Here is a 225,507-nt window from a genome sequence, read left to right as displayed (position 1 = left end):
GCAGAGCTTCCCCGTGAGCCGCGCCACGCTCGTCCGGTACGCCGGCGCCTCCGGGGACTTCAACCCCATCCACTGGAACGAGAAGTTCGCGGTCGGGGTCGGCCTGCCGGACGTCATCGCCCACGGCATGTTCACCATGGCCGAGGCCATCCGCGTCGTCACCGACTGGGCCGGCGACCCGGCCGCCGTCGTCGAGTACGGCGTCCGCTTCACCAAGCCCGTCATCGTCCCCGACGACGACAAGGGCGCCGAGATCGAGGTCAGCGCCAAGGTCGCCGCCAAGCTGGACGACCAGCAGGTGCGGGTCGACATCACGGCCATGAGCGCCGGGCAGAAGGTGCTCGGCATGAGCCGCGCCGTGGTCCGCCTCGCCTGACGTCACGAGCGTCACGGGCCCGTCGCGGAAGCGGCGGGCCCGTACTCTTGAGCCCGTGCAGCTCCTCAACGACGCCCCCCTCGCGCCCCTGACCACCTTCCGGCTCGGCGGCCCCGCCACCCGGCTCGTCACCGCCACCACGGACGACGAGGTGGTCGCCGCGGTCCGCGAGGCCGACGCCACGGGCACCCCGCTGCTGATCATCGGCGGCGGCTCCAACCTGGTCATCGGTGACAAGGGCTTCGACGGCACGGCCCTGCGGATCGCCACCACCGGCTTCGCCCTGGAGGGCACCCGCCTGGAACTCGCCGCGGGCGAGGTCTGGACGGACGCCGTGGCGCGGACCGTGGAGGCCGGGCTCGCCGGGATCGAGTGCCTGGCCGGCATCCCCGGCTCGGCCGGCGCGACCCCGATCCAGAACGTCGGCGCGTACGGACAGGACGTCTCGGCCACCGTGACCGAGGTCGTCGCCTACGACCGGCGCGCCGGGGAGACCGTCACCCTCACCAACGCCGAGTGCGCCTTCTCGTACCGGCACAGCCTCTTCAAGGACCGGCCCGACCGGTACGTGGTGCTGCGGGTCCGCTTCGAGCTGGAGGACGCCGACGGGATGTCGGCGCCGCTCAGGTACGCCGAGACCGCCCGCGCCCTCGGCGTGGAGGCGGGCGACCGGGTGCCGCTCGCGACGGCCCGCGAGACGGTCCTGAAGCTCCGCGCGGCCAAGGGCATGGTCCTGGACCCGGAGGACCACGACACCTGGTCCGCGGGCTCCTTCTTCACCAACCCGATCCTCACGGCGGGGGAGTACGAGACCTTCCTCACGCGCGTGGCGGGGCGTCTCGGCCCCGACGTCACCCCGCCGGCCTTCCCCGCCGGCGAGGACGGCGCCGTGAAGACCTCCGCGGCCTGGCTGATCGACCGCGCCGGCTTCACCAAGGGGTACGGCTCCGGTCCCGCCCGGATCTCCACCAAGCACACGCTCGCCCTCACCAACCGGGGCGAGGCGACCACCGAGGACCTCCTCGCCCTCGCGCGCGAGGTCGTCGCCGGCGTCCACGAGGCCTTCGGCATCACCCTCGTCAACGAGCCCGTGACGGTCGGCGTCTCGCTCTGAGACCTGACCGACAAGACACCCCGGGTACGCGGCGCCGGCCAGTACGCGGCGCCGGCTAGTACGCGACCCCGACGCCCTGTCGTACCGTCGCCGGGTCGTCGATCATCGCCAGCATCGCGTGGGCCACGTCCGCGCGGGCGAGGGAGCGGCCGCGGGGCGGGGTGCCGCCGACGACCGTGCGGTAGCGGCCGGTGAGCCGCCTGTCGGTCAGCTTGGGAGGGCGTACGGAGGTCCAGTCGGCGCTGCTGGCGGCGAGGTCGGACTCCATGACCCGCAGATCGGCGTAGACGTCCTTCAGGACCGAGCTGACGATCGCGAGGACGGCCTTGTCCAGGAGGGCCTGGCCGTCCGGGACCGGGCCGAGCGGGGCGGCGCTGACCACCAGGAGGCGGCGCACGCTCTCCACCTCCATCGCCCTGAGCACCGACCGGGTGAGCCGGGCGGCCACGCCCGCGTCCGCCCTGCCGCGGGCCCCCAGGCCCGAGAGCACCGCGTCCCGGCCCGTGACCGCCTCGCAGAGGGCGTCGGGGTCGGACAGGTCGGTCCGCCGGACCACGAGGCGCTCGCCGGTCACCGTCAGCCGCGCCGGGTCCCGTACGACCGCCGTCACCTCGTGGCCCGCGGCCAGGGCCTGGCGGACGATCTCGCGGCCGATGCCGCCGGTCGCGCCGAAGACGGTCAGCTTCATGTCGCATCCCCCCGATGTGTGTGTTCGCTGCCGGACGGGGACCGCTCGGACCCCGCCCCGCCGGCCGCCGGTCCCGACGGCCTCGCGCGCGGTCGCCCGCACCCTGAGGCAGGGTCTCAGCCGGTGATCCAGTCGTCGATACCGGCGAGCAGCTTCGCCCGGACGTCCGTCGGCGCCGCCGACCCCCGCACCGACTGACGGGCCAGCTCGGCCAGTTCCGCGTCCGTGAACCCGTGGTGCCGGCGGGCGATCTCGTACTGCGCCGCCAGCCGCGAGCCGAACAGCAGCGGGTCGTCGGCACCCAGCGCCATCGGCACCCCCGCGTCGAAGAGGGTCCGCAGCGGCACGTCCTCGTGCTTCTCGTACACGCCGAGCGCCACGTTCGACGCCGGGCAGACCTCGCAGGTCACCCCGCGCTCCGCGAGCCTGCGCAGCAGCCGCGGGTCCTCCGCCGACCGCACGCCGTGGCCGACCCGGGACGCCCGCAGGTCGTCCAGGCAGTCCCGTACCGACGCCGGACCCGTCAGCTCGCCGCCGTGCGGGGCCGCGAGGAGACCGCCCTCACGGGCGATCGCGAAGGCCCGGTCGAAATCCCGGGCCATGCCCCGCCGCTCGTCGTTGGACAGGCCGAAGCCCACCACGCCCCGGTCGGCGAACCGCACCGCGAGCCGCGCGAGCGTCCGCGCCTCCAGCGGGTGCTTCATCCGGTTCGCCGCGACGAGCACCCGCATCCCCAGGCCCGTCTCCCGCGAGGCCGCGTCGACCGCGTCGAGGATGATCTCCAGCGCCGGGATGAGCCCGCCGAGGTGCGGGGCGTACGAGGTGGGGTCGACCTGGATCTCCAGCCAGCCGGACCCGTCGCGCACGTCCTCCTGGGCCGCCTCGCGGACGAGCCGCTGGATGTCCTCCGGGGCGCGCAGGCAGGAGCGGGCGATGTCGTACAGGCGCTGGAAGCGGAACCAGCCGCGCTCGTCCGTCGCCCGCAGCTTCGGAGGCGTAGCGCTGCTCAGCGCCTCGGGAAGGTGCACCCCGTACTTGTCGGCGAGCTCGATGAGTGTGGTGGGCCGCATCGAACCGGTGAAGTGCAGGTGCAGATGGGCCTTGGGCAGTGTGCTGAGATCGCGGTGAACGTGCTCCATCGGCCGATCCTGCCGCACCCGAATGGGCGACGACAGCCCGTTTCCCCGATCGGGACCTTGCTAGAACGCAAAAACGGGCCCCCGGTTCCGTGAACCGGGGGCCCGTCGGGCGATGGTCGCCGCGTCAGTCGCGCGCCTCGGCGAGGAGCTTCTGGAGCCGGGACACGCCCTCCACCAGGTCCTCGTCGCCCAGCGCGTACGACAGGCGCAGGTAGCCGGGGGTGCCGAAGGCCTCGCCCGGGACGACCGCGACCTCGGCCTCGTCCAGGATCAGGGCCGCCAGCTCGACCGAGGACTGCGGACGCTTGCCGCGGATCTCCTTGCCGAGCAGGCCCTTCACCGACGGGTACGCGTAGAACGCGCCCTCCGGCGTCGGGCAGTACACGCCCTCGATCTCGTTCAGCATCCGCACGATCGTCCGGCGGCGGCGGTCGAAGGCGGCGCGCATCTCCGCGACGGCGTCCAGGTTGCCCGAGACGGCGGCGAGCGCGGCGACCTGCGCGACGTTGCTCACGTTGGACGTGGCGTGGGACTGCAGGTTCGTCGCGGCCTTCACGACGTCCTTCGGGCCCACGATCCACCCGACGCGCCAGCCGGTCATCGCGTACGTCTTCGCCACGCCGTTGACCACGATGCACTTGTCGCGCAGCTCGGGCACGACCGTCGGCAGCGAGACGAACTTCGCGTCGCCGTAGACCAGGTGCTCGTAGATCTCGTCCGTGAGGACCCACAGGCCGTGCTCGACGGCCCAGCGGCCGATCGCCTCGACGTCCGCCTCGCTGTACACCGCGCCGGTCGGGTTGGACGGCGACACGAAGAGGACGACCTTGGTCTTCTCCGTGCGCGCGGCCTCCAGCTGCTCCACCGAGACCCGGTAGCCGGTGGTCTCGTCGGCCACGACCTCCACCGGGACGCCGCCCGCGAGGCGGATCGACTCGGGGTACGTGGTCCAGTACGGCGCCGGGACGATGACCTCGTCACCCGGGTCGAGGATCGCGGCGAACGCCTCGTAGATCGCCTGCTTGCCGCCGTTGGTCACCAGGACCTGGGACGCCTCGACCTCGTAGCCGGAGTCGCGGAGCGTCTTCTCGGCGATGGCCGTCTTCAGCTCGGGCAGACCGCCGGCCGGCGTGTAGCGGTGGTACTTCGGGTTCTTGCAGGCCTCGACGGCCGCCTCGACGATGTAGTCGGGGGTGGGGAAGTCGGGCTCGCCCGCGCCGAAGCCGATCACCGGGCGCCCGGCGGCCTTGAGGGCCTTGGCCTTGGCGTCGACGGCGAGGGTGGCGGACTCGGAGATCGCACCGATCCGGGCGGAGACCCGACGCTCGGTGGGAGGGGTAGCAGCGCTCATGCGGCCCATCGTCCCAGACCGTACAGAGGGCCGACACACAGGTTTCACGGACCGGACAGGACCGGTCATTACCGGTCGTACGCCCGCCCGACGGCAGGTCGGGCCGGTTTCTGTTCGACGTGGAGCCCTCTGACCACGTATGCTCACTGCTCGTTGGCCCGCACCGACCACATCTCACGATGCGGTAGGTTGGGGGCACCGACAAAGGGTCGTAGCTCAATTGGTAGAGCACCGGTCTCCAAAACCGGCGGTTGGGGGTTCAAGTCCCTCCGGCCCTGCTACACACACCGCCAGGTGTTGTGCGCATGTACGTACTTCATTGCACCGCCGTGCGGCTCCACCCGGGCGCGGCACGGCCGACCCGGAATCAGGTGAGAGATCGTGACGGACGCCGTAGGCTCCATCGACATGCCTGATGCCGACGACGAGGCCGCGGACTCGAAGAAGAAGTCCCGCAAGGGCGGCAAGCGCGGCAAGAAGGGCCCTCTGGGCCGTCTCGCGCTCTTCTACCGCCAGATCATCGCAGAGCTCCGCAAGGTCGTCTGGCCCACGCGCAGCCAGCTGACGACGTACACGACCGTGGTGATTGTCTTCGTCGTCATCATGATCGGGCTCGTCACCGTGATTGACTATGGCTTCCAGGAAGCAGTCAAGTACGTCTTCGGCTGACTTTTTGTTCCACCCCATCTGTATCGCAGGAAGAAGCAGCCACCGTGTCTGACGCGAACCTGAACGACGCCTTCGAGTCCGAGTCCGCCGAGGACGAGCTGGACACCGTCGAGGCCGCCGACGAGGACCTGGCAGACGCTGCTGACGACTCCGCCGACGAGGCCGCCGAGGAGTTCGCCCTCGAAACCGAGGACGAGGACGAGGCGGAGTCCGACGAGGACGCCGACGCCGACTCCGACGAGGATGCCGAGTCCGGCGAGGACTCCGGGTCCGACGAGGACGCTGAGACCGTCGAGGCCGAGGACGAGGACGCCGAGGAAGAGACCGAGGAGGCCGAGCCGGCCGCCCCGGTCGACCCGGTCGCCGCGCTCCGCGAGGAGCTGCGCACCCTCCCCGGCGAGTGGTACGTCATCCACACCTACGCGGGCTACGAGAAGCGCGTGAAGGCCAACCTCGAGCAGCGTGCCGTCTCGCTCAACGTCGAGGACTTCATCTACCAGGCCGAGGTCCCCGAGGAAGAGATCGTCCAGATCAAGGGCGGCGAGCGGAAGAACGTCAAGCAGAACAAGCTCCCCGGCTACGTCCTCGTCCGCATGGACCTGACGAACGAGTCCTGGGGCGTCGTCCGCAACACTCCCGGCGTCACCGGCTTCGTGGGCAACGCCTACGACCCGTACCCGCTGACCCTGGACGAGATCGTCAAGATGCTCGCCCCGGAGGCCGAGGAGAAGGCCGCCCGCGAGGCCGCCGAGGCCGAGGGCAAGCCGGCTCCGGCCCGCAAGCTGGAGGTCCAGGTCCTGGACTTCGAGGTCGGCGACTCGGTCACGGTCACGGACGGTCCCTTCGCGACCCTCCAGGCCACGATCAACGAGATCAACCCGGACTCGAAGAAGGTCAAGGGTCTCGTCGAGATCTTCGGTCGCGAGACCCCGGTCGAGCTCAGCTTCGACCAGATCCAGAAGAACTGATCTCACAGGTTTCCGACCAGGTCAGAGCGGCTGTCAAAGCCGCTCTGACCTGCTCGGTTTTTAGCCGCGCGTCTATACCCGTTATCGTTGTGCGGTATGCCTGCATCCGGATGACCGGAAGGCGGGCTGAACACTCTCACTAGGACCCGGAGAGAGCAATGCCTCCCAAGAAGAAGAAGGTCACGGGGCTTATCAAGCTCCAGATCAACGCCGGTGCGGCCAACCCGGCCCCGCCGGTCGGCCCCGCGCTGGGTCAGCACGGCGTCAACATCATGGAGTTCTGCAAGGCCTACAACGCCGCGACCGAGTCGCAGCGTGGCATGGTCGTGCCGGTGGAGATCACGGTCTACGAGGACCGCACCTTCACCTTCATCACCAAGACTCCGCCGGCCGCGAAGCTGATCCTCAAGGCCGCTGGTGTGGACAAGGGCTCCGGCGAGCCGCACAAGACCAAGGTCGCCAAGCTCACCGCCGCCCAGGTCCGCGAGATCGCCACGGTCAAGCTCCCCGACCTGAACGCCAACGACCTGGACGCCGCGTCCAAGATCATCGCTGGCACCGCCCGCTCCATGGGCATCACGGTCGAGGGCTGATCACCCCCCTCTCGTGACCTTCAGTGGTAGGGCCGGCGCGGCCCGCACCACGACTCCATACCTGAACCAACAGGAGAAGCAGTGAAGCGCAGCAAGGCTCTCCGCACCGCGGACGCCAAGATCGACCGCGAGCGGAACTACGCTCCCCTCGAGGCCGTCCGCCTCGCCAAGGACACCGCCACCACGAAGTTCGACGGCACCGTCGAGGTCGCCTTCCGCCTGGGCGTCGACCCGCGCAAGGCCGACCAGATGGTCCGTGGCACCGTGAACCTTCCGCACGGCACCGGCAAGACCGCCCGGGTCCTGGTCTTCGCGACCGGTGACCGTGCCGAGGCCGCGATTGCCGCGGGCGCCGACATCGTCGGCTCCGACGAGCTCATCGACGAGATCTCCAAGGGCAACCGCCTGAACGAGTTCGACGCCGTGGTGGCCACCCCGGACCTCATGGGCAAGGTCGGCCGCCTCGGCCGCGTCCTCGGCCCGCGTGGTCTCATGCCGAACCCCAAGGTCGGCACCGTCACCCCCGATGTCGCGAAGGCTGTCAACGACATCAAGGGCGGCAAGATCGAGTTCCGCGTCGACAAGCACTCGAACCTGCACTTCATCATCGGCAAGGTCTCCTTCGACGAGACGAAGCTGGTCGAGAACTACGCCGCGGCCCTGGAGGAGATCCTCCGTCTGAAGCCGTCCGCCGCGAAGGGTCGCTACATCAAGAAGGCGACCATCACGACGACGATGGGCCCCGGCATCCCGCTGGACTCCAACCGCACCCGCAACCTCCTCGTCGAGGAGGACCCGGCCGCGGTCTGAACCCCACGGGTTCACTGAGTGGTCAGCCGGCCCCCGCCTCTCTTCGGAGAGGCGGGGGCCGGCTCTTTGTTACGGTTCACGAGACCGCAAAGACGTTGATCAAGGGGTGGGGATCACTCATGGACAAGTCCGCATGGAAGCGCGCGGGCGTCGCCCTGACGGCCATGGCCGTCGTGACGGGACTCGCGGGCTGTCAGGACGGGGATGACAAGGCCGGCGCCCCGGCGGCGAAGGCGCAGGGCCTCGGGGACGTCACGAAGGTCATCCAGGCCGCGTACGAGAAGACCTCGGCCGCCAAGGCCGCCAAGGTCAGGATGACGATGACCATGGAGGGCGTCGGCCCGGAGTCCGGCACCGTCGAGATGACCGGCGTCCAGGGGTGGGCCCCGGCGGCGATGGACATCACCATGAAGGGCTCCATGCTGTCCGCCGGCGACCCGGACGCGCCCGAGCAGATGCGCATGATCATGCTCGACCAGGTCATGTACATCGACATGGGCGCGAAGCAGGCCGCCGAGACGGACGGCAAGCGCTGGATGAAGCTGGACCTGAAGGCCGCGGCGGACGCCTCCGGCGACTCGGCGCTGCAGAAGCAGATGACCGGCGGCCTGGACAACATGAACCAGGACCCGGCCCAGCAGCTCGCCCTGCTCCTGGACTCCCCGGACCTGAAGCACATCGGTGCCGAGAAGGTCAACGGCATGGAGACCGAGCACTACAAGGGCACGCTCACCTTCGAGCAGATGCTCCAGGCCAACGAGTCGTCGAAGCTCCTCTCCAAGGAGGAGCACGACAAGCTCATCGCCAACGTCAAGAAGATGGGCCTCAAGGGCTACGACACCGAGCTCTGGGTCACCGAGGACGGCTACCCGGCGCGCATGGACGTCGGCATGACCATGGCCCAGGGCACGATGAACATGCGGGCCGACTACAGCGACTACGGCACCAAGGCCGCCGTCGAGGCCCCGCCGGCCAAGGACACCGTCGACCTCTTCGAGATGCTGAAGGGCCTGGGCAAGGCCTGATCGCCCCCGGACAACGGGCCTGGTCCGCTCTCGGGCCAGGCCTGATTTGCCCCGGGACCGGGGCATCACGTACTCTTCCGAGGAAGCCAAAGACCGCTGGTCGTTGCTGTGCCCTACCGGGTGCGGTGGCCGAAGGATCCGCTGACAACGGACGACCCGCGCAGGTGATCGTGGAAGGTTCCCGGACTTCATGTCCGGTCGAGCTCAGCCCCGTGCGCCTGCGCCCGGGGCGTTTTGTTTTGTCCAGCCCCCTTCTGAGCGGTCCTCATCACCCGGAAGGAGGCCGAAGCACTATGCCGACGCCCAACAAGGCTGCATCGGTGGCCGAGCTCAAGGACGCGTTCCAGAGCTCCAACGCCGCCGTGCTGACCGAGTACCGGGGTCTCACCGTTGCGCAGCTCAAGACGCTGCGTCGTTCGCTCGGTGAGAACGCCCAGTACGCCGTGGTGAAGAACACGCTGACCAAGATTGCGGCCAACGAGGCCGGGATCACCGCACTGGACGAGCACTTCGCTGGTCCGACCGCGGTCGCCTTCGTCACCGGTGACCCGGTGGAGTCGGCGAAGGCCCTGCGTGACTTCGCCAAGGAGAACCCGAACCTCATCATCAAGGCCGGTGTCCTTGACGGTAAGGCTCTCTCCGCCGACGACATCAAGAAGCTTGCGGACCTCGAGTCCCGCGAGGTTCTGCTCAGCAAGCTGGCCGGCGCGTTCAAGGGCAAGCAGTCTCAGGCTGCTCAGCTCTTCCAGGCGCTGCCGTCGAAGTTCGTCCGCACCGCGGAAGCGCTTCGCGTCAAGCTCGCCGAGCAGGGCGGTGCCGAGTAATTCGGCTCGCGCATTGATCCGTGCCGCCTAGTGCACGGGTCGTAGCGGGCCGTTACGCCCGCCTCTATAGACACATCGGCACCTGCCGAATTAGTGGAAGGATCGCCCATCATGGCGAAGCTCTCTCAGGACGACCTCCTCGCCCAGTTCGAGGAGATGACCCTCATCGAGCTCTCCGAGTTCGTTAAGGCGTTCGAGGACAAGTTCGACGTCACCGCCGCCGCGGCCGTCGCCGTCGCCGCCGGCCCCGTGGGTGGCGGCGACGCCCCCGCCGCCGAGGAGCAGGACGAGTTCGACGTCATCCTCGAGGGTGCCGGCGACAAGAAGATCCAGGTCATCAAGGTCGTGCGTGAGCTCACCTCCCTCGGCCTGAAGGAGGCCAAGGACCTCGTCGACGGCACCCCGAAGCCGGTCCTCGAGAAGGTCACGAAGGAGGCCGCCGAGAAGGCTGCCGAGTCCCTCAAGGCCGCCGGCGCCTCCGTCACGGTCAAGTAAGACCGTTTCGAGTCGCTGAAGCTGACTCCCGCTCCCGTGTAACGCGGGGGCACCGAAAGGCGATCACCCTTCTGGGTGGTCGCCTTTCGGCGTTCCCGGGAAGGGCGTGGCGGGGTCCCCGCGGGCCGCAGGAAGCGGAGTATGGTGATCTTCGCCGTGCGCCCCGCACACCGGGGGGCCTTGACGAACCGCACGCAGCGCGCAATTCTCAGGACGCGTCGTCACAACGATCCGTATCCGAGGCATGGATCGACGACTGAACGGGCAGTATCGAGGTGCGCCGCATGGCGCGAGTAGCGCGGAGTTGAGAGCAACGAGGGTCGCGAAGAACTCGCCCTGGACATCAGTGAGCCAAGTGGCTACACTGACCCTTTGCGCTGCCTGTTAGCTGCCCCCTGCCCGTCACCAGGGGCATACCTTCGCATCCGCTTCTTCGACTGACCCTGTCTGACCTGGCCTTTTGGTCATTTCGGGAAATGTCCGCCGGGAAGCGATGCTGGGGACCGGTACGCGCGTAGTGAGTCCGAGCCCTCGGAAGGACCCCCTCTTGGCCGCCTCGCGCAACGCCTCGACCAATACGAACAACGGCGCCAGCACCGCCCCGCTGCGCATCTCCTTTGCAAAGATCAAGGAGCCCCTCGAGGTTCCGAACCTCCTCGCGCTGCAGACCGAGAGCTTTGACTGGCTGCTCGGCAACGCCGCCTGGAAGGCTCGCGTCGAGGCTGCCCTTGAGTCGGGACAGGACGTCCCCACGAAGTCCGGCCTGGAGGAGATCTTCGAGGAGATCTCCCCGATCGAGGACTTCTCCGGGTCGATGTCGCTGACCTTCCGCGACCACCGCTTCGAGCCGCCGAAGAACTCGATCGACGAGTGCAAGGACCGTGACTTCACGTACGGCGCCCCGCTCTTCGTCACCGCCGAGTTCACGAACAACGAGACCGGCGAGATCAAGTCCCAGACGGTCTTCATGGGCGACTTCCCGCTCATGACCAACAAGGGCACCTTCGTCATCAACGGCACCGAGCGTGTCGTCGTGTCGCAGCTCGTCCGCTCGCCGGGTGTCTACTTCGACTCCTCCATCGACAAGACGTCCGACAAGGACATCTTCTCCGCCAAGATCATCCCGTCCCGGGGTGCCTGGCTGGAGATGGAGATCGACAAGCGCGACCTGGTCGGTGTCCGCATCGACCGCAAGCGCAAGCAGTCCGTCACCGTCCTCCTGAAGGCCCTCGGCTGGACCACCGAGCAGATCCTGCAGGAGTTCGGCGAGTACGAGTCCATGCGCGCCACCCTGGAGAAGGACCACACCCAGGGCCAGGACGACGCGCTGCTCGACATCTACCGCAAGCTGCGTCCGGGCGAGCCGCCGACCCGTGAGGCCGCTCAGACGCTGCTCGAGAACCTCTACTTCAACCCGAAGCGCTACGACCTCGCGAAGGTCGGCCGCTACAAGGTGAACAAGAAGCTCGGCGCCGACGAGCCGCTGGACGCCGGCGTGCTCACCACCGACGACGTCATCGCCACGATCAAGTACCTGGTCAAGCTCCACGCGGGCGAGACCGAGACGATCGGCGAGAACGGCAACGAGATCGTCGTCGAGACCGACGACATCGACCACTTCGGCAACCGTCGTCTGCGCAACGTCGGCGAGCTCATCCAGAACCAGGTCCGCACGGGTCTGGCTCGTATGGAGCGCGTCGTGCGCGAGCGCATGACCACCCAGGACGTCGAGGCGATCACGCCGCAGACCCTGATCAACATCCGGCCGGTCGTCGCCTCCATCAAGGAGTTCTTCGGCACCAGCCAGCTGTCGCAGTTCATGGACCAGAACAACCCGCTGTCGGGTCTGACGCACAAGCGTCGTCTCTCGGCGCTGGGCCCTGGTGGTCTGTCCCGTGAGCGGGCCGGCTTCGAGGTCCGAGACGTGCACCCGTCCCACTACGGACGCATGTGCCCGATCGAGACCCCCGAAGGCCCGAACATCGGTCTGATCGGTTCGCTCGCCTCGTACGGCCGCGTCAACGCGTTCGGCTTCATCGAGACGCCGTACCGCAAGGTCGTCGACGGCCAGGTCACCGACGAGGTCGACTACGTCACCGCCGACGAGGAGGACCGCTTCGTCATCGCGCAGGCCAACGCCGCGCTCAACGACGACATGCGGCTCACCGAGAACCGCGTCCTGGTGCGTAAGCGTGGCGGCGAGGTCGACTACGTCCTGCCGTCCGAGGTGGACTACATGGACGTCTCGCCGCGCCAGATGGTGTCGGTCGCGACCGCCATGATCCCGTTCCTCGAGCACGACGACGCCAACCGTGCCCTCATGGGCGCGAACATGATGCGTCAGGCGGTGCCGCTCATCAAGTCGGAGGCCCCGCTCGTCGGCACCGGCATGGAGTACCGCTGCGCCACCGACGCCGGCGACGTGCTCAAGGCCGAGAAGGACGGTGTCGTCCAGGAGCTGTCGGCCGACTACGTCACGGTCGCCAACGACGACGGCACGTACATCACGTACCGCCTGCACAAGTTCTCCCGCTCCAACCAGGGCACCTCTGTGAACCAGAAGGTCGTCGTGGACGAGGGCGACCGCGTCATCGAGGGCCAGGTCCTCGCCGACGGTCCCGCCACCGAAGACGGCGAGATGGCGCTCGGCAAGAACCTGCTCGTGGCGTTCATGCCGTGGGAGGGCCACAACTACGAGGACGCGATCATCCTGTCGCAGCGCCTCGTGCAGGACGACGTCCTCTCCTCGATCCACATCGAGGAGCACGAGGTCGACGCCCGTGACACCAAGCTCGGCCCGGAGGAGATCACCCGGGACATCCCGAACGTCTCCGAGGAGGTCCTCGCGGACCTCGACGAGCGCGGCATCATCCGCATCGGTGCCGAGGTCGTCGCCGGCGACATCCTGGTCGGCAAGGTCACGCCCAAGGGCGAGACCGAGCTGACCCCGGAGGAGCGTCTGCTCCGCGCGATCTTCGGTGAGAAGGCGCGTGAGGTCCGCGACACCTCGCTGAAGGTGCCCCACGGCGAGATCGGCAAGATCATCGGCGTGCGCGTCTTCGACCGCGAGGAGGGCGACGAGCTTCCCCCGGGCGTGAACCAGCTGGTCCGCGTCTACGTCGCCCAGAAGCGCAAGATCACCGATGGTGACAAGCTCGCCGGCCGTCACGGCAACAAGGGCGTCATCTCGAAGATCCTCCCGATCGAGGACATGCCGTTCCTCGAGGACGGCACCCCGGTCGACATCATCCTCAACCCGCTGGGTGTCCCGTCCCGAATGAACCCGGGACAGGTCCTGGAGATCCACCTCGGCTGGCTCGCCAGCCGCGGCTGGGACGTCTCCGGCCTCGCGGACGAGTGGGCGCAGCGCCTCCAGGCGATCGGCGCCGACCAGGTCGCCCCCGGCACCAACGTCGCGACCCCGGTCTTCGACGGTGCGCGTGAGGACGAGCTCGCGGGTCTGCTCCAGCACACCATCCCGAACCGCGACGGCGAGCGCATGGTGCTCCCGACCGGTAAGGCGAGGCTGTTCGACGGCCGCTCCGGCGAGCCGTTCCCGGACCCGATCTCCGTCGGGTACATGTACATCCTCAAGCTCCACCACCTGGTCGACGACAAGCTGCACGCGCGTTCGACCGGCCCGTACTCGATGATCACCCAGCAGCCGCTGGGTGGTAAGGCCCAGTTCGGTGGCCAGCGCTTCGGTGAGATGGAGGTGTGGGCGCTGGAGGCATACGGCGCCGCGTACGCCCTCCAGGAGCTGCTGACGATCAAGTCCGACGACGTGACCGGCCGCGTGAAGGTCTACGAGGCCATCGTCAAGGGCGAGAACATCCCTGAGCCCGGCATCCCCGAGTCCTTCAAGGTGCTCATCAAGGAGATGCAGTCCCTGTGCCTCAACGTGGAGGTGCTGTCCTCGGACGGCATGTCCATCGAGATGCGCGACACCGACGAGGACGTCTTCCGCGCAGCGGAGGAGCTCGGCATCGACCTGTCCCGGCGCGAGCCGAGCAGCGTCGAAGAGGTCTGACGGGAGTCCGGCCCGGGGACTCGGTGACACACCGAGTCCCCGGCCGGCCCCAGGACCCCCGTATCAGACCCCACAGCCTTACAACCCTGAGAGGGATTGACGCATAGTGCTCGACGTCAACTTCTTCGACGAGCTCCGGATCGGTCTGGCCACCGCTGACGACATCCGTCAGTGGAGCCACGGCGAGGTCAAGAAGCCGGAGACCATCAACTACCGCACGCTCAAGCCCGAGAAGGACGGACTCTTCTGCGAGAAGATCTTCGGTCCGACCCGGGACTGGGAGTGCTACTGCGGCAAGTACAAGCGCGTCCGCTTCAAGGGCATCATCTGTGAGCGGTGTGGCGTCGAGGTCACCCGCGCCAAGGTGCGCCGCGAGCGGATGGGCCACATCGAGCTCGCCGCCCCCGTCACCCACATCTGGTACTTCAAGGGCGTCCCGTCGCGTCTTGGCTACCTGCTCGACCTCGCCCCGAAGGACCTCGAGAAGGTCATCTACTTCGCGGCGTACATGATCACGTACGTCGACGACGAGCGTCGTACGCGTGACCTGCCCTCGCTGGAGGCGCACGTCTCCGTCGAGCGCCAGCAGATCGAGAACCGTCGCGACTCCGACCTGGAGGCCCGCGCCAAGAAGCTCGAGAACGACCTCGGCGAGCTCGAGGCCGAGGGTGCCAAGGCCGACGTGCGCCGCAAGGTGCGCGAGGGTGCCGAGCGCGAGATGAAGCAGCTGCGCGACCGCGCGCAGCGCGAGATCGACCGCCTGGACGAGGTCTGGTCCCGCTTCAAGAACCTCAAGGTCCAGGACCTGGAGGGCGACGAGCTCCTCTACCGCGAGCTGCGTGACCGCTTCGGCACGTACTTCGACGGTTCGATGGGTGCCGCGGCGCTGCAGAAGCGCCTGGAGTCCTTCGACCTGGAGGAGGAGGCCGAGCGCCTCCGCGAGATCATCCGTACCGGCAAGGGCCAGAAGAAGACCCGTGCGCTCAAGCGCCTCAAGGTCGTCTCCGCGTTCCTGCAGACCGCGAACAGCCCCAAGGGCATGGTTCTCGACTGCGTGCCGGTGATCCCGCCGGACCTGCGTCCGATGGTGCAGCTGGACGGTGGCCGCTTCGCGACCTCCGACCTGAACGACCTGTACCGCCGCGTGATCAACCGCAACAACCGTCTGAAGCGTCTGCTCGACCTCGGTGCCCCCGAGATCATCGTGAACAACGAGAAGCGGATGCTCCAGGAGGCGGTCGACGCCCTCTTCGACAACGGCCGTCGTGGTCGCCCGGTCACGGGCCCCGGCAACCGTCCGCTGAAGTCCCTCAGCGACATGCTGAAGGGCAAGCAGGGTCGTTTCCGTCAGAACCTGCTCGGCAAGCGTGTGGACTACTCCGCGCGTTCCGTCATCGTCGTCGGTCCGCAGCTGAAGCTGCACCAGTGCGGTCTGCCGAAGGCCATGGCGCTGGAGCTCTTCAAGCCGTTCGTGATGAAGCGCCTGGTCGACCTGAACCACGCGCAGAACATCAAGAGCGCCAAGCGGATGGTCGAGCGCGGCCGCACGGTCGTGTACGACGTCCTCGAAGAGGTCATCGCCGAGCACCCGGTCCTGCTGAACCGTGCGCCCACGCTGCACCGCCTCGGCATCCAGGCCTTCGAGCCCCAGCTGGTCGAGGGCAAGGCCATCCAGATCCACCCGCTCGTCTGCACCGCGTTCAACGCGGACTTCGACGGTGACCAGATGGCCGTGCACCTGCCGCTCTCCGCGGAGGCGCAGGCCGAGGCCCGCATCCTGATGCTGTCCTCGAACAACATCCTGAAGCCCGCCGACGGCCGTCCGGTCACGATGCCGACCCAGGACATGGTCCTCGGTCTGTTCTTCCTGACCACCGACGGCGAGCTCCGTGACACCAAGGGCGAGGGCCGCGCGTTCGGCTCCACGGCCGAGGCGATCATGGCGTTCGACGCCGGCGAGCTCGCGCTCCAGTCGGAGATCGAGATCCGCTTCCCCGTCGGCACCGTCGCCCCGCGTGGCTGGGTTCCCCCGGTCACCGAGGAGGGCGAGCCGGAGTGGCAGCAGGGTGACTCGTTCCGTCTGCGGACGACCCTGGGCCGCGCGCTCTTCAACGAGCTGCTGCCCGAGGACTACCCGTTCGTCGACTACTCCGTCGGCAAGAAGCAGCTCTCCGAGATCGTCAACGACCTCGCCGAGCGCTACCCCAAGGTCATCGTGGCGGCGACGCTCGACAACCTGAAGGCGGCCGGCTTCTACTGGGCGACCCGTTCCGGTGTCACCGTGGCCATCTCCGACGTCGTCGTTCCCGAGGCGAAGAAGGAGATCGTCAAGGGTTACGAGGCGCAGGACGAGAAGGTCCAGAAGCAGTACGAGCGCGGTCTCATCACCAAGGAAGAGCGCACGCAGGAGCTCATCGCGATCTGGACCAAGGCGACCAACGAGGTCGCCGAGGCGATGAACGCGAACTTCCCGCGGACGAACCCCATCTTCATGATGGTCGACTCGGGTGCCCGAGGAAACATGATGCAGATGCGTCAGATCGCGGGTATGCGTGGTCTGGTGTCCAACGCCAAGAACGAGACGATCCCGCGTCCCATCAAGGCGTCGTTCCGCGAGGGCCTCACCGTCCTCGAGTACTTCATCTCCACGCACGGTGCCCGTAAGGGTCTCGCCGACACCGCCCTGCGTACCGCCGACTCGGGTTACCTGACCCGTCGTCTGGTGGACGTCTCGCAGGACGTCATCATCCGCGAGGAGGACTGTGGCACCGAGCGCGGTCTGAAGCTGCGGATCGCGGCGAAGGACGAGACGGGTGTCCTGCGCAAGACGGACGACGTCGAGACCTCCGTGTACGCGCGGATGCTCGCCGAGGACGTCGTCGTCGACGGCAAGGTCATCGCGCCGGCCAACGTCGACCTGGGTGACGTGCTCATCGACGCCCTGGTCAACGCGGGCGTCGAGGAGGTCAAGACCCGTTCGGTCCTGACCTGTGAGTCCGCCGTCGGTACCTGTGCGTTCTGCTACGGCCGTTCGCTCGCCACCGGCAAGCTGGTCGACATCGGTGAGGCGGTCGGCATCATCGCCGCCCAGTCCATCGGTGAGCCCGGTACCCAGCTGACGATGCGTACCTTCCACACCGGTGGTGTGGCCGGTGACGACATCACCCAGGGTCTGCCGCGTGTCGTCGAGCTCTTCGAGGCCCGTCAGCCCAAGGGTGTCGCCCCGATCTCGGAGGCGGCCGGCCGCGTCCGCATCGAGGAGACCGAGAAGACCAAGAAGATCGTCGTCACCCCGGACGACGGCACCGACGAGACGGCGTTCCCGATCTCGAAGCGTGCCCGTCTGCTCGTGGGCGAGGGCGACCACGTCGAGGTGGGCCAGAAGCTCACCGTGGGTGCCACCAACCCGCACGACGTGCTCCGGATCCTCGGTCAGCGCGCGGTCCAGGTCCACCTGGTCGGCGAAGTCCAGAAGGTCTACAACTCGCAGGGCGTGTCGATCCACGACAAGCACATCGAGATCATCATCCGGCAGATGCTCCGCCGCGTGACGATCATCGAGTCCGGCGACGCGGAGCTCCTGCCGGGCGAGCTGGTCGAGCGGTCGAAGTTCGAGACCGAGAACCGTCGTGTGGTCACCGAGGGCGGTCACCCCGCCTCCGGCCGTCCGCAGCTGATGGGTATCACCAAGGCCTCGCTCGCCACCGAGTCGTGGCTGTCGGCGGCGTCCTTCCAGGAGACGACCCGAGTCCTGACGGATGCGGCGATCAACGCCAAGTCCGACAGCCTCATCGGCCTCAAGGAGAACGTCATCATCGGTAAGCTCATCCCGGCCGGTACGGGTCTGTCCCGCTACCGCAACATCCGGGTCGAGCCGACCGAGGAGGCCAAGGCCGCGATGTACTCGGCCGTCGGCTACGACGACATCGACTACTCGCCGTTCGGCTCGGGCTCCGGCCAGGCCGTTCCGCTGGAGGACTACGACTACGGTCCGTACAACCAGTAGGCAGTGCGAGACCGAAGGGCGGTCACCCCGTGGGGGGTGGCCGCCCTTCGGCGTTCCCCTCGGAAGGGGGGTCAGCGCGCCGCCAGTTCCCAGACCGCGACGAGGAAGCCGGCGCTCGCGGTCAGCGCGGCGATGCTGGCCAGCGGCCAGCGGGCGCGTTCCAGGGAGTCGAGGCGGGCCTCGTGGTCGGCGAGCTGCTTGTCGGTCTGGTCGCTGCGCTGCACCAGCAGCGCGAGCGAGCCGTCGACGCGGGCGAAGCCGGCCTCCAGGGTGCCGCGGAGCCGCTCCAGTTCGAGGGCGACGGCGACGGGGTCGTTCGGATCAGACTCGGTCATCGGCACCGCCAGGGGTGCTGCGCAGCCAGGAAGGCAGCAGGTTCTGCACCAGGTCGAGGGCCATCACCCGGGCCAGCCCGCCGGCGACGGCCAGCGCCCCGGCGACCCAGGGGAGGGTCTCGGGGACACCGGAGGCGTCGACGACGGCGGGCAGGACGACGGCGATGCCGACGGCGGACTGGAGGACGGTTCGGGCCGTGCGCTTTGCGGCATCGGACATCGGTGTGCTCCTTGGTGGGGGGATTACTTCGTGTACGGGACCTTGAGCGCGTTCCAGGACGCGGCGCCGGGGATGCCGTCGGCGGCGGAGCCGCGGAAGCCGAGCTTGTGCTGCCACTTCGCGTAGCCGAGCCGGTCGGCCTCGCCCCAGCGGGGGCCGGGACCGACGGTGTACGCGGAGCAGCCCTCGGCGACGAGGCGGCGGCCCATGGCCGTGATGATCGGGGAGCTCGTCTCCTTGCGGAAGAACGAGGAGCCCGGGAACGGCTGGAGACGGGGCGCGGCCGGCTTGCCGGCGGCGGGGGCGTTCTTGACGGGCGCCTTGCCGAGGCGGGTCTGGACCCGGTCGCGCATGGTCGGCATGCCGAAGCCCTTGGGGTCGCTCTTCCAGTCGGACCACTCCAGGTGGCCGATGACGGACTTCGCGCCCCACTCGTGGGCCCGGCACAGGGCGGCGGAGACCCGTTCGATGGCTTCGAGCTGGGCGGCCGGCCACGGGTCGGTGCCGTTGCCGAGGTTGACGCACTCGAAGCCGTAGAAGCGGGAGTTGCCGTCGACGGCGTGGGCGCTGCCCTGGTGCTCGCGGGGGGCGGGCGGGCGGTCGGCGTACGTCTCGGTGACGACGGCCTGGAGGACCGACGGGTCGCCGCCTCCGGCGTGGTTGGCGCGCCCGGAGCCGACGAGGTGGACGCTGCCGTCCTTGGCGATGACGCCGTGGCAGAGCGGTCCGGGCAGCCCGTCGTAGCCGTTGTAGCAGAGCTCGACGGAGGAGGCCGTGCCGCTGGAGACGGTGTGGTGGATCATGACGCCGACCACCGGCCCCCAGGTGCCGACGTGGTTGCGGTTGTGGGTGCGCCAGCCGGGATGTTCGACGACGTTGACGCCTTCGGCGCGGAGCGCGGCGAGGAACCGGTCCGCGGACAGGGGAGTGGCCATCTGGTGTCCTCCGGGCATGAGAAAAGCCCGCACTCGGGCGGGCGTACGGGTGGGGCAGAGGGTTACGGGGCCGGCTCCGGCTCCGGGGTCGGCTCGGGCGCCGGGGCCCAGGTGGCGCAGAGGGCGGCGTAGGCCGCGCGGCGGGCCTCGAAGTCGGCGAGCGCCGCCGCGACGGCCCGCTGGACGGCGGTCGGGTCGGGTACGGCGGGGACGCCGTTCCTCGCCTCGACGACGACCAGGCCGTAGCCGCGCAGGGTGGCGTCACCCGTGCCGGTCCTGGCGAACTCCGCGCTGACCTGCACCGACGGGTACTCGCCGGTGAACGGGTCCCGCTCCAGGGTGTAGCCGAGCCCGTTGTCGAAGACGCGTACGGAGAGGTGGTGGCCGTTCTCGGTGACGGAGGCGCGGCCGGCGTAGTCGATGGCCACGCCCCAGGGCTGGGTGGGGTCGATGTTCATGGTGGGCTCCTCTACGGCCTCGTCGGCCGTGGTGGGCGGACGGTCAGGTCTGGGTGCCGTACATGCTGACGGTCTGGGCGTACACCGTGCCGCCGGCGCTGGTGACCACCGCGTGGACCTCGACGGTCATGACCTTGCCGAACTTGACCGGCAGGTCGACCGGCAGGAAACCGGTGTGGTCGAACGGCTGCCCGGCGTTCACGGTCGGGCCGAACTGCTGGCCGTCGACCATGACCTTCACCTGGCCGGTCGCGCCGCTGGACGCCCTCGTGTACATCATCAGCCGCATCTTGGGCTGCCAGACCGGGTTGAAGGACTGGGCGATGGGGGTGAAGGCCGTGCTCGTGGTGGACGGCCACTTCGCCACGTTCAGGTGGTCCACCGGCGGCATCAGCTGCAGCCACGGCCGGGCGAGGCCGCCCGTCGCGACGTCGTCCGCGAAGAGCTCGTGGTTGTAGGCGTCGAAGACCCGGAGGACCGGCTTGGTCGGGTTCGGTTCCCCGGGCTGGGGCGGGAGGGGCCGGATCTCGTTGAGAGGAGGACGGGTGTTGACCGCCGTGGACAGCGCCTGGATCCGGCGCTCGATCTGGATCAGCCGGTCGATGATGTTCTCGGGCAGCAGGGCCATCAGCCCTCCTCAAGGGCGAGTTCGGCGGTGTCGGGCCGGCCCCGTTCGGCCGGCCGGACCTTGACGCCGACGATGCGGTACCGGGCGTCGAGGCCCGTCGCGTGCCATTCGTCGGTGATGCGGATGCGGGCGGTGCGCCCGAGGAGCGTCGGGGGGACGATCCCGGCGAGCCGGATGCTGATCTCGGGGATCTGCACCGAACCCCACGGCATGTCGACAGCCGCCTGGGCGAGCGCGTTCAGCGTGGTCCTGTCGCTGATGTCGTTGTGGTCCTCGGACAGGTCGATCTGGGGCCAGACGTCCGGGAGCGGCTTCGACGGCACCTTGACGTCGGACATGGTCGGCCTGGACTCGGTGCCCGCGTTGCTGTTCGTCGAGGCGCCGCGGACCATGGCCGTGGTCCCGCCGCGGGTGGCGTCGTCCGGAATGGAGTACGACAGGATCGCGCCGGGCCGGTCGAAGACCATGTCGGTGGCGCCGGTACGGATGGGCGAGCCGAGCTTCAGCTGGCGGACCCGCCTGCCGTCGTTCGGATCGCGGTAGACCAGGATCTGGTACTCAAGGCCCTGCGCGATGAGCTGGTCGAGGGCCTCCTGGTAGGTGGTCTCGTCGCCGTACCGCCAGGACGCCGTCCGCAGGACGGGGGACAGCTCGTTCACGTCACCGACGTCGATCTCGCTGACGCCCAGGCCGCCGGACAGGCTGCTCCAGAGGCTGCGGGCGATGGTGAACTGGTCGGTCGGCTGGGTGAACCGGTTCTCGAACTCGTTCGTGCGGATGCGGCGGCGGCCCGCGTACGAGTCGAAGGTGGAGGCCTGGATGCCCAGGGTCAGCACGCCCCGGCCGCTGGACTGCAGGTCGGTGGTCCAGACGATGCCGCCCCACCACAGGTCCCCGCCGCGCTCCAGGTAGACCGTGGTCCGGCCCGGCTTGATCCGGTGCGCCCGCTCGGCGATGGCGCGGTCGGGGATGGGAACGGTGCCGGACAGCGAGCCGGCCCGGCCGATGTAGTCCTCGAACGACACGTCCCGCAGCGGCAGGATGTCGAGGGTCGTGTCGGAGAAGAGGTCGCAGAAGATCGCCCGGTAGGGCGTGTCGATTGCCATGGGACGGCCCCCTTACAGGACGTAGGTCGCGGAGATGCGCACGGTCCGGCCGGACGTGAGGAGGCCGTTCGGGGACCAGGTGCGCAGGTTCACCTGTCCGCTGGGCGCGATGTAGGCGGCGCCGCTGGCGAAGCCGTCACAGGCGGAGGCCTCGTAGTCGAAGGCCGGGCGCCACCCCGCGGGCAGGGTGCACAGCGGTTCGTCGTTGATGTTGCCGGCGCTGTTGGAGGTGATGTCGGCGCCGCTGCGCATGACCGTGATGAGGACGGTCGCGAGGCCCCGGCTGCGCCGGGCGGCGAACGCCACGACGGACCAGCCGGTCAGCGGCGTCGTGCCGGTCGTGGTGGTCTCCACCTCCACCGGCGCCTGGTAGTTCGCCCAGGCGGTGCCGTTCCAGCGCTGGAGGACGCCGTAGTTGTCGCGGAACTGGCCGACGTACGACGCGGTGGACACCGTGCCGCTGGGCGCGACGCCGCCGATCTCCTTCGGGTACGCGACCCAGGCGGTGCCGTCCCAGCGCTGGAGGTAGTGGGCGTTCTCGTTGTCCTGGTACTGGCCCGGGTAGGAGCCGGGGACACCGGCGTTGTTGTAGACGGGCAGGATGCCGCCCACGCCGACGACGGTGGTGCGCAGGTCGGTCGAGGCGCCGCCCGCCCAGTCGATGCCGCCGGTGCCGGCCGAGGCTCCGGCCTTCACCTTCACGGAGAAGAGGACGAGGGAGAGCGGGGGCGCGGCCGGGGCTTCCGGCTGCGCCTTCGGCGTGCCCTTGACGACCTCCAGGACGGCCTCGTTCCGGGTGAGGCTGTCGAACTCGTCGTCGTACACGCGCAGCACGACGAGGTCGATGCGCGGGTTGAGCGGGTCGCCGTCGCCGAAGGTGACGACGGTGTCCGCGTCGAGGGTGACGGGGTAGGCGCCCTGGTTGTTCGGGCCCTGGATGACGGCGCGCCCGGCGTAGACGGTCGCCGTCATCGGGCCGCTGGAGCTCATCCAGAGGCCGCCGATCCGGTACTTGCCGTCGATCGTGCCGGGCAGGATGCCGGAGCGCGAGGCGAGCGGGTTGGCCGGGGTGGCGGCGCCGTGGGCGGTGAGGCGGGTGGTGACACGGGTCTGGCCGGTCGGGGGGAGCCAGCCGCTGCGCAGTGCCATGGTGTTCTCCTGTCGGGTGGGTGGATCCGGGACTACGGCAGCGGGTCGACCTTGATGAACGTGTTGTCGAAGCCGGCCTTGAGGGTGAGGGTGTTGGCGATCACCCGGAAGAAGGCCGTGAGCGTGTACGTCGCACCCGCGGTCAGACCGGAGTAGCGGCGGATGTTGGCCAGCGAGATCATGTTCGCGCTGGCGCCGATCACCGCGTAGTCGTCCTCGAGGTCGTTGACGACCGTCGCGCCCTGGGTGAGCTTCAGCCCCATGTACGCGTAGTGGTCGTTGCTCCCCGACTTCATCTTGGCGCCGAAGCCGACGGCGACGGTCCTCGACGGCGGGGCGACGAAGCTGACCGTGAGCGGGTTCGTGGCGCGGCCCGCGAGCGTCGAGGTGTACGTGGTCGAGGTGGTGTCGCCGTAGTCGCCGTTGTCGACGAAGGCGCCGACCGCGACGGCCGGGATCCACGCCGAACCGTTCCAGCGCTGGAGCTGGCCGGTCGCCGTGTCGCGGTACTGGCCGGTGTAGCTCGCCGGCGTGGCGGAGGCGGTGTTCGGGATGATGCCGCCGAGCGCCGACGGGTACGACACCCAGTTGCCGCCGTCCCAGCGCTGGAGCGTGTTGGCCGCGTCCTGGTACTGGCCCGGGTAGGCGCCCGGACCGGTCTGGCCCTCGGCCGGGAGGATGCCGCCGAGCGCGACGACCGTGGAGCGCCGGTCCTTGAGTGAGGTGTTCCACGGGATGCCGCCGTTGCCCGCGCTGGCGCCGGCCGGGACGAGCACCTCGTACAGGGGCAGGCAGCGCGCCGGGATCAGCGGGACCTTCGGGGTCTGCTCCGGGGTGCCCTGGATGATCTCGAGCTTCGCCTCGGTCTTCGTCGAGGAGTCGTACAGCGTGTCGTAGATCTTCAGGACGATCACGTCGATGCGGCCGTACTGGGCGTTGCCCGGCGTGAAGGTGACGGTCGTGGACGTCGGCAGCGTCACCGGGTAGACGCCCTGGGTGATCTCGCCCTGGATGACGGCCCGGCCCTCGGAGACCGTGGCCGTCATGGCGCCGGAGCCGAAGGTCCAGAAGCCGGCGAGCCGGAACGTGCCGTCGTACGAGCCGGGCAGGATGCCGGAGCGGACCTGGACGGGGTTTTGCATCGTGGTGACACCGGTCTGGGTGAGCCGGGTGTCCTCGCGGGTCTGGCCGGTCTCGGCGACCCAGCTGCTGCGCAGGTTCATGGGGTTTCTCCGATCGAAGAGTCGGGGCGGGGGTGGAACGGGATCGGGGGTCGATCCGGTGGAGTCAGGACCTGATCCACTCGGCCGAGAGGTTGCAGGAGTAGCCGCCGCCGCCGAGGGTCCGCACCGCGGTCGGGTTCGTCTGGTAGGCGGAGAGCTGGACCGTGCTGCCGGCGGTGAGCTTGACGAGGCCCTGGCCGCCGACGACGACGGGGCCGCCGCCCGCGGGCGTGAGCCAGGTCATCCGGGGGACGCCGACGCCGCCGACGACGATCCGGGTGCCGCGCATGCCCTCGAAGGAGTCGCTGGTCCAGGCGGTGTGGCCGGACACGCGCCACCAGCCGGTGCGCGGCACGGTGAAGGTGTCGGTCCCGTTCCAGCCGTTGAAGTCGTCGATGTCGACGGTCTGGAGGGTGACCGGGGTCCACACGGCGAACGGGATGGACTGGTGCGCCGTCTGCGAGGCGCTGAACAGGATCGTCGCCTTGCCCTCGGCGTACTGCCAGGCGGTGCCGTCCCAGCGCTGGAGCACTCCGGCGTTGTCCCGGAACTGGCCGGTGTACGAACCGGTCGTCACCGTGCCGTGCGGCGCGATGCCGCCGATCGCCTTGGGGTACGAGACCCAGTTGCCCGCGCCGCTGCCGTCCCAGCGCTGCAGCAGCCCGGCGGTGTCCCGGTACTGGCCGGTGTACGCGCCCTTGAAGCCGCTGGTGGGCATGATGCCGCCGAGTGCGACGACCGCCCAGTGCTGGGTGGTGACCGCGGAGCCCCACAGCACGCCGCCGGTGCCGGCCGAGGTGCCCTTCGGGACCCGGACCGTGTAGAGCGGGAGCGTGCTGCCGGTGCCGCTCGCCGGGGCGACGGGGTTGGCCGAGGGCGTGCCCTTGACCAGGCGCACCACGGCCTCGGTGGTGCCGCCCTGGTCGAAGGCGCCGTCCACGACGGCCAGCTCGATCAGGTCGATGCGGTCGTACTGCGGGTCGCCGTCCGCGAGCGTGAAGCTCTCCGGGGCGGTGACGGCGACCAGGTAGGCGCCCTGGGCGGTGTCCTTGCCCTGGACGATCGCGCGACCGGTGCCGATGGTGCACTGCATCGGCGTGCTGCCGGTCAGGACGAAGCCACCGGGGACGATGCCCGACCGCGAGCGCAGCGGCGTCTCCTCGAGGCTCTGGCCGCTGGGGGTGAGCAGGGCGGCGAGGGTGAGACGGGTGTCCTCGCGGGTCTGGCCGGTGGACTGGAGCCAAGCGGCGCGTACGGTCATGGGGTCACCTCTCCGGAAGGGGGCGGGTCGGTCGGGGTGGAGGAACGGCTCGGGGGTGCCCCGCCCGGTCGGCGGGACACCCCCCGGGGGGACGGTCAGCGGGTGGCGGTCACCATTCGGCGCTGCGCCAGCGCACCGTCATCAGGGAGGCCGCGGTGCCCTCCTCGGGTCGGAAGGACAGGTCGGTCAGGCCGGGCTCCAGCACGAACAGCTCCTCCGGCGTGGAGTCCGCCATCGCGGTGTGCAGGCGGGAGGCCGAGTTGTTGAGCATGACCGTGCCCGCGCGCGTGTCGACGGTGAGCTCGTCGCCGGCCGCCAGGTCGATCGCGTACCGCAGCCGGCGCCGGGTGACCCGTTCGGTGACGGCCGGCATGGAGCACGGGCCGCGGAAGACGATCACCGGGTGGCAGGCGGCCGAACCGGTGTTCTCGATGACGACGTCACCGGTGCTCGTCGCCTTGCCCCAGCTGAGCGGCCAGGTCAGCGGCCAGGTCAGGCCCGACTCCGGCTGCGGGGGAGTGGTCGTGACGACCTGCTCGGCGACGGCGTACCTGCGCGGGTCGGAGGCCAGCCACTGCACGGACATGCGGGAGCTGCCCTGGGTGGCGAAGCCCTGGTCGGCGGGGACCACGCGCTGGGCGATCCGGGCGCGGACGGCGAGCAGTTCGCCGTGCAGCCGGACGGTGAGCCAGCGCTCCTCGTCGAGGAGGGCGAGCGCCTGCCGCAGCGCGCGGACGGCACCGGTCGTGCCGCTGTACTCCGGCATCAGCACGATCGTGCCGCCGACCTTGCGCGGCTTGGCGAACCGGGCGCCGGGCCAGGCGCCGTGCGAGGTGGGCCGGTCGGCGTCGGAGGAGTCGTACTCGGGCAGGTCCTCCCAGCCCGACAGGCCGGACTTGTCGACGGCGAAGGGGGTGCCGGGCCCGATCAGGAGCCCGGCCCACTGCATCTGCCCGTCCTGGGTGATCAGCGAGCCGGGCGCGAGGTCGGCGGTGTAGGAGTTTCCGGCGTACGGGGTCGTGGTCTCGGCCATGGGGCCGTCACCTCACTTGGGATGGGGTCAGCGGTGGGCGGACGGGCGCGAGTCGAAGCGCGGGCGTCAGCGGTGGGCGGACGGGCGCGGTCGAAGCGCCGGCGTCAGCGGTGGGCGGACGGGCGCGGTCGGAGCGCCGGTGTCAGCGGTGGGCGGACGGGCGCGGTCGAAGCGCGGGCGTCAGCGGTGGGCGGACGGGCGCGGTCGGAGCGCCGGTGTCAGCGGTGGGCGGTCGCGAGGAACAGCAGGTCCTCGGCGGTCGACCGCGGACCGGCGCCGGGCTCCTCGTGGAAGTCCCGGATGCGGTGCGGTTGCGGCAGCGGCTCGGTGAGCGCGGGGACGCGACGGTTCTCCAGCTGGGAGAGCGAGTCGATGCGGTAGTCGTCCGCGCCTCCGGGCGAGACGATGCCGCCCTCGGCGAGCATCGGGATCTTGTCGAGTTCGACGCCGAACTTCTTGCCGGTGAGCGGGATCTCGAAGCTGAGCTTGTTGAGTCCGTCGATGATCCAGTTGACGAAGGCGATCAGGCCGTTGACCGGCCCCTTCACGACGCCGATGACCGCGCTCAGACCGCCCTTCACCAGGTCGCCGATGCCCCGCAGGGCGTTGCCCACCGCGTCCTTGGCGGTGCGGAAGAAGCCGGGGATCTTGTCGGTGATCCACTGGGTCACCGGCTGGACGGCGCTCTTGATCCCGCCGATGGTGCGGGACGCGATGCCGCGCAGCGCGTTCGAGGCCGAGGAGACGGCGGAGCCGATCTTGGAGATCCCGCCGATCACCGATCCGACGATCTTGAGCCCGGTCTTGAAGACGGTCAGGTACGCCTTGACGTACGTGCCCACGGCCTCCCCGAGGGTCTTCATGAACGGCTGGATGAACTTCCAGACCGCCTGGAAGCCCTTCAGGGCCTGCTGGAGCACCTGCCTGATGATCCGCTGACCGGTCTCGGAGTTGACGGCCAGTTCGATCAGGTACGCCGCGACGGGCACGATCAGGCCGACGAGGAAGCCGAGCGGGTTGGCCCGCATGGCGACGTTGACGCCTGTCATGGCGACCGAGGCGATGGTCATGACGATGCCGAAGGTGCCCATCAGGCCGGAGATGACGTCCGTGACGGGCAGCAGCGGCAGCAGGATGCCGAGGATCATGCCGGCGCCGGTGCCGATCTTCCCGGCGGCGGTGCGGGCCTTGCCGGCGGCGGTGCCGAGCCGCTTGACGCGGGGAGGCGCGGTGGACTGCTTGATCCGCGTGACGGCGGTGGCGGCGCCGGAGGCGTTCTGGCCGAGGGTGCGGAGGGTGGTTCCGGAGTTCTTGGCCGTGGCGGCGAGGGTGCCGATGCCGCTCGCCGCCCGCTGGACGTCCTGTCGCAGGTTCTTCAGTGCGCCGCTCGCTCCGCCGAGGCCCTGCCGCAGGGTGTTCATCGGCGCGGTGGCCACGCGGAACCTGGGCATGGCGACGAGCGCGGCACTCATGCGCGTGCTCCTCGCGCCTTCACGAGGTACATGAGCGCGTCGGCGGTCGCGTGCGGGTCACTGTTGCGGGCCGCGTGGTAGTGCTCGATGTGCAGGCCGGGCCCGGCGGTCCCGCCCTGGACGCCGGCCTGGCCCGTGCGGGCCCGGCGGGCGGTGAGGGCGAGCAGCCGGTCCAGCTTGGACAGCGGCAGGACGGCCTCGGCCTCGCCGGCCTCGGCGAGGATCGCCGGGACACCGCCGTGGCGGGGCATGACGACACCACCGGTGGCGAGCATGGGGATGGTCGGCAGGTTGACGCCGAAGGTCTTGCCGCCGACGACCGGGACCCAGCCGGGGACGCTGACCTTGACGCGGTTGAGGCTGCCGATCATCGAGTTGATGAGGCCGATGACGGCGTTGATCGGGCCCTTCACACCGCTCTTGATGCCGTCGAACGCCCGGGACGCGATGTCCTTGAGGCCGTTCCAGATCGACGACATCTTGTCCTTGACCGCGCTGAACGCGTTCGGGATCGCGGACTTGATCCAGTTCACCACGGGGGTGATGACGGCCTTGATGCCGTTCCAGACGGTGCTGATGACCTTCTTGATCGCGTTCATCACCGTGGTGATGACGGTCTTCCAGATCTTCACGTACGTCTTGATGACCGTGGCGACGGCCTTCACGACGGTGGAGATGGCCTTCTTGATGCCGTTCCAGACCGTCTTGATCAGGTCGCCGGCCTTCTTCATGATCGGGCCGATGGCCTTCATGACCGAGCTGATCACGGTCTTGATGGCGCTGAACGCCTTCTTCATGACCGTCTGCATCGTCTTCGAGCGCATCGCCATCTCGACGATCGTCTCGATGAGCGGCATGAAGAGTTCGAGCAGCCGGACCAGGAAGTTGCCCTTCATGGACTTGTTGAGCTTGTCCTGGCCCTTGGCGGCCTTGCCGGCGCCGGACTCGTACTTGCCGAGCTTGCCGCCGGCCGACTGAGCGGTGTCACCGGCCTTCTTCATGGCCCGGTCGGCCTGCTCCGAGGCCGTCTTCAGGTTCTTGAGCTGCGTACCGGAGCCCTGGGCGGCGGTCTTCAGGTTCTTGAGCTGGCCGTTGGCCGCCTTGCCGGCGTCGCCGACCTTCTTGACCGAGGTGCCGGCGCCGGACGCCTGGGTCTTGAGGTTGCCGAGGGCGGTGGACGCGTTCTTGAGGTTTCTTACGAGAGACATGGGTTACCTCCTTTCGGGGCTGTGTCAGAGGGTGTCGTCGGCGCGCTGGACCGCGAGCCTGAAGTTGTTGAAGGCCGTGGTCACGTTGCCGCCCGCTTCCGCGAGGTCGTTGGCGGCGCGGGCGGCCGTCCTCAGGTTTCCGGCGTTGGGCAGCTTGTCCGGATCGAAGTGCCTCTGCGCGCTCGCGAGCTTGCCGGTCGCCTTGGCGAGTGCCTCGATCTTGGTGGGGTTGGACTTCCCGACGACCTTGTTGATCTGGCCGAGCTTCTTGGAGTCCGGGTCGTGCTCCTTGTACTTCTCCACGGCCTCGGCGAGCGCCACGAGCTTGCTCGCGACCGCGCCCATCTTGGTGGGGACGGCGGCGGTGATGGCGTCGTTGACCTTGGCGACGGCCTTCGCGGTCTTCTCGAGGGAGCCGGCGCTCGGAAGCTTGCGGACCTCGGTGTTGAAGTTCTTGATCTTGGTGTTGATGTTGCCGATGGCCTGCTTGAGGTCCCGGATCTTCTGCTCGTTCGGGAGCTCGGCCAGGGGGATGCCGGCCCCGGCCGCCGCCTCGCGGTCCTTGACGTGCTGCTTGTTCTGGAACGCCCAGCCGTCGCCGTTGTCGTTCTTGGCCAGGATGAGGTCGCGGGGGATGTGGCCGCGGCTGGCCCAGGAGGCGATGTTGAGGGCGACTCCCTGGATGGCCCGCTGGACAACGGTGAACTTGGCCAGCAGGACGAGGCCGATCCCCGCGAGGATCGCGGGGATGACGAGACTGGCGAAGGCCGCCACCCAGTACTTCCCGGCTTCCTCACTCTGCTCGGCGGACTTCTCCACGGCGGCGCCGATCGTGTCGAAGCCGGCGGCCTCCCAGAGCTCGGTCGACAGCTCCTTCTTGAGCTCCTTGTGCATCTCCTCGAAGCGGCTCACGAACTGGTACGGCAGCATGTTGTCCGTGACGAGCTTTGGATTGCCCTCGATCAGGCTCTGCTTGAGCGCCGAGATCGTGGAGTCCACCTTGTCCGGGTTGCGCTTCTTCTCCTCCTTCGCCTCGTAGTCCCCCTGAGGCTGCACCTTGATCGGTATCTTGCCGTCGACGAGTGCTGTTCTGAGTTCGGCGATCTCTTTGGAGAGCTCCGGGATTGTTTCTGCCATGGGTTGCTCCGCTTCCGGCCCGTGAGGGCCAAGCGCCGAAAAGCCCCTGCCGGTGGCGGCAAGGGCTCGTTCGTGCGGGGGCAGCCGGGCGTCAGGCGTCCTCGTCCCGGCGGGGGCCGCGGCGCGTCGTCGCGAGGGCGTCGTTCCAGCCGGCGGCGTACGCGAGGGTCTCGTAGCGGGAGACCTCGGCGTACAGCGTGCCGAGCAACGCTCTCTTGTCGAGGGCGACGGGTCCGTCGAGGAGCTGGCGGAGGCGGTCCTGGAGTGGGATGTGCGGTCGCGATGCCTCGGCCTGCTGAGTCATGGACGCCTGCCTTCCGGTTGCTTGCCCGTGCGTGTGTGGCGGCGCCGCGGAGTGAGGAGCGGGGGCACCACGTGTTCGAACTTCTGTTCGAACAGAGTGTGGAACATCTGTTCGATGTTTGTCGAGCGGGAAACGCCTGACGATGTGTCTTCTTGCGCGTTTTCCGAACGTGTTGGCGGCTGAAACGGTCATGAGTTCGACCGGGTAACCTGGAAGGCGCGTTCCCCGGACCGGACCACCTTGGGGGACGAGGGGCGCGAGGGGCGCGCGGGGACCCCAGGGGGCTGGAAGGCAGCACTGACGCATGGATACGGAGCCGGGCGCTGGTCGCCGGGAGCGGGTCGTCGACTGGCTCGCCACCCACCCCGATCTGCCTCACCTCTTCGCCTACCTCTCGGAGCTCGTCCACGTCGCCGGGTACGCCCCCGACGAACTCGTCGTGATCCCCCGGACCGAGGTCGACCGCCGCGAGACGACCGCCTTCACGTCCGGCTGGGCCGAGGCCGTCTCGGACGAACTGCCCCGCATCCGCAGGGAGTACGAGAAGCGCGTCGCCGACGCCTACGCGCAGGGCCAGGGTGACGCGCGTGGAATCCGCCGCCCCCAGCGCCGTACGGACGCGGGCCAGGAGGGCGGCGCCCGGGTCATCGCGCTGCCCTTCGCCCGGCTCCTCGAACCGCCCGCGGCCGTCGTCGAGGCCGAGGAGCGCGTACGCAGGGAACGCGAGCTGTTCGAACAGCGCTCCGAAGCGGGACCGCGGGCCGAACCCGAAGAGCGCCCGGCCGCCGGCCGGCGAACCGACGCGGGACAGCGGACCGGAGGCGAGCCGGAGCCCGAGCACCAGAAGGAGCCCGAGCCCGACCCGGAGCCCGACGTCCTCGTGACCGCCCAGGAGAGCCGGACCCGCAGGAACGCCCAGCCGGTGCGGAAGGTCGTGCGCGGCAAGGGCGGCCGGCCGATCGTCCCGCCGCTGGCCGGGGTGCCCGTCCAGACCGGACCGTCCGCCGACCGCCGCGACGCCGACCCGGGCGAGCCGGACGCGCGCGCGAGCAGGGGGCGGAGGCTGTCCGACCGGGCCAGGGCCCTGGAGAAGGACATGACCTCCGAACGGGCAAAGGAAGAAGCGCCCCCGGAGCCCACTCCCTGACGGGAAGGGGCTCCGGGGGCCGCGGGGGATCAACCGAAGAAGCGTGCGATCGCCTGGGGGGAGACGGTCTCGCCGTTCTCGGCGGACGGGCCCTGCCCGTCCTGGTCCGCCTGCTCTCCGTCCTCGTCCTTGGCGGAGTCGCCCGGACGGGGGACGGGGGTCGGGGCCTCCGGCGGATCGGAGTCCTCGCCGTTGTTGACACAGGCGAACATCCAGTTCGACACGGCCAGATGGTCCACCGTGGCCGCCAGCAGGTGGTCGGTGACCGACCACTCGGCGGCCTCGCCGTGCAGCTCGCGCTGTACGGCGCTGTCCCGCGGCAGGTGCTTGATCAGCACCATGAGCCGACGGCTGGAGAGCTCTCCACGGTGCCAGTCGAGGATGTCGACCCCGTAATGGCGGATGAAGTCCGCCTCAATGGCCTCGGCGTGTTCGTCGACGAACTCGACGAGGCTCAGTCTTCCCCCAGGCCGAGCCCGGTCTCCTTGCCGTAGGCCTCCAGGATGGCGGCGATGTCCTGCATGGTGATGTCGTGCTGTTCGAAGCGGGTGAACTGCTCCTCACCCATCAGGAGTGCGAGCAGGCCGTCCACGTCGTTGTCGTCGAGCTTGCGCAGCGCCTTGGCGGTGGCGCGGCTGAGCTCGGTCGGAAGGGTGTAGGTCTCGCCGTCCAGCTCGAAGGACCACTTGCGGCCGTGGGCCTCCTGTCGCTGGGCGCGGGCGGCGTTGACGTCGAAACGGGCCATGGTGATGCGTACTCCTTGTTCGGATGCGTGAAGAGGAGGGGGGTGGGGCGGGACGGCGGCCGCCGTCCCGCCCCGGGGTGGAGAGGGATCAGACCGCGGCGCCGTACTGGCTGTCCTTCATGAGGAAGGTCGCCAGCGGCTTGCCGTCGCCCTTCGACATGGCGCTGAAGGTGATGCCCAGCTGGGACGCGGCCTTGCGGGCCAGCTTGATGTCGTCGGTGGCGGTGACCTGACCGCGCGGGATGATGAAGCGGTAGCGCACCGCGGTGGTGCCACCGGCCTTGACGTCGGTGAACTCCAGGCCGAGGGCACGCACGTCGGCGAACGGGCGCTCGGCGATCTCGTAGCGGTAGGTGTCGACGGCCGGCGTCGGCTCCGCCTTGACGGCGTCGCCGCCCATGAAGAAGGGCAGCGTGTCCTCGTTGAACTGGAGCAGCGAGAACTTCAGCGAGAGGTCACGGCTCGAGTAGATGTAGTGGATCGGGGAGACCGACTGCCACGAGTCGATGGCCTCCAGCTTGTCCTTCTTGGAGAAGGTGACGCCGTCGCCGGAGGTGAAGCCGAGGTCCTTCCAGCCCGCGCCGGACCAGTCGGTGGCGGAGTCCGTGCCGAAGGTGGTCGGCGCGGCGGTGCCGGCGTCGGCGACGTAGAGCTTGCCGGTGCCTGCGACGCGGATTTCGGCAGAGTTGTTTCCAGCCATGGTGGGGTTTCTCCTTGGGTTGGGATGGGTCGCACCGCCCCGGACGGCGGGTCCGGGTACGGCAAAGGCCCCGCCGGACGGCGAGGCCTGGTCTGTGGGTGAGCGCCCGTCAGGGAGCCGTACGGGCTCGGGGGACGCTCAGGGGCGAGCGGCGCTCAGGGGGCGAGCGGCTCGGGAGGTGCGGTGGGGCGGGGGGCTCAGGGGCCGAGCGGCGCTTCGGTGGGGGCGGCGGCTCAGAAGACGCTGAGGGAGAGGCGGATGACGCAGAGGTAGCGGTTCGCGCCCCGGTAGAGGTAGTCGGGCAGCCAGCGCGGTCCGTCCTGCTCCTCGACGTCGTGCACCCGGTTGTTGGCACCGAGCTGCTTGCCGATGGTGGCGAGCAGCGCCCGCCGGGCGCCGTTGGCGAGGACGTGGGCGGCGGTCTTGCTCGGCCCGTAGACCTCGAACTCGATCAGCGGCATGTCGACGTGCTGGTCGCCGATCCAGGCGCCGCCGCGGCGGTTGACCAGGACGGCGCTCTGGGTGCCGTCGAAGCCGGCCGGCGCGTTGACCGCGATGGTGGCGCCGGCGAGGGCGGGGTCGGCCTTGAGGACGTCGACGACCAGCTTCTCGACGTCCGGGAAAGCACTCGGGGGAGTGGTCATGACGGTTCTCCTCGGGAGGGGGACGGGTGCGGGGCGGGGTGCCGTCCGGGGCGCTCCGGCGGGAGGGGGCGGGGCGCGGCAGCGCTCCCGGACGGCGAACGGCGGAGGCCGCTGCCCGTCCTGCGGGCGCAGCTCCGCCGCTGCACCAACTGTGACAGAGAGCGTGCGCGCACGCAACTAGTTCCGGAGTTCATGAGCCGGGACCGCCGGGATCCCCTGCGCCGGGACCGTCGGGCCCTCCGCGCCGACACCGCGGGAACGCCGCCCCGACAAGGGAAAACGCCTGCTCGGTAGGTTGGCCCTCACCGAACCGAGGGAGTCGCCCGTGGCCGCCGACCGCGCCCGCCTGCTGTACGTGACCGACCTGGCCTACCCGGCCCGGGGGCGGCGCTACTGCGACGAGGACATCCACCTGACCGCGCGGCTGCGCGCGGACTTCGACCTGGCGCTGTGCCACCCGCTCGACACGGCCGCGCTCATGGAGGGCTTCGACGCCGTCGTCGTCCGCAACAGCGGCCCGGTCCTGGGCTACCCGAAGGAGTACGAGGCCTTCCGCGAGCGGGCGACCGCCCTCGGCACCCGCGTCTACAACCCGCTGCACGGCCGCGGCGACATGGCCGGCAAGCAGTACCTCCTGGACCTGACGGCCGCCGGGTACCCCGTCATCCCCACCGTGGACCGGGCCGAGGACCTGCACCTCCTGCCCCGGGCCGCGCGGTACGCGGTCAAGCCCAAGGCGGGCGCCGACTCCATGGGCCTGCGCTTCCTGGCACCCGAGGAGCTCGCCGGCCTGTCGTACGGCGACCTGCTCGTCCAGCCCCGCGTCGACTTCCGGTACGAGGTGTCCTTCTACTTCGTCGACGACCGCTTCCAGTACGCCCTGTACGCCCCCGACCCCGAGCGCCGCTGGGTTCTCGAACCGTACGAACCGACCGCCGAGGACCTCGCGTTCGCCCGCCGCTTCGTCGGCTGGAACACCCTCGACCACGGCGTCCAGCGCGTCGACGCCTGCCGCGTCCCCGAGGGCGGACTGCTCCTCGTCGAACTGGAGGACCTCAACCCGTACCTCTCCCTGGACCGGGTCCCCGAGCCCGTGCGGGAACGGTTCGCCGACGACCTCGTCCGCTCCCTGCGCGCCTTCCTGGCGGCTTCCTGAACAGACGGGTCTTCGAGGACACGACGAAGCGCCCGGGTCGGGACGGGACGAAGCGTCCGCGTCCGGACACGGCGAAGCGCCCCGCGTCCGGACAGGACGCGGGGCGCTTCAGGGGGGAGGGGGCCCAGGGGAGGAGGCTCAGGCGGTGCGGGGGCGGCGGCGGGCCAGCCGCTCGGCCGCGAAGACGTCCTCCAGGCGGAAGAGCTGGGCCCGGCCGGCCCGGCCCGCCGCCCGCAGGTGACCCAGCTGGACCCACTTGCGGATCGTGGCGGGAGCGACGCCCGCCTCCTCGGCGGCGAGCGGCCCGGGGATGAGCGCGGGCAGGGCGGGCAGTGCGGGCGAGCTCAGCACGAGGTCTCCTTGGTGTCGTCCATCGCCGCCCGGATCTCCTCGGTGTGCGTCCCCGAGGCCTCCGACAGCTCCTCCCACTGCTCCTCCGCCCACAGGTGCCGGTACGCGGGGTCGTCCTGGCAGCCGCACGCCGCGTCGGTGCAGACGCACGCCGGGTTGACGCACAGCACCGCCCGGCGGTCCGGGAACGCCCGCAGCGACACCGAGTCGCACCAGGGGCAGCGGCCCGTCACCCGCACGACCGTCTCCGCGTCGCCGAGCGTGCGGGCGCAGCGGCGGGCCATCCGCCGGATCTCGTCCCGCACGTGCCGGGCGAGGTCCGGGTGCCCGGCGACGGCGTCGAGCAGCCCGACGATCCGGCGCAGCCGTTCGATCACCCCGGCCCGGCGCGGCCGGGGCAGCAGGAGGCGGGCGCAGACCGCCTCCTCCAGCTCCACGACGCCGTCGGTGATGTCCCGGATGGCGTCGGAGATGTGCAGCCTGATGGGGGCGGCGCCGTGCCCCGGCACGGACAGGCCGTGCCGCTGTTCGAGCAGCAGGGCCTCGCGCCGCTCCTCGCGGATCAGCTCGTCGCGGCCCGGGTGCGGGGCGGTGGGCGCGGTGCCGGCGGGGGAGCGGCGGCCGGGCGCCAACTCCTCGGACAGCTCGGGGAACTGTCGTACGAGGGAGGCGGTCCAGAGCGTGACGTCCCGCAGGACGACCTCGACGGTCCGGCCGGCGGCGGCCGGAGCGGACGGGTCGGCGAGGGGGGCGCGGGTGGTGCCGTCGGTGTTCTCGGTGTGGTCAGCCACGGCGACCGCTCCCCACCGGCGCGACGGCCTTGGCGACGCGCTGGGCGTCCGCCGGGCGTCCGTTGCGCCAGAGGCGGCCGGCGCAGACGCCGTCGAAGTAGCTCTCGGCCGGGGCCACGGCGGCCTCGCACTCGCGGCGTACGGGGCAGTCGGCGCAGGCCCGCAGGGCCGGGGCGGCCTCCTTGGCGCGGCGGGCGAAGACGACGGACGGGGCGAGGCCGGCGCACGCGGCGGAGGCTTGCCAGGGGGACGGGTCGGGATGGAACAAGGGAGTTCTCCACGGTCCGGGGCCCGCCCGGGCTCCATGGGGCCGGTGGGGCTCCTGTGGCTCAGGGGGCCGACGAGTGCGGCGGCGAGCCAGACTTACACGTTGCGTGCGAGCGCGCAACAAAAATCGTCACGCCTGTGAGCTGCCCTTCACCGATTCGACACGATTGCGTGCCCGAAAGCACGTAATTCCGTGCGCGCAAGCACGCTAAGGTATGGAGCCCGGAGGGTGGGGGAGCGAGGAGCGGTAAACACATGAGCACTCAAGGGCTCGACGAGTTCGCAGGCTGGGTCGAAGGCCTGATGCGGGCGCGCGGATACGACATCGACAGCCCCCGTGGTGGCGGGAAGTCCCGCATCGCGGACGAGGCCGGAGTGCACCGCGCGGCCGTCACGCGGCTGCTGCAGCGGCAGAGCATGCCGGACCTGGAGACCATGCGCCGGATCGCGCCCCTGCTCGGGGTGTCCGTCCGCGACATGCTGATCCGGTCCGGCCGGGTGTCCCCCGAGGAACTCCCGCTGGCCGCCGATCTGCTGCCGCCCAGCGACTGGCAGCCGACCATGGAGGACTTCGCCCGCTGGCTCGGCGTCCCCGACGAGCGCCTGGGCGTCTTCGTCAAGGTCGTGAACCAGTTCCTGGAGCCCGACGAGGGGAGTGCCGACACCCAGGCGTCGGCCGAACCGAGGCGCACCGCGCGCGACTGATCGCGACCGATCGACACGGGCTGCGACCGGCGGCCCTCTTCGGGGCCGCCGGACTCCGCGCGCGTGGCCATTTGTTTTGACCGGAGTCCATGCGATAGGTACGCTCATGCCTTGTGCCTGGGGTGTGCCTGGGCTCGTGTGCGTGTCCTCAACCGCACGGCGAGTCATATAGCGGCCACCGTGATCCGCGCCTTCTCCGCCTCGTGCGGAGGTCCGCGAGATTCGACACACCCGACCGCGTGGGTCGGTGACTGTTTCAGGTTAGTTTTACCGACGGCACACAGAAACCGGAGAAGTAGTGCCTACGATCCAGCAGCTGGTCCGTAAGGGCCGGCAGGACAAGGTCGAGAAGAACAAGACGCCCGCACTCGAGGGTTCCCCTCAGCGTCGCGGCGTCTGCACGCGTGTGTTCACGACCACCCCGAAGAAGCCGAACTCGGCCCTCCGTAAGGTCGCGCGTGTGCGTCTGACCTCGGGCATCGAGGTCACGGCCTACATCCCGGGTGAGGGTCACAACCTGCAGGAGCACTCGATCGTGCTCGTGCGCGGTGGCCGTGTGAAGGACCTGCCGGGTGTTCGCTACAAGATCATCCGCGGTTCCCTCGACACGCAGGGCGTCAAGAACCGTAAGCAGGCTCGCAGCCGCTACGGCGCCAAGAAGGAGAAGTAAGAATGCCTCGTAAGGGCCCCGCCCCGAAGCGCCCGGTCATCATCGACCCGGTCTACAGCTCTCCTCTTGTCACCTCGCTGATCAACAAGATCCTGCTGGACGGCAAGCGTTCCACCGCCGAGCGCATCGTGTACGGCGCCATGGAGGGTCTTCGCGAGAAGACCGGCCAGGACCCGGTCATCACGCTGAAGCGCGCTCTCGAGAACGTCAAGCCGGCCCTCGAGGTCAAGTCCCGCCGTGTCGGTGGCGCCACCTACCAGGTGCCGATCGAGGTCAAGCCGGGCCGCGCGTCCACGCTGGCCCTCCGCTGGCTCGTCGGTTACTCCCGCGCCCGTCGCGAGAAGACCATGACCGAGCGCCTCATGAACGAGCTCCTTGACGCCTCCAACGGTCTGGGTGCTGCGGTCAAGAAGCGCGAGGACACGCACAAGATGGCCGAGTCCAACAAGGCCTTCGCGCACTACCGCTGGTAGTCGCAACCCACATCGAGACCGAGAGAAGACTGAGCCGATATGGCTACCACTTCGCTTGACCTTGCCAAGGTGCGCAACATCGGCATCATGGCTCACATCGACGCGGGCAAGACGACCACCACCGAGCGGATCCTGTTCTACACCGGTGTCTCGTACAAGATCGGTGAAGTCCACGACGGCGCTGCCACGATGGACTGGATGGAGCAGGAGCAGGAGCGCGGCATCACGATCACGTCCGCCGCGACGACCTGCCACTGGCCGCTCGAGAACGTCGATCACACGATCAACATCATCGACACGCCGGGTCACGTCGACTTCACCGTCGAGGTGGAGCGTTCGCTGCGCGTGCTCGACGGTGCTGTCACCGTGTTCGACGGTGTGGCCGGTGTCGAGCCCCAGTCCGAGACTGTCTGGCGACAGGCGGACCGCTACGGCGTCCCGCGTATCTGCTTCGTCAACAAGCTCGACCGTACGGGCGCCGAGTTCCTCCGCTGCGTCGACATGATCGTGGACCGCCTCGGCGCCGTCCCGATCGTCATGCAGCTCCCGATCGGCGCCGAGATGGACTTCCAGGGCGTCATCGACCTGGTCCGCATGAAGGCGCTCGTCTGGTCCGCCGAGGCCAGCAAGGGCGAGATGTACGACGTCGTCGACATCCCGGCGGACAAGCTCGAGCAGGCCGAGGAGTACCGCGCCAAGCTCGTCGAGACCGTCGCGGAGAACGACGAGGAGCTCATGGAGCTCTTCCTCGAGGGCGTCGAGCCCACCGAGGAGCAGCTGTACGCGGCTGTCCGTCGTATCACCATCGCGTCCGGCAAGGGCAACGGCGAGAAGACGGTCACCCCCGTCTTCTGCGGCACCGCGTTCAAGAACAAGGGCGTCCAGCCCCTGCTCGACGCGGTCGTGCGCTACCTCCCCTCCCCCCTGGACGTCGAGGCCATCGAGGGCCACAGCGTCAAGGACGCGGAGGAGATCGTGCGGCGCAAGCCGTCCGACGACGAGCCGCTGTCGGCCCTCGCGTTCAAGATCGCGAGCGACCCGCACCTCGGCAAGCTCACCTTCGTCCGGATCTACTCCGGTCGCCTGGAGGCCGGCACCGCGGTGCTGAACTCCGTCAAGGGCAAGAAGGAGCGCATCGGCAAGATCTACCGCATGCACGCGAACAAGCGTGAGGAGATCGACTCGGTGGGCGCCGGCGACATCGTCGCCGTCATGGGCCTCAAGCAGACCACCACCGGTGAGACGCTGTGCGACGAGAAGAACCCGGTCATCCTGGAGTCCATGGACTTCCCGGCGCCGGTCATCCAGGTCGCCATCGAGCCCAAGTCCAAGGGTGACCAGGAGAAGCTGGGTGTCGCCATCCAGCGTCTCGCGGAGGAGGACCCCTCCTTCCAGGTTCACTCGGACGAGGAGACCGGCCAGACCATCATCGGTGGTATGGGCGAGCTTCACCTCGACATCCTCGTCGACCGCATGCGTCGCGAGTTCAAGGTCGAGGCGAACGTCGGCAAGCCGCAGGTCGCGTACCGCGAGACGATCCGCAAGGCCGTCGAGCGCGTGGACTACACCCACAAGAAGCAGACCGGTGGTACCGGTCAGTTCGCCAAGGTGCAGATCGCGATCGAGCCCATCGAGGGTGGCGACGCCTCCTACGAGTTCGTGAACAAGGTCACCGGTGGCCGCATCCCGAAGGAGTACATCCCTTCGGTCGACGCGGGTGCGCAGGAGGCCATGCAGTTCGGCATCCTGGCCGGCTACGAGATGACCGGCGTCCGCGTCATCCTTCTCGACGGTGCCTACCACGAGGTCGACTCCTCCGAGCTCGCGTTCAAGATCGCCGGTTCGCAGGCCTTCAAGGAGGCCGCGCGCAAGGCTTCCCCCGTCATTCTCGAGCCGATGATGGCCGTTGAGGTCGTCACGCCCGAGGACTACATGGGTGAGGTCATCGGCGACATCAACTCCCGCCGTGGCCAGATCCAGGCCATGGAGGAGCGCAGCGGCGCCCGCGTCGTGAAGGGCCTCGTGCCCCTCTCGGAGATGTTCGGCTACGTCGGCGACCTCCGCAGCAAGACCTCGGGTCGCGCAAGCTACTCGATGCAGTTCGACTCCTACGCCGAGGTTCCGCGGAACGTCGCCGAGGAGATCATCGCGAAGGCCAAGGGCGAGTAACTCTCCCGAGTTCACGCTTTAGGCTTGACACCAGTCGCCGGGGCTCAGCCCCCGAAACCCGAGGGAACCGGGTCCCGGCGGATGGCATCCCAGCAAAGATCACCTGGCGCCGATGAGCAAGGCGTACAGAACCACTCCGCAGGAGGATTCAGTGGCGAAGGCAAAGTTCGAGCGGACTAAGCCGCACGTCAACATCGGCACCATCGGTCACATCGACCACGGTAAGACGACCCTCACGGCCGCCATTACCAAGGTGCTGCACGACGCGTACCCGGACCTGAACGAGGCCTCGGCCTTCGACCAGATCGACAAGGCTCCCGAGGAGCGCCAGCGCGGTATCACCATCTCGATCGCGCACGTCGAGTACCAGACGGAGTCGCGTCACTACGCGCACGTCGACTGCCCGGGTCACGCTGACTACATCAAGAACATGATCACGGGTGCGGCGCAGATGGACGGCGCCATCCTCGTGGTCGCCGCCACCGACGGCCCGATGCCGCAGACCAAGGAGCACGTGCTCCTGGCCCGCCAGGTCGGCGTTCCGTACATCGTCGTCGCCCTGAACAAGGCCGACATGGTGGACGACGAGGAGATCCTGGAGCTCGTCGAGCTCGAGGTCCGTGAGCTCCTCTCCGAGTACGAGTTCCCGGGCGACGACCTTCCGGTCGTCCGTGTCTCGGCGCTCAAGGCCCTCGAGGGCGACAAGGAGTGGGGCGAGAAGCTCCTCGGCCTCATGCACGCGGTGGACGAGTCCATCCCGCAGCCCGAGCGTGACGTCGACAAGCCGTTCCTGATGCCGATCGAGGACGTCTTCACGATCACCGGTCGTGGCACCGTCGTCACCGGTCGTATCGAGCGCGGTATCCTCAAGGTCAACGAGACCGTCGACATCATCGGCATCAAGACCGAGAAGACCACCACCACGGTCACCGGTATCGAGATGTTCCGCAAGCTGCTCGACGAGGGCCAGGCCGGTGAGAACGTCGGTCTGCTCCTCCGTGGCATCAAGCGCGAGGACGTCGAGCGCGGCCAGGTCATCATCAAGCCGGGTTCGGTCACGCCGCACACGAACTTCGAGGCCCAGGCCTACATCCTGTCGAAGGACGAGGGTGGCCGTCACACCCCGTTCTTCAACAACTACCGCCCGCAGTTCTACTTCCGTACCACGGACGTGACCGGCGTCGTGACCCTCCCCGAGGGCACCGAGATGGTCATGCCGGGCGACAACACCGCCATGAGCGTTGAGCTGATCCAGCCCATCGCCATGGAGGAGGGCCTGAAGTTCGCCATCCGTGAGGGTGGCCGGACCGTCGGCGCCGGCCAGGTCGTCAAGATCACTGCCTGATCTTGAACTGACCTGGTAGCTCGTACGAGCTGCCGAGCAGTAAGGGAAGGCCCCGCACCGAAAGGTGCGGGGCCTTCCCGCGTTTCCGGGGCCTTCCCGCGTTTCCGGGGCGTTCCCGGGCCTTCCCAGGGGTGCCCTGCCGATCACGCCGGGCCGGTCGGCGGGACCACCCCCTAAGGGCGCCAGCTCCACGGGTGCCCGTCCGGGCCGAGGCCCACCACCGTCACCCCGCGGGCGCTCAGGTGGAGCGCGGCCGTGACCGCCGGGGCGCCGGTCGTGCGCGTCCGCAGCCGGCCGCCGGCCCGTACCTGGACGCGACCGCGCTGATCCGTGCCGAGCAGCACCGTGCCGAGCGCGTCCGACCGGCGGGCCACCACGTCCCCGTACCCGTCGAGCCCGGCGTCGCCCGCCGGGCCGAGGAGCGCGGCGGCCGCCGGCGGCCGGTGGAACAGCTCGCCGCCGGCCGTCGCCACCGTCGAGCCGGAGAGCGGCAGCCGCTCCGGGCGCTCCACCCCGTCCACCCAGTGGCGTACGGACTCCCGCCCCGCCGCGTACACGTGCACGCGGCCCGCCGCGTCGAGTGAGACCGCGAGGCCGTCCTGGACCTCCGCGTCCCCGGGAAGCGCCCGCCAGGGCCCCCAGGACCCGTCCGAGGCCGCCCGGACCCTGGTCGACACGCCCTTGTCCGCGTTCCGCACGAAGAGGTGCACCCGGCCGTCCGGGGCCGTGACCGCCACCGGGGCCCCGATCCGGCGCCCGCGGTCGTCCGAGGACTCCGGGTTCCCGAGCCCCCGCCAGGCGAGGAACGGGCCGCCGGGGGAGCGCTGCTCCAGGAGGACCAGCTCGCGCCGGTTCGACCCCGCGTGCCCGTCCAGCGCGGCGAACCGCACGCCGAAGAGCAGCATCCGGCCGTCGCCGAGCACCGTCGAACCGAGCGCCGGCGCGAGCGGGCCGCCGCCGAGGTCCTCCGGCTCGCCCCAGTCGGCGCCGCCCGGCGCGGAGGCGCCCCGCGTGCCGCCGCGCGCGGCCGCCGCACCGCTGCCGGCCGCCGGCTCGCGCCAGCGGACCGCGCGCAGCCCGAGGACCCCGTACGCGGCGAGCCGGCCGTCCGGCTCCTCGACGACCGCCGGGCGGGCACCCGCCCAGCGGTGGTGCGTCGAGCGGACCCAGCCCTTGCGGTTGGTGAGCGGCCGGTCGCCGCCGACGCCGTAGTCGCCGCAACCGGAGGGGTTCCCGCACGGCCAGGACGGGTCGCCGCCGTACGGGACGAGCCTCGCGGCCTTCTCCTCCAGGACCTCCGGCGGGAGGTTCTTGGGCCAGTGCCGGTTGTAGTAGCCGCGGAAGGCGGTCGCGGCGAACGCCGGTATGGGGTGGCCGTCCCGGACCGCGTCGGTGACCCAGCGGCTCAGTGCCGCCCAGGTGAAGCAGGCGACCGCGGTGTGGTCCCCGTGGTCCGCGTACCCCCGCTGCTCGGAGTCCCGCTGCCGGGTCGCCTCGTCGCTCGTCTGGATGTCCGGATCGGGATCCAGGGTGTGCACCACGGTCGGCCGGTAGCGGCGCAGCAGGCCGGCCAGGACGCCGACGAGACTTTCGTAGTCGTAGGTGTCCGCGCGGGTCACCGGCGAATCCGCCGGCAGATGCGTCCGCAGTTCCAGGGCCCGGTCGTGCCAGAGCGCCGGCACGGCCATGTACCGGCGGACGGTGTGCATCGGCAGGTTGAGGAAGACCAGCTCCACCCGGCGGGCGCCCCGCGTGAGGATGTCGGCCTCCGCGCGCCGGCCGCCGGGCAGCGTCAGCACCTCGCGGCGCCAGGGGGTGAACCTCGGCAGCCCGAGCGCCTCGGCGTACGCCTGCCGCAGGCCCTGGTGGCGGGCGGCGGAGTAGGCGGACCGGTCCGGGGGAGCCGGGGGCATCCCCGCGACCCGGTTGTGGCCGGTGTGCTCGCCCGCCGTCACGTACACGGAGACCAGCGGGACGCCGGAGTCCAGCAGCCGCTGCGTGTCCGGGTTCATGAAGTACAGGTCGTCGTCCGGATGCGCGGAGAACTGCATGAGCAGCGTCCTGCGCTCCCCGGCCGTCGCGATCGGCTTCCCCGGCGCCGGGTCGGCGGTCGGCGGGGTCCGCCGCGGCTCCGGGACGGAACAGCCGGCGGCGGCCGCGGTGACCGCGAGGGCGGCGGCGAGCACCGTACGGCGGCGAGGAGTGGTCACGTGCGGGCTCCGTCCCTTCGGTACACGGGTCGTCTACAAGACGGATATCCGGTACCCGTGGTTGTGTACGAAAGGGCTCCTCGCTGCGAGGATTCCCCCGCGGAGAAGATCTTCGGGAAACTCCGCGCAGGGATGTCGAATGCGCCCCGTGGGCTACGACCCAGGGGTGACAGCACGCCGCAGGGGCGCGCGGGACGGGGAGGACACCCGAGATGAAGTACGTCGCGATGATCTACGGCAACCAGGCCAAGTGGGACTCCTTCCCGGCCGAGGCCTGGCCCGAGGCGATCGCCCGGCAGGAGGCCTTCAACCGCAAGTACCGGGAGAGCGGCGAACTGATCGGCGCGTACGGACTCGCCGACGCCGCCGCCGCCCGGCTCGTCCGCCGCGAGGGCGGCGCCCCCGTGGTCACCGACGGCCCGTACCTGGAGACCAAGGAGTACCTGGCCAGCTTCTACCTGCTCGACTGCGCCGGTCCGGAGCGGGCCCAGGAGATCGCCGCCGACATGCCCTTCGCGGACGTCGACCCCGTCGAGCTGTGGCCGGTCCTCCACGAGTCCGCGGCGGACGTGTGACGCGCTCGCACGAGACCGAGGACCTGCTGCGCACGTACGCGCCGCAGGTCCTCGGCGCGCTCGTCCGCCGGTACGGCGACTTCGACCTCTGCGAGGACGCCGTCCAGGAGGCCCTGATCGCCGCGGCCCGGCAGTGGCCCGGGGAGGGGGTGCCCGACCACCCGCGCGGCTGGCTGCTCACCGTCGCCGCCCGCAGGTACGTCGACCTGGTCCGCAGCGAGTCCGCGCGCAGGCGCCGTGAGGACGCCGTCGCGCTCGCCACCCCGGCGTCCGAGCTGCTCGCGCACGCCGCGGACGACACCCCGGGCAGCGACCGGGACGACTCCCTGTCGCTGCTGTTCCTCTGCTGCCGCCCGGAGCTCTCGCCGCCCAGCCGGATCGCGCTCACCCTGCGCGCGGTCGGCGGCCTCACCACCGCGCAGATCGCCGCCGCGTTCCTCGTGCCCGAGGCGACCATGGCGCAGCGGATCAGCCGCGCCAAGCAGACGATCAGGGCCGGCGGGTGGTCCCTCGCGCTGCCCGAGGGCGCGGACCGCACGGAGCGGCTGGCCGAGGTGCGGCACGTCCTGTACCTCGTCTTCAACGAGGGCTACACGGCCAGCGGCGGCGACGCGCTGACCGCGCCCGAGCTGTCCACGGAGGCGATCCGGCTCGCCCGGCTCCTGCACGGGCTCGTCCCCGACGACACCGAGACGGCCGGCCTGCTCGCCCTCATGCTGCTCACGGACGCCCGCCGCCCGGCCCGCACGGGCCCGCACGGCGAGCTGGTCCCGCTCGCGGAGCAGGACCGGGGGAGCTGGGACGCCCGGCTGATCGAGGAGGGCGTCGAGCTGATCAGCCGCACCCTGCCGCGCGGCGAGGTGGGCCCGTACCAGCTCCAGGCGGCGATCGCGGCCGTCCACGACGATGCCGGGTCCGCCGAGGCCACGGACTGGCCGCAGATCCTCGCGCTGTACGAGCTCCTGGAGCACACCGGTCCGAACCCGATGATCACGCTCAACCGCGCGGTCGCGGTCGCGATGGTGCACGGCCCGCGGGCGGGCCTCGACCTCCTGGACGAGCTGGCGGGGGACCGGCGGCTGGCCCGTCACCACCGCCTCCTCGCGACCCGCGCGCACCTCCTCGAACTCCTCGGCGACAAGGAGTCCGCGGCCGGCGCGTACCGGGAGGCGGCCCGCCACACGACGAGCGCACCGGAACGCCGGCACCTGACGGAACGGGCCCGGCGGCTCGGCTGAGGGGCGCGGGGCGCCCGCGGGTGCGCCTCGGCGCTTACCCGTACGTGACGTGGGGTACAGTCTTCGATCCCGATTGGCGGCGGGAAGGCCGCGTATGGCAGACTGTCGGGGTTGCTCGGTTGAGTGCCGATGCTGCGCGCCTCCCGTCGGGAGGACCGGAAGCGAGTCCCACAGTACTCGTCGACCCTTCGGGTCGGACGTACGGGAATCTTCTGGGAAGCGTCAGCGGGGTGCCGGCCAGGCTCCCGGTGGGTGTTCGGCCCCCGACTCGCGGTCCTGGTGACCGCACCCCCTTGGTTGGGAAATCCTCTGGGATTTCTGCGTAGAGGGAGTGCGACACGCCCGACCGCGTGGGTCGGAGGTAGGACGCGAACCGACCGGCGAGACAGAGCGTTACGAGACAAAGGACTACTAGTAGCCATGGCGGGACAGAAGATCCGCATCCGGCTCAAGGCCTACGACCACGAGGTCATCGACTCCTCGGCGAAGAAGATCGTCGAGACGGTGACCCGCACTGGTGCGTCGGTCGCGGGCCCGGTGCCGCTGCCCACTGAGAAGAACGTGTACTGCGTCATCAAGTCGCCGCACAAGTACAAGGACTCGCGCGAGCACTTCGAGATGCGCACGCACAAGCGCCTCATCGACATCCTCGACCCCACGCCGAAGACGGTTGACTCGCTCATGCGCCTCGACCTCCCGGCGGGCGTCGACATCGAGATCAAGCTCTGAGGGCGCGCAGATGGCTAAGAACATCAAGGGCATCCTGGGCGAGAAGCTCGGCATGACGCAGGTCTGGGACGAGAACAACCGGGTCGTCCCGGTGACCGTCGTCAAGGCCGGCCCCAATGTCGTGACCCAGGTGCGTACGAACGACGTCGACGGCTACGAGTCGGTCCAGATCGCCTTCGGCGAGATCGACCCGCGCAAGGTGAACAAGCCCCTCAAGGGTCACTTCGCCAAGGCCGACGTCACCCCGCGCCGCCACCTGGTGGAGCTCCGCACCGCTGACGCCTCCGAGTACACGCTCGGCCAGGAGATCACCGCCGAGCTCTTCGAGGCTGGCGTGAAGGTCGACGTCACCGGCAAGAGCAAGGGCAAGGGCTTCGCCGGTGTCATGAAGCGCCACAACTTCCGTGGTGGCAAGGCTTCGCACGGTGCCCACCGCGTGCACCGCAAGCCCGGTTCGATCGGTGGCTGCGCCACTCCGGGCCGTGTCTTCAAGGGCATGCGCATGGCCGGTCGCATGGGCAACGAGCGTGTGACCACCCAGAACCTGACCGTCCACGCCGTTGACGCCGAGAAGGGTCTGCTGCTCATCAAGGGCGCCGTCCCCGGCCCCAACGGTGGCCTCGTCCTGGTCCGCACCGCGGCCAAGGGGGTTTGAGGAACCGATGAGCACCATTGACATCCTTTCGCCGGCAGGCGACAAGGCCGGGACCGTCGAGCTCCCCGCGGAGATCTTCGGCGCCAAGGTCAGCGTTCCGCTGATCCACCAGGTCGTCGTCGCGCAGCTGGCCGCGGCCCGTCAGGGCACGCACAAGACCAAGACCCGTGGCGAAGTCCGCGGTGGCGGCAAGAAGCCCTACCGTCAGAAGGGCACCGGCCGCGCCCGTCAGGGTTCGACCCGCGCCCCGCAGTTCGCCGGTGGTGGCGTCGTCCACGGCCCGCAGCCGCGTGACTACTCGCAGCGGACCCCGAAGAAGATGAAGGCCGCCGCCCTCCGCGGTGCCCTCTCGGACCGGGCCAACCACTCCCGCATCCACGTCGTCACCGGCGTGGTCGAGGGTGAGGTCTCCACCAAGGCCGCGAAGACGCTGTTCGGCAAGATCTCGGAGCGCAAGAACCTGCTCCTGGTCGTCGAGCGCTCCGACGAGGCCGCGTGGCTGTCCGCTCGTAACCTGCCCCAGGTGCACATCCTGGAGCCGGGCCAGCTCAACACGTACGACGTGATCGTCTCCGACGACGTGGTCTTCACCCAGGCCGCCCTCGAGTCTTTCGTGTCTGGCCCCCAGACCGTTGAGACCGAAGGGAGCGACGCCTGATGACTGAGGCCGTCGTCACCAGCAAGACCTTCTCGGACCCGCGCGACATTCTGATCAAGCCGGTCGTCTCGGAGAAGAGCTACGCCCTGCTGGACGAGAACAAGTACACGTTCATCGTCGCGCCTGGCTCCAACAAGACCCAGATCAAGCAGGCCGTCGAGGCGGTCTTCTCGGTCAAGGTCACCGGGGTCAACACGATCAACCGCCAGGGCAAGCGCAAGCGCACCAAGGCCGGTTTCGGCAAGCGCAAGGACACCAAGCGCGCCATCGTGACCCTTGCCGAGGGCAACCGTATCGACATCTTCGGCGGTCCGACCGCCTAACGGCGGTCTGGATCGTCCGGAATCGGACGAGGACTGAGAAATGGGAATCCGCAAGTACAAGCCGACTACGCCGGGCCGCCGTGGCTCCTCCGTAGCCGACTTCGTCGAGATCACGCGGTCCACGCCGGAGAAGTCGCTGGTCCGCCCCCTGCACAGCAAGGGCGGCCGTAACAACACCGGTCGGATCACGGTTCGACACCAGGGTGGCGGCCACAAGCGCGCCTACCGCGTGATCGACTTCCGTCGTCACGACAAGGACGGCGTGCCGGCCAAGGTCGCTCACATCGAGTACGACCCCAACCGCACCGCGCGCATCGCGCTGCTCCACTACCTGGACGGCGAGAAGCGCTACATCATCGCCCCCAAGGGTCTGACGCAGGGTGACCGCGTCGAGAACGGCCCCGGCGCTGACATCAAGCCCGGCAACAACCTGGCGCTCCGCAACATCCCGGTCGGTACCACGATCCACGCGATCGAGCTCCGTCCCGGTGGCGGCGCCAAGTTCGCGCGCTCCGCTGGTGCGTCCGTGCAGCTGCTGGCGAAGGAGGGCACGATGGCCCACCTTCGTATGCCGTCCGGTGAGATCCGTCTCGTCGACGCCCGCTGCCGCGCCACCATCGGCGAGGTCGGCAACGCCGAGCAGTCGAACATCAACTGGGGCAAGGCCGGCCGTAAGCGCTGGCTTGGCGTTCGCCCGACCGTTCGCGGTGTGGCGATGAACCCGGTCGACCACCCGCACGGTGGTGGTGAGGGCAAGACCTCCGGTGGTCGTCACCCGGTCTCCCCGTGGGGTCAGAAGGAGGGTCGTACTCGCTCGCCGAAGAAGGCTTCGAGCAAGTACATCGTCCGCCGCCGCAAGACGAACAAGAAGCGCTAGGAGCGGGTTTAGATGCCGCGCAGTCTCAAGAAGGGACCCTTCGTCGACGGCCACCTCGTCAAGAAGGTGGACGCCCAGAACGAAGCCGGTACCAAGAACGTCATCAAGACCTGGTCCCGTCGCTCGATGATCATCCCGGCCATGCTCGGCCACACGATCGCGGTGCACAACGGCAAGACCCACATTCCGGTGTTTGTCACCGAGTCGATGGTCGGCCACAAGCTCGGCGAGTTCTCGCCGACGCGCACCTTCCGGGGTCACGTGAAGGACGACCGGAAGTCGAAGCGCCGCTAGTAGCGGGGTGGAATGACCATGACAGACACTGGAAGGACAACCATGGAAGCCAGGGCCCAGGCGCGGTACATCCGCGTCACGCCCATGAAGGCCCGCCGCGTGGTGGACCTTATCCGTGGCATGGATGCCACGGAGGCTCAGGCGGTCCTGCGTTTCGCCCCGCAGGCCGCGAGCGTGCCGGTCGGCAAGGTGCTGGACAGCGCCATTGCCAACGCCGCGCACAACTACGACCACACCGACGCCTCTTCGCTGGTCATCAGCGAGGCGTACGTGGATGAGGGCCCGACCCTGAAGCGGTTCCGTCCGCGTGCTCAGGGCCGTGCCTACCGGATCCGTAAGCGGACCAGCCACATCACCGTGGTCGTCAGCAGCAAGGAAGGAACCCGGTAATGGGCCAGAAGGTTAACCCGCATGGGTTCCGGCTCGGCATCACCACGGACTTCAAGTCCCGCTGGTACGCCGACAAGCTGTACAAGGACTACGTCAAGGAAGACGTCGCCATCCGTCGGATGATGACGTCCGGCATGGAGCGCGCCGGCATCTCGAAGGTTGAGATCGAGCGCACCCGTGACCGCGTGCGGGTGGACATCCACACCGCGCGTCCCGGCATCGTCATCGGCCGCCGTGGCGCCGAGGCCGACCGCATCCGCGGTGACCTCGAGAAGCTCACGGGCAAGCAGGTCCAGCTGAACATCCTCGAGGTCAAGAACCCCGAGATGGACGCCCAGCTGGTCGCTCAGGCCGTTGCCGAGCAGCTCTCCTCCCGCGTCTCCTTCCGTCGCGCCATGCGTAAGAGCATGCAGGGCACGATGAAGGCCGGCGCCAAGGGCATCAAGATCCAGTGCGGCGGTCGTCTCGGCGGCGCCGAGATGTCCCGCTCGGAGTTCTACCGCGAGGGTCGTGTGCCGCTGCACACGCTCCGCGCGAACGTGGACTACGGCTTCTTCGAGGCCAAGACGACCTTCGGTCGCATTGGCGTCAAGGTCTGGATCTACAAGGGCGACGTCAAGAACATCGCCGAGGTCCGCGCCGAGAACGCTGCGGCCCGTGCGGGTAACCGCCCGGCCCGTGGTGCCGGCGCTGGCGACCGCCCGGCCGGCCGTGGTGGCCGCGGTGGCGAGCGTGGCGGCCGCGGCCGCAAGCCGCAGCAGCAGTCCGCGCCGGCTGCCGAGGCCCCCAAGGCCGAGGCTCCCGCCGCCGCTGCCGCTCCGGCTGAGAGCACCGGAACGGAGGCCTGACCGACATGCTGATCCCCCGTAGGGTCAAGCACCGCAAGCAGCACCACCCGAAGCGCTCCGGCGCCAGCAAGGGTGGTACGCAGGTTGCGTTCGGCGAGTACGGCATTCAGGCCCTCACGCCGGCGTACGTGACCAACCGCCAGATCGAGGCGGCTCGTATCGCGATGACCCGCCACATCAAGCGTGGCGGCAAGGTCTGGATCAACATCTACCCGGACCGCCCGCTGACGAAGAAGCCCGCCGAGACCCGCATGGGTTCCGGTAAGGGTTCTCCGGAGTGGTGGATCGCGAACGTCAAGCCGGGTCGGGTGATGTTCGAACTGTCCTACCCGAACGAGAAGATCGCGCGCGAGGCCCTCACCCGTGCGGCCCACAAGCTGCCGATGAAGTGCAAGATCGTAAAGCGCGAAGCAGGTGAGCTGTGATGTCGGCCGGTACCAAGGCGTCCGAGCTGCGCGAGCTGGGCAACGAGGAGCTTCTCAACAAGCTCCGCGAGGCCAAGGAAGAGCTGTTCAACCTCCGCTTCCAGGCGGCGACGGGTCAGCTCGAGAACCACGGTCGGCTCAAGTCCGTCCGTAAGGACATCGCCCGGATCTACACCCTGATGCGTGAGCGTGAGCTGGGCATCGAGACGGTGGAGAACGCCTGATGAGCGAGAGCAACGTGACTGAGAAGACCGAGCGCAACGCTCGCAAGGTCCGCGAGGGCCTGGTCGTCAGCGACAAGATGGACAAGACCGTCGTCGTCGCTGTCGAGGACCGCGTCAAGCACGCGCTGTACGGCAAGGTCATCCGCCGTACGAACAAGCTCAAGGCTCACGACGAGCAGAACGCTGCCGGCATCGGCGACCGCGTCCTCCTGATGGAGACCCGGAAGCTGTCCGCCACGAAGCACTGGCGCGTCATCGAGATCCTCGAGAAGGCCAAGTAATTCTTGAAGGGGTAACCCTTCGAGTTCGTTCCGCCAGGCTCGGCCGGGGCTTCCACGCGAAGCCCCGGCCGGGAACCGGCAGACAAATCAGGAGATAGACGTGATCCAGCAGGAGTCGCGACTGCGTGTCGCCGACAACACTGGTGCCAAGGAGATCCTTTGCATCCGTGTTCTCGGTGGCTCGGGTCGCCGCTACGCGGGCATCGGTGACGTCATCGTCGCCACCGTCAAGGACGCGATCCCCGGTGGCAACGTGAAGAAGGGTGACGTCGTCAAGGCGGTCATCGTTCGCACCGTCAAGGAGCGCCGCCGCCAGGACGGCTCGTACATCCGCTTCGACGAGAACGCCGCTGTTATTCTCAAGAACGACGGCGACCCTCGTGGCACCCGTATCTTCGGCCCGGTCGGCCGTGAGCTGCGCGAGAAGAAGTTCATGAAGATCATCTCGCTCGCGCCGGAGGTGCTGTAAGCATGAAGATCAAGAAGGGCGACCTGGTCCAGGTCATCACCGGTAAGGACAAGGGCAAGCAGGGCAAGGTCATCACGGCCTTCCCCAGCGAGAACCGCGTCCTGGTCGAGGGTGTCAACCGGGTCAAGAAGCACACCAAGGCCGGCCCGTCGCAGGCCGGTGGCATCGTCACGACCGAGGCTCCGGTCCACGTCTCCAACGTCCAGCTGGTCGTGGAGAAGGACGGCAAGAAGGTCGTCACGCGTGTCGGTTACCGCTTCGACGACGAGGGCAACAAGATCCGCGTTGCCAAGCGGACGGGTGAGGACATCTGATGGCTACCACCACTCCGCGTCTCAAGACGAAGTACCGCGAGGAGATCGCGGGCAAGCTGCGTGAGGAGTTCTCCTACGAGAACGTCATGCAGATCCCCGGCCTCGTGAAGATCGTGGTCAACATGGGTGTCGGCGACGCCGCCCGTGACTCGAAGCTCATGGACGGTGCCGTCCGTGACCTGACCACCATCACCGGTCAGAAGCCGGCCATCACCAAGGCCCGCAAGTCCATCGCGCAGTTCAAGCTGCGCGAGGGTCAGCCGATCGGTGCGCACGTCACCCTCCGTGGCGACCGCATGTGGGAGTTCCTGGACCGCACCCTGTCGCTCGCGCTGCCGCGCATCCGCGACTTCCGTGGTCTGTCCCCCAAGCAGTTCGACGGGCGTGGCAACTACACCTTCGGTCTCACGGAGCAGGTCATGTTCCACGAGATCGACCAGGACAAGATCGACCGTGTCCGGGGTATGGACATCACCGTGGTGACCACGGCGACCAACGACGACGAGGGCCGTGCCCTTCTGCGTCACCTCGGCTTCCCGTTCAAGGAGGCGTAAGCGAGATGGCGAAGAAGGCTCTCATCGCGAAGGCTGCCCGCAAGCCCAAGTTCGGCGTGCGCGGCTACACGCGCTGCCAGCGCTGTGGTCGTCCCCACTCCGTGTACCGCAAGTTCGGCCTGTGCCGCGTGTGCCTTCGTGAGATGGCTCACCGTGGCGAGCTGCCGGGCGTGACCAAGAGCTCCTGGTAACTCCCTTCTGTCCATAGGACGTTAGGGATGACCAGAGACTCTCGGTAAGCATTGGGTCGGCGGAGGCCCACCCCCGCATGCTTTAGGCTTGTGGGGTTGGGCGTCCGCCGCCCGTACGACTTACTACGCCGTAGGTCCCCGCGCCGCACCCGTCCCGCCCCTGTGTGGGGAGAGGGATGGCGCATACAGGAAACCCCGGCGAGAGAGGCCGAAGGCCAATTCATGACCATGACTGATCCGATCGCGGACATGCTGACTCGTCTGCGTAACGCGAACTCGGCATACCACGACTCCGTGACGATGCCGCACAGCAAGATCAAGTCTCACATCGCGGAAATCCTCCAGCAGGAGGGCTTCATCACGGGCTGGAAGGTCGAGGACGCCGAGGTCGGCAAGAACCTCGTCCTCGAGCTCAAGTTCGGTCCGAACCGTGAGCGCTCCATCGCGGGCATCAAGCGGATCTCGAAGCCCGGTCTCCGGGTTTACGCGAAGTCCACCAACCTGCCGAAGGTCCTCGGCGGCCTGGGCGTGGCGATCATCTCCACGTCCCACGGTCTCCTGACCGGCCAGCAGGCAGGCAAGAAGGGCGTAGGTGGGGAAGTCCTCGCCTACGTCTGGTAGTCGGGAAAGGAAGGAAAGCTCATGTCGCGTATTGGCAAGCTGCCTATCCCGGTTCCCGCCGGTGTGGACGTCACCATCGAGGGCCGCACGGTCACGGTGAAGGGTTCCAAGGGCACCCTGAACCACACCGTTGCCGCGCCGATCGAGGTCGCTAAGGGTGAGGACGGCGTTCTCAACGTCACCCGCCCGAACGACGAGCGTCAGAACAAGGCCCTTCACGGCCTGTCCCGCACGCTGGTGGCCAACATGATCACCGGTGTGACCCAGGGTTACGTGAAGGCGCTCGAGATCAGCGGTGTCGGTTACCGCGTGGCCGCGAAGGGCTCCGCTCTGGAGTTCCAGCTCGGCTACAGCCACCCGATCCTGATCGAGGCGCCCGAGGGCATCTCGTTCAAGGTCGAGTCCCCGACCAAGTTCTCGGTCGAGGGCATCGACAAGCAGAAGGTCGGCGAGGTCGCGGCGAACATCCGCAAGCTGCGGAAGCCCGACCCGTACAAGGCCAAGGGCGTCAAGTACGCCGGCGAGGTCATCCGCCGCAAGGTCGGAAAGGCTGGTAAGTAAGCCATGGCATACGGTGTGAAGATCGCCAAGGGCGACGCTTACAAGCGTGCCGCCAAGGCCCGCCGCCACATCCGCATCCGCAAGAGCGTGTCGGGTACGGCGGAGCGTCCGCGCCTCGTCGTGACGCGTTCGAACCGTGGTATCACCGCTCAGGTCATCGACGACCTCAAGGGTCACACCCTTGCGTCGGCGTCGACCCTGGACGCGTCGATCCGCGGCGGCGAGGGTGACAAGTCCGCGCAGGCCAAGCAGGTCGGTTCCCTGGTCGCCGAGCGCGCCAAGGCCGCCGGCGTCGAGGCTGTCGTGTTCGACCGTGGTGGCAACAGGTACGCCGGGCGCATTGCCGCTCTGGCTGACGCCGCCCGCGAAGCCGGGCTGAAGTTCTAAGCCCCGGTTCCGGGACTAACGGACGTAACAGAGAGAGGTAATCCAATGGCTGGACCCCAGCGCCGCGGAAGCGGTGCCGGTGGCGGCGAGCGGCGGGACCGGAAGGGCCGCGACGGTGGCGCTGCCGCCGAGAAGACCGCGTACGTTGAGCGCGTTGTCGCGATCAACCGCGTCGCCAAGGTTGTCAAGGGTGGTCGCCGCTTCAGCTTCACCGCGCTGGTCGTGGTGGGCGACGGTGACGGCACCGTAGGTGTCGGTTACGGCAAGGCCAAGGAAGTTCCCGCGGCCATTGCCAAGGGTGTCGAGGAAGCCAAGAAGAACTTCTTCAAGGTTCCGCGCATCCAGGGCACCATCCCTCACCCGATCACGGGCGAGCGTGCCGCGGGCGTCGTGCTCCTGAAGCCGGCTTCCCCCGGTACCGGTGTCATCGCCGGTGGCCCGGTGCGCGCCGTGCTCGAGTGCGCCGGCGTTCACGACATCCTGTCGAAGTCGCTTGGCTCGTCCAACGCGATCAACATCGTGCACGCGACCGTGGCGGCCCTCAAGGGCCTGCAGCGTCCCGAGGAGATCGCGGCTCGCCGTGGTCTGCCCCTCGAGGACGTCGCCCCCGCGGCTCTGCTCCGTGCACGTGCTGGGGCGGGTGCGTAATGGCTCGCCTCAAGGTCACGCAGACGAAGTCGTACATCGGCAGCAAGCAGAACCACCGCGACACCCTGCGTTCGCTTGGCCTCAAGAAGGTCAACGACGTGGTTGTCAAGGAGGACCGCCCCGAGTTCCGCGGAATGGTTCACACCGTCCGCCACCTCGTGACGGTCGAGGAGGTTGACTGACATGGCGGAGACCAACCCGCTGAAGGCCCACAACCTCCGTCCCGCCCCCGGTGCCAAGACCGCGAAGACCCGTGTCGGTCGTGGTGAGGCGTCGAAGGGTAAGACGGCCGGTCGTGGTACCAAGGGCACCAAGGCCCGTTACCAGGTTCCGCAGCGCTTCGAGGGTGGGCAGATGCCCCTCCACATGCGTCTGCCGAAGCTCAAGGGCTTCAAGAACCCGTTCCGCACCGAGTACCAGGTCGTGAACCTGGACAAGCTCGGCGCTCTCTACCCCGAGGGTGGAGAGGTCACGGTGGCCGACCTGGTCGCCAAGGGCGCGGTTCGCAAGAACCAGCTCGTCAAGGTGCTCGGCACCGGCGAGATCACCGTGGCGCTGCAGGTGACGGTCGACGCCGTCTCCGGCTCCGCCAAGGAGAAGATCGCCGCCGCCGGCGGCACCGTCACCGAGCTCGTCTGAGACGACTCGATGGCCTGAACATCCGATCGGGGATGCCTCTCAAAAGGGGCATCCCCGATTGGTCGTTCCTAGGGGGGCACGGTCGCCGGTAAGGTGGCGTGCACTGTCTAGGCTCCGTGCGGTATGCCCGCACGGAATTGATGACCGATACCCAATCGTCGAACCTCAAGACCGTCACCCTTGACGCATAGCGCGGGGGTCGCAGGAGGCACCGTGCTCACCGCGTTCGCCCGGGCGTTCAAGACGCCCGACCTGCGCAAGAAGCTGCTCTTCACTCTCGGCATCATCGTGCTGTACCGCCTCGGGGCCCACATCCCGGTGCCCGGCGTCAGCTACGAAGCCGTCCAGCAGTGTGTCAAGCAGGCCAGCGAGGGCAACAACAGCCTGTTCGGCCTGGTCAACATGTTCAGTGGCGGGGCGCTGCTGCAGATCACCATCTTCGCGCTCGGCATCATGCCGTACATCACGGCGAGCATCATCCTGCAGCTGCTGACCGTCGTGATCCCGCGCCTGGAAGCCCTCAAGAAGGAGGGCCAGTCCGGTACTGCCAAGATCACGCAGTACACCCGGTACCTGACGGTCGCCCTCGCGGTCCTCCAGGGCACCGGTCTCGTCGCCACGGCCAAGAGCGGCGCGCTGTTCAGCGGATGCTCGGTGGCGGACCAGGTCGTGCCCGACCCGTCGATCTTCACCATCGCCACCATGGTCATCACCATGACCGCCGGCACCTGCATCGTCATGTGGCTCGGCGAGGTCATCACGGACCGTGGCATCGGCAACGGCATGTCGATCCTCATGTTCATCTCGATCGCCGCCGGCTTCCCGGGTGCCCTGTGGGCCATCAAGGAGAGCGGCAAGCTCGCCAAGGGCTGGATCGAGTTCGGCACCGTCATCCTCATCGGCTTCGTGATGGTGGCCCTCGTGGTCTTCGTCGAGCAGGCCCAGCGCCGCATTCCGGTGCAGTACGCGAAGCGCATGATCGGTCGGCGCTCCTACGGCGGAACGTCCACTTACATCCCGTTGAAGGTGAATCAGGCAGGTGTGATTCCTGTCATCTTCGCGTCGTCGCTTCTCTACATCCCGGCCTTGATCGCGCAGTTCTCGAACTCCACCGCGGGGTGGAAGACCTGGATCGAAGCCCACTTCGTCAAGGGTGACCACCCGTACTACATCGCCGCGTACTTCCTCCTGATCGTGTTCTTCGCCTTCTTCTACGTGGCGATCTCGTTCAACCCCGAGGAAGTTGCCGACAACATGAAGAAGTATGGTGGCTTCATCCCGGGTATCCGGGCTGGTCGACCTACTGCCGAGTACCTGAGCTACGTGCTCAACCGGATCACTTGGCCGGGCTCGCTGTACTTGGGTCTGATCGCTCTTGTGCCGACGATGGCGTTGGCAGGCTTCGGTGGCGCCAATGCCAACTTCCCCTTCGGCGGGACGAGCATCCTCATCATCGTGGGTGTGGGGCTGGAGACCGTGAAGCAGATCGAGAGCCAGCTCCAGCAGCGCAATTACGAAGGGTTCCTCCGCTGATGCGAATCGTCCTCGTCGGACCGCCCGGGGCCGGGAAGGGAACGCAGGCCGCGTACCTTGCCAAGAACCTGGACATCCCGCACATCTCCACGGGTGACCTGTTCCGTGCCAACATCTCGCAGGGCACGGCGCTGGGCCTGGAGGCGCAGTCGTACATGAAGGCCGGCCAGCTCGTGCCGGACTCCGTGACGATCGGGATGGCCAAGGACCGCATGGAGCAGTCGGACGCCGTGAACGGCTTCCTGCTCGACGGGTTCCCCCGCAACGTGGCCCAGGCCGAGGCCCTGGACGAGATCCTCAAGGCCGGTCACGTCCAGCTGGACGCGGTCCTGGACCTCGAGGTCCCCGAGGACGAGGTCGTGAAGCGGATCGCGGGTCGCCGCATCTGCCGCAACGACAGTGCGCACGTCTTCCACGTGACGTACAACGCTCCGAAGACCGAGGGCGTCTGCGACGCCTGCGGCGGCGAGCTCTACCAGCGCGACGACGACTCCGAGGAGACCGTCCGTCGGCGCCTGGAGGTCTACCACACGGAGACCGAGCCGATCATCGACTACTACCGGGCGCAGAACCTGGTGTCGACGATCTCGGCGCTCGGCAAGGTGGACGAGGTCACCGCCAAGGCGATGGACGCGCTCAAGAAGTAACCCCTGGTTCGTGCGATACGGCCGCGGTGCCCCTCAGGGGCGCCGCGGCCGTATCGTTGTTCTGTTCCCCTTACCCGAAGGAAAGGCCGCGGCCACGATGGTGCAGATCAAGACCCCCGAGCAGATCGCGAAGATGCGCGAGGCGGGGCTGGTCGTCGCCGCCATCCACGCGGCGACCCGCGAGGCGGCCGTGCCGGGCGCCACGACGAAGGACCTGGACGAGGTCGCGCGGAAGGTCATCGCCGATCACGGGGCGAAGTCGAACTTCCTCGGGTACGGCGGTTTCCCCGCGACGATCTGCACCTCGGTGAACGAGGTCGTCGTCCACGGCATCCCCGACGACAAGACCGTCCTCAAGGACGGCGACATCATCTCCATCGACGCCGGCGCGATCGTGGACGGCTGGCACGGTGACGCGGCCTACACGGCCTTCGTGGGCACCGGTCACGCGCCCGAGCTCGTCGAGCTCTCCCGGGTCACCGAGGAGTCGATGTGGGCCGGCCTCGCGGCCATGAAGCTCGGCAACCGCCTCGTCGACATCTCCAAGGCGATCGAGACGTACATCAAGCGGCAGCCCCGCCCCGCGGTCGGCGACCACAGCCTCGGCCGCTACGGGATCATCGAGGACTACGGCGGCCACGGCATCGGCACCGAGATGCACATGGACCCGCACCTCCTGAACTACGTCTCCCGCAAGCGCGGCAAGGGCCCCAAGCTCGTCCCCGGCCTCTGCCTCGCCATCGAGCCCATGGTCTCCCTCGGCACCCCTCACACCGAGGTCCTCGAGGACGACTGGACCGTCATCACCACCGACGGCACCTGGTCCTCCCACTGGGAGCACTCCGTGGCCCTCACCGAGGAAGGCCCCCTCGTCCTCACCGCCGTCGACGGAGGCAAGGCCAAGCTGGCGGAGCTCGGCGTGACGGCGGCGCCGGACCCGCTGGGGTAGGGGTCGTTTCTGTGGCGTTGCGGCCTGCGTAAGGATCAGTCGGGGTGGGCAGACTTCCCGATTCGTCTTTTCCTGGGGCCTGACGTAGACTGATGCGTCGGCTCTCGTGTACCCGTGTGTCCGCATGCGGCGGCGAGAGTCGATCAAGGTAGCCGATTCGAAAGGCGAAGCGTGGCCAAGAAGCAAGGTGCCATCGAAATCGAGGGCACCGTGATCGAGTCCCTCCCGAACGCCATGTTCAAGGTGGAGCTCCAGAACGGTCACAAGGTCCTCGCGCACATCTCCGGCAAGATGCGGATGCACTACATCCGAATCCTTCCGGACGACCGGGTCGTCGTGGAGCTTTCTCCCTACGACCTGACGCGTGGCCGGATCGTCTACCGGTACAAGTAGATCTTGCCCGCACCCCGCCTCCGTGCGCGGGTGGTGGCACTGACCCGGAGAACCTCACATCCCATGAAGGTCAAGCCGAGCGTCAAGAAGATCTGCGACAAGTGCAAGGTGATCCGCCGTCACGGCCGGGTCATGGTCATCTGCGACAACCTGCGCCACAAGCAGCGCCAGGGCTGACGCACGCCGACCGACCTGCATTTCGCAGTTCTTCGCGCGACGCATAGCAACACGACATACGCAGAGCCCGTCGGACCGTGTTCCACGGTTGACGGCACCTCCGGCGGGGGCCGGGGACCCGGACGTACCACTGCTTCGAGAGGAGCGGTCGGCGGTCGGGAGCGGTTCTGCAGCAGACCCCCGAGAACACAGGAGCCATTGAATGGCACGCGTTTCCGGTGTTGACATCCCGCGCGAAAAGCGTGTGGTGGTCGCACTCACCTACGTCTTCGGCATCGGGCGTACCCGGTCCGAGGAGATCCTCGCCTCGACCGGTGTGAACCCGTCCACCCGTGTCCGCGACCTTGCCGAGGAAGACCTCGTCAAGATCCGCGAGTACGTGGACGCCAACCTCCAGACCGAGGGTGACCTCCGTCGCGAGATCGCCGCCGACATCCGCCGCAAGGTCGAGATCGGCTGCTACCAGGGCCTCCGCCACCGTCGTGGCCTGCCCGTCCGCGGCCAGCGCACCAGCACGAACGCTCGTACCCGCAAGGGCCCGCGTCGCGCCATCGCCGGCAAGAAGAAGCCGGGCAAGAAGTAGTCCTCAGCGGACGCTTGACCAAGCGGTCTTCGCTGTAGGACCGACCACCTCCCGTAGGAGTTATAGATGCCCCCCAAGGGTCGTCAGGGCGCTGCCAAGAAGGTGCGCCGCAAGGAAAAGAAGAACGTCGCTCACGGCCACGCGCACATCAAGAGCACGTTCAACAACACGATCGTCTCGATCACGGACCCCTCGGGCAACGTGATCTCCTGGGCCTCCGCCGGCCACGTCGGCTTCAAGGGCTCGCGCAAGTCCACCCCCTTCGCCGCGCAGATGGCCGCCGAGTCGGCCGCCCGCCGCGCGCAGGAGCACGGCATGCGCAAGGTCGACGTCTTCGTCAAGGGTCCGGGCTCCGGCCGCGAGACCGCGATCCGCTCCCTCCAGGCCACGGGCCTCGAGGTCGGTTCGATCCAGGACGTCACCCCCACGCCGCACAACGGCTGCCGTCCCCCCAAGCGCCGCCGCGTCTGACGCTCGGCTGCTTGATCAGGACTTCGGGCGGTACGGCTCTTCGGGCCGTGCCGCCCGTACCCTTGCAGTACCAGAAGTGATCCGTCGGGCGTCAAATAGTGGGCGTCCACGACTGAAGGACAAAGAGACATGCTGATCGCTCAGCGTCCGTCGCTGACCGAAGAGGTCGTCGACGAGTTCCGCTCCCGGTTCGTGATCGAGCCGCTGGAGCCGGGCTTCGGTTACACCCTCGGCAACTCCCTCCGCCGTACCCTCCTGTCCTCGATCCCGGGTGCCGCCGTCACCAGCATCCGCATCGACGGTGTCCTGCACGAGTTCACCACCGTGCCGGGCGTCAAGGAGGACGTCACCGACCTCATCCTGAACATCAAGCAGCTGGTCGTCTCCTCGGAGCACGACGAGCCGGTCGTGATGTACCTGCGCAAGCAGGGTCCGGGTCTGGTCACCGCCGCCGACATCGCGCCCCCGGCCGGTGTCGAGGTGCACAACCCCGACCTCGTCCTCGCCACGCTCAACGGCAAGGGCAAGCTGGAGATGGAGCTGACCGTCGAGCGCGGTCGCGGCTACGTCTCCGCCGTCCAGAACAAGCAGGCGGGCCAGGAGATCGGCCGTATCCCGGTCGACTCCATCTACTCGCCGGTGCTCAAGGTCACGTACAAGGTCGAGGCGACCCGTGTCGAGCAGCGCACCGACTTCGACAAGCTGATCGTCGACGTCGAGACCAAGCAGGCCATGCGCCCGCGTGACGCCATGGCGTCCGCCGGCAAGACCCTGGTCGAGCTGTTCGGTCTGGCGCGCGAGCTCAACATCGACGCCGAGGGCATCGACATGGGCCCGTCCCCCACGGACGCCGCCCTGGCCGCCGACCTCGCGCTGCCGATCGAGGAGCTCGAGCTCACCGTTCGTTCGTACAACTGCCTCAAGCGCGAGGGCATCCACTCCGTGGGTGAGCTCGTGGCGCGTTCCGAGGCCGACCTGCTCGACATCCGCAACTTCGGTGCGAAGTCGATCGACGAGGTCAAGGCGAAGCTGGCCGGCATGGGCCTGGCCCTCAAGGACAGCCCGCCCGGATTCGACCCGACCGCCGCCGCCGACGCCTTCGGCGCCGACGACGACGCGGACGCGGGCTTCGTCGAGACCGAGCAGTACTGAGGACTCGGGCCTCACGGTCCGTACCCGGGTGCGGGAGCACCGCGCTTGACCGCGCAGTCCCCGCCCCCTCTCCGGGCCCCTGACGGGGCCCGGATCTCCGACGGGTGACCGCCCGCTCGGACACTGACACCGGTACCTCACACGGCCGGTGCAGATCACAAGGAGAAACACCATGCCGCGTCCCGCGAAGGGTGCCCGCCTCGGCGGTTCCGCCGCGCACGAGAAGCTGCTCCTCGCCAACCTGGCGAAGTCGCTCTTCGAGCACGGCCGCATCACCACGACCGAGGCCAAGGCCCGTCGCCTGCGTCCGGTCGCCGAGCGCCTGATCACCAAGGCGAAGAAGGGCGACATCCACAACCGTCGCCTGGTGCTGCAGTCGATCACCGACAAGGGGATCGTCCACACCCTCTTCACCGAGATCGCCCCGCGTTACTCGGAGCGTCCGGGTGGCTACACCCGCATCACCAAGATCGGCAACCGTCGTGGCGACAACGCCCCGATGGCCGTGATCGAGCTGGTCGAGGGCGAGATCGCCAAGAAGGCGACCGTCGCCGAGGCCGAGGCCGCCACCGTGCGCGCCGTCAAGGAGGCCGACGCGGCCGCCGAGGCTCCGGCCGAGGAGTCGAAGGACGCGTAAGCGTTTCTTCCGTTTCTCGTGAGCGGGCCCGTACCCCCTGGGGTGCGGGCCCGCTCCCGTGTGTTTGAGAGGATCTCCGCGTGAGCGACGACGTGCAGGACGGATTCGTACGGGTACGGCTGGACCTTTCGTACGACGGCAAGGACTTCTCCGGCTGGGCCAAGCAGGCCCAGGGGCAGCGGACCGTGCAGGGGGACATCGAGGACGCGCTGCGGACCGTGACCCGGTCCAAGGAGACGTACGAGCTGACCGTCGCCGGCCGGACCGACGCCGGGGTGCACGCACGGGGCCAGGTCGCCCATGTCGACCTGCCCGTGGACCTGTGGCACGAGCACCGGGACAAGCTGCTGCGGCGGCTCGCCGGGCGGCTCTCCCACGACGTGCGGATCTGGAGGGTCGAGGAGGCCCCCGCCGGGTTCAACGCCCGGTTCTCCGCGATCTGGCGCCGGTACGCCTACCGGGTCACCGACAACCCGGGCGGGGTCGACCCGCTGCTGCGCGGGCACGTCCTGTGGCACGACTGGACCCTCGACATGGACGCCATGAACGAGGCCGCCACGGCGCTCGTCGGCGAGCACGACTTCGCCGCGTACTGCAAGAGGCGCGAGGGCGCCACGACCATCCGCACGCTCCAGGTGCTGCGGTGGGAGCGGCGGGACGACGGGGTCCTGGAGGCGACCGTCAAGGCGGACGCCTTCTGCCACAACATGGTCCGCTCGCTCGTCGGCGCGCTGCTCTTCGTCGGCGACGGCCACCGGCCCGTGGACTGGCCGGGCAAGGTGCTCGCCGCCGGGGTCCGGGACTCGGCCGTGCACGTCGTACGGCCGCACGGCCTCACCCTCGAAGAGGTCGGCTACCCGGCCGACGAGCTCCTGGCCGCCCGCAACCGGGAGGCCAGGAACAAGCGGTCACTGCCCGGGAGCGCCGGCTGCTGCTGAGGCCTGGGCGCGGCCGCGGGCGTAGATCTGGTTGAACGCGAAGGTGCCCAGGTCGTCGCTGGCCTGGAAGACGGGCTTGTCGGCCATGGAGACCTTCTTGCCGTTGGTGAAGCCGGCCTGGGTGAAGTACGCGTAGCGGCCGATCGAGTTCGAGCGGCGCAGGCAGACCGTGGCGTGGCAGAAGTCACCCACGCCCGAGCCGACCAGCGGGGCGATGCCGCCGGTGGCCTGGCTCTTGGCCTTGAGGGCCGCGGCCTCGGACGGGAAGACGGCGATGCCGACGGTGATCGCCACGCCGTCCTTCACGTAGGTGGCGCGGAGGACGCGCTGGCAGCCGTTGCGCTCCAGGACGGCGCCGAGGCCGCCCTGGGTGACGAACGCGCAGTTCGCCGTGGCCGAGGCCGCGCCCTTCTTGTACGGGCGCTTGTTCATCGACATCTGCTTGCCCGGGAAGAGGCCGTCGGTGGTGAGCGGCGCCTTGTCCTTCTTCGGGTCGGTGATGTAGTCCATCGGGTTCGGCGGGGGCGGCGGCGCCACCGAGGAGAACGTCGGCTCGGGAGTCGGCGTGCCGATGGGGGAGGCCGTGCCGGTCGGCGCCTCACCGCCGTGCTTCGCCGAGTCGTTGTTCTTGTTGGTCGTCACGACGGCGGTGGCGACGATCGCGCCCACCGCCAGGGTGGCCAGCGCCCCGCCGCCGATCAGCAGCCAGCGCTTGCGGCGGCCGCGGCTGGCGGAGGCGTCGGCGAGCGCGCCCCAGTCAGGGGTCGGCCCGCCGCCCTGTGCGCCCGGGAAGGGGTCCTGTGCGCCGGGGAAGGGTGCCTGCGCGCCCGGGAAGGGGCCCGCCCCGCCGTACCCCTGCTGCTGTCCGTATCCGGGCTGCTGTCCGTACCCCTGCGGCTGCCCCTGCCCGGGCTGCTGTCCGTACCCCTGCGGCTGCCCCTGCCCGGGCTGCTCGCCGTACCCCTGCTGCCCCTGCTGCGGCTCCTGCGGCCACTGCGGTCCCCCAAAGCTCATGCCGCGCATCCTAAACCGGTTGGGCGCAGCGGACGCGGGCGGTGACAATGCACCCATGGGACATGTCGAGGCCGCGCATCTGGAGTACTACCTTCCCGACGGGCGGGTCCTGCTCGGGGACGCCTCCTTCCGGGTCGGGGAGGGGGCCGTCGTCGCCCTCGTCGGGGCCAACGGCGCCGGCAAGACGACCCTCCTCCGGCTGATCGCGGGAGAGCTCCAGCCGCACGGCGGCACCGTCACCGTCAGCGGTGGACTCGGCGTGATGCCGCAGTTCGTCGGCTCCGTGCGGGACGAGTCCACCGTCCGCGACCTGCTGGTGTCGGTCGCCCAGCCCCGTATCCGGGACGCGGCGAAGGCGGTCGACGAGGCCGAGCACCTGATCATGACCGTCGACGACGAGGCCGCGCAGATGAAGTACGCGCAGGCCCTCAGCGACTGGGCCGAGGTGCAGGGCTACGAGGCGGAGACCGTCTGGGACATCTGCACGACGGCCGCGCTCGGGATGCCGTACGAGAAGGCCCAGTTCCGGCAGGTGCGGACGCTCTCCGGCGGCGAGCAGAAGCGGCTCGTCCTGGAGTCGCTGCTGCGCGGCCCGGACGAGGTGCTGCTCCTCGACGAGCCGGACAACTACCTCGACGTGCCCGGCAAGCGGTGGCTGGAGGAGCGGCTGCGGGAGACCCGCAAGACCGTGCTCTTCATCTCCCACGACCGGGAGCTGCTCTCCCGGGGCGCGCAGAAGATCGTCGCGGTCGAGCCCGGCCCGGCCGGTTCGGACGTGTGGGTGCACGGTGGCGGCTTCGACACCTTCCACGAGGCGCGACGGGAGCGGTTCGCCCGCTTCGAGGAGCTGAAGCGGCGCTGGGAGGAGAAGCACGCCCAGCTGAAGAAACTGGTCCTCAACCTGCGGCAGGCGGCGGCGGTCAGCCACGACATGGCCTCCCGGTACGCGGCGGCGCAGACCCGGCTGCGGAAGTTCGAGGAGGCGGGTCCGCCGCCGGAGCCGCCGCGCGAGCAGGACATCCGGATGCGGCTGCGCGGCGGACGGACCGGCGTGCGGGCCGTGACCTGCGAGAACCTTGAGCTGACCGGTCTGATGAAGCCGTTCTCGCTGGAGATCTTCTACGGGGAGCGGGTCGCCGTCCTCGGCTCGAACGGCTCCGGCAAGTCGCACTTCCTGCGGCTGCTCGCGGGGGACCCGTCGGTCGCCCACACGGGGACGTGGAAGCTCGGCGCGCGGGTCGTGCCGGGGCACTTCGCGCAGACCCACGCCCATCCCGAACTGGCCGGCCGGCCGCTCGTCGACATCCTGTGGACGGAGCACGCCAAGGACCGGGGCGGCGCGATGTCGGTGCTGCGGCGCTACGAGCTGGAGCGGCAGGGCGACCAGCCGTTCGACAAGCTGTCGGGCGGGCAGCAGGCGCGGTTCCAGATCCTGCTCCTGGAGCTGGCGGGGACGACGGCGCTGCTCCTCGACGAGCCGACGGACAACCTGGACCTGGAGTCGGCGGAGGCCCTGCAGGACGGGCTGGAGTCGTACGACGGGACCGTGATGGCCGTCACGCACGACCGCTGGTTCGCGAAGAGCTTCGACCGGTTCCTGGTGTTCGGGTCGGACGGTGTCGTACGGGAGACGTCCGAGCCGGTGTGGGACGAGCGGCGGGTCGAGCGGGCGCGCTGACCTCGGGCGGGCGGCGGGTCGCGCGGGCGCGCTGACCTGGTGGCCCGCGGCGTTTTGACCCTTCGGGGGTGGCGCGGGTACTGTTGCGGTTTGTTATGCGTAGTGGCTTCGTCGTTCTCACGCGAAGGGCCCTTACGCAGGTTCCCTGGAGCAGTTACCAGTGGCTCGCATACGGGCGGTGTTCCCGGCAGTGCAGGCCCCAGCTGCATGATCGCTTCAGGTGTGTCTGGACTCCATCCACTGAAGAAGCGAAGGCTACGAAGTGCGTACGTACAGCCCCAAGCCCGGCGATGTCACTCGCCAGTGGCACATCATCGACGCGCAGGACGTTGTCCTGGGCCGTCTGGCGACCACGGCTGCGAACCTCCTGCGAGGCAAGCACAAGCCGGTTTACGCGCCCCACATGGACATGGGCGACTTTGTCATCATCATCAACGCTGACAAGGTGCACCTGTCCGGCAACAAGAAGACCCAGAAGCTGGCGTACCGCCACTCCGGCTTCCCGGGCGGTCTGCGCTCCGTCCGTTACGACGAGCTGCTGGCCAAGAACCCCGAGAAGGCCGTCGAGAAGGCCATCAAGGGCATGATCCCCAAGAACTCCCTGGGCCGTCAGATGATCTCGAAGCTGAAGGTCTACGCGGGCGAGAACCACCCGCACGCTGCGCAGCAGCCGGTTCCGTTCGAGATCACCCAGGTCGCGCAGTAGTTCCGGCCACACCCCCTAAGAACGAAAGAAATCTGAGGAGAATCGTGGCCGAGACCACCCCCGAGACCCCCGTCGACGAGTTCGAGGGCGTTGAGGAGTACACCACCGAGACCGAGCTCGTCGAGGGTGAGTACACCTCCGAGTCGCTCGCGTCCCGCTTCGGCGACCCGCAGCCGGCCGCCGGCCTGGGCCGTCGCAAGAACGCCATCGCCCGCGTCCGGATCGTTCCGGGCACCGGCAAGTGGAAGATCAACGGTCGCACCCTTGAGGACTACTTCCCCAACAAGGTGCACCAGCAGGAAGTCAACGAGCCCTTCAAGGTGCTCGAGCTCGACAACCGCTACGACGTCATCGCCCGCATCGCGGGTGGCGGTGTCTCCGGCCAGGCCGGCGCCCTGCGCCTCGGTGTGGCCCGTGCGCTGAACGAGGCGGACGTCGAGAACAACCGCCCGGCGCTGAAGAAGGCCGGCTTCCTCTCCCGCGACGACCGTGCGGTCGAGCGCAAGAAGGCCGGTCTCAAGAAGGCCCGTAAGGCCCCGCAGTACAGCAAGCGTTAATCACGCCTGCTCGGACTGTTCTCGTACGCCCCGGCGGCACTGCCCGTGCCGTCGGGGCGTACGTTTTTTCATAACCTCTTTCATCAGCTTGGGCACGTATTCCTCGGAGGACAGCTGTGGGACGACTCTTCGGCACGGACGGCGTACGCGGTGTCGCCAACGCGGACCTGACGGCGGAGCTCGCGCTCGGTCTGTCGGTCGCGGCGGCGCACGTGCTGGCGGAGGCGGGCACCTTCGAGGGGCACCGGCCGACCGCCGTCGTCGGGCGTGACCCCCGCGCCTCCGGAGAGTTCCTGGAGGCCGCCGTCGTGGCCGGCCTCGCCAGCGCCGGAGTCGACGTGCTGCGCGTCGGCGTGCTGCCCACCCCGGCCGTGGCCCACCTCACCGGCGTCCTCGGCGCCGACCTCGGCGTGATGCTCTCCGCCAGCCACAACGCCATGCCCGACAACGGCATCAAGTTCTTCGCGCGCGGCGGCCACAAGCTCGCCGACGACCTCGAGGACAAGATCGAGGCCGTGTACGAGGAGCACCGCACCGGCGCCCCCTGGGAGCGCCCGACCGGTGCCGGCGTCGGCCGCGTCCGCGACTACGACGAGGGCTTCGAGACGTACGTCTCCCACCTGATCTCCGTCCTCCCCAACCGGCTCGACGGCCTCAAGATCGTCCTCGACGAGGCGCACGGCGCCGCCGCCCGCGTCTCGCCCGAGGCCTTCACCCGGGCCGGCGCCCAGGTCGTCACCATCGGCGCCGAGCCGGACGGCCTCAACATCAACGACGGCTGCGGCTCCACCCACCTCGGGCTGCTCCGCGCCGCCGTCGTCGAGCACGGCGCCGACCTGGGCATCGCCCACGACGGCGACGCCGACCGCTGCCTCGCCGTGGACGCCGCCGGCGACGAGGTCGACGGCGACCAGATCCTCGCCGTCCTGGCCCTCGCCATGCGCGAGGCGGGCACGCTGCGCGGCGACACCGTCGTCGCGACCGTCATGTCGAACCTGGGCTTCAAGCTCGCCATGGAGCGCGAGGGACTCAACCTCGTCCAGACCGCGGTCGGCGACCGCTACGTCCTGGAGTCCATGAAGGAGAACGGCTACGCGCTCGGCGGCGAGCAGTCCGGGCACGTCATCGTGCTCGACCACGCCACCACCGGCGACGGCACCCTCACCGGTCTGATGCTGGCCGCCCGCGTCGCGGCCACCGGCAAGTCCCTCGCGGACCTCGCCGGCGTGATGGAGCGGCTCCCGCAGATCCTCATCAACGTCAAGGACGTCGACAAGTCGCGGGTGAACACCTCCGGCGAGCTCGCCGCGGCCGTCACCGAGGCCGAGCGCGAGCTGGGTTCCACCGGCCGCGTCCTGCTGCGCTCCTCCGGCACCGAGCCGCTGGTCCGCGTCATGGTCGAGGCCGCCGACATCGAGCAGGCCCGCGCGGTCGCGCAGCGCCTCGCGGACGTCGTGAAGTCCGCGCTGGGCTAGCCTTTCTGAGGCACCGTCATGCGTACGCGTGAGGGCCCGTCGCACCGGACTCCGGTGTGACGGGCCCTCGTGCGCGAGGCGGGGTCAGCCCCTTCGCAGCCGCTGCTTGAGACGCCCGCGCTGGGTGCGCCACAGCCGCTTCTGCAGGGCCAGGGTCGCCGTACCCGCGAGGATGATGCCGAGCAGGTTGAGCAGCAGCTGCCCGCTCGACCCCCACATCTGGGCGAGCTCGCCGTAGCTCAGGGCCACCGCCGCGTTCGCCGCCGCCGGGACCGTGGTCACCGAGATCGCCACCCCCACCAGGGCGCCCGACTTCGACGACGTCAGGGAGAGGGTGCCGGCCGCGCCCGCCAGCAGCGCCACCACGAACGAGAACGGGTCCGGCTGCCAGATGAAGCCGGTCTGGGGGCGTTCGGCGTCCAGCATGGCGTCGCTGAACAGGTCCAGCCAGTCCATGAACAGGCTGAACAGGGTCGTCGCCAGGATCGCCGACAGGAAGCCGATGAGCAGCGCCGTCAGGGAACGGGCCGCCAGCTTCGGCGCGCGCTGCACGATCGCCGTGCACACCCCGGCGAGCGGGCCGAACTCCGGGCCGACCGCCATGGCGCCCACGATCAGGATCGCGTTGTCCAGGACGACACCGCAGGCCGCGATCATCGTCGCGAGCCCCATGAAGGAGAGATAGGTGAAGGAGAGCGTCGACTCCTCGTGCGTCGCCTCCGCCAGCTGCTCCCAGATCACGGCGTCCGCGCCCTCGCCCGGCGCCTCCTCCTCGGCCGTGTCCGCCCGTGCGGACATCGACAGGTCGATGTCCTCCACCGCGATCGACCCGTCCTGATCGACCCCCATGCCCCGCAGCCCGTGCAGCAGTTCGTCGGCCGCCTCGCGGGCCGTGTCGCACATGACCAGGTCGCCGACGGGGTCCCTGGCCACGCCCGGCAGCACCACGAGGTGCGTGGCGCCGACCGTCGACTCGATCAGCTCGACCGCGGCCGCGGTGCGGTCCGGCGGGACGATCATCCGCACATGCAACATGCCCAGAGCCTACGGACATTCGGACCGACGGGCATCAGAGCTTGCGGAGACTCAGCCTCTGGACCTTGTGGTCCGGGCCCTTGCGGACCACGAGCGTCGCGCGGCCGCGGGTCGGGGCCACGTTCTCCAGCAGGTTCACCTTGTTGATGGTCCGCCACATGGTGCGGGCGTAGTCGAGGGCCTCCTCCTCGGAGACCTGCGTGTAGCGCTGGAAGTACGAGGACGGGTTCTGGAACGCGGTGTCGCGCAGCTTGCGGAAGCGGTTGAGGTACCAGCGCTCGATGTCCTCCGGCCGCGCGTCCACGTACACCGAGAAGTCGAAGTAGTCGGCGAGACCCACGCGGGTGCGGCCGTCCTTGCCGGGCAGGGCCGGCTGGAGGACGTTCAGCCCCTCCACGACGAGGATGTCGGGGCGGCGCACGACGAGCCGCTCGCCGGGCACCCGGTCGTAGATGAGGTGCGAGTAGACCGGGGCCGTGACCTCGTCCTTGCCCGCCTTGATGTCCGCGACGAACCGGGTCAGCGCCCGGCGGTCGTACGACTCGGGGAACCCCTTCCGGGACATCAGGCCGCGCGCCTTCAGCTCCTCCATCGGGTAGAGGAAGGCGTCCGTGGTCACCAGCTCCACCCGCGGGTGCTCGGGCCAGCGGGCGAGCAGCGCCTGGAGGAGGCGGGAGACGGTGGACTTGCCGACCGCCACCGAACCGGCGACCCCTATGACGAACGGCGTGCCGCGCTGCTCGGCGCTCTCGCCGAGGAAGGTGTTCAGGGCGCCGCGCAGGCCGCTGGTGGCCTGCACGTACAGGTTGAGCAGCCGGGACAGCGGCAGGTAGACGTCCCGGACCTCGTCGAGGTCGATGACGTCGCCCAGGCCGCGCAGCCGCTCGACCTCGTCGGCGGTGAGCGGCAGGGGCGTCTTGTCGCGGAGGTCGCTCCACTCGGCCCGGGTGAAGTCGACGTACGGGGTCGCCTCGGACGGCCGGCGGGGGCCGGCGCCGTTTCCGGTGCCGTGGCGGCGCCCGTCGTCGTTGGAGCTTCGTGGCGGCGAAGTGATCACCCCGCCATTGTCGGGGGTCGCGGGCGTCCGTGGGTCGTGGGGTCGGTCACGCCGCAAAAGCCGTTGTCCGGACCCGGCGCGGGAGCGATCATGCTGGTGCCGCGTGGGCTCCCGTACTTCACGCGGGGGGAGCCGCCCCGGGGCGGCACGAAGCCACCACGAAGAGAAGCAGAGAGCCACCACAGATGCGTACGTCCATCCGAAGCGCCGCCGTCACCGCCACCGCCGTGTCCCTCGCCCTGCTCGTCACCGCCTGCGGCGGCGGGGAGAAGGACGACGCCAAGGACGCGGGCAGGACCGCCGCGCCCAGCGCCACCGCCTCCGCCTCCACCGCCGGCGCGCCCCCGGCGAAGGCGCTCTCGGCCGTCGAGCTCGACAAGCTCGTCGTCGAGCAGGCCGACCTGCCGGGCTACCAGGTGCAGAAGGCCAAGCCCGCGGACCTCGTGACGTCCGACGCCGTCTCCACCGACAAGCCCTCCTGCAAGCCGATCGCCGACGGGATGTCTTTCCTCTCCGCCGGGGCGCCCGCCGCGTCCGCGCACCGCAAGGCCATCGAGGTGCCGAAGACCGGCGGCGCCACGGCCTCGCCCGAGGAGGCCCTCGGCGCGCTCGCCGCGCCCGTGACGAGCGTGACGCTCGGCTCGTACGAGGGGCAGGGCGCCCAGGAGGCCTTCGCCTCCCTCAAGACCGCCGGCACCGACTGCGCCGGAGGCTTCACCCTCATCGGCGGCGGCGAGAAGACGAAGATCACCAAGGTGGCGCCGGAGACGCTCGCCGCCGGCGACGAGGCGCTGGCCTGGACGATCACCACCGACATGGACGGCGAGCCCTTCGTCACCAAGCTGGTCGTCTTCCGCACCGGCAACACGCTGGCCTCCTTCTCCACCCTCAGCTTCGGCGGCACGGTCAAGACGCTGCCGAAGGCCCTGATCGACGCGCAGGTCGCCAAGCTCGGCTGACCCCCGCCCCCTCGCCCCCCGGCCCCCCGGCCGGACCGGAGAGCGGCGCGACACGGTCGAGGACCCGTGCCGCCCGACTCCGGTCGGTGGGGCGGGTTCCGCCATAGGCTGCCGCCATGTGCGGAATCGTGGGATATGCCGGCGGGCAGTCGGCACTTGATGTGGTGATCGCGGGCCTCAAGAGGCTCGAATACCGGGGCTACGACTCGGCCGGTGTCGCGGTGCTCTCCGACGGGGGGCTCGCCGCGGCCAAGAAGGCGGGCAAGCTCGTCAACCTGGAGAAGGAGCTCGTGGACCGGCCGCTGGCCGGCGGCTCCGTCGGCATCGGACACACCCGCTGGGCCACCCACGGCGGGCCGACCGACGCCAACGCGCACCCGCACCTGGACAACGCCGGGCGCGTCGCCGTCGTCCACAACGGCATCATCGAGAACTTCGCCGCCCTGCGGCAGGAGCTCGCCGAGCGCGGCCACGACCTGCTGTCCGAGACGGACACCGAGGTCGTCGCCCACCTCCTCGCGGAGGAGTTCTCCTCCGCCGGTGACCTGGCCGAGGCCATGCGGCTCGTCTGCCGCCGGCTCGACGGGGCCTTCACCCTGGTCGCCGTGCACGCCGACCAGCCCGACGTGGTCGTCGGCGCCCGCCGGAACTCGCCCCTCGTCGTCGGCGTCGGCGAGGGCGAGAACTTCCTCGCCTCCGACGTGTCCGCGTTCATCGCCCACACCCGCTCGGCGATCGAACTAGGCCAGGACCAGGTCGTCGAACTCACCCGGGACGGCGTCACCGTCACCGACTTCGACGGCTCGCCCGCCGACGTACGGGCCTACCACGTGGACTGGGACGCCTCCGCCGCCGAGAAGGGCGGCTACGACTACTTCATGCTCAAGGAGATCGCCGAGCAGCCCAAGGCCGTCGCCGACACCCTCCTCGGGCGGATCGACGCCGCCGGCCGGCTCACCCTCGACGAGGTGCGCATCCCGGACGCCGTGCTCCGCGAGGCCGACAAGATCGTCATCATCGCGTGCGGCACCGCCTTCCACGCCGGGATGATCGCCAAGTACGCCATCGAGCACTGGACCCGGATCCCCTGCGAGGTCGAGCTCGCCAGCGAGTTCCGCTACCGCGACCCCATCCTCGGCCAGCGCACCCTGGTCATCGCGATCTCCCAGTCCGGCGAGACCATGGACACCCTGATGGCGCTCCGGCACGCCCGCGAGCAGGGCGCCAAGGTGCTCGCCGTCTGCAACACCAACGGCTCGACCATCCCCCGGGAGTCGGACGCCGTGCTCTACACGCACGCCGGACCCGAGGTCGCCGTCGCGTCGACGAAGGCCTTCCTCACCCAGCTCGTCGCCTGCTACCTGCTCGCGCTCTACCTCGGGCAGGTACGGGGCACCAAGTGGGGCGACGAGATCCACGCCGTCGTCCGCGAGCTCGCCCGGATCGGCGACGAGGTCGAGCGGGTCCTGGAGACGATGGAGCCCGTCCGGGCCCTCGCCCGCTCCCTCGCCCACAAAGACACCGTCCTCTTCCTCGGCCGCCACGTCGGGTACCCGGTGGCCCTGGAAGGCGCCCTGAAGCTCAAGGAACTCGCGTACATGCACGCCGAGGGCTTCGCCGCGGGAGAGCTCAAGCACGGCCCGATCGCCCTCATCGAGGAGGACCTCCCGGTCGTCGTGGTCGTCCCCTCGCCCAAGGGCCGCTCCGTCCTCCACGACAAGATCGTCTCCAACATCCAGGAGATCCGGGCCCGCGGTGCCCGCACCATCGTGATCGCGGAAGAGGGCGACGAGACCGTCGTCCCCTACGCCGACCACCTCGTCCGGATCCCGGCCACGCCTACGCTGCTCCAACCGCTGGTCTCCACGGTGCCGCTCCAGGTCTTCGCCTGCGAGCTCGCCACCGCGCGGGGCAACGAGGTGGACCAGCCGCGCAACCTGGCCAAATCCGTGACCGTGGAGTGAGGTAACAAATGATCATCGGGGTGGGGATCGACGTGGCGGAGATCGACCGCTTCGCCGTGTCGATCGAGCGCACGCCGGGGCTGCTCCAGCGCCTCTTCGTCGAGCGCGAACTGCTCCTCCCGAGCGGCGAACGGCGCGGGCCGGCCTCGCTCGCGGTGCGGTTCGCCGCGAAGGAGGCACTGGCGAAGGCGCTCGGCGCGCCGGGCGGGCTGCTCTGGACGGACGCCGAGGTGTACGTCGAGGGGACCGGGCAGCCGCGCCTGCGGGTCAAGGGAACCGTGGCGGCACGGGCGGCGGAGCTCGGCGTGAAGCACTGGCACGTCTCGCTGAGCCACGACGCGGGGGTCGCCTCGGCGGTGGTGATCGCCGAGGCCTGACAGCCACCGGGGCCCGGCCGTCACCCGACGGCCGGGCCCTTCGGCGTGCCCGGGGCCCGGCCGCCCGGCGGTGGGCGGGGTGTGCCGTGGCGGGCGCAGGCGTGGTCGGGCGGCGGTGGGCGGGGTGTGCCGGGCTGGGCGCCGGCGTGGTCGGGCGGGATGGTGGGGCGGGGTGTGCCGTGGCGGGCGCGCGCGTGCCCGGGGGTGTGGGGTGAGCGGCGTGGTCAACGCGGGTGTCCGCGCGGGGGCTTGGGGACTGGGGCAGACTGCGGACATGCGAACCGCTCACCGCGTCGAGACCGTACGGGCCGCGGAGGCCGCCCTCATGGCCCGCCTGCCCGAGGGCACACTCATGCAGCGGGCCGCCGCCGGGCTCGCCGCCGCCTGCTGCTCCCTGCTCGGAAAGGGCCGGGTGTACGGAGCACGGGTCGTCCTGCTCGTCGGCAGCGGCGACAACGGCGGTGACGCGCTGTACGCCGGCGCCCGGCTCGCCCGCCGGGGAGCCGGGGTCACGGCCGTACCGCTCGGGACGCGCACCCATCCGGGCGGGCTCGCGGCCCTCCGGGCGGCCGGCGGCCGGATCGCCGAGGACCCCTTCGAGGCGCTCGCCGTCGCCGACCTCGTCCTCGACGGCATCACCGGCATCGGCGGACACGGCGGGCTCCGGCCCGACGCCGTCCCCGTGGCCCGCGCGGCGCGCGGCTCCGGCGCGGTCGTCGTCGCCGTCGACCTCCCCAGCGGCGTCGACGCCGACACCGGGGAGGTCGCGGGGGAGGCGCTGCGGGCCGACGCGACGATCACCTTCGGCACGTACAAGCCGGGGCTGCTCGTCGACCCCGCCCGGGAGTACGCGGGCGCCCTCCGGCTCGTCGACATCGGCCTCGACGCGACCCTCCCCGGAGTGCCGGACCTGGAGGCGCTCCAGCACCGGGACGTGGCCTGGCTGCTTCCCGCACCGGGTGCCGAGAGCGACAAGTACCGGCGCGGCGTCCTCGGCGTGGTCGCCGGATCGGCCCGCTACCCCGGCGCCGCGGTCCTCGCCGTGGCGGGGGCGCTGCGGGGCGGGGCGGGCGCCGTGCGGTACGTCGGACCCGCGGGCGACGCGGTGATCGCCGCGCACCCCGAGACCCTGGTCCACGCGGGGCCGCCGTCGAAGGCCGGGCGGGTGCAGGCCTGGGTCGTGGGGCCCGGGCTCGGCGACGGACCCGGCCCCGTCGCCGAGGTCCTCGCCGCCGACGTGCCGGTCCTCGTCGACGCCGACGGGCTGCGCGGGCTCGACCCCGCCGCCGTACGGGCCCGCACCGCCCCCACCCTGCTCACCCCGCACGCGGGCGAGGCGGCGGCGCTGCTGGGCGTCGCGCGGGAGGAGGTGGAGGCGGGGCGGCTCGCCGCCGTGCGCGAGCTGGCGGCGCGCTTCGGGGCGACGGTCCTCCTGAAGGGCTCCACGACGCTGGTGTGCGGGCCCGGCGCCGGGCCCGTACGGGTCAACCCGACCGGCACCTCCTGGCTCGCCACCGCCGGCAGCGGCGACGTGCTCTCCGGTCTCGCCGGTTCCCTCCTCGCGGCGGGCCTCCCCGCCCTCGACGCCGGCTCCTGCGGGGCCTACCTCCACGGCCTCGCCGCCCGCCGTGCCTCCGCCGGCGGCGCGCCCGTCACCGCCACCGACGTCGCGAACTCCCTGCGGGACGCCTGGCTGGACGTGACGGCGCCGTCGTAGGCCGTAGGGGGTGGCCTGCCTTCCAGGCCTCGCGCCCGCCCGCTCCTTCCGGCGGGCCCCCCGGTCGGGGGAACCCGTTGGGCCAGGTGTGGGTCCCGGCGCGCCGGGCGGGCGGGGTGGGGCTTGGGTGGGTGGGGTGATCAGGTGGAGAAGCGGTACAGCGACGTCGGTGTTGGTGTTGGCGGCCTCGGTCGTGCTCGGGCCGGGGGCCGCGGCGGACGGGCCGGGGCCGGGTGGGGCCGGGGACGTGCTCGTGCCCGGGGTGGTGGGCGGGGGGCGGTCGGAGTACCCGATGGACACGCCGGACCAGGTGCTGCCGCCGTTGCAGCCGGAGGGGGAGGTGCCGGTGCCGGTTCCGGTGCCCGAGGAGGAGGGCGACGGGCTGGTCGAGTACCTGCCGCGGAGCGCGGTGGGGGCGGCGTGCACGGCGAAGACGGGAACCCATCAGCGGAAGGTGGAACGGCTGCTGGGGCTGAAGGCGGACGGACGGCAGTCGGAGGCGGACTGCAAGGCCATCAGGGCGTTCCAGGTGAAGGAGAAGATCAAGCCGGCGAACGGGTACGCCGGGCCGGTGACATGGGCGCGGGCGGAGCTCCTGGCGGCGCGGAAGTCGCTCGATCCGGGGAAGCGGTGCCCGGTGAAGAAGTACGCGGTGGCGTGTGTGGACCTGGACCGACAGCTCATGTGGGTCCAGAAGGGGAGGAAGGTGACGTACTCCGTGGTCAACATCCGCAGCGGGCGCGTCGGGTACGCCACCCGGACGGGCTGGCACACCGTCTACTGGCGGCACAAGGACCACTGGTCCTCCATCTACGACACCCCGATGCCGTTCGCGCAGTTCTTCAGCGGGGGACAGGCGTTCCACGCCGTCTACGGGCAGCTCGCCACGCCCACCGGGAGCCGGGGCTGCGTCAATCTCGGCTACCGGAACGCGGAGAAACTCTGGGGCGTCCTCCGCAAGGGTGACCGGGTCTACATCTGGGGAAAGCGGCCCGGGAGCTGACACCTGAGAGACTGGGCGCGATGACTGAGACACCGCCGCCCCGCAGAGCCCGCGCCGAGATCGACCTCGCCGCGCTGCGTGCGAACGTCCGCACGCTGCGCGCCCGCGTCGCCCCCCACGTCCGGATCATGGCCGTGGTCAAGGCCGACGCGTACGGACACGGCGCGCTGCGCTGCGCCCGCGCTGCCCTGGACGCGGGTGCGGAGTGGCTGGGGACGGCCACGCCGCACGAGGCGCTCGCGCTGCGCGCCGCGGGGATCACGGACGTTCCGGTGATGTGCTGGCTGTGGACGCCGGGCGACCCGTGGGACCAGGGCATCGAGGCCGGCCTCGACATGTCGGTGAGCGGGATGTGGGCCCTGCGGGAGGTCGTCGCCGCCGCGGAGGCGACCGGCAAGCGGGCGCGGATCCAGCTCAAGGCCGACACCGGGCTCGGGCGCAACGGGTGCCAGCCCGCCGACTGGCCCGAGCTGGTCACCGAGGCGCTCAAGGCCGAGGCGCAGGGGCTCGTGAAGGTGACCGGTCTGTGGTCGCACTTCGCGTGCGCCGACGAGCCGCACCACCCGTCGATCGCGGCGCAGCTGGACGTCTTCCGTTCGATGCTCGACCACGCCGAGAAGGCGGGCGTGGAGCCCGAGGTCCGGCACATCGCCAACTCGCCGGCCACGCTGACGCTTCCCGAGGCCCACTTCGACATGGTCAGGCCGGGCATCGCGGTGTACGGCGTCTCGCCCAGCCCGGAGCTCGGCACCTCCGCCGAGCTCGGGCTGCGGCCGGTCATGTCGCTGAAGGGGAGCGTCGCGCTCGTCAAGCGGGTGCCCGCCGGGCACGGCGTGAGCTACGGGCACCACTACGTCACCGAGGGCGAGACCACCCTGGGCCTCGTCCCGCTGGGCTACGCGGACGGGGTGCCCCGGCACGCGTCGGGCCGCGGACCGGTCCTCGTCGGGGACCGGGTGCGTACGGTCGCGGGGCGGGTCGCCATGGACCAGTTCGTGGTCGACCTCGGCGGCGACACGCCCGAGCCGGGCGCCGAGGCGGTGCTCTTCGGGTCCGGGGAGCGGGGCGAGCCGACCGCCGAGGACTGGGCGGTGGCCGCCGACACCATCGCGTACGAGATCGTGACCCGCATCGGCGCGCGCGTCCCGCGCGTCTACCTGGGCGAATAGAGGGGGCCGGCGTGGGCGAGTCGGGGAGCTGGCGGCGCGCCGGGTTCGCCGGTGCCGCGATAGGCGTCCTGGCCGCCGGTGCGGCGGCCGGGGTCGCCGTCGAGCGGCTCACCGTGGGCCGTTCGGTACGGCAGAAGGCGCGGCTCGCGCTGGACGCCACCGGCCCGTACGGCGGACTGCGCGGCACGCCGGGACGGGCGTCCGCCGACGACGGGACCGTCCTGTACTACGAGGTGGACGAGGTCGAGCCCGACCCGTCGGCCGGTCGCCGCAGGCGCCTCTTCGGGCGGAAGGAACCCGCCCCCGTCACCGTCGTCTTCAGCCACGGCTACTGCCTCAACCAGGACTCCTGGCACTTCCAGCGGGCCGCGCTGCGCGGTCTGGTCCGCAGCGTCCACTGGGACCAGCGCGGCCACGGCCGGTCCGGGCCGGCCGTCGGCCAGGCAGGTCCCGACGCGGGGCCCGTCTCCATCGACCGGCTGGGCCGCGACCTCAAGGCCGTGCTCGACGCGGCCGCGCCCGAGGGGCCGCTCGTGCTGGTCGGGCACTCGATGGGCGGCATGACGGTGATGGCGCTCGCCGAGCGGTACCCCGAACTGATCCGCGACCGGGTCGTCGGCGTCGCCTTCGTCGGCACCTCGGCCGGAAAGCTGGGCGAGGTGTCGTACGGGCTGCCGATCGCCGGCGTCAACGCCGTGCGGCGGGTGCTGCCGGGCGTCCTGCGGGCGCTCGGGTCGCAGGCGGAGCTGGTGGAGCGCGGACGGCGGGCGACCGCCGACCTCTTCGCCGGGCTGATCAAGAAGTACTCGTTCTCCTCGAAGGACGTGGATCCCGCGGTGGCCCGGTTCGCCGAGCGGATGATCGAGGCGACCCCGATCGACGTGGTCGCCGCCTTCTACCCGGCCTTCGCCGAGCACGACAAGACCGCCGCCCTCACCGCCTTCCGCGGCCTCCCGGCGCTGGCCCTGGCCGGTGACAACGACCTGGTGACCCCCGGCTCCCACACCGAGGCCATCGCCGACCTCCTCCCGGACGCCGAGCTGGTCGTCGTCCCCGACGCCGGCCACCTGGTGATGCTGGAGCACCCCGAGGCGGTCACCGACCGGCTGGCGGACCTCCTCGTACGGGCCGGCGCCGTGCCGGAGCCGCCGGGGACGGCGGGGACGGCGGGGACGGCGGCGGCCGCGACGACGGCGGAGAAGACGGGGACCGCGGAGGCCGCGACGACGGCGGCGGCGAGGACGGACCCCCGCAAGAGCTAAGTTGGCGGGTATGGAAGCAGCGCACCCGCCCGTCTCCGGCGCCACCCTCTCGGTCGACTCCCCCCAGCAGATGCAGGAGCTGGGCCGCCGGCTCGCGAAGATCCTCCGCCCCGGCGACCTCGTCATGCTCACCGGCGAGCTCGGCGCCGGGAAGACCACGCTCACCCGGGGCCTCGGCGAGGGACTGGGGGTGCGCGGCGCGGTCACGTCCCCGACGTTCGTCATCGCCCGGGTCCACCCGTCGCTGGTCGGCGGCCCGGCCCTGGTCCACGTGGACGCGTACCGCCTGGGCGGCGGGCTCGACGAGATGGAGGACCTCGATCTCGACGTCTCGCTGCCCGAGTCGGTGGTGGTCGTCGAGTGGGGCGACGGCAAGGTCGAGGAGCTGACCGACGACCGTCTTCACCTGCTCATCCACCGGGTGACCGGCGACACCGACGACGACCGGCGCACGGTCGTGCTGCGCGGGATCGGGGCGCGCTGGGCCGACGAGGACCTCGGCGCGCTCTGAGTCGCGTGCCGCCGTTCGTACGTAGGTTCCGACAACGTGTCGGGAAGGTGTTGCGTGGGTCGTACGAGCCGTGGTCACATGGAGGCACGAACTGGTTAGGTGTACCTAACCTACGGGAGGCATGCATGGCCACGCCTGAGCGCGCGGAACCCGGCCGGGACCACGTCCCGATGAGTGAGCTGCTCGCGTCCTGCGCCGCCGCGCGCGCGCTCTCGACCCCGCCGCCGCAGCCGCCCGAACAGACCGAAGAGGACACCGTGCGGGACGAGGCGGCCTGACGTCGTCCCGCCGTGGGGCACCCGGCGTCGCCCCGCCCTCCGGGGCGGACGTCCGCAGGGCACCCGTCCTCGGGACGCGTGTCGTCAGGGGACGACGACGACCTTCGCGCCGATCACCGCGAACGTCCACAGCACGTCGCCGTCGGCCCGCTTCATGCGGATGCCGCCGGTCTTCCTCGCCGGGTCCGGCGTCGGCGTCGTGCCGTCCACCGCCGCGCTGAAGCCGATCGCCACGTCCTGGTTGCTGGCGAACCGCACCACGTGCTCGATCTGCACGCCGTCGGAACCGCGGACCGAACCCGACCGCGAGGTCACCTTGTACGTCCCCGGCAGCGGGTGGACCGTGCTCGGCATCACCGAGAACGTACGGGTCGCCCTGCCCCTGCCGTCGACCAGCCACACCCGGCGGTCGGTAAGGGCGTACACGACCCGCTCACCGGTGCCCGAGGCCGCCGGCACCGCCAGCGGGTTGCCGGCCGGCTTCTTCGTGCCGCCGCTCGGAGAGACGGAGGGGACGGACGTGCCGGGGGTGAGGGGCTTCGCCGACAGGTCGGCGGGCGCGTTCGCCGAGGCCTGGTAGGCGAGGAAGGCGACCGCGGCGACCGCCGCCGCCGTGAGCCCGGCCACGAATCCCGAGCTGCTCCGTGCCACCGTGCCCACCTCTCGTACGAACGTATCGAAGGGTGACGGTAGCAGCCGCGCGACCGAGGTTCGGGGCGCCGTGCCCGTGGGGCGCCCGGCCGGGCGCGACCGCGGGGCGGCACCCGGTCCGGGAGCCGTAGGCTGTCCGCGTGCTGTTGCTCGCCATGGATACCGCCACCCCCGCCGTCACCGTCGCCCTGCACGACGGCGAGGCCGTCGTCGCCTCGTCGAGCCAGGTCGACGCCCGCCGTCACGGGGAACTGCTGATGCCCGCCGTCGACCGGGTCCTCAAGGAGGCCGGCCTCAAGCTCGACGCGGTCACCGGGATCGTCGTCGGCGTCGGCCCCGGCCCCTACACCGGACTCCGCGTCGGGCTCGTCACGGCCGCGGCCTTCTCCTCCGCGCTCGGCGTGCCCGTCCACGGACTGTGCACCCTCGACGGCCTCGCGTACGCCTCCGGGATCGACGGGCCCTTCGCCGTCGCCACGGACGCGCGCCGCAAGGAGGTCTACTGGGCGCGGTACGAGAACTCCCGCACGCGCGTGACCGACGCGGCCGTCGACCGGCCCGCCGACATCGCCGAGCGGCTCGCCGGCCTCCCGGTCGTCGGCGCGGGCGCCCGTCTCTACCCCGACGCCTTCCCCGACGCCCGCGACCCCGAGCACCAGTCGGCGGCCGCGCTCGCCGGGCTCGCGGCGGAGCGGCTCGCCTCCGGCGGGGACGGCTTCCTCGACCCGCTGCCCCTGTACCTGCGGCGCCCCGACGCACAGGTACCGAAGAACTACAAGGTGGTCACCCCCCAGTGACCGCCGTGCTGCGCGAGATGCGCTGGTGGGACATCGCGCCCGTGCTCGCGCTGGAAGCGGAGCTGTTCCCCGAGGACGCCTGGTCCGAGGGGATGTTCTGGTCCGAGCTCGCGCACACCCGCGGGCCCGGTGCCACCCGGCACTACATCGTCGCGGAGGACACGGCCGGCCGGCTCGTCGGATACGCGGGACTCGCCGCGGCCGGCGGCCTCGGCGACGTGCAGACGATCGCCGTCGCCCGCGACCAGTGGGGCACCGGGCTCGGCGCCCGCCTCCTCACCGACCTGCTCCACCACGCCACCGCCTTCGAGTGCGACGAGGTCCTCCTCGAAGTGCGGGTGGACAACACCCGGGCGCAGAAGCTCTACGAGCGCTTCGGCTTCGAACCCATCGGTTTCCGGCGCGGCTACTACCAGCCCGGGAACGTGGACGCGCTCGTGATGCGACTGACCGTCCAAGGAACAGAGACCGAGATCTGATGTCCGTACCGACCCACGCACCGACCCACGGCTGGAATGACTGATGGCTGCTGACGAACCGCTCGTACTCGGCATCGAGACCTCCTGCGACGAGACCGGCGTCGGCATCGTGCACGGCACGACCCTGCTCGCGGACGCCGTCGCCTCCAGCGTCGACACCCACGCCCGTTTCGGCGGCGTCGTGCCCGAGATCGCCTCCCGCGCCCACCTGGAGGCGATGGTCCCGACGATCGAGCGGGCCCTGAAGACCGCCGGGATCTCCGCGAAGGACCTCGACGGCATCGCCGTCACCGCGGGACCCGGCCTCGCGGGCGCGCTGCTCGTCGGCGTCTCGGCCGCCAAGGCGTACGCGTACGCCCTCGGCAAGCCGCTGTACGGCGTCAACCACCTCGCCTCGCACATCTGCGTCGACCAGCTGGAGCACGGCAAGCTGCCCGAGCCGACGATGGCCCTGCTCGTCTCCGGCGGCCACTCCTCGCTGCTGCTCTCCGCGGACATCACCTCCGACGTGCGCCCGATGGGCGCCACCATCGACGACGCGGCCGGCGAGGCCTTCGACAAGATCGCCCGCGTCCTCGACCTCGGCTTCCCCGGCGGACCGGTCATCGACCGGCTCGCCAAGGAGGGCGACCCGGCCGCCATCGCGTTCCCGCGGGGTCTGAGCGGCTCCCGCGACCCCGCGTACGACTTCTCCTTCTCCGGCCTCAAGACCGCGGTGGCCCGCTGGATCGAGGCGAAGCGGGCGGCCGGCGAGGACGTGCCCGTACGGGACGTGGCCGCGTCCTTCCAGGAGGCGGTCGTGGACGTCCTCACCCGCAAGGCCGTCCGGGCCTGCAAGGACGAGGGCGTCGACCACCTGATGATCGGCGGCGGCGTGGCCGCCAACTCGCGGCTGCGGGCCCTCGCCCAGGAGCGCTGCGAGCGCGCCGGCATCCGGCTGCGGGTGCCCCGGCCCGGCCTGTGCACCGACAACGGCGCGATGGTCGCCGCCCTCGGCTCCGAGATGGTCGCCCGCAACCGGCCGGCCTCCGACCTGGAGCTGTCGGCGGATTCCTCCCTGCCGGTGACCGACCCGCACGTGCCCGGGGCCCACGGACACGATCACGGCCACGACCACGGCCACGACCACGTCCACGAGGTCAGCAAGGAGAACCTGTACCCGTGAGGCTCACCCTCATGTGGGAGGCGCGGGCCGCCCAGGGCCGGGGCGCCGAGCTCCTGGAGTGGGCACGCGCCCGGGTCCTCGCCCGCGAACCGGTCCGCAGGGAGATCTTCCGTGCTCCCCAGGACCGGGTCCTCGTCCTCACCTGGTGGGAGGCGGACGCCTTCGACGCCGAGCTGCCCGAGCTGCCCGAGCCGGACGCCGAGCTGATCACCCGTCCGGTCCACCGCTGGCGCTTCGAATCGGTCGAATAGGCGACACGCGAGCGAAAGTAGAGCAACCTTTCGATCGTTCGGGGCATCCCACACCGCGTGAAGAAGACGATCGCGCTGTGGGCCGCCCTGACCGCCACCGTCCTCCTGGTGACCGGCTGCGCGGCGGAGGACCCCGCCACCGCCCCCGCACCGGAGCGGCCGCCCCGACCCGCGACGACCGCACCGGCGACCGCGCCCACGGCCGGGGACCCGGCCCACGGGTCGCCGGCCGCGCCCGGGGGCGCCGTGGCCGCCGCGTACCGGAAGTGGGGGCTGAAGCCCTTCCCGGCGCCGCCCGCGCCGCCCGCGGTCAAGCCGGTCGTCCGGCGGCCGGGCGAGCCGGTCCCCGTCATCAGCGAGATTCCGACCACCGAGAAGATCGTGTTCCTCACGTTCGACGACGGTGCCGAGAAGGACCCCCGGTTCGTCACGATGATGGACGAGCTCAAGGTGCCCTTCACGATGTTCCTGACCGACTCCGTCATCCGCGCCGACTACGGGTACTTCGCCCCGCTCGCCGCCCAGGGCCACGGCGTCGCCAACCACACGCTCACCCACCCCGACCTGCGCACCCTCTCGCAGGAGGCCCAGCGCCGGGAGATCTGCGGCCAGCAGGAGAAGCTCGCGCGGCGGTACGGCACCACCCCCCGCCTCCTCCGCCCGCCCTACGGCAACTGGAACGAGGCCACCCGCGCGGCGGCGGGGCAGTGCGGCATCGACGCGATCGTCCTGTGGCGCGAGTCCATGCAGATCCAGAACATGCGCTACCAGCGCGGCGACCGGAAGCTCCACCCCGGCGACATCATCCTCGCCCACTTCCGCGGCCCATCCGAGCTCAAGGGCCGCACCATGACCGAGATGACGGCCACCATGCTCCGCCGCATCCAGGAGCAGGGCTTCACCGTGGCCCGCCTGGAGGACTACGTCTGAGATTCCTCCCGGCGCGGTGTCGATGCGGGCCCGGCCCGTTCGACGTATGTGTGGAAGGCGGGGAACGGCCCCGCCGCCGCACCACCGAGGAGCCGTCATGCCCCGCTTCCTGTCCCTCGTCCGCATCGAGGAGAACACCATCGACATGGAGAGCGCCGACCCCGGCTTCGAGGAGCGGATGGGCGCGCTCTTCGAGGAGATCACCAAGGCCGGCGCCATGCTGGACACGGCGGGGCTCAAGCCGACCGCCGAGGCCACCCGGATCAGCTGGTCGGACGGGAACCTGTCCTACACCGACGGGCCGTTCACCGAGACCAAGGAGGTCGTCGGCGGCTACGCCATGCTCCAGTGCAAGGACATGGCCGAGGCCGTCGAGTGGGGGAAGCGCTTCCTGGCCGTCCACCCGCCGCACTGGAAGGTCGGCCTGGAGGTCCGCGAGGTCGAGGAGATGCCGGGCGCCTGAGCACGGATGTGCTGTCATGTGAGCCGTGACGGTGCAGAGCACGCTGGAGACGGTCTTCCGGATGGAGTCCGCGCGGATCATCGCGACGGTGGCGCGGATCGTCCGCGACGTCGGCATCGCCGAGGAGATCGCCCAGGACGCGCTCGTCTCCGCCCTTGAGCAGTGGCCGCGGTCAGGCGTCCCGGAGCGGCCGGGCGCCTGGCTCACGGCCACCGCCAAGCACCGTGCCGTCGACCTCGTGCGGCGGCGCGAGACGTACGCCAGGAAGCTCGCGGAGGTGGGCAGGACGCTCTCCGAGGAGTCGTACGACCCGGAGCCCCCGGGCCCCGGCGACATCGACGACGACGTGCTGCGGCTGATCTTCACCACCTGCCACCCCGTGCTCTCCGCCGCCGCGCGGGCCGCGCTGACGCTGCGGCTCGTCGGCGGGCTCCGCACGGACGAGATCGCCCGCGCGTTCCTGGTGCCGGAGGCGACCGTCGCGGCCCGCGTCACGCGCGCCAAGCGGACCCTCGCGAAGGCGGGCGTGGAGTTCGAGGTGCCCTACGGGGAGGACCGGGCGGCCAGGCTCGGCTCCGTCCTGGAGGTCATCTACCTGATCTTCAACGAGGGGTACGCGGCGACCGCGGGCGACGACCTGGTCCGGCCCGGTCTGTGCGAGGACGCGCTGCGGCTCGCCCGGGTCCTCGCCGCCCTCGTGCCCGCGGAGGGCGAAGCGCAGGGCCTGGTCGCGCTCCTCGAACTCCAGGCGTCCCGCACGGCCGCCCGCACCGGGCCCGACGGGCGGCCGGTGCTCCTCGCCGAGCAGAACCGGCGGCGCTGGGACCGGCTCCTCATCCGGCGGGGCTTCGCCGCCCTGGAGCGGGCCGGGGACGGCCGCACCTACGGGCCGTACGCCCTCCAGGCCGCGATCGCCGCCTGCCACGCGCGGGCGGCCTCGTACGAGGACACGGACTGGGCGACGATCGCGGCGCTGTACGGCCGGCTCGGCGCCCTCGCGCCCTCCCCGGTCGTCGAACTGAACCGCGCCGTCGCCGTGTCGATGACCGAGGGCCCCGCCGCCGCCCTCCCCCTCGTCGACGCCCTCGCCGCCGAACCGGCCCTGGCCCGCTACCACTTGCTGCCGAGCGTCCGCGGCGACCTGCTGGCCCGCCTCGGCCGCACGGCGGAGGCGCGCGCGGAGTTCGAGCGCGCCGCCGCACTCACCCGCAACGAGAGCGAACGGGCCCTGCTGAGGGCCAGGGGGAGGGAGTTGGGGGAGGCGCGGCAGGGAGGCCCTTCACGGGCCCCCGGGGGCGACGCTTAGGGTGCTGGGCATGTCCCCGCGTACTCCGCTGCCTCCGCCGCCCCCGCCCGCCGAGCTCCAGAGCTGGCCCGACCGGGAGGCGCGTATCGCCGACCGGGCGCTGGCGCTGGACGAGTTGGGGCGGCGGCTGCTCGGCCCGGGGCGCCTGGTGACGTTCCTGGCGTGGTGCGCGCTGCTCGAACTGGGCTGGGGGCTGGTCGGGGTGCTGCTGACCTCGATCGGCGGACCGCTGCTCGACCCGCTCACACTGCTGACGGGCGTCTTCGCGTCGGCCCTCGGCATCGGCATCCTCGTCCCGGCCGTGTGGCTGACCGTCCGCGCGCTGCGGCGCGACCGTACCGCGCGCGAGCTGCTCGTCCGGTGGGCGGCCCTGGACCGGCACGGCCCGACGGACGCCCGGCTGCGCGCCCCCGCCCGGAGCGCCTGCTGGCTGCTGCTGTCCTTCGCGATGTGCGCGCTCGGACTCTGGCTGGGCTTCGCCGTGCCCGCGGGCGCCCGGTGGGAGGACGGCGGCTACGGCCTGGTCGCGTACGGCATGGGCGCCGCCCTGATCCTCTGGGTCACGGGCCTCACCGGCCTGACGAAGGCCGTCGGCCACTACCGCTTCGCGGTGCGGCTCACCGGCCCCCGCTGGCCGGCCGGCCGATCAGCATCGTCGGGGCTCCCGCGACCCGAGTGAGCAGTACCGTCGCCGAGTGGGGGCCCTTGGGCTTCACCTTGCGCCGGATCTCCTCGGGCTCGACCGCGGAGCCGCGCTTCTTCACCGTCAGGGTGCCGACCTCGCGCTCCCGCAGCAGGGCCTTCAGCTTCTTCAGGTTGAAGGGGAGTTCGTCGGTGATCTCGTAGGCGGCGGCGTACGGGGTGGGGGTGAGCGCGTCCGCCGTGACGTACGCGATCGTCTCGTCGATCAGGCCCCCGTCCAGCTCCTCCGCGACCTCGGCGACGAGGTGGGCGCGGATGACGGCGCCGTCCGGCTCGTACAGGTAGCGGCCGACCGGCCGGACCGCCGGGTCGGGCAGGCCCCGGCCGGCGAGCCCGGCGCCGGAGGGCAGCAGGGTGGCGCGGCGGGCGCCCGGCTCCGTGCCGAACCAGATCACGGCCTCCTTCACGTCCCCGCCGTCCGAGATCCACTCGGCCTCGGCGTCCTCGGGGACGGCCTCGTGCGGGATGCCCGGTGCCACCTTCAGGGCGGCGCGCGGGGCCTTGCGGGCCGCCTCGACGGCCCAGGACAGCGGCGGGGAGTACGCCTCCGGGTCGAAGATCCTGCCCCGGCCGCCGCGCCGCGCCGGGTCGACGAAGACCGCGTCGTACGGGCTGGTGTCGATCTCGGTCACGTCCGCGCAGCGGACCTCGATGAGCTCCGCGAGACCGAGCGCCTCGGCGTTGGCGCGGGCCACCTCGGCGGTCAGCGGGTCGCGGTCGACGGCGAGGACGGAGATCCCGGCGCGGGCGAGGGCGATGGCGTCGCCGCCGATGCCGGAGCAGAGGTCGGCGACGCTCGTGACGCCGAGCGCCTTCATGCGGCCGGCCCGGTAGGCGCCGACCGAGGCGCGGGTCGACTGCTCGACGCCGTGGGGCGTGAAGTACATCCGGTACGCGTCCTCGGCCCCGAACTTCGCCACCGCCCGCTGCCGCAGCCGGGCCTGGCCGAGCGCGGCGGTGACGAGCTCGGCCGGGTGGTCGCGGCGCAACCGGGAGGCGACCGCCAGCTCCTGGGCGGGGTCGTAGTCGCGCAGGGCGGTGAGGAGCGTCTGCCCCTCGGGGCCGAGCAGGGGGGCGAAGGAGGCGAGGTCGGTCACCCGTCCCATTGTGGGCCCTGCGCCGCTGTGGGCCGGCCGGGGGACGGTGGGGCCGTGCGGCGGTGTCGCGGCCCTGAATGGCGCTTCCGCGCTGACAGGATGCGGCGCCATGCAGCTCGTACGACAAAAGGAAGAATCTATGGTGATCGGCGCGCCCCCCTCCCGTCGGACCCTCGGGGCCGCCCTCCTCGTCGCCGCCCTCGCCACCACCGCCACGGCCTGCTCCGGCGCCGCCGGCCCGGACGACGACGCCCCGCCCCCCGCCGCCGGACAACAGGCCAAGGAGCAGAACGCCTCCGGCGCGCTCAACGCCTACCTCGACCGGGTCCGCAAGGAGCGCGCCGCCCGCGTCCTCGCCGCCAGGAAGTGGGGTCTCGCCCGCCCGCCGCTCGAAGCGCCGGCCCCGCCCGCCGTCAAGCCGAAGATCACCACCCGCAAGGGCTTCGAGACCGACGGAGAGGGCCTCCCGCCCGTCTTCACCACCGTGCCGACCAAGCAGAAGGTCGTCTTCCTCACCATCGACGACGGCGCCGAGAAGGACCCCGACCTGCTGCGGATGATGAACGACCTCCGCATCCCCTACAGCGCCTTCCTCAGCGACTACGTCGTCAAGGACGACTACGGCTACTTCGCCAGGATGCAGAAGTCGCAGAAGTCCGGGGTGTCCCTGCACAACCACACCCTCAACCACCGCTACCTGCCGGGGCTCTCGTACAAGCAGCAGAAGCACGAGATCTGCGGGATGCAGGACGTCATCGAGAAGCGGTTCGGCAAGCGGCCCCCGCTCTTCCGCCCGCCGTACGGCAACTACAACGAGGACACCCTGCGCGCCGCCAGGTCCTGCGGCGTCAAGGCGGTCCCGCTGTGGGCCTCCGAGGCCTTCCCCGACCACATGGAGTGGCGCGAGTGGGACCGGGACCTCCACCCCGGCGACATCGTGCTCACGCATTTCCGGGGCAAGGGGGACTGGAAGGGCACGATGCCGGACATGATCCGCCGGGTGATGAACGTGATCACCTCGAAGGGGTACGCCGTCGCGAAGCTCGAGGACTACGTGTGAGAACTCCGGCCCGGCACCTGGTCGCCGCCCTCTCCGTGACCGGCGCGCTCCTCGCCCTCCCCGCCTGCGCCTCCTCCGTCGACCCGATCGAACGGCTGGGCCGCAAGGCGGCGGAACGGGTGAGCCCCCGCCCCGCCCCGGCGCGCCAGGCCCTGGAGGTCCGGGAAGCCGCGAGGACCCGGGAGGCGGCGGAGGTCCGGGAAGGGCGGGAGACCCGGCAGGCGGGGGAGGTCCGTGAGGTGGGCGGGACGGTGGACGGGAAGGGCTGCGGGGAGCGGAGGAAGGCCTCGGCCGAACCCCGTCCCGTCACGCCACGGAGCGATGAATTGGCACTCCGCTTGACCGAGTGCTAATCGCGGTCATAGTCTCGGCTCTGGCACTCCCCACTGGAGAGTGCCAACACAGCGACGGGCAGGTCCGGCACCCGCGACGACGGATCCACCTGGTTCGCCACCTCAGACAGTTAACCCCGTGAGATCTCCGAAGGGGGAGGTCGGATCGTGACGACCACCAGCTCCAAGGTTGCCATCAAGCCGCTCGAGGACCGCATTGTGGTCCAGCCGCTCGACGCCGAGCAGACCACCGCCTCTGGCCTGGTCATTCCGGACACCGCCAAGGAGAAGCCCCAGGAGGGCGTCGTCCTGGCCGTGGGCCCGGGCCGCTTCGAGAACGGCGAGCGTCTGCCGCTCGACGTCAAGACCGGCGACATCGTGCTGTACAGCAAGTACGGCGGCACCGAGGTGAAGTACAGCGGCGAGGAGTACCTCGTCCTCTCGGCTCGCGACGTGCTCGCGATCGTCGAGAAGTAATTCTCCGAAGTACCGAAGTACCTGAAGCAGATGCTTTGAGCTGCGCCCCGAGGCCCCTTCCCAGGCGCCCCGGGGCGCGGTTCGTTCCACCCGAATCCGAGAGGGCTGAACCGCTCCCATGGCGAAGATCCTGAAGTTCGACGAGGACGCCCGTCGCGCCCTTGAGCGCGGCGTCAACAAGCTTGCCGACACGGTCAAGGTGACGATCGGCCCCAAGGGCCGCAACGTCGTCATCGACAAGAAGTTCGGCGCCCCCACCATCACCAACGACGGTGTCACGATCGCCCGCGAGGTCGAGATCGACGACCCGTACGAGAACCTCGGCGCCCAGCTGGTGAAGGAGGTGGCGACCAAGACCAACGACATCGCGGGTGACGGCACCACCACCGCCACCGTGCTCGCCCAGGCCCTGGTCCGCGAGGGTCTGCGCAACGTCGCCGCCGGCGCCTCCCCGGCCGCCCTGAAGAAGGGCATCGACGCCGCCGTCAAGGCCGTCTCCGACGAGCTGCTCGCCACCGCGCGCCCGATCGAGGACAAGTCCGACATCGCCGCCGTCGCCGCGCTCTCCGCGCAGGACCAGCAGGTCGGCGAGCTCATCGCCGAGGCGATGGACAAGGTCGGCAAGGACGGTGTCATCACCGTCGAGGAGTCCAACACCTTCGGCCTGGAGCTCGACTTCACCGAGGGCATGGCCTTCGACAAGGGCTACCTGTCCCCGTACATGGTCACCGACCAGGAGCGTATGGAGGCCGTCCTCGACGACCCGTACATCCTGATCAACCAGGGCAAGATCTCCTCGATCCAGGACCTGCTGCCCATCCTGGAGAAGGTCATCCAGGCCGGCGCCAGCAAGCCGCTGCTGATCATCGCCGAGGACGTCGAGGGCGAGGCCCTGTCGACCCTGGTCGTCAACAAGATCCGTGGCACCTTCAACGCCGTGGCCGTCAAGGCCCCCGGCTTCGGCGACCGCCGCAAGGCGATGCTCGGCGACATGGCCACCCTCACCGGTGCCACCGTCATCGCCGAGGAGGTCGGCCTCAAGCTCGACCAGGCCGGTCTCGACGTGCTGGGCACCGCGCGCCGCGTGACCATCACCAAGGACTCCACCACCATCGTCGACGGTGGCGGCAACGCCGAGGACATCTCCGGCCGCGTCGGCCAGATCAAGGCCGAGATCGAGTCCACGGACTCCGACTGGGACCGCGAGAAGCTCCAGGAGCGCCTCGCGAAGCTGGCCGGCGGCGTGTGCGTCATCAAGGTCGGCGCCGCCACCGAGGTGGAGCTGAAGGAGAAGAAGCACCGTCTGGAGGACGCCATCTCCGCGACCCGCGCCGCGGTCGAGGAGGGCATCGTCTCCGGTGGTGGCTCCGCTCTGGTCCACGCCGTCAAGGTCCTCGAGGGCAACCTCGACAAGACCGGCGACGAGGCCACGGGTGTCGCGGTCGTCCGCCGCGCCGCCGTCGAGCCGCTGCGCTGGATCGCCGAGAACGCCGGCCTCGAGGGCTACGTCATCACCTCGAAGGTGGCGGAGCTCGACAAGGGCCAGGGCTTCAACGCCGCCACCGGCGAGTACGGCGACCTGGTCAAGGCCGGCGTCATCGACCCGGTCAAGGTGACGCGCTCCGCCCTGGAGAACGCCGCCTCCATCGCCTCCCTCCTCCTCACCACCGAGACCCTCGTCGTGGAGAAGAAGGAAGAGGAGCCGGCGGACGCGGGCCACGGCCACGGCCACGGTCACTCCCACTGAGGCACCTGACTGACCACCGAGGCCCGGTGCTCCCGTCGCGGGAGCACCGGGCCTCGTGCTTCTCGCCCGTTCCTACCCCTCCACGGCGCCGAGCTGCCCCATCAGGCCGAGCAGGTCGTACTGCCACCATCCCTCGGCGATCTTCCCGTCGTCCCGGAAGCGGTGGATGACCGTGCCGGTCATCGTCACCTCCATGCCGGTCGGCTGGAGCCCCATGAAGTCCCCGGTGTGGCTGCCCCGCCACGTCCAGCGGGTGCAGACCCGGTCGCCCTCGGCGATCTGGTCGTCGACGGTGAAGGCGAAGTCGAAGCCGCCCCGCCACATCCCCACCTCGCGCCGGACGGCGTCCATGCCCATGACGTCCTGCTCGTTCACCGGGTCGTGATCGTGGTAGCCCTCGGCCAGCACCTCGTCGAGCAGCGCGAGTTCCGGCTCGGTCGCCAGCATCTCCATCAGCCGCCGCGCGTTGTTCTTGTACAACGCCTCGTCCCGCACCACGTCCAGGTCCGTGAACGTCGGCATCTCGTCGCAGAGCGCGACCATCTCGCGGAAGATCCGGTCGGTCTCCGGGAGCTGCGAGTTCCGCATGGCCACGTCGTACGAGGGGAACTCCACGATCTCCACGACGTGCGACGCGTCGGACCGGTCCTTCCCGACCATGCTGTGCGTCGCCGTCCGCTTGCCCTCGGTCCGCTCCACCCACTGATCCATGAGCCGGTTGAGGTCGTCGACCCGGCTGGTCCTGCAGTCGATGATCTGTACGAAAGTCATGACGCCTCCCGACCGTGGTGGGAACCCTTTCAGTCTAGGTTGGGCGCATGGAGCGGGCAGGGGGAGAACGTTCGGTCGCCGTCCACAACGGCGCGGGCATCGTGGTCGTCGGTGACGGCAACCGGATCGGAGCACCGGAACGGACGCCGGTCCGCTCGGCCTACCGGCAGCATGTGCGCAGGATCGCCCCCGCGGAACTCGTCGACCGCGAAGGCGAGTTGGCGGAGCTCGCGGCCTTCTGCCGGCGGACCGGCGCCGGGCCCGCCTACCTGTGGTGGCGGGCGGAGGCCTGGGCGGGCAAGACGGCCCTGCTGTCCTGGTTCGCGCTCGACCCGCCGCCGGGAACGCGGATCGTCCCCTTCTTCGTCACGGCCCGGCTCGGCGCCCAGAACGACGTCGCCGCGTACGTGGACGTCGTCCTGGAACAGCTGGCGGAGCTCGCCGGCGAGGACCTCCCCGCCCTCCTGACGGCCGCCACCCGCGAGGCCCACCTGCTGCGCCTGTACTCAGCGGCCGCCGAGGCCTGTGCCGCCCGCGGCGAGCGGCTGGTCCTCCTCGTCGACGGTCTGGACGAGGACCGGGGCGTGACGACCGGCCCGGACGCCCACTCGATCGCCTCCCTCCTCCCGTACGACCTGCCCGTCATCGTCTCCGGCCGCCTCAACCCGCCCCTGCCGGCCGACGTTCCGGAGGACCACCCGCTCCGGGACCCGGAGGCCGTACGCGTCCTCGTCCCGTCCCCGAGGGCCCGCGCGATCCGGACGGAGGCGGAACGCGAGCTGAAGCGCCTCATCGAGGCCGGCGGACTCCCGTACGAACTCCTCGGGCTGCTGACCGCCGCCGGCGGCGGCCTCACCGCTGACGACCTCGCGGACCTGACGGGCGGGATCCCGTACCGGGTCAAGGACGTGCTCAGGACCGGCCCGGGACGGACGTTCGCGGTACGCGGCGACGCGTACCTGCTCGCACACGAGGAACTGGTCGCGGGAGCACGGGAGATGCTGGGCGAGCGGGAGCTCGGCCGGTGGCGGTCGGTGCTGCACGCCTGGGCGGACCGCCGGCGGGAGGACGGCTGGCCGGACGGGACCCCGGACTACCTGCTGCACGGGTACGTGCCGATGCTGCGCGCGGCCGGGGACGTGGAGCGGCTGGTGTCCTGCGCGGCCGACGAACGGCGCCACGCACGGCTGCTGGCCGTGACGGGCGGTGACGCGGCGGCGCTGGCCGAGATCGGGGCGGCGGAGGACGCGGTCCTGGGCGCGACCGACCGCGAGGACTCGGTGGCGGCGGCGCTCCGGCTCGCGAGCGGCCGGGCGAAGCTGGTCCGGGACGGCGGAAGGGTGCCGCTCGTGGTGCTCGGCGGCTGGGCGGCCGTCGGCATGCCGGACCGTGCCGTGGCGCTCGCCCGGAGCATGAAGGGAGCGGACGCGGTCGCCGGGCTCTGCACGGTGGCCGGCCGGCTGCTGGACGTGGGGGCTCCGGAACGGGCGGCGGAGGTGGTGGACGAGGCCGAGGAACGGGCGGAGCCCCTGTCGGCCGACGGCTCCTACGACGGTGAACGCGCCGCCATCGCGATCAACCGGCTGCTCGTGCGGCTGGGCGCGTACGACCGCGCCGCGAGGCGACTGCGGACGACCGCCTCCTTCGAGTCGGGCGAGGTCCGGCGCGAACTGGTCGACCGTCTGCTCGCGGCGGGACGGTACGAGGAGGCCGTCGTCCTGGGGAGGGGGGAGCCGGACACCGGGGTCGGGGCCGGCGTGCGGGCCCGGATCGTCGAGGCCCTGATCCGTGCCGGCCGGATCGCCGAGGGGGAGCGCGAGGCCCACCGCCCCACGGCGGAGCCCGGTGCGCGTGCCGTGGTCCTGCTGCGGGCGTCTGCCGCGCTGCGCGAGGCCGGACATCCCGAAGCGGCGGACGCCGCGTCGAAGGCGGGGATGGAGGAGCGCCTGCGCATGGGCCCCCGCAAGTCCGGTGTGTTCCTCACGCCGCTGCTCCGGGCGCTCGTCGCCGTGGGCGAGGTCGAAGCGGCCCGCGCGGACGGTACCGGGGACGAGGCCGTCGCCCTGGCCCTGGTGCTGTTCGAGAACCACCGGTGGGACGAGGCACGGGAGGTCGCCGGGGCCATGGAGGGCACCCGGTGGATCCACGTACGCGCGCGCGGCGCCCGCGAACTGGCCCTGACCGGCGCCGTCGAGCAGGCCGTGGCACTCGCCCCGGCGGGGGAGACGCCCTGGGCGGACCCGTGGCCCGCCATCGCTTCGGCCCTGCTGGCACGCGGGGATCTCGACGCGGTCGTCCCGCTGTGCGGAAGGCTCGTCGAGCCGCCCGACGCGCCGTGGCGCACGGTCGGCGTGCGTTCCGAACGGATCCGGACGCTCGACGCCTTCCTGCGGCGACTGGTCGCCGGGGGCGCGCTGGACCGTGCCCGCGCGGTGGTCGCCGGGATCGAGGAGAACGTGGAGGCGCGCACCGTGTGGGCGGAGGTGCTGTACGGCTCCGGCCGGGTCGCCGAGGCCCGCGCTCTGATCGCGGCGGAGGAGGAGAAGAGCCGGGTGCCCCCGCGCGACGTCCTCGTCGCTGACCTGGTGGCGCTCGCCCGCGCCCTCGCGGAGACCGGCCGGCACGCGGACGCGGCGGACCTCCTCCACCGGGTGGAGGACGAGCCGGGGCTGGACCCCGACCTCGTGGTTCCGGCGGCGCTCGCGGTGGGGCGGACGGAGTGGGCGGAGGCACTCGCCCTGGGGGGAACGGAGGTCCAGCGCCGGTCCCTGCTGCCCCGGGTCGTCGCGGCCCATGCGGGCGAGGGGGCGTTCGACCGGGCCCTGCGGCTCGTCGAGGGGCCGGGTGCCCCACCGGACCTGCTGGTGGAGGCAGCCGTGTCCTTCGCCGCAGCGGGCGCCTGGGAGCACGCGCTGGACCTCGCGTCGAGACGGACCTGGGAACCGGACGTCATGGCGATGTGCGCCCGGATGGCCTGGGAATGCGTACGACAGGACCGTCCCGACCACGCCCGGCAACTCCTGGAGGCCGTCCACGGGTCGGCGGCGGCGGACCGGCCCGTGCCGCTCGACGCCGTGCGCGCGGACCTCGCCCTCGGGAGGAACCTCCGGGCCCTCTTCGCGGCCGATCGCCTGGTGCGGCTGCGACGGCCGGGGCTCACCGAGCTCGCGCTGGTCGTCCAGGGCGCGTACGACGAGGCGCTCGGCTTCTTCCGGTCGACGGCTCCCGCGTTGGCGGGGCGACGACTCGGGGACCTGGTCACCGAGCTGCTGCGGGCCGCCCAGTACGACCGTGCCGCCGCCCTCCTCGACGGCATGCACCACGTGGGCCCGTCCTGCGGCGAGGCGTACGCCCTGCTGGCCCGCGCCGAGCCCGATCCCGTCCGGGCCCGGCGCTGGGCCGTCCTCGCGCTGCGGCTCGGGGACCGGCGGAACGTGCTGCCGGCCGTCCTCGCCGTGGACCCGGGCTCGCTCCCCGTCGCCCTCGCCGAGGCCGAGCGGCTACGCCGAGCGCTGGAGGTCTGAGGCCCGGACCTCGTCCGCGAAGGGTTCGCCGCGCCCGTAGCGGGCGATCTCCTCCAGGGCCTGGTCGGTCATGCGGTGGAGTTCGTTGCCGAGGGAGCCGGCGACGTGGGGGGTGAGGAGGACGTTGGGGAGGGTCCACAGGGGGGAGTCGGGCGTGGGGAGTTCGGGGTCCGTGACGTCGAGGATCGCGTGGAGGCGGCCCGAGACGAGGTGCGGGAGGAGGGCCGTCTCGTCGACGAGGGAGCCGCGGGCCGTGTTGATCAGGGTGGTGCCGTCGGCCATCGCGGCGAGCTGCGCGGGGCCGATCATGCGGTACGTGGAGGGCAGTTGCGGCGCGTGGACGGAGACGACGGAGCTGCGGGCGCAGAGTTCGTCGAGGCCGGCGAGCTCGGCGCCGGGCGGCGGGGTCGTCGCGTACGGGTCGTAGAGGAGGACGTCGCAGTCGAAGGGGCGGAGGAGTTCGATGACGCGGCGGCCGATGCGGGAGGCGCCGACGATGCCGATGGTGCGGCGGTAGTTGCCCCAGGGCGCGGAGCCGGTGAGCCAGGAGTCGTCGGTGCGGAGTTCGGCGTAGCGCTGGGCGGAGCGGAGGACGCCCTTTCCGGCGAAGAGGATCGCGGCGAGGGTGTACTCGGCGACCGGGAGGGCGTTGGCGGCGGCGGCCGAGGTGACGCGGAGGCCGCGGTCCCAGCAGGCGTCGGTGATGTGGTGTTTGACGGAGCCGGCCGCGTGGACGACCGCCTTGAGGCGCGGGGCGCGGTCGAGGACCTCGGCGGTGAGGGGGGTCGCGCCCCAGCAGGTGAGGAGGAGTTCGGCCTCGGCGAGGGCGGCGGTGACGCGGGGGCCGGGGGCGGTCAGGTCGTGGGCGACGAGGTGCGGGTCGGTGCGGGTGAGGGCGGCGAGGCGGTCGCGGTGGGCGCCGGTGAGGAGCCGGTCGGCGACGCCGGGGCCCATCGCGAGGAGGAGGGAGGGGCGGTTGTCAGTGGCGGGGTGCATGGTGGGAACCGGCCTTCCTCACTTGACGCTGCCGGCGGTGAGGCCGGCCTTCCAGTGGCGCTGGAGGGAGACGAAGGCGACGACGAGGGGGACGACGGCGAGGAGGGACCCGGTGACGACGAGGGGGTAGAAGTCGGGTTCGGCGTGGGCGTTGCTGTTCCACGCGTACAGGCCGAGGCTCAGCGGGTAGAGCTTCTGGTCGGACAGCATCACCAGGGGGAGGAAGAAGTTGTTCCAGACGGCGGTGAACTGGAAGAGGAAGACGGTCACGAAGCCGGGCATGACCATGCGCAGTCCGATGGACCAGAAGACGCGGAGTTCGCCGGCGCCGTCGATACGGGCTGCCTCCAGGGCCTCGTCGGGGATGTAGCCGGCGCAGAAGACCCGGGAGAGGTAGACGCCGAAGGGGTTGACGAGGACGGGGATCAGGACGGCCCAGTAGGTGTTGACGACGCCGACCTCGCTGGCGAGGAGGTACATCGGCAGGGCGAGCGCGGTGGTGGGGACGAGCACGCCGAGGAGGACGAGGCCGAACAGCGTCTCCTTGCCCCGGAAGTCGTAGACGTGGAAGGCGTATCCGGCGGCGACGCTGACCAGGGAGCAGGCGAGGGCGCCGAGGCCCGCGTAGAGCAGGCTGTTGGCGTACCAGTGGAAGTAGACGCCGTCGTTGTACGCGGCGAGCCGGCTGAGGTTGCCGCCGAGGTCGAAGCCCTCGAAGGAGAAGGCGTTTCCGGCGAGGAGGCCGCCGGCGTCCTTGGTGGCGGCGGTGAGCAGCCACACGAGGGGGAAGAGCATGTAGACGACGGCGAGGAGGAGGGCTCCGTTGACGGCCGCCGTGGACAGCCAGACGTTCGCGGTGCGGGGCTTGCTCATGCCGTCTGCTCCTTCCGGGCCGTGCCCGCCTCGCGTGCGGCGCGTGCCGTGCCCGCCTCGCGGGCCGTTCCGGCCCTGCGGCGGCCGGTCAGGCGGGTGACCGCGAAGGACAGGAGCGCGGCGGTCAGGGCGAGGAGTACGGAGGCCGCGGCCGCGAGCCCGTAGTCGTTGCGGTCGAAGGCCGCGGTGTAGGCGTACATGTTCGGCGTCCAGGTGGAGGTGACGGCGGAGCCGGTGCCCTTGTTGAGGATCAGCGGTTCGGTGAAGAGCTGGAGCGAGCCGATGATCGTGAAGAGGCCGACCATCGCGAGGGAGGCCTTGACGAGGGGGATCTTTACGGCGAAGGCGATCCGCCAGGCTCCGGCGCCGTCGACGGTGGCCGCTTCGAGGACGGACCGGTCGATGGCCTGGAGGGCCGCGTAGAAGATGACCATGTTGTAGCCGAGCCATTCCCACAGGGCGATGTTGACGACGGAGGGCAGGGTGCCCGCGGGGGAGAAGAAGTCGAAGCCGACGCCGCCGGCCTCCATGGCCTGGACGACCGGGCTGAGCTGGGGCGTGTAGAGGTAGACCCAGATCAGGGCGGCGATGATGCCGGGGACGGCGTGCGGCAGGAACAGCGCGAGCTGGAAGAAGCGGCGGGCGCGGGCGAGCGCCGAGTCGAGCAGGAGGGCGAGGCCGAGGGCTCCGGCGAGCAGCAGCGGGATGTAGAGCAGGCAGTATCCGAGCAGGACGCCGAAGCCCTCGCGGAAGGCCCGGTCACCCAGCGCCGCGGTGTAGTTGCCGAGGCCGGTGAAGACGGTCTCGGAGCCGCCGAAGCCCAGTCCGGACTGCTTCTCGGTGAAGAGGCTGAGCCAGACCGCGTATCCGATCGGCACCACCATCACCGCGGTGAACAGGAGGAAGAAGGGGGTCAGCAGGATCGCCGCGGCGCGGGTTCGGGCCTTCATGCGGTCAGCCCTCGACCTTCAGGCCGCGCTTGGTGAGTTCGGCGACGGTGGCCTCGTGGCCGGCCTTGACGGCGTCGGCGATGCCGGGGCCGCCCTGGGTGATCTTGCCGAACCGGTCCTTGATCGTGGTGTTGGTGGTGCCGGTGGTGGGGCCCCAGGACCAGTGGGGGTTGATGGAGGCGCCGGCGGCCTCGAAGAGGGCGTAGATGTCCTGGCCGTCGTAGTAGCCGGCGTCGAAGGCCTTCTTCGCGACCGGGCGCAGGGCCGTGGCGGCGGGGAAGGCAGAGGACGTGCCCGAGGCGATGCGCGCCTTCACGCCCTCCTCGGTGGTGGACATCCACTCGGCGAAGGCGACGGCCGCGGCCTTCTTGCCGCTGTCCTTGGTGACGGCGAAGGAGGTGCCGCCGAGCATGCCGCTGGCGGGCTTGCCGTCCCAGGTGGGGATGGGGGCGACGGCCCACTTGCCGCTCAGCTCGGGCACGTTGCCCTTGAGGACGCCGGCTCCCCAGGAGGCGCCGAGGTAGCCGACGGTGGTGCCGTTCTTGAGGGAGCCGACCCATTCGGGGCTGAAGGAGGCGTCCTTGTGGACGAGGTCGGCGTCGAGGAGGCCCTGCCAGTAGGAGGTGACCTTGGTGGTGGCCGGGTCGGCGGTGTCGATCTTCCAGGTGTCGTTCTCGGCCTTGAACCACTGGGCGCCGGCCTGCCAGGCCATGGCCTCGAAGGTGGTCGGGTCGTCGGGGAAGAAGGTGGCGATGCGGGCCTTGGCGTCGGCCTTCTTGATCTGCGCGGCGGCCTTCTCGAACGCGTCCCAGGTGGTGGGGACCGCCACCTTGTACCGGGCGAAGAGGTCCTTGCGGTAGAAGAAGGCCTGCGGGGCGGCGTCGAAGGGGACGGCCCAGGACTTGCCGCCGAGGGTGGTGAGTTCGACGGACTGGGGGAGGAGCTTGGCGCGGTCGGCCTCGGTGAACTGGTCGCCGATGTCCTGGAGGGCGCCGGAGCTCACGAACTCGGGGAGCGAGGAGTACTCGATGGAGACGAGGTCGGGGGCGTTGCCCGCCTTCACGGCGTTGGAGATCTTGGCGTAGCCGCCGGCGGTGCCGGAGGGGATCTCCTCGAACTTCACCTGGATGTCGGTGTGGGAGGCGTTGAAGGCGTCCACGACGTCCTTGGAGCCCTTGGCCCAGCCCCAGAAGGTGATGGTCACGGGCCCGGACGCCTTGCTCGCGGTGTCGTCACCGCCGCCGCCGCAGGCCGTGAGGACGGCGAGGGCGGTGGCGGTGCCGACTATGACACGGGACGTTCTGCTCCGACTACGGGTCACGGCTCGACTCCTGGGGGCGGCGCGGCTGGGAGGTTGTGGCCGTGATCCTGTGACCGTTCATGACCGAAGTCAAGAGCGAAAGATTGATTGATCGAAAAAAGATCAGATCGATCGCGCGCGGTTGCCCTCGCCGGGGGCCCGGCCCTGTCCGGCGCCCGCGCGCCGGAGTGCGGCCCGCCCGTCCTCGCGCCCGCGGGCGCGGCCCGCTCCTCCTCGCGCCGCCGCCCGGGCGTGCCGCCCCGTCAGTCGCCGCGCGGGCAGGGTTCCCTCCTCGCGCCGCCGCCCGGGCGTGCCGCCCCGTCAGTCGCCGCGCGCCCCGCACGAGGCCCGTACCCGCAGCCTCGGCAGCAGGCTCAGATGGCGCCGGGCCGCGTCCTCGTCGGGACTCTCGGTGAGCCGCTCGACCAGCAGTTCCGTGGCGTGCCGCCCCACCTGCCGCTTCGGCGGCGCCACCGCCGTCAGCGGGGTGTCGGCGAGGGCCGCGACCTCGTCGTCGTACGCGATCAGGGCCAGGTCCTGGGGCACCCGTACGCCCAGCTCGGCGAGGCGCTGCACGATCTCGATCGCGTCCACGTCGTTGTGGACCAGGGCCGCGCCCGCGAGACCCGACCGGACGGCCTCGTGCAGGGCCCGCACCGCGCGCTCGAAGCCCTCCGGGTCGGCCTCGGCCGGCACGGAGTCGATGACCGGGCGCGGTTCCTCCAGGCCGAGCGTCCGCAGCGCCTCGGCGTACCCGGCGCGCACCGCGAGCGCGGTGGGGGAGTCCCGCCGGGCCACCAGCAGCGGCGTCGGGTGACCGAGGGAGAGCAGGTGGCGCAGGGCGAGCAGGACGCCGTGGCCGTGGTCGGAGACGACCCGGTCGAGGCCGTCGAGGGGGCTGCCGGGATCGGCCCTGCGCTCCAGGAGCACCGCCGGTACGGGGAGTTCCGCCAGCCAGTCCCCGTACGCGAGCCGGTCCTCGGGGCCCCGCCAGCCGGGCGCCACGAGCACGCCCTCGGCGCCGGCGGCGAGCAGCCCCTCGGTGCGGGCGCGGTCCTCCTCGGGCCGGTAGTCCGAGATGCGCAGCACGAGGCGGGCGCCGACGCGTGCCGCCGCCTCGTGAGCGCCGCGGATGACCTCGGCGAAGTAGTACGTGGCGGAGGGGGCGAGCAGGCCGAGGACCAGGCCCTCGCCCGACCGCCCGGCGCCCGGCGCGCTCTGCCCCCGCGGCCAGGACACCTGGCCGTGCACCCGGTCGAGCAGCCCCTGCCCGGCCAGCGTCTCGACGTCCCGGCGTGCGGTGACGGGGGAGACCCCGAGGCGCTCGGCCAGTTCGGAGACGCGGGCGGTGCCGCGCTCGCGCACCAGGGCCAGCAGTCGGTCGTGTCGTTCGGCAGCACTCTCGCGCACGGCGCAGTTCCCCCTCGCGGTGGTGGTGGTTCCCCGACCCTAGCCCAGAAATGATCGAACGACGGGAGTTTCGATCATTCGCTCCGACGCTCTTGACGTTCGATCGGAGACTGTCCAGGATTCCCGGCGACGCACGTCAGCGCAGGGAGTCCAGGGAGCATCATGCCCACGCCGCCCGAGAACCGTGAGCTCAGCCCGTACACCGGCTGGACCCGTGCCCACTGGGAGGCCGCCGCCGACCGGCTCCTCCTCGCCGTCCGCCCCCACGCGTCGCCGGGCGGCGCGCTGATCGACCTCCCCGGGCCCCGCCCCAGCTGGTCCGGCGCCCGCTCCGACGGCCTCGAGGGCTGGGCCCGCACCTTCCTCCTCGCCGCCCTCCGCACCGCGGGCGCCCGCGGTGCGGACCCGCACGGCCATCTCGACCGGTACGCCGAAGGGCTCGCGGCCGGAACCGCGACACCGGGACACGCCGACCGGGACTCCTGGCCGCCGATGGCCGACACCCGCCAGGCGATCGTCGAATCCGCCTCGATCGCCCTCGGCCTCCGCCTCACCCGTCCCTGGCTCTGGGATCGCCTCGACGACCGCACCCGGCAGCGGGTCGCCGCATGGCTCCTGCCCGCCCTCGGCCCGTCCCCCGTCGACAACAACTGGTGGCTCTTCGGCCTCACCGTCGCCGGCTTCCTCCAGGACGCCGGCATCGAGACCGACCGCGCCGCCGCCACGATCGACCGCTCCCTCGCCCGCGTCGAGGACTGGTACCTCGGCGACGGCTGGTACAGCGACGGCGACAACCGCGCCCTCGACCACTACAACGCCTGGGCCCTGCACTTCTACCCCGTCCTGCACGCCCACCTCGCCGGCGACCCGAAGCTCCTCGACCACTACGGGCCCCGCCTCCGCGCCCACCTCGACGACTACGTCCACCTCTTCGACGCGAACGGCGCCCCCCTCCCGTACGGGCGTTCCCTGATCTACCGCTTCGCCGCGGCCGCCGCCCCCTGGCTCGGCGCCCTCACCGGGCACACCCCGCTCACCCCCGGCGCCACCCGCCGCCTCGCCTCCGGAACCCTGCGGTACTTCCTCGACCGCGGCGCCACCGACGAGGACGGGCTCCTCACCCTCGGCTGGCACGGCCCGTACCCGCCCCTCGTCCAGGACTACTCGGGCCCCGGCTCCCCCTACTGGGCGTCCAAGGGCTTCCTCGGTCTCCTCCTGCCCGCCGGCCACCCGGCCTGGACCGACCCCGAGGAACCCCTGCCCGCCGAGCGCGCCGACACCGTCCGCCCCGTCGCCCCGGCCGGACTGCTCCTCCAGACCACCGCCGCGGACGGGCTCGTGCGCCTCCACAACCACGGCACCAACCACGTGCACAGCGCAGAAGGGGACGAGGACGACCCCGGGTACGCCCGTCACGCCTACGCCACCCGTACCGGCCCCACCACCGCGCCCGACCCCGCGGACAACCACTTCGCCCTGATCACCGACGGGCGGGCCACCCGGCGCGGCCCCGCCACCCCGGCCGGCACCGGCCCCGGCTGGGCCGCCTCGCTCCACCACCCGCTGCCCGGCGTCCGGGTCCACTCGGCCACCCTCGCCCACGGCCGCGCCGAGGTCCGCGCCCACCTCGTCCTCGGCGCCCCGGAAGGGACCCCCGTACGCCAGACGGGCTGGGCCACGCACGCCGAGGGCCCCGCGTCCCAGCTCCACCCGGTCCACGGCTACGGCCCCGAGGTCGCCGAGCTCCCCACGGGGGCCACCCTCCAGGGGCCGGGCCCCACCCGCACCCCCGCCCTGCACGGGGTCACGCGCGGCCCCGAGAGCCTGTTCGTCGCCCTCGCCTCCCTCACCGGCGAGCCCGCCCCCGCCCCCGTCTCCGACCTCGCCGGCGTCCGGGTCGAGGGCCGCGTCCTGCACGTGACCTGGCAGGACGGCACGGCCACGCGCCTCCCGCTGGAGTGGGCCTACTTCGGCCCGTACTTGCGGCCGGCCCTGGACGAGACCCCGCCGAGCAGGCCGCGGGGGGCCAGCTTCACCACACCCATCAGCGCCTTGTAACGGGGATCGGGGATCGACAGGGTCTTCCCCCGCGCCAGGTCCGAAAGCGACGCCGACACCAGCTTGTCCGCGTCGAGCCACATCCAGCCCGGGATGTTGTCCGTCCCCATGCCCGCCCGCTCGTGGAACTCGGTGCGGACGAACCCGGGGCAGAGCGCCATGAGCCGTACGCCGCTGCCCGCGAGGTCCCGCGCCGCGCCCTGGGTGAACTGCACGACCCACGCCTTCGAGGCGCCGTACGTGCCGCGGGGCACGAAGGCCGCCACCGAGGCCACGTTCACGACGGCACCCCGGCCCCGCTCCTTCATCGAGGCGGCGGCGGCCGAGGTCAGCCGCAGCACCGCCTCGCAGTGCACCGTGAGCATCTTCAGCTCGTCGGCCATGGAGACCTCGAGGAAACGGCCCTTGTTGCCGAAACCGGCGTTGTTCACGAGCACGTCCACCGGCCGCTTCGGGTCCGAGAGACGGGCCTCGACGGCGGCGATGCCCTTCTCCTCGGAGAGGTCCGCGGCGAGCACCTCGGCCTCGACGCCGTGCCGGTCGTGCAGCTCGGTGGCCTGCTCCCGGAGCCGCTTCATGTCCCTCGCCACCAGCACGACGTCGTGGCCGTCCGCCGCGAGTCTCCGTGCGAAGGCGGCCCCGATGCCCGCGGTGGCGCCTGTGATCAGTGCAGTCGTCATACGGGCACGGTAGTGCCCCGCCGCGCGGCTACGGGGCGGCGTCCGCCCGGCCCCGCCCGGCGCCGTACTTGTCCGCGTACTGGCGTGCCAGCGCGAGCAGTCCCGACTCCATCCACTCCGCGGCCACCAACGTCTCGGGCAGCAGGGCGCGTTCGGCGGTCGCGGCGCGGTGCAGGAGCGCGACGGTGACGTGGTGGTCCGGACGGCGCACGACCGTGATCGGGTCGCCGGCCCTGATCTCGCCGGGCTCGACCACCCGCAGCAGCGCACCGGGGCCGGCCGTCGACCCCGTGAAGCGCCTGACCCACCCCTTCTCCTCCAGGAAGCCCGCGAAGGTACGGCACGGGATGCGGCCGCCGGTGACCTCCAGGACCACCTCGTCGCCGATCCGCCACCGCTCGCCGATCAGGGCCCCGTTCACGTCGAGGCCGAGGGTCGTGAGGTTCTCTCCGAAGGAGCCGTTGGCCAGGTCGCGGCCGAGTTCCGCCTCCCACCGGTCCAGGTCCTCGCGGGCGAAGGCGTACGCGGCCCGGTCGTTCCCGCCGTGGAACCGCAGGTCGCAGACGGTGTCCCCGGCGAGGCCGCTGGTGCCCTCACCGGGCGGCCCGGGGGCGGCGATCCGTACGGGTCCGTCGACGGGGCGCTTGTCGATGCCCGTCATCCCCGACGCGGAGTCGGTGTACTCCACCGCCTTGGCACGGCCCACGTTCACACTCAGCAAGGTCATGGGGGCACTTTAAGGGCATCCATCCCAAAGTCGTCAGTGAATATTCTCCGCTGAATCCAAGATTCGCTTATGCTTGAGCGCATGATCGAGGCACGCCACCTCCGCGTCCTGCGCGCCGTCGCCGCCACCGGCTCCTTCTCCGCCGCCGCGCGCGAACTCGGCTGCACCCAGCCCGCCGTCAGTCAGCAGATGAAGGCGCTCGAAGCCTCCGCCGGCACCCCGCTGCTGATCCGTACGGGCCGCGAGATGCGCCTCACCCAGGCCGGCGAGGTCCTGGTGCGCCATGCCTCCGGCATCCTGGCCGGGCTCACCGCCGCCGAGGAGGAGGTCGCCGCGATCGCCGGACTCCGGGCCGGCCGCGTCCGCCTGGTCTCCTTCCCCAGCGGCAGCTCCACCCTCGTCCCCACCGCGCTGGCCGCGCTGCGGGCCGCGCACCCCGGCACCCGGGTCTCCCTCGTCGAGGCGGAACCGCCGCGCTCGATCGAGATGCTCCGCGAGGGCGACTGCGACGTGGCCCTCGCCTTCCGGTACGGGGCCGGGCAGGCCGAGTGGGACGACCTCGTCGTCCGGCCGCTGCTCGCCGACCGCCTCGTGGGCCTGGTGCCCGAGGGGCACCGGCTCGCCGGGGCCGACGCGGTCGGCATCGCGGAACTCTCCGGCGAGTCCTGGATCGCGGGCTGCCCGCGCTGCCGCCGCCAGCTCGTCGACGTCTGCGAGGAGGCGGGCTTCACCCCCCGCATCGACTTCGCCACCGACGACTACCCGGCCGTGGTCGGCCTGGTCGGCGCGGGCCTCGGCGTGGCCGTCCTGCCGGAGCTCGCCATCGAGTCCGTACGGCCCAAGGGCGCGCGCACCGTCACCGTGCAGCCAGCCATCGAGCGGGAGATCGTGGCCCTGACCCTCCCCGACCTCGCCCAGGTCCCGGCCGTCGCCGCCACGCTCGACGAACTCACCCGCGCCGCGACACGCGCCTGAACGGGCGCCCGGCCGCGTCGGCGGGGCGTTCCTCCGGGGCGTGCGGCCGGTACGGCGGACGCCTGTCGGGGCGTGGCAGGCCCGGTCCGGTCCGCACACGCGCACGGGGGTGCCGCCCGACGCGCGCGTGTGCGCGGCTCCGGCCTAGTTGAAGAAACGTTCCTTCACGTACGCTCCACGATCGGCCGGCCCGAGGCCGCCGCCGATGTCGTCATGGATGTCATGGGAGTCATGGACGCCGTTCCGGCGGTCGACGCGGTCGCCGGTGCCGCCGAGATCAGGCGGTTCCGGGCGCGTCCCATGAGCTCTTCGCGTTCGTCCTCGGTGAGGCCGCCCCATACGCCGTAGGGCTCCCGCACGGCGAGTGCGTGTGCCGCGCACTCCGCGCGTACCGGGCACCGCATGCAGACCTCTTTCGCCGAGTTCTCACGCGCACTCCGTGCCGCGCCGCGCTCTCCCTCGGGGTGGAAGAACAGGGAGCTGTCGACTCCGCGGCAGGCCGCGAGCAGTTGCCAGTCCCACAGATCGGCGTTGGGTCCGGGAAGGCGGGAGAAATCTGCCATTGCGCTTGTCCCCTTGAAACCGTGTCGAACGGATAGGTGGGCGGGTGGATGGCTGATCCGCGGGGCTCCTCCGGGTCCCCGTGAGTCCGAGTCGTACACCTACTGTCGAAGTAGATGTAAATATGACTCATTGCGAATCTAGCCACAGACACTACGAAAAGGGAAGAAAAGCCGCTAAATGGGGCATAGCTTTCGATGAAGGGGCGGATCGCCCCCGATGCTCTCCTCCGTGTGCGGCCCCTCACGTAGAGTGCCGAAGGCTGCCGTCCGACCCGTAACTCTTTCGAGTGACCGTCGTTGAGAGTGCGGAGGCGGTTGAAGGAAGAAGCGATCGGGCAGGTGTCCGAGAGCGTCAATCGCACAGGTGACGATTACGTACAGCCCTGGAGGCTCAAGGTGACGCGCAACAGCTGCGAGAGCCGCGGAGGTCAGGCATGACATCCGTCCTCGTCTGCGACGACTCCCCGCTTGCCCGAGAGGCGCTCCGCCGGGCGGTCGCGACCGTGCCCGGCGTCGAGCGCGTGACCACCGCGGCCAACGGCGAGGAAGTCCTCCGCCGCTGGGGCGCGGACCGCTCGGACCTGATTCTGATGGACGTACGCATGCCCGGTCTGGGCGGCGTGGAGACCGTACGCCGGCTGCTCTCCGCGGACCCCGGCGCCCGCATCATCATGCTCACGGTCGCCGAGGACCTCGACGGCGTCGCCCTCGCGGTCGCCGCGGGCGCCCGTGGCTACCTGCACAAGGACGCCTCGCGCGCCGAACTGCGGGCCACGGTCACCCAGGCGCTCGCCGACCCGACCTGGCGGCTGGCCCCGCGCCGGCTCCGTTCGGCCGAGATGGGCGCCGCGCCCACCCTCACCGCGCGCGAGATCCAGGTCCTCGAGGGCATGAGCCACGGCCGGTCCAACGCGGAGATCGGGCGCGAGCTCTTCCTCTCCGAGGACACGGTCAAGACGCACGCCCGGCGCCTCTTCAAGAAGCTGGGCGCCTCGGACCGGGCGCATGCCGTCGCGCTCGGATTCCGCTGGGGCCTGGTCCGCTGAATCGCAGGTCACCTGCCATGTCCCCGTCCGAGCCCGCGTCCGTCGCGGGGCGGACGGGGCCGGCTTGTGTCACTTCCCCGCCGGATGACGCATCCTTGAGATGTGGAGTTCCTCGGGGACGATTCGGTCGAGCGGGAGGGGAGGGCGCGGGAGATGAGTTCCGGCGCACCTGCTCATAACGCTTCGGTGCACAACTACGGACGCGGTGCCGCGAACGAAGAAGCGTCGGGGCACCATGGAGCGATGCGCGACGACGAGACCGTGAGGTCCCCCATGCCTGCCGGGCAGGGGGAGATCGGCGCGCTCGTCGGTCGCGCGGTCGACGGCGACGCCCAGGCGACGCACGACCTGCTCGCCCGCGTGCATCCGCTCGCCCTGCGGTACTGCCGCACCCGCCTCAACCGGCTGCCCGGCGACGCCCGGCACTTCGTCGAGGACCTGGCCCAGGAGGTCTGCGTCGCCGTCCTGATGGCGCTGCCGCGCTACAAGGACACGGGCAGGCCCTTCGAGGCCTTCGTCTTCGCCATCGCCGGACACAAGGTCGCCGACCTCCAGCGGGCCGCCATGCGGCACCCCGGATCCACGGCCGTGCCCTCCGACGAGATGCCCGAGCGGCCCGACGACTCCCTCGGCCCCGAGGAGCGCGCGCTGCTCAGCGACGACGCCGAGTGGGCCAAGAAGCTCCTCGCCAACCTTCCCGAGAACCAGCGCGAACTGCTGGTGCTCCGGGTCGCGGTCGGGCTGACCGCGGAGGAGACCGGGCAGATGCTCGGCATGTCCCCCGGCGCCGTCCGGGTCGCCCAGCACCGCGCGCTCAGCAGGCTCCGCGCGCTGGCCGAGCAGTAAGTGTTGCCGGGGCTCCCCGTCCCTTTCGTACACGTGCGAACGTCCAAAGCTTTCCGCCGATCTTGATCGTGGAATGAGACACGGGTTTAGCCCGTTAGCATGGACATCCCGCACCGATCAAGGCCATTTGGGAAGGTGTCATGACTGCCAACGTCGACGGAGTGCCCGAGAAATTCGCGACACTCGGGCTGACCTACGACGACGTGCTGCTGCTGCCGGGCGCATCCGAGGTGCTCCCCAACGCGGTCGACACCTCGTCCCGCATCTCGCGCAACGTCCGCGTCAACATCCCGCTGCTCTCGGCGGCGATGGACAAGGTCACCGAGTCCCGCATGGCGATCGCCATGGCCCGACTGGGCGGCGTCGGCGTGCTGCACCGCAACCTCTCCGTCGAGGACCAGGTCAACCAGGTCGACCTCGTCAAGCGGTCCGAGTCCGGCATGGTCACCGACCCCATCACGGTGCACCCCGAGGCGACGCTCGCCGAGGCGGACGCGCTGTGCGCCAAGTTCCGCATCAGCGGCGTCCCGGTCACCAACCCGGACGGCAAGCTGCTCGGCATCGTGACCAACCGCGACATGGCCTTCGAGAGCGACCGCAGCCGTCAGGTCCGCGAGGTCATGACGCCGATGCCGCTGGTCACCGGCAAGGTCGGCATCTCCGGCGTCGACGCCATGGAGCTGCTCCGCCGCCACAAGATCGAGAAGCTGCCGCTGGTCGACGACGAGGGCGTCCTCAAGGGCCTCATCACCGTCAAGGACTTCGTCAAGGCGGAGAAGTACCCGAACGCCGCGAAGGACGCCGAGGGCCGCCTGCTCGTCGGTGCCGCCGTCGGCGCCAGCCCCGAGGCCCTGGAGCGCGCCCAGGCGCTCGCCGCCGTCGGTGTGGACTTCCTGATCGTGGACACCTCGCACGGTCACAACAGCAACGCGCTGAGCTGGATGTCGAAGATCAAGTCGAGCGTGAACGTCGACGTGATCGGCGGCAACGTCGCCACGCGCGACGGCGCCCAGGCGATGATCGACGCCGGCGTCGACGGCATCAAGGTCGGCGTGGGCCCCGGCTCGATCTGCACCACCCGCGTGGTCGCCGGCATCGGCGTCCCGCAGGTCACCGCCATCTACGAGGCCTCCCTCGCGGCCCGCGCCGCCGGCGTCCCGCTGATCGGCGACGGCGGCCTGCAGTACTCCGGCGACATCGGCAAGGCACTGGCCGCCGGCGCCGACACGGTGATGCTCGGCAGCCTCCTCGCGGGCTGCGAGGAGTCGCCCGGCGAGCTGCTCTTCATCAACGGCAAGCAGTTCAAGTCGTACCGCGGCATGGGCTCGCTCGGCGCCATGCAGTCCCGCGGCCAGGGCAGGTCGTACTCGAAGGACCGCTACTTCCAGGCCGAGGTCACCTCCGACGACAAGCTCGTTCCCGAGGGCATCGAGGGCCAGGTGCCCTACCGCGGCCCGCTGGCCAACGTGCTGCACCAGCTCGTCGGCGGCCTGCGCCAGACCATGGGCTACGTCGGTGCCGCCACCGTGGCGGAGATGGAGTCCAAGGGCCGGTTCGTCCGGATCACCTCGGCGGGCCTCAAGGAGAGCCACCCGCACGACATCCAGATGACGGTCGAGGCACCGAACTACAGCAGGAAGTAACACAGCGCGACGCGTGGGGGCGGTTCCGGCATGTGGCCGGAGCCGCCCCTCACGCTTGCGTCGGGGATACTGGTAGGCGCAGACGTAGAGGGAAAGGCCACACATCGTGACTGAGATCGAGATCGGGCGCGGCAAGCGCGGCCGCAGGGCGTACGCGTTCGACGACATCGCCGTCGTCCCGAGCCGGCGTACCCGGGACCCGAAGGAGGTCTCGATCGCCTGGCAGATCGACGCCTACCGCTTCGAGCTGCCGTTCCTGGCCGCCCCGATGGACTCGGTCGTGTCTCCGCAGACCGCCATCCGGATCGGCGAGCTGGGCGGCCTCGGCGTCCTGAACCTGGAGGGTCTCTGGACCCGGTACGAGGACCCGCAGCCGCTCCTCGACGAGATCGCCGAGCTGGACGAGGCGACCGCGACCCGCCGTCTGCAGGAGATCTACGCCGCCCCGATCAAGGAAGAGCTGATCGGGCAGCGCATCAAGGAGGTGCGCGACTCCGGTGTCGTCACCGCCGCCGCGCTCTCCCCGCAGCGCACCGCGCAGTTCTCCAAGGCCGTCGTCGACGCCGGCGTGGACATCTTCGTCATCCGCGGCACGACGGTCTCCGCCGAGCACGTCTCCGGCGCCTCCGAGCCGCTGAACCTCAAGCAGTTCATCTACGAGCTCGACGTCCCGGTCATCGTCGGCGGCTGCGCCACGTACACCGCGGCCCTGCACCTGATGCGCACCGGCGCGGCGGGTGTCCTCGTCGGCTTCGGCGGCGGCGCCGCGCACACCACCCGCAACGTCCTCGGCATCCAGGTCCCGATGGCGACCGCGGTCGCCGACGTGGCCGCGGCCCGCCGCGACTACATGGACGAGTCCGGCGGCCGGTACGTGCACGTCATCGCCGACGGCGGTGTCGGCTGGTCCGGCGACCTCCCCAAGGCCATCGCCTGCGGCGCCGACTCGGTCATGATCGGCTCCCCGCTGGCCCGTGCCACGGACGCGCCCGGCAAGGGCCACCACTGGGGCATGGAGGCCGTCCACGAGGACGTGCCGCGCGGCAAGCTCGTCGACCTCGGCATCGTCGGCACCACCGAGGAGATCCTCGCGGGCCCGTCGCACATCCCCGACGGCTCCATGAACTTCTTCGGCGCCCTCCGCCGTGCCATGGCCACCACCGGCTACAGCGAACTCAAGGAGTTCCAGCGCGTCGAGGTCACCGTCGCCGACGCCCAGCACAAGCGCTGACACCCGTCCCGTACGCCGAAGGGGCCCCGCACCGGATGGTGCGGGGCCCCTTCGGCGTAGGCCGGGATCAGGCGGAGAGCTTCTTGGTGATGACGAATCCCTCGTAGCCGGCGATGGCGAAGAACAGCAGGTCCATCGCGCCGAGCTCTTCCTTCCACGCCGTGAGCAGGTCCGAGAAGTGCGAGGTGAGGATCTCGGTGACGGGCAGGGACTGCCCGCCCAGTTCGGCCCACCAGCTGGCCATCAGGGCGTAGCCGAAGAGCTGGCCCGCGAAGACGCCGAACAGGGCGATCGGCACACCCGCGAACGGCAGGACCGGATGGGCGCCGCCCACCTTGCCGAGGGCGAAGCCGACCAGCGCGCCGACGCCGAGCGCGAGGATGCCGAGCTGCGTGTAGCTGCCGTCCTCCTTGGCCATGGCGCGCATGATGCCGCCGAGGACGAGCGCGCCGACGACCGCGCCGCCGACACCGGCCAGCAGGCCGAGGGCCAGGTTGGCGCGGGCGGGCGCGGGTGCCGGCGCCATCGGGTACGGCTGCGGGGCGGCCCCGTCGGCGAACGGGTTGCCGGGCGGCGGAACGGGCTGAGACATGAGGTGATCCCCCCAGGGAACGGTGAAGTGCGGTCGGTCGTGAACGGCGTCAGCCGAGGAGTGCCGCGATCAGCGGCGCGAGGACCATCCCGAAGCCGAGCAGGGCCAGCAACCCGCCGACGACGCGGAAGCCGGTGGCGGTGAGGAGCCGGTCGTGCGGGCCCAGACGTCCCGCGGCCTGGGCGCGCAGGTCGAGGTTGCGCAGGTGCCAGCGCTCCAGCCGGGTGGCGGAGTTCCTCACGTCGAGCGCGACCCACAGGCCGAAGGCCCCTCCCGTCAGGAAGAACACCAGGAACAGCAGGATGACGAAGAACACGGAGGGCCCCCGGGACGGTGCGCGCGGGAACGGTGCGCGCGGTGGTCCCGGAGGCTAGCAGCCGCATGTGACACGGGCATGGGAATTTCCGGCCGGAGCCGTCCTCAGAGCCGGTGGGCCGCTCCGGCCGGGGTGGCGCCTCGGGTGTCGAGGAGGAGTTGGGCTTTGACGGAGAGGCCCTGGAGGTCGTAGGTGCGGTGGTGCTGGAGAAGGATCGTCAGATCGGCGTCGGCGGCGGCCTCGTAGAGGGAGTCGGCGCGGGGGACGGGGAGCTCGCGGACGCGCCAGTCGGGGACGTGGGGGTCGTGGTAGCTGACGGCCGCGCCGAGGTCCATGAGCCGGCGGGCGATCTCGTCGGCGGGGGAGCCCTGCCGGTCGGGGAGGTCGGGCTTGTACGTGATGCCCAGGAGGAGGACCCGGGCGCCGCGGGCCGACTTGCCGTGCTCGTTGAGGAGGGTGGCGGCGCGCCGGACGACGTACCGCGGCATGCGTTCGTTGACCTGGCCGGCGAGTTCGACGAGGCGCAGCGGGCGGTGCGCGCCGACGGTGTCGACGGGGACGCCGTGGCCGCCGACGCCGGGGCCGGGGCGGAAGGCCTGGAAGCCGAACGGCTTGGTCTCGGCGCAGCGGATGACGTCCCACAGGTCGACGCCGAGCTCGTTGCAGAGGACCGCCATCTCGTTGACGAGGGCGATGTTGACGTGCCGGAAGTTGGTCTCCAGGAGCTTGACCGTCTCCGCCTCGCGGGGGCCACGCGCGCGTACCACCTTGTCGGTGAGCCGGCCGTAGAACGTGGCCGCGGACTCGGTGCAGGCCGGGGTGAGGCCGCCGATGACCTTCGGGGTGCCGGCGAAGCCGTGGGTGCGGCTGCCCGGGTCGAGGCGGCCGGGCGAGTACGCGAGGTGGAAGTCGCGGCCGGCCCGGAGGCCCGAGCCGGTCTCGAGGACGTCGCGCAGGACGCCCTCGGTGGTGCCCGGCGGGACGGGGGACTCCAGGAGGACGGTGGTGTGGGGGCGCAGCCGGGCCGCGAGCGCGCGGGCCGCTTCGGTGACGGCGGTGAGGTCGAGGGTGCGGTCGGGGCCGAGGGGTGTCGGGGCGCAGAGGACGGCGGTGCGGACCCGGCCGAGTTCGGCGGGGTTCGTGGTCGGCCGGAAGCCCCTGGAGAGCATGCGGCGGATCTCGGGTGCGGTGAGGGAGCCGTCGACCGGGGAGCGGCCGGCGGCGAGCTCGGCGGCGGGGCGGGGGTCGGTGTCGTAGCCGATGGTGGCGATGCCGGCGGCGGTGGCGGCCTGGGCGAGGGGGAGTCCGTGGTGGCCGAGGCCGATGACGGCGAGATCAGCGGGCATGGGGGTGGACCGTCCTTCCCTGTAGCCGGAGGGGACGCGAGGCGCAAGCCCGGTGGACAGAACGGGTCCGGCGCGATGTCAGACTAGGCGTAAATATGACCGATATGCGGCATTGTCCGCTTCGAGGTCGCCGAGTGTTATCCACAGGTCGGCGGCGAGGCGGTGGCTGAAGTCGCCGGACCGGGACAGAATCAAGTCTGTGAGCCGGGCCACACGGGCCCGGTTCGTGCGGTGCCCACCGCTCGCGCGGAGCGAGCTCGTGCCGGATCGAGCTCGTACGGAGCGAGCCTGTGCCGGATCGGGCTCCTGCGGATCGAGCTCGTGCGGAACAGCCGGAGGGCGACGGGAGGCAGCAGCCGTGAGGACAGCGACACTGGGACCCGCCGAGCGCGTCGAGGCGCTCGCGGCCATGGCCGAGCGCGAGCTCGACGTACTGGTGGTCGGCGCCGGAGTCGTCGGCGCCGGGACCGCCCTCGACGCCGTCACGAGAGGGCTCTCCACCGGCATCGTCGAGGCCCGCGACTGGGCCTCCGGCACCTCGAGCCGGTCCAGCAAGCTCATCCACGGCGGCCTGCGCTACCTGGAGATGCTGGACTTCGCGCTGGTGCGGGAGGCGCTCAAGGAGCGCGGACTCCTCCTGGAGCGGCTCGCACCCCACCTGGTGAAGCCCGTCCCCTTCCTCTACCCGCTCCAGCACAAGGGCTGGGAGCGGTTCTACGCCGGCTCGGGAGTCGCGCTGTACGACGCGATGTCCCTCTCCTCCGGCCACGGCCGGGGCCTCCCCGCCCACCGGCACCTCTCCCGCCTGGGCGCCCTGCGGGTCGCGCCCTGCCTGCGCAAGGACGCTCTCGTCGGCGCCCTCCAGTACTACGACGCCCAGATGGACGACGCCCGCTTCGTCACCACCCTCGTCCGCACCGCCGCCTCCTACGGCGCCCATGCCGCCAGCCGCGCCCGCGTCGTCGGCTTCCTGCGGGAGGGCGAGCGGGTCGTCGGCGCACGCGTCCAGGACGTCGAGGCCGGGGCCGCGTACGAGATCCGGGCGAAGCAGATCGTCAACGCCACCGGGGTGTGGACGGACGACACCCAGGCCCTCATCGGCGAGCGCGGCCAGTTCCACGTCCGCGCGTCCAAGGGCATCCACCTGGTCGTGCCCAAGGACCGCATCCACTCGACCACCGGACTCATCCTGCGCACCGAGAAGTCCGTGCTGTTCGTGATCCCCTGGGGACGCCACTGGATCGTCGGCACCACCGACACCGACTGGGACCTCGACAAGGCGCACCCCGCCGCGTCCAGCGCCGACATCGACTACCTCCTGGAGCACGTGAACACCGTGCTCGCCACCCCGCTCACCCGCGACGACGTCCAGGGCGTCTACGCCGGACTGCGCCCCCTGCTCGCCGGCGAGTCGGACGCCACGAGCAAGCTCTCCCGCGAGCACACCGTCGCCCATACGGTCCCCGGCCTCGTCGTGGTCGCCGGCGGCAAGTACACGACGTACCGGGTCATGGCGAAGGACGCGGTGGACGCGGCCGTGCACGGCCTCGACCAGCGCGTCGCCCCCTGCGTCACCGAGGACACCCCGCTCCTCGGCGCCGAGGGCTACCGGGCCCTGTGGAACGCGCGGGCCAGGATCGCCGCCCGGACCGGACTGCACGCCGTCCGGATCGAGCATCTCCTCAACCGCTACGGCTCCCTGACGCAGGAGATCCTCGACCTCGTCGCCGAGGACCCCCGCCTCGGCGAGCCGCTCGCCGCGGCCGACGACTACCTGCGCGCCGAGATCGTCTACGCCGCCTCGCACGAAGGGGCCCGCCACCTCGACGACGTCCTCACCCGGCGGACCAGGATCTCCATCGAGACCTTCGACCGCGGCACCCTCAGCGCCCGCGAGTGCGCGGAACTGATGGCGCCGGTCCTCGGCTGGGACGCCACCCAGATCGAGAAGGAGGTGGAGCACTACGAGAAGAGGGTGGAGGCGGAGCGCGAGTCGCAGCGCCAGCCCGACGACCTGACGGCCGACGCGGCACGGCTGGGCGCACCGGACATCGTGCCGATCTGACGCCCGCGGGGCGGCGAGGGGACCGGACCGAGGTCCACGGGGTGCCGACGGGGGCCGATCTGACAGTACGTCCGGGTCGTCCCGACTCCGGCGGGAACCTCAGGGGCGTGGAACGCGTCGTCATCCCGGAGTACGGACCCGGGGGCGCCCCCCGTCCCGAGGTGAGGGACAATGGGCTCTCTTCCAGGCGGGGTTACCGCATCACGCGGGAAGCGGCAGACGCGGCGAAGATCAGGGATCGCAGAGGGGACGCATGTCGGAGGCGGAGCAGTCGCGGGACACGGCGAAGGACCCCGGGCGGGACGCCGCCGCGGGGGCCGCGACCGACGGCGACCGAGGAGCGGTCCCGGCCGCGCGTGAACCGGGTCGGAACGAGCGGGAAGCGCAGGTCGGAGGGCCTGCGCGGGAGCCCGAGGACGCGCGTCCCCAGCAGGACGCGCAGCGTGTCGAGGACGCCCGCGACGGCGCCGGGGCCGTCGGGGACGGCGTCCCGGACCGCGTCGAGGACCGTCCCCGGGGCGGCGCCGCGGGTGGCGCGGCCGCCGCCGGGCGGCTGCGGGGTACCGAACCGTCGACCGGACGGGCCGGGTTCGGCGCCGGCGACGGCGACGGCGAGAGCGGCCGGCCGGCCGCCACCGCGCGGACGTCCGGGAGCGACAGGCTGCGCAAGGCCCCGGTGGGCGAGGGGCGGCTCCTCGCGGGCCGGTACCGGCTCGGCGTGGTCCTCGGGCGCGGCGGCATGGGCACCGTGTGGCGCGCGGTCGACGAGACCCTCGGCCGCACCGTCGCCGTGAAGGAGCTCCGCTTCCCCACCAGCATCGACGACGACGAGAAGCGACGCCTCATCACCCGGACCCTCCGCGAGGCGAAGGCCATCGCGCGGATCCGCAACAACGGCGCCGTGACCGTGTACGACGTCGTCGACGAGGACGACCGTCCGTGGATCGTCATGGAACTCATCGAGGGCAAGTCCCTCGCGGACGCCGTGCGCGAGGACGGCACGCTCACGCCCCGGCGCGCCGCCGAGGTCGGCCTCGCCATCCTCGACGTGCTGCGTTCGGCGCACCGCGAGGGCATCCTGCACCGCGACGTGAAGCCGTCCAACGTGCTGATCGCCGAGGACGGCCGGGTCGTCCTCACCGACTTCGGCATCGCGCAGGTCGAGGGCGACCCCTCGATCACGTCCACCGGCATGCTCGTCGGCGCCCCCTCGTACATCTCCCCGGAGCGGGCCCGCGGCCACAAGCCCGGCCCCGCCGCCGACATGTGGTCGCTGGGCGGACTCATCTACGCGGCCGTCGAGGGCAGCCCGCCGTACGACAAGGGTTCCGCCATCGCCACCCTCACGGCGGTGATGACCGAGCCGGTCGACCCGCCGAAGAACGCGGGACCCGAGCTGGAGCAGGTCATCTACGGCCTGCTCGCCAAGGACCCGGCCCAGCGGCTTGACGACGCCCGCGCGCGGGTCCTGCTGCGGGCCGTGCTCGACGCGCCCGAGCCGGCGCCCGCGGTCTCGCCCGAGGTCACCACGGTCGTACCGCTGCCGCCCCGCCCCGAGCAGGCTCCGGTGACACCGCCGGTCGTGTCGGCGGCCGACCGGACCCCGGGCGTCGACGCCGCGGCCGACCGGGTGCGCGGCGCCCTGAAGTCCGTACGCAACGCCGCCGCGTCGGTATCGGCGTCGGGGAAGGCCGGGCCGATCCAGGGCGGCGCGAAGCCGGCACGGGCCCGCGCGCCGCTCACCGACGTCGTCCCGCGCCGCACACTGGTGATCATCGCGGCGGTGGCCGTGCTCGCCATGCTCGGGACGATCCTGGCGGTCTCCCTCGGCGGGGGCGGCGACGAGAAGGACCAGGGCAAGGGGAGCGGCGGGACCACGGCGTCCGCCGGCGCCTCGGCCGGCGGCGACGCCTCCGGCGGCTCCGAGGGCACCGACGGCGGCACGGGCCAGTCGTCGGGCGGCCCGGGCCAGCAGGGCGGCGTGCAGCCGGGCGACACCACCTCCACCGGCGCGAACGGCACGACGGGCTCCACGAACGGGTCGAACGGCGGCGGCACCACGCCCTCCGCCAAGCCCGGCGGCGGTGGTGCGCAGCTGCCCGCCGGCTACGCCGTCGTCACCAACGCCCGGTTCCACTTCTCCATGGCGATGCCCGCGTCCTTCCGGCTCAGCTCGATAGCGGGATACGACTCCGGCGGCATCTTCAGCGAGAACGGCGGCTTCCCGCGCGTCCAGGTCGACTTCAACGACAGTCCGAAGGACGACGCGGCCGCCGCGTGGGCCGCGGCCATGACCGGCGTCGCCGCCACCAGCAACGGCTACAAGCACATCGGCATCCGCACGGTCTCGTACAAGGGCTACCCGACCGTCGCCGACTGGGAGTTCGAGCGCACGCAGAAGGGCGTGCGCGTCCACGTCCTCAACCGCGGCTTCAAGGTGGACGCCAAGCACGGCTACTCCATCATGGTCACCTGCAAGGCGGACGAGTGGAACGGCGCGGAGTGCCGGACGCTGCGGGAGACGGCGTTCGCCACGTTCACGCCCAAGGACTGACCGGGGCCACGTATCGTGAGAGTTCGTGGACGGTACGCAGCCGAACAGAGCCGTTAACTGCACGGTGCCGGACCGGAATTGACGGACTCGCGTGATCCCGCCCGATCCCGAGGGATCCGCGGGCCCACGGGGGACAGCGTGCGCGCGTGGGGAGGCGTCGTGGACGACTACGCGGGAAGGGTGCTCGCGGACCGCTACCGCCTGCCGCTGCAGCCGGCGGACACGGACCCGTACGCGGACACGTACGCGCTCGTCGAGACGCGCGCGTTCGACACGTACAGCGGGCAGGAGGTCATGGTCCGCCAGGTGCCGCTGCCGGAGTTCGTCGACGCCGAGGTGCTCGACGGCGAGGGCGGCACCGACGGCCCCCACGGCGGCGCGGGGCGGGCGACCCGCCGCCCCGCCGAGCCCGTCGTCCGAAGGGCCGTCGAGGCAGCCCAGGCCGCCGCGCAGATCCCCGACCACCCCTTGCTCGACCAGGTCTTCGACGTGTTCGCCGAGGCCGGTTCGCTGTGGATAGTGAGCGAGGTCGTGGCGGCCCGACCGCTGGCCGCGCTCCTCGCCGAGCGCCCCCTCAACCCGTACCGCGCGGCCGAGATCGGCGCCGACGTCCTCACCGCCCTGCGCGCGCTCCACGCCCACGGCTGGGTCCACCGGAACATCACCGCCCGCACCGTGCTCGTCTGCGACGACGGCCGGGTCGTCCTCACGGGCCTCGCGGCCGGCGCCGCCGAGGAGGCCCTCTGCGGGTACGCGCCCGTCCCGGCCGAGAGCGAGCCGTTCGGCTCCGAACCGTTCGAGCCCGAACCGCACCGGCCCGAGCCCTACGTCGTCGAATGGCCCGAGGCCGACGAGGCGTACGGCTCCGAGCAGTACGTGCCCGAGGTCTACGAGGCCGAGATCTACGAGGCGGAGGTGCCCGAAGAGGCCGCCCCGTACGGCACCGACCCTTACGGCACCGACTCGTACGGCCCCGGCCCGCACGGCGCTGAACTGCGCAGCGCCGACCTGTACGGCGTGGAGGCCGACGGTACCGATCCGTACGGCACCGAGCCTGACGGCGCCGACCCGTACGCCGACTCGCACGGCGCCGTTCTGTACGCCGCAGAGGCCGACGGCGCCGGTCTGTACGGCACCGACACCGACGGCGCGGACGAAGGCGATCGCGACGGGTCCACCGAGTCCGACGAGTCCGGGGAAGGTGACCCGCCCGGGGCCGGCGCGGGCGGCGACCCCGCCCCGTACGGGGTGAGCCCCTACGGTGTCGATCCCTACGGCGCCGACCCCTACGGCCGGGCCGCGCCCGAGCCCGCCGCCCCGGCACAGCCCGCGCCGCCGCCGACCGCCGATGTGCGGGCGGCGCGGGCCGACGCCATCGCCGCGTACCGGGCGGGTGCGCGCGCCGCGGCTCGGCTCGGTGAGATCGGGGCGCTCCCCGCCCAGCGCCCTGCCCCGCAGGAACAGCAGGAACAGCAGGAACAGCAGGAACAGGAACCGCGGGAGCACCAGGACCAGCGGGAACCGGCGCCCCGGGAATCGCAGGGGTCGCCCCCGCCTCCCCGGGCGGCCGCCGCGCCCGAGCCGCAGTGGTGGGCACGGGTGGCGGACGAGGACGACGAGGACGACGACGAGGACGACGGCGACGGGCCGCACCGCGGCCGGGGGCCGCAGGCGGGCCCGCCGCGCCTGATGCTGGCCGGCAGCTGGAGCGACGGTCCGCACGCGTCGCGGGACGGCTCGGGTCCGATCCCGGCCGGCGGCGGTGCGGTGCTGCCCGGTTCGGGGCGGCCGGCGCTGCCCGCCGGGTACACGGCCGCGACTCCGGGCCCGGGGCGTGTCCCGGCTCCCGCGGGCGCCCGCGACGACGACCGGGAGCCGGTCGCCGTCACGGCCGGGGAGTACCGCGGCCCGGCCACGCGGCTCGACGCCGATCGGGCCCGGCAGACCAGGATCGCGGTCGTCGGCGCCGTCACGGAGCGCTGGGCGCCCGAGCAGGCGGGCCCCGTCCACGAGAACTGGCGCCTCGCGCCGCCCATCGGCCCGGCCACCGACCTGTGGGCACTGGGCGCGCTCCTCTACCGGGCCGTGCAGGGCCACGCCCCGTACCCGGAGGACAGCGCGGCCGAGCTGGTCCAGCTGGTCTGCGCCGAGCCGCCGGCCTTCGCCGAGGAGTGCGGGCCGCTGCGGCCGGTCGTGGAGTCCCTGCTGCGTCAGGACCCCACCGAGCGGCCGGACTTCGAGGAGCTGCGCGGCTGGCTGCGTTCGCTCGTCCGGTCGGCGCCCGAGCCGGAGGCCGGGGTCGGCGTCGTACCGCTGCCGTCGTTCGACGAGAAGCGGCTGCCGATCGTGCGCCGGCGCGGCGAACTGGTGCGCCGGTGGCGCGGGGGAGCGGGGGCGGGCCGCCACCGCCACAAGCGCGGCAGGGACCCGCGCCCGGCCGCCCGCGGCGACTACGCCCCCGACTACGCCCCCGAGTACGACAGCGCGCACGACACCGCGCACGAGCGGGCGTACGAGCGCGGCCACACGTACGAGCGTGACCGGGCGTACGAGCGCGACCCGGCGTACGAGCGCGAGCCCCGGCGCGTACCGGCGGATCCTCCCGGCGGATTCCGGGAGGAGTACGACGAGGAGATCCCGCAGCGCGCGCCGCGCGTGCCCCGTGCCTCGCGCGGCTCGTCCTCCGGGGGCCCGGGCTCCCCGCGCTCCCTCGGCCGTACGCTGCTGATCCTGGTCTTCCTGCTGCTCGGCGGAGCCGTCGCGTACGCGGTGCTCTTCATGCCCCGGGACGGGGAGACGCCCGCCGGCCGGGTGACGCCCACGACCGGCGCGCCGACCACGGCGCGGCCGAGCGGCCCGTCGGGCGATCCTTCGGGCGACCCGTCGGGCGGGCAGACCGCCGCGCCCACGACCAAGCCGCCCACCACCGCGCCCGCGGACCCGTCGGCCCCCGCCCTGGCCGCCGGGTACACGGTGCGCCAGGACCCGGAGGGCTTCCGGATCGGGGTGCCGAACGGCTGGCGGCGCAGTCCCGTCAACGACGCCGGGCAAGTGCGGTACACCAACGGCGACTTCACCATGATCGTCGTGCCGGGCCGGGACAGCGTCCGCGACAACGGCGGCGATCCGCTGGAGTACCAGAACACCAGGGAGCGTGAGCTGGAGCCCTGGCGGGCGTCCAGCTGGTCGGGGGCCGAGCGCACCCGCCGGGTCGACATCGGCAGGACGGCCACGGCCACCGGGAGTTACTGGTGGCTCGACGGCACGGGGCGCGAGGTCTTCGTCCGCAACCTGGCCCTGATCGACGGCGGGAGGTACCACGTCGTCCAGGTCATCGGCCCGTACGCCGAACGCGACAAGGTCGGCGAGATCCATGACGAGGCCACCAGGGCGTTCCGTCCGGGACGCTGATCGGAAGGATCGCCACCGCCCCCTGGTCACAGTGCTGTTCCTATGACCGCCCCGAGGTTCCGCCGCCCGCACCCCCCTCCGTAACCTGTTCTCCGAAGGAATGGGCGGGGGCAAGTGGAACATTCTCAGAGCACAGGCGAGGGGCTGCTGCTCGCCGGACGCTACCGGCTGGGCGAGTCCATCGGGCGCGGCGGCATGGGCAAGGTCTGGCGCGCGCACGACGAGGTACTGCACCGTGTGGTGGCGGTGAAGGAGTTGACGGCCGGTCGTTTCGTGGCCGAGGCCGATCGCCTCGTGCTGCACGCCCGCACCCAGAAGGAGGCGCGGGCGGCCGCCCGGATCACCCACCCGGGTGTCGTGACCGTCCACGACGTCCTGGAGCACGACAGCCGGCCGTGGATCGTCATGCAGTACGTCGACGGGCCCTCGCTCGCCGACGCCGCCAAGGAGGCGGGCACGATCGAGCCGCGCGAGGCGGCCAGGATCGGGCTGCACGTCGTCGGCGCGCTGCGGGCCGCGCACGCGGCCGGGGTGCTGCACCGGGACGTCAAGCCGGGCAACGTCCTGCTCGCGCGCGACGGACGCGTCCTGATCACCGACTTCGGGATCGCGGCGATCGAGGGCGACTCGACCATCACCCGGACCGGCGAGATCGTCGGCTCCATCGACTACCTGGCGCCCGAGCGGGTGCGCGGCGGCGACCCAGGCCCGGCCTCCGACCTCTGGTCCCTCGGCGCGACCCTGTACGCGGCGGTGGAGGGCACCTCGCCGTTCCGCCGCACCTCCCCGATCAGCACCATGCAGGCCGTGGTGACCGAGGAGCCGCCGCACCCGGAGAAGGCCGGGCCGCTGGCGCCCGTCATCGTCGCCCTGCTGCGCAAGGACCCGGCCCAGCGTCCGCGAGCGGACGAGGCCGAGCGGATGCTGCTCGACGCCATGGAGGGGCGCAGGCCGGAGGCGGCGCAGGCGTACGTGCCGACCCAGCGCGTCGCCATGGAGGACCTGGAACCGGTGCCGGGCGGGAACGTCCCGGCGTCCGGCCCCGCCGGCGGAGCGCGTACGGGGGACACGACCGGTACGGACGGCACGGGGGCGTCCGGCGGGGAAGCGGACGGCACGACGGCCGGGGCGCCGCGGAAGACCACCGCGCAGTGGCCCCAGCCGCCCCAGGGCCCCCACCTGCCGCAGAGGCCCCCCACGCTGGTGCCGTCGACGCCCTCCCCGTCCGGCCGCGGCCGCTGGCGTACCGCCGTCCTCGCGGCGCTGCTCGCCGGGGTCGTGGCGGGCGGCGCGGTCTTCGCCGCCATGCACTACGCGGGCGGCGACCGCGACGGCGGACGGGCCACGCCCCCCACCTCCGCCGCCCCGGCCACCCAGGGCGCCGTCGGCGCCGTACCGGCCGGCTGGCACCGGGTCCAGGACCCGGAGGGCTTCAGCCTGGTCGTGCCGGACGGCTGGAAGCGGCAGACGGAGGGCGACCAGATCGACTACACCCCGGACAACGGCCGCCACCGCATCCGGATCAGCATCGACCGCAGCCCCGACTTCGAGAACCCGTACATGCACGCCGTCGATCTGGAGCGCGTGCTGCAGAAGCGGATGGACTACTCCCGGGTCAAGCTCCTCCAGAACACCTATCGCGACCAGGTCCGCTCCTGCCTGTGGGAGTTCACCTGGACCGAGAAGAAGACCTTCCCCGGCCCCCGGCACGCGATCGACCAGATGTACTACGAGGACGACGGCACGGAGTACGCCGTGTACATGTCCTCGCCGGAGTCGAGCTGGGAGACCACCCGCGAGCAGTTCGACGTCGTCCTCCGCTACTGGCGTGCGCCGGGCGACTGAGCCGCGACCGAGCTCTGCCGAAGGACGACGGCCGGCGCGGAGATTTTCTCCGCTCCCGGCCGCCGGCGGCCGTAAGCCACTGATCAGGGCTTATGTGCCAGTGATCGCTGGCGCAATGTGCGCACCCGGTGAAAACGCATTACCGACGGGTACCCAAAGGGCGGAACGCGGCCTACGCTCGCCCTCATGACGGACTCGCAGGCCCCCGCCGCCCCTCCGGTTTCCGACGCCCCCGCGACGAAGGGCGGAGCGTCCGCTCCCACCGGCGCGACCCCGGGCACGTCCGCGCCCGCCGGCGCGACCAACCCGGTCGCGCCCGCGCCCGCCGGCGCGCGGACCGCCGCCGACGTCGTGACGCCCGAGGTGGTCGCCCGCCTCACCCGCGGCGTCGTCGGCTCCGGCCGCACCGCCAACCACACCCCCTTCACCGGGGAGAAGCTGGCGGACCTGCCCGAGTCCACCCCCGAGGACGTCGCCGAGGCCTTCGCGCGCGCCCGCGCCGCCCAGACCGCCTGGGCCGCCGTCCCGGTCAAGGCGCGCGCCGCCGTCCTCCTCCGCTTCCACGACCTCGTCCTCCAGCGCCAGGCCGAGGTCCTCGACCTCATCCAGCTGGAGACCGGCAAGGCGCGTCTGCACGCCCACGAGGAGGTGCAGGCGGTCGCCGTCGCCGCCCGCCACTACGGCCGCAGGGCCGCCGCGTACCTGCGCGCCAAGCGCCACACCGGCGTCGTCCCGACCCTCACCAAGGTCACCGAGCTGCGCCAGCCGCGCGGGGTCGTCGGCCAGATCGCGCCCTGGAACTACCCCCTCGAACTGTCCGTCGGCGACGCGCTGCCCGCCTTCGTCTCCGGCAACGCCGTCGTCATGAAGCCCGACACGGAGACCGCGCTCACCGCCCTCTGGGCCCGCGACCTGCTCGTCGAGGCCGGCCTGCCCGCCGAGGTCTTCCAGGTCGTCCTCGGCGAGGGCCCGGTCGTCGGCCCCGAGGTCGTCAAGCACGCCGACTACGTCTCCTTCACCGGCTCCACCCGCACCGGCCGCGAGGTCGCCCAGGGCGCCGCGGCCCGCCTCGTCGGCGTCTCCCTCGAACTCGGCGGCAAGAACGCGATGCTCGTCCTCGAGGACGCCGACATCGAGAAGGCCGCCGCCGGTGCCGTCCGCGCCTGCTTCTCCTCCGCCGGACAGCTCTGCATCTCCATCGAGCGGCTGTACGTGCACGAGTCCGTCGCCGACGCGTTCCTGGAGCGCTTCGCCGCCCGCACCAAGGCCATGCGGCTCGGCAGCTCCCTCGCGTACGGCGCCGACATGGGCTCCCTCGTCGGCGACCGGCAGCTGGAGACCGTCAGCCGCCACGTCGAGGAGGCCGTCGCCAAGGGCGCCAAGCTCGTCGCGGGCGGCGTCGCCCGCCCCGACATCGGCCCCCTCTTCTACGAGCCGACCATCCTCGACGGCGTCGAGGCCCCGATGGCCGTCTGCTCCGAGGAGACCTTCGGCCCGGTCGTCTCCGTCTACCGCTTCACCGACGAGGACGAGGTCGTCGAGCTCGCCAACGGCACCCCGTACGGCCTGAACTCGTCCGTCTGGACGAAGGACTCGCGCCGCGGCCACGCCGTCGCGGCCCGGCTGCGCACCGGCACCGTCAACATCAACGAGGGGTACGCCCCCGCCTACGGCAGCGTGCAGTCCCCGATGGGCGGCATGAAGGACTCCGGGCTCGGCCGCCGCCACGGCTCCGAGGGCATCCTCAAGTACACCGAGGCCCAGACCGTCGCCCAGCAGCGCCTGATGCCCCTCGCACCCTCCTTCGGCATGGACGACGAGAAGTACGCCGCCTTCATGAGCGTCTCCCTGAAGGCGATGAAGGCCCTGCGCCTGCGCTGACCTGACCCACCGCCCCGACCGTCCTCGCGCGGGCCCCGCGGACCCGGCCGTCCGGCCCGCGCCGGCCCCCTGACCGCCCCGACCCTTCCGCCCCTTTCCGTACGAGGAGAGCCATGACCGCGGTACCCCCTACCCAAAACCAGGAGCAGGCGGAGGACGCCGGGTACGACTACGACGTCCTCGTCGTCGGCTCCGGCTTCGGCGGTTCGGTCACCGCCCTCCGCCTCACGGAGAAGGGCTACCGGGTCGGCGTCCTCGAAGCCGGGCGCCGCTTCACCCGCGCGACCCTGCCGAAGAACTCCTGGGACCTGAAGAACTTCCTGTGGGCCCCGGCCCTCGGCCTCTACGGCCTCCAGCGCATCCACCTGCTCGGCAACGTCATGGTGCTCGCGGGCGCCGGCGTCGGCGGCGGCTCCCTCAACTACGCCAACACCCTCTACGTACCGCCCAAGCCGTTCTTCGACGACCCGCAGTGGAAGGACATCACGGACTGGCAGGACGAGCTGCGGCCCTACTACGAGCAGGCCCAGCGCATGCTCGGCGTCCGCCTCAACCCGACGATGACCCCGTCCGACGTGCACCTCAAGGCGGCCGCCCAGGCGATGGGCATCGGCGACACCTTCCACATGGCGCCCGTCGGGGTCTTCTTCGGCGACGGGAACGACGCCGACGGGACCTCGAAGGCGAAGCCCGGCAGCGAGGTCGCCGACCCCTACTTCGGCGGGGCGGGCCCCGCCCGGCGCGCCTGCACCGAGTGCGGCGAGTGCATGACCGGCTGCCGGCACGGTGCCAAGAACACCCTCAACGAGAACTACCTCCACCTCGCCGAGAAGGCCGGCGCCACCGTCCACCCCATGACCACGGTCGTCACCGTCACCGAGGACTCGCGGGGCGGCTTCGCGGTGAAGACCCTGCCCACCGACCGGCGCAGGAAGGGCGAGGGCCGGACCTTCACCGCCCACCGGGTGGTCATCGCGGCCGGCACGTACGGCACCCAGACCCTGCTGCACCGGATGAAGGACAGCGGTCTGCTGCCCCGCGTCTCCGACCGGCTCGGCGAACTCACCCGCACCAACTCCGAGGGCCTGGTCGGTGCCCAGACCACCGACCGCCGCTACCGCAAACGGCACGGCAAGGAGAAGGCCGACTTCACCCGCGGCGTCGCCATCACCTCGTCGATCCACCCGGACGCCAACACCCACATCGAGCCGGTGCGGTACGGCAAGGGCTCCAACTCCATGGGCGGCCTGACCGTCCTCCAGGTGCCCTACGGCGCCCACCGGGTGCGCAACTGGTTCCTCAACCTGCTCAAGCACCCCGCCCTCGCCGCCCGCTCGCTCTCCAACCGGCACTGGTCGGAGCGGACCATCATCGGCCTCGTCATGCAGTCCCTCGACAACTCCCTGACGACCTACCGCAAGCCCGGCGGCATCGGAAAGGGCCTCCTCACCGCCCGCCAGGGGCACGGCGCGCCCAACCCGGTCCAGATCCCGGAGGCCACCCAGGCCGCCACCCTCCTCGCCGAGGAGATCAACGGCTTCGCCGGCTCGAACATCGGCGAGCTGATGGGCACCCCGCTCACCGCCCACTTCCTCGGCGGCTGCCCGATCGGTGCCGACGCCGAAACCGGCGTCATCGACCCGTACCACCGGCTCTTCGGCCACCCCGGCATCTCCGTCGTCGACGGAGCCGCGGTCTCCGCCAACCTCGGCGTCAACCCGTCCCTGACGATCACCGCCCAGGCCGAGCGGGCCATGTCCTTCTGGCCGAACAAGGGCGAGGACGACCCGCGCCCGCGGCAGGGGGAGGCCTACGCGCGGCTCTCGGCGGTCGAACCGAAGTCCCCCGCGGTCCCGGCCGAGGCCTTCGGCGCGCTCCGGCTGCCGTTCCTCGGCATGCCGGCGGTCCCCCCGAGGAAGGCCTGAGGCCGATCCGGCCCCGTACGCCTTCCGCACGAACCCCGGACACAGGAGAGGGCGCTGCACCCCCCTCCGAGTGCAGCGCCCTTCCAGTTCTTGGTGGTGCTGCATAGATGACCCGCGACGGATGGGATTGGTTGTAGCGGTTGCACGAGATCTCCGTGTGACGCGCGTCACGTCGGCGGGGCGGGAACGGAGAAGGGCCCCGTGCGCGCGATTCCGGTCGCGGCACGGGGCCCTCTGGCATCGGCACCGGTGTCAGGGCAGCGGCGGTGCCGAGCGGGCGGCGCCGGGGGTCGCGCCGCGGGGAAGGGGGATTCGGGGGGACGGGAGGACAGGAGATCGGCCGGATGCGGCCGGCCCCGGGCGTCCCCGGGACCGACCGCCCTTTCTGGGTGACCGGGCTGCTGTCCCCTGCTGTCCGGTCACACGCGCTGGTGCGAGGTCCCACGACGTACCTGAGGTACGCCACACGCCCCAGCGAAGCCACGCGTGGTTTCTTCGGGCCCGCCCCTGGCTGGCACGGACACCCGGACCAACGAAGCCGGGTCGCGGCCGGTCACGCGCCGTACGGGTGAGAGCGCGCCCGAACTCAGATGCGGTCCCCCACCCGGACGCGCTCCTCGCCTTTCCCGGCAAGGACGTGGCACCCGGCCGGGGCGTGACGCCTGGGCGGGGCGTGGCGCCTGGGCGGGGATCAGACGCGGCCCCGGCACAGCTCCAGCACGGTCATCGCCAGCGTCGTGCCCGGCTTGCCCAGGGCGTCCCTGTAGTGGGCGAGGACCTCCATCTCGCGGGCGAGGTTCACCCGGCGGCCTCCGGAGGAGATCCGGGCCTCCTGGATGACGGCCGAGACGGCCGTCCGTTCCTGGATGAGACCGATGATCCGGTCGTCGAGCGCGTCGATGCGCTCACGGGCGTCACCGATCAGCGCCGCCGCCTCGTCGGTGCGGGCGCCGGTCTTCTCGGTCTGGGTCATGGCGGTCATGTCGGGGCTCCTCGTGGTGTCGGACGCCCCGGGCGACACGGCCCGGAACAAGCAGAACGCCCCGGGCCTTGTCGGCCCGGGGCGCCTGGGAAGTCGCTTGTCAGTTGCTCAAGCAGCACGACCATGGCAGCCGGTGGGCCGGTTGCCATAGGTAAAGACGAAGGTCGTGAGCTTGCGCATGGCGACAGTATGGACCCCTTTGCCGGGCCCGGACCAATACCGGTTCGGATGGTGAGACGAAAAGTGCGACCGGCGCGCCGGTAGAATCGACAAATAGCCCCCCTTTCGGGGGACCCCCTCCTACCGCCGGAAGGCCGCCGTAGTGTCATCAGCGCCCCCCGCTGCCGCGCCCGACGTCTCCAACCCGGACGTAGTCCTCGTTGTCGACTTCGGCGCCCAGTACGCCCAGCTCATCGCCCGCCGTGTCCGTGAGGCCCGGGTCTACAGCGAGATCGTCCCGTCCACCATGCCGGTGGCCGAGATGCTGGCCAAGAACCCGAAGGCGATCATCCTCTCCGGCGGCCCGTCCTCCGTGTACGCGGAGGGCGCCCCCCGCCTCGACCGCGCCATCTTCGAGGCGGGCGTCCCCGTCTTCGGCATGTGCTACGGCTTCCAGCTGATGGCGACGACCCTCGGTGGCACCGTCGACAACACGGGCGCCCGCGAGTACGGCCGGACCCCGCTGCACGTCTCCAAGGCCGGCTCCACCCTCTTCGAGGGCACCCCGGTCGAGCAGTCCGTGTGGATGTCGCACGGCGACGCCTGCTCCGCCGCCCCCGAGGGCTTCACCGTCACCGCCTCCACGGACGTCGTGCCGGTCGCCGCCTTCGAGAACGACGCCAAGCAGCTGTACGGCGTCCAGTACCACCCCGAGGTGCTGCACTCCACGCACGGCCAGCAGATCCTGGAGCACTTCCTCTACCGCGGCGCCGGCATCAAGCCCAGCTGGACCACGGGCAACGTGATCGAGGAGCAGGTCGCGGCCATCCGCGCCCAGGTCGGCGACAAGCGCGCCATCTGCGGTCTCTCCGGCGGCGTCGACTCCGCCGTGGCCGCCGCACTCGTGCAGAAGGCCATCGGCTCCCAGCTCACCTGCGTCTACGTCGACCACGGTCTGATGCGCAAGGGCGAGACCGAGCAGGTCGAGAAGGACTTCGTCGCGGCCACCGGCGCCAACCTGGTGGTCGTCGACGCGCAGGAGCGGTTCCTCGACGCCCTCGCCGGCGTCTCCGACCCGGAGACCAAGCGGAAGATCATCGGCCGCGAGTTCATCCGCGTCTTCGAGCAGGCCCAGCTGGAGATCCTCCAGGAGGAGGGTCCCGAGGTCGCGTTCCTCGTCCAGGGCACGCTCTACCCGGACATCGTCGAGTCCGGCGGCGGCACCGGCACCGCCAACATCAAGTCGCACCACAACGTCGGCGGCCTCCCCGACGACATCGAGTTCCAGCTCGTCGAGCCGCTGCGCCAGCTGTTCAAGGACGAGGTCCGCATGGTCGGCCAGGAGCTCGGCCTGCCGGAGGAGATCGTCCAGCGCCAGCCCTTCCCGGGCCCCGGCCTCGGCATCCGCATCGTCGGCGAGGTCACCAAGGAGCGCCTGGACCTGCTCCGCGACGCCGACGCCATCGCCCGCGAGGAGCTCACCGCGGCCGGTCTCGACCGCGAGATCTGGCAGTGCCCGGTGGTCCTCCTCGCCGACGTCCGCTCCGTCGGCGTCCAGGGCGACGGCCGCACCTACGGTCACCCGATCGTGCTGCGCCCCGTCTCCTCCGAGGACGCCATGACGGCCGACTGGTCGCGCCTGCCCTACGAGGTGCTCGCCAAGATCTCGACCCGCATCACCAACGAGGTCGCCGACGTGAACCGCGTCGTCCTCGACGTCACCAGCAAGCCCCCGGGCACCATCGAGTGGGAGTAGTCACCCCCGCTCCCTGAGCCCACCGGAGCCGCCGCCCCCGCGTCCGTCGCGCGGGGCGGCGGCTTCGTCGTGTTCCCGTCCGTCGCGCGGGGCGGCGGCTTCGTCGTGTTCCCGTCCGGACTCTGGTGAGTTGCCCTGCCGGGCGTTACCTTCCGGCGCATGAGCGTGATACCGGACCCCGTACCCCTCGAACGGCTCCACTTCGCCATGCCGCCCGTCCACGCGACGGCCGAGGAGGAACGCACCCACCGCAGGCAGCGGCTCGCGGGCGCGCTCCGGCTCTTCGGCCGGCTCGGGTACGAGGAGGGCGTCTCGGGCCACATCACCGCCCGCGACCCCGAACACCCGGACTGCTTCTGGGTGAACCCGTTCGGAGCGCCCTTCGACGAACTCACCGCGAGCGACCTCATCCTGGTCAACGGCGACGGTCAGGTCGTCCACGGCGGCCACCACGTGAACCAGGCCGCCTTCACCGTCCACGCCGAGGTCCACCGGGCCAGGCCCGACGTCGTCGCCGTCGCCCACACCCACTCCGTCCACGGGCGGGCGCTCGCCGCGCTCGGCGAACTCCTCGACCCGATCACCCAGGAGGCCTGCGCCTTCTACCAGGACCACGCCCTCTACGACGCCTACACCGGCGTCGTCGTCGACGCCGAGGAAGGGCGCCGGATCGCCGTCGCCCTCGGCGCGTTCAAGGCGGTCGTGCTCCGCAACCACGGACCGCTCACCGTCGGCGGCTCCGTCGACGCCGCCGCCTGGTGGTTCATCGCCCTGGAACGCTGCGCCCGGATACAGCTCGCCGCGAAGGCGGCCGGCAAACCGGTCCTGATCGACCACCGCGAGGCGGTCGCCACCCGCGAACAGCTCGGCAGCGACCTCGTCGCCTGGATCAACTACCAGCCCCTCTGGCGCAGGATCAGCCGAGCGGAGCCCGAACTCCTGTCGTAACACCATCGCTTCACCCTTCTGTACGTCAATGGGATGGCGCGGCAATCACTCTCCGGCGGGGCGCACGCGGTGGGCGCGAGAGCCGCCGGTACGGCACAATTCCGTGGAATCAACGGTTGGTTGGCCCTTCGGGACGCACCGGTACGTGTCGTGAAGTGAGCTCGGGAAGTGAGCACCGTGGCGGTTCAAGAGGCGAGACAGTACGGCGAGCACGCGACGGCCTGCGCCGGCTGCGCCCACTGCGGACAGACCGGCCACCGGCGCGCGGTCGCCGCCTTCCTCGCCCGGCGCGACGAGCTCGCCGCCGGACACGGCGTCCCCGCGGCCGTCGCCCACTCGCCGGTCGCCGCCCGGCAGTGGGTCTCCGACGAGCTCGCCCAGTCCGCCCGCGCGGTCACCGTCCGCGGCCGCGAGGCCGGGCTCGCCTGGCTCGACCGGGTACGGCGCGGCGGCCTCGGGGCGGTCTGGGGCGCCGTCCTGGCCCTCCTCCTCGGCCAGGCCCTCACCGCGATCGGCAACGGCTGGACCGGTGCCCGCACGGCCGGCCTCTGCACCGCCCTGGTCCTCGCCGTCCTGCTCAGCGTCGCCGCCCACGCCCACCGGGCGCGCGGCGGTCTCCTCGCCCCGCTGATCGGCGAGGACAACCGGCTGTCCACCACCCGCGCCGTCGCCGCCGGCTGGCTCCTGCTCCTCGGCTTCACCCTCCTCTTCCTGGCCTTCCGGTCCCCGGACGCGACCGCCTTCGGCCTGGCCCGCGGCGCGGGCCTGCTCACCGGCCTCGCCCTGGTGTCGGGCGTCGCCGTCAGCGCCCGTCTCGTCGTCACGCGGGGCATCGCCGCCGGCCGCCTGCAGAAGGTGCGCGCCGACCGCCCGCGCGCCGCCGACCTGCTCTGCGACGACAGCGGCCGCGCCGGCCTCGCCGACGTCCAGTACCTCCTCGTCTCCGCGGCCGTCCTCGCCCTCGGCGCCGTCGGCCTCGCCCGCGACCCCGACCGGCTGCCCGACGTGCCCTGGTCCCTCGTCCTGCTCCTCGGCGTGTCCGCGGCCTGGCACCTCGCCGCGAAGTGCACCGAGGGCGTCCGCCCCACGATCCACTCCGTGGTCCGGTCGAGGGAGGCGGGCGACCTCGACGCCCCCATCCGCACCGGCGACGACATCGAGATCCGCGGCTGCGGCTTCGTCCCGCCCGGCGCCGGCGCCCCCGACCCGCTGACCCGGCTGGTCGTCCGCATCGGCCCCGTCCACGCCCACGTGCCCCTGGTGCCCGTCCCGGGAGGCTTCGCCAACCCCACCGACGCGGTCCTCACCGTCCCCCTCCCCGCCGACGTCGAACCGGGCCGGGTGGAGGTCTCGGTCGTGACGGCGGCGGGCGTGGAGACCAACCGGGTCACGATCGACGTGATGGACTGACCGTCCGGCCCCCTTCCCGCGTCTCCGGAGCCGAGTGCGAGGAGAATCGTTCCGCGAACAGTCGTACGTACGGGACGTGGAGAGGTGACCGACGATGACGGGACAGGCGGACCGAACGAACGACCCGGGCGACACAGGACCCACGGGCCGCAGCCCCGGCTCAGGCGGTACGGGCGACGGCCGCCCCGGTTCGGCCGGCGTCGGCGGCCCGGGAGGCAGCGGCGGCATTGGTCCGGGCGGCTCCGGTGTGGGCGGTACCGGGGGCCCCGGCGGCCAGGGTGGCCCCGGCGATACCGGCGGCCCCGGCGGTACCGGTCGTGTGGCGCGGTGGAGGGCGGCCCTCGACAAGGGGAGGGTGGTCGCCTCCCGTTACGCCCTCCTTCCGTTGCGGATCTTCCTCGGAGTCACGTTCGTCTACGCGGGGCTCGACAAGCTCACCGACCCCGTCTTCCTCGCCGACACCGGCAGCGGCTCCATCGGCGAGACGATGCGCGGGGTCCGCGACTCGTCCGCGATTCCCGCCCTCGTCGACCTCGCGCTCAAGAACCCCACGGGCTTCGGCTACGCCATCGCCCTCGGGGAGATCGCCGTCGGGATCGGGACCCTGCTCGGCTTCTTCGCCCGCCTGGCGGCGCTCGGCGGCGCGCTGATCTCCCTGAGCCTCTGGCTGACCGTGAGCTGGCAGGTGAACCCGTACTACCTCGGCAACGACCTCGCCTATCTGATGTCCTGGCTCCCGCTGGTGCTGGCCGGGGCGTCGGTGCTGTCCGTGGACCGCTTCCTCGCCGAGCAGCGCCGTATTCGATAGGCGACCCAGGTCACGAGGCCGGCCAGGCCCAGCCCGCCGCCGAGCACGGGGACCGCCGCGTACCACGGCGTCGTCCAGGCGCCGGTGGCGTCGCCCGCGTAGAGAGCGGCGAGGGCGAGGGCGGTGAGGCCGGCGAGCAGCCGGCCCGGACGGAACTCATGAAGCAGCACGGGTGACCTCCACCTGTCCGATGCCGACCTCGAGCGAGAGGTCCAGAGTGCCCGCCGGGGCGGTCCCGGCCGGCGGGGCGATCGTGCGGGTCACGTCACGGTCGGGCGCGATGTCGACGTCGTTCGCCGGCTCGTCGGGCAGACGCAGGTCACCCAGGCCGACCTGGGCGCGCACCTTCACGACCGCGTCCTTCGGGACGATCACCTTGAGCTGCCCCGCGCCCACCTCCGCCGACGTCGAGACGGTCGAGCCGGCCGGGACCGGGAGCCCCGACAGGTCGAGTGTGCCGACCCCGGTGCCCACCTCGTAGCGTGGCTGCACGGCGGCGACGGACGCCGGCTTCCAGGTCTCGCGCATCCAGTCCGTCGTGATCTCGTGGGGCAGCGCCGTCGCCAGGGCGAGCAGGCCCGCCGTGACCACGGTCTGGAAGACCGTGCCGAACCCGGTCCGGCCGAGGAAGCTGCTCACGACCAGGCCGAGCCCGAACACCGCGAGGGCGGCGATCAGACCGGTCTGCAGGCTGATGCTCAGAGGCTGGGACTCCCAGGTCAGAGCGGTGCCGAGCACGGCCGCGACGATGGCGAGGAGGTGCACCAGACCGCCGATGGAACGCGGGCTCCGCCTGATCGAGGGCTGCGGACGTCCGGGGGTCGCCGGCGGGGGACCCCACTGGCTGCCGGGCTTCGGTACCTCGCCGCCCACCCGGCCGTCCTCGTCCAGGACGCCGTGCGGCCCCCACAGGTAGCCCACGGCCACCTTGCCCGTCGAGCCGTCCTTGACTATCGGGTCCTTCCACCAGGAGGGGAACTCGACCATCGGCGGTGCCTTGGTCTCGGGCGGGGCGTCGGAGGCCACCAGCGCGGCGGCCGCCGACTCCACCCGGCCCTCGGGCTCGGCGCCCCCCGTCTGCCGGCGCCGTGACCACACGGCGGCCGCGCTCACCACGAACCCCACCAGGAGGGCGGAGCCCAGCATCGACCCGCTGTGCAGCATCGACAGGAAGATCCCGCAACCCACCAGGGCCATCAGAAGGGCGGCCAGCGACGCCCCGGAGACCCGGCCGGTGAGCAGCCTGCGTCCCTCGTTCTCCTCCTCGCCCGCGAGCGGGATCAGCAGCCAGGCGAAGCCGTAGAAGATCAGCCCTATGCCGCCCGGGATCGCCAGCACGCCGACCGCCACCCGGAAGATCACCGGGTCGAGGTCGAAGTACCGGCCGAGGCCGCCGCAGACTCCGCCCACGACCTTGCTGCCGCGCGAGCGCTGCAGGGGCGTGGCGGGAACGGCCTCCGCCGGCGGCGGGGCCTCGTGCTGCGAGGGCATCGAACTCGTCATGCGTCCATGGTGACGGCCCGTGACGCCGAGCGGCACCGGGATCGACCCTGGCCCGACCCTGATATTCGGTGCCCTCTCGTCCCCGAGTCGGTACCAGGGACGATCTCAGGGCCGACCCTGATGTCCAGCGCGGGCCGAACGTGTGACGATCGGTGCATGTCCGCAGCCGCCCGTGTCACCGAGACCGACGAACCACCCGTGCGCAGGCTCTACCGGAGCGCCGACGGGCGGTGGCTCGGCGGTGTCGCGCGGGGCCTCGCAGGCCATCTCGGCCTGCCGGTCGTCTGGGTGCGGACGATCTTCGTCGTCCTCCTCTTCACGGACGGACTCGGCCTCGTGATCTACGCAGCGTTCTGGATCGTCGTCCCCCTGGGCGTCGGCGGCCGCGGCCTCCCGCGCCCCCTCTTCGAGACCACCCCCGACGGGCGCCGCCGACTGCGCAAGCCCGACCGGGGGCAGGTCCTCGCGCTGATAGCGCTCGCGATCGGCGGCGCGGTCCTCATCGGGAACATCAGCGTCGACGACGGCTCCGGACGCTACATATGGCCGGGGCTCCTCGTCTGCGGCGGCGTCGCCCTGGTCTGGCGCCAGGCGGACAACGCCCGCCGGGCCAGCTGGACCGAGGCCGGGCGCCGCCGCCGGACCCTCCAGCTCGTCCGCGGCCTGGCCGGGGTCGCCCTGGTCGGCACGGGTCTCGCGGTCTTCGTGGTGGTGCGCGGCTCCGTCGCCCAGCTCGGCACGGCGCTCACCGCCGCGGTCGCGGTCCTCACCGGCATAGCGCTGCTCGCCGGCCCCTGGCTCGTACGGATGTCGCAGGACCTCACCGAGGAGCGCACCATGCGCATCCGCGCACAGGAGCGTGCCGAGGTGGCGGCCCACGTCCACGACTCGGTGCTGCACACCCTCACCCTGATCCAGCGCAACGCCGAGGACGCCGGTGAGGTCCGCCGGCTCGCCCGCGCCCAGGAGAGGGAGCTGCGGAACTGGCTGTACAAGCCCGAGGGCACCGGCAAGGACGAGGAGCCGGAGACCGTCGCGGAGGCCGTCAAGAGGGCCGCGGCCGAGGTCGAGGACAAGCACGGGGTCCCGCTGGAGGTCGTGGTGGTCGGCGACTGCCCGCTCGACGAGGGCCTGTCGGCGCAGATGCAGGCCGCGCGCGAGGCGATGGTCAACGCCGCGAAGTACGGTGGCGAGGGCGGGCCCGTGCAGGTGTTCGCCGAGGTGGACGGGCGGTCGGTGTTCGTCTCGGTGAAGGACCGGGGACCGGGCTTCGACCTGGATTCCGTGCCCGAGGACCGGATGGGCGTAAGAGAATCGATCATCGGCCGGATGCAGCGCAACGGCGGTTCGGCCCGGTTGCGGTCCGTTGAGGGCGGCGGCACCGAAGTGGAGCTTGAGATGGAGAGGGCGGACGGATGAGCGACGAGATCGGTGCGGCGACCGGAGCGGACCCGGGGGCGGCGGGCCCGGAGCGCCGGGTGCGGGTGGTCCTCGTCGACGACCACCGGATGTTCCGTACGGGCGTGCAGGCCGAGATCGGCAGGACCGACGTCACCGGCGTCGAGGTGGTCGGCGAGGCCGCCGACGTCGACCAGGCGGTCACCGTCATCACGGCGACCCGTCCCGAGGTCGTCCTCCTCGACGTGCACCTTCCCGGTGGCGGCGGCGTCGAGGTGCTGCGCCGGTGCGCCAGTCTGATGGGCGCCCCCGAGGACCCGGTCCGCTTCCTGGCCCTGTCCGTGTCGGACGCCGCCGAGGACGTGATCGGGGTGATCAGGGGCGGTGCGCGCGGTTACGTCACCAAGACGATCACCGGCACGGATCTGGTCGACTCGATCTTCCGTGTCCAGGAGGGCGACGCCGTGTTCTCCCCCCGCCTCGCCGGGTTCGTCCTGGACGCCTTCGCGTCGACGGACGCGCCGCCGGTGGACGAGGACATGGACCGGCTCACCCAGCGGGAGCGGGAGGTGCTGCGGCTGATCGCCCGCGGCTACGCGTACAAGGAGATCGCCAAGCAGCTCTACATCTCGGTGAAGACGGTCGAGTCGCACGTCTCGGCCGTCCTGCGGAAGCTCCAGCTGTCCAACCGGCACGAGCTGACCCGCTGGGCCACCGCCCGCCGCCTGGTCTGAACCCCGTCCGGTCACCCCACGCGGGTCGCTCCGGCGAAGGGCATCTCGTCGATCGGGGCGATCCGGACGGGGGCGCCCGGCCGCGGAGCGTGGATCATCTGGCCGCCGCCGATGTAGAGCCCGACGTGGCTGATGCCGGAGTAGAAGAAGACGAGGTCGCCGGGGGCGAGCTGGGAGCGGGAGACGCGTTGGCCGGCGTTGATCTGGGTGTACGTCGTGCGGGGGAGCGAGACACCGGCGGCGCGCCAGGCGGCCTGGGTGAGACCCGAGCAGTCGTACGCGGAGGGACCGGTCGCCCCCCACACGTACGGCTTGCCGAGCTGGGCGCGGGCGAAGGAGATGGCCTCGGCGGCCCGTGTGTTCGGTGCGGTCACCGGGCCGCGCTCGCCGCCCGAGGAGCGGTCGGCCCGCGCGGTGGCGGAGCCGGTCGAGCCCGATCCGTCGGTTCCCGCCGCGGGGCCGGAGCCGTCCCGGCCGGCGGTGGCGGCCTCGTACCGCGCCCGTTCCTCGGCGGTGAGCCGGGCGAGCAGGGTTCGCGCCTCCGCCAGCTTGCCGACCACGGCCGCCTTCTGCCGCCGCAGCTCCTCCTCGTGACCGCGCAGCGCGGTGAGGCGTCCCCCCGACTCGCCGCGCAGCTGCCGGAGGGCGGCGAGCTCCCGCCGTACGGCACCGATGGCGACCGCCTGCCGGTCCCCGGCCTTCTCCGCGAGCGCGGCCCGCTCCAGGTACTCGTCGGGGTCGGAGGTGAGGGCGAGCCGGACGGCCGGGTCGAGGCCGCCGGAGCGGTACTGGGCGGCGGCCGTGGCACCGAGTCCGTCCCGGGCGGTGTTGAGCCGGTCGGTCCTGCGGGCCGCCTCGTCGCGGAGCCGGTCGAAGGCGGCGCGGGCCTCGTCGGCCTTCTCCTTCGCCCCGTTGTACCGCTCCGTCGCGACCTCGGCCTCCTCGTACAGCCGGTCGACCTTCGCCTTGACCTGGGCCGCGGTGAGCCGGGGGTCCGCGTGCCCGGACCCCTCGAAGAGCGTCGCCGTCGCGGCGGAGGCGAGGGCGAGCGTGGCGGCGGTGCGGACCGCCTGACCGCCGAGGGGGGACTGTCTGGTCTTCCGGTGCGCTGCCACGAGGGCGGGTCACATCCTCTGCCTGAGGGGGACGGTGCCCGCCGGGCCGACGGCGGCCGCCACAGGGGAGACGACCGCCGCCGGATTTTCTCGGCGGGGGTGACCGACGACCGCCGGATCGCCGGCGGCGGTGGGGAGCCGGTCACCTGGTGGAGGACGCTAAACCTGGGGTCACGCCCAGGCGGGGAGTTGACCGCTATTGACGTCAGTTGACGGGTCGGGGACCGTTCCCGTTCGCTCGGAGTGAGGGGTCTGGGGACATTCGGTGGTCGGGCGACCGAAGGGCCGAAGGGAGTGGACCCGGCCGGAGAGCGGTGCTAGGGCCCCGGTTAGGCTCCGCCCCATGGACGTACTCATCAATGTCTTCGTCGCCCTGCACATCATCGGCATCGCCTCGCTCCTCGGCGGTTTCCTCACCCAGATGAAGGCGATGGGGGCGGGTACGGCCCGCTTCAGCCCCGCCATGCTGCACGGCGCGCTGACCATGCTGGTCACGGGCGTGGCGCTCGTCGGCCTCAACCAGGCCGACGACCAGACCGTGAACAACCTCAAGATCGGCATCAAGCTGGCGATCCTCGTGGTCATCCTCGGCCTGGTCTACGTCAAGCGTGACGAGGAGCGGGTCGACAAGGGTCTCTTCGCCGCGGTCGGCGGCCTGACCACGGCGAACATCTTCATCGCGACCCTCTGGGTGTGAGCAGGGGCGGCCGTCCGGTGTGACCCGTTCCGCAGCCGTGAGGCCGAGGAGGGTTCCCAAGGCGGGCCCGGATGTCGGCGGGGCGTCCTAGACTCGTGTGGCGATGAGCAGCCTCTTTGACGACAGCTTCCTGGCCGGCCTCCAGAACCACTCCTCGGAGGAGCACCCGCCCCACCCCGAGGACGACGAGCACGGCTCCCCGGCCGCGGAGGAGGTCCCGCACGACCTCTTCGGGGAGCACTTCGACGCGCCCCCGCCCCGGGACACGCACTACCGCGACGGCGCCCCGCGCCCCGTCGTGGACCCCGCCGCGCTCCTGGAGGGGCTGAACGAGCAGCAGCGCGCCGCCGTCGTCCACACCGACACCCCGCTGCTCATCGTCGCCGGAGCCGGCTCCGGCAAGACCCGGGTGCTCACCCACCGCATCGCCCACCTCCTGGGCACGCGGCACGTCCACCCCGGCCAGATACTGGCGATCACCTTCACGAACAAGGCCGCCGGCGAGATGAAGGAGCGCGTCGAGCAGCTGGTCGGCCCGCGTGCCAACGCCATGTGGGTCATGACCTTCCACAGCGCCTGCGTCCGCATCCTGCGGCGTGAGTCGAAGAGGCTCGGCTTCACGTCCTCGTTCTCGATCTACGACGCCGCCGACTCGAAGCGGCTGATGTCCCTGGTCTGCCGCGACCTGGACCTCGACCCGAAGAAGTTCCCGCCGAAGTCGTTCAGCGCCAAGATCTCGAACCTCAAGAACGAGCTGATCGACGAGGAGTCCTTCGCCGACCAGGCCGTCGACGGCTTCGAGAAGACGCTCGCCGAGGCGTACCGCATGTACCAGGCACGGCTGCGCGAGGCCAACGCCCTGGACTTCGACGACATCATCATGACGACGGTCCACCTGCTCCAGGCGTTCCCCGACGTCGCCGAGCACTACCGCCGCCGCTTCCGCCACGTCCTCGTCGACGAGTACCAGGACACCAACCACGCCCAGTACACCCTCGTACGGGAGCTCGTCGGCACGGGCTACCAGGACCTCGGCCCGGCCGAACTGTGCGTCGTCGGCGACGCCGACCAGTCGATCTACGCCTTCCGTGGCGCGACCATCCGCAACATCCTCCAGTTCGAGGAGGACTACCCGGACGCCACGACGATCCTCCTGGAGCAGAACTACCGCTCCACCCAGACGATCCTCTCCGCCGCCAACGCCGTCATCGAGCGCAACGAGTCCCGCCGCCCCAAGAACCTGTGGACGAACGCGGGCGCGGGCGCGCAGATCACCGGCTACGTCGCGGACACCGAGCACGACGAGGCGCAGTTCGTCGCGGACGAGATCGACCGCCTCACGGACACGGGCGACGCCAAGGCCGGAGACGTCGCCGTCTTCTACCGGACCAACGCCCAGTCCCGCGTCTTCGAAGAGATCTTCATCCGCGTCGGACTGCCCTACAAGGTCGTCGGCGGCGTCCGCTTCTACGAGCGCAAAGAAGTCCGGGACGTCCTCGCGTACCTCCGCGTCCTCGCCAACCCCGAGGACAACGTCCCGCTGCGCCGCATCCTGAACGTCCCCAAGCGGGGCATCGGCGAGCGCGCCGAGGCGATGATCGACGCCCTGTCGCTGCGCGAGAAGATCACCTTCCCGCAGGCCCTCAAGCGGGTCGACGAGGCGTACGGCATGGCCGCGCGCTCCGCGAACGCCGTCAAGCGCTTCAACGCGCTGATGGACGAGCTGCGCACCGTCGTCGAGTCCGGGGCCGGCCCCGCCGTCGTCCTGGAGGCCGTCCTGGAGCGGACCGGCTACCTGGCCGAACTCCAGGCCTCGACCGACCCGCAGGACGAGACCCGGATCGAGAACCTGCAGGAACTCGCCGCCGTCGCCCTCGAGTTCGAGCAGGAGCGCGGCGAGGAGCCGGCGACCCTCGCCGAGTTCCTGGAGAAGGTCGCCCTCGTCGCCGACTCCGACCAGATCCCGGACGAGGACGAGGAGGGCCGGGGAGTCATCACGCTGATGACGCTGCACACCGCCAAGGGCCTGGAGTTCCCGGTGGTGTTCCTCACCGGCATGGAGGACGGCGTCTTCCCGCACATGCGCGCCCTCGGCCAGGCGAAGGAGCTGGAGGAGGAGCGCCGCCTCGCGTACGTGGGCATCACGCGCGCGCGTGAGCGGCTCTACCTCACCCGCTCGTCGATGCGCAGCGCCTGGGGCCAGCCCTCGTACAACCCGGCCTCGCGCTTCCTGGAGGAGATCCCGCCCGCGTACCTGGAGTGGAAGCGGACCGGTCCGATGGTGAAGCCCGCCGGGCCCACCTCGGGGCTCGTGTCCTCGCTCTCCTCCTCCCGGTCCCGCACCGGCCCCTCCGGCTTCGCCACCCGGCGCGCCGGTGAGAAGCCGGTGATCTCCCTCCAGGTCGGCGACCGGGTCACGCACGACCAGTTCGGCCTCGGCACGGTCATGACGGTGACGGGAGTGGGCGCCGACGCACAGGCGACGATCGACTTCGGCGACGAGAAGCCGAAGCGGCTGCTCCTGCGGTACGCGCCGGTCGAGAAGCTGTAGTCCCGGCCCGCGAGACGAGGCCCGCGAGGCGAGGCCCGCGAGGCTCGTGGGACTTACTCGTGGGACTTGTGAGAGAGGGCCCCGGCTCATGCCGGGGCCCTCTCTCATGCGTGCGGGTTCCGCCCCGCCGGGTGCGGGTTCGGCTCAGCCGGTCGGGTCGAGGCCGTGGCTGCGCAGCCAGGCCAGCGGGTCGATGGCGCGGGTGCCGTTCGGCCGGACCTCGAAGTGGAGGTGCGGGCCGGTGGAGTTGCCGGAGTCGCCGGAGTACGCGATGACGTCGCCGGCCTTCACGTGACCGGAGCGGATCTTGGCGCTGCTGAGGTGGCAGTACCAGGTCTCGGTGCCGTCCGGGGCGGTGACGATCACCATGTTGCCGTAGGCGCTGTTCAGCTGGGTGCGGACGGTGCCGTCCGTGGCGGCCATTACGGGCGTGCCGGTCATCACGGGGAAGTCGATCCCGGTGTGCACGGACATCCAGTTGACGCCGGACTGTCCGAAGCGCGCGCTGAGCCGGTGCAGCTTCACGGGGAGCGCGAACTTGGGGCGCAGCGCCTCCTTGCGGGCCGCCTCCTCCTCGCGCTTCTTCTTCTCGGCCTCCTGGCGGATCCGGAGGTCGATGCGCTCCTGGGTGCGGCTGGCGCGGTCGCCGAAGTCGCGGGCGTCCGCGCTGAGCGCGGCGAGCTGGGTGTCGAGCGCGTTGTTGGCGGCGACCTGCTTGACGGAGGCGGGGTCGGCCGCGGCGAGCGCGGTCGTGGTGTCCTTCTGGCCGCCCTCCGTGGCCCCGGTCAGCCCGCCGACGGAGGCCGCGGCGATGCCGGCGACGCCCATGACGCAGGCGGAGGGGACGGCGACGGTCAGGAGCGCGGACCGCTTGGCGGGGGTACGGCGACGGCCGCGGCCGCCGCCGGAGCCGCGGCGCACCGGGCGGCCGGCGAGCGGGGCGTCCGTGCGGAGCTCGACGGCGGGCGCGTCGTCGGCGTCCGGGAGGTCCTCGTGGGCGCCCGGCTCGTGGAGGTCGTGGAGGTCGCGGAACTCGTCGAGGGAGTCGGAGTCGGCCTCGATGTCGGATGCGGCCTCGGGGAAGGCGCCGTCCGTCTCCGTGTCGGGGACGTACTCGAACGCGAACTCGGCGGTGTGCTCGACGGGGCGCTCGGCGTGCTCCGGGTGGCCCACGGCGTGCTCGGAGGACGGGGTGTCGAGCGGCGTGTACTGCTGGGGGACGTGTGCCTCGGCCTCCGGCGTCGCGTGGTTCCACGCGGTCGCGTCGTAGGTGCCGGTGCCGTTGTCGGTCACGAAGGCGGGGGCGGCCCACTGGCCGGTGGCGTCGTAGGACTCGTAGCCGTACGCGCCCTGGGCGGCGTAGGCGCCGGCGTGGACGGTGTCGTACTGGCCGGTCTGCTGCGCCTCGGTCCACGCGGTGGCGTCCCACTGGCCGGTGGCGTCGTACGAGGCGGTCGTCGCGTACGAGCCGGTGGCGTCGTAACCGGTCGTCGCGTAGGAGCCGGTCGCGTCGTAGGAGGTGGTGTCGTACGAGGCGGCGGCGGTCCACTGTCCCGTGGTGTCCCACTGGCCGGTGGTGTCGTACTGACCCGTCGTGTCGTACTGACCCGTCGTGTCGTACTGCGGGGCGGTGGCGTACTGCCCCGAGGTGTCGTACGAGGCGGAGGTGTCGTACGTGGCGGTGGCGCCGCCGTACCGGCCGAGGTCCCACTGGCCGCTCTGGTCCGCCTGGGCGCCGGCGTAGGCGCCGAAGAGAGGGTCCGTGGAGAAGCTTCCGGTGGAGTGGGCGCCGTCTCCGGCGTACCCGGCGTGGGGGTGCTGGTCGTTCACCAACGTCTCTCTCGCCTCGGCAGCAGGACCAGTCCGGGTCGGGCCCGCTGAGGGGTGTCCCGGGGGTAAGCAGTGGCGCGACTGTACCCGGCGGTACGCGCGGCGGACAATCTTCCGAGGGGTTTGTGCCCGCAGGAAACGGGCAATCGGCCGTGTTTCGCCAGCTGGCGGAGAGAGCTTTGGCCTTGTGTTCGATAAACGTTCGAAGAGCGGTGCCGTGAGGTCAGGCGACCGATCCGGCGTCCGGCTCCTCCTCACGGGCGCTCCGGACCGACGGTCCGACGGCATCGAGGGCCTCGACGACGCCCGCGGCCACCGTCGGGTGCACGGGAAGCGCGAGATGCCCGATCCCGCTGACCCGGACGTTGTGCACGAGGAGGTCGGGGTGGTCGAGCCGGGCGGTCTCCACCGGCACCATCACCTGGTCCAGGTCGCTCCAGAAACTGACGAACCGGGTCCGGCAGCCCGGCGCGGGCCCCGCCAGCTCCCGCAGCACCTCCGAACCGGGACGCATCTGCCGGACCAGCGGGTGCGCGTCGGCGAGCGGGGCCACGGTGGTGCCGCAATGCGGGGTGCCGAGCATGACCAGGGTGCGGACCCTCGCGTCGCCGCCGAGGCGCTGCACGTAGTGGCGTCCGACGAGCCCGCCCATGCTGTGCCCGACGACGTCGACCTCCGCCTGCCCCGTACGGGCACAGATCTCCTCCACGCGGCGGCCGAGCTCCTCGGCGGCGGCCCGCAGGTCGCAGGTGAGCAGCGAGTAGTTCAGCGACTCGACGTGGCCGCGGCCGTGCCGGGCCAGGGCGCGGCGGAGCAGGACGAACACCGAGCGGTTGTCGACGAAGCCGTGCAGGAGGACGACCGGTCGTCGGCCCGGCAGGGCGTCACCGGGGGGCGCGGGCGGGGAGAGCCGCTCGGCCGCCATCCCCGACGGGTAGAGGACGAGGTGACCGGTGAGGACCGCGAGCTCCAGAGCGGTGGCCTTCATCAGGGTGGTGACCTTGGTGAGCTCCATGGCCGGCCTCCCGTACGGCGCGGGGGGCCGAGGGGTACGCCGGTACGCCGCACCCCGCGCCGTACGGACGGCGGTACGGAGGTGCGGCGACCTCGTCACGGCTCCCTGTGCGACCGGGCCCCGCTTGCGGCTGGTGGGCCCGGGAAGAGGGCCCGAAAGCGGGGAACGGCGCAGAGCGAACATGTCCCACGTGTGATTTCCCCCTCCGGAGGCGTCGCGAAACTGCCCCCGTGCGGGATGCTGGGGACAACGTTCGTTCACCTCCCCGGCAGTCAGGCGCGGGGGTCGCATGGGGAGGCAGTGATGGGTGGAGCCGGACCGATCCGCGTGGTGGTGGCCAAGCCGGGGCTCGACGGTCACGATCGTGGCGCGAAGGTGATCGCGCGGGCGCTCCGCGACGCCGGCATGGAGGTCATCTACACCGGGCTGCACCAGACGCCCGAGCAGATCGTCGACACCGCCATCCAGGAGGACGCCGACGCCATCGGCCTGTCGATCCTCTCGGGAGCGCACAACACGCTGTTCGTGAAGGTGCTGGAGCTCCTCAAGGACCGCGACGCCCTCGACATCAAGCTCTTCGGCGGCGGCATCATCCCCGAGGCCGACATCGCGCCGCTCAAGGAGAAGGGCGTGGCGGAGATCTTCACGCCGGGCGCGACGACGGCGTCGATCGTCGACTGGGTGAACGCCCACGTGCGCGTGGCCGCGTAGCCGCGCCACCCGGCCACGTGCGCGGAGCCGCGCCGACGCCCACGTGCGCGGAGCCGGGCCGCCCGGCCACGTGCGCGGAGCCGCGCCGCCCGGCCGCCTCTTTGCGAAGCGGTCCTTCCCCCCGGGGGAAGGGCCGCTTCGGCTTTCCGCAGCCCCCCGCGTCGCCGGCGCGCGTACCCCTCGGAGCTCGCGGGAGTGTCTCTTTCCGCCGCCTCGGCCGCTGCCGTCCCTTCCGGAGCGCTTCCCGGCCCGCTGCCGGAGTGCTTCCCGGCCCGCTTCCGGAGCGCCTGCGGGCCCGCTGTCGGAGTGTCTTCCGGAAGCGTCACGCGCCGTACGTCTGCGCCCCGGCGGTTTCGCCGGTGAGCTCGGCGCGCATCGCGGCGCGCAGCCGGAGGGTGGAGACGAGGCGCTGGAAGGCCTCGGACCAGTAGCCGCCCGCGCCGGGGGAGACGTCCTCCGCCTCGTCGGGGAGGGCTGTCAGGGGCTCGAGCTGCCGGGCGGCGGCCGGGTCGAGGCAACGTTCCGCCAGGCCCATCACGCCGCTGAAGCTCCATGGGTAGCTGCCCGCGTCCCGGGCGATGTCGAGGGCGTCGACGACCGCCGCGCCGAGCGGTTCCGCCCAGGGCACGTCGCAGACGCCGAGCAGCTGGAACGCCTCCGACAGGCCGTGCGCGGCGACGAAGGAGGCGACCCAGCGCGCCCGCTCCTCCGGGGGCAGCATGGACAGGAGCCGGCCGCGCTCGGCCAGCGACGACGTGCCCGGGCCGGTCGCGGGCGGGGCCGCCGGGGAACCGAGCAGCGCGCGCGACCAGTCGGCGTCCCGCTGCCGTACGGCCGCCCGGCACCAGGCCGCGTGCAGTTCGGCCTGCCAGTCGTCGGCGACCGGCAGGGCCACGATCTCCTCGGGGCCGCGGCCGCCGAACCTGGCCGGCCAGCAGGACAGCGGTGCTGCCTCGACGAGCTGCCCCAGCCACCAGGAACGCTCGCCGCGTCCGGCCGGCGGGGTCGCCACCAGACCGTCCCGCTCCATCGCCGCGTCGCATTCGTGCGGGGCCTCGACCGCGATCGTGGGCGACCCGGCCGTCCGGTCGAGGCCGACGCAGGTGGCGGCGCGGCCGGCCATGCGGCCCGCGAGCGCCGAGGCGGGCAGCGCGGAGAGCAGCTCGGCCGCGGTGGCACGGACGTTGCGGCTGCGGTCGGCGAGTGCCGCCTCCAGGAACTCCTCGTCCGGGGCGGAGAGCCCGGTCCGCAGCGAATCGAGGAACATCAGCCGGTCCTCCGCCCGCTCGGTGGACCAGGTCGACGCGAGGAGGGCAAGGCCGGCCGCCGGGTCCCGGGTCCGTACGGCGGCGAGCAGGGCGACCCGCTCGGCGAAAAGGCCCTCGTCCCACAGGGCGCGGACCTTCTCCGGATCGTCGGGGGACGGCAGGTTGCCGCCGGCGCCCGTGCCCCGCAGGGCGAACCTCCACTCGGGGTTGAGCCGGGCCAGCCACAGGCCGCGCGGCCCGGCGAGCCGGAGGGCCTGGGGGCGCAGATCGGTACGGGCCCGGGCCGCGTCGAGCAGGGCGGGCAGTACGGCGGGCGGGGCCTTGTAGCCGTGCCCGTTCGCCAGCGCCAGCCACTGGGGGAGCAGTTCGGCGAGGTCCGGAGCGGCGCCGCGCCGCCCGGAGGGCGAAGGAGCGGCCCGTCCGGCGAGGAGTTGTTCGAGCCGGACCCCGGCGGCGGCCGGCAGCGGTTCGCGCGGATCCCGCGGCGCGGGCTCCGGCCGAGCGACCGCCGCCCCTGGCCGCAGTCCCGCCCGGCGCCACACGGTGTGCAGGGCGGCTTCGTCGAGCAGCGCGCCCGGCAGGCTCCCCGCGGCCGTTCCCGCGAGACCGGCGGGCGGCCGGCGGTCGGTGCCGAGCAGAGCTGAGGTGACGAGCTCCTCCCAGGCGCGGGCGGGGTCGTCGCCGGTGCTCTTCGGGGGGCCGGTGTCCTTCGTGCGGCCGGTGGGCGGAGTGGAGGCGGTCGTGGTGGTGTCCATCGGGGTCCTCCGGGCGGGCAGGGGGCGGTGGCCGGGGGTCATATGAGGGGGACGGTCTCGCCGGGGGCCTCCGGTGACCAGGCGGCGAGGGGCGTGAAGCCGCGGTGGCCGCACTCTCCGAAGACGGTCACGGGCGCGCCGCCGGACAGGGCGACGAGTCGCCAGAGGCCCGGGCGGGACTGGGCGGCGGGGGTCAGGGGGAGGGCTTCGCGGCCGTCCGCGTCGGCCAGCTGCCAGCCGTACTCCGCGCGGGCCGGTACGACGTCCCGCAGGGTGACGGGCCAGGAGTCCAGCCACGGGTCGTCGCGCAGCGCGCGGCCGTAGGCGTCCAGGGCCGCGCCGACCGGGCCGCCCGGCGGCGGGGCGGCGTGGCCGGCGACCGGGGCGAAGTGCTCGCCCGGCTCGGCCCGCAGTCCGCCGGAGCCGGGGTGCGGGGTCAGTTCCCCGTCGAACACCGCGCCGACGGGGAAGGCCAGCCGGGGCGCCCGGCCGGCCGCGCCGAAGGAGAGCAGGAGGGCCGTGCGCCGGCTCGCCGCGCCGTGCAGCCAGATCCGCCGGGTCGTCAGCCGGGCGTCCGCCGTGTCGTACTGGGCGAGGACGTGCCAGTGGTCGTGCACCGGGGAGCCGTTCGCCGGGACGGTGAGGCCGACCCTGGTCCGTACGGTCGCCGCGAGTTCGGGCGGCAGCCGGTCGGCGGTCAGCCACGCCCGGCCGAGGAGGTGCGTCAGCGCGCACTCCTCCAGGAGGCGCACGGGCCAGCCGGGCCCCGAACCCGGTATCGCCCCCAGCTCGCGGACCCGGCCCGCGAGGCCCGGCGCCTGGGCGTCGACCATGCGGGCGGCCGTCTCCTCCCACAGGCCGTACCCGGTCTGCTCGGCCGCCGCGAGGCCGCCGCGCAGCAGGTCGGCGAGCCGCTGCTCCAACTCCCGCGCGCCCGCGGTGACACGGGCGGCCCTGCGCTCGGCCCTGCGGCGCGCGGCCTCCGGATCGGCCGGGGCCGCGGTCGGAGCGCCGGCGTCGGTCCGCCGGGCCGTGCTCTCGGCGCGCCCGCGCCGTCCCTCGAGCCATTGCCCGGCCCAGTCGGGCGCCGCGGCCTCGTCGTCGAACGCCGTCGGGTCCGCGGCCTGGAGGAGCAGCAGGCCCAGGGCGTGCTTGCACGGGAACTTGCGACTGGGGCAACTGCACGCGTACGCGGGTCCCGTGGTGTCGACGACCGTCCGGTACGGCGCGCCGCCACTGCCCTTGCACAGGCCCCACACGGCGCCCTCGGCGCGGCCCGCGCCGGACCACGGCCCGGCCGTGCCGAGCTTGCTCCCCGCTTTGCGCGAGGCATCGTCAGGAGCAAGTGCCAGCACCTGCCCAGCCGTCCGGCGCACCCCCATGGCATTCATGTCACCGACGCTAGAGGTAGGCACTGACAACGGCGCCGACCTGGGACGTTCGCTGACGGGGAAGCGCCGGCGCCGAGGCGGCCGGAGACCTGACGACTCCGGCAGAGCGATTTGACTTTACTGATCCTTTGCGATTCGCTGCGCAAACCGACCGTTCGTTCTGTATCACGTTCCTGGGGGAACCCCGCCATGAATCGCACCGTCCGCACCGCCGTCTCGGCCCTCGCCGTCGCCGGCCTCGCACTCGGCCTCGGTGCCTGCTCGGAGGCCGCCGAGAAGGCCGCCGACCAGGTCGACAAGTCCGTCGGCGAGAGCTACGAGGTGACGTACGAGGTCAGCGGCAAGGGCGTCGAGTCGATCGACTACCACGCCGGCGACGGCACCGCGATGGCCCCGCACGTCGAGTCGGAGAAGAAGCCCACCACGCCGTGGACCAAGACGGTGACGCTGAAGGGCATCATGCCGCCGGCCGTCATGCCGATCTCGCTCGCGCCCGCCGACCTCACCTGCAAGGTGATCTACAAGGGCAAGGTCATCAAGGAGGCCGAGGGCGAGCAGGCGATGGCGGGCGGCTGCGTCGCCGTCTCGCCGCTCATGAGCTGACCCTCCCCCAACTCCCCGACAGGGCCTTCCCCATCGCCTCCGACCAGCGGTGACGGCCCGTTGTCAGTGGCATGGTGCACGGTGGATCGCACAGCAGGTCGAACGATCTGGAGGGGGATCCATGCCCGTGCCCGAAACCATCGCGAAGCCCGGTTCCGGTGTCGAGACGGACACCGGACCGGGACGACCGCGGACCAGCGCGGAGGTCCTGCGGCCGCACGCCGAGCACGCCTTCGCCGACGAACTCGCGGCGCTCGCCGCGGCCGACGACCGCCCCCGGCCCGCCCGCTGGCGCCTCTCGCCGTGGGCCGTCGCCACCTACCTCCTCGGCGGCACCCTCCCCGACGGGACCGTGATCTCGCCCAAGTACGTGGGACCGCGCCGCATCGTCGAAGTCGCCGTCACCACACTCGCCACCGACCGCGCACTCCTCCTGCTCGGCGTGCCCGGCACCGCCAAGACCTGGGTCTCCGAGCACCTCGCCGCCGCCGTCAGCGGCGACTCCACCCTCCTCGTCCAGGGCACCGCCGGAACCCCCGAGGAAGCCGTCCGGTACGGCTGGAACTACGCCCGGCTCCTCGCCCACGGGCCCGACCGGGAGGCCCTCGTGCCGAGCCCCGTGATGCGCGCGATGTCGCAGGGCATGACCGCCCGGGTGGAGGAGCTCACCCGCATCCCCGCCGACGTCCAGGACACGCTCATCACGATCCTGTCCGAGAAGACGCTGCCCGTCCCCGAGCTGGGCCAGGAGGTGCAGGCCGTCCCCGGGTTCAACCTGATCGCCACGGCCAACGACCGCGACCGCGGCGTCAACGAACTCTCCAGCGCCCTCCGCCGCCGCTTCAACACGGTGGTGCTCCCGCTGCCCGCGACCCCCGAGGCCGAGGTCGACATCGTCACGCGGCGCGTCGAGCAGCTCGGCCGCTCCCTGGAACTCCCGGCCGCGCCCGCGGGAGCGGACGAGATCCGCCGGGTCGTCACCGTCTTCCGCGAGCTCCGCGACGGCGTCACCACCGACGGGCGGACGAAGGTCAAGTCCCCCTCGGGGACGCTCTCCACGGCCGAGGCCATCTCCGTCGTCACCGGCGGCCTCGCCCTCGCCGCCCACTTCGGCGACGGAGTCCTGCGCCCCGCGGACGTCGCCGCGGGCATCCTCGGCGCGGTCGTCCGCGACCCCGCGGCCGACCGGGTCGTCTGGCAGGAGTACCTGGAGACGGTCGTCAGGGAGAGAGACGGCTGGAAGGACTTCTACCGCGCCTGCCGCGAGGTGAGCGCATGACGCGCACGGCCACCCCGGCGGAGCCCCGGGCGACGAGCACCGGATGCGACGCCGTGACCGTCGACGCACCACCCACCGGACGGGTCCGCGACGGCGCCGGAACCGCGGCGGCGGCGCGGCGCGGGGGGCCGCTGCTGCTGGGGGTGCGGCACCACGGGCCCGGGTCCGCGCGAGGGGTGCGGGCCGTGCTGGAGGCGGAGAAGCCCGCGGCCGTGCTGGTCGAGGGCCCCGCCGAGGCCGACGCGCTCGTGGCGCTGGCGGCCGAGGAGGACATGAGGCCTCCCGTGGCCCTCCTGGCGCACGCCGTGGACGATCCGGGGCGGGCCGCGTTCTGGCCGATGGCGGAGTTCTCGCCCGAGTGGGTCGCCATCCGCTGGGCACTGGACCGGGGGGCCGCCGTCCGGTTCATCGACCTGCCCGCCGCGCACACCCTCGCCGCGGACCCGACCTGGGACGACGGGGAGGACGCGGTCACCGGGAGCGGGCGGATCGACCCGGTCGCCGAACTCGCCGGCGCCGCCGGGTACGAGGACGCCGAGCGCTGGTGGGAGGACGTCGTCGAGCTGCGCGGGGACGGCGACCCCACCGCCCCGTTCGAGGCCCTCGCCGAGGCCATGGGCGCCCTGCGCGAGGCGTACGGCCACGGCGGCCACCCCCGCGACCTCGTCCGCGAGGCGTACATGCGGCTCCGGCTGCGGGCCGCCCGCAAGGAGTTCGGCGACGAGATCGCCGTCGTCTGCGGCGCCTGGCACGTCCCCGCCCTCGCCCGGAGGACCACCGTCGCCGCCGACCGGGCCCTGCTCAAGGGCCTGCCCAAGGTGCGCACCGAGACCACCTGGGTCCCCTGGACCCACCGCAGGCTCGCCCGCCGTTCCGGATACGGCGCCGGCATCGAGGCCCCCGGCTGGTACGGACACCTCTTCACCGCACCCGACCGGCCCGTCGAGCGCTGGATGACCAAGGTCGCCGGACTCCTCAGGGCCGAGGACCACCCGGTGTCCTCCGCCCACGTCATCGAGGCCGTCCGGCTCGCCGAGACCCTCGCCGCCCTGCGCGGCCGGCCGCTGCCCGGCCTCGACGAGACGACGGACGCCGTCCGCGCCGTCCTGTGCGAGGGCTCCGACGTGCCGCTCGACCTCGTCAGGGACCGGCTCGTCGTCGGCGACGTCCTCGGCGAGGTCCCGGCCGGCGCCCCCGCCGTCCCCCTCCAGCGGGACCTGAGCCGCCGTCAGCGCACCCTGCGCCTCAAGCCCGAGGCACAGGAGCGCGAGCTCGACCTCGACCTGCGCAAGGACACGGACGCCGAGCGCAGCCGGCTGCTGCACCGGCTGCGGCTCCTCGGCGTCGCCTGGGGCGAACCCGCCGCCGGACGGGCCGGCACCGGCACCTTCCGGGAGACCTGGCGCCTGCGCTGGGAACCCGAGCTGCACGTCCAGGTCGCCGAGGCCGGCGTCTGGGGCACCACCGTCGAGGCCGCCGCCACCGCCAAGGCCGAGGCCCGGGCCCTGTCGGCGACGAGCCTCGCCGACATCACCGCCCTCGCCGAGCGCTGCCTCCTCGCCGGCCTCGCCGACGCGCTCCCCGTCGTGATGCGGTCGCTGGCCGACCGCGCCGCGCTCGACACGGACGTCGCCCACCTCGCCCAGGCCCTCCCCGCCCTGGCCCGCTCCCTCCGCTACGGCGACGTCCGCGGCACCGGAACCGACGCCCTCGCCGAGGTCGCCGCGGGCCTCGCCGAGCGGATCTGCGTCGGCCTGCCCCCCGCCTGCACGGGCCTCGACGCGGACGCCGCCGCCCAGATGCGGGACCGGCTCGACGCCGTCCACACGGCGATCAACCTCCTCCCGGACCACCCCACCCCCACGAACCCGCCGGACGCGCCGGACGCACGGGACGTGCCGGATGCGCCGGGCCCGACGGGCGTACCGGACGCGCCAGGCCCGACGGGTGTACCGGATGCGCCGGGTCCGACGGGCGTACTGGATGCGCCGGGCCCACCGGGCTCACCGGGCCCGACGGCCACACGGGACCTGCCGGATCCGCCGGACCAGACGCGCCCGCCCGATCCGACGGGCCTCGCCGAGCGCTGGGCCGGAACCCTGCGCCGCCTGGCCGACCGCGAGCGGATACCGGGGGTCCTGCGGGGCAGGGCGGCCCGGATCCTCCTCGACGAGGGGCGGCTCGCCGCCGACGAGGCGGCACCGCTCATGAGCCGCGCCCTCTCGCCGGGCACCCCGCCGCCCGCCGCCGCGGCCTGGATCGACGGCTTCGCCGGCGGGGCCTCCGGCGGCGGACTGCTCCTCGTCCACGACGAGAGGCTCCTCGGCCTGGTCGACGCCTGGCTCACGTCCGTACCGGCCGGGGCGTTCACCGACGTCCTGCCCCTGCTGCGCCGCACCTTCTCCGGATACGAGCCGGGTGTCCGCCGCACCCTCGGAGAGCTGGTCGCCCGGGGCCCGCGTTCCGCCGCCGAGGTCCGCCCGGCCTCCGGTGGTACCCCCGGCTTCGCCGTCGGCCTCGACCGGGACCGAGCGGACGCCGTCCTGCCCCTCCTCCACCTCATCCTCGGCACGGAGGCCCTCGCATGACCCCTGGCACCAGCCCCGCCGCACCCGCCGCCGTACGCACATCCCTCAGCCCCGGCGGGCGCCCGCCCGCCCCCTCGGGCACCGCCCCCGACGGCACCGCGCCCACCGGCCCCGGCCCCGACACCCCGCCCGACACAGGCCTCGACACCCCGCCCGGCCCCCGCCCCGACACAGGCCCCGACACGCCGTCCGACCCCCGCCCCGGCGCCCCCACCGTGCCGAGCGTCGACCCGGGGGACGAGCGTCTGCGGCGATGGCGTCTGGTGCTGGGGGGAGGGGAGGCCGACGGTACCGGGCGGGCGCTGGCGGGGACCGACGCGGCGATGGACGGGGCCCTCACCGCGCTGTACGAGGACAAGGGACAGGGCGGCGACCGCAGGGGGCGGGACCGGTCGGCGGGGCTGGGGGCCTCGGCGCCCTCCGTCGCCCGATGGCTCGGTGACATCCGCACGTACTTCCCCAGCCCCGTCGTCCAGGTCATGCAGCGCGACGCGATCGACCGGCTCGGCCTGGCCACGCTCCTGCTGGAGCCGGAGATGCTGGAGGCCGTCGAGGCGGACGTCCACCTCGTCGGGACCCTGCTCTCCCTGAACAAGGCCATGCCGGAAACGACCAGGGAGACCGCGCGGGCCGTGGTGCGGAAGGTCGTCGACGACCTGGAGAAGCGCCTGGCCACCCGGACGCGGACCACGCTCAGCGGCGCGCTGGACCGCTCCGCCCGGATCAGCCGCCCCCGCCACCGGGACATCGACTGGGACCGGACGATCCGCGCCAACCTCAAGAACTACCTGCCCGAGCACCGCACGGTCGTCCCCGAGCGGCTCGTCGGCCACGGGCGCGCCTCCCGGGCGGTGAAGAAGGAGGTGGTGCTCTGCATCGACCAGTCCGGTTCCATGGCCGCCTCCGTCGTCCACGCCTCCGTCTTCGGCGCGGTGCTCGCCTCCATGCGGTCGATCGCGACCCGGCTCGTCGTCTTCGACACCGCCGTCGTCGACCTGACCGACCGGCTCGACGACCCGGTCGACGTCCTCTTCGGGACCCAGCTCGGCGGCGGCACCGACATCAACCGGGCGCTCGCGTACTGCCAGTCGCGGATCACCCGGCCCGCCGACACCGTGGTCGTCCTGATCAGCGACCTGTACGAGGGCGGGATCCGCGACGGGATGCTGAAGCGGGTCGCGGCGATGAAGGCCTCGGGCGTCCAGTTCGTGGCACTGCTCGCGCTCTCCGACGAGGGCGCGCCCGCCTATGACCGCGACCACGCGGCGGCGCTCGCCGAGCTCGGCGTTCCGGCCTTCGCCTGCACTCCCGACCTGTTCCCGGAGATCATGGCGGCGGCCCTGGAGAAGCGCCCCCTGCCGATACCGGCGACCTGACCGCGGCACCCGGCGGCGACGGGAACCCCGCCCGAGCAGATTCCGTGCCGCGGCACCCGGCGGCGACGGGAACCCCGCCCGAGCGGATTTCGTGCCGCGGCACCCGGCGGCGACGGGAACCCCGCCCGAGCAGATTTCGTGCCGCGGCTCCGGGCGCCGGTGGAAAGCCCGACGGAACGGATTCCGCACCTGCGGCACCGCCCCGGCGGCTGCGGATTCCGCAGCCGCCGGACCACCCGCACGGGTGCGTCCGGGCCGACTGAGTCCCATATCACACACGGTTCCGAGCGGCCCTCACCCTGGATCCGGGCGCGTCGTGAGGGGCCTGGATGTCAGGCCCCGCCTGCCATGGGCGCCGCAGGCCGGCGGCCGGTGCCCCCTACGGACCGCCCCGCCGCCCCTACGATCTGTGACCCGTATCACCGCTCCGTTGTGACCTGCGATTTAGGGACCCACGTCCCACGGGGATAACCTGCGAGACGGACATGCCGCGTCCACGGACTCCGTGCACGCCTCCCTTGTGACAGCGCAGTCACGTTGCCCTTCGCGGCACGCCCACGCAGACAACGAACCGCGATCATCAGAAAAGGGACGGACGCGCGTGGACCTGTTCGAGTACCAGGCGAGGGACCTCTTCGCCAAGCACGGAGTACCGGTGCTGGCCGGTGAAGTCATCGACACGCCTGAGGCCGCGCGCGCCGCGACCGAGCGCCTCGGCGGCAAGTCCGTCGTCAAGGCGCAGGTGAAGGTCGGTGGCCGCGGCAAGGCCGGCGGCGTCAAGCTGGCCGCCGACGCGGACGAGGCCGTCGCCCGCGCGACGGACATCCTCGGGATGGACATCAAGGGCCACACGGTCCACAAGGTGATGATCGCCGAGCTGTCCCCGGAGATCGAGGCGGAGTACTACGTCTCGTACCTCCTCGACCGCACCAACCGCACCTTCCTGGCCATGGCCTCGGTGCAGGGCGGCATGGACATCGAGGAGGTCGCGGAGAAGACCCCCGAGGCCCTCGCGAAGGTCCCGGTCAACGCCGTCGAAGGCGTGAACATCGAGAAGGCCCGCGAGATCGTGGCCCTGGCGAAGTTCCCGGCCGATGTGGCCGAGGGCGTCGCCGAGGCGATGGTGACCCTGTGGGACACCTTCGTCGCCGAGGACGCGCTCCTCGTCGAGGTCAACCCGCTGGTGAAGACCAAGGACGGCCGGATCCTCGCCCTCGACGGCAAGGTGTCCCTCGACGAGAACGCCGACTTCCGTCAGCCCGAGCACGAGGCTCTCGAGGACAAGGCCGCAGCCAACCCGCTCGAGGCTGCCGCCAAGGCCAAGAACCTCAACTACGTCAAGCTCGAGGGCGAGGTCGGCATCATCGGTAACGGTGCCGGTCTGGTCATGTCGACCCTGGACGTCGTCGCGTACGCCGGTGAGAACCACGGCGGCGTGAAGCCGGCCAACTTCCTCGACATCGGTGGCGGCGCCTCCGCCGAGGTCATGGCGAACGGCCTGGAGATCATCCTGGGCGACCCGGACGTCAAGTCCGTGTTCGTCAACGTCTTCGGTGGCATCACCGCCTGTGACGAGGTCGCCAACGGCATCGTCCAGGCCCTGGAGCTCCTCGCCTCCAAGGGCGAAGAGGTCACCAAGCCGCTGGTCGTGCGCCTCGACGGCAACAACGCCGAGCTGGGTCGCAAGATCCTGTCGGACGCCAACCACCCGCTGGTGCAGCGCGTGGACACCATGGACGGAGCGGCCGACAAGGCCGCCGAGCTCGCGGCTGCGAAGTAAGGGACGAGGGAACCAGAGCCATGGCTATCTTCCTCAACAAGGACAGCAAGGTCATCGTCCAGGGCATGACCGGTGCCACGGGCATGAAGCACACCAAGCTCATGCTGGGTGACGGCACCAACATCGTCGGCGGCGTGAACCCGCGCAAGGCCGGCACCAAGGTCGACTTCGACGGCACCGAGGTCCCGGTCTTCGGCTCCGTCGCCGAGGCGATGAAGGAGACCGGCGCCAACGTCTCGGTCCTCTTCGTGCCGCCGGCCTTCGCGAAGGCCGCCGTCGTCGAGGCGATCGACGCCGAGATCCCCCTCGCCGTCGTCATCACCGAGGGCATCGCCGTCCACGACTCCGCCGCCTTCTGGGCGTACGCGCAGTCGAAGGGCAACAAGACCCGCATCATCGGCCCGAACTGCCCCGGTCTCATCACCCCGGGCCAGTCCAACGCCGGCATCATCCCGGGCGACATCACGAAGCCGGGCCGCATCGGCCTGGTCTCGAAGTCCGGCACGCTGACGTACCAGATGATGTACGAGCTCCGTGACATCGGCTTCTCGTCCGCCGTCGGCATCGGTGGCGACCCGGTCATCGGCACCACGCACATCGACGCCCTCGCGGCGTTCGAGGCGGACCCCGACACCGACCTGATCGTCATGATCGGCGAGATCGGCGGCGACGCCGAGGAGCGTGCGGCCGACTTCATCAAGGCCAACGTCACCAAGCCGGTCGTCGGCTACGTCGCGGGCTTCACCGCGCCCGAGGGCAAGACCATGGGCCACGCCGGCGCCATCGTCTCCGGCTCCTCCGGCACCGCCCAGGCGAAGAAGGAGGCCCTCGAGGCCGCGGGCGTCAAGGTCGGCAAGACGCCGACCGAGACGGCCAAGCTGGCGCGCGCCATCCTGGCGGGCTGACACCGGCGGTAGCTGTACGCGAGGGCCCCGCCCCCGCCCGGACATCCGGGCAGGGGGCGGGGCCCTCGCGCGTGCGGCGGCTACTCGGTCGTCGGGACCAGGCGCTCGGGGCCCGGGTGGGGCCCGGAGCGCAGCTTGTCGCGGAGTTCCAGGTCCTCGGGCCGCAGCTTCTGCGGGCCGCCGCGCACCGGCACCCCGTTGACGGTCTCGCCGGGGGCGTTGACGGGGATGTAGCGGGTCGGCGCGGTCGCGGCCGTGAAGCCCGTGACGCCGATGAGGACCGCCGTCACCCCGAGCACCGCCCGCGTCCAGGTACGGCCGCGCCGCTCGCTGCCCGTCCGGACGGCGCGGGCCGCGGGGAGGGTCGCCGTCGGGGCCTCCGCGACCAGCTCGCTCAGCCGACGCTGCAGTGCCTCGGGCTCGGCGAGCTCGGGGATCCGCTGCCCGAGGAAGGTGCGGGCGTGCAGCAGCCGGTTGGCGGCGGCGGGGGTGCTCGCCTCGGTCTCGGCGGCCGTCTCGGGCAGGTCGAGGCCGAGTCCGTCGTAGAGCAGGACGGTCCGGCGGTACGGGGGTGGAAGTTCGAGGAGCGCGCCGAGCAGCGCCCGCCGGTGCGCCTCCGTCGGGGGTGCGTCGGGGTGCTTGTGGGCGCGGCGCAGCCGGTGCCACGGGGAGAGGGCGTACTCGTACGCCGCCGCCCGCACCCAGCCCACCGGGTCGGCGTCGACGGCGACCTCGGGCCAGTGGTCCCAGGCGTGGTGGAAGGCGTGCTCGACGGCCTCGCGGGAGAGCCGGCGGCGGCCGGTGAGCAGATAGGTCTGGTGGACGAGGCCGGGCGCCGCGTACGCGTAGAGCGCGTCGAACGCCTCCTCGGGAGTGAGGCCCGGCACCGCGGGAGCGCCCGCCGCGGCCGTCGGCTCCCCGGTAGTAGCCGTCGGCTCCCCGGCCGTGGCCTCCGGCGCGGGCACCGGCCCGTACGCCGCCTCCGCCGCCACCGGTTTCAGGCGCTCCTGCGGCCTCTGGACGCCCTTGCGGCCGGGCCCGGGGGTGATGGCCGGGGCGGGGGAGGGGGCCCGCGGCGGTTTGGCGGCCCGCTTCACCGCGGCCTTCGGCCGGACGTTGGGCGAGAAGGCGGCCGGTGCGGCCGGGCTGCCGGCCGGGGCCGGGCCGCCGGCCGGGGCCGGGCCGCCGGCCGGCGGCGTCGGGCCCGGTGCCGGGGTGCCGGCCGGCTCCGGGGTGTGCGCGGCCGTGGTGGAGGCCGTCGTGGGCTCCTGGGGTTCCGGCGCGGGGGACGTGTCGCTCTCCCCGGACGCGGCGAGCAGCTTCGCGTACGCCTCGCGCTTACGGCCCCGGGGCGTCGAGCGCCCGGTCTCCCAGGCCTTGACCGTGGCCTTCGTGACGCCCATGGCCTCGGCGATCTGCTCCTCGCTGAGGGCGAGGGCCTCGCGCAACCTGCGGCGCTCCTTCGGGGTCGGCAGGGTGGCGGAGGGGGCGGAATCCGCGGTGCTCCGGCTCATCGGTGTCGACCTCCCGCAGTGCTTCTCTGGGCGGAAAAGTACATAAACGTATCTTGGGCGACACAACGGAACTTTGCCTGTTACGCGGCAAAAGCGCGTGTCGTTGGCAGCATGACCCCGTGACCCACGTGACCGAGCACCCCCTGGTCCAGGGCGGGCGCTCCGCCGCGCTCGCCACCGCCTGCGTCCGCGGCGGGGTCGCCGCCGGGCTCGGCCTCGGCGGGCTCGCCGTCCTGGTGATCGCGGCCTGGATCGGCTCCCCGTACCCCGACGGCGGCGCCGGCGGGGCGCTGCACCTGGCCGCCGGGCTCTGGCTGCTCGCCCACGGCGTGGACCTGGTCCGCACGGACACCCTGTCGGGCCTGCCCGCGCCCCTCGGCGTCGTCCCGATGCTCCTTGTCGCCCTGCCCGTCTGGCTCGTCCACCGGGCCGCCCGCGACACCCTCGACGCGGGAGCCGGCGACGGCCGTCCACGCACCTCGGCGAGCGGCGCCGTGGCGTCGGTCGCCGGCGGATACCTGCTGGTCGCGGCCGTGGTCGTGGTCTACAGCGAGAGCGGCCCGCTCCCCGCCGACCTGATCACGGCCGGGCTCTGGCTGCCCGGCGTCGTCGTGGGCGCGGCGGGGGCCGGGGTCTGGACGGCACTCGGCCGCCCCCTCCCCGGGCAGCGGCACGCGGCCGCCGCCCTGCGCGCGGCCGGGCTCTTCCTCGTCACGCTGCTCGGCGGCGGAGCGGTCGCCGCGGCCGTCTCGCTGGCCTGGCACGCCGGCGAGGCGCAGGCCGTCTTCACGGGACTCGCGGGGGAGTGGTCCGGTCGTGTGACGGTCCTGCTGCTCGTCCTGGCGCTGCTGCCGAACACCGCCGTCTGGGGGGCCGCGTACGGCCTCGGGCCGGGCTTCGCCCTGGGCACGGGCGCCCTCGCGACCCCGCTGGGCCTCGTCGGCGACCCCGCCGTACCGCCCTTCCCGCTCCTGGCCGCGCTGCCCGCCGAGGGGCGCGGCACCTGGGTCCACTGGCTGACCGCCGCGGTCCCGCTGGCCGCCGCGGCCGCCCAGGGGTGGCGTGTGGGCCGCGCCGCGCGGACCTGGGCCGCTCGGGACGCCGCCCTCACGGCCCTGGGCGCGGCCTGGGGCTGCGGGGCGGCCGTCGCCGTCCTCGCCGCCGCCGCCGGCGGCCCGCTCGGCAGTGGCCGTCTCTCGGCCTTCGGCCCCGTCTGGTGGCAGGCGGGCGCCGCGACGGTGCTCTGGGGCGCCTGCCTCGGTGTGCCCACGACTCTCGCGGTACGGGCCTGGGGCCGCCGCGTCCCGCGCCCGAAACCCCTGTCGGCGTCCGCCGCCGCCCCCGGCGGCGCGTCCGTGCCGGGCCTCGCCGCGGCGAGCGGCACCCCGGCCGCCGTGCCCTCCGGCGCCTCCTCCGGCTCCGCCCCGGGTCAGTCGGCCGGAGCCCCGGGCCGGTCGAAGCCGGCCGGGATCACGCGCCGGAAGTCCTCCGCGGACCGGTCCGCGGACGCCGAAGCCGCCGGGACGGCCGCCGCGGACCTCGCAGACCTCGACGACGGGGGCTACGAGCCGTACGACTACCTGCCGGCGGCCTGGGAGCCCTCGTTCCCGGCTCCGACCCGGGCCTCGGCCCGGCCCCCGGTCGCCTCCCGGGACCCCGAGCCGGTCCGGCCCCCGGCCGCCTCCCCGAATCCCGGGCCGGTCCTGCCCCCGGCCTCCGGCGGCACGGCGGGGCGGGCTCCCGGCCCCGCCGTGCCGGCCGCCGCCGAGCCGGAGGGCCGGCCGCCCCTGGACATTCCCTGAGCTCGCTACTCCCGGACGCCGAAGCCCGCGCGCAGCGGCTTCGGAAGCAGGTCGTTGCAGGCGAGCCGGCCGGCGTGGGTGAGGGCGTCGTCGCGGCACTCGTAGAAGTCGCGGTAGACGAGCTGCATGGTGAAGCCGACCGCGACGATCATCAGGGCGACGCTCGCCGCGACCAGTCCGCTGATCGCGGCCGTCCGCATCGAGCGGAGCGGGGCGGCCGTCGCGGACGCGCCCTGACCGGAGGCGCGACCCGGCAGCGCCCCCTGGCCGGGCGCCGTTCCCCCGGCCTGACCCGGGACCTGCCCGGCGGCCCGCTCGGGAACCTGTCCCGAGGACTGGGACGCCGGCTGTGATGTCGGCGACAGCTCGGCGGCCGGCTTCGGCCGGGCACGCAGGGAGCTGATCCCCCAGTAGAGGCCGAGGGCGCCGAGCAGCAGGGCCAGCTCCGGGATCTCGAAGATCGCGAAGAAGAAGGCCCACATGCCCGCGAGGATCGCGTACCGCGCCCGCCGCTGCGCCGGGTCCGTCGGGTCCCAGCGGAGCCCCTGGCGACCCGGACCGCTCCGGCCCGGCCCGCCCTCGGGACCGCCCTGACCGCCGCCCTGCCGTTCCGGACCCCGGCCGAAGCCGTCCGTCGAAGGGCCGGGCTGGCGCGGGCTCCAGCGGCCGTCGGACGGGCCCGGCGCGTCCGGGTCCCCGGACGCGCCGTCGTCCGAACCCTCCGGCCGCCGCGGCTGCCAGGGCTGGTCGGGGCGGCCCTCGGGCGGCGGTGCGAACGGGTTGTCGTCGTTCGTGGACTGGCGTTCCGGCATCTGCTGAACGTCTTCCCTCTGTCGTCGCGACCACGACCGCATCCGTGGTCTCCACTGCTGTCTCGTCCGCCGCTGTGCGCTGATCGCCAGGCGTCGGACCCTGACGCTACCGCCCTGCTCCGCCCCCGTCCCGTGGGGGCCGCCCCGTGTGCCGGTATCGTTGCTGACGGTCGCGCCATTCGTAGGGTTCCCCGTATCGAGGGGCACGATTCGTTCGTACGACCGTACAAACACCACGGAAAGAGTGACCCAGTGGCTGCCGCCCGCCTCGTCGTCCTGGTCTCCGGGTCCGGTACCAATCTGCAGGCCCTCCTCGACGCCATCGCCGCCGACCCCGAGGGGTACGGAGCGGAGGTCGTCGCCGTCGGTGCCGACCGCGACGGCATCGCCGGTCTGGAGCGCGCCGAGCGCGCCGGGCTGCCCACCTACGTCTGCCGGGTCAAGGACCACGCCACCCGCGAGGAGTGGGACCGCGCCCTGACCGAGGCCACCGCCGCGTACGAGCCGGACCTCGTCGTCTCGGCCGGTTTCATGAAGATCGTCGGCAAGGAGTTCCTCGCCCGCTTCGACGGCCGCGTGGTCAACACCCACCCGGCCCTGCTGCCCAGTTTTCCCGGTGCCCACGGGGTGCGTGACGCCCTCGCGTACGGCGCGAAGGTCACCGGATGCACCGTCCACTTCGTCGACGACGGTGTCGACACCGGCCCGATCATCGCCCAGGGCGTGGTCGAGGTGCGGGACGAGGACGATGAAGACGCTCTCCACGAGCGCATCAAGGAAGTCGAGCGCTCGCTGCTCGTCGACGTCGTGGGGCGCCTCGCCCGGCACGGCTACCGCATTGAGGGACGAAAGGTTCATGTCGGTGAACACGGACACCGTTAAGCCCATCCGCCGCGCGCTGGTCAGCGTCTACGACAAGACGGGGCTCGAAGAGCTGGCCCGCGGTCTGCACGAGGCCGGTGTCGAGCTCGTCTCCACCGGCTCCACGGCCGGGAAGATCGCAGCCGCCGGCGTGCCGGTCACCAAGGTCGAGGAGCTGACCGGCTTCCCCGAGTGCCTGGACGGCCGCGTCAAGACCCTCCACCCGCGCGTGCACGCCGGCATCCTCGCCGACCTGCGCCTCGAGTCGCACCGCGAGCAGCTCGCGGAGCTCGGCGTGGAGCCCTTCGACCTGGTCGTCGTGAACCTCTACCCGTTCCGCGAGACGGTCGCCTCCGGCGCCACCCCGGACGAGTGCGTCGAGCAGATCGACATCGGCGGCCCGTCCATGGTCCGCGCCGCGGCCAAGAACCACCCGTCCGTGGCCATCGTCACCAGCCCCGGGCGGTACGCCGACGTGCTCGCCGCCGTGCAGGCCGGCGGCTTCGACCTGACCGCCCGCAAGCGCCTCGCCGGCGAGGCCTTCCAGCACACCGCTGCGTACGACGTGGCCGTCGCCTCCTGGTTCGCCGACGACTACGCCGCCGCCGACGACTCCGGTTTCCCCGACTTCCTGGGCGCCACCTACGCGCGCCAGAACGTCCTGCGCTACGGCGAGAACCCGCACCAGGGCGCCGCGCTCTACGTCGACGGCACCGGCGGCCTCGCGGAGGCCGAGCAGCTGCACGGCAAGGAGATGTCGTACAACAACTTCACGGACACCGACGCCGCGCGCCGGGCCGCGTACGACCACACCGAGCCGTGCGTCGCGATCATCAAGCACGCCAACCCGTGCGGCATCGCGATCGGCGCCGACGTCGCCGAGGCCCACCGCAAGGCCCACGCCTGCGACCCGCTGTCCGCGTTCGGCGGCGTCATCGCCGTCAACCGCCCGGTCTCCGTCGCGATGGCCGAGCAGGTCGCCGAGATCTTCACCGAGGTCATCGTCGCCCCCGGCTACGAGGACGGCGCGGTCGAGATCCTCGCCAAGAAGAAGAACATCCGCGTCCTGAAGGCCGACGGCGCCCCGGCCAACCCCGTCGAGGTCAAGCCCATCGACGGCGGTGCCCTCCTCCAGGTCACCGACCGCCTCCAGGCCGACGGCGACGACCCGGCGAACTGGACCCTCGCGACCGGCGAGGCCCTGTCCGCCGAGGAACTCGCCGAGCTGTCCTTCGCCTGGAAGGCCTGCCGCGCGGTCAAGTCCAACGCGATCCTCCTCTCCAAGGACGGCGCCTCCGTCGGCGTCGGCATGGGCCAGGTCAACCGCGTCGACTCCGCGAAGCTGGCCGTCGAGCGCGCCGGCGAGGAGCGGGCGCGCGGCGCCTACGCCGCCTCCGACGCCTTCTTCCCCTTCCCCGACGGCCTGGAGATCCTCACCGCGGCCGGCGTCAAGGCCGTCGTCCAGCCCGGCGGCTCCGTCCGCGACGAGCAGGTCGTCGAGGCCGCCGCGCAGGCGGGCGTCACGATGTACTTCACCGGCACGCGCCACTTCTTCCACTGACGGGCAGAGCACGTCGGCGGACGGCCCGCCGGTACCCCACGGGTACCGGCGGGCCGCCGTGCGTCCCGGCGCGCGGTGACCCCTGGACGACAGATCCGCCGAACGGGTGGACTCTGGTCTAATGGGTTGCTCTTTTGTCGGCCGCCGGTGCTGGGGGACGTGGTGTTGGACGTACTGAACAGGCCCGCTGCGGAGACCACCGGCGCGGAGTCGTCCGACGGCCTCTCCCCGGCCCCCCTGCGCCCGTACCTGATCCTCGCGGGCGTCCTCTGCGGCCTGTACTTCCTCTACTCCTGGGTGCAGTACGCGCACTTCAGGACGCCCTCGTGGGACCTCGGGATCTTCGGGCAGTCCGTCCGGGCGTACGCCGAGTTCCGCGCACCCGTCGTCGACATCAAGGGCCCCGGCTTCCACATACTCGGGGACCACTTCAGCCCGGTCACCGCGCTCCTCGCGCCCCTGTACTGGATCTGGCCCTCGCCGGTCTCGCTGCTCTTCGGCCAGGCCGCGCTCTTCGCCGCGTCCGCCGTCGTCGTGGGCCGCACCACCCAGCAGGTCCTGGGCAGCCGCGCCGCGGGCATCGGGCTCGCCGTCGCCTACGGGCTGTCCTGGGGCCTCCAGGAGGCGGTCAAGTCCGACTTCCACGAGATCGCGTTCGCCGTACCGCTGCTCGCCCTGACCTGCCGGGCCCTGGTCCTGGGCCGCTGGACGGCTGCCGTCGCCTGGTCCGTCCCGCTGGTGCTGGTCAAGGAGGACATGGGGCTCACCGTCGCCATGGTCGGCGCGGTCCTCTTCCTGAAGGGGCAGAAGCGGCTGGGCGCCGCCCTGGCGGGGTTCGGCGTGGCGGCCTTCGCGCTCACGGTCCTCGTGCTGATCCCGGCGGCGAGCCGGCTCGGCCGGTACGACTACTGGTCGAAGATCGAGACGACCGGCCAGGGCGCCGAGACCTCGTTCGGGCAGGTCATCGGCGACGCGCTCGCTTCGGGGGAGCGGTGGGAGATGGTCTTCTACCTGCTGGCCGTCACCGGCTTCCTCGCCCTGCGCTCCCCACTGGTCCTGCTCGTCCTGCCCACCCTCGGGTGGCGGTTCCTCTCCCAGGACGCCAACCACTGGGGCATGCACTGGCACTACAGCGCCATCCTCATGCCGGTCGTCTTCCTGGCCCTCGTGGACGCCGCCCGCTCGGTGCGGACCTCGCCGCGGGCCTGGCTCGTCTCGTACGGGAAGGTCGTCGTCCCCGTCGCGACGGCGGTCGCGCTCGTGCTGGCCGCGAACCTGCCGCTGCGGGAGCTGCTGAAGCCGGAGACGTACGCCACGGACGTGCGGGCCGAGCAGGCGCGGGCCGCGGTGGACGCGGTCCCGGACGGGGCCAGTGTGGAGGCGGACGTCTCGCTCCTCGCCCACCTCACGGCGGACCACCGGGTCTACTGGGTGGGCACCTCGAAGGGCGCCACCCCGGACTACCTCGCCTTCGACCTGCGCGGCTGGGGGCAGCAGGTGTCCGACCCCGCGCAGCTCGCTTCGCAACTGCATCCGGAGGCGCGGTACGAGATCACCTACCGCTCGGACGGCTTCGCGGTGCTCAAGCGGGTGTGACGCGTACGCCGAAGGGGCCCGGTTCCGTGGACGGAACCGGGCCCCTTCGTACGACTCAGTACTGCTGCTTGTTCCGGTTGAACCAGGCGGCGCCGTCCGACTTCGCCACGAAGACGATGATCAGGACGCCGAGGGCGAGGCTCACGATGCCGAGGGGCAGCGAGAAGAGGCTGAACACCACGGCGAACGCGGAGTAGACGATCGAGCCGATGCGGATGCCGTTGCCGCCGGAGCGGAACTTGGCGGCCAGCACCATGCCGATGGCGGCGAAGACCAGCGAGATGACGCCCGCGACGATCAGGAGGCCCTGACCGAAGTCGGCGAACGCCTGGGCGTCGGCGGACGAGGCGCCCGACTTCTCCAGCTCGCTGTCGACCGCGAAGGACAGGCCGATGACGGCGAGGCCGCCGATCAGGTTGAAGGCGCCGGTGATCCAGAGCATCACGCGCGCGGCCTTCACACCGCCGGGCATCTCCATGGACGCGCCCGGGTAGCCACCGCCACCGTACGGGGAGACCGGCGGCGCGGCCGGGTAGCCGTAGCCACCCTGCTGCGGGGGCACGCCCTGGGGGGTCTGCTGCGGGTAGCCGTAGCCGGGCTGCTGGCCCTGGCCCTGCTGGCCGTAGGGGTTGTTCGGGTCACCGAAGCTCATCGCGGGATTCCTCCGTGAATTTCTCTGTGCGGGGACGACGCGGCCCGCGCGGAGGACTTTCACGGCATTTGAGCGGATTTCCCCCCGGCACTTTCCGCGGTACTGCGCGGATCATCGTCGTCGCACCGTCGACTTCTTGTCCAGTCGATACGTGGTGGAGTTGTGCAAGTGCAATGTGTCGCTCCGGAAGAGGGCGGCCTCGGCGGGAGCGAATTGGAACAACGCGGGGGTCATCCGGGAGGATGTCTCCATGAGCGCCCAGATTCTCGATGGCAAGGCCACCGCAGCCGCGATCAAGTCCGATCTGACCGTCCGTGTGGCGGCCCTCAAGGAGAAGGGCATCACGCCCGGCCTCGGCACCGTCCTGGTCGGCGACGACCCGGCCAGCCAGAAGTACGTGGCCGGCAAGCACCGCGACTGCGCGCAGGTCGGGCTCGCCTCGATCCAGCGCACGCTGCCCGCCACCGCCACCCAGGAGGAGATCGAGGCGGTCGTACGGGAGCTCAACGAGGACCCCGCCTGCACCGGCTACATCGTCCAGCTCCCGCTGCCCAAGGGCATCGACGAGAACCGCATCCTGGAGCTGATGGACCCGGCCAAGGACGCGGACGGCCTGCACCCGACCAACCTCGGCCGCCTCGTGCTCAACGAGCCCGCCCCGCTGCCCTGCACGCCGAACGGCATCGTCACCCTGCTCCGCGCCCACGGCGTGGAGATCAACGGCGCCGAGGTCGTCGTCGTCGGCCGGGGCGTCACCATCGGACGCCCGATGCCGCTCATCCTGACCCGCCGCTCCGAGAACGCCACCGTGACCCAGTGCCACACCGGCACCCGGGACCTCTCGGCGCACCTGCGCAACGCCGACATCATCGTCGCGGCGGCCGGCGTGCCGCACCTCATCAAGGCGGAGGACGTGAAGCCGGGCGCCGCCGTCCTCGACGTCGGCGTCTCGCGCAACGGCGAGGGCAAGATCCTCGGTGACGTGGACCCCGGCGTCGCCGAGGTGGCCGCCTGGATCTCCCCGAACCCGGGCGGTGTGGGCCCGATGACCCGCGCGCAGCTTCTCGTCAACGTCGTCGAGGCCGCCGAGCGCGCGGCCGCGGCGCTCTGACGTGACCTCCGGGACTCCGGGGGCACCCGGGAACCCGGCCGGGGTGACCGACGACGCGGCCGCCCCCGAGGCCGCGGGCTCCAGTGCCCCCGACGCCGTGCCCTCGGGCTCCGGAACCACGGACTCGGGGACCTCGGGCCCCGTCGCCTCCGGCTCGGCGGCCTCGGACCCGGGGGCCGCGGGCTCCGACGGCGCCGCTTCCGGGACGACGGAGGGCGCGGTGGCGGGGGCGACGAGCGCTCCGTGGAAGCGGCCGGCGCCGACCCTCACCACCGACACCGCGCGGCCCGAGGGCGGCGGCCGGGCGGCGCCCGGCGACGCCCCGGCGCCCGCGCGGCAGTGGCCGCTGCTCACCGTCCTCGGCCTCGCCGGGCTCGGTCTGGTCGTGGTGGGCACGGACCCGTTCCCGCAGGCCTTCCGGGTGGGCGTGATGCTGGTCGGGGCCGCGCTCCTCATCGGTGCCGTGCTGCGCCGGGCCCTGCCGTCGGTCGGCATGCTGGCCGTCCGGTCCCGCTTCACGGACATGATCACGTACGGGGTGATGGGTGCCCTGATCGTGTTCCTCGCGCTGATGGTGCAGCCGGGGCCCTGGCTGCGGATCCCGTTCCTCGAGGACGTCCTCCACCTGACGGTCACCTGACCCGTCGACTCGCGACGGCGCCCGCCCTCTCCCCCGTGGGAGGGCGGGCGCCGCCGCGATCAAGGGTCATGTACGTGCCAACGGGGAGACAAGATCCGTCGGCGCGCTGTGGCACGGAAGTGACCATTCCGGTACCTCGGCCGCGCATCCGGGCCCGGAGCGCCCCCGGACCTGCCATCCTTCGGGGAGTCGGGGGACAAGGGGGGATCGCACATGCCTCGCTGGAAGGCGCTTCCGGACGAACTCGACCCGGACATCCGCGCGTTCACGGAGCGGCTTCGCCGTCTCATCGACCGCAGCGGCCTCGGCGTCGCGGCCGTCGCCGAACGCACCGGACACGAACGGTCCGCCTGGGACACGTACCTGAGCGCCCGTCTGCCGGTGCCCAGAAGCGCCGTCGTCACCCTCGCCGAACTGACCGGCGGCGACGTGGGCAGCCTCGCCGCCGACTGGGAACGCGCCGATCGCGCGTGGCCGCGGGCGGGACACCCTCCGCTTCCCGCCCTTCCCGAGGCCGAGGCCGACGATGCCGATGGCGCCGACGCCCACGCCTCCGCCCCCGAAGCCGCGACGGTCGCGACCTCCGGTGTCGCTGCTGCCGGAGCCGCCGGAGCCGCCGGAGCCGCCGGAGCCGCCGGAGCCGCCGGAGCCGCCGGTGTCGCCGCCGCCTTCGGCGCCCCCCACGCCCCCGGTGACGACCGCACCCTGCAGATCCGCCGCCTCGGCCACGTCCCCGCCCCGGGCGCGTCCCCGCCCCCCGCCTCCCTGCCCGCGGTCTCCCCGCCGCGGTCCCGCCGCCCCGTCGTGCTCCTCTACGCGGCCGGGATCATCGGCGCACTGCTCGTCGTCACGGCCGCGCTGCTCCTGGTGGACCTCGGGGGCGCGGGCGGTACGGGCGGGCCGACGGCCGCCCCGTCCGTGACGGCGACCCCGAGCGCGGCGCCGCGCACCAGCCTGCCGGCGGGCGTGGGGTGCGCGGGTGCCGACTGCGCGGGGCGGGATCCCCAGGCGATGGGCTGCGGCGGGCCGACGGCCGAGACGGTCGCGCGGATCCGGGTGGGCGGTGCGCTGGTGGAGGTCCGGCACAGCGGGGCGTGCGCGGCCGTGTGGGCCCGGATCACCGGCGCGGCGCCGGGGGGCGCCGTCACCGTGGAGGTGGCGGGCGCGGTCCAGCGCGTCGTGCTGACCGAGGGCGCCGACGACGACGCGTACACGCCGATGCTCGCCGTGACGTCCCCGGCGGACGCGCGCGCGTGCGGCACGCTCGTCGACGGGCGTGTCGGCTGCACGGTGAACCCGTGACGGCGGAAGGACCCGAACGGGCCCCGGACGGCGGCCCGGAGGAGCTCCCCGGACGGGTGGCAGTGAGCCGGACCACAAGGGGGTGGGGGTTGGCGGGGCCTCGGGTCGGATAGCCTGACCGCTGGAATTCTCTTCACGTCGAGACACCGATCGATCACAGCGATCGATCGTCGATCGTCGATCACGAAGGGACGTCCAGCACCAGGGGCAGGGACCCCCACCGCCAGCTGTCTTACGGAGATCGCCATGACCCGCACTCCCGTGAATGTCACCGTCACCGGCGCGGCCGGCCAGATCGGCTACGCGCTGCTCTTCCGCATCGCCTCCGGCCACCTGCTCGGCGCGGACGTGCCGGTCAAGCTGCGCCTCCTCGAGATCCCGCAGGGCGTGAAGGCCGCCGAGGGCACCGCCATGGAGCTCGACGACTGCGCGTTCCCGCTGCTCAAGGGCATCGACATCTTCGACGACCCGAACAAGGGCTTCGAGGGCGCCAACATCGGCCTGCTCGTCGGCGCCCGTCCGCGCGGCCCGGGCATGGAGCGCGGCGACCTGCTCGCCGCCAACGGCGGCATCTTCAAGCCGCAGGGCGAGGCCATCGCCGCGCACGCCGCGGACGACATCAAGGTCCTCGTCGTCGGCAACCCGGCGAACACCAACGCCCTGATCGCCCAGTCCGCCGCCAAGGGCGTCCCGGCCGAGCGCTTCACCGCGATGACCCGCCTGGACCACAACCGCGCGCTGACGCAGCTGGCCCAGAAGACCGGCTCCTCGGTCACGGACATCAAGCGCCTCACCATCTGGGGCAACCACTCCGCGACCCAGTACCCGGACGTCTTCCACGCGGAGATCGCCGGCAAGAACGCCGCCGAGGTCGTGAACGACGAGGCCTGGCTGGCCGACACCTTCATCCCGACCGTCGCCAAGCGCGGCGCCGCGATCATCGACGCCCGTGGCGCGTCCTCCGCGGCCTCCGCCGCCAACGCCGCCATCGACCACGTGTACACGTGGGTCAACGGCACCGCCGAGGGCGACTGGACCTCCATGGGCGTCCCGTCCGACGGCTCCTACGGCGTCCCGGAGGGCCTGATCTCCTCCTTCCCCGTCACCTGCAAGGACGGCAAGTACGAGATCGTCCAGGGCCTGGAGATCAACGACTTCTCCCGCACCCGCATCGACGCCTCCGTGCGCGAGCTCTCCGAGGAGCGCGACGCCGTTCGCGAGCTCGGCCTGATCTGAGCCCGGCCTGATCTGAGCCCGGCCTGATCCGAGCCCCGGCCCGATCCGGGCCCAGGCCTGATCCGAGCCCTGCTCCGAGCACTCGGCGCCCCCGGACCGCACGACCGACCGTGCGGCCCGGGGGCGCCGTTTTTCGCGCCGACACGGAGCGGCGAGCTCCCCTATGCTGTCCCACCGGTCCCGGCCAACCCGGCCGAAAACATGGACAGTTCCAGACAATCGGGGGAGACTTGACGCAATCTTTCGTGCCTCAGCAGCCCGGTCGGCCGCCGAGCGAGCCGCCGGTCGTCGACCCGCGCCGCTTACCCGCGGCCAGCGAGGCGACCCGGCTGCTCTGCGCCGGCACGTACCTCGACGACGGATTCCGTGACGCGGTCATCGACCAGCTGTACGTCCACGAGGAGCGCTTCGCCGCCCCCTCGCTCGGCTACGACGCGAGCCGCGTCCTCGCCCACGCGCTGCGTGCCCGCCGCGTCGAACTCGGCTGGGCCGCTGGGATCATCGCCCTCTGGATCATCGCGATCCCGCTCACCAAGGGCCTGGTCACCCTGCTGATCGCGCCCTTCCTCATCCTCGGCCTGGCCCGCTGGATCCGCGGCCGCTCGGCCGTCGCCCCGCTGTACCGGCTTGTCCCGGCGTTCGTCCTGCGCTGGTACGGGCGGCTCACGTTCCTCCAGTCCGCGCTGCTCCTCCTCGTCCTCGTCTCCGGTGACGACGAGTCGGGCGGGGACTTCCTCGAAGACCTGCTCGACCCGGACGGCGTCCTGGGCTTCATGGTCGGCCTGGCCGCCCAGGAGTTGTGGGGCGTCGGCAAGCTCGAGGCGTGGATCACCGTCGCCGTGCCGCTGCTCGTGGCATGGGCGGTGGCCACCCAGCGCGGCCAGTTCGCCCGCGCGCTCACCGGGGAGCTCTCCCGCGAGCGCTTCCCCGACCAGCGCTCCGACCCGGCCGAGCAGACCGAGGGCGCCCGGTCGCGCCGCCTGCGCGACCGGATCCGCGTCGAACAGCACGCGCGGCTCGTCATGTACGACGCGGAACGCCCGTTCTGCGGGTCGGGCGAGCCGTACGAGCCCTGGTCGCTCTCCATCGAGCTGCGCCCCCGCAAGAACCTCGACGGCAAGGCGCCCGAACCGCTCGACAACAGCGCCATCATGCGCCACGTCGTCCCGCTGGTGGAGGCGCTGCGCACGCCCTCCCCGCACGGCTCGCCGCAGATCCAGGCCGCCGTACGGGACCGGCTGCGCGAACTGGAGATCGACGAGGTCGTGTTCCTGCCGGTCGACGGGCTGCCGGACCGCACGGCGGCGCCGTACACCCCGGAGGGCTTCGAGGCGCACCGTTCGGGCGCGATCGAGGAGGGCGGCGAGACCCGTCGCCACTTCCTCCGGATCAGGGTCGGCGGCTGGGGCGAGGAGATCGTCACGACCGTCTTCGTCCGCGTCCACACGCAGGGCGGCATGCTGATGCTGGAGGTCGCACCGCACGTGCTGCGGCCGGTGAAGCCGCTCTACCGGTACGCCGACCGGAACGCCCACCGCTTCCTGCACAACCACCACTTCGGCAGGGCCGTCTGGGCGCTGAGCGAGGTCCCGCGTTCCGGCGGGCAGGCCGTGGCCACGCTCTGGCGGGGGCTCGGCCACGTGTGGCGGGTGCTCACCGCGGGCAACGCCAACGCGCTGCCGGAGGGCCCCCTGGTCTCGGTCCGCGAGCTCGGCTCCGACGACGAGGCGTCCCTCTTCCAGGAGATGGACGTCAGCCGCTACCTGAAGAGCATCCAGGACCGGGTCGCCAACGGCGTGACGGTCGCGCTCCGCCAGGCCGGATACGAGACGGCCGAGTTCGAGCAGAAGATCGTGCACGTCGCCGAGGGGGCGACGTTCATCGAGAACACCAAGGGGAACGTCACCCTCGGCAACAACAACACCGTGACCCACAAGACCTTCACCACTTCGAAGACCGGAGGCGACCGTGGCTGACACCGACAACTCCCGCGACCGCGGCGGCGTTCACGTCACCAACACCAGCGGCAACGTCACCATCGGCGACAACAACACCGTCACCAGCACGGTGAACGGAGCCCAGCCGGCCCGCGACCCCCGGCAGGAGGAGCTGCTCCAGGCCATCCTCAAGCTCCGCGCCGACCTCCGGGGCGTCGTCGCCTCCGACCTGACGGCGGCCCTGGACGAGGAACTGTCCGACGCGGCGGACGAGATCGAGGGCGAAGGCCGCGCCGACGCCGGCCGCCTGCGCCGCCTCCGCCAGGCCCTCACCGACGCCGGTGCGGTGACCGGGATCCTGGCCTCGGGCGTGGCCGTCGGCCAGGCCGTCGGCACCCTGCTCGGAGGATGAGATGAGCGGTCACGGGGGCGGGGCCCGCTGGAACGACGAGACCCAGAGCTGGGAGCGGGTGGCACCGTCCGGACCCGCCGGCACGGGCGCCGTCCCGCACGGAGACGAGCACGGCCCCGTCGTACCCCCTCCGCCGCCGCCCCCCGACCACGCGCCGGCGTACGGGCCGGGCGGCACGGCGGAGTACGGCCCGGACGTCACGCCGGGCTACGGCCCGGGGCACGCGCCGGAGTACGTCCCCGAGACGGGCGCCTGGCAGTACCCCGTTCCCGGGGACACCGGGACGGACCGGCCGCGTCCGCGGGCGGCGCTCGCGGCCGGGGTGGCCGTGGCCGTGCTGGCCGCGGGATCCGTGGGCGGCTGGCTCGTCTGGGGCCGGGACGACGCGACGGATCCGGCCGCGGGCGGCCCCGCGGCCTCCGTCTCGGCGGCGCCGGAGACCGGCGGCGCCACGGCCGATCCCGCGACCGGCACCCCCTCGGAGTCGCCGTCGCCGTCCGACACGTCCACCCCGATGGACGACGTGCCCCCGCCGGGCTACAGCGCGCAGCAGGACGTCAAGGGCTTCACGATCGCCGTTCCCGACGGCTGGAACCGCACCGAGTCCGACCAGGGCGTCTTCTTCAACGCGCCGGACGGCCGCAGCCTGATCCAGGTCTTCGTGATCCAGGAGGCGGGCATGACGCCGTACGACGCCCTGCGCGGCGTGTCCGAGGACGGCCGCGCCAACAAGCCCGGGTACGCGGAGATCAGCCTCGAACGGGTCACCGGCGAACCGGGCGCCCCGCCCGACTCCGCCGAGCTCGTGTACGCCTACGACCGGGAGGGCGGCCGGCGCAAGGTCGTCGACCGCGCCTTCACGGCCGCGGACGGCAACCACTACGCGATCCTGGCCGCGGGCCCGGAGTCCGACTGGCCCGAGCAGCGCGAGGTCCTCGGCGTGGCCCTGGAGTTCTTCCGCCCGGGCGCGTACTGACCGGCATGACGCCTCCCCTCGCCGCGGCGGGGGGAGGCGGTGCCGTTCAGGCCCCGAGCGTCGCCCCGTCGCGGAGCTCCGCCGCGAGGGACGCCAGGCCGTCCAGCGACCGCAGGAGCAGGCCGTCGCCGAAGGTGATCCGGGTCGCGCCCAGGCGGCCGAGCTCGGCGAAGGACGGGCCGCCGGGGCCGGCCAGGACGTTGAGCGGGAGGTCGCCGAGGGCGGCGCGCAGGACCGGCAGGTCCGCCGGCGGGGCCGCGATCGGGTAGACGCAGTCAGCGCCCGCCGCCGCGTAGAGCAGGGAGCGGGTCACCGCCGCCTCCGCCGGTTCGGGGGCCCGGCGGATGTACACGTCCACGCGCGCGTTGACGAAGAGGTCGGGGCCCGCGGCGGCCCGCACCTCCGCGAGCCACTCCGCGTGGGCCTCCGGGTCCCTGAGCGCGCGGTCGGGCCCGGTGTCCTCCAGGTTGACGCCGACGGCGCCCGCCTCCCGTACGCGCTCCACCAGTTCGGCCGCCGGAAGCCCGTAGCCGCCTTCCAGGTCGGCCGTGACGGGTACGGAGACGGCCCGGGCGATCCGGGCCACGGCGGCGAACATCTCGGCCGCCGGCGTCGCCCCGTCCTCGTACCCGAGGGAGGCGGCGACCCCGGCGCTCGGCGTGGCGAGCGCCGGGAACCCGGCCGCCTCGAAGACGCGGGCACCGGCCACGTCCCACGGGCCGGGCAGCACCAGCGGAGCGTCCGCGGTCCGCCCCTGGTGGAGGGCGCGCAGGACCGCGGCCTTCGCCTCCCCGCTCATGCGGAGCGCGGGGTGTAGTGGCCGGGCGTCATCCGGGTGGTGACACCGATCCGGTTCCAGGCGTTGATCGTGGTGATCGCGGCGATGACCCGGGCGAGCTCGGTCTCGTCGAAGTGCGCGGCGGCCCGGGCGTACACCTCGTCGGGCACGAAGCCGTCGGTGAGGACGGTGACGGCCTCGGTCAGCGCGAGGGCCGCGAGCTCCCGCTCGGTGTAGAAGTGCCGGGACTCCTCCCAGGCGGAGAGCTGCACGATCCGCTCGACGGTCTCGCCCTCCGCCAGCGCGTCCTTGGTGTGCATGTCGAGGCAGAACGCGCAGCGGTTGACCTGCGAGGCCCGGATCTTGATCAGGTGGTACAGGGTCGGGTCGACGTCCTTCGCGGCCGCCGCCTCGACCCGGACCATCGCCCGGTAGAACTCGGGGAGCAGCTCGGCCAGGGCGAGGCGGGGAGCGTGCTCGTGGGCGGTGACCCCGGGGGCGGACGTCGGGTGCGGGGTGGTGGTCGTGGTCGTCATACCGATCACCGTACGAGCCCTGTGGCGCACCGGTATGGTCCATTCACATGGCGAACGAGTGGGCCACTTTCGGATCCGACCTCCATCTGGAACTGCGCGGTCCACGGCTGCGCGCCGGTCTCATGGAGGCCCTGCGGGAGGCGGTGCGCAGCGGGCGCCTGGAGGCGGGCACCCGGCTGCCGTCCTCCCGGTCGCTCGCCGCCGACCTCGGCATGGCCCGCAACACGGTCGCCGACGCCTACGCGGAGCTGGTCGCCGAGGGCTGGCTCACGGCCCGCCAGGGGTCCGGCACCCGCGTCGCACGGCGGGCCGCTCCGCGCAGGCCGCCCGCCCCGGCCGCCGGCACCCCGCCCCGTCCCGCGCCCCGCGCCCGCCGGGCCTCCGGCACCCCGCCCCGCACGACGCCCCGGGCCCCCGTCCCGCCGGCGGGCGTCCGGCGGCCCGGCACCCCGGCGCACGACCTGAAGCCGGGCACCCCCGACCTCGCCTCCTTCCCGCGCGCCGAATGGCTCAAGGCCTACCGGCGGGCGCTCGCCGCCGCGCCCAACGAGGCCTTCGGCTACGGCGATCCGCGCGGCCGGATCGAACTCCGCACGGCGCTGGCCGAATACCTCGCCCGCGCGAGGGGCGTGCGCGTCCGGCCCGAGCGGATCGTGGTCTGCGCGGGGTTCGCGCAGGGCCTGACGCTGATGGGGGAGGTGCTGCGGGGCCGCGGGGTGCGGGACATCGCGGTCGAGTCGTACGGCCTCGACGTCCACACGAACCTCCTCGACCGCGCCGGGCTCGGCCTCCCGCCGCTGCCGTACGACGAACGGGGCACCCGGGTGGAGGAGCTGGCGGCGGGGGAGTTCGAGGGCGCCGGCGCCGTCCTCATGACGGCCGCCCACCAGTTCCCGCTGGGCGGTGCGCTGCCGCCGGACCGGCGGGCGGCGGTCGTCGACTGGGCGCGCGCCTCGGGCGGCTTCGTCCTGGAGGACGACTACGACGGGGAGTTCCGGTACGACCGGCAGCCGGTGGGCGCGCTCCAGGGCCTCGACCCCGACCGGGTCGTCTACCTGGGCACCGCGAGCAAGTCCCTCGCGCCCGGCCTCCGCCTCGGCTGGATGGTGGTGCCCGAGGAGCTGATGGGGGAGGTGGTGGCCGCGAAGGGGGCCGCGGACCGGGTGTCGAGCGCGCCGGACCAGCTGGCCTTCGCGGAGTTCCTCGGCTCGGGGGCGTACGACCGGCACGTACGGGCGAGCCGGCTGCGCTACCGGCGCCGCCGCGACCAGCTGGTCGCGGCGGTGGCCGCCCACTCGCCCGCGACCCGGGTCAGCGGGATCGCGGCCGGCCTCCACGCGGTCCTCACCCTCCCGCCGGGCACCGAACAGGACGCGCTCCGTGCCGCCGCCTGGCACGGTCTCGCCGTCCAGGGGGTCGACCAGTTCCGCCGCCCCGCCGTGCCCGCCACCCTCGACGGCCTCGTCGTCGGCTACGCCACGCCCCCGGACAGCGGCTGGCAGGGCGCCCTCCAGGCCCTGTGCCGGGTCCTGCCCTGACCGGCCCGCGCCGCGCCGGCGTCAGGGCGCGCCGGGGTTCCGCTCCGGTGCGGGGTCCGCGCCGGGGCCGCTCGCCGCGGCACGGTCGGGTGCGGCGGGTGCCGTCGCGGGCGGTTCGCCGAAGCGCGCCAGGGTGAGCGACCCGGCGACGGCGACGGCGAAACCGGTGACGGCGAGCCAGCCGAGGCCCTCGCGGGTGCTGTCGCCGAGCCAGACGACGCCGACGACCGCCGGGCCGATGGTCTCGCCGAGGACGGCGCCGGCGGTCGCGGTGGTGACCGAACCGCGCTGGAGCGCGGAGGTGAGCAGCAGGAACGCGGCGCCGCCGCCGACGAGGAGCGCGTACCAGACGGGGTCGGTGAGGTCGAGGCCGTCGATGAGCCGGACCGCCACCTCGACCACGCCGAAGCCGAAGCCCGCGCCGAGGCCGAGCACGAGGGCGCGGGACCGCTGCGGCAGCCGGCCCCCGACCACACCGAGCAGCAGCACCCCGAACGAGACCGCCAGCAGCGCCCAGTCCAGTGCCTCCGAGCCGTCCTCGTGGCCCTCCCTGCCGGAGGCGAGCGCCAGCATCGCGAGCCCCGCGCAGACCACGCCCACGGCGGTCCACTCCACCCGCTTCAGCCGCACCCGCAGCACCCGCGAGGCGATGACCGCCGTCACCGCCAGGCTCGCGGCCAGGGCCGCGCCCACCACGTAGATGGGCAGCGTCCGCAGCGCGACGATCTGCAGGGCGAACCCGAGGCCGTCCATGCCGAGACCGGCGATGTAGCGCCACTGCCGCAGGGCCCGCCACATCAGCGCGATGTCGACGCCTCCGCCCGTTCCCGGCTCCGCGGCCCGCGCCGCCATCGCCTGGAACACCGAAGCCGCCCCGAAGCAGACGGACGAGGCCAGCGCACAAATCATCCCGAGAAGCACGAAATGACTCTAGGGGGTGTCATGTCGATCAGGCCTGACCGGCAAGGCGCCTCCTGGGGGAGGAGTCCGGAAAGCACCGGCCTACACTGTGCGGTCGCGAGGGTCGTGACCGCGACGGACGCGACCGCCAAGGGGAGGGCTACGGACATGCGCAAGCTCAGGTCGAGCACGGTGGTGCTCGGCGGGATGGGTGTGCTCGCGGCGACGATCACCGCCTGCGGTTCGGAGCCGGACCGGCGGTGCGTGGACCCGCTGAGCCGCGAGGAGCTGCCCAGCTACCGGTGCGAGAGCGGCGGCAGCGACGACGGCAACGGCAGCACCACCCGCGGCTCGTACTACTACGGCGGTTCCGTCCGTGACAGCAGGGTGAGCGGCGGCAGCTTCGACAAGACCGCCGTCGACACCGGCGGCTTCGGCTGCTCCGGAACCGGCGGCGGCTGAGGCGGGCACGGCACCATGGAACGCCACACCATCGAGCCCCGGCCGGGCTGGCAGCGGACGGTGGAGGAGCAGGGGCTCGTCTACCCCCTGACCCGCCACCCGGACGGATCGCTGCGCCCGTACTGGGACGAGAGCGCGTACTACTCCTTCTCGCTGCCCGAGGTCGAGGCGCTGGAGGAGGTCGTCGAGGAACTGCACGCGATGTGCCTCGCGGCGGCCGCGCACATCGTCGAGAAGGATCGTTTCGCCGAACTCGGGATCACCGACCCGAAGCTGGCGGGCCTGGTCGCCGAGTCCTGGCGCCGCCGCGCCGAACTGCCCTCCCTGTACGGACGGTTCGACCTGCGCTACGACGGCACCGGCCCGGCCAGGATGCTGGAGTACAACGCCGACACCCCCACCTCGCTCGTCGAGGCCGCCAGCCCGCAGTGGTTCTGGATGGAGGAGCGGTTCCCCGGCGCCGACCAGTGGAACTCCCTGCACGAACGGCTCGTCGACGCCTGGAAGCGCCAGGCCCACCTGCTGCCGCCCGGCCCCGTCCACTTCGCCCACTCGGACGGCGACGAGCTCGGCGAGGACCTGATGACGGTCGCGTACCTGCGCGAGACCGCCCAGCAGGCCGGCCTCGACACCGAGGCGCTCTCCGTCGAACGGATCGGCTGGGACCGCCTCTCGCGCCGCTTCGTGGACGACCGGCTGCGCTTCATCCGCAGCTGCTTCAAGCTCTACCCGTGGGAGTGGCTGACCACCGACCGCTTCGGCCGGCACGTCCTCGACACCCTCGACAACGGCGGCGGCACCGGCACCACCTGCTGGATCGAACCCGCCTGGAAGATGCTGCTCTCCAACAAGGCGCTGCTCGCGGTCCTGTGGGAGCTGAACCCGGGTCACCCCAACCTCCTCCCCGCCTACCTCGACGGGCCGCGCGAACTCGCCGCGACCACCGGCTGGGTCGCCAAGCCCCTCCTCGGCCGCGAGGGGGCGGGTGTCACCCTGCACGAGGCCGGCACGGAGCCCTTCGTACGGGACGGGGAGGCCTGCTGCTACCAGGAGCTGGCCCCGCTGCCCGACTTCGACGGCAACCGGGTGGTGCTCGGCGCGTGGGTCGTCGGGGACGAGGCGGCGGGACTCGGGATACGGGAGTCGGCGGGGCTCGTCACCGACGAGTACGCCCGCTTCCTCCCGCACGTCATCCTCTGAGACCAGGCGCCCGTCCCGCCGGCCCCGCCGGCTCCCGAGGCGGAACGGACGCCGTCAGTCCGACAGCACGGCCCGCAACTGCTCCAGACCCCAGTCCAGATCCTCCTTCGAGATCACCAGCGGCGGCGCGATCCGGATCGTCGAACCGTGCGTGTCCTTCACCAGGACCCCGCGCGCCATCAGCTTCTCCGAGATCTCCCGGCCCGTGCCCAGGGACGGCGCGATGTCCACCCCCGCCCACAGGCCGCGCCCGCGCACCGCCTCCACCGCCCCGCCGCCGACGAGCAGCCCCAGCTCGGCGTGGAGGTGCTCGCCCAGCTCCGCCGCCCGCTCCTGGTACTCGCCCGTCCGCAGCATCGCGATCACCTCCAGGGCCACCGCACAGGCCAGCGGGTTCCCGCCGAAGGTCGACCCGTGCTCACCCGGCCGGAACACCCCGAGCACACCGGTGTCGGCGACCACCGCCGACACCGGCACCACACCACCGCCCAGCGCCTTCCCCAGGATGTACACGTCGGGGACCACGCCCTCGTGCTCACACGCGAACGTCCGGCCCGTCCGGCCCAGACCCGACTGGATCTCGTCCGCCATGAACAGCACGTTCCGCCGGCGCGTCAGCTCCCGCACCCCCGCCAGATAGCCGGCCGGCGGCACCAGGACGCCCGCCTCGCCCTGGATCGGTTCGAGCAGCACCGCCACCGTGTTCTCCGTGACGGCCGCGTCCAGGGCCGTCAGGTCCCCGTACGGCACGATCTCGAACCCCGGCGTGTACGGACCGAAGTGGTCCCGCGCCTCGTGGTCCGTGGAGAAGCTGACGATGGTCGTCGTCCGGCCGTGGAAGTTGTTCCCCGCGACCACGATCTTCGCGTGCCCGTCCGGCACGCCCTTCACCTCGTACCCCCACTTCCGGGCGGTCTTCACCGCCGTCTCGACGGCCTCCGCCCCCGTGTTCATCGGCAGCACCGCCTCCTTGCCGCACAGCTCCGCGAGCCGCGTGCAGAACTCGGCGAAGCGGTCGTGGTGGAAGGCCCGGGACGTCAGCGTCACCCGCTCCAGCTGGGCCTTCGCGGCGTCGATCAGACGCCGGTTGCCGTGCCCGAAGTTGAGCGCCGAGTACCCGGCGAGCATGTCGAGGTAGCGGCGGCCCTCGACGTCCGTCATCCAGGCCCCGTCCGCCGAGGCGACGACGACCGGAAGGGGGTGGTAGTTGTGTGCGCTGTGCGCGTCCGCGGCAGCGATCGCGTCTTCTGTCCTCGACACGGGATCTCCGTTCGTCCTGCGGCTCGGGGGTGACCCAGGGGGCTGTGGCCCCTTTCATATCGTCGCTCGGATGCCGGACGGGGAAACCTCGGCGACGGCGCGCCCGCTAGGGTGGAAACACGCACGGCGACTGGCGTACGGGGAAGGGACCCCGGGGGAGCCGTGCGCGGCAGACCACACGAGGCGCCGCCCGCCTGGGCGTCACGGGACCGACGTCCCGCGTGGCGCCGCGCCTCACGCAGTGCCCCGGGACCCGCCGACGCCCGGAGGACACCACCATGACCAGCCCGCAGCAGCACCCCGCCCTCGCCGCCGCCGACCCCGAACTCGCCGCCCTCGTCGGCGCCGAGGAACGGCTGCAGAGCGAGACCCTGCGCCTCATCCCCAGCGAGAACTACGTCTCCGCCGCCGTGCTCGAAGCCTCCGGCACCGTCCTCCAGAACAAGTACAGCGAGGGCTACCCCGGCCGCCGCTACTACGAGGGCCAGCAGAACATCGACCAGGTCGAGAGCCTCGCCGTCGAGCGCGCCAAGTCCCTCTTCGGCGTCGACCACGCCAACGTCCAGCCCTACTCTGGCTCCCCGGCCAACCTCGCCGTCTACCTCGCCTTCGCCGAGCCCGGCGACACCGTCATGGGCATGGCCCTGCCGATGGGCGGCCACCTCACCCACGGCTGGGGCGTCTCCGCCACCGGCAAGTGGTTCCGCGGCGTCCAGTACGGCGTACGCCAGGACACCGGCCTGATCGACTTCGACGAGGTCCGCGAACTGGCCCTCAAGGAGCGCCCGAAGGTCATCTTCTGCGGCGGCACCGCACTGCCCCGCACCATCGACTTCGCCGCCTTCGGCGAGATCGCCCGCGAGGCCGGCGCCGTGCTCGTCGCCGACATCGCCCACATCGCCGGCCTCATCGCGGGCGGTGCGCACCCGTCCCCGGTCGGGCACGTGGACGTCGTCTCCACCACCACCCACAAGACCCTCCGCGGCCCGCGCGGCGCCATGCTCATGTCCCGCGAGGAGCACGCCAAGGCCCTCGACAAGGCCGTCTTCCCCGGCCTCCAGGGCGGCCCCCACAACCAGACCACCGCGGCCATCGCCGTCGCCCTGCACGAGGCGTCCCAGCCCTCCTTCCGCGACTACGCCCACGCCGTGGTCGCCAACGCCAAGGCCCTCGCCGACGCGCTCCTCGCGCGCGGCTTCGACCTGGTCTCCGGCGGCACGGACAACCACCTGATCCTGATGGACCTCACCCCCAAGCAGGTCCCGGGCAAGGTCGCCGCGAAGGCCCTCGACCGGGCCGGGATCGTCGTCAACCACAACACCGTCCCCTACGACTCCCGGAAGCCCTTCGACCCCTCCGGCATCCGCATCGGCACCCCCTCCCTCACCTCCCGCGGCCTCCGCACGGAACACATGGCCCAGGTCGCCGAGTGGATCGACCGCGGCGTCGCCGCCGCCGGCACGGGCGACGAGGACGCCCTCCGCGCCCTCCGCGCCGAGGTCTCCGACCTCATGGCCGCCCACCCGGCCCCGGGCCTCCCGGCCTGACCCCTCCCGGCCTGCCCCCGGCCGGCCCGGCTCGCCTGACCCCGGCCGGCGTGCCCGTCCGCCCGCCCCTGGCCGGCTCGCTCGTCCGCCCGCACCGAGCCGGCCAGGGCCTCCGCGAGCCCGCCGCCACGACCTTGACCCGGTCGGGGCGGCCCCGCCCCTTCGAGCAGGCCCCGCCCCGTCGAGCAGGCCCCGCCGGCGCGATCCCGCCGTCACGGTCCGACCCGGTCGGTCAGCCGACCGACTCCGCCGTGCGGCGGGCCCGCTCCGGGTCCGGTATGCCTTCCAGGCGGAAGGTGAGCGCGCCGCCGTTCGTCGTCCAGAGGAGCGTGGGGCCCGCCGTGCGGACCCGGTGGGTCCAGGCCTCGCCCGTGCCGTCCGTCATGGGGAAGGTCAGCAGGTGCGGGGACGCGAACCAGTAGCCGTGGGCGCCGTCGGGGAGGTCGACCCAGCGCGGCGGCGTGGTGACCTGCTTGGCGAAGCCGATGTCGAGCCGCGCGGGGAACTCGTCGAGCCGGACGGTCCGCTCCCCCTCGCGCCAGCACAGGCTGATCACCGCCCGCCCCCGCTCGGCCGATCCCGTCACCACGGCGGCGTCCGGCGGGCCGAGCACGCCCGGTATCAACGGCTCGAAGCCCGCGAGCCGGGCGGCCTCGGCCGGGGACACCGGATCGGGGCAGCCCGGCACCACGCCGCCGGGCGGGACCCGGTGGCCGTCCGGGTCGTACCGCACGGCGACCCCGCCGAAGCCGAGCCAGTCCGCCACCGCCGCCCGCACCGGAGGCGTCAGCACGAGCACGACCAGCACGCCGGTCAGCCCCGCCACCAGGACCCGCCACCGCCCGCCCGCCCACGCCCGGGCCCGCGCCCACCACCACCGGCCCGACCGGGGCACCGGCTCCGGCTCCGGAGCGGGCACCCGCTCGGCGAGGAGCTGCGCGAGCACCCGCTCGGCCATCGACTCGCCGTCCACGTCCGGCACCCGCAGCCGCCGCCCCAGCTCCCGCAGCTCGTCCGGCAGACCCTCGTCAGCCACGCTCCCCACCTCCCTCCAGGCCTTCCTCCAGCACCCGTCCCAGTTTCTTCAGCGCCCGGCTCAGCCGGGACTTCACCGTCCCCCTCGGCCAGCCGAGGGCCAGCGCCGTCTCCGTCTCGTCCAGCTCCAGGAGATAGCGGTGGACGACCACCAGCCGGTGGTCCTCGGCGAGCCCGTCCAGGGCCTCCCACAGCCGCCGGCTCCCCTCCCGCGCCTCGGCCGCGACCGCGGGGTCCGCCGACTCCGGTATCAGCGGCTCGGCCCCCAGCAGATCCGCCTCCCGGTCGTGGACGGCACGCCGCCGACCCGCCGAGCGCACTGTGTTCCTGGTCTCATTGGCGACGATCCGCAGCAGCCACGGCCGGAACGCCGAGCCCTCCCTGAACCGCCCCAGCGTCCGGTACGCCTTGAAGAACGCCTGCTGCACCACGTCCTCGGCGTCCGGACCCGCGCCGCACGCCACCGCCGCCCTCAGCGCCACCGCCGTGTGCGCGCGGACCAACTCCGCGTACGCCTCCGGCTCTCCGGCGCGCACCCGTGCGATCACCACGGCCTCGTCGTCGACCAGGCCCCCCTCCCGCGTCCTCACACTCTTGATACACCGGTCGACGGGGATCGGTTCCCACACCTGAGAGAATGATGTGCATGGCCTCTGACAGTCCCCGCGTGCTCTCCGGAATCCAGCCCACGGCAGGCTCGTTCCACCTCGGCAACTACCTCGGCGCCGTCCGCCAGTGGGTCGCCCTCCAGGAGTCCCACGACGCCTTCTACATGGTCGTCGACCTGCACGCCATCACGGTTCCGCAGGACCCCGCCGAGCTCCGCGCGAACACCCGGCTCGCCGCCGCCCAGCTGCTCGCGGCCGGCCTCGACCCGGAGCGCTGCACCCTCTTCGTCCAGAGCCACGTCCCCGAGCACGCGCAGCTCGGCTGGGTCATGAACTGCCTCACCGGCTTCGGCGAGGCCTCCCGCATGACCCAGTTCAAGGACAAGTCCGCCAAGCAGGGCGCCGACCGCGCCACCGTCGGCCTCTTCACGTACCCGATCCTCCAGGTCGCGGACATCCTGCTCTACCAGGCCCACGAGGTCCCGGTCGGCGAGGACCAGCGCCAGCACATCGAGCTGACCCGCGACCTCGCGGAGCGCTTCAACGGCCGCTTCGGCGAGACGTTCACGATCCCCAAGCCGTACATCCTCAAGGAGACGGCGAAGATCTACGACCTCCAGGACCCGACGATCAAGATGAGCAAGTCGGCGTCCACGCCGAAGGGCCTCATCAACCTCCTGGACGACCCGAAGACCACCGCGAAGAAGGTCAAGAGCGCGGTCACCGACACCGACACGGTGATCCGCTTCGACCCGGAGAACAAGGCCGGCGTCTCCAACCTGCTCACGATCATGTCCACGCTCACCGCCACGTCCGTCGCGGACCTGGAGAAGAGCTACGAGGGCAGGATGTACGGCGCGCTGAAGACGGATCTGGCCGAGGTCATGGTGGACTTCGTCACGCCGTTCCGGGCCCGCACCCAGGAATACCTGGACGACCCGGAGACGCTGGACTCGGTCCTGGCCAAGGGAGCGGAGAAGGCCCGGGCGGTCGCGGCGGAGACGCTGGCGCAGACGTACGACCGGATGGGCTTCCTGCCCGCCAAGCACTGAGTCCAAGGGCCCTGGCCACAAGGGTGGTGCAGGCCGCACACTGGCGGCTGCACCACCTTGCACACATCGACCGACGACGGAGGAGAACGACGTGGGGACCGTAACGCTCGGCGTTTCGATCGCGGTCCCGGAGCCCTACGGCAGCCTGCTCCAGGAGCGGCGCGCCGGCTTCGGGGACACTGCCGCGTACGGCATTCCCACGCACGTCACCCTCGTCCCGCCGACCGAGGTGGCCGAGGAACGGCTGCCGGCGATCGAGGCGCACCTGGCGGACGTCGCCGCCGGGCACCAGCCCTTCCCGGTGCGCCTGAAGGGCACCGGGACCTTCCGTCCGCTGTCGCCGGTCGTCTTCGTGAAGGTCGAGGAGGGCGCGTCCCCCTGCGACCGGCTCCAGCAGCGGATCCGGGACGAGGCCGGGCCGCTGGTGCGCGAGCTCCACTTCCCGTACCACCCGCACGTCACCGTGGCGCACGGCATCTCCGAGGAGGGGATGGACCGGGCGTTCGAGGAGCTCGCCGGGTACGAGGCGGCCTGGACCTGCCGCTCCTTCGCCCTGTACGAGCAGGGCCCGGACGGCGTGTGGCGCAAGCTGTACGACTACCAGTTCGGCAGTGGCCGGCCGGTCCCCGCGGTCCCCTCGCAGGGCGGCAGCCCGGTCGACACCCCGACCGCCACGCCGGCGGGCTGACCGCACCACCGCGCCACCGCACCACCGCGCCCGTGGGCCCCTGGGCCGACGGCCAAGCCCGCGGGGGCCCGGGCTCACACCGGCAGAAGCCGGAGGAGCCGCCTCGGCGCGTGCCGCACGGCCGCCGTCACCACCCGCAGCGCCCCCGGCACCCACACCGTCTCCGAACGCCGCCGCAGCCCCAGCTCGATGGCGCTCGCGACCGCCTCGGGAGTCGTCGCGAGCGGCCCCGCGGCGCGCCCGGCGGTCATCCTGGAACGGACGAACCCGGGGCGTACGACCATGACGCGCACGCCGGTCCCGTACAGGGCGTCCCCGAGGCCCTGGGCGAACGTGTCGAGCCCCGCCTTCGACGAGCCGTAGATGAAGTCGGCGCGGCGGGCCCGCTCGCCCGCCACCGAGGAGAGCACCACGAGCGAGCCGTGCCCCTGGTCCTGGAGCGCGCCCGCGCACACCAGGCCGGAGGAGACGGCGCCCGTGTAGTTGGTCTGGGCGACCCGGACGGCGGCCACCGGGTCGGACTCGTCGCTCGCCTGGTCGCCGAGGACGCCGAAGGCGAGCAGCACCATGTCGATGTCGCCCTCGGTGAAGATCTTGCCGAGCCGTTCCTCGTGCGACGCGGTGTCGAGCGCGTCGAACGGCACGGTGTGCACCTCGGCCCCGAGCCGGCGCAACGAGTCGGCGGCGGCCGTCAGGGCGGGGGAGGAGCGGCCGGCCAGCCAGACCGTGCGGGTGCGGCGCGCGATCAGCCGGCGGGCGGTGGCGAGCCCGATCTCGGAGGTGCCGCCGAGGACGAGCAGGGACTTCGGGAGGCCGGGGGCGTCCTTCATGGGGGTGCTCCTCGGAGGGCGGGACGACGGGACGGGTCCGGCTGGGGACCGGCCCGGACCGGTCGCGACAACCATGAGGGTGACCGTATAGCCGTATATGTCCGATGAGGCGGTATTGCTTCGGGATGTCGGTCGCGGGTCTGCGCGGCCCGGCGGGGGATTCTCGTACTCCGGTCAACTCACGGAACAAGGGGCACGCGTAGGACATGGACTGGCTCACCAAGCTCCCCGTCATCGGCCCCGTGGTCACCCGTCTCATGCGGACCCACGCATGGCGCTCCTACGAGACCCTCGACGCGGCCCACTGGACCCGGCTCGCCGCCGCGATCACCTTCCTGTCCTTCCTCGCCCTCTTCCCGCTGATCACCGTGGCCGCCGCGGTCGGTGCCGCCCTCCTCACCGACGACCAGCTCGACCGGATCGAGGAGAAGGTCGGCGACCAGGTGCCCGGCATCTCCGACCAGCTCGACATCGGCGGACTCGTCGACAACGCGGGCACCGTCGGGCTCGTCGCCGGCGCCCTCCTGCTGCTCACCGGCATCAGCTGGATCGGCTCCATGCGGGAGTGCCTGCGCGCGGTGTGGGGCCTCGACGACGTCGAGGGCAACCCGATCCTGCTCAAGGGCAAGGACGCGTTGATCCTGGTCGGGCTCGGCGGCGTGGCGCTCGCCTCGCTGGCCGCTTCCTGGCTCGGCTCCACCGCCGTCGGCTGGAGCGCCGACCGGATCGGCATCCCCGGCGACGGGGCGGGCGGCTTCTTCCTCCAGGCGGCGGCCGTCCTCGTCGCCGTCGTCGCCGACTTCCTGATCCTGCTGTACGTCCTGACCCTGCTGCCCGGCGTGGAACCGCCCCGGCGCCGCCTGGTGGTGGCGGCGCTCATGGGCGCGGTCGGCTTCGAGCTGCTCAAGCTGCTGCTCGGCGGCTACATGAAGGGGATCGCGGCGAAGTCGATGTACGGCGCGTTCGGCGTCCCGGTCGCCCTGCTCCTGTGGATCAACTTCACCGCGAAACTCCTGCTGTTCTGCGCGGCCTGGACGGCTACGGGGTCTTCTCCCCGGACTTCTGAGGCTCCCGAGACTCCCCGGACTCCTGAGACTCCTGGGGCTTCCCGGCCTCTTGAGACTCCCCGGACTCCTGAGGCTCCTCGGACTTCCGAGACTTCTCGGACTCCTGAGACTCCTGGGGCTCCTCACTCTTCGGGTCGTCCTGGGACGGGGAGCGACGGCGGAGAGCCGCCGACGCGGCCAGCGGCCAGCGGCGGTTGACGAGGAAGACCGCGGCGGCCAGGAGGAGGAGGACGCCGCCCGCCACGGCGAGCGCGATCCCCACACCGCCGGACCTGCCCGAGGCCGCGGCCTCGGCCGGGGCGTTCTTGCCGGGCGCCGGAGCCGGCGCCGTGCCGTCGTCCGGGGCCGCCGTCTCCGTGCGGGCCGACCGGGGCGGCACCAGCTCGCCCACCGGGGTCACCTTCCCGGACGCGGCGAAGCCCCAGTCGAGCAGCCGGGCGGTCTCCCGGTAGACCGCGTGCTGCTCCTTCGAGGACGGGTTCATGACGGTGACGAGCAGCACCTTGCCGTTCCGCTCGGCGACCCCCGTGAAGGTCGCGCCCGCGTGCGTGGTGTTGCCGTTCTTGACCCCGGCGATGCCCTGGTACGGGGCGACGCCGAGGTCACCGGTGAGGAGCCGGTTGGTGTTCTGGATCTCGAAGGTCTCGCGCTGCTTGCCCGGCTTGGCCTCGCCGGGGAAGGCGGCGCGGGGCGTGGCGGCGTACTCGCGGAAGTCCGGCTTCTGCATGCCGCTGCGGGCGATGAGTGTCAGGTCGTACGCGGAGGAGAGCTGGTTCGGGGCGTCGTAGCCGTCCGGCGAGACCACGTGGGTGTCGAGCGCCTGGAGCTCGGCCGCGCGCTCGTTCATGTCGGTCACGGTCTGGTCGAGCCCGTTGTTCATGCTGGTCAGCACGCGCACGGCGTCGTTGCCCGAGCGGAGGAAGACGCCGAGCCACAGGTCGTGGACGCTGTAGGTCTGCTTCTCCTTGATGCCGACCAGGCTGGAGCCCTCTCCTATCCCGGCCAGGTCCTGGCCGGTGACCAGGTGGTTCTGCGTCCTGGGGAACTTCGGCAGCAGGGTGTCCGCGAAGAGCATCTTGAGGGTGGACGCCGGGGCGAGCGGCCAGTGCGCGTTGTGCGCGGCGAGGACCGCGCCGGTCTCCGCGTCCGCGACGATCCAGGAGCGCCCGGACAGCTCCTTCGGCAGCACCGGGGCGCCGGGGCCGAGCTTCACCTGCGTGCCGGGCTGCCCGAGCAGCGGGCCGCCGAGTTTCGACATGACGGCGGGAGGCTTGGGCTGCTTGTCCTCGTCCGCCCAGGCGGGGGGTGCGCCGGTGACGAGGGGCAGGAGCACGGCAGCAGCGGCGACCGCGCAGGCGGTCCTCTTCGAAGCAGACACGGTCGAGAACGTACAGGTACGGAACAGGGATCCGAACCCCACCGGGCGGTTCGTCCGGGCTCGTCCACCCGGACGCGGGGCCCGGGAGGCGGACGGTGATACTGGGGCCATGAAGCTCAGCCGCCGCGTCTCCTGGTTCCTGCTCGCCTTCGGGGTGTGGAGCTGGTTCATCTGGATCACCTTCGTCAAGAACCTCTGGAAGGACGGGAGCGGCCTCGCCTTCGACGACGCCGGCGATCCGACGGCCTACTTCTGGGTGCACCTGCTGCTCGCCGTCACGTCCTTTGTCCTGGGGACGGTGATCGGGGCGATCGGGTTGCGCGGTGTGCGCGCCGGGCGCCGCGACGCCGGTCACAGCGCCTGACCGCGAAGGAAGAGGGGGTTCGGGTCGTGGTCGTCTTCCTGCTGGTCCTGGTCGTGGTCCTCGCGCTGCTCGGCGCGGTCCACCGGTACGTGTGGCGGCGCCTCGTGCGGGACGTGACGGCGCCGGGGAGCGTCCCCCGCCGCCTCGGCACGGCCGCCCTGGTGGTCCTGCCGCTGCTGTCGCTCGCCGCCCTGGTCTCCGGTCGCGCGGACGCCCCCTTCGCGCTCCAGCGGGCCGTCGCCTGGCCCGGGTTCCTGTGGCTGGCCCTGCTCCTCTACGTGACCCTCGCGCTGGTCGTCGGCGAGGCGGTCCGCCCCGTCCTGCGCGCCTGGCTCGCCCGCCGCGCGGCGGCCGGCGCCCCGGCGGAGCCCGTACCGGCTCCGGCTCCGGCTTCGGTCACGGCTTCGGCTCCCGCCCCGGCCCCGGCTCCCGCTCCCGATCCCGCCCCGGCCCCGGCTCCCGCTCCCGCTCCGGCCCCGGCCCCGGCTCCCGCTCCGGCCCCGGCCCCGGCCCCGGCTCAGGATCCCTCTCCGGTTCCGGCTGCGGCTCCGGATCTCTCTCCGGCTTCCGATCCGACCACCGTTCCCGTCACGACCCCGGCGGAGCCCGCCCCCTCCGACCTCTCCCGCCGGCTGTTCGTCTCGCGGGTCGTCGCCGGCTCGGCGGCCGCCGTCGCGGTCGGGACGGTGGGGTACGGCACGTACGGCGTGCTGCGCGGCCCGAGGCTCAAGCGGGTCACCGTTCCGCTGGCCAAGGTGCCGCGCGCCGCGCACGGCTACCGGATCGCGGTCGTCTCCGACATCCACCTCGGGCCGATCCTGGGCCGCGCGCACACCCAGCGGATCGTGGACACGATCAACTCCGCCCAGCCCGACCTGATCGCGGTCGTCGGCGACCTCGTCGACGGCACCGTCGAGAACCTCGGCACCGCCGCGGAACCGCTCGCCCGGCTCCGTGCCCGCCACGGCTCGTTCTTCGTGACGGGCAACCACGAGTACTTCTCGGGCGCCGACGCCTGGGTCGACCACGTACGCGAACTCGGTCTGCGACCGCTGCGCAACGAGCGCGTGGAGATCGGGGCCGGCTTCGACCTCGCCGGCGTCGACGACGTCGCCGGGGAGAGCGAGGGCCGGGGACCCGACTTCGTGCGGGCGCTCGGCGACCGCGACCGGGCCCGCGCCGCCGTCCTCCTGGCGCACCAGCCGATCGTCGTCCACGACGCCGTGCGCCACGGCGTGGACCTCCAGCTCTCCGGGCACACCCACGGCGGCCAGCTCTGGCCCGGCAACCTCCTCGCCGATCTGGCCAACCCGACCGTCGCCGGGCTCGAACGGTACGGCGACACCCAGCTGTACGTGTCGCGTGGCGCGGGAGCCTGGGGGCCGCCGGTCCGGGTCGGGGCGCCGTCCGACATCACGATCGTCGAACTCGCCTCGAAACAGGCCTAATCGGCATCAGGTCACTCCCTGCTGCGAGGTCGATACGTGCTGCTCATCGACTTAAATTCTCATATCCCGGACATATACCTGTGGTGTGAAAGTTTTCTCTTCCACTTGTGAAAACGGTGTGATGAGATGACGCCATCGCGGCGTGATCGGGGGGTTCGTCGCTTCTGGGGTGGCACCAAATGAAGGAAGCACGGCAAATGCGGTCGACGGTCCGTCTTCGGATCCTCATCACTTGTGGAGTACTGGTGGCGGCCGGAGCGGGGGGCTGGCAACTCCTGCCCTCCGACGACGGCCGGACCGACCCGATCACCGTCGGCACGACCGACGAGGTCACTTCACTGGACCCGGCCGGCGCCTACGACGCCGGCTCCTGGGCCATGTACAGCAACGTCTTCCAGTCGCTGCTGACGTTCAAGCCGGGCTTCAGCGCGCCGGTCCCCGACGCCGCCGAGAGCTGCAAGTTCGTGGGCACCAAGCTCACGACGTACCAGTGCACGCTCCGCGACGACCTCAGCTTCTCCAGCGGTCGCAAGGTGACCGCCGAGGACGTCAAGTACTCCTTCGAGCGCATGCTGCGGATCAAGACGGACGTCGGCCCGCAGCCGCTGTTTCCGACGCTGAAGAGCGTCACGGCCGAGGGGCGCACCGTCACCTTCCGCCTGAGCGGCCGGGACGCGACGTTCCCGCTGAAGGTGGCCACGGGCGCCGGCTCGATCGTCGACAGCAGCCAGTACCCGGCGGGCGGCCTGCGGGCCGGCAACGCGGTCGACGGCTCCGGCCCGTACGTCCTCAAGGAGTACAAGGAGGGCGAGTCCGCCCGCCTGGAGCCCAACCCGAACTACAAGGGCGCCGTCACCAAGGCCGGCGGCCCGGTCCTCGTGAAGTACTTCGGCCAGTCCGCGGAGCTCTCCGCCGCGTGGAAGGCGAAGGAGGTCCAGGTCACGCACCGGCAGCTCCCGCCGGACTACCTGTCGACCCTGGAGACGGGCGACGGGACCCGGGTCACCGAGGCGGAGAGCGCGGAGATCCGCAACATCAACTTCAACGTGCGGCCCGGCTCGCCGATGGCGAACAGGGCGGTGCGGCAGGCCGTCGCCGCCGTCATCGACCGCCCGGCGATCACCACCACCGCCTACAAGGGCACGGTCGAGCCGCTGTACTCCCTCATCCCTCAGGGCTTCGTCGGGCACAGCACCGCGTTCTACGACCTCGACCCGGCGCCCGACGCCAAGAAGGCGAAGCGGCTCCTGCGGGCGGCCGGCATCACCACGCCGGTGAAGTTCACCTTCGGGTTCCGCAAGGACGCCACCTACGCGGCCGAGACCGCCGAGATCAAGAAGCAGCTGGAGGAGACCGGCCTCTTCGAGGTCGAGGTCGTCGAGGCGGACTGGCAGAACTTCCAGAAGGGGTACGCGCGCGGCGCCTACGACGCGTACACCGTCGGCTGGCTCCCCGACTTCCCCGACTCCGACAGCTTCACCGCGCCGCTCGTCGGCACGCAGAACACGCTGCACAACGGCTTCTCCAGCAAGCCGATCGACACGCTGATCTCCTCGACGCAGCAGTACAGCGACCGCTCCCGCGCCACCACGGACTTCCGGGAGATCCAGAGCCTGGTCGCCGGCGACGTCCCGCTGATCCCGCTGTGGCAGAAGAAGGACTACGTCCTCTCCACAGAGGCCGTCGCCGGCTCCCAGTACCTCACGGACGGCACCGGCATCTGGCGCCTGTGGGAACTCGCCTGGATCTGAGCCCGCTCGGGCCCGTCCGCGGGACGGGCCCCAGGGGGTGTCGTGCCGATCAGGCCGGCGGCTTCGCGGCGGCCCGCCCGGGCATGCCCGAGGCCGCCATTCCCGCTGCCGTGGGCATGAAGTCGGAGAGCAGCTCGTGCGTCTCCTTGACCAGCGGGCGCAGGATGCGGAAGCGGGAGAGCGAGATCGCGCGGGCGGTGACCGGCGCGAGGCGCTCCACCAGGCGCCGGCTGTTCGCCGCGCCCTCCGAGCGGTCGTACACCCAGAACAGCACCAGGCCCATCTGCTGGAGCCACAGCAACTGCGGGAGCGCCTCCTTCAGTTCGGGGTCGACCTTCACCGAGGCGCCGGCGATGACCCGCCGGTGCACCTCGATCGCGGCCTCGCGCGGGCCCTCGGACTCGGGCGAGAACGGACTGAGCGGGCTGTCCGGGTCGGCGGCGTTCTTGAAGAACTGGGACGCGAACTCGTGGTACGGCTCCGCGATGTCGAGCCAGCCGAGGTAGACCCCGCGGATCCGCGCCGTGAGGTCCTTCTCGGCGCCGGTCAGGATGGGCTCGACGGCCGCCTGGTGCTCCTCGGCGATCCGGTCGTAGAAGCCCTGGACGAGGTGCTCCTTGGACGAGAAGTAGTAGTACGCGTTGCCGACGGAGACCCCGGCCTCCTGGGCGATGGCCCGCATCGTCGTCTTGTCGTAACCGCGCTCCCTGAACAGCCGGAGCGCGGTCTCGAGGATGAGCGTGCGGGTCTGCTCGCTCTTGGGGGCCTTCTTGTCGTCGGCCTTCTTCTCTTCGTTCACGTCCTTCACGGAGCCGAGCCTAGCCGGGCGTACCGGGCACTTCGCAGGGCCCGTCCGCGCAGGACGGCCCCTTCAGGGCGGCGCGCCACTTCGCGGCCGCCAGGACCGTCCCCCGCGCGAAGGGCCGGCCGGCGGGGGTGGCCAGCCAGTGGGCCATGGCCCGGTGGTCGGCGAGCGCCCAGAGGCAGACGATCCAGGCGGCGGTGTCCCGGTAGACCTGGCCCCGGTCCCCGACGACGGTGATCTCCCGCAGGGTGGCGGCGTGGTCGAGGTCCGGGAAGCGGTGCGCCGCCTCCTGCGACCCGGCGGGTACGAGGTCGAGCGGGACGAGCTGCCGCTGCCGCAGCAGCCAGTGCCTGAGGTGCACGCAGAGCGGGCAGTCGGCGTCGTACAGGACGGTCAGGTGTCCGACGGGGGTCGTCGGCGCGGTCGGGGTCGGCACGGTTCCCGCTCAGCGCTGGGGCGCCGGCGGGGCCCAGGGGCCGCCCTTGGGGGTCGCGGTCCAGCCCTGCGGGTGGACCGGGGGCACCTGTTCGCGCTCCATGACTCCGCGTCGGCGGATCTTGTTGAGCACGTACACGTTCCCGAGGTGCATGACGCCGAGGACGAGGAGGACGACTCCGAGCTTGACGGAGAGGGCCTCGAAGAGCGCCCGGGCGTCGAGGACGGCGTCGTCCTGGCCGAGATAGAGGGCGACGAAGCCGAAGTTGACGAGGTAGAAGCCGACCACCAGGAGGTGGTTGACCGCGTCGGCGAGCTTCTCGTTGCCGCGCAGGACGTCCGCGAGGAAGACCTTCCCGTTGCGGCTCAGCGTCCGCGCGACCCAGATCGTGAGGGCCACGCTGATCAGCAGATAGGTGATGTACGCGACGACAGTGAGGTCCATGCCCCACCCTCCCTTGAACACGTTCAAAAGCTGACGTGCATGACTGTAGACCTCTCTTTGAACGTGTTCAAGTCGCTGGGGGAATGCGATGGCCAAAGATCCAGCGGCCGCATAGGGTCGGCCGAATGACGCTCTCTCATGACCAGGCCGGCCACGGCCCCTCGACCGTCGTCCTGCTGCACTCCGGGGTCTGCGACCGCCGGATGTGGGACGGACAGTTCTCCGCCCTCGCCGAGGCCGGACACCGGGTCGTCCGCTGCGACCTCCGCGGCTTCGGCGACAGCCCGATGGACGCCTCGCACACCCACGCCGACGACGTGCGGGACCTCCTCGACCACCTCGGCGTCGACCGCGCCGCCGTCGTCGGATCCTCCTTCGGCGGCCGGGTCGCCCTGGAGCTCGCCGTCCGCCACCCCGACCGCGTCAGCGCGCTCGCGCTGCTCGCCTCCGGCATCCCCGGCATGGAGCCGAGCCGGGAACTCCGGGCCTGGGGCGCCCGCGAGGACGCCCTCATCGAGGCGGGCGACCTCGACGCGGCCGTCGAGCTCAACGTCGACACCTGGCTCGGCCCCGAGGCCGGACCGGCCGACCGCGCCCTCGTCCGCGAGGCGCAGCGGCACATCTTCGACGTCCAGCTCGCCGCCCCCGAGGAGCACCACCCCGTCAACCCCGGTGTGACCAAGGAGGAGATCGCCGGCATCAAGGTGCCCGCCCTCGTCGCCGCCGGCGCCCACGACGTGCCCGACTTCCGGGCCGTCGCCGCCGAACTCGCCCGCCTCCTCCCCGCCGCCCGCCCCCTCGACCTCGATTGGGCCGGCCACCTCCCCGCCCTGGAACGCCCGGAGGAGACCGCCCGCCTGCTCGTCGCCTTCCTCGCCGAGACCGCGCGGACGGCCGACGGCGCTCCCCAGGAGACCGTGGCCGGATGACCCCCGCGGGCGCGCCCGGACCGGACGCCCACAGGCGCGCCCGGACCGGACGCCCACAGGCGCGCCCGGACCGGACGCCCACAGGCGCCCCTGGACCGGATTCCCGCGGGCGCGCCTGGGCTTGACCTCTGCAGGGCGTCAGCGCCGCGCGGTGATCCCTGCGAGGAGTCGCCGCACCGGTTCCGCCCCTCGCTCGGTCTCCACGGTCTCCAGGAGCCGTGCCGACGACGGCAGGGGCCCCACTGACGCCCTCACCCCTACCTGAACCGCCGCACGCCCGGTACGAGCGCCGTGCCCAGGCAGCAGCCGCCGACCACCACCGCGGCGGCGACGAGGGGCACTTCGGGCCCCCAGGCGGAGGCGGCGAGCGGCGCGAGCGCGTACCCCAGCGGCATGGCGGCGAGCGAGAGCAGCCAGTCGTACGAGGTGACCCGGGCGAGCGCGTGGGCGGGCACCGCCCGCTGGACGGCGGTCTGCCACACGGGGGAGAGGAAGCCGAGGCCCGCCTGCGCCAGCCCGTAGGACGCGATCGTCACCGGAGCGGGCGCGGCGACGGCCAGCAGGACCAGCGGCAGCGCGTACGTGGCGAGTCCGAGGTTCGCGGTCAGGATGGGGCGCCGGGGGCGGACCCGGTCGGCGAGCAGTGCCCCCAGGAGGAAGCCCGCGGCGCCGACCTGGAGCAGGATGACCCAGGTGGCGGCCCCGCCGAGCCGGTGCACCGCGATGGCGGGCCCGAGGGTCACCAGGACGGCCGCGGCCCCGTTCCAGGCGCTGTGCCCGATCAGGCTCGTCCAGTACCAGTCCCGGGACCGGACCTCCTGCCACCCCTCCGCCAGGTCGGCGCGGAGGGAGCGGCGCGGGATCGGCACCCGCTCGACCCGCACGGCCGTCAGGAGCAGGGCGCTGACGGCGAACGTGGCCGCGTCCAGGACGAACGCCCACCCCGGGCCCACGGTCAGCACCAGGGTGCCCGCGAGCGCGGGCCCGCCGAGCCGGGTGGCGCTCTGGGCGACCCCCATCGCCGCGTTGGCGCGGTGCAGCGACGCGGCCGCCACCGTCCCCTTCACCAGCGGTGACACGGTCGGCATGGCGAAGGCGCCGGCGGCGCCGCCCACCGCCTCGGCGACCGCGAGGACCGCGAGGCTCGGCGTGCCGCCGAGCAGCTGCACGCCGACGAGGAGCTGTGTGGCGCAGCGGACGAGGTCCGTGGTCAGCGCGACCGTACGGGCGTCGAAGCGGTCGCCGACGACTCCGCCCAGGGGCAGCAGGAGCAGCTTGGGGACCATCGCGCAGCCGAGCACGAGGGCGAGCGCGGCCGTCGAGCCGGTGGCCTCCAGGACGGCGAGGGCGAGGGCGGCGGGGATGGCGGCGTCGCCCAGGAGGGAGAGGGCGCGGCCGGTGAAGAGGAGCCGGAAGGGGCGGGTGCGGAGGGGGTGGGGGAGGGGAGCGGGCGCGACGGTGTCCTCGGAGGTGACAGGCATGAGTCGCAGAGTATTTCGGTCCCGAATAATTCGCCAACGAAATACTTTCCCGGGAGGCGAACCGTCTCCCGACGTACGATCACCTCATGGCGCTTCCCGATGAACCACCGGCCCCACACGCGCCCGAGCCGCGCGACTGGACCGACGAGCACGTCGCCCGCTGGCAGCCCGTCCTGCCCGCGCTCGACCCCGTCGTCGAAGGCGCCGTCACCCGCATGAAGAAGCTCTCCGTCCACCTCCGCCGGGTCAGGGAGCAGTCCCTCGTCGACTTCGACCTGGAGCGCCACGAGTTCGACACCCTGCACAAACTCGCCGGCCGCGGCGGCAGCGCCGCGCCCTCCGAACTCGCCCAGGACCTCGACCTCGCCCCCGCCTCCGTCTCCGGCCGCCTCGACGCCCTGGAGAAGCGCGGATTCGTCCGCCGCACCCAGTCCACGACCGACCGGCGCCGGGTCGTCGTCGAACTCACCGCCTCCGGTCACGAGACCTGGCGGGGCGCCATGGACGTCCTCGGGCACGAGGAGTACCGCCTCCTCGGCGTCCTCGACCCCGCCGAACGCACCCTCCTCAACGACATGCTCCGCCGGATCATGGTCCAGGCCGAGTCCACCACTCCCACCACCGGCTGGCACGGCTGACCCCGTCACCTCCTCGATCACGAGACCGACGACGAAGGTGTTGATGCCGCTGTACCGGGTGACCGTCCCGGGAGCCGTAGGGGCGTCACAGGGGACCGCGGAGGTCACGACCTCGACGCGCCCGCCCGGGACGCCCCTGCCGGTCGTCAGACGCTCAGCGAGCGGGCGTAGTTGAGCTGGCCCATGACCCAGTGGATGGTGTCCGGCCCGGTCGCCGGGATCATCGTGGAGTGGTGCCGGCCGCCGCTGGTCACCGTGACCTGGATGAAGCCCGTGGTGGTCTTCTCCTTCATCAGGAGGAACAGCAGGCCGAGCAGGCAGAAGATGAAGAAGACGACGGCGAGCACGATCGCCACGGTGGGCAGCTTCTCCTCGGTCCGCGACATGTCCATCGCGTTCCACACGGCGCCCTTCAGCGGCATCGATCCGGCCGGCGTGATGATCTGGTCGCCGACGACGGTGATGTCACCGAGGCTCAGCAGGGGCGCCCCCGAGCCGGCCGGCGCGTGCGGCGGCGGGATCGGCACCCCGCCCGGCAGGGTCGGCTGGTAGGGCACGCCGGCCGCCGGGGTGGACCCGGCCTGCGGGTACCCGTAGCCGGGTGCGTCCTGCGGATAGCCGTACGCCGGAGTGCCGGACGGGCCGCCCTGCTGCCCAGGCCCCCACTTGTACTCACCGTCCGCGTAAGGGTTCGGCTCGCTCATCAGTCCCCGTCCTTCACAAAGAGAAAAGCCCGCTCCTGCACGCCGCAGCGTACAGAAGCGGGCCGAAGCACCGGACCCAGAGGTCAGAAACGACGCGTGATGAGCGCGCGCTTCACTTCCTGGATCGCCTTCGTGACCTCGATGCCACGGGGGCAGGCGTCCGTGCAGTTGAACGTCGTGCGGCAGCGCCACACGCCGTCCTTGTCGTTCAGGATCTCCAGGCGCTGCTCGCCCGCCTCGTCACGCGAGTCGAAGATGAAGCGGTGCGCGTTGACGATCGCGGCCGGACCGAAGTACTGGCCGTCGTTCCAGAAGACCGGGCAGGACGACGTGCACGCGGCGCACAGGATGCACTTGGTGGTGTCGTCGAAGCGCTCGCGGTCCTCGGCGGACTGCAGGCGCTCGCGGGTCGGCTCGTTCCCCTTGGTGACCAGGAACGGCATGACGTCCCGGTACGCCTGGAAGAACGGCTCCATGTCGACCACGAGGTCCTTGAGCACCGTCAGGCCCTTGATGGCCTCGACCGTGATCGGCTTCTCGGGGTTGATGTCCTTGATCAGCGTCTTGCAGGCGAGCCTGTTCTTGCCGTTGATCCGCATCGCGTCCGAGCCGCAGATGCCGTGCGCGCACGAGCGGCGGAAGGTCAGCGTGCCGTCGACGTCCCACTTGATCTTGTGAAGGGCGTCGAGCACACGCTCCTTCGGGTCGATCTCGATCTGGAAGTCCTCCCAGACCGCGGCGTCCGACACCTCGGGGTTGAAGCGGCGGATCCGCATCGTGACCGTGATGTACGGGGAGGCGGCGGACTCCGCCTCGACCTTGTCCAGTACGGGGGTAGCCATCAGTACTTACGCTCCATCGGCTGGTAGCGGGTCTGGACGACCGGCTTGTAGTCGAGACGGACGGTCTCGGAGCCGTCCTCGCCGACCTCGCGGTACGCCATGGTGTGGCGCATGAAGTTGACGTCGTCGCGGTTCGGGTAGTCCTCGCGGTAGTGACCGCCGCGGGACTCCTTGCGCGCCAGGGCCGAGACGGCCATGACCTCGGCCAGTTCGAGCAGGTTGCCCAGCTCGATGGCCTCCAGGAGGTCCGTGTTGAAGCGCTTGCCCTTGTCCTGGACGGACACGTTCTCGTAGCGCTCGCGCAGCTCGGCGATCTTCTCGACGGCCGTCTTGATGGTCTGCTCCGTACGGAACACCATCACGTTGGCGTCCATCGTCTCCTGGAGCTCACGGCGGATGTCGGCCACCCGCTCGTTGCCCGTGGAGTTGCGCAGCTTCTCGATCTGCGCGACGACCAGCGACTCCGGGTTCTCCGGAAGCTCGACGAAGTCGTGCTTGGCGGAGTACTCGGCGGCGGCGATGCCGGACCGCTTGCCGAAGACGTTGATGTCGAGCAGCGAGTTGGTGCCCAGACGGTTGGCGCCGTGCACGGAGACACAGGCGACCTCGCCGGCCGCGTACAGGCCCGGGACGACGGTGGTGTTGTCCGCCAGGACCTCACCCTCGACGTTCGTCGGGATGCCGCCCATGGCGTAGTGCGCGGTGGGCTGGATCGGGATCGGGTCCGTGTACGGCTCGATGCCGAGGTACGTACGGGCGAACTCGGTGATGTCCGGGAGCTTGGCGTCGAGCTGCTCCGGCGGGAGGTGCGTCAGGTCCAGGTAGACGTGGTCGCCCTCGGGACCGCAGCCGCGGCCCTCGCGGATCTCCGTGTAGATGGAGCGGGAGACGACGTCACGGGACGCGAGGTCCTTCATGACCGGCGCGTACTTCTCCATGAAGCGCTCGCCGTCCTTGTTGCGGAGGATGCCGCCCTCACCGCGGGCGCCCTCCGTCAGCAGGATGCCCATGCGCCAGATGCCCGTCGGGTGGAACTGGAAGAACTCCATGTCCTCCAGGGGCAGGCCGCGGCGGTAGCAGGCAGCCTGGCCGTCACCGGTCAGGGTGTGCGCGTTGGAGGTCACCTTGAAGAACTTGCCGGTGCCGCCGGACGCGTAGATCACGGCCTTGGCCTGGAAGATGTGGATCTCGCCGGTGGCCAGCTCGTAGGCGACGACGCCGGCGGAGTGCTTGACCCCGTCGACCTCGGTGATCAGCTGGTCCAGGACGTAGAACTCGTTGAAGAACTCCACGCCCTCCTTGACGCAGTTCTGGTACAGCGTCTGGAGGATCATGTGGCCGGTGCGGTCCGCGGCGTAGCAGGACCGGCGGACCGGGGCCTCGCCGTGGTTGCGGGAGTGGCCGCCGAAGCGGCGCTGGTCGATGGTGCCGTTCGGGGTGCGGTTGAACGGCAGGCCCATCTTCTCCAGGTCGAGGACGGCGTCGATGGCCTCCTTCGCCAGGATCTCGGCGGCGTCCTGGTCGACCAGGTAGTCACCGCCCTTGACCGTGTCGAAGGTGTGCCACTCCCAGTTGTCCTCCTCCACGTTCGCCAGCGCGGCGGCCATGCCGCCCTGCGCGGCGCCCGTGTGGGAGCGGGTGGGGTAGAGCTTCGTCAGCACGGCGGTGCGGCTGCGCTTCGTCGCCTCGATGGCGGCGCGCATGCCGGCGCCACCGGCGCCGACGATGACGGTGTCGTACTTGTGGATCTTCATGACGTGGATTACCTCAGCCCCGTGCCTAGCGGATGTTCGGGTCGAAGGTGAAGATCACCAGCGTGCCCAGAAGGATGGTGAACACCGTGGCGGTGTACAGCAGGCCCTTGAGCCACAGGCGCGTGTTGGCCCGCTCCGCGTAGTCGTTGATGACGGTACGGAGGCCGTTGGCGCCGTGCAGCATGGCGAGCCAGAGCATCAGGAGGTCCCAGACCTGCCAGAACGGGGACGCCCAGCGGCCGGCCACGAAGGCGAAGCCGATCTTGGAGACGCCGCCGTCCAGGAAGAGCTGGATCAGCAGGTGGCCGAGGACCAGGACGACGAGGACCACGCCCGAGAGGCGCATGAAGAGCCACGCGGCCATCTCGAAGTTGCCGCGGGTCGCGCGCGGGGTCCTGCCCGTGCGCTTGCGGGGGGCCTCGATGTACGGCGCGGGGTTCTCCACGTCGTAGTGGGAGCCGCCCTCGACGGGGCCGATCGCGGCGGAGGTGTCAGCGGACATGAGTGGCGTCAGCTCCCGAACAGTTCACGTGCGGCGTGGCCGAGGACGGGGTACAGCGAGCCCGCCATCAGCACGACCCAGATGCCCACGACGGTCCAGAGCATCTGCTTCTGGTAGCGCGGGCCCTTGGACCAGAAGTCCACGGCGATGACCCGGAGGCCGTTCAGCGCGTGGAAGAGGATGGCTGCGACGAGGCCGTACTCCAGAAGAGCGACGATCGGCGTCTTGTAGGTCGCGACGACCTCGTCGTACGCCTCGGGGGAGACGCGGACGAGAGCGGTGTCCAGCACGTGTACGAACAGGAAGAAGAAGATGAGGACGCCGGTGACTCGATGAGCCACCCAGCTCCACATTCCTTCCCGGCCGCGGTACAGCGTTCCAGCCGGCACGGAAAAACCCTCCGGGAGCGGGGATCAGGGTCGGCCGGCTTCTCTGTCGGTCTGACCCGGCCGGGTACGGTCCACCGGCCCCGGTCATCGTAGCGACGACTTGTCGGTTCGCTCGCGCGGGGTCCATAGGTGTGATCAAACAGGCACGGACGGGCTATCGCACAGGCCGGAATCGCCGTATTCCGGACGGATTCACGGTTCGGAGTGTCGGGGTGTGAGCCCCTCGGCCAGCCGGAAGGACAGCCGGGCGCGGGCGAGCCGGCGCAGTTCGTCGGCCGCGACCACCCGCTCCTCCTCCGGTTCGTTGCCGAGACGTGACCGGATGCCGACCAGGACCTGGTCGAGCCGCTCCCCGGGCCGCACCCCGTCGAGGCTGATCACGAAGGCGTGCCCGAAGCTGCTCTCGTACGCGGCGTGGGCGGCCCGCAGCGCCGTCAGCGCGGCCGGCGGGGCCCCGGGGTGCGGGAGGACGGAGGACTCGGCGGCCAGGGCCGTGTCGAGCTCGGTCCGCGACAGGTCGTACCCGGCTTCGTCGGCTGCGGCGAGCAGGGCGTCCACCGTGGGGTAGGGGCGGTGCGCGGCCACCCGCTCGGCCCAGCGGCGGCTGTGGCAGCAGGACAGCAGCAGGGCCTCGGCCTCGGCGGGCGCGGCCGCGTTGAACGCGACGAGTCCACCGGTGTGCCGGGGGTGGGTCTGCTGGGCAGGTATGGCAGGCGTGTCCGTGGAGCCCGGCTTCCGGCAGGGGGCGTGGGTGTCGCTGGTCAGCGTGGGCTCCGGTACTCCGGGACGGGTGGGGTGGGCGTGACGCAACGTTATCGACGGGATGAGGGAAGTGTCCGACGGATGCGCGAATTTCACCCGGAAGGGAGAGTTTCGGAACATGTGATGGACGCCCGGGTTCCGCTCGGCCCGGGATCACACCGCCGCTCCACCGGCCGACTGGCCGGACCGCGATCCGTACGGGAGGATTCCGAATGATGCGGTACTCCATTCGGAGGCCCCGTAGGGGCCCCGCGCTGATGGCGACCGCGGTGGCACTGGTCACCGTGGCGGCCTGCTCGAACGGATCTCCGTCCGGTGCCTCCGCCTCCTCCGCCGGTACGTCGGCGAGCGCCGTGCCCACGAGCGCGCCACCGCCCTCCCCGACACCGACGCCGACACCCACGCCGACCCGGACCTACCCGCTGTCGAGCGCGCCCCGGACCGTGCCCGCCGTCCGCGATCACGAGCCCGCCCGCGGCCCCGGCTGGAAGCCCGCGGCCACCGGCGGGGTCGTCCTCGCCGCGGACAGCGCGGGCCTGGCCGACGAGGGGAAGCTGATCGCCGGCGAGCTCGGCATCCCCTACCGCGGCGCCGTCGCCGCCGGCCCCGGGGACGTCGAGCTGGCCCTGGGCGGGACCGGGGCCCCGGAGTCGTACACCCTCACCGTCGGGGACGGCCGGGTGCGGATCAGCGGGCCCGACGAGGCCGGCGTCTTCTACGGCACCCGCACGCTCAAGCAGTCGGTGAAGGCCACCGGCGCCATGCCCGAGGGGACCGTCACCGACCGGCCCGCCAAGCCGCAGCGCGGGCTCATGGTGGACATCGCCCGCAAGCACTTCACGGCCGCCTGGCTGGAGGACCGCGTCCGCGAGATGGGCGACCTCAAGCTCAACCAGCTCGGCCTGCACTTCTCCGACGACCAGGGCTTCCGGATCGAGTCCGAGAGCCACCCCGAGATCGTCTCCGCCCAGCACCTCACCAAGGCCGAGGTGCGGCGGATCATCGCCCTCGCGGCGAGCCGCCACATCACGGTGATCCCCGAGATCGACTCGCCGGGGCACCTCGGCGCCGTCATCGCCGCCCACCCGGACCTCCAGCTCGTCAGCGCGAGCGGCCGGGCCCCGCGCGGGACCGTCGACATCTCGGACCCGGACGCGGCGAAGATCGTCGACGAGCTGCTGCGCGAGTACACGGGACTCTTCCCGGGGGCGTACTGGCACCTCGGCGCCGACGAGTACGTGGCCCTCATGGCCAGTGACCCCGAGGCGAGCTACCCGCAGCTGGCCCGCGCGGCGCGCGCGAAGTACGGCGCGTCCGGCCGCGTCCAGGACCTGGCCACCGGCTGGCTCAACGACCGCGCGGCCGTCGTCCGGCCCACCGGCAAGACCCTCAAGGCCTGGAACGACGGCTTCTTCACCGGCGGCGTCGTCAGCCCCGCGAAGGACCTCCAGGTGGAGTACTGGACGGGCCGGGAGATCGGCGCCCGGCTGCCCGTCTCGTACCTGAGCGAGGGCCGCAAGCTGATCAACCTCAACGACGACTACCTCTACTACATCCTGGGCGAGCCCAACAAGTTCCCGTACCCCACCGGCCGCCGGATCTACGAGCAGTGGACCCCGCGCGTCCTGCGCGGCTCCACCGCCGTCCCCGCGCGGTACGACCCCCAGATCCTCGGCGCCCGTTTCGCCGTCTGGTGCGACCTGTCCAGGGCCCAGACCCAGGCGCAGGTGGCGGCCGGCATCCGCACCCCACTGGCCGCCTTCGCCCAGAAGGTCTGGGACCCGGCGAAACCGGCGCTGACCTGGGAGCAGTTCAGGGCGCTGGCGGCGCGGGTGCGCTGACGCGACCTGACGTTCTCCGTGGACGCGGTCGATCCGGATCACGTACGTTCCCCCGGCGGCGGCCGTCGGGCCGCCGCGCGTTCCTGGGGGGAACCACGTGCTCACACTCAAGAATCCGGACAGCCTCGCGAAGGCCGTCACGCTCCTGCTCGCGGGCAACGTCTTCTTCGACGTCCTGCTGGGCCTGATCGACGTCCGTGGTCTGCTGGCCGATCGGACGGATCCCTACACCTTCGACCCGGCCGTGTTCGGGTCGGTCGACCTGAACGTCGCCTACGGCATGTCGTTCACGCTGTTCGTGGCGACCGGGGTGGTCTTCGTCATCTGGTTCCACCGCCTGCGGAAGAACGCCGAGGTCTGGGCCGGTGATCTGCAGACCCGCACGCCGGGCTTCGCCGTGGGCTGCTGGTTCATCCCGTTCGGCAACCTCTGGATACCGCGTGCCATCGCCGTCGAGATCTGGCGGGCCAGCCGCTGGGAGCCGTACGCCGCCGACGGCAAGGGGGAGCTGCGGCTGCTCAACGGCTGGTGGACGTTCTGGGTCGTCGGCGGCCTGGTGAACTGGATCTCCGGCCAGCTGTACGACATGCCGGAGACCCCCGGGTCCTACGACATCGCGACCCGGTGGTCCCTCGTCGGCTACGCGCTCGACGCCGTCGCCGCCGTGCTCGCGATCCGATTCGTCCGGTGTCTTACCTCTATGCAGCGCAGTAAGGCCACTGGCATGATTCCGGCCGCGCAGTGACGAAAAGGCGCCACTCGGCGCAGTAGTGGAAGTACTGCGTCCGCATCGGGTGGCGAGGAGGCGTCCATGACGTCGGGGAACGGCCGGAGCCTGCTGGAACTGATCGACGGGGCCGACGAGCGAGGTCTGGCCGCGGCCGGTCTCGCCTGCCTCGACCGCTGTCTGCCGCTGCTCGCGCCCGACGGGGGCGACGCCCTGCGGCCGGTGTGGGCGGCCGTCGCCCGGGGGGACGGGGAGGTCTGGGGCGAGGCCGTCGCCAAGGCCCGCGTGGAGCTCGACGTCGACGGCACGGAGGGCGCCGGAGCCGTGCGCGGAATGCTGGCGGACGCCCCCGACGCCTGGTCGCCCGAGGCCCTCAGGGCCTGGGCCGCGGGATGCTCCGTCACCGCCCTGGCCCTGCACGGCCGGTACGACGCGGCCGGCGTGCCCGACGGTCTCGTCGAGCGCTGCCGGGCCGGGGACGCCGACGGTGCGGGCCCGCTGCTCGCCGGTGAGCTCCGCCGCCAGCTGGCCGTCCTCGAATCGGTCGCCGCCCATGGCCCGACCGGGCTGCGCCGCGCCCGCGACCTCTCCGTCGAGGGCGGCCGGGTCCTGCGCGCGGTCGTCTCACGCCGCGCCCGTACGGCCTGACCGCCACGGCGGCCCGCACCGGCCGACGAGAACGGCCGGCCCCCGCTCGGGGGCCGGCCGTTCTCGTCGGGGCTCAGGCCTCCGGGGGCTGGATCGCGATCGAGGCGATCGCCTCCTCGATCTCCCGCTCGGCCGTGGCCTTGTCGAGGCCCAGCCCGCTCAGCACGCCGTCGCCGTCCTCGTGCTCCAGGAGGGCCAGCAGGATGTGCTCGGTGCCGACGTAGTTGTGGCCGAGGCGCAGGGCCTCGCGGAACGTCAGCTCCAGGACCTTCTTCGCCGCCGCGTCGTACGGGACGAGGGCGGGCACCTCGGCGGCGGCCGGCGGCAGGGTCGCCGTGACGGCCTCGCGGACCCGGTCGAGGGTCACCCCCTTCGAGGCGATCCAGTGCGCCGCGAGCCCGTCCGGTTCGGCGAGGAGGCCGAGCGCCAGGTGCGCCGGGAGGGTCTCGTCGTTGCGGGCGGCCGTGGCCTCGTTCTGGGCGGCCATGACGACGTTCCGCGCCCGGGGGGTGAAGCGGCTGAACCCGGCGTTCGGGTCCATCTTCTCCGCGTCCGGTTCCTTGGGGACGAAGCGCTTCTGGGCCGCCTGGCGGGTGACGCCCATGCTGCGGCCGATGTCGGTCCAGGAGGCGCCGGAGCGCCGGGCCTGGTCCACGAAGTGGCCGATGAGGTGGTCGGCGACGTCGCCGAGGTGGTCCGCCGCGATGACGGCGCCGGAGAGCTGCTCCAGTGCGTCGGGGTGGACCTTCTTGATCGCTTCGATGAGCTCGTCGAGACGGACGGGGACGTTCAGGCCGACTGGATTCGTCATGAGGCAACCCTAGGTTGACACTCGGCCACTGTCAATCGTCAGTTGACAGCGAAGAGGGTGCAGTGCGCCCAGGGGTGGAAAGGGGCCGGAAAAAGGGAGGGAAAAGGGAGACGACCGGGGCCGCCACCCCCCACAGGAGAGGCCCCGGTCGTCATCCACGGAGCCGCAGCACGGCTCCGTACTCCATACAGCGCCGCCGATGCGGTTTGTGTCACACCCGCGCGGGTCCCGGCACGCACCCCGCGAGGCCACCCCTGAAGGTTGCAAGTTGTACAAAGACCCCGGACTGCGTGGACGGGACGCCGCGACACGACGTAGCGTGCAGGTGCGCGAGGCAGCGTGGCGGTCATGACCAGCCGCGGCGCCGCGACCGACGCGACCGACGAACAGGGTTTGGGGAGTGCTGGGGGACGACGCGGAGCTGACGGCCGCGGTGCTCGCTGCGCAGGACGGGAACGAGAACGCGTTCCGGACTGTGTATCGCGCCGTGCATCCTCGGTTGCTCGGCTACATACGGACACTGGTCGGCGAGGCCGACGCCGAGGACGTCGCCTCGGAGTCGTGGCTCCAGATCGCACGCGACCTCGACCGGTTCGCGGGCGACGCCGACCGCTTTCGCGGCTGGGCGGCCCGCATCGCCCGCAACCGCGCCCTCGATCACCTCCGGATGCGGGGCAGGCGCCCCGCGGCCGGTGGCGACGAGACCGAACTGACCGACAAGCCCGCCGACTCCGACACCGCGAGCGAGGCCCTGGAGTCCCTGGCCACCGGCCACACCATGCGACTGATCGCCCAGCTCCCGCAGGACCAGGCCGAGGCCGTCGTGCTGCGTGTCGTCGTCGGCCTGGACGCCAAGAGCGCCGCCGACACCCTGGGCAAACGCCCCGGTGCGGTGCGCACCGCGGCCCACCGCGGCCTCAAGAAACTCGCCGAGCTTCTCGGCGTCGACGGCGAGGCGGACGGGACGGAAGAGGCGGGCGGGACGGTCGTCCCGCTGGACGGCGTGCCTCCGCAACGCGGCCGCGGACCGGGGCCCGTGGCTCCCGGCGGTGTGACGCAATCACGGCCGCGTACGCAGAAGGACATGTGATGGCCGACGAGCGGTACCAGTGGCTCGACCAGGAGGCCGCGGAGCGACTGCTCCGCGGCGAGCCGGTCGATGCCGCCGACGACCATGCGCGCGGCCAGGCGGAACGTCTCTCCGAAGCCCTCGGCACGGCCCGCACCCCGGCCTTCCCGCCGGTCGCGGGCGTCGAACTCCCGGGCGAGGCCGCGGCCCTCGCCGCCTTCCGCGCGGCCACCGCCGCCCGCGCCGCCGGCGTGACGGCCGGCGCGGACGACCGCGCCGACCTCGGCCGGGTGCGGCTCGCCCCCGTCGTCGCCCCGGCACGCCGCTGGGGGCGTTCCCTGCGGTACGGGCTGGCCGCCGCGGTCGCCGCCGTCACGGTCGGCGGCGTGGCCGTCGCCGCCGGCACCGGCGTCCTGCCGCTCGGGGACCCCGCGCCCGCCAGCTCCGTGGCGGCGGGGGAGTCCGCCGATCCGCTCGTCTCCGAGGAGCCCGGCATACGCCAGGACCCCGAGACGCCCCCGCGGGAACCGGGCGGCGCCGACGGCACGCCCGGCGCGTCCCCCTCCGCCGGCCCCGCCACGACCGCGTCGGCCACCCGGGGCCCGGACGGAGAGGGCACGTCCACTCCGACGCCCGGCAGGACCACATCGGACACGGGTACGGATACGGGTACCGGTGGCAAGGGCGACACGGACGGCACCTCCGGCACCGACCTCCGCTCCAAGACGCTCAAGGCCTGCCAGGACTACCGGGCCGGGCGACTCGACTCCGCCGGCCGGGAGCAGCTCACCCGCAGCCTGCGCAACGGCGACACCCTCCGCCGCTACTGCGACCGGATCCTCGCGGGCGGCACCGGCGGGACCGACGCGTCCGGCGGCGGCACCGGCGAGGGCTCCGACGGCGACACGAAGGACGACGACCGAGGCGGTGCGGGCGGCGACCGGCGCGACAGTGCCGGGAACGACGCCGCCGGGTCCGGCGACGCCCGGAGCAGCGGTGGCGACCCCCGCGGCGGCACCCGTCTCACGGCCGCCGTCTCCACCGGGACCACCACCAGAACGGCCTCCGGAACCACCGCCGGGACTCTCGTCCCGATGCCGGTGTAACACTTCTCGGCCCGTCGGCGCAGTATGGAATGTGCCGACTGGTCATCGGCCGCGCAGTGAGCCGGGGTTCCCCCCGTACCTACGGCTCCGCGCACCCGGCGCGGGTGGGACACGTTCCCCCGGTCCCACCCGCGCCCCTTCCTCTCCCTCCGGCGTCACCAGTGGACGACGACCTTGTCGCCGACCTTCACCTGGTCGAAGAGGGCCGAGAGCTTCGCCTTGTCCCGGACGTTCACGCAGCCGTGCGAGGCGCCGTTGTAGCCGCGGGCCGCGAAGTCCGCCGAGTAGTGCACGGCCTGGCCGCCGCTGAAGAACATCGCGTACGGCATGGGCGTGTGGTAGATCGTCGACGTCCACTCCCGGGCCTTCCAGCCGACGCTGAAGGTGCCCTCGCGGGTCGGGGTGTTCTCCGAGCCGAAGCGGACGTCCATGGACGATACGACCCTGCCGTCGATCATCCAGGCGAGGGTCCGGCTCTCCTTGCTGATGCACAGCACGCGGCCCGTCATGCAGCGCGCGTCGGGGGTGTCCAGCTTGTTGGTGGTGGACGGCTTCAGCTCGTCGGCGGTCGGCTTCCGGGTCACGGAGAGCAGCCGCTGCCAGGTCGCCCCGTCGACCGAGCCCGTCACCGGAAGGTCCCGGCGCTTCTGGAACTTCTTGACCGCGCCCGCCGTCATCGTCCCGTAGAAACCGGTCGGCGCCCGGTCGAAGTGGTCCAGCTGCCGCAGCCGCGCCTGGAGCTCGCGGACCTGCTCGCTCTCGTCGCCGTCGCCCATGAGGGGCTTCGGCGCGGGCGTCCCGGTGGAGGCCGAGGCGGACGGGGAGGTCGCGGAGGGGGACGGCGGCTTGTCGTCCGAGGTCGGACCGGTCGTCGGCGTCGCGGTCGCCGGCGCCGACGTGGCGGGCGCGGGGGCCTTCGTCGGGCCGGCGGTACCGGTGCCGGGACCGGCCGCGTCGGGCGTACAGCCCGCGGCGAGTGCCACCGCCACCGTCGCCAGCGCCACCCTGCGCAGGACGGCTCCGCGCATGCCGGCTCCGCGCGTGGTCGTTCTGCGTATGACGGTCGAAGACCGCTTCATCGTTGCCCCCCGGGACGAGTCGTGTGTACGTAGGGATGCTTCCCGCGCGTGTGCGGTTGCGCACCGGGGGCACGAAACACACATGCTGGGGGGAGCAGGGGGGCTACCGGAAGGCACAGCGGATGGCGCGTGAATCTGAGTCGGGGCTGCCGATCGAGCCGGTCTACGGACCGGACGCCCTGGACGGGTGGGATCCCGCCGAGAGACTGGGCGAGCCCGGCACGTACCCCTTCACCCGCGGTGTGTACCCCTCGATGTACACCGGCCGGCCCTGGACGATGCGGCAGTACGCGGGCTTCGGCACCGCCGTGGAGTCCAACGCCCGCTACCGGCAGCTGATCGCCAACGGCACGACGGGCCTGTCGGTCGCCTTCGACCTGCCCACCCAGATGGGCCACGACTCCGACGCCCCGATCGCACACGGCGAGGTCGGCAAGGTCGGCGTCGCCGTCGACTCGATCGACGACATGCGGGTGCTGTTCGACGGCATCCCGCTGGACAGGGTCTCCACGTCGATGACGATCAACGCCCCCGCGGCCCTCCTGCTGCTGCTCTACCAGCTCGTCGGCGAGGAGCAGGGCGTCCCGGCCGGCAAGCTGACCGGCACCATCCAGAACGACGTGCTCAAGGAGTACATCGCCCGCGGCACCTACATCTTCCCGCCCAAGCCCTCGCTGCGGCTGATCGCCGACATCTTCCGCTACTGCCGGGCCGAGATCCCCAAGTGGAACACCATCTCGATCTCCGGCTACCACATGGCCGAGGCCGGTGCCACGCCCGCGCAGGAGATCGCCTTCACCCTCGCCGACGGCATCGCCTACGTCCGCACCGCCCTCGCCGCCGGCATGGACGTCGACGACTTCGCACCCCGCCTCTCCTTCTTCTTCGTGGCCCGCACCACGATCCTGGAGGAGGTCGCCAAGTTCCGCGCCGCCCGCCGGATCTGGGCGCGGGTGATGCGCGAGGAGTTCGGCGCGGAGGACCCCAAGTCCCTCATGCTCCGCTTCCACACCCAGACCGCCGGCGTCCAGCTCACCGCCCAGCAGCCCGAGGTCAACCTCGTGCGGGTCGCCGTCCAGGGCCTCGCGGCCGTCCTGGGCGGCACCCAGTCGCTGCACACCAACTCCTTCGACGAGGCCATCGCCCTGCCCACCGACAAGTCCGCCCGCCTGGCCCTGCGCACCCAGCAGGTCCTCGCCCACGAGACCGACGTCACCGCCACCGTCGACCCCTTCGCCGGCAGCTACGTCGTGGAGACGATGACCGACGACGTCGAGGCCGCGGCCCTGGCCCTGATGGCCCGCATCGAGGACATGGGCGGCGCGGTCGCCGCGATCGAACGCGGCTACCAGAAGGACGAGATCGAACGCTCCGCCTACCGCATCGCCCAGCAGACCGACAGCGGCGAGCGCGTCGTCGTCGGCGTCAACCGCTACACCGTCGACGTCGAGGAACCCTACGAACCCCTGCGCGTCGACCCCGCCATCGAGGCCCAGCAGGGCCGGCGCCTCGCCCACCTCCGCGCCGAACGCGACCGGCCGGCCGTCGACACGGCCCTCACCGCCCTCAAGAGGGCCGCCGAGGGCACCGACAACGTCCTCTACCCCATGAAGGACGCCCTCAAGGCCCGCGCCACCATCGGAGAGGTCTGCGACACCCTGCGCGAGGTCTGGGGCACCTACGTCCCCGTCAACGCGTTCTGAGCCCGCCAGGGGGTGCATGGACGCAGGTCACAGCGGAGTGTCGTACTGGTATGCGACACTCCGCCTCATGCTGGGTGTCACCGATCTGTCGACCTATCTCGCGGGCGTCGTGCTCATCGTCCTCCTCCCGGGGCCGAACTCGCTCTACGTGCTCTCCGTGGCCGCCCGCAAGGGCACCCGCACCGGATACAAGGCCGCCGCCGGGGTGTTCACCGGCGACGCGATACTCATGACGCTGGCCGCGCTCGGCGCCGCCTCGCTGCTCCAGACGACCCCGCTCCTCTTCACGATCGTCAAGTACGCGGGCGCGGGCTACCTCACCTGGATGGCGATCGGCATGCTGCGCGCCGCGTGGGGCACATGGCGCTCCCGCGGCGAGACGGCCGTCGCGGAACCCGAGGAGACCCCGGCCGCCGCGGGCGAGAACCCGTACCGCCGCGCCCTGCTCATCAGCATCTTCAACCCGAAGGCGATCCTCTTCCTGATCTCCTTCTTCGTGCAGTTCGTGGACCCCGGCTACGCCTACCCGGCGCTCTCGTTCCTCGTCCTCGGCACGTTCCTCCAGATCGGCAGCTTCCTCTACCTGACGGCCCTCATCTTCGGCGGCACCCGGCTCGCGGCCGTCTTCCGCCGCCGCAAGCGCCTCTCCGCCGGCGCGACCTCCGCCGCCGGCGCCCTCTTCCTCGGCTTCGCGGCGAAGCTCTCGCTCAGCAGCGCCGTCTGACGTTTGACCCTGACACCGTGTGAGGGCGTTCCGTAGGAGTCGTCATGTTCACCATCGGAGACTTCGCCCGGCACGGGCGGGTGTCGGTCCGGATGCTGCGCCACTACGACGCCATCGGACTGCTGCACCCGGCCCGGGTCGACCCGTACACCGGCTACCGCTTCTACGCGGCGGACCAGCTCGCCCGGCTCAACCGCGTCATCGCCCTCAAGGACCTCGGCTTCACCCTCGAACAGGTGGGGGCCATCCTCGACGAGGCGATCGACGCGGAGGAGCTGCGGGGAATGCTGCGGTCGCGCCAGGCCGAACTGGAAGCGGCCCTGGAGGCGGCGCGGGCACGGCTCGCCCAGGTCGGCGCGAGGCTCCGGGCCATCGAGAGCGAGGGACGCATGTCCACCCAGGACGTCGTCGTCAAGGAGATTCCCGCCGTCCGCGTCGCCGAGCTGAGCGCCGTCGCCGCGAGCTTCGGCCCGCACGACATCAGCCCGGTCATCGGACCCCTGTACGAGGAGCTGTGCGGCCGTCTGGAGGCCGCCGGGCTCACCGGGTTCGGTCCCGGGATCGCGTACTACGAGGACGCGGGCAGGGGGGACGGCTCGGTCCGCGTGCACGCGGCCATGACCGTTCCCGAGGGAACCGTCGTGGAGGGCGTCGAGGTCCACGTCCTGCCCGGCATCGAGGAGGCGGCCACCGTCGTCCACCGGGGCTCGATGGACACCGTCCTGCCGACCGCGCAGACCCTCGCCCTGTGGATCGAGGCCAACGGCTACCGGACGCGGCACTACGCCCGGGAGCTGTACCTGGAGTGCCCGGAGGACCGCTCGCAGTGGGTGACGGAGATCCAGGAGGCGATCGTCCGCGCCTGAGCGGTTCCGCCGGCCCGGGACCCCCGCACGGGTCCCGGGCCCCCGGCCGGGCCCAGGGGGCGTCTCGCCGATCACGCCGGGCTCGCGGGGCGTGGCACGCACGCTGATCCGGCCCGGTCGACGGGACACCCCCTACCGCTTCAGCGCCCTGCGCAGCCGCAGTGCGCGGCGGGCGAGTCGGCGGACCTTCGGGTGGCGGGGGAGGGGAAGGCCGCCGGGGAGGTTCAGGACGGTGAGGCGGCGGCGGGTGAAGTGGTGCCGGGTGCGCGCGGCGAGCGGGCCCGAGAGGTGCCGTACGGCCGCCTCCCGCAGCTCCGGCCGGATCTTCGGCTGCATCGCGAAGCCGACCGCCGCGACCAGGTCGTTCAGCTGCTCGGTGTCGACCCCGGCGCCGCCGCCGTCCTCGTCCAGGGGCGGGACGACCGTGTCCACCACCGTCAGGGGGACGCGGTTGCTGTTCTGGTACGGGGTGAGCCGTTCGAGCAGCGCGCGCGTGCCGACCCTCGCGACCGGCAGCCCGTAGAAGGTGCGCGCGGTCAGCAGCGCGGTGGAGAAGCAGCCGACGACGAGCGCGGGCCGCAGGGAGCCGTAGAGCACCTCGGCGAGCACCGGCCGGTCCTCCACGGTCAGCTCGGCGCCGAGCGCCTCCGCCTCGCGCACCAGCGCCCTCGACCAGGTGTCCGGGGCCGTCGGGTGCGGTTTGAAGACCAGCCGCCGGTGCCCCCGGGCGATCGTGCCCCGCACCATCCTCAGGTGCAGCTCCTCCTCCTCCGCGGCGGTCAGCAGGTCGAGCGCCGCGAGGTACTGGCCGAGGAGCAGCGCCGGGCCGTCCGTCCCGGTGCCTTCCGCTGTCCCCGGCGCTTCCGGCCCCGCGAGCTCCTCGACGCACCGGGTGAACGCCTCCGTCGGTACGGCCTCCGCCACCGCGCCGAACTCGGCGAGCAGCAGCGGCGCGAGCCCCGGCACGAGGTCCAGGTGGAGCAGCCGTCCGACGCGCCCGCCGACCAGCGGGTCGATCTTGTTGCGGGTCGGTCCGTAGCTCATCAGGCCGTCCGCGTACACGGTGATCGGCGCGTCGGGCAGCAGCTGGGCGATGGCCAGCGCGGGCGTCACCTGGAGCGACTCCAGGGCGAGTTCGACCCGGTCGTCGCCGAGCGCCCAGATCCGCCGCAGATGGCGCTGGAGGAGCGGGAGGTCGCTCGTGCGGGGGGTCCAGCCGGCCGGGTGGAGCGGGGAGATCGTCTCGTTCCAGGAGAGGACCTCGTCGAAGCGGCCGCGCAGCCGCGCGAAGCCCTCGGCCTCGTCCAGGGAGGGCGTCGTCTCCGGCACGGCCGCGTTGTCGGTGACGAGGAGGATCCGCCGGCGAGCGGGCCCGAACAGGCCGCTGTCGAGCGCGGCGGCGAGCGTCACCGCCCCGTACAGGGTGGAGGCGCAGAAGATCTGCGTGGTGGGGCGCGCCGCGCCGCGCGCAGTCGCCGGCCCGCTCATGCCGCCACCTCCGCGGACGCGGAACCCGCGGTGGAGGCCGTACCGGAGCCGGAAGCCGTACCGGAGCCGGAGGCCGTACCGGCACCGGAGGCCGTGCCCGCATGGGAGTTCGTACCGGCTGCCGTCGCAGGGCTCGCAGGGCTCGGCGGGCTCGGGGGCGGGCCCGGGCGGCGCCGGCGCAGCCTGCGCAGGGTCGCGGCGCGGTCGGGGCCCATCGCCGGCAGGACGTCGTCCAGGACGTCCTGCGGCATCCGCCGGAGCGCGCCCGCGCTCATCGCCCTCAGCTGCCGCGCCACCTCCGGTTCGAACCGTTCGATCGAGCCGATGTGGTGGGAGATCACCGCGCAATACGTGCGGACGGCTTTCGGGAGAAGACGGTCGGCGTCCCGGTCCTTCGCCGTTTCCTCGATCACCTGGTCGAATGCGCGGATGAAATCCAATTGCCGTACGTCACCGATCTGGGTGAGGGACGTAGAAACGCCCCGCCGATAGAAAACGCCGAGTTCACCGATCGCGGCGAAGGATTCCGCCTCGCGGTGCAGCCGCCAGATCCACGGCCGGTCCTCGGCCGTCCGCAACCCGTGCGTGAAATGCAGCAGGCCCCGGTCGAGGAGCCGCCGGTGGTAGATCCCGGCCCAGGCGTACGGGTAGTCGACCGAGGTCGTCCGGTGGGCCGGCAGGATCGCCTCGCGCGGGTCGAGGACCTCGCCGCGCCGGGGCACCGGCGCCCGCCGGACCGTGCGGTCGCGGCCGGTGACGGAGACGTGGTCGGTGCGGAGGAAGTCGCAGTCCAGTTCCTCGGCGGCGGCGACCAGGCGGCCGTAGAAGCCCGGGGCCAGCCAGTCGTCCCCGTCGAGGAAGGCGACGTACCGGCCGCGGGCCGCGTCGAGGCCGGTGTTGCGCGCCGTGGCGAGGCCCTCGTTCCGCTCGTGCCGGATCAGGACGGCGCCCGGCAGGTCGCGCGCGGCCCGTTCGAGGAGCTCCGGGGTCCCGTCCGACGAGCAGTCGTCGACGAGCAGGAACTCGAAGTCCTCCCGCGCGTTGGCCCGCAGGCTCGTGAGGGTGTCGGGGGCGTATGTCTGCACGTTGAAGAACGGCACGACGACGGAGAGCTTGACCACGCGGCCGACGTTAGGCGTCGACCCGGCATTCCCACCGACCGGCGGGCGGATGTCCGGTGAACACCGAGCGGCGGACGGATTAACCGCCTTTACCGGCACCGGATCACGGTACCGAGACGTCCGGAAACCGGGCTCCTTCAGAAGTCCGAACGGCTCTGTTCACCCTTTGTTGCGGCCCAGTTGGGACGGAAAGCGGAATGCCCTCCTAGCGTCCTCGGCGTGCAAGGAAGCAACAGAGAATCGGTACGGGTCGCCGTGCTCGCCGACTCCGACACCCGGTGGAAATGGGGCGCCCTCACCGCGCGCCGCCTCACGACGGCGACCGCCGCACCCACCGGTTTCGTCCTGCGCGGGCGGGCCACGCCCACCGCGCGCCAGCTCGCCGAGACCGGGGTGTCCGAGACCGCCCCGCGCGAGGTGACGGGCGCGGAGTTCCTGCGCGCGGTGCGGGACGCGGAGGCGCGCGGCGAGGGATACGACCTCGTCGTCCTCGCGCTCGTCGGCGGCACCGTCCGGGCCGTCCTCCAGGGCCTCGCCGACCTGCGCCTGGAGCGGCGCCCGGTGATCGTCACCGGCTACGTCGGCGTCGTCTACGAGAAGCTGACCGACGGCCTCCTGCTGCGCCACGGCGCCGACGTCGTCCTCGCCAACTCCCGCCACGACGCCGAACGCTTCCGCGCCGTCTACGCGGGCGTGGGCGCCGGAACCGACCCGGTCGTCGAGGCCGCGCTGCCCTTCCTCGGCGGCGCGCCCTACGCACCCGAGGCGGGCCGCGACACCCTGGTCTTCGCCGCCCAGCCGTCCGTCCCCGCCACCCGCGCCGAACGCGCCTACGTCCTGCGCCGGTTGATCTCCCACGCCCGCCTCCACCCCGGCCGCGAGGTACTCCTCAAGCTCCGCTCCAAGCCGGGCGAACACACCACGCACCTGGAGGAGTTCCCCTTCCAGAAGCTGGTCCGCGACCTCGACCCGCCCGCCAACTTCCGACTCGTGTACGGGCACATGGGCGAGGTCCTCGACCGCACCGACCTCCTGGTCACCGTCTCCTCCACGGCCGCGCTCGAAGCCCTCCACCGGCGGATCCCCACCGCGATCCTCACCGACCTCGGGGTCCGCGAGGCGCTCGGCAACCACCACTTCGTCGGCTCCGGCCTCCTGACCTCGTTCGACCGGCTCGACGAGAGGGTCGCCCCGGCACCCGACGAGACCTGGCTCGCCCGGCAGGGCGTGGCGTCCGACCGCCCGTACGAGCAGGCCTTCGACGCGGCCCGCGAGCGGGTCGCCGCACTCCTGGCGCTCCCCGCGCCGCCCCCGATCACCCCCTACTACACCGCGGAGTCGGCCCCCGGCTACCTGCCCGGGATCCTCGCCCGCCACCGCCTGGACGTCACCGCGCCGGAGCCCCGCGAGAGCGGCCTGCGCCGGATCGTCCGGGAGGCCGCGCGGGGCGCGTACCGCCACGGCGTACAGCGCGTCGCCCCCGTCATCCGCCGCCTGGGAGAACTCTGATGCCGACGACACCCCCGCCGACCGCACCCACCGTGCTCGCGGTCATCCCCGCCCGGGGCGGCTCCAAGGGCGTGCCCGCCAAGAACCTCGCCACGGTGGCCGGCGTCCCGCTGGTGGCCCGCGCCGTCCGCGCCTGCCTCGGCGCCGCCCCGGTCACCCACGTCGTGGTCTCCACGGACGACGCCGCCATCGCGGCGGCGGCCCGGACCGCCGGCGCCGAGGCCGTGCACCGCCCCGCCGGACTCGCGGGCGACACCGCCACCAGCGAGGCGGCCGTCCTGCACGCCATGGACGCCTTCGAGACCACCCACGGCCGCCCCGCCGACGTCGTCCTCCTCGTCCAGTGCACCAGCCCCTTCCTCACCTCCGCCGAGGTCGCCGACACCGCCGCCCGGATCACCTCGGGCGCCGCCGACACCGCCTTCACGGCCGCACCCACCCACGGCTTCCTCTGGCGCGAGACCCCCGAAGGGGCCACCGGCGTCAACCACGACAAGGCGCACCACCCCCGGCGCCAGGACCGCGCGCCCGAGTACCTGGAGACCGGCGCCGTCTACGCGATGGACGCGACCGGCTTCCGTACCCACGGGCACCGCTTCTTCGGCCGCACCGCGCTCGTCGTCACCGACCCCGCGCGGGTCCTGGAGATCGACGACCCGCACGACCTCGCCCGCGCCAAGGCCCTCGCGCCGCTCCTCGACGAAGCCGTCACCCCGGGCCTCGCCGACATCGACGCCGTCGTCCTCGACTTCGACGGCACGCAGACCGACGACCGGGTCCACCTCGACGCCGAGGGGCGCGAGTTCGTCTCCGCGCACCGCGGCGACGGCCTCGGAATCGCCGCCCTGCGCCGCGCGGGAGTGCCCGTCCTCATCCTCTCCTCGGAACGGAACGCCGTCGTCGCCGCCCGCGCCCGCAAGCTCCGGATCCCCGTCCTGCACGGCGTCGACCACAAGGACCGGGCCCTCAAGGAGTGGTGCGACGCCGAGGGCGTCGACCCGCAGCGCGTGCTGTACGCCGGCAACGACGTCAACGACCTGCCCTGCTTCCACCTCGTCGGCTGGCCCGTCGCGGTGAGCAGCGCCCACGACTCCGTACGGGCCGCGGCCCGCGCGGTCACCGTCACCCCCGGCGGCTCCGGAGCGATCCGCGAGATCGCCGGGTGGCTCCTCGGACCCGAGCTCGACACCCCCGCACGCACCATCACCGACGCGTAAGGAACCGCACCGTGAACACCCGTCTGCGCACCTTCGGCGAGAAGACCGCCGGCCCCGGCCGCCCCGTCTACGTCACCGGCGAGATCGGCATCAACCACAACGGCGAGCTCGACAACGCCCTCGCGCTCGTCGACGTCGCCGCCGACGCCGGCTGCGACGCCGTCAAGTTCCAGAAGCGCACCCCGGAGATCTGCACCCCGCGCGACCAGTGGGACATCGAGCGGGACACCCCCTGGGGCCGCATGACGTACATCGACTACCGCCACCGCGTGGAGTTCGGCGAGGACGAGTACCGCGCCATCGACGAGCACTGCCGCGAGCGGGGCATCGACTGGTTCGCCTCCCCGTGGGACACCGAGGCCGTCGCCTTCCTGGAGAAGTTCGACGTCCCCGCCCACAAGGTCGCCTCCGCCTCCCTCACGGACGACGAGCTGCTCCGCGAGCTGCGCGCCACCGGCCGCACCGTCATCCTCTCCACCGGCATGTCCACCCCGAAGCAGATCCGGCACGCCGTCGAGGTCCTCGGCTCGGACAACATCCTGCTCTGCCACGCCACCTCGACGTACCCGGCCAAGGCCGAGGAGCTCAACCTGCGGGTCATCCAGACGCTGCAGGAGGAGTACCCGAACGTCCCGATCGGCTACTCCGGCCACGAGACCGGCCTGCAGACCACCCTCGCCGCCGTCGCCCTCGGCGCCACCTTCGTCGAGCGCCACATCACCCTCGACCGCGCCATGTGGGGCTCCGACCAGGCCGCCTCCGTCGAGCCGCAGGGCCTCCAGCGCCTGGTCCGCGACATCCGCACCATCGAGACGGCCCTCGGCGACGGCGTCAAGAAGGTCTACGACTCCGAGCTCGGCCCCATGAAGAAGCTCCGCCGGGTCCAGGGGCTCGTCGCCGCATGACCGGGCAGCTGGCGTTCGTCGAGAGCCCGGTCCAGCTCCTCAACGTCCTGGAATGGGTGCACAGCCGCACGCCCGCCGCCGGTCCGGCGGACGCCGGCGCGCCCCTCACGGTCGTCGTCCTCTCGCCGACCGACCCCATGTCACGCGGCCAGCTGCGCAGGATGGCGCAGCTGGCCCGCGACGAGGGGCTCGCCGTACGGTGGCAGGAGGCCCGCGGCGGCCGCGGGGCGCTCGCGCGCACCCTGCGGGAGCTCGCCGGGCCGCTGCGCTCGGCGGAGCGGGTGATCATCGGGGACCCGTTCTCGCGGTACGTCCAGCTGCTGCTGTCCCTCTTCTCCCCCCGCCACCTGACGGTGGTCGACGACGGCACCGCCACCATGGAGTTCGCCGCCCAGCTCGGCCGCGGCGAGCGCCTGGTGCGCTGGCACCGCAAGGGCGGCCTGGGCCCGCGCGAGCTGGTGCTCGCCCCGTTGACGTCGCTGGCCCGCCGCCGGCTCGCCCCGGCCCGGGGCCGGACCGTCGAGGTCTTCACCTCGCTGCCCGTCGAGGCCCCGGACGGCCTCACGGTCACCGAGAACGCGTTCGCCTGGACCCGGAGCCGCTTCGGGCCGCCGCTGCTCACCCGCGGCGCCGACCTGGTGGGCACCTCGCTGGTCGAGACGGGCGTGGTCGACGCCGACCACTACTTCCGGGTGGTGGGCGAACTGGCGGGTGCCCACGGCGCCACCCGCTACTTCGCGCACCGCAGGGAGAGCGCCGAGAAGCTGCACCGGATCGCCGTCGACACGGGCCTCCAGGTGGTCCGGCCGGAGCTGCCCCTGGAGCTGATCGCCCGGCGCGGCCCCATCGGGCGTACGGTCGTCAGCTTCCCCTCCACCGTGGTGCACACCCTGCCGCTGGCCCTCGCCGGCACGGGGGTGAGGGTCGCCGTCTGCGAGATCGCGCCCGAGTGGCTGCGGGAGAGCGCCTCGCCGCGGGCCCACGGCTTCCTGTCCGTGGTGACGGGCACGGCAGCCCACGAGGTCGACCGGCTGACCGCCCGGGCCGTGGCCCCCACCGACCGGCTCGAATTCGGATGAGAGTACCCACATGGAACGGCCTTCATGCCGGGGAAACCGAGATTCTTTCCCCTAACGGGCTGAACTTTTCGTGATCAACGGGCAGTTGACCTGTCCACGGCCGTACCCTTCAAAGGGTGAACCAGTTGAAGTCCCGTGAGCCAGGCTCCGTCACCCTGCCCGGAACGCTGTCCGCAACCCTGCGCGCCGAACTGATCGACTTCCGCAGGGACTTGCACATGCACCCCGAGCTCGGGAACCAGGAGTTCCGTACGACCGCCGCGCTCAAGGCCCGCCTGGAGGCGGCCGGCCTCGCGCCGAAGGTCCTCCCGGCCGGCACGGGGCTCGTCTGTGACATCGGCACCCGGGACCGGTCCCGCCCCATGCTGGCGATCCGTGCCGACCTCGACGCGCTGCCCATCCCCGACGTCAAGACGGTCGCCTACCGCTCCACCGTGGCCAACCGCGCCCACGCCTGCGGACACGACGTCCACACCACCACCGCCCTCGGCGCCGGCCTCGTCCTCGCCGAGCTCGACCGGCAGGGACTCCTGCCCAACGCCGTGCGGCTGATCTTCCAGCCCGCCGAGGAGGTCCTCCCCGGCGGCGCCGCCGACGCCGTCGAGGCCGGCGTCCTGGACGGCGTCGGCCGGATCATCGCCGTCCACTGCGACCCGCGGGTCGACGCCGGGAAGATCGGGCTCCGGGTCGGACCCATCACCTCGGCCTGCGACCGCCTCGAGGTCACCCTGGACGGCCCCGGCGGCCACACCGCCCGCCCGCACCTGACCACCGACCTCGTCACCGCCGCCGCCCGGGTCGCCACCGACGTCCCCGCCGTCCTGGCCCGCCGCGTCGACGCCCGCTCCGGGCTCTCGGTCACCTGGGGCCGCATCGAGGCCGGCCACGCCCCCAACGTCATCCCGCAGCACGCCGAGCTCTCCGGCACCATCCGCTGCCTCGACCTGCCGACCTGGCGGGAGGCGCCCGACCTGGTGCACGCGGCGATCGACGAGGTCGCGACCCTGCACCGGGCGAAGTCGGCCGTGACCTACGTGCGGGGCGTCCCCCCGGTCGTCAACGACGCGGCCGTCACCGAGCTGCTCCACGACGCCATGGCCGCCCGCCGCGGACCGCACGCCATCGAGGACACCGAGCAGAGCCTCGGCGGCGAGGACTTCTCCTGGTACCTGGAGCACGTCCCCGGTGCCATGGCCCGGCTCGGTGTCCGCACCCCCGGCGACCCCCGGGTCCGGGACCTGCACGCCGGCGACTTCGACGTGGACGAGCGGTGCATCGACGCCGGGGTGGAGCTCTTCACCGCGGCCGCCCTCCTGGACGCCGAGCCGAGGCCCTGACCGGCACCGCACCGGGCCCGGCGGGACTCCCGCCGGGCCGTCGGCCGGTGATCGACGACACGCCCCCGCGGTGACCGACGACACGCCCCCGCGGTGACCGACGCCACGCCCCCGCGGTGACCGACGCCACGCCGCAAGCGTTGAAATCCGGCCGGACCGCACACTCGGCCATCCGGGCCACCGCCCGGCGTGTCCCCCTTCCGGGGTCTCCCCAACGCCCTTACCGGGATGTATAACCGGCGGTACCCGGCCGAACGCCCCCGGTCGCCTCGGCCGGCCGGTTCGCGACGATCCGATAACGACTGATGAACAGGTCTTTAACTGACATCTACGCGCGTTACGATCGCCGCGAAACCAGCGCCGGAAGAGGCGCTTTCGGTCAGTCTTGAAGGGACCCTCCTCTTGCGCCGGATCACCAGGATCACGACCGTGGGCATCGCCTCCGCGGCGCTCGCCCTGTCCGTCACCGCGTGCGGCAAGTCGTCGACCGACTCGGGCAGCTCCAGCTCCAGCTCGGACTCGAAGGCGGCCAAGGCCGCCATCGCGTACGACATCGGCGGCCGCGGCGACCAGTCGTTCAACGACGCCGCCTACGCGGGCCTCAAGAAGGCCGAGGACGAGCTCGGCGTCAAGGGCGCCGAGGCCGAGCCGTCGTCCGGAGAGGGCGACGCCGACAAGGTCGCGCGCCTCACCGCGCTGGCCCGCGCCGGCAACAACCCGGTCATCGGCGTCGGCTTCGCCTACGCCCCGGCCATCGAGAAGGTCGCCAAGGCCTACCCGAAGACCACGTTCGGCCTCATCGACGACACGTCGGTGACCGCCCCGAACATCGCCAACCTCGTCTTCAACGAGGAGCAGGGCTCCTACCTGGCCGGCGTCGCCGCCGCCAAGGCGTCCAAGACCGGCACGGTCGGCTTCATCGGCGGCGTCGAGGTCCCGCTGATCAAGAAGTTCGAGGCGGGCTTCGCGCAGGGCGTCAAGGACACCAACCCCAAGGCGAAGGTCCTCGTCCAGTACCTGACCCAGCCGCCGAACTTCGACGGCTTCTCGAAGCCCGACCTCGGCAAGGCCGCCGCGCAGGGTCAGATCGACAAGGGCGCCGACGTGATCTACGCCGCCGCCGGTCTGGCCGGTTCCGGCTCGATCGAGGCCGCCGCGACCGCCGGCAAGTGGGCGATCGGCGTCGACTCCGACCAGTACAACCAGGCGGGTCTGGCCTCCTACAAGGACCACATCCTGACCTCGGTCACCAAGGACGTCTCCGACTCCGTCTTCAACGTCATCAAGTCGGTCAAGGACGGCAAGCCGCAGTCCGGCGAGATCCGCTACGGCCTCGCCACGGACGGCGTCGGCCTGGCCGACTCCAACCCGGCGTACGTCAAGATGACCGACGTCACCGCCGCCGTGGCGAAGGCGAAGCAGGACATCATCGACGGCAAGATCACGGTCAAGACCGCTCCGTAAGGACGAGCAGGTCACGACCTGAGTCCGCGGGCCCGGCCCCAGTGGCACCCCACTGGGGCCGGGCCCCGGCCCCATTCCCGTACGGGTTTTCATTTTTCGGCAGCGCTACGCGTGTAGATGTCTCCCTGGCACGATAACTTCGCCCCGCCCTGCCCTCCCGCTCCCACTCCTTCCGGCCAAGGAGAGTGCGTCATCAACGCGTCCAGCCCCCCTGCCGTGGAACTTCACGGCATCACCAAGCGGTTCCCCGGCGTCGTCGCCAACAAGGACATCGCCATCACGGTCCGCAAGGGCACCGTGCACGCCCTCATCGGCGAGAACGGTGCCGGCAAGTCGACCCTCATGAAGATCCTCTACGGCATGCAGAAGCCGGACGAGGGCACCATCGCCGTCGACGGCGAGCAGGTGACGTTCGCCAGCCCCGGTGACGCCATCGCGCGCGGCATCGGCATGGTGCACCAGCACTTCATGCTCGCCGACAACCTCACCGTCCTGGAGAACGTCGTCCTCGGCGGCGAGAAGCTCCACGGCATCGGTGCCAAGGCGCGGAAGAAGATCCAGGAGATCTCCGACGCGTACGGCCTCGGGGTCCGCCCCGACGCCCTCGTCGAGGACCTCGGCGTGGCCGACCGCCAGCGCGTGGAGATCCTCAAGGTCCTCTACCGCGGCGCCAGGATCCTCATCCTCGACGAGCCGACCGCCGTGCTCGTCCCGCAGGAGGTCGACGCGCTCTTCGACAACCTGCGCGAGCTCAAGTCCGAGGGCCTGACCGTCATCTTCATCTCGCACAAGCTGGGCGAGGTCCTGAAGGTCGCCGACGACATCACCGTCATCCGCCGGGGCACCACGGTCGGCACCGCCGACCCGAAGACCGCCACGACCAAGCAGCTCGCCGAGCTGATGGTCGGCACCGAGCTGCCGTCGCCGGAGACCCGCGAGTCGACCGTCACCGACGTGCCGATGCTCAAGGTCGAGGGCCTGACGCTCACCGAGGCCGGCGCCGCGTCCGCCGCCCCGCTCACCAGCGCCGCCCCGCCGGACCCGTCCGGCGCGGTCGGGCTCCAGGAGGTCGGCGAGGGCCGCAAGCTCCTCGACGGCGTCTCCCTGACCATCCACAAGGGCGAGATCCTGGGCATCGCCGGCGTCGAGGGCAACGGCCAGACCGAGCTCATCGAGGCCCTCATGGGCATGAACAGCCCCGACGCGGGTGTCATCACCCTCGACGGCCAGGACATCTCCGGGGTCTCGGTGCGCAAGCGCCGTGAGGGCGGCATCGGCTACATCCCCGAGGACCGCCACCGGCACGGCCTGCTCCTGGAGGCCCCCCTCTGGGAGAACCGCATCCTCGGCCACGTCACCGAGGCCCCCAACTCCAAGCGGGGCGTCCTCGACCCGAAGGCGGCCCGCAAGGACACCGAGCGGATCGTGCGCGAGTACGACGTCCGCACCCCGGGCATCGACGTCACCGCGTCCTCCCTCTCCGGCGGCAACCAGCAGAAGCTGATCGTCGGCCGCGAGATGAGCCACGCGCCCAAGTTCCTGATCGCCGCCCACCCCACCCGCGGTGTGGACGTCGGCGCCCAGGCGCAGATCTGGGACGCGATCCGCGACGCCCGCCGCGAGGGCCTGGCGGTGCTGCTGATCTCCGCCGACCTCGACGAGCTGATCGGCCTCTCCGACACCCTCCGGGTCATGTACCGCGGCAAGCTCGTCGCGGACGCCGACCCCGCCACCATCACGCCCGAGGAGCTGGGCTCCGCCATGACCGGCGCGGCCACCGGCCGCCTGGAGGGCACCGAAGCGCAGTCCGAAGACGGTGACGCCCGATGATGAAATTCGACAAGGACAAGCTGATCATCGGCGCCGCCGGTCCGGTGCTCGCCCTGGTCACCTCGTTCGTGCTCACCGTCCTGGTGCTGCTCGCGACGGGCCTCGACCCGATCGAGCCGATCCGGCTGATGATCGAGAACGCCGGCTACTCGGACATCCAGGTCCTGATCGTCAACCAGACCGGCATCTACTACCTGGCAGCCCTGGCCGTGGCCATCGGTTTCCGGATGAACCTGTTCAACATCGGTGTCGACGGCCAGTACCGGCTCGCCGCGATGGTCTCGGCCCTCATCGGCGCCTCCGTCGAACTGCCCGGCCCGCTGCACATCCTGCTCATCGTGGTCGCCGCGATGCTGACCGGCGCCTTCTGGGCCGGCATCGCCGGCATCCTGAAGACCACCCGCGGTGTCTCCGAGGTCGTCTCGACGATCATGCTGAACGCCATCGCGACCTCGCTGGTGGCCTGGCTGATCCTGCCGAAGAACTTCGGCGTCCAGCCCGCGGGCTCGAACAACCTCACCACCGGCAAGATCGCCGAGTCCGGCTGGTTCCCCGGCATCGACATGGGTGAGGGCAACGGCGTCATCTACGGCTTCACCTTCGTGGCGCTCGCCCTCGGCGTCGTCTACTGGTTCGTCCTCAACCGCACCCGCTTCGGCTTCGACCTGCGCGCCACCGGCGCCAGCGAGTCCGCCGCGCAGGCCAGCGGCGTCGACGCCAAGAAGATGATCCTCACCTCGATGCTGCTCTCGGGCGCGCTGGCCGGCCTCTCCGGCATGCCGACGCTGCTCGGCGAGTCCCACACCTACAGCCTCGACTTCCCGACCGGTGTCGGCTTCACCGCCATCACCATCGCCCTGCTCGGCCGCAACCACCCGGTCGGCATCCTCTTCGCATCCGCGCTCTTCGCGTTCCTGGACAAGGCGTCCAGCAACCTCGACGTGTACGGGTATCCGAAGGAGATCACCGTGATCATGCAGGGCATCATCGTGATCGCCGTCGTGGTCTCGTACGAGCTCGTCCGCCGTTACGGCATCCGCCGCCAGCAGCAGAAGGTCGGCGAGGAACTCGCCGCCGGCGGTGCCATCAAGACCGACAAGGAGGTCGCGGCATGAGCACCACCACCGTCTCCAAGCCGGGCGCCGCGCCCAAGGGCGGCGGACGCCGCAAGCTCACCTGGCCCTGGATCCTGCTGATCGTCGCGGCGGGCCTCGTGCTCTTCTCGCTGGTCCGGGCCGTCTCCGGAGCCAACGACCTCACCTCGGTGGGCCAGGTCTCCGGCGCGCTCAAGCTCGCCGTCCCGATCGGCATGGCCGGTCTCGGCGGCCTGTGGGCCGAGCGCGCGGGCGTCGTCAACATCGGCCTCGAAGGCATGATGATCCTCGGCACCTGGTTCGGCGCCTGGGCCGGCTACCAGTGGGGCCCCTGGACCGGCGTCCTGGTCGGCATCCTCGGCGGTGCGCTCGGCGGCCTCCTGCACGCGATCATCACCGTCACGTTCAACGTGAACCACATCGTCTCCGGTGTGGCGATCAACATCCTCGCGGCGGGCTTCACGCAGTACCTGTCGAACTTCACCTTCGACAAGGCCGAGGGCGGCTCCTCCAAGCAGTCCCCGCGCATCGATCCGATCACCGACATCACCGTCCCAGGACTCTCCGACTGGCTGACGGACCTCCAGGGCAAGCACTGGTTCCTGATCTCGGACATCGCCGGCATCCTCGGCGGCCTGGTCACCAACCTGTCGCTGCTGACCATCGTCGCCATCCTGCTGATCCCCGCCACCTGGTGGATCCTGTGGCGCACGGCCTTCGGCCTGCGTC

At 71.9% G+C, this 225,507-nt stretch carries 217 protein-coding genes, 1 tRNA gene, 2 pseudogenes and 1 riboswitch (2 of these 221 running past the window's edge); of the genes and pseudogenes, 145 read left to right on the top strand and 75 right to left on the bottom strand.

Annotation, left to right across the window (positions count from 1 at the left end; genetic code table 11):
- Positions 1-376: the 3' portion of a MaoC family dehydratase gene (locus tag AC067A_RS06300; RefSeq protein WP_478615235.1), read on the top strand. 53 nt of this gene lie to the left of the window's left edge; the window shows 376 of its 429 coding nt (coding positions 54-429); its start codon lies off the left edge, out of view; the stop codon is at positions 374-376.
- A gap of 37 nt (positions 377-413) precedes the next feature.
- Positions 414-1,490: pseudogene (locus tag AC067A_RS06295) on the top strand (UDP-N-acetylmuramate dehydrogenase); the annotation flags it as partial.
- Between the two features lie 55 nt (positions 1,491-1,545).
- On the opposite strand, the gene AC067A_RS06290 reads toward AC067A_RS06295, so the two are convergent.
- The 3 genes from AC067A_RS06290 to AC067A_RS06280 form a co-directional block, all read right to left on the bottom strand.
- On the bottom strand, positions 1,546-2,178 hold the full coding sequence (locus AC067A_RS06290; protein ID WP_478615232.1) for an NAD(P)-dependent oxidoreductase: 633 nt from the start codon (positions 2,176-2,178) through the stop codon (positions 1,546-1,548).
- Positions 2,179-2,294: 116 nt separating this feature from the next.
- Positions 2,295-3,317 (bottom strand): adenosine deaminase, encoded by a 1,023-nt coding sequence (locus AC067A_RS06285; RefSeq protein WP_478615229.1) that lies wholly within the window; start codon positions 3,315-3,317, stop codon positions 2,295-2,297.
- 124 nt (positions 3,318-3,441) lie between these two features.
- Positions 3,442-4,668: a pyridoxal phosphate-dependent aminotransferase gene (locus tag AC067A_RS06280; RefSeq protein ID WP_478615226.1), complete on the bottom strand. Its 1,227-nt coding sequence runs from the start codon at positions 4,666-4,668 to the stop codon at positions 3,442-3,444.
- Positions 4,669-4,873: 205 nt separating this feature from the next.
- On the opposite strand from AC067A_RS06280, the gene AC067A_RS06275 reads away from it, so the two are divergent.
- From AC067A_RS06275 to AC067A_RS06230, 10 genes are all read left to right on the top strand, one after another.
- Positions 4,874-4,946, top strand: a tRNA-Trp gene (locus AC067A_RS06275).
- Positions 4,947-5,049: 103 nt separating this feature from the next.
- Positions 5,050-5,337 carry a preprotein translocase subunit SecE gene (gene secE / locus AC067A_RS06270; RefSeq protein WP_017239539.1) on the top strand — a complete coding sequence of 96 codons (288 nt, stop codon included), beginning with the start codon at positions 5,050-5,052 and terminating at the stop codon, positions 5,335-5,337.
- Between the two features lie 44 nt (positions 5,338-5,381).
- Entirely contained in the window at positions 5,382-6,305 is a 924-nt protein-coding gene (gene nusG, locus AC067A_RS06265) for a transcription termination/antitermination protein NusG (protein WP_478615223.1), read from the top strand.
- Positions 6,306-6,463: 158 nt separating this feature from the next.
- Positions 6,464-6,898 (top strand): 50S ribosomal protein L11, encoded by a 435-nt coding sequence (gene rplK, locus AC067A_RS06260; protein ID WP_015035536.1) that lies wholly within the window; start codon positions 6,464-6,466, stop codon positions 6,896-6,898.
- Between the two features lie 81 nt (positions 6,899-6,979).
- Positions 6,980-7,708 (top strand): 50S ribosomal protein L1, encoded by a 729-nt coding sequence (gene rplA, locus AC067A_RS06255; protein ID WP_329854465.1) that lies wholly within the window; start codon positions 6,980-6,982, stop codon positions 7,706-7,708.
- 119 nt (positions 7,709-7,827) lie between these two features.
- Positions 7,828-8,733 (top strand): SCO4651 family lipoprotein, encoded by a 906-nt coding sequence (locus tag AC067A_RS06250; protein ID WP_478615218.1) that lies wholly within the window; start codon positions 7,828-7,830, stop codon positions 8,731-8,733.
- Positions 8,734-9,026: 293 nt separating this feature from the next.
- On the top strand, positions 9,027-9,557 hold the full coding sequence (rplJ, locus tag AC067A_RS06245; RefSeq protein WP_017239543.1) for a 50S ribosomal protein L10: 531 nt from the start codon (positions 9,027-9,029) through the stop codon (positions 9,555-9,557).
- Between the two features lie 111 nt (positions 9,558-9,668).
- Entirely contained in the window at positions 9,669-10,052 is a 384-nt protein-coding gene (rplL, locus tag AC067A_RS06240) for a 50S ribosomal protein L7/L12 (protein ID WP_478615215.1), read from the top strand.
- Positions 10,053-10,599: 547 nt separating this feature from the next.
- Complete coding sequence (rpoB, locus tag AC067A_RS06235) at positions 10,600-14,082, top strand: DNA-directed RNA polymerase subunit beta (RefSeq protein ID WP_033202006.1); 3,483 nt, start codon at positions 10,600-10,602, stop codon at positions 14,080-14,082.
- Positions 14,083-14,188: 106 nt separating this feature from the next.
- The gene (locus AC067A_RS06230; protein WP_478615211.1) at positions 14,189-18,088 is read left to right on the top strand and encodes a DNA-directed RNA polymerase subunit beta'; all 3,900 of its coding nucleotides are present in this window, start codon (positions 14,189-14,191) and stop codon (positions 18,086-18,088) included.
- 71 nt (positions 18,089-18,159) lie between these two features.
- Here the strand turns inward: AC067A_RS06230 and AC067A_RS06225 are convergent, their stop codons facing one another.
- The 14 genes from AC067A_RS06225 to AC067A_RS06160 all read right to left on the bottom strand — a co-directional run bounded on the left by AC067A_RS06225 (position 18,160) and on the right by AC067A_RS06160 (position 30,557).
- Complete coding sequence (locus AC067A_RS06225; RefSeq protein WP_478615208.1) at positions 18,160-18,423, bottom strand: hypothetical protein; 264 nt, start codon at positions 18,421-18,423, stop codon at positions 18,160-18,162.
- Positions 18,410-18,643, bottom strand: a complete 234-nt coding sequence (locus AC067A_RS06220; RefSeq protein ID WP_478615206.1) for a hypothetical protein — start codon at positions 18,641-18,643, stop codon at positions 18,410-18,412. Before AC067A_RS06220 ends, AC067A_RS06225 begins: the two co-directional genes overlap by 14 nt.
- 23 nt (positions 18,644-18,666) lie before the next feature.
- Positions 18,667-19,578, bottom strand: a complete 912-nt coding sequence (locus AC067A_RS06215) for a peptidoglycan-binding protein (protein ID WP_478615203.1) — start codon at positions 19,576-19,578, stop codon at positions 18,667-18,669.
- A 62-nt stretch (positions 19,579-19,640) separates the two neighbouring features.
- Complete coding sequence (locus AC067A_RS06210; RefSeq protein ID WP_478615200.1) at positions 19,641-20,036, bottom strand: ATP-binding protein; 396 nt, start codon at positions 20,034-20,036, stop codon at positions 19,641-19,643.
- 43 nt (positions 20,037-20,079) lie between these two features.
- Positions 20,080-20,664 (bottom strand): hypothetical protein, encoded by a 585-nt coding sequence (locus AC067A_RS06205; RefSeq protein ID WP_478615198.1) that lies wholly within the window; start codon positions 20,662-20,664, stop codon positions 20,080-20,082.
- The gene (locus AC067A_RS06200) at positions 20,664-21,770 is read right to left on the bottom strand and encodes a hypothetical protein (RefSeq protein WP_478615195.1); all 1,107 of its coding nucleotides are present in this window, start codon (positions 21,768-21,770) and stop codon (positions 20,664-20,666) included. The genes AC067A_RS06205 and AC067A_RS06200 overlap by 1 nt, the downstream gene beginning before the upstream one ends.
- Before the next feature lie 12 nt (positions 21,771-21,782).
- Positions 21,783-22,919, bottom strand: a complete 1,137-nt coding sequence (locus AC067A_RS06195; protein WP_478615193.1) for a hypothetical protein — start codon at positions 22,917-22,919, stop codon at positions 21,783-21,785.
- Between the two features lie 32 nt (positions 22,920-22,951).
- On the bottom strand, positions 22,952-24,142 hold the full coding sequence (locus AC067A_RS06190; RefSeq protein WP_478615190.1) for a hypothetical protein: 1,191 nt from the start codon (positions 24,140-24,142) through the stop codon (positions 22,952-22,954).
- A 64-nt stretch (positions 24,143-24,206) separates the two neighbouring features.
- Positions 24,207-25,403 (bottom strand): hypothetical protein, encoded by a 1,197-nt coding sequence (locus AC067A_RS06185; protein ID WP_478615187.1) that lies wholly within the window; start codon positions 25,401-25,403, stop codon positions 24,207-24,209.
- A 109-nt stretch (positions 25,404-25,512) separates the two neighbouring features.
- Positions 25,513-26,436, bottom strand: a complete 924-nt coding sequence (locus AC067A_RS06180) for a phage distal tail protein (RefSeq protein ID WP_478615186.1) — start codon at positions 26,434-26,436, stop codon at positions 25,513-25,515.
- A gap of 218 nt (positions 26,437-26,654) precedes the next feature.
- The gene (locus AC067A_RS06175; RefSeq protein ID WP_478615183.1) at positions 26,655-27,908 is read right to left on the bottom strand and encodes a phage tail family protein; all 1,254 of its coding nucleotides are present in this window, start codon (positions 27,906-27,908) and stop codon (positions 26,655-26,657) included.
- Positions 27,905-29,116 carry a phage tail protein gene (locus AC067A_RS06170; RefSeq protein WP_478615180.1) on the bottom strand — a complete coding sequence of 404 codons (1,212 nt, stop codon included), beginning with the start codon at positions 29,114-29,116 and terminating at the stop codon, positions 27,905-27,907. The genes AC067A_RS06175 and AC067A_RS06170 overlap by 4 nt, the downstream gene beginning before the upstream one ends.
- 24 nt (positions 29,117-29,140) lie before the next feature.
- Complete coding sequence (locus AC067A_RS06165; protein ID WP_478615177.1) at positions 29,141-30,253, bottom strand: hypothetical protein; 1,113 nt, start codon at positions 30,251-30,253, stop codon at positions 29,141-29,143.
- A 91-nt stretch (positions 30,254-30,344) separates the two neighbouring features.
- Positions 30,345-30,557: a hypothetical protein gene (locus tag AC067A_RS06160; RefSeq protein ID WP_478615174.1), complete on the bottom strand. Its 213-nt coding sequence runs from the start codon at positions 30,555-30,557 to the stop codon at positions 30,345-30,347.
- Between the two features lie 304 nt (positions 30,558-30,861).
- On the opposite strand from AC067A_RS06160, the gene AC067A_RS06155 reads away from it, so the two are divergent.
- Positions 30,862-31,704, top strand: coding sequence for a hypothetical protein (locus tag AC067A_RS06155; protein ID WP_478615171.1), 843 nt, complete (start codon positions 30,862-30,864; stop codon positions 31,702-31,704).
- Between the two features lie 29 nt (positions 31,705-31,733).
- Here the strand turns inward: AC067A_RS06155 and AC067A_RS06150 are convergent, their stop codons facing one another.
- From AC067A_RS06150 to AC067A_RS06135, 4 genes are all read right to left on the bottom strand, one after another.
- Entirely contained in the window at positions 31,734-32,045 is a 312-nt protein-coding gene (locus AC067A_RS06150) for a hypothetical protein (protein ID WP_478615168.1), read from the bottom strand.
- Positions 32,046-32,158: 113 nt separating this feature from the next.
- Complete coding sequence (locus AC067A_RS06145; RefSeq protein WP_478615165.1) at positions 32,159-32,449, bottom strand: hypothetical protein; 291 nt, start codon at positions 32,447-32,449, stop codon at positions 32,159-32,161.
- Between the two features lie 88 nt (positions 32,450-32,537).
- Positions 32,538-33,149 carry a phage tail tube protein gene (locus tag AC067A_RS06140; RefSeq protein WP_478615162.1) on the bottom strand — a complete coding sequence of 204 codons (612 nt, stop codon included), beginning with the start codon at positions 33,147-33,149 and terminating at the stop codon, positions 32,538-32,540.
- A gap of 233 nt (positions 33,150-33,382) precedes the next feature.
- A complete protein-coding gene (locus tag AC067A_RS06135) occupies positions 33,383-33,793 on the bottom strand; it encodes a hypothetical protein (protein ID WP_478615159.1) in 411 nt (136 codons plus the stop codon).
- Positions 33,794-34,118: 325 nt separating this feature from the next.
- On the opposite strand from AC067A_RS06135, the gene AC067A_RS06130 reads away from it, so the two are divergent.
- Positions 34,119-34,949, top strand: a complete 831-nt coding sequence (locus tag AC067A_RS06130) for an ATP-grasp domain-containing protein (RefSeq protein ID WP_478615157.1) — start codon at positions 34,119-34,121, stop codon at positions 34,947-34,949.
- Positions 34,950-35,087: 138 nt separating this feature from the next.
- On the opposite strand, the gene AC067A_RS06125 is transcribed toward AC067A_RS06130, so the two are convergent.
- From AC067A_RS06125 to AC067A_RS06115, 3 genes are read right to left on the bottom strand one after another with little or no spacing between them, the layout of a single operon-like run.
- Positions 35,088-35,300 carry a MerR family transcriptional regulator gene (locus AC067A_RS06125; protein WP_033201988.1) on the bottom strand — a complete coding sequence of 71 codons (213 nt, stop codon included), beginning with the start codon at positions 35,298-35,300 and terminating at the stop codon, positions 35,088-35,090.
- Complete coding sequence (locus AC067A_RS06120; RefSeq protein ID WP_478615153.1) at positions 35,294-36,091, bottom strand: hypothetical protein; 798 nt, start codon at positions 36,089-36,091, stop codon at positions 35,294-35,296. Before AC067A_RS06120 ends, AC067A_RS06125 begins: the two co-directional genes overlap by 7 nt.
- The gene (locus AC067A_RS06115) at positions 36,084-36,359 is read right to left on the bottom strand and encodes a WhiB family transcriptional regulator (protein WP_478615151.1); all 276 of its coding nucleotides are present in this window, start codon (positions 36,357-36,359) and stop codon (positions 36,084-36,086) included. Before AC067A_RS06115 ends, AC067A_RS06120 begins: the two co-directional genes overlap by 8 nt.
- Positions 36,360-36,613: 254 nt before the next feature.
- On the opposite strand from AC067A_RS06115, the gene AC067A_RS06110 reads away from it, so the two are divergent.
- The 5 genes from AC067A_RS06110 (at position 36,614) to tuf (ending at position 41,720) form a co-directional block, all read left to right on the top strand.
- A complete protein-coding gene (locus AC067A_RS06110) occupies positions 36,614-37,063 on the top strand; it encodes a helix-turn-helix domain-containing protein (RefSeq protein ID WP_478615149.1) in 450 nt (149 codons plus the stop codon).
- Positions 37,064-37,361: 298 nt separating this feature from the next.
- Positions 37,362-37,733, top strand: a complete 372-nt coding sequence (gene rpsL / locus AC067A_RS06105) for a 30S ribosomal protein S12 (protein ID WP_003948652.1) — start codon at positions 37,362-37,364, stop codon at positions 37,731-37,733.
- Between the two features lie 2 nt (positions 37,734-37,735).
- Positions 37,736-38,206 (top strand): 30S ribosomal protein S7, encoded by a 471-nt coding sequence (gene rpsG / locus AC067A_RS06100; RefSeq protein ID WP_015035567.1) that lies wholly within the window; start codon positions 37,736-37,738, stop codon positions 38,204-38,206.
- A 39-nt stretch (positions 38,207-38,245) separates the two neighbouring features.
- The gene (gene fusA, locus AC067A_RS06095; RefSeq protein WP_478615146.1) at positions 38,246-40,375 is read left to right on the top strand and encodes an elongation factor G; all 2,130 of its coding nucleotides are present in this window, start codon (positions 38,246-38,248) and stop codon (positions 40,373-40,375) included.
- A gap of 151 nt (positions 40,376-40,526) precedes the next feature.
- The gene (tuf, locus tag AC067A_RS06090) at positions 40,527-41,720 is read left to right on the top strand and encodes an elongation factor Tu (protein WP_026058274.1); all 1,194 of its coding nucleotides are present in this window, start codon (positions 40,527-40,529) and stop codon (positions 41,718-41,720) included.
- 173 nt (positions 41,721-41,893) lie between these two features.
- On the opposite strand, the gene AC067A_RS06085 is transcribed toward tuf, so the two are convergent.
- Positions 41,894-43,930: a PIG-L family deacetylase gene (locus AC067A_RS06085; protein ID WP_478615142.1), complete on the bottom strand. Its 2,037-nt coding sequence runs from the start codon at positions 43,928-43,930 to the stop codon at positions 41,894-41,896.
- A 212-nt stretch (positions 43,931-44,142) separates the two neighbouring features.
- On the opposite strand from AC067A_RS06085, the gene AC067A_RS06080 reads away from it, so the two are divergent.
- From AC067A_RS06080 to truA, 33 genes are all read left to right on the top strand, one after another.
- A complete protein-coding gene (locus AC067A_RS06080; protein ID WP_478615140.1) occupies positions 44,143-44,505 on the top strand; it encodes a YciI family protein in 363 nt (120 codons plus the stop codon).
- Positions 44,502-45,743 (top strand): RNA polymerase sigma factor, encoded by a 1,242-nt coding sequence (locus tag AC067A_RS06075; RefSeq protein WP_478615137.1) that lies wholly within the window; start codon positions 44,502-44,504, stop codon positions 45,741-45,743. The genes AC067A_RS06080 and AC067A_RS06075 overlap by 4 nt, the downstream gene beginning before the upstream one ends.
- Before the next feature lie 420 nt (positions 45,744-46,163).
- Entirely contained in the window at positions 46,164-46,472 is a 309-nt protein-coding gene (gene rpsJ / locus AC067A_RS06070) for a 30S ribosomal protein S10 (protein ID WP_003948644.1), read from the top strand.
- Positions 46,473-46,482: 10 nt separating this feature from the next.
- A complete protein-coding gene (gene rplC, locus AC067A_RS06065; RefSeq protein ID WP_017239574.1) occupies positions 46,483-47,127 on the top strand; it encodes a 50S ribosomal protein L3 in 645 nt (214 codons plus the stop codon).
- Between the two features lie 7 nt (positions 47,128-47,134).
- On the top strand, positions 47,135-47,785 hold the full coding sequence (rplD, locus tag AC067A_RS06060) for a 50S ribosomal protein L4 (protein ID WP_478615133.1): 651 nt from the start codon (positions 47,135-47,137) through the stop codon (positions 47,783-47,785).
- Positions 47,785-48,108, top strand: coding sequence for a 50S ribosomal protein L23 (rplW, locus tag AC067A_RS06055; RefSeq protein ID WP_015035575.1), 324 nt, complete (start codon positions 47,785-47,787; stop codon positions 48,106-48,108). Before rplD ends, rplW begins: the two co-directional genes overlap by 1 nt.
- Before the next feature lie 40 nt (positions 48,109-48,148).
- A complete protein-coding gene (gene rplB / locus AC067A_RS06050) occupies positions 48,149-48,985 on the top strand; it encodes a 50S ribosomal protein L2 (protein WP_017239576.1) in 837 nt (278 codons plus the stop codon).
- Between the two features lie 12 nt (positions 48,986-48,997).
- Positions 48,998-49,279: a 30S ribosomal protein S19 gene (rpsS, locus tag AC067A_RS06045; protein WP_015035577.1), complete on the top strand. Its 282-nt coding sequence runs from the start codon at positions 48,998-49,000 to the stop codon at positions 49,277-49,279.
- Positions 49,280-49,321: 42 nt separating this feature from the next.
- Entirely contained in the window at positions 49,322-49,669 is a 348-nt protein-coding gene (rplV, locus tag AC067A_RS06040; RefSeq protein WP_004571827.1) for a 50S ribosomal protein L22, read from the top strand.
- Positions 49,669-50,517, top strand: coding sequence for a 30S ribosomal protein S3 (rpsC, locus tag AC067A_RS06035; RefSeq protein WP_033201982.1), 849 nt, complete (start codon positions 49,669-49,671; stop codon positions 50,515-50,517). The genes rplV and rpsC overlap by 1 nt, the downstream gene beginning before the upstream one ends.
- A 5-nt stretch (positions 50,518-50,522) precedes the next feature.
- The gene (gene rplP / locus AC067A_RS06030) at positions 50,523-50,942 is read left to right on the top strand and encodes a 50S ribosomal protein L16 (protein ID WP_017239579.1); all 420 of its coding nucleotides are present in this window, start codon (positions 50,523-50,525) and stop codon (positions 50,940-50,942) included.
- On the top strand, positions 50,942-51,166 hold the full coding sequence (rpmC, locus tag AC067A_RS06025; RefSeq protein WP_017239580.1) for a 50S ribosomal protein L29: 225 nt from the start codon (positions 50,942-50,944) through the stop codon (positions 51,164-51,166). Before rplP ends, rpmC begins: the two co-directional genes overlap by 1 nt.
- Positions 51,166-51,447 carry a 30S ribosomal protein S17 gene (gene rpsQ, locus AC067A_RS06020; protein ID WP_015035582.1) on the top strand — a complete coding sequence of 94 codons (282 nt, stop codon included), beginning with the start codon at positions 51,166-51,168 and terminating at the stop codon, positions 51,445-51,447. The genes rpmC and rpsQ overlap by 1 nt, the downstream gene beginning before the upstream one ends.
- 100 nt (positions 51,448-51,547) lie before the next feature.
- Complete coding sequence (rplN, locus tag AC067A_RS06015; protein ID WP_003956455.1) at positions 51,548-51,916, top strand: 50S ribosomal protein L14; 369 nt, start codon at positions 51,548-51,550, stop codon at positions 51,914-51,916.
- A 2-nt stretch (positions 51,917-51,918) separates the two neighbouring features.
- The gene (rplX, locus tag AC067A_RS06010) at positions 51,919-52,230 is read left to right on the top strand and encodes a 50S ribosomal protein L24 (protein WP_017239581.1); all 312 of its coding nucleotides are present in this window, start codon (positions 51,919-51,921) and stop codon (positions 52,228-52,230) included.
- Entirely contained in the window at positions 52,227-52,784 is a 558-nt protein-coding gene (gene rplE / locus AC067A_RS06005) for a 50S ribosomal protein L5 (RefSeq protein WP_026058276.1), read from the top strand. The genes rplX and rplE overlap by 4 nt, the downstream gene beginning before the upstream one ends.
- Before the next feature lie 5 nt (positions 52,785-52,789).
- Positions 52,790-52,975: a type Z 30S ribosomal protein S14 gene (locus tag AC067A_RS06000; RefSeq protein ID WP_003948630.1), complete on the top strand. Its 186-nt coding sequence runs from the start codon at positions 52,790-52,792 to the stop codon at positions 52,973-52,975.
- A 222-nt stretch (positions 52,976-53,197) separates the two neighbouring features.
- Entirely contained in the window at positions 53,198-53,596 is a 399-nt protein-coding gene (rpsH, locus tag AC067A_RS05995; RefSeq protein WP_015035585.1) for a 30S ribosomal protein S8, read from the top strand.
- A gap of 21 nt (positions 53,597-53,617) precedes the next feature.
- The gene (rplF, locus tag AC067A_RS05990; RefSeq protein WP_478615124.1) at positions 53,618-54,157 is read left to right on the top strand and encodes a 50S ribosomal protein L6; all 540 of its coding nucleotides are present in this window, start codon (positions 53,618-53,620) and stop codon (positions 54,155-54,157) included.
- 3 nt (positions 54,158-54,160) lie between these two features.
- Positions 54,161-54,544 carry a 50S ribosomal protein L18 gene (gene rplR / locus AC067A_RS05985; protein ID WP_017239584.1) on the top strand — a complete coding sequence of 128 codons (384 nt, stop codon included), beginning with the start codon at positions 54,161-54,163 and terminating at the stop codon, positions 54,542-54,544.
- 45 nt (positions 54,545-54,589) lie between these two features.
- Positions 54,590-55,192, top strand: coding sequence for a 30S ribosomal protein S5 (gene rpsE / locus AC067A_RS05980; protein WP_030214033.1), 603 nt, complete (start codon positions 54,590-54,592; stop codon positions 55,190-55,192).
- On the top strand, positions 55,192-55,374 hold the full coding sequence (rpmD, locus tag AC067A_RS05975; protein WP_015035589.1) for a 50S ribosomal protein L30: 183 nt from the start codon (positions 55,192-55,194) through the stop codon (positions 55,372-55,374). Before rpsE ends, rpmD begins: the two co-directional genes overlap by 1 nt.
- Before the next feature lies 1 nt (position 55,375).
- On the top strand, positions 55,376-55,831 hold the full coding sequence (gene rplO / locus AC067A_RS05970; RefSeq protein WP_478615119.1) for a 50S ribosomal protein L15: 456 nt from the start codon (positions 55,376-55,378) through the stop codon (positions 55,829-55,831).
- A gap of 213 nt (positions 55,832-56,044) precedes the next feature.
- Positions 56,045-57,364, top strand: coding sequence for a preprotein translocase subunit SecY (gene secY, locus AC067A_RS05965; RefSeq protein WP_478615117.1), 1,320 nt, complete (start codon positions 56,045-56,047; stop codon positions 57,362-57,364).
- Positions 57,364-58,011 carry an adenylate kinase gene (locus tag AC067A_RS05960; RefSeq protein WP_478615114.1) on the top strand — a complete coding sequence of 216 codons (648 nt, stop codon included), beginning with the start codon at positions 57,364-57,366 and terminating at the stop codon, positions 58,009-58,011. The genes secY and AC067A_RS05960 overlap by 1 nt, the downstream gene beginning before the upstream one ends.
- Positions 58,012-58,108: 97 nt before the next feature.
- Positions 58,109-58,960 carry a type I methionyl aminopeptidase gene (gene map / locus AC067A_RS05955; RefSeq protein WP_478615111.1) on the top strand — a complete coding sequence of 284 codons (852 nt, stop codon included), beginning with the start codon at positions 58,109-58,111 and terminating at the stop codon, positions 58,958-58,960.
- A 171-nt stretch (positions 58,961-59,131) separates the two neighbouring features.
- Entirely contained in the window at positions 59,132-59,353 is a 222-nt protein-coding gene (gene infA / locus AC067A_RS05950) for a translation initiation factor IF-1 (RefSeq protein ID WP_003956442.1), read from the top strand.
- Positions 59,354-59,416: 63 nt separating this feature from the next.
- Entirely contained in the window at positions 59,417-59,530 is a 114-nt protein-coding gene (gene rpmJ / locus AC067A_RS05945; protein ID WP_003956441.1) for a 50S ribosomal protein L36, read from the top strand.
- 202 nt (positions 59,531-59,732) lie between these two features.
- Positions 59,733-60,113, top strand: coding sequence for a 30S ribosomal protein S13 (gene rpsM / locus AC067A_RS05940; RefSeq protein WP_017239590.1), 381 nt, complete (start codon positions 59,733-59,735; stop codon positions 60,111-60,113).
- Positions 60,114-60,179: 66 nt separating this feature from the next.
- A complete protein-coding gene (rpsK, locus tag AC067A_RS05935; protein ID WP_003956432.1) occupies positions 60,180-60,584 on the top strand; it encodes a 30S ribosomal protein S11 in 405 nt (134 codons plus the stop codon).
- A 129-nt stretch (positions 60,585-60,713) separates the two neighbouring features.
- Positions 60,714-61,736, top strand: a complete 1,023-nt coding sequence (locus AC067A_RS05930) for a DNA-directed RNA polymerase subunit alpha (RefSeq protein ID WP_024755423.1) — start codon at positions 60,714-60,716, stop codon at positions 61,734-61,736.
- A gap of 172 nt (positions 61,737-61,908) precedes the next feature.
- Positions 61,909-62,373: a 50S ribosomal protein L17 gene (gene rplQ, locus AC067A_RS05925; protein ID WP_017239591.1), complete on the top strand. Its 465-nt coding sequence runs from the start codon at positions 61,909-61,911 to the stop codon at positions 62,371-62,373.
- An 80-nt stretch (positions 62,374-62,453) separates the two neighbouring features.
- Positions 62,454-63,311, top strand: coding sequence for a tRNA pseudouridine(38-40) synthase TruA (truA, locus tag AC067A_RS05920; RefSeq protein ID WP_478615107.1), 858 nt, complete (start codon positions 62,454-62,456; stop codon positions 63,309-63,311).
- Here the strand turns inward: truA and AC067A_RS05915 are convergent.
- On the bottom strand, positions 63,282-64,325 hold the full coding sequence (locus tag AC067A_RS05915) for a hypothetical protein (protein WP_478615104.1): 1,044 nt from the start codon (positions 64,323-64,325) through the stop codon (positions 63,282-63,284). The two genes, truA and AC067A_RS05915, sit on opposite strands and share 30 nt — an antisense overlap.
- Positions 64,326-64,380: 55 nt before the next feature.
- Here AC067A_RS05915 and AC067A_RS05910 point away from each other — a divergent pair, with 55 nt between their 5' ends.
- The 4 genes from AC067A_RS05910 to glmM all read left to right on the top strand — a co-directional run bounded on the left by AC067A_RS05910 (position 64,381) and on the right by glmM (position 68,741).
- Positions 64,381-66,003: an ABC-F family ATP-binding cassette domain-containing protein gene (locus tag AC067A_RS05910; RefSeq protein ID WP_478615102.1), complete on the top strand. Its 1,623-nt coding sequence runs from the start codon at positions 64,381-64,383 to the stop codon at positions 66,001-66,003.
- A gap of 262 nt (positions 66,004-66,265) precedes the next feature.
- Positions 66,266-66,709, top strand: coding sequence for a 50S ribosomal protein L13 (rplM, locus tag AC067A_RS05905; RefSeq protein ID WP_384108040.1), 444 nt, complete (start codon positions 66,266-66,268; stop codon positions 66,707-66,709).
- Positions 66,710-66,753: 44 nt separating this feature from the next.
- Positions 66,754-67,266: a 30S ribosomal protein S9 gene (gene rpsI / locus AC067A_RS05900; protein WP_015035601.1), complete on the top strand. Its 513-nt coding sequence runs from the start codon at positions 66,754-66,756 to the stop codon at positions 67,264-67,266.
- A 116-nt stretch (positions 67,267-67,382) separates the two neighbouring features.
- Positions 67,383-68,741: a phosphoglucosamine mutase gene (gene glmM, locus AC067A_RS05895; RefSeq protein ID WP_478615098.1), complete on the top strand. Its 1,359-nt coding sequence runs from the start codon at positions 67,383-67,385 to the stop codon at positions 68,739-68,741.
- Between the two features lie 84 nt (positions 68,742-68,825).
- Here the strand turns inward: glmM and AC067A_RS05890 are convergent, their stop codons facing one another.
- A complete protein-coding gene (locus AC067A_RS05890) occupies positions 68,826-69,776 on the bottom strand; it encodes a DUF389 domain-containing protein (protein ID WP_478615095.1) in 951 nt (316 codons plus the stop codon).
- Between the two features lie 34 nt (positions 69,777-69,810).
- The gene (gene coaA, locus AC067A_RS05885) at positions 69,811-70,833 is read right to left on the bottom strand and encodes a type I pantothenate kinase (RefSeq protein WP_478615093.1); all 1,023 of its coding nucleotides are present in this window, start codon (positions 70,831-70,833) and stop codon (positions 69,811-69,813) included.
- Positions 70,834-71,018: 185 nt separating this feature from the next.
- Here coaA and AC067A_RS05880 point away from each other — a divergent pair, with 185 nt between their 5' ends.
- The 9 genes from AC067A_RS05880 to AC067A_RS05840 all read left to right on the top strand — a co-directional run bounded on the left by AC067A_RS05880 (position 71,019) and on the right by AC067A_RS05840 (position 80,073).
- Complete coding sequence (locus tag AC067A_RS05880) at positions 71,019-71,792, top strand: hypothetical protein (RefSeq protein WP_478615090.1); 774 nt, start codon at positions 71,019-71,021, stop codon at positions 71,790-71,792.
- Positions 71,793-71,908: 116 nt separating this feature from the next.
- Positions 71,909-73,756 (top strand): glutamine--fructose-6-phosphate transaminase (isomerizing), encoded by a 1,848-nt coding sequence (gene glmS, locus AC067A_RS05875; RefSeq protein WP_478615087.1) that lies wholly within the window; start codon positions 71,909-71,911, stop codon positions 73,754-73,756.
- Between the two features lie 8 nt (positions 73,757-73,764).
- Positions 73,765-74,133: a holo-ACP synthase gene (locus tag AC067A_RS05870; protein WP_362564189.1), complete on the top strand. Its 369-nt coding sequence runs from the start codon at positions 73,765-73,767 to the stop codon at positions 74,131-74,133.
- A 274-nt stretch (positions 74,134-74,407) separates the two neighbouring features.
- On the top strand, positions 74,408-75,850 hold the full coding sequence (locus tag AC067A_RS05865) for an NAD(P)H-hydrate dehydratase (RefSeq protein WP_478615084.1): 1,443 nt from the start codon (positions 74,408-74,410) through the stop codon (positions 75,848-75,850).
- 292 nt (positions 75,851-76,142) lie between these two features.
- Positions 76,143-76,853, top strand: coding sequence for a L,D-transpeptidase (locus AC067A_RS05860; protein ID WP_478615081.1), 711 nt, complete (start codon positions 76,143-76,145; stop codon positions 76,851-76,853).
- Between the two features lie 20 nt (positions 76,854-76,873).
- Positions 76,874-78,022 carry an alanine racemase gene (gene alr, locus AC067A_RS05855; RefSeq protein ID WP_478615079.1) on the top strand — a complete coding sequence of 383 codons (1,149 nt, stop codon included), beginning with the start codon at positions 76,874-76,876 and terminating at the stop codon, positions 78,020-78,022.
- Between the two features lie 11 nt (positions 78,023-78,033).
- Positions 78,034-79,284: an alpha/beta fold hydrolase gene (locus tag AC067A_RS05850; RefSeq protein WP_478615077.1), complete on the top strand. Its 1,251-nt coding sequence runs from the start codon at positions 78,034-78,036 to the stop codon at positions 79,282-79,284.
- A gap of 10 nt (positions 79,285-79,294) precedes the next feature.
- Entirely contained in the window at positions 79,295-79,795 is a 501-nt protein-coding gene (tsaE, locus tag AC067A_RS05845; RefSeq protein ID WP_478615074.1) for a tRNA (adenosine(37)-N6)-threonylcarbamoyltransferase complex ATPase subunit type 1 TsaE, read from the top strand.
- A gap of 125 nt (positions 79,796-79,920) precedes the next feature.
- A complete protein-coding gene (locus AC067A_RS05840; protein WP_478615071.1) occupies positions 79,921-80,073 on the top strand; it encodes a hypothetical protein in 153 nt (50 codons plus the stop codon).
- A gap of 84 nt (positions 80,074-80,157) precedes the next feature.
- Here the strand turns inward: AC067A_RS05840 and AC067A_RS05835 are convergent, their stop codons facing one another.
- Complete coding sequence (locus AC067A_RS05835) at positions 80,158-80,724, bottom strand: hypothetical protein (protein ID WP_478615069.1); 567 nt, start codon at positions 80,722-80,724, stop codon at positions 80,158-80,160.
- Positions 80,725-80,864: 140 nt separating this feature from the next.
- Between AC067A_RS05835 and tsaB the strand changes: the two genes are divergently transcribed.
- The 8 genes from tsaB (at position 80,865) to AC067A_RS05795 (ending at position 86,794) form a co-directional block, all read left to right on the top strand.
- Positions 80,865-81,521, top strand: coding sequence for a tRNA (adenosine(37)-N6)-threonylcarbamoyltransferase complex dimerization subunit type 1 TsaB (gene tsaB / locus AC067A_RS05830; protein WP_478615067.1), 657 nt, complete (start codon positions 80,865-80,867; stop codon positions 81,519-81,521).
- A gap of 17 nt (positions 81,522-81,538) precedes the next feature.
- Complete coding sequence (gene rimI / locus AC067A_RS05825; protein WP_478615643.1) at positions 81,539-82,000, top strand: ribosomal protein S18-alanine N-acetyltransferase; 462 nt, start codon at positions 81,539-81,541, stop codon at positions 81,998-82,000.
- Positions 82,001-82,043: 43 nt separating this feature from the next.
- Positions 82,044-83,165, top strand: a complete 1,122-nt coding sequence (gene tsaD, locus AC067A_RS05820; protein WP_478615064.1) for a tRNA (adenosine(37)-N6)-threonylcarbamoyltransferase complex transferase subunit TsaD — start codon at positions 82,044-82,046, stop codon at positions 83,163-83,165.
- Positions 83,166-83,176: 11 nt separating this feature from the next.
- Positions 83,177-83,416, top strand: coding sequence for a hypothetical protein (locus AC067A_RS05815; RefSeq protein WP_478615640.1), 240 nt, complete (start codon positions 83,177-83,179; stop codon positions 83,414-83,416).
- Between the two features lie 57 nt (positions 83,417-83,473).
- Positions 83,474-84,346, top strand: coding sequence for a polysaccharide deacetylase family protein (locus tag AC067A_RS05810; protein WP_478615062.1), 873 nt, complete (start codon positions 83,474-83,476; stop codon positions 84,344-84,346).
- Positions 84,347-84,443: 97 nt separating this feature from the next.
- Positions 84,444-84,809 carry a YciI family protein gene (locus AC067A_RS05805; RefSeq protein WP_478615059.1) on the top strand — a complete coding sequence of 122 codons (366 nt, stop codon included), beginning with the start codon at positions 84,444-84,446 and terminating at the stop codon, positions 84,807-84,809.
- A gap of 61 nt (positions 84,810-84,870) precedes the next feature.
- Positions 84,871-86,115, top strand: a complete 1,245-nt coding sequence (locus AC067A_RS05800; RefSeq protein WP_478615638.1) for an RNA polymerase sigma factor — start codon at positions 84,871-84,873, stop codon at positions 86,113-86,115.
- Between the two features lie 10 nt (positions 86,116-86,125).
- The gene (locus AC067A_RS05795; protein ID WP_478615056.1) at positions 86,126-86,794 is read left to right on the top strand and encodes a hypothetical protein; all 669 of its coding nucleotides are present in this window, start codon (positions 86,126-86,128) and stop codon (positions 86,792-86,794) included.
- On the opposite strand, the gene AC067A_RS05790 is transcribed toward AC067A_RS05795, so the two are convergent.
- Positions 86,733-87,923, bottom strand: a complete 1,191-nt coding sequence (locus AC067A_RS05790) for a class I SAM-dependent methyltransferase (RefSeq protein ID WP_478615054.1) — start codon at positions 87,921-87,923, stop codon at positions 86,733-86,735. The two genes, AC067A_RS05795 and AC067A_RS05790, sit on opposite strands and share 62 nt — an antisense overlap.
- Before the next feature lie 130 nt (positions 87,924-88,053).
- On the opposite strand from AC067A_RS05790, the gene AC067A_RS05785 reads away from it, so the two are divergent.
- The 4 genes from AC067A_RS05785 to groL all read left to right on the top strand — a co-directional run bounded on the left by AC067A_RS05785 (position 88,054) and on the right by groL (position 91,530).
- Entirely contained in the window at positions 88,054-88,974 is a 921-nt protein-coding gene (locus AC067A_RS05785) for a polysaccharide deacetylase family protein (RefSeq protein ID WP_478615051.1), read from the top strand.
- A complete protein-coding gene (locus AC067A_RS05780; RefSeq protein ID WP_478615049.1) occupies positions 88,971-89,327 on the top strand; it encodes a hypothetical protein in 357 nt (118 codons plus the stop codon). The genes AC067A_RS05785 and AC067A_RS05780 overlap by 4 nt, the downstream gene beginning before the upstream one ends.
- 147 nt (positions 89,328-89,474) lie before the next feature.
- Entirely contained in the window at positions 89,475-89,783 is a 309-nt protein-coding gene (groES, locus tag AC067A_RS05775; RefSeq protein ID WP_010471835.1) for a co-chaperone GroES, read from the top strand.
- A 118-nt stretch (positions 89,784-89,901) separates the two neighbouring features.
- Positions 89,902-91,530: a chaperonin GroEL gene (gene groL / locus AC067A_RS05770; protein WP_478615046.1), complete on the top strand. Its 1,629-nt coding sequence runs from the start codon at positions 89,902-89,904 to the stop codon at positions 91,528-91,530.
- Positions 91,531-91,602: 72 nt separating this feature from the next.
- Here the strand turns inward: groL and AC067A_RS05765 are convergent, their stop codons facing one another.
- On the bottom strand, positions 91,603-92,301 hold the full coding sequence (locus tag AC067A_RS05765; RefSeq protein WP_478615043.1) for an ester cyclase: 699 nt from the start codon (positions 92,299-92,301) through the stop codon (positions 91,603-91,605).
- 47 nt (positions 92,302-92,348) lie between these two features.
- Between AC067A_RS05765 and AC067A_RS05760 the strand changes: the two genes are divergently transcribed.
- Positions 92,349-95,825 (top strand): hypothetical protein, encoded by a 3,477-nt coding sequence (locus tag AC067A_RS05760; protein WP_478615040.1) that lies wholly within the window; start codon positions 92,349-92,351, stop codon positions 95,823-95,825.
- Here AC067A_RS05760 and AC067A_RS05755 read toward each other — a convergent pair.
- The 5 genes from AC067A_RS05755 to AC067A_RS05735 form a co-directional block, all read right to left on the bottom strand.
- Positions 95,802-96,821: a hydroxyacid dehydrogenase gene (locus AC067A_RS05755; protein WP_478615037.1), complete on the bottom strand. Its 1,020-nt coding sequence runs from the start codon at positions 96,819-96,821 to the stop codon at positions 95,802-95,804. The two genes, AC067A_RS05760 and AC067A_RS05755, sit on opposite strands and share 24 nt — an antisense overlap.
- Positions 96,822-96,839: 18 nt before the next feature.
- Entirely contained in the window at positions 96,840-97,694 is an 855-nt protein-coding gene (locus AC067A_RS05750) for a carbohydrate ABC transporter permease (RefSeq protein ID WP_478615034.1), read from the bottom strand.
- Positions 97,691-98,644, bottom strand: a complete 954-nt coding sequence (locus tag AC067A_RS05745) for a carbohydrate ABC transporter permease (protein WP_478615031.1) — start codon at positions 98,642-98,644, stop codon at positions 97,691-97,693. Before AC067A_RS05745 ends, AC067A_RS05750 begins: the two co-directional genes overlap by 4 nt.
- 4 nt (positions 98,645-98,648) lie before the next feature.
- Positions 98,649-99,965 (bottom strand): ABC transporter substrate-binding protein, encoded by a 1,317-nt coding sequence (locus AC067A_RS05740; RefSeq protein ID WP_478615029.1) that lies wholly within the window; start codon positions 99,963-99,965, stop codon positions 98,649-98,651.
- 300 nt (positions 99,966-100,265) lie between these two features.
- Positions 100,266-101,354, bottom strand: a complete 1,089-nt coding sequence (locus AC067A_RS05735; protein ID WP_478615026.1) for a LacI family DNA-binding transcriptional regulator — start codon at positions 101,352-101,354, stop codon at positions 100,266-100,268.
- Positions 101,355-101,516: 162 nt separating this feature from the next.
- Between AC067A_RS05735 and AC067A_RS05730 the strand changes: the two genes are divergently transcribed.
- On the top strand, positions 101,517-103,412 hold the full coding sequence (locus tag AC067A_RS05730; protein WP_478615023.1) for a DUF2264 domain-containing protein: 1,896 nt from the start codon (positions 101,517-101,519) through the stop codon (positions 103,410-103,412).
- Here the strand turns inward: AC067A_RS05730 and AC067A_RS05725 are convergent.
- Positions 103,319-104,092: an SDR family NAD(P)-dependent oxidoreductase gene (locus tag AC067A_RS05725; protein ID WP_478615020.1), complete on the bottom strand. Its 774-nt coding sequence runs from the start codon at positions 104,090-104,092 to the stop codon at positions 103,319-103,321. The two genes, AC067A_RS05730 and AC067A_RS05725, sit on opposite strands and share 94 nt — an antisense overlap.
- A gap of 28 nt (positions 104,093-104,120) precedes the next feature.
- On the bottom strand, positions 104,121-104,819 hold the full coding sequence (locus AC067A_RS05720; RefSeq protein WP_478615017.1) for an MOSC domain-containing protein: 699 nt from the start codon (positions 104,817-104,819) through the stop codon (positions 104,121-104,123).
- Positions 104,820-104,900: 81 nt separating this feature from the next.
- Here AC067A_RS05720 and AC067A_RS05715 point away from each other — a divergent pair, with 81 nt between their 5' ends.
- Positions 104,901-105,794 carry a LysR family transcriptional regulator gene (locus tag AC067A_RS05715; RefSeq protein WP_478615015.1) on the top strand — a complete coding sequence of 298 codons (894 nt, stop codon included), beginning with the start codon at positions 104,901-104,903 and terminating at the stop codon, positions 105,792-105,794.
- A 164-nt stretch (positions 105,795-105,958) separates the two neighbouring features.
- Here the strand turns inward: AC067A_RS05715 and AC067A_RS05710 are convergent, their stop codons facing one another.
- Positions 105,959-106,357, bottom strand: a complete 399-nt coding sequence (locus tag AC067A_RS05710; RefSeq protein WP_478615012.1) for a WhiB family transcriptional regulator — start codon at positions 106,355-106,357, stop codon at positions 105,959-105,961.
- Between the two features lie 434 nt (positions 106,358-106,791).
- On the opposite strand from AC067A_RS05710, the gene AC067A_RS05705 reads away from it, so the two are divergent.
- The 4 genes from AC067A_RS05705 to AC067A_RS05690 all read left to right on the top strand — a co-directional run bounded on the left by AC067A_RS05705 (position 106,792) and on the right by AC067A_RS05690 (position 111,123).
- Complete coding sequence (locus tag AC067A_RS05705; protein WP_003948568.1) at positions 106,792-107,403, top strand: response regulator transcription factor; 612 nt, start codon at positions 106,792-106,794, stop codon at positions 107,401-107,403.
- 243 nt (positions 107,404-107,646) lie between these two features.
- Positions 107,647-108,249, top strand: coding sequence for a sigma-70 family RNA polymerase sigma factor (locus AC067A_RS05700; RefSeq protein ID WP_026058283.1), 603 nt, complete (start codon positions 107,647-107,649; stop codon positions 108,247-108,249).
- 140 nt (positions 108,250-108,389) lie between these two features.
- Positions 108,390-109,892, top strand: a complete 1,503-nt coding sequence (guaB, locus tag AC067A_RS05695) for an IMP dehydrogenase (RefSeq protein ID WP_478615009.1) — start codon at positions 108,390-108,392, stop codon at positions 109,890-109,892.
- Positions 109,893-109,998: 106 nt separating this feature from the next.
- On the top strand, positions 109,999-111,123 hold the full coding sequence (locus tag AC067A_RS05690) for a GuaB3 family IMP dehydrogenase-related protein (RefSeq protein WP_478615007.1): 1,125 nt from the start codon (positions 109,999-110,001) through the stop codon (positions 111,121-111,123).
- Between the two features lie 67 nt (positions 111,124-111,190).
- Here AC067A_RS05690 and AC067A_RS05685 read toward each other — a convergent pair whose 3' ends face one another.
- From AC067A_RS05685 to AC067A_RS05675, 3 genes are all read right to left on the bottom strand, one after another.
- Positions 111,191-111,715 (bottom strand): hypothetical protein, encoded by a 525-nt coding sequence (locus AC067A_RS05685; protein ID WP_478615005.1) that lies wholly within the window; start codon positions 111,713-111,715, stop codon positions 111,191-111,193.
- 49 nt (positions 111,716-111,764) lie between these two features.
- Positions 111,765-112,031 (bottom strand): hypothetical protein, encoded by a 267-nt coding sequence (locus AC067A_RS05680; protein WP_478615003.1) that lies wholly within the window; start codon positions 112,029-112,031, stop codon positions 111,765-111,767.
- Positions 112,032-112,135: 104 nt separating this feature from the next.
- Positions 112,136-113,377, bottom strand: coding sequence for a nucleotide sugar dehydrogenase (locus AC067A_RS05675; protein ID WP_478615001.1), 1,242 nt, complete (start codon positions 113,375-113,377; stop codon positions 112,136-112,138).
- A gap of 358 nt (positions 113,378-113,735) precedes the next feature.
- Here AC067A_RS05675 and AC067A_RS05670 point away from each other — a divergent pair, with 358 nt between their 5' ends.
- The 6 genes from AC067A_RS05670 (at position 113,736) to AC067A_RS05645 (ending at position 127,058) form a co-directional block, all read left to right on the top strand.
- Positions 113,736-115,442, top strand: a complete 1,707-nt coding sequence (locus AC067A_RS05670; protein WP_478614999.1) for a glycerol-3-phosphate dehydrogenase/oxidase — start codon at positions 113,736-113,738, stop codon at positions 115,440-115,442.
- A 253-nt stretch (positions 115,443-115,695) separates the two neighbouring features.
- A complete protein-coding gene (locus AC067A_RS05665; RefSeq protein ID WP_478614996.1) occupies positions 115,696-117,996 on the top strand; it encodes a serine/threonine-protein kinase in 2,301 nt (766 codons plus the stop codon).
- A gap of 159 nt (positions 117,997-118,155) precedes the next feature.
- The gene (locus AC067A_RS05660) at positions 118,156-121,407 is read left to right on the top strand and encodes a protein kinase (RefSeq protein ID WP_478614993.1); all 3,252 of its coding nucleotides are present in this window, start codon (positions 118,156-118,158) and stop codon (positions 121,405-121,407) included.
- 114 nt (positions 121,408-121,521) lie between these two features.
- Positions 121,522-123,252, top strand: a complete 1,731-nt coding sequence (locus tag AC067A_RS05655) for a serine/threonine-protein kinase (RefSeq protein WP_478614991.1) — start codon at positions 121,522-121,524, stop codon at positions 123,250-123,252.
- A gap of 186 nt (positions 123,253-123,438) precedes the next feature.
- On the top strand, positions 123,439-125,133 hold the full coding sequence (locus tag AC067A_RS05650) for a succinic semialdehyde dehydrogenase (RefSeq protein WP_478614988.1): 1,695 nt from the start codon (positions 123,439-123,441) through the stop codon (positions 125,131-125,133).
- 113 nt (positions 125,134-125,246) lie between these two features.
- Complete coding sequence (locus tag AC067A_RS05645; protein WP_478614985.1) at positions 125,247-127,058, top strand: GMC oxidoreductase; 1,812 nt, start codon at positions 125,247-125,249, stop codon at positions 127,056-127,058.
- Positions 127,059-127,749: 691 nt separating this feature from the next.
- On the opposite strand, the gene AC067A_RS05640 is transcribed toward AC067A_RS05645, so the two are convergent.
- Entirely contained in the window at positions 127,750-128,040 is a 291-nt protein-coding gene (locus tag AC067A_RS05640) for a chorismate mutase (protein WP_478614983.1), read from the bottom strand.
- Between the two features lie 322 nt (positions 128,041-128,362).
- On the opposite strand from AC067A_RS05640, the gene guaA reads away from it, so the two are divergent.
- The 4 genes from guaA to AC067A_RS05620 all read left to right on the top strand — a co-directional run bounded on the left by guaA (position 128,363) and on the right by AC067A_RS05620 (position 133,121).
- Positions 128,363-129,955: a glutamine-hydrolyzing GMP synthase gene (guaA, locus tag AC067A_RS05635; RefSeq protein WP_478614981.1), complete on the top strand. Its 1,593-nt coding sequence runs from the start codon at positions 128,363-128,365 to the stop codon at positions 129,953-129,955.
- 159 nt (positions 129,956-130,114) lie between these two features.
- The gene (locus AC067A_RS05630) at positions 130,115-130,903 is read left to right on the top strand and encodes a class II aldolase/adducin family protein (RefSeq protein WP_478614978.1); all 789 of its coding nucleotides are present in this window, start codon (positions 130,115-130,117) and stop codon (positions 130,901-130,903) included.
- A gap of 177 nt (positions 130,904-131,080) precedes the next feature.
- Complete coding sequence (locus AC067A_RS05625) at positions 131,081-132,313, top strand: hypothetical protein (protein WP_478614975.1); 1,233 nt, start codon at positions 131,081-131,083, stop codon at positions 132,311-132,313.
- A gap of 319 nt (positions 132,314-132,632) precedes the next feature.
- Entirely contained in the window at positions 132,633-133,121 is a 489-nt protein-coding gene (locus AC067A_RS05620) for a DoxX family protein (RefSeq protein WP_478614972.1), read from the top strand.
- Here the strand turns inward: AC067A_RS05620 and AC067A_RS05615 are convergent.
- Both AC067A_RS05615 and AC067A_RS05610 read right to left on the bottom strand, forming a co-directional pair.
- Complete coding sequence (locus tag AC067A_RS05615; protein ID WP_478614969.1) at positions 133,031-133,291, bottom strand: hypothetical protein; 261 nt, start codon at positions 133,289-133,291, stop codon at positions 133,031-133,033. The genes AC067A_RS05620 and AC067A_RS05615 overlap by 91 nt on opposite strands.
- Entirely contained in the window at positions 133,278-134,624 is a 1,347-nt protein-coding gene (locus AC067A_RS05610; RefSeq protein WP_478614966.1) for a PspC domain-containing protein, read from the bottom strand. Before AC067A_RS05610 ends, AC067A_RS05615 begins: the two co-directional genes overlap by 14 nt.
- A gap of 156 nt (positions 134,625-134,780) precedes the next feature.
- Between AC067A_RS05610 and AC067A_RS05605 the strand changes: the two genes are divergently transcribed.
- Positions 134,781-136,043, top strand: coding sequence for an ATP-binding protein (locus AC067A_RS05605; protein WP_478614964.1), 1,263 nt, complete (start codon positions 134,781-134,783; stop codon positions 136,041-136,043).
- Positions 136,040-136,756: a LuxR C-terminal-related transcriptional regulator gene (locus AC067A_RS05600; protein ID WP_478614961.1), complete on the top strand. Its 717-nt coding sequence runs from the start codon at positions 136,040-136,042 to the stop codon at positions 136,754-136,756. Before AC067A_RS05605 ends, AC067A_RS05600 begins: the two co-directional genes overlap by 4 nt.
- An 11-nt stretch (positions 136,757-136,767) precedes the next feature.
- Here AC067A_RS05600 and AC067A_RS05595 read toward each other — a convergent pair whose 3' ends face one another.
- Positions 136,768-137,871 (bottom strand): C40 family peptidase, encoded by a 1,104-nt coding sequence (locus tag AC067A_RS05595; protein ID WP_478614958.1) that lies wholly within the window; start codon positions 137,869-137,871, stop codon positions 136,768-136,770.
- 343 nt (positions 137,872-138,214) lie between these two features.
- On the opposite strand from AC067A_RS05595, the gene AC067A_RS05590 reads away from it, so the two are divergent.
- Positions 138,215-138,568 carry a hypothetical protein gene (locus AC067A_RS05590; RefSeq protein ID WP_478614955.1) on the top strand — a complete coding sequence of 118 codons (354 nt, stop codon included), beginning with the start codon at positions 138,215-138,217 and terminating at the stop codon, positions 138,566-138,568.
- A 103-nt stretch (positions 138,569-138,671) separates the two neighbouring features.
- Positions 138,672-141,119, top strand: a complete 2,448-nt coding sequence (gene pcrA / locus AC067A_RS05585; protein WP_478614952.1) for a DNA helicase PcrA — start codon at positions 138,672-138,674, stop codon at positions 141,117-141,119.
- A gap of 144 nt (positions 141,120-141,263) precedes the next feature.
- Here the strand turns inward: pcrA and AC067A_RS05580 are convergent, their stop codons facing one another.
- Together AC067A_RS05580 and AC067A_RS05575 are read right to left on the bottom strand one after the other, a co-directional pair.
- Positions 141,264-142,952 (bottom strand): M23 family metallopeptidase, encoded by a 1,689-nt coding sequence (locus tag AC067A_RS05580; RefSeq protein WP_478614949.1) that lies wholly within the window; start codon positions 142,950-142,952, stop codon positions 141,264-141,266.
- 220 nt (positions 142,953-143,172) lie between these two features.
- Complete coding sequence (locus AC067A_RS05575) at positions 143,173-143,964, bottom strand: esterase/lipase family protein (protein WP_478614946.1); 792 nt, start codon at positions 143,962-143,964, stop codon at positions 143,173-143,175.
- Positions 143,965-144,267: 303 nt separating this feature from the next.
- On the opposite strand from AC067A_RS05575, the gene AC067A_RS05570 reads away from it, so the two are divergent.
- Positions 144,268-144,675 (top strand): cobalamin B12-binding domain-containing protein, encoded by a 408-nt coding sequence (locus AC067A_RS05570; RefSeq protein ID WP_478614943.1) that lies wholly within the window; start codon positions 144,268-144,270, stop codon positions 144,673-144,675.
- 322 nt (positions 144,676-144,997) lie between these two features.
- Here the strand turns inward: AC067A_RS05570 and AC067A_RS05565 are convergent, their stop codons facing one another.
- On the bottom strand, positions 144,998-146,698 hold the full coding sequence (locus tag AC067A_RS05565; protein ID WP_478614940.1) for a DUF5691 domain-containing protein: 1,701 nt from the start codon (positions 146,696-146,698) through the stop codon (positions 144,998-145,000).
- A gap of 38 nt (positions 146,699-146,736) precedes the next feature.
- Positions 146,737-148,089: an SWIM zinc finger family protein gene (locus tag AC067A_RS05560; RefSeq protein ID WP_478614937.1), complete on the bottom strand. Its 1,353-nt coding sequence runs from the start codon at positions 148,087-148,089 to the stop codon at positions 146,737-146,739.
- Between the two features lie 189 nt (positions 148,090-148,278).
- Here AC067A_RS05560 and AC067A_RS05555 point away from each other — a divergent pair, with 189 nt between their 5' ends.
- The 6 genes from AC067A_RS05555 (at position 148,279) to sucD (ending at position 156,620) form a co-directional block, all read left to right on the top strand.
- Complete coding sequence (locus AC067A_RS05555) at positions 148,279-148,692, top strand: hypothetical protein (protein WP_478614934.1); 414 nt, start codon at positions 148,279-148,281, stop codon at positions 148,690-148,692.
- Between the two features lie 121 nt (positions 148,693-148,813).
- The gene (locus tag AC067A_RS05550; protein WP_478614931.1) at positions 148,814-149,971 is read left to right on the top strand and encodes an ATP-binding protein; all 1,158 of its coding nucleotides are present in this window, start codon (positions 148,814-148,816) and stop codon (positions 149,969-149,971) included.
- Positions 149,968-152,559 (top strand): DUF5682 family protein, encoded by a 2,592-nt coding sequence (locus AC067A_RS05545; protein WP_478614928.1) that lies wholly within the window; start codon positions 149,968-149,970, stop codon positions 152,557-152,559. Before AC067A_RS05550 ends, AC067A_RS05545 begins: the two co-directional genes overlap by 4 nt.
- A complete protein-coding gene (locus AC067A_RS05540; protein WP_478614925.1) occupies positions 152,556-153,935 on the top strand; it encodes a VWA domain-containing protein in 1,380 nt (459 codons plus the stop codon). Before AC067A_RS05545 ends, AC067A_RS05540 begins: the two co-directional genes overlap by 4 nt.
- Positions 153,936-154,536: 601 nt before the next feature.
- Positions 154,537-155,715: an ADP-forming succinate--CoA ligase subunit beta gene (gene sucC / locus AC067A_RS05535; RefSeq protein ID WP_055641766.1), complete on the top strand. Its 1,179-nt coding sequence runs from the start codon at positions 154,537-154,539 to the stop codon at positions 155,713-155,715.
- A 20-nt stretch (positions 155,716-155,735) separates the two neighbouring features.
- The gene (gene sucD, locus AC067A_RS05530; RefSeq protein ID WP_391757360.1) at positions 155,736-156,620 is read left to right on the top strand and encodes a succinate--CoA ligase subunit alpha; all 885 of its coding nucleotides are present in this window, start codon (positions 155,736-155,738) and stop codon (positions 156,618-156,620) included.
- 80 nt (positions 156,621-156,700) lie between these two features.
- Here sucD and AC067A_RS05525 read toward each other — a convergent pair whose 3' ends face one another.
- Positions 156,701-158,134, bottom strand: coding sequence for a sigma factor-like helix-turn-helix DNA-binding protein (locus AC067A_RS05525; RefSeq protein WP_478614920.1), 1,434 nt, complete (start codon positions 158,132-158,134; stop codon positions 156,701-156,703).
- A gap of 119 nt (positions 158,135-158,253) precedes the next feature.
- Here AC067A_RS05525 and AC067A_RS05520 point away from each other — a divergent pair, with 119 nt between their 5' ends.
- Complete coding sequence (locus AC067A_RS05520; RefSeq protein ID WP_478614917.1) at positions 158,254-159,936, top strand: cell division protein PerM; 1,683 nt, start codon at positions 158,254-158,256, stop codon at positions 159,934-159,936.
- Positions 159,937-159,941: 5 nt separating this feature from the next.
- On the opposite strand, the gene AC067A_RS05515 is transcribed toward AC067A_RS05520, so the two are convergent.
- Positions 159,942-160,748, bottom strand: a complete 807-nt coding sequence (locus tag AC067A_RS05515) for a hypothetical protein (protein WP_478614916.1) — start codon at positions 160,746-160,748, stop codon at positions 159,942-159,944.
- A 252-nt stretch (positions 160,749-161,000) separates the two neighbouring features.
- Here AC067A_RS05515 and purN point away from each other — a divergent pair, with 252 nt between their 5' ends.
- The 3 genes from purN to AC067A_RS05500 all read left to right on the top strand — a co-directional run bounded on the left by purN (position 161,001) and on the right by AC067A_RS05500 (position 164,766).
- The gene (gene purN, locus AC067A_RS05510; protein ID WP_376490573.1) at positions 161,001-161,630 is read left to right on the top strand and encodes a phosphoribosylglycinamide formyltransferase; all 630 of its coding nucleotides are present in this window, start codon (positions 161,001-161,003) and stop codon (positions 161,628-161,630) included.
- Positions 161,605-163,170: a bifunctional phosphoribosylaminoimidazolecarboxamide formyltransferase/IMP cyclohydrolase gene (purH, locus tag AC067A_RS05505; RefSeq protein WP_478614911.1), complete on the top strand. Its 1,566-nt coding sequence runs from the start codon at positions 161,605-161,607 to the stop codon at positions 163,168-163,170. Before purN ends, purH begins: the two co-directional genes overlap by 26 nt.
- 162 nt (positions 163,171-163,332) lie before the next feature.
- Complete coding sequence (locus AC067A_RS05500; protein ID WP_478615635.1) at positions 163,333-164,766, top strand: DUF2079 domain-containing protein; 1,434 nt, start codon at positions 163,333-163,335, stop codon at positions 164,764-164,766.
- Between the two features lie 55 nt (positions 164,767-164,821).
- On the opposite strand, the gene AC067A_RS05495 is transcribed toward AC067A_RS05500, so the two are convergent.
- A complete protein-coding gene (locus AC067A_RS05495; RefSeq protein ID WP_478614908.1) occupies positions 164,822-165,418 on the bottom strand; it encodes a hypothetical protein in 597 nt (198 codons plus the stop codon).
- A gap of 250 nt (positions 165,419-165,668) precedes the next feature.
- Here AC067A_RS05495 and AC067A_RS05490 point away from each other — a divergent pair, with 250 nt between their 5' ends.
- The 7 genes from AC067A_RS05490 (at position 165,669) to AC067A_RS05460 (ending at position 173,032) form a co-directional block, all read left to right on the top strand.
- A complete protein-coding gene (locus AC067A_RS05490) occupies positions 165,669-166,529 on the top strand; it encodes a bifunctional methylenetetrahydrofolate dehydrogenase/methenyltetrahydrofolate cyclohydrolase (protein ID WP_017239671.1) in 861 nt (286 codons plus the stop codon).
- A 43-nt stretch (positions 166,530-166,572) separates the two neighbouring features.
- Positions 166,573-167,169 carry a DUF3017 domain-containing protein gene (locus tag AC067A_RS05485; protein WP_478614904.1) on the top strand — a complete coding sequence of 199 codons (597 nt, stop codon included), beginning with the start codon at positions 166,573-166,575 and terminating at the stop codon, positions 167,167-167,169.
- Positions 167,170-167,382: 213 nt separating this feature from the next.
- Positions 167,383-168,471, top strand: a complete 1,089-nt coding sequence (locus AC067A_RS05480) for a helix-turn-helix domain-containing protein (protein ID WP_478614901.1) — start codon at positions 167,383-167,385, stop codon at positions 168,469-168,471.
- A 246-nt stretch (positions 168,472-168,717) separates the two neighbouring features.
- Positions 168,718-169,707: a malate dehydrogenase gene (locus tag AC067A_RS05475; protein WP_478614898.1), complete on the top strand. Its 990-nt coding sequence runs from the start codon at positions 168,718-168,720 to the stop codon at positions 169,705-169,707.
- Positions 169,708-169,952: 245 nt separating this feature from the next.
- Positions 169,953-171,683: a hypothetical protein gene (locus tag AC067A_RS05470; RefSeq protein WP_478614895.1), complete on the top strand. Its 1,731-nt coding sequence runs from the start codon at positions 169,953-169,955 to the stop codon at positions 171,681-171,683.
- Positions 171,676-172,056 (top strand): hypothetical protein, encoded by a 381-nt coding sequence (locus AC067A_RS05465; protein ID WP_478614892.1) that lies wholly within the window; start codon positions 171,676-171,678, stop codon positions 172,054-172,056. The genes AC067A_RS05470 and AC067A_RS05465 overlap by 8 nt, the downstream gene beginning before the upstream one ends.
- Position 172,057: 1 nt before the next feature.
- The gene (locus AC067A_RS05460) at positions 172,058-173,032 is read left to right on the top strand and encodes a serine/arginine repetitive matrix protein 2 (RefSeq protein ID WP_478614889.1); all 975 of its coding nucleotides are present in this window, start codon (positions 172,058-172,060) and stop codon (positions 173,030-173,032) included.
- A gap of 46 nt (positions 173,033-173,078) precedes the next feature.
- Here the strand turns inward: AC067A_RS05460 and AC067A_RS05455 are convergent, their stop codons facing one another.
- Both AC067A_RS05455 and AC067A_RS05450 read right to left on the bottom strand, forming a co-directional pair.
- Positions 173,079-173,831: an isocitrate lyase/PEP mutase family protein gene (locus AC067A_RS05455; protein ID WP_478614887.1), complete on the bottom strand. Its 753-nt coding sequence runs from the start codon at positions 173,829-173,831 to the stop codon at positions 173,079-173,081.
- On the bottom strand, positions 173,828-174,346 hold the full coding sequence (locus tag AC067A_RS05450) for a carboxymuconolactone decarboxylase family protein (RefSeq protein WP_478614885.1): 519 nt from the start codon (positions 174,344-174,346) through the stop codon (positions 173,828-173,830). The genes AC067A_RS05455 and AC067A_RS05450 overlap by 4 nt, the downstream gene beginning before the upstream one ends.
- Positions 174,347-174,393: 47 nt before the next feature.
- On the opposite strand from AC067A_RS05450, the gene pdxR reads away from it, so the two are divergent.
- A complete protein-coding gene (gene pdxR / locus AC067A_RS05445; RefSeq protein WP_478614882.1) occupies positions 174,394-175,884 on the top strand; it encodes a MocR-like pyridoxine biosynthesis transcription factor PdxR in 1,491 nt (496 codons plus the stop codon).
- Positions 175,885-175,905: 21 nt separating this feature from the next.
- On the opposite strand, the gene AC067A_RS05440 is transcribed toward pdxR, so the two are convergent.
- The gene (locus AC067A_RS05440) at positions 175,906-176,793 is read right to left on the bottom strand and encodes a hypothetical protein (protein ID WP_478614880.1); all 888 of its coding nucleotides are present in this window, start codon (positions 176,791-176,793) and stop codon (positions 175,906-175,908) included.
- A 159-nt stretch (positions 176,794-176,952) separates the two neighbouring features.
- On the opposite strand from AC067A_RS05440, the gene AC067A_RS05435 reads away from it, so the two are divergent.
- Together AC067A_RS05435 and AC067A_RS05430 are read left to right on the top strand one after the other, a co-directional pair.
- Positions 176,953-177,246 (top strand): hypothetical protein, encoded by a 294-nt coding sequence (locus AC067A_RS05435; RefSeq protein WP_478614878.1) that lies wholly within the window; start codon positions 176,953-176,955, stop codon positions 177,244-177,246.
- 15 nt (positions 177,247-177,261) lie between these two features.
- Positions 177,262-178,446, top strand: coding sequence for a glutathionylspermidine synthase family protein (locus AC067A_RS05430; protein ID WP_478614875.1), 1,185 nt, complete (start codon positions 177,262-177,264; stop codon positions 178,444-178,446).
- A gap of 54 nt (positions 178,447-178,500) precedes the next feature.
- Here the strand turns inward: AC067A_RS05430 and rocD are convergent, their stop codons facing one another.
- A complete protein-coding gene (rocD, locus tag AC067A_RS05425) occupies positions 178,501-179,706 on the bottom strand; it encodes an ornithine--oxo-acid transaminase (protein ID WP_478614872.1) in 1,206 nt (401 codons plus the stop codon).
- A gap of 116 nt (positions 179,707-179,822) precedes the next feature.
- Positions 179,823-179,913, top strand: a riboswitch (ZMP/ZTP riboswitch).
- 71 nt (positions 179,914-179,984) lie between these two features.
- Here rocD and AC067A_RS05420 point away from each other — a divergent pair.
- Positions 179,985-181,253 (top strand): serine hydroxymethyltransferase, encoded by a 1,269-nt coding sequence (locus AC067A_RS05420; protein WP_478614869.1) that lies wholly within the window; start codon positions 179,985-179,987, stop codon positions 181,251-181,253.
- Positions 181,254-181,485: 232 nt separating this feature from the next.
- On the opposite strand, the gene AC067A_RS05415 is transcribed toward AC067A_RS05420, so the two are convergent.
- On the bottom strand, positions 181,486-182,289 hold the full coding sequence (locus AC067A_RS05415; RefSeq protein ID WP_478614866.1) for a hypothetical protein: 804 nt from the start codon (positions 182,287-182,289) through the stop codon (positions 181,486-181,488).
- The gene (locus tag AC067A_RS05410; protein WP_478614863.1) at positions 182,282-182,878 is read right to left on the bottom strand and encodes an RNA polymerase sigma factor; all 597 of its coding nucleotides are present in this window, start codon (positions 182,876-182,878) and stop codon (positions 182,282-182,284) included. Before AC067A_RS05410 ends, AC067A_RS05415 begins: the two co-directional genes overlap by 8 nt.
- 56 nt (positions 182,879-182,934) lie before the next feature.
- On the opposite strand from AC067A_RS05410, the gene trpS reads away from it, so the two are divergent.
- Positions 182,935-183,948 carry a tryptophan--tRNA ligase gene (trpS, locus tag AC067A_RS05405; RefSeq protein WP_478614860.1) on the top strand — a complete coding sequence of 338 codons (1,014 nt, stop codon included), beginning with the start codon at positions 182,935-182,937 and terminating at the stop codon, positions 183,946-183,948.
- 91 nt (positions 183,949-184,039) lie between these two features.
- Entirely contained in the window at positions 184,040-184,636 is a 597-nt protein-coding gene (locus AC067A_RS05400; protein ID WP_478614857.1) for a 2'-5' RNA ligase family protein, read from the top strand.
- Between the two features lie 74 nt (positions 184,637-184,710).
- Here AC067A_RS05400 and AC067A_RS05395 read toward each other — a convergent pair whose 3' ends face one another.
- Positions 184,711-185,466 (bottom strand): decaprenylphospho-beta-D-erythro-pentofuranosid-2-ulose 2-reductase, encoded by a 756-nt coding sequence (locus AC067A_RS05395; RefSeq protein WP_478614855.1) that lies wholly within the window; start codon positions 185,464-185,466, stop codon positions 184,711-184,713.
- Positions 185,467-185,672: 206 nt separating this feature from the next.
- On the opposite strand from AC067A_RS05395, the gene AC067A_RS05390 reads away from it, so the two are divergent.
- Positions 185,673-186,731 (top strand): YihY/virulence factor BrkB family protein, encoded by a 1,059-nt coding sequence (locus AC067A_RS05390; protein WP_478614852.1) that lies wholly within the window; start codon positions 185,673-185,675, stop codon positions 186,729-186,731.
- Between the two features lie 289 nt (positions 186,732-187,020).
- On the opposite strand, the pseudogene AC067A_RS05385 reads toward AC067A_RS05390, so the two are convergent.
- Positions 187,021-187,791 (bottom strand): annotated as a pseudogene (locus AC067A_RS05385) (D-alanyl-D-alanine carboxypeptidase family protein); the annotation flags it as partial.
- A gap of 229 nt (positions 187,792-188,020) precedes the next feature.
- Between AC067A_RS05385 and AC067A_RS05380 the strand changes: the two are divergent.
- The 3 genes from AC067A_RS05380 to AC067A_RS05370 all read left to right on the top strand — a co-directional run bounded on the left by AC067A_RS05380 (position 188,021) and on the right by AC067A_RS05370 (position 191,474).
- The gene (locus AC067A_RS05380; RefSeq protein ID WP_478614849.1) at positions 188,021-188,275 is read left to right on the top strand and encodes an SCO4848 family membrane protein; all 255 of its coding nucleotides are present in this window, start codon (positions 188,021-188,023) and stop codon (positions 188,273-188,275) included.
- A 26-nt stretch (positions 188,276-188,301) separates the two neighbouring features.
- Positions 188,302-189,723 (top strand): metallophosphoesterase, encoded by a 1,422-nt coding sequence (locus AC067A_RS05375; protein WP_478614846.1) that lies wholly within the window; start codon positions 188,302-188,304, stop codon positions 189,721-189,723.
- Between the two features lie 197 nt (positions 189,724-189,920).
- Positions 189,921-191,474: an ABC transporter substrate-binding protein gene (locus AC067A_RS05370; protein WP_478614843.1), complete on the top strand. Its 1,554-nt coding sequence runs from the start codon at positions 189,921-189,923 to the stop codon at positions 191,472-191,474.
- Between the two features lie 49 nt (positions 191,475-191,523).
- Here AC067A_RS05370 and AC067A_RS05365 read toward each other — a convergent pair whose 3' ends face one another.
- Genes AC067A_RS05365 through AC067A_RS05355 form a run of 3 tightly spaced genes read right to left on the bottom strand, consistent with a single transcriptional unit; the run spans position 191,524 to position 193,159 of the window.
- Entirely contained in the window at positions 191,524-192,282 is a 759-nt protein-coding gene (locus AC067A_RS05365) for a TetR/AcrR family transcriptional regulator (RefSeq protein WP_478614840.1), read from the bottom strand.
- A gap of 10 nt (positions 192,283-192,292) precedes the next feature.
- A complete protein-coding gene (locus AC067A_RS05360; protein ID WP_478614837.1) occupies positions 192,293-192,715 on the bottom strand; it encodes a thiol-disulfide oxidoreductase DCC family protein in 423 nt (140 codons plus the stop codon).
- A gap of 9 nt (positions 192,716-192,724) precedes the next feature.
- Positions 192,725-193,159 (bottom strand): hypothetical protein, encoded by a 435-nt coding sequence (locus AC067A_RS05355; protein WP_478614835.1) that lies wholly within the window; start codon positions 193,157-193,159, stop codon positions 192,725-192,727.
- Positions 193,160-193,284: 125 nt separating this feature from the next.
- On the opposite strand from AC067A_RS05355, the gene AC067A_RS05350 reads away from it, so the two are divergent.
- The gene (locus AC067A_RS05350) at positions 193,285-194,088 is read left to right on the top strand and encodes an alpha/beta fold hydrolase (protein ID WP_478614833.1); all 804 of its coding nucleotides are present in this window, start codon (positions 193,285-193,287) and stop codon (positions 194,086-194,088) included.
- A 257-nt stretch (positions 194,089-194,345) separates the two neighbouring features.
- On the opposite strand, the gene AC067A_RS05345 is transcribed toward AC067A_RS05350, so the two are convergent.
- The gene (locus AC067A_RS05345) at positions 194,346-195,569 is read right to left on the bottom strand and encodes an MFS transporter (protein ID WP_478614831.1); all 1,224 of its coding nucleotides are present in this window, start codon (positions 195,567-195,569) and stop codon (positions 194,346-194,348) included.
- Positions 195,570-195,655: 86 nt separating this feature from the next.
- On the opposite strand from AC067A_RS05345, the gene AC067A_RS05340 reads away from it, so the two are divergent.
- A complete protein-coding gene (locus tag AC067A_RS05340) occupies positions 195,656-196,207 on the top strand; it encodes a MarR family winged helix-turn-helix transcriptional regulator (protein ID WP_478614828.1) in 552 nt (183 codons plus the stop codon).
- Positions 196,208-196,353: 146 nt separating this feature from the next.
- Here the strand turns inward: AC067A_RS05340 and AC067A_RS05335 are convergent, their stop codons facing one another.
- The 6 genes from AC067A_RS05335 to AC067A_RS05310 all read right to left on the bottom strand — a co-directional run bounded on the left by AC067A_RS05335 (position 196,354) and on the right by AC067A_RS05310 (position 201,208).
- A complete protein-coding gene (locus AC067A_RS05335) occupies positions 196,354-196,911 on the bottom strand; it encodes a hypothetical protein (RefSeq protein WP_478614826.1) in 558 nt (185 codons plus the stop codon).
- A gap of 83 nt (positions 196,912-196,994) precedes the next feature.
- Entirely contained in the window at positions 196,995-197,753 is a 759-nt protein-coding gene (locus AC067A_RS05330; RefSeq protein ID WP_041130880.1) for a succinate dehydrogenase iron-sulfur subunit, read from the bottom strand.
- Positions 197,753-199,507, bottom strand: coding sequence for a succinate dehydrogenase flavoprotein subunit (sdhA, locus tag AC067A_RS05325; RefSeq protein WP_478614821.1), 1,755 nt, complete (start codon positions 199,505-199,507; stop codon positions 197,753-197,755). Before sdhA ends, AC067A_RS05330 begins: the two co-directional genes overlap by 1 nt.
- A 25-nt stretch (positions 199,508-199,532) precedes the next feature.
- Positions 199,533-200,009, bottom strand: coding sequence for a succinate dehydrogenase hydrophobic membrane anchor subunit (locus AC067A_RS05320; protein WP_478614818.1), 477 nt, complete (start codon positions 200,007-200,009; stop codon positions 199,533-199,535).
- An 8-nt stretch (positions 200,010-200,017) separates the two neighbouring features.
- Positions 200,018-200,398, bottom strand: a complete 381-nt coding sequence (sdhC, locus tag AC067A_RS05315) for a succinate dehydrogenase, cytochrome b556 subunit (RefSeq protein WP_015035721.1) — start codon at positions 200,396-200,398, stop codon at positions 200,018-200,020.
- A 192-nt stretch (positions 200,399-200,590) separates the two neighbouring features.
- Complete coding sequence (locus tag AC067A_RS05310; RefSeq protein ID WP_478614815.1) at positions 200,591-201,208, bottom strand: 2-oxo-4-hydroxy-4-carboxy-5-ureidoimidazoline decarboxylase; 618 nt, start codon at positions 201,206-201,208, stop codon at positions 200,591-200,593.
- Between the two features lie 209 nt (positions 201,209-201,417).
- Between AC067A_RS05310 and AC067A_RS05305 the strand changes: the two genes are divergently transcribed.
- From AC067A_RS05305 to AC067A_RS05295, 3 genes are all read left to right on the top strand, one after another.
- Positions 201,418-203,001, top strand: coding sequence for a beta-N-acetylhexosaminidase (locus AC067A_RS05305; protein WP_478614812.1), 1,584 nt, complete (start codon positions 201,418-201,420; stop codon positions 202,999-203,001).
- Positions 203,002-203,098: 97 nt separating this feature from the next.
- Complete coding sequence (locus AC067A_RS05300) at positions 203,099-203,746, top strand: DUF4328 domain-containing protein (RefSeq protein WP_478614809.1); 648 nt, start codon at positions 203,099-203,101, stop codon at positions 203,744-203,746.
- A gap of 66 nt (positions 203,747-203,812) precedes the next feature.
- Positions 203,813-204,376 carry a hypothetical protein gene (locus tag AC067A_RS05295; protein WP_478614807.1) on the top strand — a complete coding sequence of 188 codons (564 nt, stop codon included), beginning with the start codon at positions 203,813-203,815 and terminating at the stop codon, positions 204,374-204,376.
- Between the two features lie 73 nt (positions 204,377-204,449).
- Here the strand turns inward: AC067A_RS05295 and AC067A_RS05290 are convergent, their stop codons facing one another.
- Positions 204,450-205,187 carry a Clp protease N-terminal domain-containing protein gene (locus tag AC067A_RS05290; RefSeq protein ID WP_478614804.1) on the bottom strand — a complete coding sequence of 246 codons (738 nt, stop codon included), beginning with the start codon at positions 205,185-205,187 and terminating at the stop codon, positions 204,450-204,452.
- Between the two features lie 400 nt (positions 205,188-205,587).
- On the opposite strand from AC067A_RS05290, the gene AC067A_RS05285 reads away from it, so the two are divergent.
- Positions 205,588-206,277 (top strand): RNA polymerase sigma factor, encoded by a 690-nt coding sequence (locus AC067A_RS05285; RefSeq protein WP_478614802.1) that lies wholly within the window; start codon positions 205,588-205,590, stop codon positions 206,275-206,277.
- The gene (locus AC067A_RS05280) at positions 206,277-207,362 is read left to right on the top strand and encodes a hypothetical protein (protein WP_478614800.1); all 1,086 of its coding nucleotides are present in this window, start codon (positions 206,277-206,279) and stop codon (positions 207,360-207,362) included. Before AC067A_RS05285 ends, AC067A_RS05280 begins: the two co-directional genes overlap by 1 nt.
- A gap of 155 nt (positions 207,363-207,517) precedes the next feature.
- Here AC067A_RS05280 and AC067A_RS05275 read toward each other — a convergent pair whose 3' ends face one another.
- Positions 207,518-208,390, bottom strand: a complete 873-nt coding sequence (locus AC067A_RS05275; protein WP_478614798.1) for a L,D-transpeptidase family protein — start codon at positions 208,388-208,390, stop codon at positions 207,518-207,520.
- Positions 208,391-208,563: 173 nt separating this feature from the next.
- On the opposite strand from AC067A_RS05275, the gene AC067A_RS05270 reads away from it, so the two are divergent.
- The 3 genes from AC067A_RS05270 (at position 208,564) to AC067A_RS05260 (ending at position 211,734) form a co-directional block, all read left to right on the top strand.
- Positions 208,564-210,144 (top strand): acyl-CoA mutase large subunit family protein, encoded by a 1,581-nt coding sequence (locus AC067A_RS05270; RefSeq protein WP_478614796.1) that lies wholly within the window; start codon positions 208,564-208,566, stop codon positions 210,142-210,144.
- Between the two features lie 67 nt (positions 210,145-210,211).
- A complete protein-coding gene (leuE, locus tag AC067A_RS05265; protein ID WP_478614793.1) occupies positions 210,212-210,868 on the top strand; it encodes a leucine efflux protein LeuE in 657 nt (218 codons plus the stop codon).
- Positions 210,869-210,912: 44 nt separating this feature from the next.
- On the top strand, positions 210,913-211,734 hold the full coding sequence (locus AC067A_RS05260; RefSeq protein WP_478614791.1) for a MerR family transcriptional regulator: 822 nt from the start codon (positions 210,913-210,915) through the stop codon (positions 211,732-211,734).
- Between the two features lie 132 nt (positions 211,735-211,866).
- Here AC067A_RS05260 and AC067A_RS05255 read toward each other — a convergent pair whose 3' ends face one another.
- Both AC067A_RS05255 and AC067A_RS05250 read right to left on the bottom strand, forming a co-directional pair.
- Complete coding sequence (locus AC067A_RS05255) at positions 211,867-213,222, bottom strand: polysialyltransferase family glycosyltransferase (protein WP_478614788.1); 1,356 nt, start codon at positions 213,220-213,222, stop codon at positions 211,867-211,869.
- On the bottom strand, positions 213,219-214,343 hold the full coding sequence (locus tag AC067A_RS05250) for a glycosyltransferase family 2 protein (protein WP_478614786.1): 1,125 nt from the start codon (positions 214,341-214,343) through the stop codon (positions 213,219-213,221). Before AC067A_RS05250 ends, AC067A_RS05255 begins: the two co-directional genes overlap by 4 nt.
- A 219-nt stretch (positions 214,344-214,562) precedes the next feature.
- Here AC067A_RS05250 and AC067A_RS05245 point away from each other — a divergent pair, with 219 nt between their 5' ends.
- From AC067A_RS05245 to AC067A_RS05205, 9 genes are all read left to right on the top strand, one after another.
- Positions 214,563-215,852, top strand: a complete 1,290-nt coding sequence (locus tag AC067A_RS05245) for a DUF6716 putative glycosyltransferase (RefSeq protein ID WP_478614784.1) — start codon at positions 214,563-214,565, stop codon at positions 215,850-215,852.
- On the top strand, positions 215,852-217,069 hold the full coding sequence (locus tag AC067A_RS05240; RefSeq protein WP_478614781.1) for a cytidylyltransferase domain-containing protein: 1,218 nt from the start codon (positions 215,852-215,854) through the stop codon (positions 217,067-217,069). Before AC067A_RS05245 ends, AC067A_RS05240 begins: the two co-directional genes overlap by 1 nt.
- Before the next feature lie 11 nt (positions 217,070-217,080).
- Positions 217,081-217,974 carry an N-acetylneuraminate synthase family protein gene (locus AC067A_RS05235; RefSeq protein ID WP_478614779.1) on the top strand — a complete coding sequence of 298 codons (894 nt, stop codon included), beginning with the start codon at positions 217,081-217,083 and terminating at the stop codon, positions 217,972-217,974.
- Positions 217,971-219,053: a hypothetical protein gene (locus tag AC067A_RS05230; RefSeq protein WP_478614777.1), complete on the top strand. Its 1,083-nt coding sequence runs from the start codon at positions 217,971-217,973 to the stop codon at positions 219,051-219,053. The genes AC067A_RS05235 and AC067A_RS05230 overlap by 4 nt, the downstream gene beginning before the upstream one ends.
- Positions 219,054-219,169: 116 nt before the next feature.
- Entirely contained in the window at positions 219,170-220,390 is a 1,221-nt protein-coding gene (locus AC067A_RS05225; RefSeq protein ID WP_478614774.1) for an amidohydrolase, read from the top strand.
- 402 nt (positions 220,391-220,792) lie between these two features.
- Positions 220,793-221,854: a BMP family lipoprotein gene (locus AC067A_RS05220; protein WP_478614771.1), complete on the top strand. Its 1,062-nt coding sequence runs from the start codon at positions 220,793-220,795 to the stop codon at positions 221,852-221,854.
- 117 nt (positions 221,855-221,971) lie between these two features.
- Positions 221,972-223,684: an ABC transporter ATP-binding protein gene (locus AC067A_RS05215; RefSeq protein WP_478614769.1), complete on the top strand. Its 1,713-nt coding sequence runs from the start codon at positions 221,972-221,974 to the stop codon at positions 223,682-223,684.
- The gene (locus tag AC067A_RS05210) at positions 223,681-224,799 is read left to right on the top strand and encodes an ABC transporter permease (protein WP_478614765.1); all 1,119 of its coding nucleotides are present in this window, start codon (positions 223,681-223,683) and stop codon (positions 224,797-224,799) included. Before AC067A_RS05215 ends, AC067A_RS05210 begins: the two co-directional genes overlap by 4 nt.
- Positions 224,796-225,507: the 5' portion of an ABC transporter permease gene (locus AC067A_RS05205; RefSeq protein ID WP_478614763.1), read on the top strand. Its footprint extends 551 nt past the window's final position; 712 of the gene's 1,263 nt are visible here — the first part of the coding sequence; its start codon is at positions 224,796-224,798; its stop codon lies beyond the right edge, outside the window. The genes AC067A_RS05210 and AC067A_RS05205 overlap by 4 nt, the downstream gene beginning before the upstream one ends.

The sequence above is a fragment of the Streptomyces sp. NPDC043176 genome, from assembly GCF_056436715.1.
This window is presented reverse-complemented; position numbering and strand designations above follow the sequence as displayed.

Bases quoted from the DNA above. Each gene is read 5' to 3' on its own strand.
- AC067A_RS05240 (WP_478614781.1), top strand. From the start codon at position 215,852: ATGCCGACGACACCCCCGCCGACCGCACCCACCGTGCTCGCGGTCATC.
- AC067A_RS05640 (WP_478614983.1), bottom strand. From the start codon at position 128,040: ATGACCGCCATGACCCAGACCGAGAAGACCGGCGCCCGCACCGACGAG.
- rplV (WP_004571827.1), top strand. From the start codon at position 49,322: ATGGAAGCCAGGGCCCAGGCGCGGTACATCCGCGTCACGCCCATGAAG.
- AC067A_RS05725 (WP_478615020.1), bottom strand. From the start codon at position 104,092: ATGACGACTGCACTGATCACAGGCGCCACCGCGGGCATCGGGGCCGCC.
- tsaE (WP_478615074.1), top strand. From the start codon at position 79,295: ATGGAAGCAGCGCACCCGCCCGTCTCCGGCGCCACCCTCTCGGTCGAC.
- AC067A_RS05450 (WP_478614885.1), bottom strand. From the start codon at position 174,346: ATGACGACCACGACCACCACCCCGCACCCGACGTCCGCCCCCGGGGTC.
- rpmD (WP_015035589.1), top strand. From the start codon at position 55,192: ATGGCTCGCCTCAAGGTCACGCAGACGAAGTCGTACATCGGCAGCAAG.
- AC067A_RS06185 (WP_478615187.1), bottom strand. From the start codon at position 25,403: ATGACCGTACGCGCCGCTTGGCTCCAGTCCACCGGCCAGACCCGCGAG.
- AC067A_RS06110 (WP_478615149.1), top strand. From the start codon at position 36,614: ATGAGCACTCAAGGGCTCGACGAGTTCGCAGGCTGGGTCGAAGGCCTG.
- AC067A_RS06135 (WP_478615159.1), bottom strand. From the start codon at position 33,793: ATGACCACTCCCCCGAGTGCTTTCCCGGACGTCGAGAAGCTGGTCGTC.
- rplL (WP_478615215.1), top strand. From the start codon at position 9,669: ATGGCGAAGCTCTCTCAGGACGACCTCCTCGCCCAGTTCGAGGAGATG.
- rpsC (WP_033201982.1), top strand. From the start codon at position 49,669: ATGGGCCAGAAGGTTAACCCGCATGGGTTCCGGCTCGGCATCACCACG.
- AC067A_RS06215 (WP_478615203.1), bottom strand. From the start codon at position 19,578: ATGGCCACTCCCCTGTCCGCGGACCGGTTCCTCGCCGCGCTCCGCGCC.
- AC067A_RS05540 (WP_478614925.1), top strand. From the start codon at position 152,556: ATGACCCCTGGCACCAGCCCCGCCGCACCCGCCGCCGTACGCACATCC.
- AC067A_RS05960 (WP_478615114.1), top strand. From the start codon at position 57,364: ATGCGAATCGTCCTCGTCGGACCGCCCGGGGCCGGGAAGGGAACGCAG.
- AC067A_RS05440 (WP_478614880.1), bottom strand. From the start codon at position 176,793: ATGATTTGTGCGCTGGCCTCGTCCGTCTGCTTCGGGGCGGCTTCGGTG.
- AC067A_RS05600 (WP_478614961.1), top strand. From the start codon at position 136,040: ATGAGCGACGAGATCGGTGCGGCGACCGGAGCGGACCCGGGGGCGGCG.
- AC067A_RS06290 (WP_478615232.1), bottom strand. From the start codon at position 2,178: ATGAAGCTGACCGTCTTCGGCGCGACCGGCGGCATCGGCCGCGAGATC.
- sdhA (WP_478614821.1), bottom strand. From the start codon at position 199,507: ATGAAGATCCACAAGTACGACACCGTCATCGTCGGCGCCGGTGGCGCC.
- AC067A_RS05800 (WP_478615638.1), top strand. From the start codon at position 84,871: ATGGAGTCCGCGCGGATCATCGCGACGGTGGCGCGGATCGTCCGCGAC.
- rpsM (WP_017239590.1), top strand. From the start codon at position 59,733: ATGGCACGCGTTTCCGGTGTTGACATCCCGCGCGAAAAGCGTGTGGTG.
- AC067A_RS05555 (WP_478614934.1), top strand. From the start codon at position 148,279: ATGAATCGCACCGTCCGCACCGCCGTCTCGGCCCTCGCCGTCGCCGGC.
- AC067A_RS05880 (WP_478615090.1), top strand. From the start codon at position 71,019: ATGCGTACGTCCATCCGAAGCGCCGCCGTCACCGCCACCGCCGTGTCC.
- AC067A_RS05335 (WP_478614826.1), bottom strand. From the start codon at position 196,911: ATGAGCGAGCCGAACCCTTACGCGGACGGTGAGTACAAGTGGGGGCCT.
- AC067A_RS05575 (WP_478614946.1), bottom strand. From the start codon at position 143,964: ATGGAGCTCACCAAGGTCACCACCCTGATGAAGGCCACCGCTCTGGAG.
- AC067A_RS05390 (WP_478614852.1), top strand. From the start codon at position 185,673: ATGGACTGGCTCACCAAGCTCCCCGTCATCGGCCCCGTGGTCACCCGT.
- AC067A_RS05230 (WP_478614777.1), top strand. From the start codon at position 217,971: ATGACCGGGCAGCTGGCGTTCGTCGAGAGCCCGGTCCAGCTCCTCAAC.
- AC067A_RS05860 (WP_478615081.1), top strand. From the start codon at position 76,143: ATGGACACGCCGGACCAGGTGCTGCCGCCGTTGCAGCCGGAGGGGGAG.
- AC067A_RS05550 (WP_478614931.1), top strand. From the start codon at position 148,814: ATGCCCGTGCCCGAAACCATCGCGAAGCCCGGTTCCGGTGTCGAGACG.
- leuE (WP_478614793.1), top strand. From the start codon at position 210,212: ATGCTGGGTGTCACCGATCTGTCGACCTATCTCGCGGGCGTCGTGCTC.
- rplX (WP_017239581.1), top strand. From the start codon at position 51,919: ATGAAGATCAAGAAGGGCGACCTGGTCCAGGTCATCACCGGTAAGGAC.
- AC067A_RS05815 (WP_478615640.1), top strand. From the start codon at position 83,177: ATGTGGGAGGCGCGGGCCGCCCAGGGCCGGGGCGCCGAGCTCCTGGAG.
- rplK (WP_015035536.1), top strand. From the start codon at position 6,464: ATGCCTCCCAAGAAGAAGAAGGTCACGGGGCTTATCAAGCTCCAGATC.
- AC067A_RS05865 (WP_478615084.1), top strand. From the start codon at position 74,408: ATGCGAACCGCTCACCGCGTCGAGACCGTACGGGCCGCGGAGGCCGCC.
- AC067A_RS05890 (WP_478615095.1), bottom strand. From the start codon at position 69,776: ATGTTGCATGTGCGGATGATCGTCCCGCCGGACCGCACCGCGGCCGCG.
- rpsH (WP_015035585.1), top strand. From the start codon at position 53,198: ATGACCATGACTGATCCGATCGCGGACATGCTGACTCGTCTGCGTAAC.
- AC067A_RS05475 (WP_478614898.1), top strand. From the start codon at position 168,718: ATGACCCGCACTCCCGTGAATGTCACCGTCACCGGCGCGGCCGGCCAG.
- rpsJ (WP_003948644.1), top strand. From the start codon at position 46,164: ATGGCGGGACAGAAGATCCGCATCCGGCTCAAGGCCTACGACCACGAG.
- AC067A_RS05560 (WP_478614937.1), bottom strand. From the start codon at position 148,089: ATGAATGCCATGGGGGTGCGCCGGACGGCTGGGCAGGTGCTGGCACTT.
- AC067A_RS05700 (WP_026058283.1), top strand. From the start codon at position 107,647: ATGCGCGACGACGAGACCGTGAGGTCCCCCATGCCTGCCGGGCAGGGG.
- AC067A_RS06225 (WP_478615208.1), bottom strand. From the start codon at position 18,423: ATGACCGAGTCTGATCCGAACGACCCCGTCGCCGTCGCCCTCGAACTG.
- AC067A_RS05790 (WP_478615054.1), bottom strand. From the start codon at position 87,923: ATGGGACGGGTGACCGACCTCGCCTCCTTCGCCCCCCTGCTCGGCCCC.
- sucD (WP_391757360.1), top strand. From the start codon at position 155,736: ATGGCTATCTTCCTCAACAAGGACAGCAAGGTCATCGTCCAGGGCATG.
- purH (WP_478614911.1), top strand. From the start codon at position 161,605: ATGTCGGTGAACACGGACACCGTTAAGCCCATCCGCCGCGCGCTGGTC.
- rplD (WP_478615133.1), top strand. From the start codon at position 47,135: ATGAGCACCATTGACATCCTTTCGCCGGCAGGCGACAAGGCCGGGACC.
- rplW (WP_015035575.1), top strand. From the start codon at position 47,785: ATGACTGAGGCCGTCGTCACCAGCAAGACCTTCTCGGACCCGCGCGAC.
- AC067A_RS05795 (WP_478615056.1), top strand. From the start codon at position 86,126: ATGTCCCCGCGTACTCCGCTGCCTCCGCCGCCCCCGCCCGCCGAGCTC.
- pdxR (WP_478614882.1), top strand. From the start codon at position 174,394: ATGGCGAACGAGTGGGCCACTTTCGGATCCGACCTCCATCTGGAACTG.
- map (WP_478615111.1), top strand. From the start codon at position 58,109: ATGGTGCAGATCAAGACCCCCGAGCAGATCGCGAAGATGCGCGAGGCG.
- AC067A_RS05930 (WP_024755423.1), top strand. From the start codon at position 60,714: ATGCTGATCGCTCAGCGTCCGTCGCTGACCGAAGAGGTCGTCGACGAG.
- AC067A_RS05215 (WP_478614769.1), top strand. From the start codon at position 221,972: ATGTCTCCCTGGCACGATAACTTCGCCCCGCCCTGCCCTCCCGCTCCC.
- trpS (WP_478614860.1), top strand. From the start codon at position 182,935: ATGGCCTCTGACAGTCCCCGCGTGCTCTCCGGAATCCAGCCCACGGCA.
- rpsG (WP_015035567.1), top strand. From the start codon at position 37,736: ATGCCTCGTAAGGGCCCCGCCCCGAAGCGCCCGGTCATCATCGACCCG.
- AC067A_RS05610 (WP_478614966.1), bottom strand. From the start codon at position 134,624: ATGACGAGTTCGATGCCCTCGCAGCACGAGGCCCCGCCGCCGGCGGAG.
- guaB (WP_478615009.1), top strand. From the start codon at position 108,390: ATGACTGCCAACGTCGACGGAGTGCCCGAGAAATTCGCGACACTCGGG.
- AC067A_RS05710 (WP_478615012.1), bottom strand. From the start codon at position 106,357: ATGGCAGATTTCTCCCGCCTTCCCGGACCCAACGCCGATCTGTGGGAC.
- AC067A_RS05910 (WP_478615102.1), top strand. From the start codon at position 64,381: ATGGGACATGTCGAGGCCGCGCATCTGGAGTACTACCTTCCCGACGGG.
- rimI (WP_478615643.1), top strand. From the start codon at position 81,539: ATGCGCTGGTGGGACATCGCGCCCGTGCTCGCGCTGGAAGCGGAGCTG.
- AC067A_RS06220 (WP_478615206.1), bottom strand. From the start codon at position 18,643: ATGTCCGATGCCGCAAAGCGCACGGCCCGAACCGTCCTCCAGTCCGCC.
- fusA (WP_478615146.1), top strand. From the start codon at position 38,246: ATGGCTACCACTTCGCTTGACCTTGCCAAGGTGCGCAACATCGGCATC.
- AC067A_RS05730 (WP_478615023.1), top strand. From the start codon at position 101,517: ATGCCCACGCCGCCCGAGAACCGTGAGCTCAGCCCGTACACCGGCTGG.
- AC067A_RS05715 (WP_478615015.1), top strand. From the start codon at position 104,901: ATGATCGAGGCACGCCACCTCCGCGTCCTGCGCGCCGTCGCCGCCACC.
- alr (WP_478615079.1), top strand. From the start codon at position 76,874: ATGACTGAGACACCGCCGCCCCGCAGAGCCCGCGCCGAGATCGACCTC.
- AC067A_RS06205 (WP_478615198.1), bottom strand. From the start codon at position 20,664: ATGGCCCTGCTGCCCGAGAACATCATCGACCGGCTGATCCAGATCGAG.
- AC067A_RS05525 (WP_478614920.1), bottom strand. From the start codon at position 158,134: ATGAGCCGGAGCACCGCGGATTCCGCCCCCTCCGCCACCCTGCCGACC.
- AC067A_RS06160 (WP_478615174.1), bottom strand. From the start codon at position 30,557: ATGACTCAGCAGGCCGAGGCATCGCGACCGCACATCCCACTCCAGGAC.
- AC067A_RS05650 (WP_478614988.1), top strand. From the start codon at position 123,439: ATGACGGACTCGCAGGCCCCCGCCGCCCCTCCGGTTTCCGACGCCCCC.
- AC067A_RS06155 (WP_478615171.1), top strand. From the start codon at position 30,862: ATGGATACGGAGCCGGGCGCTGGTCGCCGGGAGCGGGTCGTCGACTGG.
- AC067A_RS06150 (WP_478615168.1), bottom strand. From the start codon at position 32,045: ATGGTGCTGATCAAGCACCTGCCGCGGGACAGCGCCGTACAGCGCGAG.
- AC067A_RS05435 (WP_478614878.1), top strand. From the start codon at position 176,953: ATGCGCAAGCTCAGGTCGAGCACGGTGGTGCTCGGCGGGATGGGTGTG.
- rplF (WP_478615124.1), top strand. From the start codon at position 53,618: ATGTCGCGTATTGGCAAGCTGCCTATCCCGGTTCCCGCCGGTGTGGAC.
- AC067A_RS06145 (WP_478615165.1), bottom strand. From the start codon at position 32,449: ATGGCCCGTTTCGACGTCAACGCCGCCCGCGCCCAGCGACAGGAGGCC.
- AC067A_RS05420 (WP_478614869.1), top strand. From the start codon at position 179,985: ATGACCAGCCCGCAGCAGCACCCCGCCCTCGCCGCCGCCGACCCCGAA.
- AC067A_RS05490 (WP_017239671.1), top strand. From the start codon at position 165,669: ATGAGCGCCCAGATTCTCGATGGCAAGGCCACCGCAGCCGCGATCAAG.
- AC067A_RS06175 (WP_478615183.1), bottom strand. From the start codon at position 27,908: ATGAGTGCCGCGCTCGTCGCCATGCCCAGGTTCCGCGTGGCCACCGCG.
- AC067A_RS05350 (WP_478614833.1), top strand. From the start codon at position 193,285: ATGACGCTCTCTCATGACCAGGCCGGCCACGGCCCCTCGACCGTCGTC.
- AC067A_RS05785 (WP_478615051.1), top strand. From the start codon at position 88,054: ATGGTGATCGGCGCGCCCCCCTCCCGTCGGACCCTCGGGGCCGCCCTC.
- AC067A_RS05805 (WP_478615059.1), top strand. From the start codon at position 84,444: ATGCCCCGCTTCCTGTCCCTCGTCCGCATCGAGGAGAACACCATCGAC.
- AC067A_RS06190 (WP_478615190.1), bottom strand. From the start codon at position 24,142: ATGAACCTGCGCAGCAGCTGGGTCGCCGAGACCGGCCAGACCCGCGAG.
- AC067A_RS05455 (WP_478614887.1), bottom strand. From the start codon at position 173,831: ATGAGCGGGGAGGCGAAGGCCGCGGTCCTGCGCGCCCTCCACCAGGGG.
- AC067A_RS05305 (WP_478614812.1), top strand. From the start codon at position 201,418: ATGGCGACCGCGGTGGCACTGGTCACCGTGGCGGCCTGCTCGAACGGA.
- AC067A_RS06210 (WP_478615200.1), bottom strand. From the start codon at position 20,036: ATGAACATCGACCCCACCCAGCCCTGGGGCGTGGCCATCGACTACGCC.
- rplO (WP_478615119.1), top strand. From the start codon at position 55,376: ATGGCGGAGACCAACCCGCTGAAGGCCCACAACCTCCGTCCCGCCCCC.
- rplP (WP_017239579.1), top strand. From the start codon at position 50,523: ATGCTGATCCCCCGTAGGGTCAAGCACCGCAAGCAGCACCACCCGAAG.
- AC067A_RS06080 (WP_478615140.1), top strand. From the start codon at position 44,143: ATGAAGTACGTCGCGATGATCTACGGCAACCAGGCCAAGTGGGACTCC.
- AC067A_RS06000 (WP_003948630.1), top strand. From the start codon at position 52,790: ATGGCGAAGAAGGCTCTCATCGCGAAGGCTGCCCGCAAGCCCAAGTTC.
- AC067A_RS05495 (WP_478614908.1), bottom strand. From the start codon at position 165,418: ATGAGCTTCGGTGACCCGAACAACCCCTACGGCCAGCAGGGCCAGGGC.
- AC067A_RS05295 (WP_478614807.1), top strand. From the start codon at position 203,813: ATGACGTCGGGGAACGGCCGGAGCCTGCTGGAACTGATCGACGGGGCC.
- rpmC (WP_017239580.1), top strand. From the start codon at position 50,942: ATGTCGGCCGGTACCAAGGCGTCCGAGCTGCGCGAGCTGGGCAACGAG.
- AC067A_RS05270 (WP_478614796.1), top strand. From the start codon at position 208,564: ATGGCGCGTGAATCTGAGTCGGGGCTGCCGATCGAGCCGGTCTACGGA.
- AC067A_RS05260 (WP_478614791.1), top strand. From the start codon at position 210,913: ATGTTCACCATCGGAGACTTCGCCCGGCACGGGCGGGTGTCGGTCCGG.
- AC067A_RS05705 (WP_003948568.1), top strand. From the start codon at position 106,792: ATGACATCCGTCCTCGTCTGCGACGACTCCCCGCTTGCCCGAGAGGCG.
- AC067A_RS05210 (WP_478614765.1), top strand. From the start codon at position 223,681: ATGATGAAATTCGACAAGGACAAGCTGATCATCGGCGCCGCCGGTCCG.
- AC067A_RS05395 (WP_478614855.1), bottom strand. From the start codon at position 185,466: ATGAAGGACGCCCCCGGCCTCCCGAAGTCCCTGCTCGTCCTCGGCGGC.
- groL (WP_478615046.1), top strand. From the start codon at position 89,902: ATGGCGAAGATCCTGAAGTTCGACGAGGACGCCCGTCGCGCCCTTGAG.
- AC067A_RS05275 (WP_478614798.1), bottom strand. From the start codon at position 208,390: ATGCGCGGAGCCGTCCTGCGCAGGGTGGCGCTGGCGACGGTGGCGGTG.
- AC067A_RS06180 (WP_478615186.1), bottom strand. From the start codon at position 26,436: ATGGCCGAGACCACGACCCCGTACGCCGGAAACTCCTACACCGCCGAC.
- AC067A_RS05840 (WP_478615071.1), top strand. From the start codon at position 79,921: ATGGCCACGCCTGAGCGCGCGGAACCCGGCCGGGACCACGTCCCGATG.
- AC067A_RS05915 (WP_478615104.1), bottom strand. From the start codon at position 64,325: ATGAGCTTTGGGGGACCGCAGTGGCCGCAGGAGCCGCAGCAGGGGCAG.
- AC067A_RS06285 (WP_478615229.1), bottom strand. From the start codon at position 3,317: ATGGAGCACGTTCACCGCGATCTCAGCACACTGCCCAAGGCCCATCTG.
- AC067A_RS05765 (WP_478615043.1), bottom strand. From the start codon at position 92,301: ATGACTTTCGTACAGATCATCGACTGCAGGACCAGCCGGGTCGACGAC.
- AC067A_RS05460 (WP_478614889.1), top strand. From the start codon at position 172,058: ATGAGCGGTCACGGGGGCGGGGCCCGCTGGAACGACGAGACCCAGAGC.
- AC067A_RS06170 (WP_478615180.1), bottom strand. From the start codon at position 29,116: ATGTCTCTCGTAAGAAACCTCAAGAACGCGTCCACCGCCCTCGGCAAC.
- rplJ (WP_017239543.1), top strand. From the start codon at position 9,027: ATGCCGACGCCCAACAAGGCTGCATCGGTGGCCGAGCTCAAGGACGCG.
- AC067A_RS05355 (WP_478614835.1), bottom strand. From the start codon at position 193,159: ATGGACCTCACTGTCGTCGCGTACATCACCTATCTGCTGATCAGCGTG.
- AC067A_RS05720 (WP_478615017.1), bottom strand. From the start codon at position 104,819: ATGACCTTGCTGAGTGTGAACGTGGGCCGTGCCAAGGCGGTGGAGTAC.
- AC067A_RS05760 (WP_478615040.1), top strand. From the start codon at position 92,349: ATGGAGCGGGCAGGGGGAGAACGTTCGGTCGCCGTCCACAACGGCGCG.
- AC067A_RS06250 (WP_478615218.1), top strand. From the start codon at position 7,828: ATGGACAAGTCCGCATGGAAGCGCGCGGGCGTCGCCCTGACGGCCATG.
- glmS (WP_478615087.1), top strand. From the start codon at position 71,909: ATGTGCGGAATCGTGGGATATGCCGGCGGGCAGTCGGCACTTGATGTG.
- AC067A_RS05380 (WP_478614849.1), top strand. From the start codon at position 188,021: ATGAAGCTCAGCCGCCGCGTCTCCTGGTTCCTGCTCGCCTTCGGGGTG.
- AC067A_RS05590 (WP_478614955.1), top strand. From the start codon at position 138,215: ATGGACGTACTCATCAATGTCTTCGTCGCCCTGCACATCATCGGCATC.
- AC067A_RS05430 (WP_478614875.1), top strand. From the start codon at position 177,262: ATGGAACGCCACACCATCGAGCCCCGGCCGGGCTGGCAGCGGACGGTG.
- AC067A_RS06195 (WP_478615193.1), bottom strand. From the start codon at position 22,919: ATGGCACTGCGCAGCGGCTGGCTCCCCCCGACCGGCCAGACCCGTGTC.
- AC067A_RS05545 (WP_478614928.1), top strand. From the start codon at position 149,968: ATGACGCGCACGGCCACCCCGGCGGAGCCCCGGGCGACGAGCACCGGA.
- tsaD (WP_478615064.1), top strand. From the start codon at position 82,044: ATGGCTGCTGACGAACCGCTCGTACTCGGCATCGAGACCTCCTGCGAC.
- AC067A_RS05675 (WP_478615001.1), bottom strand. From the start codon at position 113,377: ATGCCCGCTGATCTCGCCGTCATCGGCCTCGGCCACCACGGACTCCCC.
- AC067A_RS05280 (WP_478614800.1), top strand. From the start codon at position 206,277: ATGGCCGACGAGCGGTACCAGTGGCTCGACCAGGAGGCCGCGGAGCGA.
- rplC (WP_017239574.1), top strand. From the start codon at position 46,483: ATGGCTAAGAACATCAAGGGCATCCTGGGCGAGAAGCTCGGCATGACG.
- rplQ (WP_017239591.1), top strand. From the start codon at position 61,909: ATGCCGCGTCCCGCGAAGGGTGCCCGCCTCGGCGGTTCCGCCGCGCAC.
- AC067A_RS05255 (WP_478614788.1), bottom strand. From the start codon at position 213,222: ATGAGCGGGCCGGCGACTGCGCGCGGCGCGGCGCGCCCCACCACGCAG.
- rpsE (WP_030214033.1), top strand. From the start codon at position 54,590: ATGGCTGGACCCCAGCGCCGCGGAAGCGGTGCCGGTGGCGGCGAGCGG.
- AC067A_RS05330 (WP_041130880.1), bottom strand. From the start codon at position 197,753: ATGGCTACCCCCGTACTGGACAAGGTCGAGGCGGAGTCCGCCGCCTCC.
- AC067A_RS05480 (WP_478614901.1), top strand. From the start codon at position 167,383: ATGCCTCGCTGGAAGGCGCTTCCGGACGAACTCGACCCGGACATCCGC.
- AC067A_RS05745 (WP_478615031.1), bottom strand. From the start codon at position 98,644: ATGAAGGCCCGAACCCGCGCCGCGGCGATCCTGCTGACCCCCTTCTTC.
- rpsQ (WP_015035582.1), top strand. From the start codon at position 51,166: ATGAGCGAGAGCAACGTGACTGAGAAGACCGAGCGCAACGCTCGCAAG.
- AC067A_RS05290 (WP_478614804.1), bottom strand. From the start codon at position 205,187: ATGACGAATCCAGTCGGCCTGAACGTCCCCGTCCGTCTCGACGAGCTC.
- AC067A_RS06200 (WP_478615195.1), bottom strand. From the start codon at position 21,770: ATGGCAATCGACACGCCCTACCGGGCGATCTTCTGCGACCTCTTCTCC.
- AC067A_RS05345 (WP_478614831.1), bottom strand. From the start codon at position 195,569: ATGCCTGTCACCTCCGAGGACACCGTCGCGCCCGCTCCCCTCCCCCAC.
- rplR (WP_017239584.1), top strand. From the start codon at position 54,161: ATGGCATACGGTGTGAAGATCGCCAAGGGCGACGCTTACAAGCGTGCC.
- AC067A_RS05630 (WP_478614978.1), top strand. From the start codon at position 130,115: ATGAGCGTGATACCGGACCCCGTACCCCTCGAACGGCTCCACTTCGCC.
- rpmJ (WP_003956441.1), top strand. From the start codon at position 59,417: ATGAAGGTCAAGCCGAGCGTCAAGAAGATCTGCGACAAGTGCAAGGTG.
- AC067A_RS05565 (WP_478614940.1), bottom strand. From the start codon at position 146,698: ATGGACACCACCACGACCGCCTCCACTCCGCCCACCGGCCGCACGAAG.
- AC067A_RS05685 (WP_478615005.1), bottom strand. From the start codon at position 111,715: ATGTCTCAGCCCGTTCCGCCGCCCGGCAACCCGTTCGCCGACGGGGCC.
- rpsK (WP_003956432.1), top strand. From the start codon at position 60,180: ATGCCCCCCAAGGGTCGTCAGGGCGCTGCCAAGAAGGTGCGCCGCAAG.
- AC067A_RS05870 (WP_362564189.1), top strand. From the start codon at position 73,765: ATGATCATCGGGGTGGGGATCGACGTGGCGGAGATCGACCGCTTCGCC.
- AC067A_RS05320 (WP_478614818.1), bottom strand. From the start codon at position 200,009: ATGTCCGCTGACACCTCCGCCGCGATCGGCCCCGTCGAGGGCGGCTCC.
- AC067A_RS05515 (WP_478614916.1), bottom strand. From the start codon at position 160,748: ATGCCGGAACGCCAGTCCACGAACGACGACAACCCGTTCGCACCGCCG.
- rpsS (WP_015035577.1), top strand. From the start codon at position 48,998: ATGCCGCGCAGTCTCAAGAAGGGACCCTTCGTCGACGGCCACCTCGTC.
- AC067A_RS05755 (WP_478615037.1), bottom strand. From the start codon at position 96,821: ATGCACCCCGCCACTGACAACCGCCCCTCCCTCCTCCTCGCGATGGGC.
- AC067A_RS06280 (WP_478615226.1), bottom strand. From the start codon at position 4,668: ATGAGCGCTGCTACCCCTCCCACCGAGCGTCGGGTCTCCGCCCGGATC.
- AC067A_RS05340 (WP_478614828.1), top strand. From the start codon at position 195,656: ATGGCGCTTCCCGATGAACCACCGGCCCCACACGCGCCCGAGCCGCGC.
- AC067A_RS05370 (WP_478614843.1), top strand. From the start codon at position 189,921: ATGCGGTCGACGGTCCGTCTTCGGATCCTCATCACTTGTGGAGTACTG.
- AC067A_RS06165 (WP_478615177.1), bottom strand. From the start codon at position 30,253: ATGGCAGAAACAATCCCGGAGCTCTCCAAAGAGATCGCCGAACTCAGA.
- AC067A_RS05605 (WP_478614964.1), top strand. From the start codon at position 134,781: ATGTCCGCAGCCGCCCGTGTCACCGAGACCGACGAACCACCCGTGCGC.
- AC067A_RS06140 (WP_478615162.1), bottom strand. From the start codon at position 33,149: ATGGCTGGAAACAACTCTGCCGAAATCCGCGTCGCAGGCACCGGCAAG.
- AC067A_RS05645 (WP_478614985.1), top strand. From the start codon at position 125,247: ATGACCGCGGTACCCCCTACCCAAAACCAGGAGCAGGCGGAGGACGCC.
- AC067A_RS05750 (WP_478615034.1), bottom strand. From the start codon at position 97,694: ATGAGCAAGCCCCGCACCGCGAACGTCTGGCTGTCCACGGCGGCCGTC.
- pcrA (WP_478614952.1), top strand. From the start codon at position 138,672: ATGAGCAGCCTCTTTGACGACAGCTTCCTGGCCGGCCTCCAGAACCAC.
- AC067A_RS05570 (WP_478614943.1), top strand. From the start codon at position 144,268: ATGGGTGGAGCCGGACCGATCCGCGTGGTGGTGGCCAAGCCGGGGCTC.
- AC067A_RS05665 (WP_478614996.1), top strand. From the start codon at position 115,696: ATGTCGGAGGCGGAGCAGTCGCGGGACACGGCGAAGGACCCCGGGCGG.
- rplB (WP_017239576.1), top strand. From the start codon at position 48,149: ATGGGAATCCGCAAGTACAAGCCGACTACGCCGGGCCGCCGTGGCTCC.